Consider the following 193,062-nt stretch of genomic DNA (forward strand, 5'->3'; position numbering starts at 1 on the left):
GACGCCGCGAGCGCCAGCCGAACCAGTGCGGCGCTGCCCGGCTCGGTCGCCCAGACGGTCGACGTCACCGCCGCTGACCAGGTCACAGCGATGCTCGACAGCCTGCACGCACAGGGTCTGCGGCCCGACCTCGTCGTCAACAACGCGGCGGCGTGCACCGACACCCCGTTCGAGGAGCTGACCCCGGACGAGTGGCGGCGCGACCTCGACGTCACCCTCACCGGCGCCTTCCTCGTGTCCCAGGCGTGCTTCGCCGACCTCGCCCGCGCCGGCGGCACGGTCGTCAACATCGCCTCGGTGAACGCCGCGCGCTACTTCGGCAACGAGGCCTACAGCGCGGCCAAGGCCGGCCTCGTGTCCCTGACCGGAAGCCTCGCCGTCCGCTGGGCCCCGCACGGCATCCGGGTCAACGCCGTCCTGCCCGGCACCATCGCGACACCGATCTGGGCCGAGCGGCTCAGGCGCGACCCCGCCGCGCTCGACAAGGCCGCCGCCATGTACCCCCTCGGCCGCATCGGCCAGCCCGACGACGTCGCCCAGGCGGTGGCATTCCTCGCCTCCCCGCGCGCCTCCTGGATCACCGGCGCCGCCCTCCCCGTCGACGGCGGCCTCCTCGCCGCCGGATCGACCACCTTCGCCCACGACGCCGAACGCCCACCCGGCACGCCGTAGGTTGCGTACGTGGAGGAGGCCTTTCAGGTCGATCTGCGCGGAATCGTCGACCTGCTGAGCAACCATCTGTCCAGCAGCCCGCGGGTCTACCTGCGGGAACTGCTGCAGATGCGCACGGCGGACGACGTGCTGAGCATCGCCGACGGCCGGCATCCGGAGGCCGCTGCCCTGGAGTCCCGCCTGACCGAATAGTCCCGGCCCAGCGCTCAGGCGGCGGCGCGGTCGATCTCGGCGACGATGGCGGTGTAGCCGCGGGCGGCGGCGAGGCGGCGCGGGGAGACGCCGTCGCGGTCGGGGATGGTGACGTCGGCGCCGGCGGCGATGAGCAGGCGCACCGTCTCGACGTGGCGGTCGGAGCCGTTGCCGAGGACGATCGCCTCGTGCAGGGCGGTCCAGCCGAGGTCGTTGACGTGGTCGACGGGGACGCCGGCCGCGATGAGGGTGCGGACGGTCTCGACGTGGGCGTGCTCGCTGGCCGGGATGAGCGCGGTGCCGCCGAAGCGGTTCGTGCTCGCGACGTCCGCGCCGTGGCGCAGCGTCGCCGCCAGGATCTCGTCCAGCCCTTCGGCGCCGGCATAGAGGAACGCGGAGTCCTGGAGGTCGTCCTTGGCGTTCGGGTCGGCGTCGGCCGCCAGCAGCGCCAGGGCGGCCTCGACGTGGTTCGCCTTCGTGGCGACGACGAGCGGCGTGCGCCCGGAGCCGTCGCGCGCCTCGAGGCCGGCGCCGTTGGCGACGGCGGTCGCGATGGCGCCGGTGTCGTTCGCGGCTGCGGCGTCCAGGAGCAGCACGGTGGCACCCTCTGCGGTCATGGCGGGCGGGGGCGTCGGCGTCGGCGAGGGGGTCGCCGCCGGCTGCCCCACCGGCTCGTCGGCGGGATCGGCGGCACACGCCGCGAGCACGGCGGCCGCCGACACCGCCACGACAATCCGGGACACACGCATGCAGGTATGGTATACCAAAGCTCATGACGGTGGACAGCAGCGCAGGCTCCGAGGTCGTCCGCGTGACGAAGCGGCTGCGCGACGACATCGTCGACGGCGTGCGGGCGCCGGGCAGCCGGCTGGTCGAGCGCGACCTCGCCGCCGAGCTCGGCGTGAGCCGGGTGCCGGTACGCGACGCGCTGCGCACGCTGGCCGGCGAGGGCCTGGTGACGATGCGGCCGCGAACCTGGGCCATCGTCCGCGAGTTCACCCCGGGCGACGTCGCCGACCTGATCGAGGTGCGCTCGGCGTTCGAGGCGCTGACGTTCGTCCTCGCAGCCCAGCGGCGCACCAGCGCCGGCCTGGCGCGGCTGCGCACGGTGCTCGACGCCGAGCTGGCGGCCGCCGCCGGAGACGACGCCGTCACCGCCCGCCGCCGCGCCGCCGACTTCCACGAGACCGTCACGGAGCTGGCGGCGAACGACCTGCTCGGCGAGCTGGAGCTCACGCTGCGCAGCAGGATGCGGTGGCTGCTGTCCCAGCACGACGACCTGCTGCGCATCGCCCGCGAGCACGAGGCGCTCTACGACGCCATCGCCGACCGCGACGCCGCCGCCGTCGACGTGCTCGTCCGCACGCACGTGGAGACCAGCCGGGCCGCGGCAGCCTCCCGCCGCGCGTCGTCCAGCTGAGATTTGGTATACCGTCGTGCCATGGCAATGAGACTGACGAACGTCCGGCCGTGGGGCGGCGCGGCCGCCGACGTCGTGATGGCCGAGGACCAGATCGTCGACGTCGTCCCGGCCGGATCGGCGGCGAGCGACGGCGAGACGACCATCGACGGCGGCGGGCGGCTGGCCCTGCCCGGTCTGCTCAACGTCCACGCCCATGTCGACAAGAGCTGGTGGGGCCGGCCGTGGGTGCCGGCCGGCGGCGCGCCGGGGACCGCGGGCCGCATCGCCCACGAGCGGGCCGAACGCGACGCGCTGGGCATCCCGAGCGTCGAGTCCACCACCGCGGTGCTGCGCGAGTTCGTCCGGCACGGCACGACGGGGGTGCGCACGCACGTCGACGTCGATCTCGGCGTGGGCCTGCGCGGCATCGAGGTCGTCCGTGCGGCGGCGGCCGCGCTCGGCGACGCCGTCCAGGTCGACGTCGTGGCCTTCCCGCAGGACGGCGTCATGCGGCGGCCGGGCGTCCTCGACCTGCTCGACCAGGCGGCCGCGGCCGGCGCCACCCACGTCGGCGGCATCGACCCGGCGTCGATCGACCGCGACCCGGTCCGTCAGCTCGACGGCCTGTTCGACATCGCCGAGCGGCACGGCGTCGGCATCGACCTCCATCTGCACGACGGCGGCGAGCTGGGCGCGTTCCAGCTCGAGCTGATCGCCGAGCGGACCGTCCGCGCCGGTCTGCACGGCCGCGTCACCATCTCGCACGGCTTCGCCATCGGTGAGCTGCCGCCGGGGCGCCAGACCGGCCTGCTCGACGTCCTCGCCGAGGCCGGCATCGGCTGGGCCACGGCCGCGCCGGTGCGCAGCGCGCCGCTGCCGTGGCGCGAGATGCGCGAGCGCGGCATGCCCATCGGCCTCGGCACCGACGGCATCCGCGACCTCTGGTCCCCCTTCGGCGACGGCGACCTACTGCGCATCGCCCTGGGGTTCGCCCGGCTGCACGCCCTGCGCACCGACCCCGACCTCGTCGACGTCGTGCGGCTGGCGACCTCGCACGCCGGCGGCTACCTCGGCCGTGCGGCCCACGACCTCTCCCCCGGCGCCCGCGCCGACGTCGTGCTGCTCGACGCCGAGAACGTCCCGGACGCGCTGGTCCGCTGCCCGCCCCGCGCCCTCGTCGTCGCCGGCGGCCGCCTGGTCCAGCGCGCCGGCGACGTCCTGGTCTAGCATCGCCCGGGTCGCCCGCCGCTCCGGAAGTCACGCCACCTGGAGCACTCGGCGTGATGGTCCGTGAGCCTGAACCGGCCGCCAGGAGGCACGACATGACCGTCCCCGACCCGGCGACGAGCGGCGACGTCGTGGTGGTGGGCGCCGGGATCGTGGGCGCGTCGGTGGCCTACCACGCCGCCCGGGCCGGCGCCGCCGTGACGCTGGTCGACAGCGGCCGGCCGGGCGGCTGGGTGACGGCGGACTCGTTCGCCTGGATCGGATCGTCCGGCGTCCGCACCGGCCCGGCCGCCGCGCTGCGGATGACCGCGACGGAGGAGTACCGGCGGCTCGAGGCGGAGCTACCGGGGCTCCCGGTGACGTGGTCCGGCTCGCTGTCCTGGGGAACGACGGACGCGGCGCCGGAGGCCGGGCCCGGGCAGGAGATCGTCGACGCGGCCACGGTGTCGCGGCTCGAGCCCGCCCTGCGCAGGCCACCGGAGTGGGCCGTCTGGGCACCCGGTGACGGCGCCGTCGACCCGGTGGGCGTGGTCGAGCGGCTGGTCGCGGGCGCCCGCGACCACGGCGCGACGGTCCGGACGGACACCCCGGTCACCGGCGTCCGCCGCGACGCCGCGGGCCGGGTCGCCGGGGTCGAGACCACCGCGGGGCCGGTCGCCGGTACGACGGTGGTGCTCGCGGCGGGCGTGGCCACGGCCGCGCTGGCCGCGCCGCTCGGGGTCCGCGTCCCGGTCGAACCGGCGCCGGCGACGCTGTTCCGGTTCCGCGCCCCGGCCGGCCTGGTCCGCACCGTGGTCAACACCCAGGACTTCGATCTCCGCCAGGTCGCCGCGGACCGGCTGGTCGCCGCCGCGGACTCGCCCGAACGGACGCTCGCCGCCGTTCGGTCGACCTTCCGCGGCTCCGGGGACGTCGAGCTGCTCAGTGCCCGGGTCCGCCAACGCCCCATGCCGGCCGACGGCGAGCCGATCGTCGGCCCGGTCGCCGGCGTGCCCGGCCTCTACGTGGCGGTGCTGCACGCCGCGGTCACGCTCGGCCCGGCCGTGGGCCGTCTGGTCGCACGGGAACTGGCCGGCGGCGCCGCCGTCGAGCCCATGCTGGCGGGCTGCCGCCTCGACCGGTTCTGAGCGCGGACGGCGTCCGCGGCGCGAGGTGCTCCAGCACGAGCGCCGGACCTTCGATCATCAGCGCGGGAACGCCGCCGCCAGAGCTTGCAACAGCGCGGCGCCCCGGTCGGTGTCCGGGAGCAGGTAGGAGCCCTCGGTCCACTCGTTCCACGCGTTGACCGTCACGATGGGCGGCGCGTCCGGCTGCGCCGCGAGCAGCTCCGTGGCGTCGGCGGCCGCCTTGGCGATCGACGCGGCCGAGCACTCGAACACCGGGGTCCAGCCGTAGCCGGGGTTGTGCTCCCATGGTCCGTCCGCCGAGGTCCGCGGCGAGCTGTCCCAGCCGACGGAGATGTTGGGCAGGAACGGCACCGCCAGCTCGCCCGGGTACGCGCGGTAGTGGCCGAACGCCTCCTCCCTGACCCGGTCCCAGTCGCCCACCGGGAACGGGTGGGCGGCGAGGTCGACGTGGTGCATCCAGGTGTAGGAGCTGGTGGACGCCACCGGCAGGGCCCGCAGGATCTCCATCGGCCGGTCGATGGTCACGTGGTTGGGCAGGACGCCCGTCCCCCACACGACGACGTCGAGATGGACCCCCGGCAGCCCGGCGCGCCGGGCCTTGTCGTCGAGGGAGCGCAACGCGTCGGCGGCGGCGTCGGCCCCGCCCATGGCCGCGACGAACGTGCCCAGCTCGTAGACGGAGAAGAACGGCCGGCCGGCCACCGTGTAGTAGTCGGGCCGGGTGAAGTACGCCGCCACGAGGTGATCGGCCATCGCGTCGAAGGCGTCGCGGCCGACGGCCCCCGGCCGCAGCAGGCGGGGCCGGGTCCGCGACGTGGGCGCGGGCAGCGGGTACACGTCGACCAGGTCGTGGTTCGCCCACATGAGCGCGAACCGGAACGGCGGGCCGCCCGGCGCCCGGCCGAGGAACCCGCGATCGAGGGCGTCCTGCAGGTAGGGCCCGTCGTCGTACCAGTAGAAGTCGAAGAGGAAGCCGTCGATGCCGTGCTCGCTCGCGAGACGCACCTCGGACTCCATGACGGCGGGATCGCTCTCGTCGCGGTGGCCGAGCAGCGGCACCCGCGGCTGGCGATGACCGGGAAAGCGGGGCACGGCCTTCTCGACCAGCTCCCACTCCGTGAAGCCCGGCGAGATCCACTCGGCATCGCGCGCGTCGGCGTGCCAGTGCGGGAAGTAGTAGGCCAGTACATCGGGTCGCACGAGGTCCCACTTTCTGGTGGCGTCGTCGGTCACTTGATGGCGCCCGCGAGGAACCCGGCGCGCACCTGGCGCTGGAACACCAGGTAGAGCGCCACGATCGGCAGGCTGATGAGCAGGTTGGCGGCGAACACCTTCGGCAGGTCGATGTGCCGTTCGCTCTGGAAGTACGTGGGGATCTGGGTCACGACCTGGGCGGAGGGCTCCTGGAGGAACAGCAGCGGCAGGAAGTACTCGTTCCACGCGGCGAGAAACGTGAAGATGACGATGACGGCCATGATCGGCCGGGCCAGCGGGACGACGATGCGCGCGAAGATCTGCCCGGCGCCGGCCCCGTCGAGCCGGGCGGCCTCGTGGATCTCGCCGGGGATCCCGGTCAGGTAGTTGCGCGCGACGAGCACGCCGAACGGGACGGCCAGCCCGCTCAGCGGGAGGATGACCGCGATCGGCGTGTCGAACAGGCCGAGCCGCTGCACCGTCACGAACAGCGGCACCGTGAGCGCCATGCCGGGCAGCGCCAGCCCGGCGACGATCGCCAGTTGGCTGGTCCGCCCGAGGGCGGCCCGCAGCACGACCATGCCGTAGGCGGCGGCCATCGCGACCGCCGTGACGATGACGACGGTGCTGCCGGCGATGACGAGGCTGTTGACGAAGAAGCGCACGAACGGCGTGTCGGCGACCACCTCGACGTAGTTGCGCCAGCCCTCCCCCTGCAGCGACTCCCTGACCACGAGCAGCAGCGGGAGCGTGAACACCAGCAGCAGGACGACCACGAGGATCTGGCTGACGACCCGGCCGGTCGCCGATTGGTGACGGAACATGCTCAGACCTCCCGGAGCCGCGAGAGCCGGACCTGCAGCACCGCGAACACCAGCGCGATGGCCACCAGGACGAGGGACAGCGCGGCGCCGTAGCCGGCGTGGAAGCGCAGGATCGTCTGCTCGTAGACGTGCAGGGTGAGCAGTTCCGTCGACGTGCCCGGCCCGCCGGCCGTGGTCAGCATGACGAGGTCGAACGTCTTCAGTGAGCTGATCGCGGTGAGCACGATGAGCACCAGGTGCGCGCCGCGCAGGTGCGGCAGGACCACCGCGGTGAACGTCCGCAGGTTGCCGGCGCCGTCGATCTGCGCCGCCTCCAGGGTCGCGGGGTCCACCTGGGCGATCGCCGCGTCGTAGATGACGAAGCTGTAGCCGGTGTACTGCCAGACGGTGATGACCACCAGCGTGGCCAGTGCGAACGTCGAGTCGGCCAGCCACGGCCGGGCGAGGTCGCCCAGGCCGGCCGCGCGGAGCAGCTCGTTCAGCGCGCCGTCCTGGTCGAGCAGGTAGCGGGCGGTCGTCCCGATGATCGCCGGTGAGAGGACCACCGGCACGAAGATCAGGACGCGCAGCAGGTTCCGGCCACGTGCCTGGGTGCGCACCAGGACGGCGACCGCGAGACCCGCGCCGAGCTGCAGCACCGTGACGGCGACGGCGTAGGCGGCGGTGTTCCGCAGGGCGGCGAGGAACACGTCGTCGGAGACGATCGCGGAGAAGTTGTCCAAGCCGACCGGCTGCCGGGTGGGAGCGATGCCGTTCCAGTCGGTCGTGCTGATGACGGCGTTGTAGACGATGCCGACGTGGACGACGCCGACGACCAGCATCAACGCCGGGAGCAGCCAGAGGAATCCGGCCAGGCGGGTGCGCCGGTCGTGGCGGCGGCGGGCCCGCGCCGGCGCGGGCGGGCCGGCCGGTGCCGGCCCGTCCGCCGCTCGCGCCAGCTGGGACGGGGCGGTCAACGGTCGAGGCCCGCGGACACCTGCTCGACCTCGGCCAGGGCGCCCTCGATCGATCCCGGGTCGGCGATGATGCTCGACAGCGCGTGCCCCAGTGCCGCCTCCAGGTCCGGGTACGGGATCTGCCGCGCCCCGACCAGGTCCGCCAGGCCCGCCTGTTGCTCCTCGATGTTCTGGACCTGCTCGGGCACCACGACGTCGGCGGTGCTGATGGCGACCTCGGTGTTCGCCGGGAAGTTGGCCAGCGACGCCTGGACGTCCTGGCCGCCGCCGTGGGTCAGGAACTCGACGAGGTCGTAGGCCTCGTCCGGATGCGCGCTCTGCGCCGACACCGCCCAGCCGTTGTCCGGGCCGCCGAACAGCGCCGTCGGGTCGTTGCCGCTCTGCGGCGCCGGGAACGGCGCGGCGTAGAACGGGCCGGACGGCTCGCCCGAGATGCCCTCGGCGGACAGCGCCAGCCCTTCGGACGTCATGGTGCCCGCGGTGTTCCACGTGCCGAGCGCGATGAACGCCGCGTTGCCGGCGACGAACTCGTTGAACGCGTCGGGGTACTCGGCGCGCGACGCCGCGCCCTCGGCGATGATCCCGTTCTGGAACAGGGAGGCGAACTCGGTGGCGGCGGTCACGAACTCCGGCGCGTCCCACGCGACGTCGCCGGCGATGGCGTCGTACACGATCCCCGGCGCGTCGGAGTTGATGACGGACAGGAAGACGTCGATGTTGACCCACGCGTCCTTGGCGCCGTGGGCCAGGCACTGACGGCCGGTGGCGACGACGGCGGCGCAGGCCGTCTCCCACTCGTCGAAGGTGGTGGGCACCTCGACGCCGGCCTCGTCGAGGACCGCCTGGTCGTAGTACACGAGTCCGGCCGCGCTCATGATGCCGGGCAGGGCGGCCTGCTTGTCGTCGTAGGCGAGCTGCTCGAGGCCGGCCTCGTAGTAGGCGTCCCGCCACTGCTCGCCCAGGCTCTCCTCCAGGTGCGGGCGCAGGTCGGCCGCCAGCGGCTCGTAGTTCGTCAGCATGCCGCCGGGCTGCACCTGGAAGACGTCCGGGCCCTCGTTGCCGGTCAGGGCGGGGCGCAGCGCCTGGAGGTAGTCGTTGTAGGCGTAGGGGCGGAACTCGACCGTGACGCCGGGGTGCTCCTCCTCGAACGCCGCGATGGTCTCCTCCGCGGCCGCGATGTTCCAGCCGATCATCGTCAGCCGCACGTCGCCCGAGGCGTCGCCGGACGTGTCGCCGGACCCGCCACCGCCGCAGGCGGCGAGGCACAGCAGGGCGATCGCGGCCGCGGGTGCGGCGAGCCGCCGTTCGGCGTGGAGTGTTCTCATCGGTCGAGCTCCTTTGCTGAAGTGATCGTGGCCGGCCGCAGCTCGACCCGGTCGACGAGGAAGGTCCCGGTGCTGTCGCCCTCCTCCGGGTCGAGCCGGAGCTGCCGCAGCACGCCGGTCCAGCCGGCGACGCCGCTCAGGTCCAGCTCGTGGTCGACGTAGCCGGTCTCACCCGGCACGAGCGGGATGCGGATGCTGTTGGCCTCGCTGAAGTTCGGCTGGGCCTCGGTGGTGAAGTACAGGGTGCCGTGCGTCGCGCTGGTGTCGACGGCCATCCGGATCGACACCGTCGTGAGCTCGGTGAGGTCGAGCCAGAGGTCGGGCGCGGAGTAGAACTGCGGGTCCGGCCCGGTGATCGTCCCGCCCACGGCCCCGTCGTTCCACCCGAACCCGTCGATGTGGCCGGCCCCGCCCCACCCCTCGGCGGACTCGTCGAAGGTCCAGGTGCGCTTCGTGTTGAGCGAGGTCAGCACGAACGGCTCGACCCGGACGGTGTCGACCCGCAGGTGTTCGTCCGGCTCGGCGCCCACGACCTCGACGGCGAGGTGCTCCAGGACGCCCCGCCAGGCGGGCACCGCGTCCATGCCGACCTGGTAGGTCGTGAACGTCTCGTCGTGCGCGGTGAGTTCGAACGGGACGGTGTGCTCGGCGCCCTCGGGGTCGGCGCTCGTGCGGAACCGGAGCACGCCCTGGTGTGCGGATGAGGCGTTGCGCAGCCGCAGCGTCACGGTGTCGGCGTTGGCGAGGTCGGCTCGCAGCTCCGGCGAGCCGAGCACGTCGCCGTCGCCGTCGAGCGGGACGTCGGCGGAGCCGTCCGGTCGCCAGGTCGCGCCCGGCGCCGTCCACCCGTCGAGGTCGTCGGCGAAGTGGGCGGCGTACACCGCGTGGTCCGGCGCGAGCCGCACGTGGCCGAGCTCCATCCGGCCCGCGCCGGCGGAGACCTCGACGCCGATCTGGTGGACGGTGCCCGCCCAGTCCGGTGCGTCGGTCAGGTCGACGACGTAGGCGGTGTGGCCGCTGTTCGCGGCGATGCGGAACGGACGGCGGCCCTCGACGGTCCGGCCGTCGGGCGTGGTCGCCACGTAGCGCAGCTGGGCCTCGCGGGCGGCGGTGCGGTTCTCCAGGTCGACGAGGACGGAGCGGTACTCGCCGGCGTCGATCTCGAGGTCGCCGGGCGAGAGGAGGGCCGCGCCGGGTCCCGCGACGTCGCCGCCGATGGCGCCGTCGTCCGACCAGTGCGGGCCGTCGACCGGCCCGGCCCCGGTCCAGCCATCGGCGCCGTTGGCGAACTCCCACGCGGTGGCCGGCGGCGCCGGCGTGGTGTCGCGGGCCGACCGGACGGCGAGCTCGGCCACCTCCGGCCCGCCGCCGGTGGTGCCGGTGACGAGCAGCTGGACGACGTCGGCGCGGGTCATGCCGAGCTCGATGGTGGTGGCCTCGGAGAGCTCGCCGCCACGGTGGGCGGTGCGCCAGCCACGCGCGTCGTGCAGGCGTAGTTCGAACGACGTGATCGTGGTGCCGGCGGTCCGGGGCACCACGTCGACCCGGTCGAACGGCACGGTGCGGCCGAAGGACAGGGCGACGTGGTCGCCGGAGGCCTGGGTGCCGCGCCAGTACGTGCCCACCCGGCCGTCGCCGACCTGCGCGGCGTTGGTCGCGAACCACTGCGCGGGGGCGAACGACGACGCGGTGGCGTACGCGCCGGCCAGGAGGTCGGCCGGGTCGCCGTCGCGTCCGGCCGCGCCGACGCCGTACTCGAAGTAGTCGTGGTAGTAGGTGCCGCTCTGGGCGAGGAACACCACCATGATCTCGTGCTGTCCCTCGGGCAGGCCGCGCAGCTCGAACGCGGTGCGCCGCGGCTCGTCGCGCTCGCTGTAGAGGGAGACGACGCCCTGGGACAGCCCGTCCACGAACACCTCCGCCTCGGTGCCCTTCGGGCCGGCCGGAGCCACCCAGCGCACGGCGTTGCCCTCGAAGCCGGCCCTGATGAAGCTGCGGAAGAACGCGTCGCGGCGGCCGCCGGGGTTGTAGAGGTAGCTGTACGTGCCGCCCGAGCTGTCCGGGTCGGCGGCCGTCACCCAGGTGCTCGCGGCCGGGGTGACGTGCGCCTCGTAGTCGGTGGTGTGGTCGTCGTCCTCGATCCGGTGCCAGCCCGGCGCCTGTTCCGGCAGCGGTTCCACCGCCGGCGGTCCGGCCTGCTCCCCCGCGCCGGGGTGGTCGCCGGTGTCGTAGAGGTAGCTGAACCGGCCGTCCGGTGCGGCGTCGCCGGAGAGGTAGGCGTCCATGATGTCGTCGCTCTGCTGGTGGTCCCACCACTTGAAGGCCAGCCGCAGCGGCTCGTCCGTCCCGTCCAGTGCCTCCCGCGGCACGGCCACCATCAGCTCGTCCCTCGCGGTCCGGTACGGGACCGGCGCGTGGGCGTTCTCCCAGCCGTCGCCCGTGAAGCGCTCCAGCCGGGCGTCGTCGGCGCCGTGCCAGCGCACCCGCAGGTCGTAGCCGGACCAGCCGGTGGCGCCGTCGGCGTCGGAGTCGAGGTACAGGGTCATCCAGCCGTCGGCGGACACCTCGGTCAGCTGCTCCTGGGTGCGCGCGTAGAAGTAGACCTTCTCGTCGTCCCTGGTCACCTTCGCCGAGACGATGTCGTTGCGGCCGGTGCGGTTGACGTACGTCCGGGCGTCGACGCCCGGGTGGTCGCGCGGCGCGGTGTCGCCCTGGTAGTCGGCGTACTCGGGCGCCACGTCGCTCCACTGGCCGAACCCGCCGCGCAGGTCGATGGTGCGCTCGGCCCCGGTGCCGGCGGGTGGCGCCACCCCCTTGTACCGGCGGATGTTGTCGACCAGCTGCAGGTAGTAGTTGTCGCCGTAGCCGCCGGTCATCGGTGCGAGGTCGCGGCTCCACCGGGTGTTCACGACGTCGTAGAACACCAGCGGATCGGTGGGCCGCGCCGCCCAGTTGCCGGCGATCCACTCGTTCCACTCGAGCACGAGGATCGTCTCGGGGTCGGCCTCGATGGCGTGGTCCCACTGCTCCTGGAAGTTGTGCCCGGCGTTCTCCGCGCCGGGCGACTCGTCCTCGGCGCCGTCGTGGAAGCTGCGGCTGCGCGACGGCGGATCGTCCAGCCCGTACCACGCGGAGTAGCTGAAGATCGACGAGCTGCCGGAGTTCTGCGCCGGCGACACCGCCATCTGCTCGAGCTGTCCGTCGGCGTCGAGGTTGCCGCGCTGCGGGCGGTCGAAGCTGATCCAGTCCCACCCGCCGGCCGGCTGCTGCGGCTCGTTCGGCCACTGCGCGTAGCGGAAGGTGAAGAAGTCCTGAACCTCCGCGGACGGATCGGCGCCCATGATCAGCGGCTTGCCGTCCCATCGGAACCAGGTGCTCGGATACCGGTGCGGCGCGTCGTCGGCGTAGAACGTCCGGTAGAGCTCGTCCATGTTCCGGGTCGACTCGGTGTGCGTCATGAAGACCACCTGCGGCGCCCGCACGCCCTGGGCCTGGAGCTCGACGATCGTCCGCATCAGCAGGATCGCCTGCGGCTTGTAGAGCTCCCAGTTCGACGCGTCGAGGACGAGGTAGTCGACCTGCGCGGCGGCGAGCAGCTGCAGGTCGCGGCGGACCACCCACGCGTCGTCGCTGCGGAAGTAGCCGTAGAGCGGCTCGCCCCAGTAGGCGAAGTGGCCCGGCCCGGGGAAGGCGCCGCTGCCGGGCGTCTGCCACGCGAGCGGGTCCTCGGCCAGGGTGGCGTTGTTGTCGAAGACGTTCTTGTACTCGCGCATGTCGTTGGAGCCGTGCCAGAGCACGTAGAACACGCCCACCGTGCGGTCGTCGCGCGGCGCCGGCGCCGTGGTGTGGTCGGTGAGCTCGCGGCCCAGCGCGTCGGTCGCCACCAGCGGACCACCCGGCGCCATGACGTTCGGGGCCGTCGCAAGCGTCCCGCCGGCCGCCTCGCCGGCCGCCTCGCCGGCCGCCTCGCCGTCCTCCGGGCCGGCCGCGGCTCCCGGCCCGGAGAGCGCGAGCACGACGGCCGCCGCGGCGGCGACCACCGCCATCGGCCGGCGCCAGCGCATCGAGCGTGTGTCAGTGCTCACCGTGACCTCCTTGTCGCGTCGGCTGCGGATCGACTTGCACGTATTGCGCAATCATTGTCCTGGCAGGAGGCCAGAGCTAGCATGATCTGGTCCTGAAGTAGCACGAAACGCTCAGGGGTGGCCATGATCACGCGCTATCGACGCCGCGAGACGCTGCCGGCCGCGGGCCCGGCGATCGCCGCGGAGCTGATGGACGGCCTGGGCGAGGTCGGCCCGCACAGCCACGAGTTCATCGAGATCGTGGTGGTCGAGAGCGGCCGTGCCGACCACGAGACCCGCTCGTCACGGCGGTCGGTGCGGCGGGGCTACTGCGCGGTGCTGCGGCCCGGCGAGTGGCACAGCTGGCGCGAGTGCCAGGACCTGCGCGTGTGGAACATCTACCTCGGCACCGAGGTGCTCCAGTCGGCCCTGAGCTGGCTGCGCGACACCCCGGAGTGCAGCAGCCTCATCAGCCCGCCCGCTCCCGGCCGGGTCACCGAGCGCGCCCTGGCCGGCCCGGCGCTCACCAGCGTCATCGACTGGCTCGCCGCCGTGCCGCCGCGGCACCCCTCCGACGGCATCTCGTCGTCGGCCCAGCGGGTCGGCCTGCTGACCGCCGCCCTGGGCGAGATCGCCGCCGCACCGGAGCTGGACGAGCCCGCCGCGGGCCTGCGCCCGGCGCCGCACCTGCCGACGTCCATCGCCAGCACCCTGCGCCTGCTGGAGCACGACGTCGCCCACCCGTGGACGCTCGGTGAGCTCGCCGACCGCACCCACCTGTCACCGTCGCACCTGTCGAGGCTGTTCTCACAGGCCACCGGCATGGCGCCGATCGCGTACCTCGCCCGGCTCCGGGCCGAGCACGTCGCGGCCGACCTCATCAACGGCGACGACCCCATCGCGGAGATCGGCGGGCGCTATGGCTGGCCCGACCCGAACTACCTCAGCCGCCGGTTCCGCCACGTGTTCGGCGTCTCGCCGCGGGCGTACCGCCGCCGCTACGGGCAGGCGGCGTCGCCACGGCCGTGACCGGCCGTATACGCTCGGCGTTCGATGAGCGACGACACCTCGGCGCCCCGCGTGCTCGACCGAATCGGCTGGCCGGTCCGCACCGACCGCCTCACGCTGCGCCCCGCCGGTCCCGACGACGCCGACGCCGTCTGGGAGTACCGCCGCCTGGAGCCGGTGGCCCGCTGGCTGACCGACCTCCCGGACGACGCCGCCGCTTTCCGGGCCCGGTTCGCCGAGCCCGGCCGGCTGGCCACGGCCGTGCTGGTCGAGCACGACGCGTCCGTCATCGGCGACCTCATGGTGCGGGTCGAGGACGCCTGGGCCCAGACCGAGGTGGCCGCGGCCGCCCGCGGCGTCCAGGCCGAGCTGGGCTGGGTCTTCGATCCCGCCGCCCAGGGCCACGGCTACGCCACCGAGGCCGTCCGCGAGCTGCTGCGGCTCTGCTTCGCGGAGCTGGGCCTGCGCCGCGTCACCGCGCTGTGCTTCGCCGACAACGAGCCGTCCTGGCGCCTGATGGAACGGGTCGGCATGCGCCGCGAGGCGTACAACGTCGCCGACTCGCTGCACCGCTCCGGCCAGTGGCTCGACGGCCTCGGCTACGCGCTGCTCGCCGAGGAGTGGAAGTCAGCCTGACCCGTCCGTCGTGACGCGGCGCGGCCCGGTGCCGTCCGCGCCGAACACGTCGTCGGGGTTGAGCAGGTAACACGCCTTCATCGACAGGCAGCCGCAGCCGATGCAGCCGGTGAGCTCGCGCTGCAGGTTCTCCAGCTCGCGCTTCTTCGCCTCGAGCTGGGCCTGCCAGCGCTTGGACAGCCGGTGCCAGTCGTGGGAGTCGGGCATGCGCTGCATCGGCAGCGTCGCGAAGACCTCGGCGACGTCCGCGAGCGAGATGCCCAGCCGCTTGGCCACCAGGATCAGCGAGATGCGCCGGATCATGAACCGCGGATAGCGACGCTGGTTCCCGGACGTGCGCGACGACTCGATCAGGCCGAGCTGCTCGTAGTAGTGCAGGGCCGAGACCGCCACGCCGGTGCGGCGCGACACCTCGCCCACCGTGAGCAGATCGTCGGGCTCCAGCGCGCTCACCTCCATGGTTGACCTCAAGTTCCCTTGAGATTCTAGGTTTCCGGACCATGACGACAACAGACGAGCGCCCGGCGAGCTTCCGCGAGCTGTTCGCCGCGGGCCGGGCCACGACCTCGCTGGTCCTGGCCGGCGGCATCGCCCTGCACGCCGTGAACATCTTCCTCACCACGAGCCTGTTGCCCACCGCGATCGACGAGATCGGCGGCGAACGGCTCTACGCGTGGAGCACGACGGTGTTCATGATCGCCTCGGTGATCTCGTCGATGCTGGTGAGCCGGACGCTGGCCCGGCGCGGACCGGTCGCCGCCTACCTCATCGGGCTGGCACCGTTCGTGCTCGGCGCCGTCATCGCCGCCGTCAGCCCGTCGATGACGATGCTGCTGGCCGGCCGCGCCGTCCAGGGCTTCGGCGGCGGCATGCTGGCCGGGCTCGGCTACGCCGTCATCCAGGCGGCCTACCCCGAGCGGCTCTGGGCCCGGGCGACGGCGCTGGTGTCGGCCATGTGGGGCGTCGGGACCCTGGCCGGCCCGGCCATGGGCGGCGCGTTCGCCCAGCTGGGCACCTGGCGCTGGGCGTTCGGCGTGCTGGCGCTCGCCGGCGTCGCGCTGGCCGTCCTGGTGCCGCGGGCGCTGCCGCGCTCGGACGGCCGGGCCGTCGCCGAGCCCGTCCCGTACGTCTCGCTCGTCCTGCTGACGACGGCGACCGCGCTGATCAGCGTCGCGAGCCTGCGCGACGACACCGTGCAGATGCTCGGCGTCGTCGCCGCCGCGGTGGTCGTGATCGGCGCGTTCGTGCACTGGGAGCGGCGCTCGCCGGTGCGGGTGCTGCCGCGCTCGACCTACGTGGCCGGGTCGCCGCTGAAGTGGCTGTACCTCAGCATCGCGATCCTCGCCGTCGGCACGGTGTCGGAGGCGTTCACGCCGCTGTTCGGCCAGCGCCTCGCCGGGCTGGAGCCGGTGGTCGCGGGGTTCCTCGGCGCGGCCGTGTCGCTCGGCTGGTCGGCCACCATGCTGGTCAGCTCCGGCGCCCGGCGGCCCGAGGCGGTGCGGCGGCTGCGCGTCGCCGGGCCGGGCGTCATGGCCCTCGGTCTCGCCGTCACCGGCGTGTTCCAGCGGGAGGACGCCGGCGCCTGGCTCGTGGTCGTGTGGGTGCTCGGGCTGGTCGTCGCGGGCGCCGGCATCGGCCTGGCGTTCCCGCACGTCGTCGTCGCGGTGATGGGTAGCTCGTCCGACCCGGCCGAGGCCGGCAAGGCCAGCGCCGGCGTCAACACCGTCGAGCTGATCGGGCTGGCCATCGGGTCGGCCGTGGGCGGGCTGCTGCTCAATCTGGGCGCGCCGTCGATGCTGGTCTCGGCCCGGTACCTGCTGTTCGGGCTGGCCGCCGCGGGGGTCGTCGGCGTCGTGGTGGCGCTACGGGCGTCGGCCGTCAGCGCGGCGGCGACCTCTGCCGATGGGTGAGCCCGGCCGCCGCTGTCGTCGTCGCGGGTGTCACGCTGGTGGACCACTGGAGGAGGCCCGACGTGACCGGCGACTTCGAGCTGACCGACGACGAACTGCGGGTGGTGGCCCGCTACGCGGCCGAGTCGGCGCAGGACGTGCTGCCCGTGTTCGAGCAGGCCTGCCCCGGCGACCCCCGGCCGCGCGCCGCCCTCGACGCCGCTTGGACGTTCGCCGGCGGTGCTCGCCGGACCAGGCTGCAGCGGGTCACGTCGCTCGACGCGCACCGGGCCGCGGCCGCGGCGCCCACCGAGGCCGCCCGCCTCGCCGCCCAGGCCGCCGGCGACGCCGCGTCGGCCGCCTACCTGCACCCGATCGCCAAGGCGCACCAGGTCGGCCACATCCTGCGCGCCGCAGCCAACGCCGCCCGCATCGCCGAGCTCACCGCCGGCGACGACCCCCGCGCCGGCGACGCGTCCCTCGAGCTCGCCCGCCGGCGCGCCACCAACGTCCTCGTCGACGTCCTGCGCCGCTACCCGCCCGCGCCCGCCGGCAAGAGCCGTCCCGCCGCCCTCATGTCCGCCCTCGACGCCGCTTTGCGCGCCTAGGCGGTGATGCCGCGAGCGGTCAGCACGGCGGAGATCGACGCCCAGTCGGCGGCGGTCGCGATGGGCTGGTAGCGCAGCGCGTTCTTGTCCTTGAAGCCGCTCGACGTGCAGATGCACACGACCGGCCCGTCGAACGTGGCGCCGGCGGCGAGGCGGCGGCGCAGGCCGGCCACGCCGATGACGCCGGAGAGCTCCTGCCACATGCCGAACCGGGCCAGCAGGTCCTGCGCGGCCAGCATGCCCGCGTCGTCCACGCCGACGACGGAGCCGGTGGTGTAGGTCATGACGTGGGTCGCGCGGTAGCCGCCGGTGGTCGTGGCGACCGAGTAGGCGTCCGTCGGCGTGGCCTGCACCGTCACCGCCGGCAGCCCGGACCGCAGGGCCGACGCGATGACGTCGCGCCCGGCCACCTCGGCCGCGTGGATCGCCGGCACGCGATCGGCCACGCCCAGCAGGCGCAGCTCCTCGAACCCCTTCCACACGCCGTAGAGCAGCTCCCCGTACCCGGCCGGGACGAACACGGCGGCGGGCACCCGGTGCCCCAGCTCGACGAAGAGCTCGTAGGCGATCGTCTTGTAGCCCTCGGGCCCGAACGGGTGGCCGGTGTGCGTGACGGTCTGGTTGCTGACCGGCTGGAAGCCGAGGCGGTCGACGATGTCCTTGACGACGCTCCAGCGGGCGTCGCGCGGCACCGACAGGACGGTGGCGCCGTACGCACCGACGAACGACTCGACTGCGGGCGGCCCGCCGGTCGACATGACGACGACGCACGGCAGGCCGACCGCCGCGGCCATGGCCGCCGCGGACGCGCCGTGGTTTCCCGACGACGCGACGACGACGCCCGGCGCGCCGGACAGGGCGGCCGCGCTGACGGCGCACAGGTTGAGGCGGTCCTTGTGGCTCCACGTCGGGTTGCGGCTCTCGTCCTTGAGCAGCACGGGCACGTCGGTGTCGAACAGCGCCGAGGCGTCGAGCAGGGATGTGCCGCCGATGCCGCGGACCAGGCCGGGGTGCAGCGGCGGCAGCAGCGGCGCCCAGGCGGACGCGTCGGCGGGCACGTCGTCGCGCGCGAAGAGCGCCGTGACGACGTCCGGCGCGAGCGCCGCGTAGTCGTAGGCCACCTCGAGCGGGTACGCCATCGTCTCGGTGCTCGACCGCGGGCAGCCCGCGACCAGCGGCGGCCAGAGCGGGTACGTGAGGTCGTGGTCGTGGATCGCCCGCTGACCCGTCGCCACGGAGGGCGACAGGTCAGCGGCGGCGACCGCCGGTTCGCTCAGGCTCATCGCTTGAGCGAGACGTAGAACGCGGTGACGGGGGCGTCGGCGGACGAGCCCCAGATGGAGTGACGGACGCCGGCGGGGATCACGAACGCCGAGCCGCCCGTGATCGGGACCCGCTCGCCCGGCAGGCCGACCACGCCGGACCCGGAGATCACGTAGTAGTACTCCGGGTGCTCGTGCGCGCCGCCGAGCTGCTCGTCGGTCGGCGCCTCCGCGCGGTGCTTGTAGTCGATGAGCCCGCCGCGCGCGCCGTAGTCGACGCCCAGCGTGTCGGCGTTGAGCAGCCGCCAGCTGGTGCGGGTCTCGTTGTCGTTGGTCTCGACGTCGTCGGGCGTGATGATCTGCATCGTGCTGTCCCTTCGGCTGTGGGGTGGGTGCGGTGACGGGTGCGGCGTCAGGCCCGGGCGGCTCCCTTCTCCGCCGCGACGGCGACGGGGTGCCAGCAGGCGGCGCCATGGCCCGGCGCCAGGTCGGTGAGCGGCGGGTCCTCGCCCGCGCAGGACGGCGACGCCTTCGGGCAGCGCGGATGGAACGCGCAGCCGGTCGGCCGGTGCCGCAGCGACGGCGGCTCGCCGTCCAGCAGGACGCGGGCCCGCGGCTGCCCGGGCACGCGCGAGGGGACGGCGCGCACCAGCGCCAGCGTGTAGGGGTGGCGCGGGGTGTCGAGGACGTCGCGCGCGGGTCCCTGCTCCACGATGCGGCCCAGGTACATGACGGCGACGCGGTCGCAGACCCGACGCAGCAGCGACACGTCGTGCGAGACCAGCAGGACGGCGACGTCCAGGCGCCGGGCGAGATCGCCGAGCAGCGCCACGACCCCGGCGGCGGTGTGCTCGTCCAGCATCGAGACGGGCTCGTCGGCGAGGATCACCCGCGGCTCGACGACCAGCGCGCGGGCGATCGCGACCCGCTGCCGTTCGCCGCCGCTGAGCTGGTACGGATACCGGTCGAGGTAGTCGGCCGCGGGGGTCAGGCCGGCGTCGTCCAGCGCCCGTGCGACGCGCCGGTCCCGCTCCTCGTCGTCCGCGGCGAGGCGCTGGGCGACGAGCGGCTCGGCGACGGCGTCGCGCACCCGCAGGCGCGGGTTCAGCGAGTCGTACGGGTCCTGGAAGATCATCTGCACGTGCCGGCGCAGCGGCCGCCAGTCGGCGCGGTCGCCGGCGGCCAGCTCGTGCCCTGCTACGCGGATCGCGCCGTCGTCGACGGAGGTGAGGCCCACGAGCGTCGCGGCCAGCGAGCTCTTGCCGCAGCCGCTCTCCCCCGCCAGCCCGACGACCTCGCCGCGTCCCACGGTGAGCGAGACGTCGCGCAGCACGGTCAGCTCGCTGGACCGGCGCAGCGCCGCCAGCCCGCGCCCACCGGCGAAGCTCACCGTCACCCCGGAGACCTCGAGCGCCGGCTCGCCGGCCGGCCGCGGCACGACCACCCCGGCGTCGGCCGGCCGGTTCAGCACCTGCGCCGGCGTGCCGGCCGCCTCGACCCGGCCGTGCTCCAGCGCGACGACGTGGTCGCACAGCTCGTTCGCGACCCCGAGGTCGTGCGTGACGACGAGCAGCGCCAGGCCGAGCTCCTCCTTGGCCCGCACCAGCAGCTCCAGCACGCGGTCCTGGACGATGACGTCCAGCCCGGTGGTCGGCTCGTCGGCGACCAGCACCGCCGGCTCCAGGACGGTGGCCATGGCGATCAGGGCGCGCTGACGCATGCCGCCGCTGAACTGGTGCGGGTACGACGACGCGCGGTCGGCGTGGATGCCGACCCGCTCCAGCGACTGGTGGGCCAGCGCCAGCGCCGCCTTCCGCCCGACGTCGCGGTGGGCGCGGACGACCTCGGCGATCTGCGCGTCCACTGCCATGACGGGGTCGAGCGCGCTCATCGCGGCCTGCGGGACCAGCGCGAGGTGCTCCCAGCGCAGCCGCCGCCGGTGCCGCTCCGGCATCGTCAGCAGGTCCTGGCCGTCGAAGCGGACCTCACCGGACACCGTCGCGGTGCGCGGGAGCAGCCCGAGGACGGCCTTGCCCGCCGTCGTCTTGCCGGAGCCGGACCGGCCGATCAGCCCGACGGTGCGCCCGGGCGCGACCGTCAGGTCGAGGTGCTCCAGCGCCTGGCGGTCGCCGTGGGCGCCGCGGTAGGTGACGGCCAGCCCGCGGACGTCGAGACCGGGGCCCGTCACGGCTGCCGGCTTTCCCAGCGGTGCGCCTGCGCCGACTCGTAGGCGCGGCCGAGCAGCGACATGCACAGGACGAACAGCATGATCGCGAGGCCCGGGAAGAACGCCCACCACCAGGTGGTGTTCAGCTCGGTCGAGGTGAACGCGTCGAACATGATCGTCCCCCAGGAGATGGAGTCGGGCGGGGCGAGGCCGAGGAAGCTCAGGCTGGCCTCGGCGATGACGGCCTCGGTGACGAGGAACAGGCCGTAGAGCATGGCCAGCGAGACGACGTTCGGCGCGATGTGGCGGTACAGCACCCGCCGCGGCCGGGCGCCGCCCACCACGGCGGCGCGGACGAACGGCCGTTGTTTCAGGCTCAGCACCTGGGCGCGCACCACGCGCGCCGTCGTCCGCCAGAACAGCGCCGCGATGGCCAGCAGCAGCACGACGTCGGACCGGCCGAGGATGCCGACCAGCACGATCGCGAACGGCAGGAACGGCAGCGCGTAGGCGCTGTCGGTGATGCGCATGAGCAGCGCGTCGGTGCGCCCGCCGGCGAACCCGGCGACGAGGCCGACGTTGACCCCGATGACGACCGTCACAAGGGCGCCGACGAAGCCCACGACCAGGGTGCGGCGGGTCCCCCAGATCACCTGGCTGAGCACGTCGCGCCCGTAGCTGGTGGTCCCGAACGGGTGTTCCAGGCTCGGCGGGATCGAGCGGGCCGGCTCGCCGTTGGCCAGCTGCAGGCGGGCGAACGGGTCGTACGGCGCGATCCACGGGCCGATCAGCGCCACCAGCACGAACAGCCCGAACCCGAGGAGCGCGAGCTTCGCGCCCGGGGTGCGCCAGACCCGCTGGGCCGCCTGCCAGCCGACGGTCGCGATGGTCGCGCTCATGCCAGCCTCACCCTCGGGTCGAGGTAGGCGTAGGCGACGTCGATGACCGCGTTCACGACGATGACCGTCACCGCCGTCAGCAGGAAGATCCCCTGCATCATCGGGTAGTCGTAGTTGTTGACGGCCTCCACGACGCCGCGGCCCATGCCGGGCCACGAGAACACCGTCTCGACGATCACCTGGCCGCCGATGATGTTGTCGACGAGCGCCGGCGCCAGCGTCACCACCGGCAGCGCCGCGTTGCGGGCGCCGTGCCGGTAGACGATGCGCCGCCGCGGCAGCCCCTGCGCCCGGCCCAGCTCGATGAACTCCTGGTCGAGCACCTCCTTCATCGACGTGCGCATGGTCAGCGTCGGCTCGACCAGGTAGTAGAGCACCAGGATGGTCAGCGGCAGCGCGAGATGGTGCAGGAAGTCCAGCGACAGGAACCGGGTGAGGCCGTCACCGCCCTCGCCCGGCGAGAACATGCCCAGCGACGGCACCCAGCCCAGCGTCAGCCCGAACAGCGTCAGCGCCAGCGTCGACACCCAGAAGATCGGTGAGGCCTTGATGACGAACGCGGAGGTGCGCACGCCCTCGTCGAACCGGCGGCCGGACGTCGCGGCGAACGCGCCGAGCCCGATGCCGATCGCGACGGCCAGCAGCACCGCCGGCACCACCAGCACCGCGGAGTTGACCAGCCGGTCGCCCAGCACGTCCACCACCGGCACCTTGTACTGGAAGGACGTGCCGAGGTCGCCCTGCAGCAGCGCCAGGCAGTACGACAGGAACTGCTGCGGCAGCGGCTGGTCCAGGCCGTACCGCTCACGCAGCTGGTCGGCGACGGCCGGGTCCATGTCCGGCCCGACGACCGCGGCGGCCGGGTCGCCAGGGACGGCGCGGAAGAGCAGGAACGTCAGCGGCACCAGCACCGCCAGCGTGACCAGCATCTGCAGCAGCCGGCTCAGCAGGAACCGGGCCAGCGGGCGGCCGCCGCGTCGCCGTCGCGGAGCCGGTGGATCCGCGGTGACCCGCGGGGTGGTGTCGGTCGCCATGGCTTCGCACCTCCGCTCAGGAGCCGGTCTCGGGGTAGTAGAGCCGGCCGTCGGGCCCGAACGCGTAGCCCGCGTCGGCCAGCGCCTCCATCGCCGCGCCCGCGTCGTACTCGAACGGCGCGAGGCCGGGGTCGTGCCACTGCTCCAGGCTCGGCGCGATCACCGAGCCGCCGGGCTCGGCCGCGCCCTCCATGACGACGTCGACGAGGTCGTCGTACGGGACCAGCGAGCGCAGCGCCACCCGGAAGGCGCGGTCGTCGAACGGCGCCCGGGACGTGTTGAGGTGCAGGCCGCGCCAGCCGTGGCTCTGGGTCTCGACGACGGTGACGCCGTCGGTCTCCTTGAGCGACTGGTACTGCGTGGCCGGCTGCACGTCGTCGTAGAGGTCGATCTCGCCCGACGTCAGCGCGCTGATGCCGGCCTCGAAGCTGCCGAGGATGGCGAGCTCCAGCCGGTCGACCACCGGTGCGTCGTAGTGGTCCGGCCGGGCCGCGAAGCTCAGCGACTCGCCGATGCGGCGCTGCTCCAGCACGAACGGGCCGGACCCGACCGGCGCGTCGTTCGTGAACGTCGTCGGATCGGCCACCGCCGACCACGCGTGCCGGGGCAGGATCGGCAATTGCGTGAGCGTCACGTCGGTGAAGGCCGCGGCCGGCGCCGCCAGCGTGATCGTCACCGTCTGCCCGTCCGCCACCACGCCGCTCACCCCGGACAGCCCGGCCGCGTAGAGCGGCGCGGCGGTGTCGCGCAGGTACTCGACGGTGAAGGCGAGGTCCGCGCCGGTGACCGGGGCGCCGTCGCTGAACGTCATCCCGTCGCGCAGCGTCAGCGTGACCTCGGTGCCGGACACCTCGACGCTCTCGGCGGCCCGCTCGACGGTCTCGCCGTCCGCGTCGATCGCCAGCGGCGTGTCGTAGACCAGCGACAGCGGGATCTGGCTCTCCAGGGTGTCGACCAGCACCGGGTTGAGGGTCGGCGGGTCGAAGACGGTGCCGACGACCAGCGTGTCGCGGTCGTCCAGCGGGGTCGCCGAGGTCGCGTTCCAGACGTTGAAGAGCGGGTAGCCGACGGCCGCCTCGATGCCCTCCCACCGGTCGGACCGGTACGCCGCGCCGACCACCGGGTAGATCAGTGGCACCACCGGCACCTCGTCGTAGAGGATGCGCTGCGCCTCCTCGACGGCGGCGCGCCTGGTCTCGGCGTCGCCGGCCTGGTTCTGCTCGAGGTACGCGGCGTCGTAGCCGGGGTCGACGAACATCGAGACGTTCGACCCGGCGTCGGTCGCGCCGTCCGACTGGAACCGGCTCAGCAGGTTGTCCGGGTCGAGGCGCTCCGGCGTCGGCCCGTACGACACGACGAACGCGTCGTAGTCCTTCCCGGTGAACGTCCGCGCGTTCAGCTGCGCGTCGTCGACGGGGAGCAGTTCGGCGTCGATGCCGGCCTCCTGCCAGGCCTCGACGATCATCCGCGACAGCTCGAACCGCGACGGGTCGTTGGCCGCCGTCTTCGTCAGCAGCTGGATCGTGGGGACGGGTTCGCGGCCCGCGGCGTCGTCGATGGTCGGCGCGTCGGCCGGCCCGCGGTCGTCCACCGGCACGCTGGTGCAGGCCGCGACGGCCAGCGCCGAGCAGAGCAGGAGTGAGCAGGAGGTGAGGCTGGTGTAGCGACCACGCATGATGGTCTCCCTGGGAACGAAGCGTTCTTCCGGGTGAATGGTTGAGCCGGCCCACCGCCCCCGTGGGCGCCGGCCCCTGGCGTCACGACCTCCGGTCGGTGCTGCCGAAGATCCAGTCCTCGATCGAGCGGATGAGCTCCGCCGTCGCCTCGGCGCGCAGCGAGTAGCGCGTCCCCACCCGGTCGCGCTCCTGCCGCACCAGGCCCGCCGCCCGCAGCCGGTGCACGTGGTGATGCACCGTCGGCTGCCCGAGCCGCAGCTGCGCCGCCAGCTCGGCGGCGTACATGGGCCGCTCCGCCAGCATGCGCAGCAGTGCGAGCCGGTTCGGATCAGACATGGCCTTGAGCGCCGTGACGAGGTCCTGGCGGATCGGCACCGGGTCGTACCCGTCGAAGAAGGCGCTCGGCACGCCGTACACGACCAGCGCCGCACGCGCGGCCTGGTCGACGCGCGCGGACATGTAGGGGTGCGCGAAGACCGACGGCGCCAGCGTCACCGACCGCAGGTCCAGGTCCTCGCCGAGGGTGTAGCCGCCCGTCAGCTGCTCGATCACCGTCGGCGCCGGCACCACGTCGAGCATCGCCCGCGCGGCGCCCGCGGCCTCGTCGAGCAGCACCGTGAGGTCGTCGGCCTGCTCGGCGAACACCCGGTCGAGATAGCTGCCCAGCACGGCGACCAGCTCGGCCTGGACGACGTCCGGCTCGCGGAGCACGCGCCGGCACCGGGCCGCCCAGCCGGGCAGCAGTCCGGCCACCGCCGTCGCCGCCCGCTTCGGTGCGCCGTCCAGCACCTCGCGGTAGGCCGCGAGCCGCTGCGCGTCGGCCTCGCCGTCGTCGAGCATGAGCATGGCGAGGTCCGCGGCCGGCAGGGCCGCGACGGCGTCGATCAGGTCGCGCGGCCCCGCACCGAGCGGGAGGTCCGCGATGAGGCGGATGGCCCCGTACCCCAGCGCGGTGTCGAACCCCTGGAACAGGAACCTAGCCGCCTCGGTGTGCTCGTCGCCCAGCCGTTCCAGCTGCTCCGACGTCCACCGGCGGGACCGCGTGAAGGTGCGCGGGTTGTGCAGCGCCCGCAGGCTGACCACGAAGTCGTAGCAGACCGAGGCGTCGACCCGCACGTCGCCGACGAACCCGCGGTCCACGGCCTGCGCGTCGGTGCCTTTGATCAACTTCATGGTCACCAATCGGTAGAAATTCGATGGTGGTCGAAAAACTATCGATGCCGACGAATGCCGTCAAGGGGTCCGGCGCGACCGATTCGGGCGATGACCGATACTGAGGCCATGCGGCTGGTCTCCATCGGCGACAGCTTCACCGAGGGCGTGGGCGACGAACTCCCCGACGGCACGCCCCGCGGGTGGGCCGATCTGCTGGCGAGCGGGCTGGCCCGCGACCGGGGCGAGCCGGTCGAGTACGCCAACCTCGCCATCCGCGGCCGGTTGGCCGGGCAGATCGTCGACGAACAGCTCGAGCCGGCGCTGGCGCTGGAGCCGACGGCGCTCACCTTCAACGGCGGCGGCAACGACCTCATGCGCCCGCGGGCCGACCTCGACCGGCTCCGCGCGCTCACCGAGCACGTCATCCTGCGCTGCCTCGAGACCGGTGTGCGGCCGATCATCCTCAGCGGCGGCAACCCCAGCGGCGGGCTGCCGATGGGCCGGCGCATGCAGCGCCTCGGCGACCTGTTGACCGTCGTGGCGCGGGAGCTGACCGACCGGTACGACGTCACGTTCGCGGACAACTGGAGCGACGCGGAGCTGGCCCGCGCCGGCTACTGGTCCGACGACCGGCTGCACCTCAACACCGCCGGCCACCACCGGGTCGCGGCCCGCGTGCTGTCGACGCTGGGCGCGTCGTATCCGCCGGAGTGGATGGCGCCCGCCGGCGCGGTCCGCGCCGCGCCGGGCCTCGCCGAGAACGTCCGGTACTACCGCCGGTACGTGGCGCCGTGGGTGCGCCGCCGGCTGACCGGCCGCTCGTCCGGCGACGACCGCACCGCCAAGTACCTCGACTGGACCGTCGTCGGGCCCTAGCTTGCCCGCCGCCCGCCGGGAGTGCTGTTCCGGTGCGGTGACCTCAGCGCCAACTATTGGCACGAGTGTCACCCCGCCGAGCGCATACCCATTCGGCCGCGACCTGCAGACCTTCGTCACCGGCCTGGGCGGCACCAATCCGTCACGCACCCCCTGGCGGTCAGCGCCGGGCGCGGACGATCCACGCGCGGGCGTCGAACAGCACGCCGTCGGGGGTCGCGTGGGCGGCGACGTGGTCGCGCAGCCGTTCGAGGGCGCGGGCCTGCTCGTCGCCGTCGCCGCCCAGCCGGGCCAGCTCCGCCCGCGGCTCGGTCAGCTGCAGCACCGCGGCCAGCGCCGCGTCGGCGTCGGCGCCGTACCAGACCGGGCGCGCCACCTCGGTCAGCTCGACGGCGCCGAAGCCGGCCGCCGTCAGCAGCGCCCGCGTCGCCTCCGGCGCGGCCAGCGAGAACGCGCCGTCGTCGGGCCGCTCCCGCACCTCCCCCGCGACGGCGTCGAGCAGCGGGCCCGCCCACGCGTTGGCGGCACGGCCCTGCCAGACGATCATCGCCAGCCGCCCGCCGGGGCGCGTCGCGCGGGCCAGGTTGGCGAACGCCGCCGCCGGGTCGGCGAAGAACATCGTCCCGAACCGGCTCATCACCAGGTCGAAGCCCGCGTCGGCGAACGCGTGCGTCTGCGCGTCGGCCACCTCGAACGCGACGTTGCGCAGCCCCTCGGCGGCGGCCCGCCCACGCGCCGCGTCGATGCGCGTCGCCGACACGTCCACGCCGAGCACCGTCCCGTCGACCGCCACCGCCGCCGCGTCGCACGTCGTCCGGCCCGACCCGCACCCGACGTCGAGCACGTGGTCGGCGCCGCGCAGGCCGAGCGCGGCACGGTAGGGCGGGTCGAGGTAGCGCATCTCCGCGTCGTAGTCGAAGGCCACGGCTCAGACCGTAGCGGCTCGCCCCTCGCATACGATCGAATGCGATGGACGAACCAGCCCTCCCGGCCCCCGACGACACCGCCGTGCTGCCCGCGAACGTCGTCGCCGAGTTCCGGCAACTGCGCGACGAGTTCTCGCGGTTCATGCTCTCCTACAAGTTCGGCATGGACGAGATCACCACGAAAGTGCGCATCCTCCAGGAGGAGTTCCGCACCGTCCACGTCTACAACCCCATCGAGCACGTCTCGGCGCGGCTGAAGACGCCCGAGGGGGTGCTGGAGAAGGCGCGGCGCAAGGGCTGCGAGCCGACGTTCGAGCAGCTGCGCGAACAGATCACCGACATCGCCGGCGTCCGCGTCACCTGCTCGTTCGTCTCCGACGCGTACCGGGTGTTCGACCTGCTGACCAGTCAGCACGACATCGACGTCGTCACGGTGAAGGACTACATCCGCAACCCCAAGCCCAACGGCTATCGCAGCCTGCACGCCATCGTCGAGGTGCCGGTGTTCCTGTCCGACGGGCCGACGCCGGTGCCCGTCGAGGTGCAGTTCCGCACCATCGCCATGGACTTCTGGGCCAGCCTCGAGCACAAGATCTACTACAAGTACGACAAGCAGGTGCCCGACGCGCTGCTGCTCAGCCTGCACGAGGCCGCCACCACCGCGGCCAAGCTCGACGAAGACATGGAGCGCCTGCACCGCGAGGTCCACGGCGACGACCGCCAGCAGCCGCCGCTCGAGTCGTCGCCGGGCGGGCTGGAGCTGTCCGAGCGGGTCGTGGTGCAGCTGCTGCAGCAGCGCGCCGCCCTCCCCGAGCCGTAAGGGGATACCCCTGGGCCCAAGGTCCTTCCGGCCGAGCACCAACGCCTCTGGGGCGGCCGCCGCCGCTCTCGTAGCGTCGGAGGTGTCAGGAGGTATCCCATGCGCGTCCTGTTGTCCGCCACCACCCCCAGCGGCGACGCGGCCGACGTCGGCGACCGGCTGCGCCGCGCCGGGCACACCGTCTACGGCTGCCGCGGCGGCGAGCGCTGCACCCTCGCGATGGGCGGCACCTGCCCGCTGGCCGACCACCTGGCCGACGTGCACGTGCACGTCCGCGAGCGCCCGGGCCCGCCGTCCGGCCGCGACCGTCCGTTCCTGTGCGCCGTGCTGGCCGGGACGCCGCTCGTGCTGTGCGGCCCGCCGTCGCCCGAGGGCCCGTGGTCGCGCGCCGACGTCGTCTGCTCCCCCGCGGGCGTCGTCGAGGCGCTCGAGCGCGCCGTCCGGCGCCGTGTCGAGCGTGCGGGCGCCGGCGGCAGGTGGGACCAGCCGCGCTCTGCTTGACGCCTGCCCCCGGCAGGGGCCGCCTGAAACCCGGTCTCCCGCTCTTACCTCGCGGCTCGGCCGGCGCTCGCCTCTACCAGGATGACGCAGCAGGCGCCGCAAGTGTGACGGCGCTCACCCTCGGCGACCAGATCCGGGCTGCCGTCGCCTGAACTCTCGATCTCGAGGCCCCGGGACCGGCCCGGGAGACCGTCGATAAGCTTAGCCGTGCCTAAGTCCCTGATGATCTCCCGCCGGTCCGCGCTGACAGTCCTGGGCGCGGGCGCGGCGCTCGCCGTCCTGCCGGGGTGCGGTGGCGGCTCGTCCCGCGAGGAGTCCGGCGAGACCCGCACCGTCACCGGCGCGCTCGGGACCATCGAGGTCCCCGTGTCGCCGCGGCGGGTGGTGTCCGTCGGCCAGTACCGCGACACCGACGCGGCCGTCGCGCTCGGCGTGGTGCCGCTGCTCACCTCATCCTCGCCACCGACCGCCAGCGGCTGGCCGACGAGTACGAGCAGCTCAGCCAGATCGCACCGACGCTGTCGTGGGCCGAGGGCTACAACCAGGACGACTGGACCACCACGACGACGCGGGTCGGTGAGGCGCTGGGGCGGGCCGACGAGGCGCAGGCGCAGCTCACCCGGACGAACGACGCCATCGCCGCCGCGATCGACGCGCACCCGCAGCTGGCCGGGCTGACCTTCACGCTCGGCCCGGTGACCGCCGACGGCGCCGTCAACACCATCAACAGCACCGCCGACGCGTCGGCGGAGTTCCTCGCCCAGCTCGGCATGGAGCTCTCCCCCACCGTCACCAGCCTGCCCAGCTCCGGCATCCCCGGCCGGGCGGTGATCAGCCCGGAGGAGCTGGAGCTGCTCGACGCCGACGTGCTGCTGCTGACCTTCAACACGCCCGAGGCGCGGACGACGCTGGAGGCGAACGAGCTGTTCCAGCGGGTGCCCGCGGTGCGCGACGGCCGCTACGTCGCCCTCGACCTGCCGATCGCGCTGGCCATCGGCTTCCCGTCGGCGCTGAGCATCCGCTACGGCCTGGAGCAGGTGCTGCCCGAGGTGGCCGCCGCGCTCGCCTGACGACGGCGGCGCGGTCAGCGCTCGCCGGCCTGACGCAGCAGCCAGGCGTCGGCGTCGTCCAGGGCGTGCCGGGTGGACTCGCCGAGGACGTCGGTGGCGGCGACGGCGCGGACCGGGCCGTCGAGGTCGACGCCGGCCCGGCGGGCCTGGTCGAGCAGGTGCGGGTCGAGGCCGGACAGGTACAGCCGCCCGCCGGCGTCGGACAGCCGCCGCGCGTAGCCGGCCACGACGCGGTAGAAGGTGGCGCCGAGCGCGGTACGTCCGCGCAGCCTGATCACGACGGCGCTCCCGTGCGCGCCGGCGGGGTCGGGCAGCCGCGCCTGCAGCGTCCGCGCGCCCGCGTAGAGCAGGCTCCCGTACACGTCCAGCGCGACGACGACACCGGCGTCCAGCCGCCGCGGCGCGGGCCGCTCGCGGAACCGCCCGTCCGGCCGCGGCTCCAGCTGGACGACCTTGAGGTCCATCGCCTCCTGGTTCAGCTGCAGCAGCAGCGACAGCGCGACGCCGATCCCGACCGCGGCCGCCACCGGCAGCACCAGCGTCGCCGCGAACGTCGTCACCAGCGCGATCTGAGACGTCGCGCCGGTGCGCCAGATCGCCGCGACGACGCCCGGCCGGATCGACGTGATCGCCGCGTAGATGAGCACCGCCGCCAGCACCGGCGTCGGCACGAGCCCGACCAGCCCGCCGAACAGCAGCACGATCGGCAGCAGCAGTGCGCCGGACAGGATCGCCGCCCACCGGGTGCGTGCGCCCATCGCGACGTTGAGCGCCGTTCCGCTGACGGAGCCGCCGACCGGCTGGCCGCGGAACAGCCCCGCGGCGACGTTGGCCACCCCCTGGGCGACGAAGTCGCGGCCGGTGTCGGACGGCGTGCCGTCCGGGTTGGGCGCCGCCTCGCTGACCCCGGCGCCCTGCACGAGGACGATGACGGCGACCGCCGCGGCGCCCACGACCAGCTCGAACGTGAACATCCCGAGGTCGGGCAGCACCGGCAGTGGCAGCTCCCGCGGGATGTCCCCGGCGTCGCGCACCTGCTCGACGCTGTCCAGCCCGAACACGACCACCACCAGCGTCGGGACGACCAGCGCCGCGAGCGCGCCGAACGTGCTCCAGCTGCTGTTCATCAGCCCGAACAGGATGCCCAGCGTGGCCAGGCCGATCCCGAGCGACGCGACGTCGATCCGGCTCGGGTGGGTGATCAGGTCGAACGCCTTCGCGACGTTCGTCGAGCCGCTGACGTCGGCGCCGGCGAACCCGGACAGCTGGCCGAAGATGATGCTGGCGGCGACCCCGGTGAGGAACCCCGTCATCACCGAATGCGACACGAACCGGGCGTACCGGCCCAGCCGCAGCAGCCCGGCCGCGATCATCAGCACCCCGGCGATCATCGTCAGCAGGAACAGCGCCGCCGGCCGATCCGCCGGGTCGACGCCGTCCAGGGCCGACGCCGCCGCGAGCGCCGCCGCCGTCGTCGTCGCGACCACCATCATCCGGGTGCTGGTGGCCAGCCCGCCGGCGACCGGGCCGACGATGCTCGCGTACAGGCCGAACACCGGGTTCACCCCGATCAGCGCCGCCGACGCCATGCCGTCGGGGACGCTGCCGACCGCACTCGGGACCGCCGCGACGGCGTCCGCGCGCAGGTGCCGGCGGCTCGGCCGGACCGAGCGGAGCCAGCCGTGCAGCGCCGTCGCCGCCCGCGCTGCACGCTCCCGCGAACCGGCCATGCCCCACCGTGCGCCACGGCGCGCCGGACGGTCCTCACCCCGACGGGGTGAGGGCGTCACCGTCACCGGCCGCCACGATGACGTCATGGCGACGCAGGCGGACCGGGACAGGCCGACCGGCTGGGTTCACGGCGGCGAGGCGGCGGCGGTCTAGGAGTGCGACCATGGGCGGCCTCGTCCTCGAGCTGATCCCGTCGATGATCGGCCTGATGGCCACGCCGATCGCGATCGCCGGTGCGATCCTGCTGCTGGGCACCGCCCGGCCGTTCGCCAACGCGCTCGCGTTCATGGCCGCGTTCCTGCTCGCCTACTCGGTCATCGCCGCGATCGTCGTCGGGTTCGCGACGGCGTCGGCGGAGCCGCTGCTGTCGGTGCGGGCCAAGGCCGACATCGAGATCGGCATCGGCGCGCTGCTCCTGCTGCTCGCGGTGCCGCTGATCGTCAAGCGGCGCGACCGGCGCCGCGCCCGCCGGGCGAAGAAGGGCCTCGCCGCCCGGCTGCACGACGCCACCCCGCCGTTCGCGTTCGGTGCGGGGCTCACGCTGGCCGTCCTCAACCCGAACGTGCCGATCCTGGTCGCCGGGCTCGCGGTGGTGGCCGCGTCCGACACCGGCCACGTCGTGGGCGCCGTCCTGCTGGTCGTCGCCGCCGTCTCCGGCCTGCTGATCCCGATCCTGTGGCGCTGGCTCGCGCCCGCCAGCGCGCCCCGGGTGCTCGCCCGCGTCACGGCGTGGATCACCGCGCACGACCGCGCCATCAACATCACCATCCTGCTGGTGTTCGGGACGACGTTCCTGGTGAAGGGCCTGGCCGGGCTCTGACGCGGGCGGCGCGGCCGTCAGCGCGGCAGCGTGCGCAGGTAGTCGGCGAAGCCCTCCAGGCCGTCGACGTTGCGCGGCCCGCTGATGCCCTCGTTGTAGTCGAGCACGTAGAACCGGTCGGCGACGACGGCCGGCAGCGAGCTGGTGATCGGCGAGGTCTTCAGGAAGTCGATCTTCTCCTGGGCCGGCTGGTCGCCGTAGTCGAGGATGATGATCACCTCGGGGGCCGACTGGACGACGGCCTCCCAGCTGACCTGCGTCCACCGCGCGTCGAGATCGGCGAACACGTTGCGGCCGCCGGCGAACTCGATGATCTCGTTCGGCGGCACCTGGTTGCCCGCGGTGAACGGCTGGTCGGTGCCCGAGTCGTACAGGAACACCGGCACCGGCTCGCCCTCGGGCGCGTTCGCCCGCACGGCGTCGACCCGGCCGCGGTACTCCGCGACCAGCTCGTCCGCCCGGTCCTCGACGCCGAAGATCGCGCCGAGCCGCTCGAGGTCGGTGAAGAGCGCCTCGAACGGCTCGACGTCCTCCGGGAAGCCCGGGTAGGTGAAGCACGACTCCGTGTGCATGAAGCTCTGGATGCCGAGCCCGTCGAGGATCTCCGGGGTGATGCCGCGCTGGTCGCTGAAGCCGGAGTTCCAGCCGGCCACGACGAGGTCCGCGTCGGCGTCGACGACCAGCTCGCGGTTGAGCAGGTCGTCGCTGAGGAACTCGACTGCGGCGTAGTCGTCCGCCCACGGCGACTCCTCGACCGGCGGGTTGGCCGGCGGCATCACGTAGCCGTGCACGTGATCGGCGAGACCCAGCGCGAACAGCTTGTCGGCGCTGCCGGCCTCGTAGACGACGGCGCGCTGCGGCGTCGTGTACTCGACCGGCTCGCCGCAGCGGTCCACCGTCACCGTCCGGTCGCCGGCGGACGGCTCCACCTCGGCGCCGCACGCGGCCAGCGTCAGGGCGCCGGCGGCGAGCGCGAGCAGGGGTCGTCGTCGGTGCGGGGTGGTCATGTCGGTGTTCCCTCCGGTGTCGTGGCGGTGACGGTGTAGAGCAGTTGCGGCGCGCCGGTCAGCGGGTGCGCGACGACGGTCGCGGCCACGCCGAACACGTCCCGGATTAGCGCCTCGCTCAGCACGTCGGCCGGTGCGCCCACGGCGACCAGCCGGCCACCGTCGAGCACGCCGATGCGGTCGCACACGGCCGCGGCGAGGTTGAGGTCGTGCAGGACGACGAGCACGGTCAGGCCGGCGCCGCGGAGCAGGGCCAGCAGCCCGAGCTGGTGCCTGACGTCCAGGTGGTTCGTGGGCTCGTCCAGCACCAGCACCCGCGGCTCCTGCACCAGCGCCCGCGCGACGAGCACGCGCTGGCGCTCGCCGCCGGAGAGCGAGAGCACGCCCCGTCCGGCGAGGTGCAGCAGGTCCAGGCGGCGCATGGCGTCGTCGCACAGCTGCCGTTCGCGGGCGGTGAGCGGCTCGTTGCCGCGCTGGTGCGGCGCCCGGCCGAGCGCGACCACCTCCTCGACGGTGAAGTCGAGGTCACTGCCGCCCTGCTGGGTCAGCGCGGCGACACGGCGGGCGCCGTCGCGGCGGCTCAGCGTGGCGAGGTCGTCGCCGCCGATGCGCACGGCGCCGCCGGACGGGCGCAGCGCGCGGTACACGCAGCGCAGGGTCGTGGACTTGCCACTGCCGTTCGGGCCGATCAGCCCGACGACAGCCCCGTCGGCGACGTCCAGGCTGAGGTCGCGCACCAGCTCGGCGCCGTCGATGGTGACGGTGAGGCCCTCCAGTCGCAGGTCCACGTCACCGTCCCCCGAACAGGTAGCCGCGGCGGCGCAGCAGCGCCACGAACACCGGGACGCCGGCCAGCGCGGTGATCGCGCCCAGCGGCAGCTCCCGCGGCGCCACCACCGTCCGCGCCGCGACGTCGACCCAGACCATGAAGATCGCCCCGGCCAGCGGCGCGACCGCCAGCACCCGGGCGTGTCCCGCGCCGACGACCATGCGCACGAGGTGCGGCAGGATCAGGCCGACGAAGCCGATGGCGCCGCTCACCGCGACCATCGCCCCCGTCACCACCGACGACAGCAGGAACAGCCCGCGCCGCACCCGGCCCGCGTCGATGCCGAGGCTGGCCGCGGTCTCGTCGCCGAGCGCGAGCACGTCCAGCCGCCGCCCGGACCGTCGCAGCGCCACCACCGCGACGCCCACCGCGGCCGCCACCACCGGCAGCGACCCCCACGTGGCCGCGCCGAAACTGCCCATCGTCCAGAACAGGACCGTGCTGGTGGCCTCGCCGTCCGGGGCGAAGTAGACGATCACGCTCATCAGGGCCTGGAAGCCGAACGACATCGCGACGCCCGTCAGCACCAGCCGCAGCGGGCTCATCCCGCCCCGTCCGGACGCCGCCGCATAGACGACGACGGAGGCCAGCAGCGCGCCCGCGAACGCCCCGGCCGACACCGCGTAGATGCCGAGCGCGGCCAGCCCGCCGGTCACGATGACGCTCACCGCGCCGACCGACGCCCCCGACGAGACGCCCAGCACGAACGGGTCGGCCAGCGCGTTGCGCACCATCGCCTGCACGGCCACCCCCACCACCGCCAGCCCAGCGCCGACGACCGCCGCCAGCAGCACCCGCGGGGTCCGGATCTGCCACACGATCTGATACGCCGTCGCCTCGTCGGCGCCGATCGAGCCGCCCGTCAGCGCCGCCCACAGGTACCGCGCGCTGTCTCCCGGCGCGATGCTCGCGGCGCCGATGCCGATCGCCACCAGCACCGTCCCCAGCAGCACCACCGTCAGCCCGGCGACGGGGAGCAGCAGGCCCATCCGCCGTGGGCCCGCCCCCCGGGTCGCAGCGGCGGGAGGCGCCTGGACCGCCGTCACGCGGCCGCCCGCCGGACCAGGGCGGCGCCGTCGCCGGCGGGCTCCAGCACGAGCGCGGCCGGCAGGTCGGCGGCGACGTCCTGGGCCGTGACGACTCGCCAGTCGCTGGCGAACCGGTACGAGCGGACCAGCCGGTCGCCGTCGCGGACCTCGTACAGGCTCGCGGGCTCGCGCCCGCCGGCCGCGGCCAGGTGGCGGACCCGGTACTCGTGGTCGCCCAGCCGCCGGGTCTGGACCATCTCGGCCGGCCCGGTCTCCGCACGCTGCGTCGTGACCAGCCCGAAGCCGTCGCCGGCCAGCCGCTCACCGGCCCAGGCGAACAGCGCCCGCCGGTCGGTCCGGCCGAGGTGGCCGAGCACGTGCGCGCAGACGAACCCGTCGAGCCGCTCGGGCAGCAGCCCGAGGTCGCCCGGCGCCGCGCCCGCGACGACGGTGACCCGTTCGGCCAGCGCGGCGTCGTCGGCCACCCGTGCGGTCAGCACCGCCCGCATCACCAGGGCCGGCTCGAGCGCCACGATGCGCGCCCGCGTCTCCCCCGCGATCGTCCGGGTGCCGACACCGGTCCCGGCGCCGATCTCGGCGACGACCGCGTCGCTGCCGAGGTGGGCGAACGCGGCGCGGACGTACGGGCGCAGCCGTTCCCAGGGCTCGGCCATGAACAGGTCGTGGAACTCGGCCAGGCGTTCATAGGTCTCGGTCATCGCCGCCCTACCAGCTGGACTTCGTCACGCCGGGCAGCAGGCCCTGGTGGGCCATGGCCCGCAGCCGGATCCGGGACAGGCCGAACGCGCGGTGGACGCCGCGCGGGCGGCCGTCGACCTGGTCGCGGTTGCGCAGCCGGGTGGCGCTGGCATCGCGGGGCTGCCGGGCCAGCGCGCGCCGTGCGGCCGTGCGCTCGTCGTCGCTGCTGGTGGGGTCGGCGAGGACGCGCTTCAACGCGGCCCGGCGCTCGGCATGGTGGGCGACGATCTCGCGGCGGCGGGCGTCCTTGACGATCTTGCTGCGCTTGGCCATCTAGAGCCGCTCCCCGCGGGCCAGCAGCTCCGCCACGACGGCGTCGATGCCGCGCTTGTCGATGGTCCTGATGCCGCGCGCCGAGACGGTGATCCTGACCGTGCGGCCCAGCGACGGGACCCAGTAGCGCCTGCGCTGGAGGTTGGGGTCGAACCGGCGTTTCGTGCGGCGGTGGGAGTGCGAGATCGCGTGGCCGAAACCCGGCGTGGCGCCGGTGACCTGGCAGCGTGCGGACATGGTGGTGCCTTCCTGTGGAGAAGTGGCGTTCTCAGAGCGAGCTGTGGATATCGCCCAGCCAGGCCTCGAACCCGTCGCCCGCGGCCTCCCAGTACGCCCCGCGGCGCCGCAGTTCGGCGTCGTCGAGCAGGCACCGCTGGAACGCCGCGGCCAGCTCGCCGCGGCCGTCGTCCATGCCGGTGACGACGATGCGGGTGAAGGGGCGCCGCCGGCCCCACGGCTCGGCGACGCCGATGCTCAGCTGGCCGCCGGCGCCGTCCCATGCGCACGCGACGCCCGATCGGGTCGGCAGCCAGAAGCAGCCGCGGGATCGACGCGGGCCGCCGCCGAGGTCGGCGATGCCGGCGTACAAGCGGTCCGGATGGAAGGGGCGGTCGGAGCGCAGGTCCAGCCGCCAGACGTGCCCGCCGGCGTACGCCGGCAGCGGACCGGGCCGCACCTGCGCCACCCACGCCTCGGCGGCCGCGTGGTCGTGGAGGCCGGCCAGCAGCCGGCCCGCGTCCACCCCGCCGTCGCCGGCCCTGCCGGCCTCGTCGCCCGCGCCGGCCTCGCCGGCCGAGCCGGCCGAGCCGGCCGAGCCGGCCGAGCCGGAGACGAGCGCGCCGGGGCGGGCCAGGGTCCGGATCAGCTCCAGTTCGGCGGTGCCGGCCGTTCCGGCGATGGTGACGGCGTCGGCGTACTCGACCTGGGCGGCGCCGACCTCGGCCACGCCGCGGCGATCGTCGGCGGAGGTGTGCACGCCGCGTTCGCACAGCAGCTCGTCGCCGAGGAGGTCGTCCGCCAGCCGATCGCCGTCGATCGCGCAGACGACGCCGGCGATGCGCACGTGCCGCAGCCGCGCATCGCGGGCGGCGACGCGGCAGACCTGCTGCGCCTCGGCGCCGGCCGGCAACTGCGCGACGACGGCGCCCCAGCGTTCGGCCGCGGCCAGCCGGACCAGCGTCGGCACGATGTCCTCGCGGATGGCACAGCTGACGCACGCGTGCTCGAGGTCGATCCGCTCGTCCTCGACCACGCCGGACACGTCGCTCACCGTCCGCAGCAACACGCTCCGGCCGACGTCGATGCGGTGATGTACGACAACGGCATCGGGCAGATCCCACTGCAACGCGATGGTCGCCGCCGCCATCGCCTCGGGCGCGACGCCGGTCACCAGAACGACGGGTGTGGTGCGCATGCTCAACTCTTTCTAACGAGAATCAACCTCATTAGTGCGTCACCCTAGCACCACCCACGTCCCCTCGTTGCGGGCCGACGCCGCGATCGCCTCGGTGGCCAGAGGCGCGGATGCACCCGGAACCAGAACTCGTCGATGAGGCCGAGACGGGTCGGGGTGTGCGCGATGATCTCCCCATGCCGGCGACGCGAGGAACCGCGGTCATGCGGCCGCAGCTGCCGAGCGCCAGGCGCGCTGCCGCGGCGCTGCTGGCGGCGGCCGCGCTGCTGACCGGCTGTGGCGACGACGGCGCCGTCGACGGCGTGCGGCTGCCGCCCGAGGGCGCCCGCGTCGACTACCAGCTGGGCGGCCCGTATCCGCCGTCCGACGGGGTGGAGGTGGTGATCCGCGACGTCACCGCCGAGCCGGTGCCGGACCGCTACGGCATCTGCTACGTCAACGCGTTCCAGACCCAGCCCGGCACGCTGGAGCAGTGGCGGCGAGAGCACGACGACCTGCTGCTGCGCGACGACGACGGCGAACTGGTCACCGACCCGGACTGGCCGGACGAGGCGCTGCTCGACACGTCCACCGAGGCGAACCGGGAGGCGCTGGCCGGGGTCGTCGGCGCGGACCTCGAGCGGTGCGCGCGGGCCGGCTTCGCCGCCGTCGAACCGGACAACCTCGATTCGTGGACCCGTTCCCACGGCCTGCTCGACGACGCCGACAACCTGGCGTTCGCCGCGCTGCTGGCCGAGCGGGCGCACGAGCTCGGCCTGGCCATCGCGCAGAAGAACGCCCCGGAACTGGGCGCCGCCGGCCGCGACACCGCGCACCTCGACTTCGCCATCGCCGAGGAGTGCGAGGTCCACGACGAGTGCGCCGCCTACGCCGACGTTTACGGGCGGCACGTCATCGAGATCGAGTACGCCGACAACGGCCGCGACGCGTTCGCCGCCGCCTGCGCCGACCGCGGCGAGGAGATCTCGGTGCTGCTGCGCGACCGCGACGTCCTCCCGGCCGGCGCGGACGGCTACGTGGCGCAGTGGTGCTAGCGCTCATCGGCGCACCGGGCCGCGCGGGCCGACGAGCGGAGGCGAGTCAGGCCAGGCGGGGGTCGACGTGGACCTTGGGGGCGGGTCCGGTGGGGAGCGTCCCGGCCAGGACGGCGGCGACGTCGGACAGGCCGACCGTGGCGCCGACCAGCGGGCGCGGGTCGACCGCGCCGCTCGCGTACGCCTCGATCGTCGCGGCCAGGCCGGGCGACGCGGAGAGGATGCCGGCCGCGGTGACGTCGGCGAGCACCAGCTGACGGGTGTCGAGCCGGCTCGGCGTGGCGGACAGCCCGATGTAGACGACCCGCCCGCCGGGCTCGACCAGCTCGACGGCGCGCGCGGGCAGATGGGCGGCGTTGGTGGCGTCGACGACGGCGTCGAACGGCAGGTCCGGCAGTTCGTCCTCGGTCCACGCGTGCTCGAACCCCAGCGACCGGGCGAACTCCAGCGACGCCTCGGTGCGGCCCATCAGATGCACCTCGGCGCCGTCGGCGCGGGCGAACATCGCCGCCATCAGCCCGATGGTGCCGGGCCCGAACACCAGCACCCGGTCGCCCGGGCCGGCGCCGGTGGCCCGGGCCGCCCGCAGCGCGTTGCCGCCCGGCTCGACCAGCGCGCCCAGAACGGCGTCGACGGAGCCGGGCAGCGCGTGCAGCGACGACGCCGGGACGGCCAGCTGCTCGGCCAGCGCGCCGGGCCGGCCGTCGCGCACGCCGACCTCCTGCCGCGCCTCGCACACGTGCTGCCGTCCGCGGCGGCAGCGCCGGCAGGTCCCGTCGCCGATCATGGTGTCGCCCATGACCCGCCGCCCCAGCCACGCGGGGTCCACGCCGGACCCGACGGACGCGACGACGCCGGCCCACTCGTGACCGGGCCGCAGCGGGTACGTCGTGTGCCCGGAGCGCAGGTAGGCCATGTCGCCGCTGAAGAACTCGGCGTCGGTGCCGCAGACGCCGGCCCGCTCGACGTCGACGACGACCTCGCCGGGCGCCGCGACGGGGCGCGGCACGTCCTGCACCCCGCCCGCGCCGGGTCCGGTCAGCACGAAGGCTCTCATCGGCGCTCCCCCAGCCGGCCGAGCACGCCACGGATCTCGTCGACGGCGTCGACGAGCACGGCCAGCGGCGTGCGGAAGGTCAGCGCGCTGACGCTGATCGCGCCCGACGGCGCGCCCGACGGCGCACCCGACGGCACGCCCGGCGCCAGCGCGTACACCGGCAGCGCCAGGCAGGCGACGCCGGTCTCGTTCTCCTCGTCGTCCAGGGCGTAGCCGCGCTGACGGACGGCCGCCAGCTCGGCGGCCAGGTCACCGGCGGTGACGCGGGTGCGCGGCGTCCGCCGCGGCAGCGGCCCGGCGCCCACCCACGCGGCCACCGCGGCCGGCGTCGGCAGCGAGTACGCCAGCAGCAGCTTCCCGACCCCGGTCGAGTGGGCCGGGTTGCGCCCGCCGACGACCGACGTCAGCCGGGCGGCGCCGCTCGGCGGGTCGACCTTGGCGCGGTACACGACCTCGCGGCCGTCGAGCACCGCGTAGTGGGTGGTCTCACCGAACCGGGCCGCCAGCGTCTCGAGCACCGGCAGCAGCCGGACGTGCTCGGGCCGGGCCTCGTGGTGCGCGAACGCCAGCCGCAGGAACTCGTCACCCAGCACGTAGTGGCCGCGGGCGTCCTGACCGGCGAACCCGGCCCGGCGCAGCGACCGCAGCGCGCGGTGCACCGTCGGCTTGGGGCTGCCGACGACGCGGGTCAGCTCGTCCAGCCCGACTCCGCCCGGGTGGGAGGCCAGCTCCTTGAGCACGGCGAGCACGCGGTCGGAGCCGACCACCCGGTCGCCCTCTTGACCGGGACGGTCGTCGCCCGCCACGATGTCTCGCACGTTCCAGATAGTAGATTGACGTGTCGATAATCGGAAGAGAGCGGCCGTGACCGAGCTCCGCAGCGCCCAGTGGTACGGCGGCGACGGCCGCGACGCCTACATCCACCGCGCCTGGATGCGCCGCGGCCTGCCCGACGACGCGTTCACCGGCCGGCCGCAGATCGCCATCGCCAACACCGCGTCCGACCTGACGCCGTGCAACCGGCACCTGGACGAGGTGGCGCGGTCGGTGCGCGACGGCGTCCACGAGGCCGGCGGCATCGCGCTGGAGCTGCCCGCGCTGTCGCTGGGCGAGACGCAGTTACGGCCCACCGCCATGCTGTGGCGCAACCTCGCCGCCATGGCCACCGAGGAGATGCTGCGCGGCAACCCGGTCGACGGCGTCGTGCTGCTCGGCGGCTGCGACAAGACCATCCCGGCGCTGCTCATGGCGGCCGCGTCGGTCGACCTGCCGGCCGTCGTCGTGCCCGGCGGGCCGATGCTCACCGGCACCTTCCGCGGCGTCCCGCTGGGCTGCGGCACCGACGTCTGGCGGCTGTCCGAGGAGGTCCGCGCCGGGACGCTCTCGCGCGACGACTTCACCCGCTCCGAGTCGGCGATGATCCGCAGCAAGGGCCACTGCAACACCATGGGCACCGCGTCGACGATGGGCCTGCTGGCCGAGGCGCTGGGCATGGTCGTCCCGGGTGTCGCGGGCACCCCGGCGCCGGACAGCCGGCTGTTGGCCGCCGCGCACGGCACCGGCCGGCTGGCCGTCGAGCTGGTCGCCGCGGACCGCCGACCGAGCACCGTCCTGACCAGGGCGTCGTTCCACAACGCCATCGTGACGCTGGCGGCCATCGGCGGCTCGACCAACGCCGTCGTGCACCTGCTCGCCATCGCCGGGCGCCTGGGCATCGAGCTCACGCTGGACGACGTCGACCGCATCGGCTCGCGCGTCCCCGTGCTGGTCGACCTGCTGCCGGCCGGCCGGTTCCTGATGGACGACCTGCACCGCGCCGGGGGGCTGCCGGCCGTGCTGCGCGAGGTGCGCGACCTGCTCGACCCCACAGCGCTGACGGTGACCGGCCGGCCGCTGGTCGAGTACCTCGACGACGCCGAGATCTTCGACGCCGAGGTCATCCGGCCGCGGTCGGCGCCGCTGGTCGAGGAGGGCGGCATCGCGGTGCTGCGCGGCAACCTGGCGCCCCGCGGCGCTGTCATCAAGCCCGCCGCCGCGTCACCGGGGCTGCTGCGCCATCGAGGCCCGGCGGTGGTGTTCGACAGCATCGAGGACCTGCACGCCCGCATCGACGACCCGGACCTCGATGTGACGGCCGACTCCGTCCTGGTGCTGCGCGGCTGCGGCCCGAAGGGCTACCCCGGCATGCCGGAGGTGTCGAACCTGCCGCTGCCGGCGAAGCTGCTGGGCCAGGGCGTGCGCGACATGGTCCGGGTGTGCGACGGCCGGATGAGCGGCACCGCCTACGGCACGGTCGTGCTGCACGTCGCGCCGGAGGCGGCCGACGGCGGGCCGCTCGCGCTGGTGCGCACCGGCGACGTCGTCAGCCTGGACGTCGCCGCGCGGCGCATCGACGTCGAGGTGGACGACGACGAGCTGGCCGCGCGCTCCCCCAGCCGGGCCACCGTCGACGGCTACGCCCGCCCGGCCCGCGGCTGGGAACGGCTCTACGTCGACCACGTGCTCCAGGCCGACACCGGCGCCGACCTCGACTTCCTGCTCGGCTCCAGCGGATCGGAGGTCAGCCGTGAATCGCACTGACACCAGGACGGCGCTCGTCACCGGCGGCGGCAGCGGGCTCGGCGCGGCCGCCGCCGAACGCCTGCGCGCCGACGGTTACACCGTCACCACCCTCGACCTGCACGGCGCCGACGTCGTCGCGGACATCACCGACGAGGCGGCGCTGGCGCGCATCGGCCCGGTCGACGTGCTGGTCAACTCGGCCGGCGTCGTCGGCCCGAACCGGCCACTGCACGAGACGACGGCGGACGAGTGGCGCCGCGTCTTCGAGGTCAACGTCGTCGGCACCGTCAACACCATGCGCGCGTTCGTCCCGGGCATGCGCGAGCGCGGCTGGGGCCGCGTCGTCAACCTCGCCAGCATGGCCGGCAAGGACGGCAACCCGAACCTGTCCGTCTATTCGGCGTCGAAGGCCGCCGTCATCGGGCTCACGAAATCCGCCGGCAAGGAGCTCGCCACCAGCGGCGTCCTCGTCAACGCCATCGCGCCGGCCGTCATCGCCACACCGATGAACGACGCCACCGAGCCCGGCGTGCTCGAGCACATCACCAGCCTCATCCCGATGAAGCGGGTCGGCCGGCCCGAGGAGGTGGCCGAGCTGATCGCGTTCCTGTGCTCGGACCGGGTCAGCTTCTCCACCGGCGCCGTCTACGACATCAGCGGCGGCCGGGCGACCTACTGAGCGACGGCCGCGGGCTCGCGCACGACGCGGCGCTCGAACCAGACCGTCATGAACGGCGGGATGGCCGAGGCCAGGCCGAGCATCGTCGTGGTGAAGGACCAGCGTTCCGCGCGCCACGCGGCGATGACGGTGACGAGGTAGACGATGAAGACGCCGCCGTGGATGGGGCCGAAGATCTGCACCCCGATCTCGTTCTCGACCACGACGTACTTGAAGAACATCCCGATCAGCAGGCCGGCCCAGGAGATCCCCTCGGCGACGGCGGCGATGCGGAACCAGCGAAGCGCAGCACTCACCCCGACACCCTACGGGCCGGACGGGACCGCCGCGGAGGCGGCCCCGCCCGGCCCGGCGATCGTCAGGACCCGGTGGCCTCGGCGAACGTGAGGCGGTGGATCGCGCCGGTGCCGGGCGCGACGGTGTCGGTGACGAAGTAGACCTCGCCGTCTGCGTCCGTCCCGAACGAGGTGATCCGCGGCGGCAGCTGGCCCACCGCGTCGCTGGCGACGTGCCGGCCGCGCCGCTGCTCCTGGACGGCGAACGCCTGGCCGGTGCAGTAGTCGGCCGCGACGTAGGTGCCGTCGGCGAGGTCCTCGAACTCGTCGCCGCGGTAGACGACGCCGCCCATCACGGCGCACCGGTCGTTGCCGGCCAGACCGTAGGAGTAGACCGGGTCGGTGTACTGGGCGCGCGGGTTGCAGCGGATGTCGAGGAACGGGTCGGGGCCCTCCCCGGCGCTCGCGGGCTGACGGTGCAGGTCGTCGCCCTCGCGGCAGGACCAGCCGAAGTTCCAGCCGTCGCGCGGCTGGTCGTCGTCGTCCAGGGAGACGTGGTTGATCTCCTCCCAGCGGTTCTGGCCGACGTCGCCGATCCAGATCGACTCGGTCCGCTCGTCGATGGAGAACCGCCACGGGTTGCGCAGGCCGTACGCCCAGATCTCCGGCCGGCCGGCGGCGCTGCGGGCGAACGGGTTGTCGTTCGGGATGCAGTAGAGCCGGCCGTCGCACTCGCGCATGACGTCGATCCGGACGATCTTGCCGAGCAGCGTGCTGAGGTTCTGCGCGCCGTACAGCGGGTCGTCCGCGCTGCCGCCGTCGCCGGTGCTCCAGTACAGGTAGCCGTCGGGGCCGAACATCAGGTCGCCGCCGTTGTGGTTGCCGTTGAGGTTGTGCTGCTGACGGAGCACCCGCTCCTCCGTGGCCGGGTCGATGGTCGTCTGTCCCGCGCTGTCGAGCTGGAACCGCGAGACGGTGAGCGCGCCGTTCTCGACGCCCGTGCCGAGGGCGGTGTACGAGACGAACAGCGTGTGGGTGCGGGCGAAGTCCGGCGACGGCGCCACGCCGAGCAGGCCGCGCTCGTTGCCGGCGGTGCTGACGCGGCCGGTGAGGTCGAGCAGCGGCTGCGGGTCCAGGACGCCGGTGTCCGGGTGGAACACCAGCACCCGGCCGGCCTTGTCGACGACGAACAGCCGGCCGCTGCCGTCGTCGGGCGTGCCGATGGCGGCGAGCCGCAGCCCGGTCGTCGCGACGACCTCGCTGCCGACCTGGAGCTCGGAGACGGGAAGCGGGCGGTCGTCGCGGCCGGCCTGCGCGGCCGCGGACGTCGCCACGGCGGCGACCAGCAACAGCGGGAGCAGCAGCGCGAGGCGAAGCCTGCGGGGGACGGGGGTGGCGGGCATGGCATCTCCCTTTGACGATGGGTCGATCGCTAGGGCGGCCGGTAATACGTGACACAGCGCCGGAAGGATTGCCTTCCCGCGATGCAACTTCCGCCCGCCCGCTCGCGTCTTGCGTAGTGACCGAGGGGGTGGGGATGGACGTCGACGCCGAGGCGGCCGCTATCGCGCTGGACCGCGACAGCGCGTTCGAGCAGTACGTCGAGGTGCGCCAAGTGCGGCTGCTGCGCCTCGCGTACCTGCTCACGGGCGATCAGCACGCCGCCGAGGATCTGCTGCAGACGACGCTGGCCAAGCTGTACCTGGCGTGGAACCGGGTCGAGCGCGCAGGCTCCGTCGACGCGTACACCCGGCGCATCATGCTCAACGAGCGCTCCAGCCGGTGGCGGCGGGCGGCGCAGCGGTTCGAGCGGTCCACCGACGCCGTCCCGGAGCGGCCGGTCCTCGACGACTTCGACCACACGCTCGCCGAGCGCGACGCGCTGTGGTCGGTCGTGCGGGAGCTGGCGCCGCGGCAGCGCGCCACCGTCGTCCTCCGCTTCTACGAGGACCTCGGCGAACAGGAGATCGCCGACCTGCTCGGCTGCTCGGTCGGCACCGTGAAGTCGCAGACCAGCCGGGCGCTGGCGACCTTGCGCACCCGGCTGGCGGAACGGAAGGGGGACGAGCGGTGAACGAGTTCGACGATCTCGAGAGCGCCTTGGCCGCGGAGTTGCGCCGCCGCTCCGGCGACGTCCTGGCGACGCCGGGCCTGGCCGGCCGCGCCCGTCGCCGTGCCCGTGTCGTCCGCCGGCGTCGCGTGGCCGCCGCCGGCGCTGTCGCCGCCGCCGTCCTGGCCGTCGCGGTCCCGACGGCGCTCTCGCTGCGCAGCGTCCCGCAGACGGCTCCCCCGGCCGATTCCCCGACGACGCCGTCGGAAGTGCACGAGACGGAGACACCGGAGCGCGGCGGCACGACGGCTCTGGCACTGGACGGCCTTCCCGGCGGGCCGGAGCCCTCGATCGGCTGGTTCGAAGGCCCCGACTACCACGGCGCCGACGGCCGTTCGGCGCAGTTCCCGAGCATGTGGATGGACACCCTGGAGCTCGGCGACCGGTTCATGGCGAGTACCGGCGACGAGGTCAGCCGGCTCGCCGCGGACGGCGAGGTGCTCGCCACCTTCACCGGCGCGGGCCCGGTCCTGTCCGCGGACGGCCGCCTGGTCGCCTACTTCAACCGGGACGAGGACGTCGTGCGGGCCGAACCGGCCGACGGAGGCGAGGCCGAACCTGGGCGCGACGTGCCGGAGGACCGGTGGCTCGAACCAGTCGGCTTCCTGGGCGATCACCGGCTCGTGTCGAACCTCCGGGACGCCACCGGGGCGCCGGCCGGGTTCAGGATCGACGACTTCGGAGCACCTGACGGCGGTGCGGCGACCGCGCCGTGGGACCTCGTCAGCGTCAGCGCCGTGTCGGAGGCGGCCGGACTCGTGACCGGGCCGACAACGGAGCTCACCGAGGACGGCGGCTGCTGGGCCGTCTACGAGACGGACGCGTCGACGCCGTTGTGGACGACGTGCGCCTACTCGTTCCTCCGCTTCAGCCCGGACGGGCGTCACCTCGTCGGGACGGCCGGCCACCCGCACGCCGAAGCCTTCACCACCACCGTCCTGGTCGACGCCCTCACCGGCGCGGTCGTGCACCAATACACCGGCCGGCACATCTACGAGGCGATGTTCGAGGACGAGGGCCATCTGATCCTCAGCGTGGCGCTCGAGGACGGCGACTCGCGCGAGGCGGCCCTGCTCCGCTGCGACTTCACCGGTTCCTGCGAGCGGACCACACCGATCGTCCACGTCTCCCTGCAGGGTGGGTACACGTATGGGCTGGCACTGCCGCGCTGGTGACGCCGGGATTCCTGCACGCGGCGGGCCGGCCGGGCGATAATGCGACGGTGACCGACGCCGCGACGCCGCAGGCTGTGCTGGGCCAGTTGACCGAGGCCGCGATCTTCCTCGTCGTCACGGTCGACGATGGCGGCGAGGACGTCGCGCGCGACCTGCTGGCCGACCTGTCCGGGCTGACCCGCGCCGTCGGCTTCCGCGCCCCCGACGACGGCCTGACCTGCGTCGCCGGCATCGGAGCCGCCGCCTGGCCGCGGGTCGTCGGCGGCGAGCCGCCGTCCGGGCTGCACCCGTTCCAGGAGATCGCCGGCCGCACGCACACCGCACCCGCCACCCCCGGCGACCTGCTGTTCCACCTGCGCGCCCGGCGTATGGACCTCTGCTTCGAGCTGGCGACGCTGATCACCGGCCGACTGGCCGGCGCGGCCACCGTCGTCGACGAGGTGCACGGGTTCCGCTACTTCGACCAGCGCGACCTCCTCGGCTTCGTCGACGGGACGGAGAACCCGACCGGCGCGGCCGCCGCTGCCGCCGTCCTCTCCGGCGAGCCGGGGTTCGAGGGCGGCAGCTACGTCGTCGTGCAGAAGTACGTGCACGACATGGACGCGTGGAACGCGCTGCCGGTCGAGGAGCAGGAGCGGGTCATCGGCCGCCGCAAGCTCTCCGACGTCGAGCTGTCCGACGCCGAGCAGCCGGCCAACTCGCACGTCGCGCTCACCACGATCACCGACGACGACGGCGAGGAGCGCGAGATCCTGCGCGACAACATGCCGTTCGGCCGCGCCGGCGCCGGCGAGTTCGGCACCTACTTCATCGGTTACGCCGCGCACCCTGACGTCATCGAGGAGATGCTGGTCAACATGTTCGTCGGCCGGCCGCCGGGCAACCACGACCGCATACTCGACTTCTCCGTCGCGGTCACCGGCGCGCTGTTCGCCGTCCCCACGGTCGATGCCCTGGACGGCCTCGCCGACCCACCGAGCCCGACGCCCGCGACCGACGGCAGTCTGAACGTCGGCAGTCTCAGGAGGAGCGACGCCTCATGAACAACCTGCACCGCGAACTCGCGCCCGTCTCGGCGGCCGCCTGGGCCGACATCGAGGCCGAGGCGCGCCGCACCTTCGTCCAGTACGTCGCCGCCCGCCGCGTCGTCGACGTCATCGGCCCGGGCGACGACGTCCTGCACGGCGTCGGCACCGGGCACCTGCGAACGCTCGACGCGCCCGGCGACGGCGTGCTGGCGCGCAGCCGCGAGGTGAAGCCGGTCGTCGAGCTGCGCGTCCCCTTCACCGTCGACCGCCAGGCCGTCGACGACGTCGAACGCGGCGCCAAGGACGCCGACTGGCAGCCGGTGAAGGACGCGGCGAAGCAGATCGCGTACGCCGAGGACCGCGCCATCGTGGCCGGCTTCGCGGCGGCCGGCATCGAGGGCATCGTCGCCGGCACCACCAACACCCCGATCGCCCTCCCCGGCGACGTCCGCGACCTCCCCGACGTCGCGGCGCACGCCCTCACCACGCTCCGCCTCGCCGGCGTCGGCGGCCCGTACAGCCTGCTGCTGTCGGCGGACGTGTACACGGCGGTCGAGGAGACCACCGACCACGGCTACCCCATCCGCGAGCACGTCGCCCGCGTCCTGCACGACGGCGAGATCGTCTTCGCCCCCGCCATCGACGGCGGCCTGCTGCTCTCGGCCCGCGGCGGCGACTACGAGCTGCACCTCGCCCAGGACCTCTCCATCGGCTACCTGTCCCACGACGCCCACACGGTGACGCTGTACTTCGAGGAGGCCTTCACCTTCCTCGTCCAGACCGGCGAATCCGGCGTCGCACTGGAGAGTTAGAGCGGTTTGTCCACAGCCTGGCCTTCAACCGCGCGATGGTGCCGGATGGGCGCCTAGACTGACCCCATGACGGGCCGAGCCGAAGAACTGCTGCGCGCGGCGCTGGCGCTGCCCCGCACCGACCGCGCCGACGTCGCGGCCGAACTGCTGGCGAGCCTCGATGAGTCCGGCGACACGGATCGCCAGGCCGTAGAAGCAGCTTGGGCTCGCGAGATCGAACGGCGCGCACGTCGCGTGCTCGCAGGCGAGTCCAGTGCCGAGGACTGGGGCGCCGTCCGCGCTCGCCTCAGCGACCGTTGACCCGCAAGACCCGGATCGAGCCCGAGGCATCGGCCGAGCTCGAAGGAGCGATCCGCTGGTACGAACGACATCGCCACGGGTTGGGCGCTGATTTCCTCGCGGCCGTCGACAGCACCATCTCCCACATCAGCCGATGGCCTGAGGCCGGAGGCGCAGTGCCAGGCGTCATGGCCGACGTCCCGGCGCGCAGGGCACCGGTGCCGCGGTTCCCCTACACGGTGGTCTACCTCGTGGTCGACGACGCGATCTGTGTCGTCGCCATCGCGCACGAAAGGCGCAGGCCAGGCTACTGGCAGCGCGACCGGCCCGAGGCATGGACCAGGAATCGAGATGGACGTCGCAAGTGTCATCCGGCGGGGAGGGCACCCCGGCCCTGTACCCCCGTGACCAGGTGGTGCATCGTCGGGGTATGGAGCACAGCCACCACGACGCGCACCACCATGCGCCCGCCGCCGAGCCGTTCCCGACCGACCCGGCCGGGCTGCCCGAGGCCACCGCGCCCACCGCGCTCGAGCCCGGCGACGGCGACACCGTCGCGCTGACCATCGCGCCGGTGGCGAAGCGGCTGGACGGCGCCACCGTGCGCATGCTCGCCTACAACGGCTCGGTCCCCGGCCCCGCGCTGACCGTCCGCCAGGGCAGCGAGCTCACCGTCGACGTCACGAACGAGGGCGACCTGGAGACGACGGTGCACTGGCACGGCCTGCGGCTGGACAACAGCAGCGACGGCGTGCCGGGCGACACGCAGGCGCCGATCGCCGTCGGCGGGCGGCACACGTACCGGCTGCGCTTCCCCGACCCCGGCCTGTACTGGTACCACCCGCACCTGCGCGAGGACTACACCCAGGAGCTCGGCCTCTACGGCACCATCCTGGTCCGCCCCGCCGACGCCGGCTACTGGCCGCCCGCGCACCGCGACGTCGTCCTGACGCTGGACGACCTGCTGGTCGAGGACGGCCGCATCGCGCCGTTCAGCCCGGCCGAGACGACGCACGCGGCCATGGGCCGGTTCGGCAACGTGTACCTCACCGGTGGCGACCCCGCCCCGCGGCTGACGGCGGACGCCGGCGAGGTGGTGCGGTTCTGGCTGGTCGACACCGCCAACACGCGGACGTTCGACGTGCGGGTGCCGGGCGCGCCGATGAAGCTGGTCGGCGGCGACTCCGGCCGCGTCGAGCACGACGAGTTCGTCGACGGCGTGGTGGTCGCGCCGTCCGAGCGGGCCGTCGTCGACGTGCTGTTCCCGGCGCCGGGCGAGTACGCGCTGGAGCACCACACCCCCGTCGGCACGCACCGGCTGGCGACGGTGACCGTCGGCGCAACCCCGGCCACGCCCGACCTCACCGCGGCGTTCGAGACCCTCGGCGGCGCGCCCGACCTCGCCGCCGAGCGCGCCGGGCTCGGCCCGTGGCTCGCGGCCGAGCCCGACGAGGTGCTGTCGTTCGTCGCCGAGCTGAGCATGGGTCACGGCGACCACGGCGGCCACCACGAGCACCACGCGTACCACGGCCACGACGGGCCCAGCGCGACCGCCGGCGGCATCGAGTGGGAGGACGAGATGGCGGAGATGAACCGCGCCTCGACCTCCGCCACCGTCGCCTGGCGCATCGTCGACCCCGCCACCGGCGAGGAACCGGTCTGGCGCTTCACCGTCGGCCAGCGGGTGAAGATCAGGCTGGTCAACGAGCTGGAGTCGGACCACCCGATGCAGCACCCGTTCCACCTGCACGGCGCCGGCCGGTTCCTCGTCCTGGCCCGCGACGGCGCCACCGAGGCGAACCTGGTGTGGAAGGACACCGTGCTGGTCCGCACCGGCGAGACCGTCGACCTGCTGTTCGACGTGACGAACCCGGGCCGCTGGATGGCGCACTGCCACATCGCCGAGCACCACGAGAGCGGCATGATGTTCGGCTTCACCGTCGACGAGGCGGCTACCGCGGCACCGTGAACACGTCGACCAGCGCGCCGGACTGGTCGATCGCCCGCCCGACCAGGCGGTCGGCGTAGACCAGCAGGTCGACGTAGTGGAGGGTGGACGAGCTGACGGCGGTGAAGTCGGCGTGGCCGGTGGGCCGCAGCTTCGCACCCGCCCCCGACACCACGTAGACGACGCCGTCGAGCACGTCCGAGCGCTGGTAGTCGTGGTCGTGGCCGGCCAGCACCAGCGGCACGTCGTACTCGTCGAACAGCGGCACCCAGTCGGCCCGCACCCGCGGGTCCGACCCGTGCTGCCCGGCCGAGTACGGCGGCCGGTGCAGCGCGACGACGGTCCACGTGCCGGCCGGCTGCGGCGCCGCCAGCCGCTCCTTCAGCCACGCCGTCTGCTCGGCGTCGCCGGTGCGCTCGGTGTCGAGGACGAGCACCCGCGCCGGCCCGACCCGCTGCTCGTACCAGGTGGCGTCGCGGCCGAGCGCCGCCATGATCCGGTCCTGCTCGCCGCTCTCGTAGTCGTGGTTGCCGAGCACCGGCAGCAGCGGCACGCCGTCGTCGAGCAGCGGCGCGAACGGCTCGGTGACGGCGTCGTCGACCCGCGAGGCGTCGCCGTCCTCGTAGACGAGGTCCCCCAGCAGCAGCACCGCGTCGTAGCCGCCACCGCCGCGCTCCGCCTGCGTCACCATCTCCGCGACGGTGGCCCGCTCGGCCGCGTCGCCGGTCCCGGTGTCGCCGGCGACGGCGATGCGTGCCAGCGGGTCGTCGGTCGCCGGCGGCGCAGGCTCGCCCGCCACCGCGGCCGGCGCCGGGTCGGACGGCGGCCCCAGCACCAGCCGCACCCCGACGACGCCCGCCACCACCAGCACCGTGGCGACGACGGCGTGACCCAGCAGGGTGCGGCGCACCCGCCCACCGTACGCGCGCCGGGCGGCTGCGGGACGAAGGAAGCGATGGCTGGCGGTTCGCTGGGGCCAGGACGCCACCGAACCGCCAGCCATCCGGCGAGCGCCGCCCGAGCGAGACGGGAAAGCGCTCGCCGCCCTGACCTGGGTATGACGCGACGAGGTGTTGACAGGACGGAAACCGGTGTCCATCATCTCCGGATACCGGTTTCCATCCGTCTCCAGCCACACCGCAACATGTCGCCAAGGGAGGCCACATGCGCGAGAAGGGCCGACGCACCACCCGGGCCACGGCCCGAGCCAGCACCCGCGCCATCAAGCGGGCCCGAGCCCGCGAACGAACCCCCGCCCCGTCCCCGGCCAGGACCCGGGCCCGCACCGCGGCCGCTGCCGTCGCGGCGTCGACGCTGGCGCTGGCGCTCGTCCTGGCCGGCTGCGGCGGCGACTCCACCGCGGCCGACGGCCGGGTCGAGATCACCGTCTGGCACACCGAGTCGACGCCGACGACGGTGGCGGCGCTGGACGAGATCATCGCCGACTACGAGGCCGCGAACCCGGGCGTCACCGTCAACCAGGAGTCGGTCGGCTGGGGCGACCTGCAGGTGAAGTTCCAGGCGGCGCTGGCCGCCGGCGACCTGCCGGAGATCACCCAGGTCGAGCCGATGTTCGTCCGCACGCTCTACTCGCAGGACCTGCTGGTGCCGCTGGACGACGTGGTCGACTCGCTCGGCGACGACTACCTGCCGCAACTGCGCGACATGTTCGCGCTGCCCGACGGCCACGACTACGGGGTGGTGCACGCGTGGGGCACCGACTCCGTCGTCTACCGCGCCGACCTGTACGCGAACGCGCCCGGCGCCGGCACGCCCGAGGACCTGAAGACCTGGGACGACTCGGTCGAGCAGTGGAAGGCCGTGTCGGAGGCGAACGACGACGCGTACGGGCTGATGCTGGCCGGCGACGCCGCGCACAACGTGAACGAGGAGGTGTACCTCTGGCTCGGCTCCAACGGCGGGCACCTGTTCGACGAGAACGGGCACGTCACCATCGACACGCCGCAGATGCGTGAGGTGCTGGAGTACTGGGTCGAGCTGCGCGACAGCGGGGCGCTCTCGCCGGCGTGGTCGTCGCAGACCTACGCGGACAGCCTCAGCTCGCTGGCGCTGGGCGAGGCGGCCACGATCTTCTCCTTCGGCCGTGCCACGTACACGTTCGAGGACCAGGCACCCGAGCTCGTGCCGGGCGAGGACATCAAGGTCGCGCCGAACCGGCCGGTCGGGCCGTCCGGCGACGACTGGATCACCCAGCTCGACGCGGAGCCGTGGGTGGTCTTCAAGGACTCCCCCGACGCCGAGGCGGCCGCGGACTTCCTGGAGTTCTTCTTCGAGCGGCAGAACTACCTGCGCTGGATCGGCAGCGTCCCCACCCAGCTGCTGCCGGTGCGCGCGTCGACGTTCGACGACGCCGACTACCGGGCGCTGCCGGAGGTCCGGACGTGGGAGTTCTGGATCGACCAGCAGCGCCAGATGCTCGAGTCCGGCCAGGCCTACCCGCTCATGGTGACGCAGTGGTCGGACCTGGAACTGCCGTACGTGAGCGACCTCTACGGCTCGGAGATCCTCGTCGACATGGTCATGGACGTCGTCGAGAACGGCAAGGACATCGACGAGGCGATGGACGACGCCCAGGCCCGGGCCGACGAGCTGCTCTCCCCGCTCTACGACGACTGACCAGCGCGAAGGGAACGACGATGTCTCTGACGCGAACGACGACGGCCGCGCCGCCCGGCGCCCGCACGGAAGGTCCACGCCCACGACGGCGCATGCCCGGCTGGTTCTGGGGCGCGCTGCTGCTGTCCCCCGCGTTCCTGCTGGTGGCCGGCGTCATCGCGACGCCGATCGCCTACCTGGTGCGGCTCAGTTTCACCGACGCGCACGCCTACCTGCCGAAGTTCGGCTCGGTCGGGTTCGACAACTACGTGGCGCTGCTGCGCGCGCCGCATTTCTGGGACAGCGTCCGCACGACGGTCTGGTACGCGGGCCTGACGGTGGGCCTGCAACTGGTGCTCGGCGTGCTCATCGCGCTGCTGCTGCACCAGCGCTTCCGCGGCCGCGGCGTCGTGCGGCTGGTCGCGCTGGCGCCGTACATGGTGCCGTCGATCGTGGTGGCGCTGGTGTTCCGCTGGCTGCTCGACCCCACGACGGGCGCCTATTCGTGGCTCGTCGACAAGGTCTGGCCCGGGTCGGAGCCGCCGAACCTGCTCAGCCCGAACCACATCTTCTGGTCGCTGGTCGCGGTGTCGGTGTGGATGTTCACCCCGTTCATCGTCATCAGCGTGCTGGCCCGGCTGCAGACGGTCGACCCGTCGGTCGTGGAGGCGGCGACGGTGGACGGCGCGGGCGCGTGGCGGCGGTTCTGGCACATCGTGCTGCCGGAGCTGAAGCCGGTGCTCTACACGCTGATCCTGCTGCGCTTCATGTTCATGTTCACCAAGTTCGACGTGGTGTACCTCTTCGCCGGGACGGGGACCGAAGTGCGCACGCTGCCCGTCCTCACTTTCCAGCGCATCTTCGGCGAGGCCCGGCTGGGTTCCGGCGCCGCCGTCGCGATGGTGCTGTTCGTGCTGCTGATGATCTTCACGACGGTCTACCTGCGCACGCTCTACCGCGAGCGGGAGGAGACGGCATGACCACCGCCCTGCACCGGCTGAGCCGGGTCCGCTGGTACCTCGTGATCGGCGTCGTCCTGCTGGTCGCGATCAACGGGTTCCCGTTCTACTGGATGGCGCTGACCTCGGTGAAGCCGGGGACGGAGCTGTTCTCGTACCCGCCGAAGTTCCTGACGACGGCGCCGGACCTCGGCGGCTTCCAGCGGCTGTTCGAGACCACGAACTTCCTGACGTACGCGAAGAACAGCCTGATCATCGCGACCGGCGCGACGGTGCTGTCGGTGGTGGTGTCGGCGCTGGCGGCGTACGGGCTGACGCGGTTCCCGTTCCCCGGCAGTCGCGCGTTCAGCACGGCGATCCTCTACGCGTACACGTTCGCGCCGATCGTCATCGTCGTGCCGCTGTACGGGATGTTCCGCGAGGCCGGGCTGATCAACAGCCACTTCGGCATGATCCTCGCTTACGCCTCGTTCGGCGTGCCGTTCAGCCTGTGGCTGCTGCAGCCGTTCTTCCGGGCGATCCCGGCGGAGCTGGAGGAGGCGGCGTTCGTCGACGGCGCCAACCGGGTGAAGAGCGCGTGGTACGTCGTGTTCCCGCAGGCGCTGCCCGGGCTGATCGCGGTGTCGGTGTTCACGTTCCTGCTGGCCTGGGAGGACTACCTGTTCGCCCGGGTGCTGATCACGCAGGACGACCTGAAGACGCTGCCGATCGCGCTGCACGACCTCTACAACGCCAGCCTGCAGGACTGGCCGCTGCTGATGGCGGCCGCCGTCCTCATCAACCTACCCGTCCTCATCGCGTTCCTGTTCGTCCAGAAGTACCTGGTCGCGGGCTGGGGCGCGGGAGCCATCAAGTAGATCGCAGCGGAGAGGGGACGCATGTACGTCGGTTACGAGGTCCGTGAGGGGACCGCCTGGATCCGGATCGAGCGCCCGGAGAAGCTCAACGCGCTCGACCTGTCCGGCTGGCACGCCATCACCGCGCACCTGGCGCGGGCGGCGGACGAGGCGCCCGGCCCGGTGGTGCTGACGGGGACGGGGCGGGCGTTCTGCGCCGGCGACGACATCGCCACCTTCCAGGAGCACGCCACCCCCGAGCAGGGCATGGACTTCTTCATCGGCGGGCTGTACGCGACCATCGAGGCGATCGTCACGCACCCGTACCCGGTGATCGCCGCGGTCAACGGCATCGCGTTCGGCGGCGGTTGCGAACTGGTGCTGGTCAGCGACCTCGCCATCGCCGCCGACGGCGCGACGTTCAGCCTGCCGGAGGGCCGCATCGGCGCCTGGCCGACGGTCGCCGTCGGGGTGGCGGCGCACGTCAGCGGGCGCAAGCTCGCGGGCGAGCTGTCCTACGAGATGCCGGTGCTGGACGCCACCGAGGCGCGGCGGTTCGGCCTGGTCAACCGGGTCGTCCCGGCGGACGGGCTGGAGGACGAGGTGCGCGCCACCGTCGCGCGCATCGGGGCCGCGTCGCCGCACGCGCTGCGTCAGACCAAGCGGTTCCTCACCGAGGAGCTGATCAGCGCCGGGCTGCCGAAGGTGCGCCGGGCGCTGACGGCGCTGGTCGAGGAGACGCTGCCCACGCACGACCTCCAGGAGGGCACCGCCGCCTTCCTGGAGAAGCGCGCGCCGGTCTTCGACGGGAAGTGAGCCCATGACGACCCTCCCCCTGGACGGCGTCCGCGTCCTCGACTTCGCCCACATGATGCAGGGCCCGTGGGCCGCCGAGATGCTCGGCGACCTCGGCGCCGACGTGATCAAGGTCGAGGTCGTGGGCACCGGCGAACGCGGCCGGCAGTCCGGCACCACGTTCCTCAACGGCGTCAGCGCGCAGTTCCTCGCGATGAACCGCAACAAGCGCTCGCTCGCCGTCGACCTCAAGCACCCGGACGGGCTGCGCGTCGCCGAGGCGCTGGTCGGCACCGCCGACGTGCTGATCCAGAACTTCCGGCCGGGCGTCATGGAGCGGCTCGGCCTCGGCTGGTCCCGCGCAAGGGAGCTCAACCCCCGCCTGGTGTACTGCACGGCCAGCGGGTACGGCGCCGGCGTGCCGGACCCGCGCAAGCCCGGCCAGGACCTGCTCGCCCAAGCCCGTACCGGCGCGCTCTGGCTGACCGGCACCGCCGACGACGCGCCCACTCCGGCCGGCCCGTTCGTCGCCGACGTCCACGCGGCGACGATGCTGGCCCTCGGCGCGACGGCGGCGCTGCTGGAACGCGCCCGGACCGGCCGCGGCCGCCTCGTCGAGGTCGACCTCGTCGGCGCGATGCTGCACCAGACCGTCCAGGAGGTGGTGTCGACGCTGAACTCCGGCGAGCCGCCGCGCCGCCCGGCCGCGGTGCCGGGCAGCGCGTTTCTCGAGGCGCCCTACGGCGTGCACGCGGCCGCCGACGGCTACGTCGCGATCTCGCTGACGACGATGGAGGCGCTGGCCGCGGGCCTCGGCGCGCCCGAGATCCTCGAGAAGTTCCCGGACAAGCAGGCCGCGACGGACCGCCGCGACGAGCTGAACGCGCTGGTCGGCGCCCTGGTCGCTACGCGGCCGGCGCAGGAGGTGCTGGACGCGCTGGACGCGGCCGGCGTCTGGTGCGCGCCGGTCAACGACCACCGGGCGATGACCACCGACCCGTACGTGCGCTGGGACCGGCGCCGGCTCGAGGTCGAGCACCCGGTCGCCGGCACGATCGAGCTGGCCGGCAATCCGATCACGCTGGACGGCGAGCAGCTGCCGGCCCGGCGGCCCGCTCCGCTGCTCGGCGAGCACACCGCCGAGCTGCTGGCCGAGTTGGGCCTGGACGCCGGCGCGCTGGTCGCCGGCGGTGTCGTGGAGGTGCCCCGATGACCGTCCCGTGGCTGCCGCCGGTCGGCGCGAGCAGCGTCTTCCGCAAGACCGTCACCGAGTCCGACGTCGGCCTGTTCGCCGGCATCACCGGCGACTTCGCGCCGCAGCACGTCGACGACGAGTACATGCGCTCGCGGCCGCAGGGCCGCCGCATCGCGCACGGCGTGCTGACGCTGGGGCTGACGTCGACGGCGTCGGCCCGGCTGTGCGAGGCGCACGGCGTGACGGCGGTGTCGTACGGCTACGACCGGGTCCGCTTCCTCCGTCCCGTCTACCTGGGCGAGACCGTCACCGTCGACTACGTGATCGAGCGCGTCGACGAGGCCGCCCGCAAGGCGTTCGCGGCGATGACCGCGACCGCCCAGGACGGCGAGCGCTGCCTCGTCGGCACCCACGTCCTCTACTGCTACCCGCCGGAAGGAGCCGCGTGATGCTGGCCGAGGTCGATCGGTTCGTCGAGACGCGGGTCGCGCCGGCCGCCCGGGCCATCGACGCCGAGGCCGCGTTCTTCCCGGACCTGCTCGCCGACGCCGCGGCGCTGGGGCTGCAGGGCCTCGTCCACTCCCCCGGCGGCGGGCTGGAGGTGGAGCGCATGGACCTCGCCCGCGAGGTGACCGAGCGCATCGCGGCGGCCAGCCCGGCGGTCGCGCTCGGCGTCGCGGGGGCGCGGCTGTCGGCGTACCTGCTGGCCAAGTACGCGCCGCCGCATCTGCGCGAACGCTGGGTGGCGCCGATCCTGGCGGCGCGGGCGTATGGGTCGTTCGCGATCACCGAGCCCGAGGCCGGCACCGACATCCGCGCGCTCACCACCGTCGCGGTCCCCGACGGCGAGCACTACCGGCTCACCGGGCACAAGTGCTGGGTCGGGTTCGCGCCGGTCGCCGACGTCGCGATCGTGCTGGCCAAGGTCGGCGGCACCGAGCGGGAGGCGCCGATGGCCGCGCTGGTCGTCGACATGGCCTCCGCCGGCGCCTCCGGGCGGCCCGGCCCGGAGCTGTCCGGGTTCCGCGGCATGCCCAACGGCGAGCTGCGGTTCGACGGCGTCATAGTGCCGCGCGGCGACCGGCTCGACGTCGAGGGGTTCGCCGGGATGATGGACGGCCTCAACATGGCCCGCATCGACGCCGCCGCGTACGCGTGCGGGCTGCTGCGCGCGTCGCTGCTGGCCAGCCTGGCGCGGGCGAACGCGCGGCAGGCGTTCGGGCGGCCGATCGGTGACCTGCAGGTCGTCCAGCGCAAGCTCGGCCGCATGGCCGCCGACTACCGCGCGGCGCGCGAGCTGACCCGGCGCGCCGCCGAGTCGTTCGCCCGCGGTGGCGGCGGCGACCAGGACGTCGTCTCGATGGCCAAGATGTTCGCCTCCGACGCCGCCCGGCGGCACACCGACGAGGCGATGCAGCTGCACGGCGCACTCGGCGTCGTCGTCGACGAGGAGGTCAACCGCATGCACCGCGACGCCAAGGTGACGCAGATCTTCGACGGCACCAGCGAGATCCACGAGACCATGCTCGGGCGGCGGGCGCTGCGGATGCTGGCCCGCGGCGAACCGCTCACCGCGTTCCTGGACGGCGAGGCGGTCGCATGAGCGGGCCACTGACCGGCGAGGTCGCGCTGGTGACGGGAGCGACCGGCGCGCTGGGCGCGGCGATCTGCCGCGACCTCGCCCGGGCCGGCGCCGACGTCGCCGTCCACCACCTCGACGAGCCGGACGCCGCCCGCGCGCTGGCGGACGAGCTGGCGGCGTTCGGGGTCCGGACGACAACGGTGGCGGCGGATGTGACGTCGTGGGACCAGACCGGCGCGGCGGTGTCGGCCGTCGGGCACGCGCTCGGCACCATCACCGTCCTGGTGAACAACGCCGGGTTCATGGAGCCGGTGCGCATCGTCGACTCGTCGCTGGCGGACTGGCGGCGCACGCTGGGCGTCGACCTCGACGGCGTCTTCGTCGTCACCCGGCACGTGCTGCCCGGCATGCTGGAGACGCACGGCCGCATCGTCAACGTGTCGTCGCAGCTGGCCTTCAAGGGCGCCGTCGACTACGTCGCGTACGCCACCGCGAAGGCCGGCGTTCTCGGCTTCACCAAGGCGCTGGCCAGGGAGGTCGGGCCGCGAGTGCGTGTCAACGCCATCGCGCCGGGGCCGATCGACACCCCGATGGTGCGCCCGTACGCGACGCCGGAGTGGGTCGAGGCTCGCACGCGCGACTCCGTCACCGCCCGGCTCGGGACGCCGGAGGAGGTCGGGCCGGCGGTCGTGTTCCTGGCCGGGCCGGGCGCGGAGCTGATGCACGGGCAGACGCTGCACCTCAACGGCGGCGGGGTGATGGCGTGAGCGTCCGGTTCCTGACGGCGGAGGCGGCGGCCGAGCTCGTCCAGGACGGGCAGACGCTGGCGGTCGGCGGGTCCGGCGGCGGGCTGCTGGAACCGGACGCGCTGCTGGCCGCGCTCGGACGGCGGTTCCGCGAGACCGGGACGCCGCGCGGGCTGGACCTCGTCCACACCACCGGCATCGGCGACCGCGAGGGCGGCGGGATGGACCACCTCGCCCAGCGCGGGCTGGTGCGCTCCGTCGTCGCCGGGAACTGGGGTATGGCACCGGCGATGAGCGCGATGGCCGTCGCCGGCGAGTTCGAGGCGTACAACTTCCCGCAGGGCGTCATGAGCCAGCTGTTCCGCGAGATCGCCGCGGGCCGGCCCGGCGTCGTCACGCACGTCGGGCTGGGCACGTTCTGCGACCCGCGGGTCGAGGCCGGCCGGCTCAACGACGTCAGCCCGCAGACCCGGGTCGAGGTGGTCGAGCTGGCCGGGCGGGAGTGGCTGTTCTACCCCGCGTTCGACCTCGACGTGTGCTTCATCCGCGGCACCACCGCCGACGAGCGCGGCAACCTGTCCTTCGAGCAGGAGGGCGCGCGGCTGGAGATGCTGGCCATCGCGCAGGCCACCCGCAACCGCGGCGGACTGGTGATCGCGCAGGTCAAGCGGGTGGCGAAGGCCGGGACGCTGGACCCGCGGCTGGTCGTCGTCCCCGGCATCTGCGTCGACGTCGTCGTCCACCACCCCGCCCAGAAGCAGGTGGTGACGCACGAGTACGAGCCGGCGTTCTCCGGCGAGCTGCGCGCCGCCGCGTCGGCGCTGCCGCCGTTCCCGCTGGACGCGCGGAAGGTGGTGGCGCGGCGGGCGCTGTCGGAGGTCGTGCCGGGCGACGTCGTCAACCTCGGGGTCGGGATCGCCGACGGCATCGCGTCGGTGGCCGCCGAGGAGGGCCGGCTGGACGAGTTCACGACGACGATCGAGCAGGGCGCCGTGGGCGGCATCCCGGCGCGCGGCGTCATCTTCGGCGTCGCGACGAACCCGGAGGCGATTTTGGACCAGGCGGCCCAGTTCGACTTCTACGACGGTGGCGGGCTGGACATCGCGTTCCTCGGGTTCGCGCAGGTCGACGCGCAGGGGAACGTCAACGTGTCCAAGTTCGGGTCGCGGGTCGTCGGGACCGGCGGGTTCGTCGACATCAGCCAGAACGCCGGCACCGTCGTGTTCTGCGGGACGTTCACCGCCGGCGGCCTGGACGTCCGGGTCGGCGGCGGTGAGCTGCGGGTGCGGGCCGAGGGCGCGCACGCGAAGTTCGTCCCCGCCGTCGGGCAGGTGACGTTCAGCGCACGCGAGTCGGTGGCCCGCGGGCAGCGGGTCCGCTACGTCACCGAGCGGGCCGTGTTCGACCTGACGGCACGCGGGCTGCGGCTGCTGGAGGTGGCGCCCGGGGTGGACGTGCGCCGCGACGTCCTCGACCTGATCCCGTTCGACGTGCTCGTCGAGGACGTCCGGACGATGGACCCCGGGTACTTTCAGTAGGTGCAGACGATGGAGCCCGGGGACGGTCACCACAAGCGGCCGACCATCACGGACGTCGCCGAGCGGGCGGGCGTCACGAAGGCGACCGTCTCGAAGTACCTCAACCGGGCGCACGGCTATGCCATGGCGGCGGCGACGCGCGAGCGGATCCGCGCGGCCATCCAGGAGCTCGACTTCCAGCCCAGCCCGCTGGCCCGCGGCCTCTCCCGCAGCGCGACGTCGACCATCGGGCTGGTGGTGGCCGACATCCGCAGCCAGTTCTACCCCGACCTCGTCGCCAGCATCCAGACCGCGGCCGAGGCGGCCGGCTATACCCTCGTCCTCGGCAGCTCCGGCGACGACCCAGGCCGCGAGCTCGACATCATCCGCTCCATGGCGCACCGCCGCGTCGACGGCGTCGTGCTCGTCGCCGTCCGGTCCGAGAGCGACCACATCGACTACCTGCGCCGGCGCGGCATCCAGATCGTGCTGGCCAGCCGCGACCTCCCCGAGCTCGTCGCCGACACCGTCGTCGTCGACAGCCTGGCCGGCGGGCGTGCGGCCACACGGCACCTGCGCTCGCTCGGCCACCGGCGGCTCGCGCACGTCGCCGGCGAGGCCACCGTCAAGCCGTTCGCCGACCGCGCCCGCGGCTTCGCGCTGGAGACCGCCGACCTCCCGGACCTCCCCGTCGAGGTCGCGACGTCCACCATCGAGGGCGGCCGGGCGGCGGCACGTGCCCTGCTCGATGTCGCCTCGCCGCCCACGGGCATCTTCTTCGCCAGCGACACCATGGCCCTCGGCGGCCTCATGGCCTGCGCCGACCTCGGCCTGCGCGTCCCGGACGACGTCTCCGTGGCCGGCTTCGACAACGTGACGGTGGGCCAGCTGCCCGGCATCGGCCTCACCACCGTCGACTCCGACGCCGCCCGGGTCGGCGAGCGGGCCACCGAGCTGCTGCTCGAGCGCATCCTCGCCCCCGCCGGCGCCGCCACCGACCCCGTCCTCGTCACCCGCCCCGCCGAGCTCGTCGTCCGCACCTCCACCGCCCCGCCGCGCTGAGCCTGTTCCGCCCATCACATCGGGGTCCGAAACTGTCACGAAACCACCCCCCTGCTCCGTCGTCCAGATGAGAGCACGAGGAGGCAGCGATGCGCAGGATCCTGATCGTCGGCGGCGGGTACGCCGGGTTCTACACCGCGTGGCGGCTGGAGAAGAAGCTCCGCCCGCACGAGGCGGACGTCACGCTCGTCGACCCGCGGCCGTACATGACCTACCAGCCGTTCCTGCCCGAGGTGACCGCCGGATCGGTCGAGGCCAGGCACGTCGCGGTGTCGCTGCGGCGGCACCTGCGCCGCACCCGCCTGATCGCCGGCAGCGTCGTCGACATCGACCACGCCCACCGGACGGCGACCGTCGAGACGGCGGCCGGGCCGGTGCGGAAGCTGGACTACGACGTCGTCGTGGTGACGGCGGGCGCCGTCACGCGGACGTTCCCGATCCCGGGCGTCGCCGACGAGGCGATCGGCCTCAAGCACGTCGAGGAGGCGGTCGCGATCCGCGACCGGCTGCTGACGGCGTTCGAGCGGGCCGCCGCGCTGCCTCCGGGCCCGGAACGGCGCAAGCTGCTGACGGTGACGGTGGTCGGCGGCGGCTTCACCGGCGTCGAGGGGTTCGGCGAGCTGCTGTCGCTGGGCACCGCGCTGCTGAAGCACTACCCGGAGCTCGACGCCGGCGACCTCGCGTTCCACCTGGTCGAGGTACGCGACCGCATCCTGCCGGAGGTCACCGACAAGCCCGGCGCCTGGGTCGTCCGGCACCTGGAGAAGCGCGGCGGGCACGTCCACCTGGGCACCAAGCTGGTGTCGGCGCGCGACGGGCACATCGTGCTGTCGGACGGCTCGGAGTACGACAACGAGCTGCTGATCTGGACCGCCGGCAACCAGAGCAACCCGGTCGTCGCGCGGCACACGGACCTGCCGGTGGACGAGCAGGGGCTGTTCCGGGTCCGCGCCGACCTGCGCATCGGCACCGACGACGCGCCGGTGCCGGACGCCTGGGCGGCCGGCGACAACGCGGCCGTCCCGGACCTGACGTCGGACCTGCCCGGCGCGCACGTCGTGCCCAACGCGCAGAACGCCGTGCGCCAGGGCAAGCGGCTGGCCAAGAACATCGTCGCCGACCTGCGCGGACGCCGGACCAAGCCGTACGTGCACCACAGCCTCGGCACCATCGCCACGCTCGGCCTGGGCCAGGGCATCTTCCAGTACCGCCGCATCGTCATCACCGGGCTGCTGGCCTGGCTGATGCACCGCGGCTACCACGTGCTGGCGGTGCCGACGTGGGAGCGCAAGGTCCGCGTCTTCCTCGTCTGGGCGGCGGCGCTGTTCTACGGCCGCGACGTCGTGTCGCTGCAGTCGGTGCAGCACCCGCGCGACGCCTTCGTGGCGGCGACGCGCGACCGCGACCGGTAGGAGGTCATCCGGAACGGACGAGGCACCGGCCCTGGCACCGCGAGAAGGTGGAGGCAGGGCGCCCGCGGCCGGTGTCGGATTCGCCGGGACTCCCGCCTCGCACGCGATGCCGGGTCGGTGCCGTGCACCGACCCGGCATCGCGTCGGGCACCGCCGACCTGCGACGCGATCTCGGCGGCGCGATCATGCAGTCGATCCTCGACGCCCTGCTCACCGCCGGCTACGCCTCCGCCGTCTCGGCCGCGATCGCCGCCGCGCCGAACCGGGTCGGCGCTGGTCCACCTGCTGTACCCGGCCAAGGAGGACGAGGTCCGGCTGCTGACCGAGTGCCACGCCGCCGACACCCGCGTCGTCGACCCGTGATCGCGCGGTGTGTCCGGTAGGTTGCCCGCCGTGAGCCAGGCCGAACCCGCCAGCTGGCCACCCGCCCCCATCAGGACCGCGCGACTCCTGCTCCGCGAGCCGGAGGGGCGGGACCGCCCGGCGATCATCGAGCTCTTCACCTCGCCCGAGGTGGGCACGTACATCGGCGGCCCTCGGCCGCGGGACGAGTTCGAGCGGGCGCTGCCCGAGGAGCCCGATCGGCGACCTGGCCTCTTCGTCGTCGATCTCGACGGAGTCGTGATCGGCATCGTCACGATCGAACGCGCGGCGGGGAGAGTCTCCCGCGGCAGGTCGCCGGACAGGTCGAGCTCGGCTACCTGTTCCTGCCCGCGGCGTGGGGACACGGATACGCCGCCGAGGCGTGCGCGGCGGCGCTCGACCGGTTCGCCGGCGCACATCCCGGCGAGCCGGTGGTGCTGTCCACCCAGACCGCCAACGACCGCTCGATGCGCCTGGCGGCGAGGCTGGGCTTCACGGAGGTGGAGCGGTACGAGGCGTACGGCGCCGAGCAGTGGTGTGGCGTGTGGTTCCCGGCCCGGTCGTCCGGCTGAGCCGCCGGCGCGAGGACGCGGCCGGCGCCGGATCCCACGATGATGACGTCGTACTCGTCGGCCATGACGGCCCTCTCAGTCCAGCGCGATGTGCGGCCGGTCCGCTTCGTCGTCACCCCAGGCGATGCGCTGCGGCGTCGACGAGGTCTCGATGGTGGCTGTGCGGTCGCGGTCGAAGTAGTCCCAGGCCCACGTCACGAACGCGTCGGTCTGGCTGTGCACGCCGCTCATCAGCATCATGTGCACGCCGAGCCACGCCGCGAACGCGACCGGTCCCTCGACCTGGTGGCGGTGCCGCCCGACCTCGGCGACGGCGGCGTTGCGGCCGATCATCGCCATGATGCCCTTGTCCTTGTAGCGGAACGGGCGGCCCGGCTCGCGCCGCAGGTCGCGCAGGATGTTCTCCGCGGCCCACTTCCCGGACTGCTGCGCGACGGAGCCCAGCTGCGGCCACGTCCCCGACTCCCCCGACGGGATGTTCGCGGCGTCGCCGACGGCGTAGGCGTCCGGGTAGCCCGCCAGGGTGAGGTCCGGCCGGACGTCGAGGCGCGCGCCGCGGCCCGGCTCCGGCCCAGCGCTCGCGGCGACGGACGAGCCCAGCTCGCCGCCGCCCCACACCACCGTCCGGGCCGGGATGCTGCCGCCGTCGTCGAGCTCGACGCGGTCCGGGTGGACGGCCGCGACGCCGGTGCACAGCCGCACCTCGGCGCCCGCCTCCCGCAGCTTGCGGGCGGTGTACTCCTGCGCGTGCGCGGAGAACTCGCCGAGCAGCGCGTCGCCGCGGTCGACGATGGTGATACGGCCGGGCCGGCCCAGCCGCCCGGACGCGTGCAGGGCACCCAGCAGCTCGGCGAGGGCGCCGGTGGTCTCGACGCCGGTCGGTCCGCCGCCGACGACCACGACGTCGAGGGTTCCGGGCGCCGCGTCGCGCAGCAAGTCCTGCAGGTGCCGCCGCAGCCGCTCCGCGTCGGCGACGGAGTACAGCGGGAACGCGTGCTCGGCGCCCGGGACGCCGAAGAAGTTCGGCCGGGCGCCCGCGGCCACGACGACGTGCGACCCGGTGAGGGTCCGGCCGTCGGTCAGGACGAGGCCGTGGTCGGCCAGCCACACCTCGGCGACCTCCGCGGTCACGACGTCGACCGTCGCGTGCTCCCGGAAGATGGCCCGGTGCGGCCGGGCGACGTCCTCGGCCGGCAGCTGCGAGCTGGCCACCTGGTACAACAGCGGCTGGAACTGGTGGTAGTCGTTGCGGTCGACCAGCGTCACGCCGACGCCGTCCTCGGCCAGCCGGCGGGCACAGGCGACGCCGGCCAGCCCGCCGCCGAGGACGAGCACGCGGTCCGCGCTCCCGCTCACAGCGACAGCTCCGCGAGCCGCTCGTGCAGGACGAGCCGGCCGGCGGCCTGGATCAGCGCGAGGTGCGAGAACGCCTGCGGGGTGTTGCCGAGATGACGGGCCCGGTCCACGTCGAACTCCTCCGCGTACAGGCCGAGCGGCGAGGCGACCGCGAGCAGCCGCTCCATCAGGGCGGTCGCCCGCTCCATCTCGCCCACGGCCGCGAGGGCGGACACCAGCCAGAACGAGCAGATGAGGAAGGTCCCCTCCTTGCCGGCCAGGCCGTCGTCGGTCTCGTCGGTGCGGTAGCGCAGCACGAAGCCGTTCTCGGTGAGCTCCTCGTCGATGGCGTCGATGGTGGCCCGGATCCGCTCGTCGTCGTCGGGCAGGAACCCGAACAGCGGCGCGAGCAGGGTCGACGCGTCCAGGGCGTCGGTGTCGTAGTGCTGGCGCAGCACGCCGCGGTCGCTGACGCCGTGCTCGAGGATGTCCTGACGGATCTCCTCGGCCGCCGCGGCCCACGCCTGCTGCCGCTCGGGGTCGTCGCGGATCGCGGCCAGCTGGGCGGCGCGGTCCAGCGCGACCCAGCACATGAGCTTGGACGACACGTAGTGCTGCGGCTTGCCGCGGGCCTCCCAGATGCCCTGGTCCGGGTCGCGCCAGACCGCGGCGGCCGCCTCCGCCTGCGTCTTCACCAGCGGCCACAGCCGCCGCGGCAGGTGCCGGCTGCGGCGGGTGTGCAGCAGCAGCGCGTCGAGGACCGCGCCGTACACGTCGTTCTGACGCTGGTCGAACGCGCCGTTGCCGATCCGCACCGGCCGCGCGCCCTCGTAGCCGGACAGCTCGTCGCGCGTGGACTCGGTGAGGTCGCGCCGGCCGTCGACGCCGTACATGATCTGCAGGCTGCCGTCCTCCCGCGGCTCGACGTCCGCGACGAACTGCATGAACTCCTCGGCCTCCCAGTCCAGGTTGAGGAAGTGCAGCGCCTGCAGGGTGAACGTGGTGTCGCGCATCCACGTGTAGCGGTAGTCCCAGTTGCGCTCGCCGCCCGGCGTCTCCGGCAGCGACGTCGTCAGCGCGGCCACCGTCGCGCCGGTCGGCATGTAGGTCAGGCCCTTGATGGTCAGGGCGGACCGTTCGATGGGATGGCGCAGCGGGTGGTCGGGGATGCGGGCCCGGGCCAGCCAGTCGCGCCAGAAGCCGATGGTTCGGCCGACCCGTTCCCACGCGTCGTCGACGTCGTCCGGCACCGTCAGGTCGTGGTTCCACGACAGCGCGCAGTACGCCCGCTCGCCCTTCCGCAGCACGTGCCGGGCGCGCGCGGAGCCGCCCTCGATGCCGATCGACAGGTCGGTGTTGAGCCGGACGGTCCGCCCGTCGCCGGTGGCGTCGGCCGTGTGCGCGCCGTCGTCGGCGCCGGTCACCGTCCACGTGGCGGGTTCGCGGCCGTAGTCGAAGGCCGCCTCGCAGACCGCCTCGATCTCGACCTCGCCGTCCAGGCACTCGGCGGTGCGCACCAGCAGGTGCTCCGCGTCGTCGTCGGTGGGCGGGCGGGTGTGCGGGGTGACGCGGTCGGTGCCCTGGCGCGGGCCCATGATGAGCGCATCGTGGATCCGCACCCACCCGCCGGTGGTGTGCCATGTCGTCTCCAGCACGTTCGTGCCGGGGACGTAGTGCCGCGACGTCGGGACGTTGATGCCGTACGGGCCCCAGCGGAACGACCCGGCGCCGCGGTCGAGCAGGTTGCCGAAGACGCTCGGCGCGTCGAACGCCGGCAGGCACAGCCAGTCGACCGAGCCGTCCGGGGCGACCAGTGCCCCGGTATGGCAGTCGGACAGGAACGCGTAATCCGCGATGGGCGGGAACGGCGAGTTCGACAGGCTCATGAGCCCTCCTCGGGTAGAAGTCCGCGCTGGTCCAGGACGTAGAGGACGACCAAGCCGGGCACCACGACGACCGCGGCGAGCCCGACGACGACCAGAACGGTGATCAGGGTGGCGTCGGGCGCGGCGGCCAGGTACGCCAGGGCCGCGACCGCCGGCACGCCGCCGAACACGAACGTCGGGTTGGCCCAGCTGGCCACGGGATCGCCGGGCCGCCCACCCGCCGGCACCCGGCCCGACGCGATGCCGAGGGCCGCGATGGCCAGCGGCCGGGCGCCGCGTTCGGCGCCGCCGGCGTACGCCACGATCCCGGCCATCGGCACGATGGCGACCGCCGTACTCACGGCGCCGGCTCCCGCTCGGCCGGCGCGCGCGGGCCGTAGGGCACGCCGGACGCGGCGGCGGCGCGCAGGAACCACCTGCTCTGCGGCATCCGGCGGCGGATCGCCCAGACGATGCCGTACCAGACGGAGAGCAGGAACAGCAGCGTCCCGAGCCCGACCATGATCTCCCAGGACAGGTGCACGATGTTGACCTGCCGGGTGCCCACCACCAGCTGCACGGCCGTCAAGGCGGCGATGATCAGGTGGGCGGCCTGCAGCGGCATCGCGTCGTTGAAGATCACCTTCCATGGGTCGACGTCGACGATGTTCCCTCGCTGTCGAGCGTGAAGCCGCCCGGCGCGTTCATCCAGGCGTTGGCGGCGACGACGGAGGCGCTGCCGAGGATGCCGGCCAGAGGCCCACGACACCCCGAGCGGCACCAGGATGATGTGGAAGCCGAGCGTGAAGGCCAGCTGGCCGCGTGCCCACGGCACGGGGTCGACGGCGGCCAGCGTGGCGAGTCCGGAACCCATGGCAGCGCCTCAGACCAGGCCCAGCTGACGGGCCCGGCGGACAGCCTCGTTGCGCCGGGTCGCGGACAGCTTGTGCAGGATCCCGCGCACGTGCGTGCGCACGGTGTTGACGGAGATGTACATCGCCGCCGCGACCTCCTCGGTCGTGAGCAGCGACGACAGGTGCCGCAGGACCTCCAGTTCGCGGTCGGTCAGCGCGCGGGCCACAGGCAGGAGGCCGGCCGGCGGCTCGTCCGGACGGCCCGGCGGCGGGCTCGGCGCCTGGCTCGGTGCCGGGCGCAGCCAGTCCGCGCGCGCCGGCACCGCCGCGTCGGACCGGATCAGCCGCCGGACCCGCGGCGAGAGGTGGGCGAACGGGCGGCGCAGGCCCTCGCGCCGGGCCAGCGCCAGCGCGCGGACGACGTCGGACCGCGCGGTTCCGGCGGCGCCCCGGCCGAGCTGGCCGTGCGCGTGCCGCAGCAGTTGCTCCACCCGGGCGGCGTCCGGCTCGATCCCGGCCGGGCGCGGTGCGGTGGCGGCCGTCTCGGCCTCGATCAGCGCCCGCACCCACGGCGGACCGGCGCCGGCGGCGCCCGCGAGCCGCCGCGCGCCTTCGGTGTCGCCGTGGTCGCGGCGCAGGCGGACCTGCAGCAGTGTCGCGACCGACGACAGCAGCCCGTCGGCGCGGCACTCCGGCACTCGGAGGGCCCGGCGCAGCCAGTGTTCGGCGGCGGTCAGGTCCTGCCGCTGCGACGCCACCCAGGCGCGCGCCAGGTGGGCGGCGGCGGGCCGGTCCGCGGCGGGGACGGAGCACGCGGCGGCCAGTTCGTCGGCCGCGCCGGCGAGGTCCGCGACCCGCGACAGCGCTCCCCGGCCGGCCTCGGCCAGCGCCAGCGTCCCCAGGCCGCGCAGCCGGATCGCCGCGGCGGCGCCGTCGCCCGGGCCGACGTCACCCGGGCCGCCGCGGTCGCCGTCGTCCGCGCTCGCGGCGAGCGCGGCGGTCAGGTGGGTGCGGGCGCCGGCCGGGTGGCCGGCCCGCAGCCGCGCGGTGCCGGCGGCGAGCAGCGCCAGCGCCCGCAGCTCGTCGCTCCGGCCGGCGCGCGCGGTGGCCGGCGAGCCGAGCGCGTCCAGCAGGTGTCCCGCGGCCGCGAGCGTCGCGTCCGCGTCACCCACCGTGTCGGACAGCATGGTGCGGGTGACGGCGACGGCCAGGGCCCGCCCGGTGCCGGCCGTGGCCAGGTGCTCCTCGCACCGGGACAACTCCCGCGCGGCCCGGCTCGCGTCACCGCGCCGGACGGCGAGCGCGGCCCGCAATACCGCGACGGCCGGGGCGTCCAGGTCGTCGGGCAGCCACTCCAGCCTCCGGGACAGCTCCGGCGGCGCGCCGGGCACCAGCAGCGGGGCCAGCGCCGCATCGTCGACGACGAGCGCCGCGGCGCCGGCCCAGTCCTCCGCGGCCGCCAGTTGCTCCACCGCCTCGGCGAGGCGGCCCGCACCGGCGAACCAGTAGGCGGCCCGGCGACGCAGCTCGGCGGCCGCCGCGGGGCTCTCGTCGGCCAGCACCGTGCCCAGCAGGGCGCGGACCAGCGGGTGTGTCCGGTAGCTGCCGGCCGCGCCGGGCACCGGCAGGACGAAGGCGTTGCCGCGGGCGAGCTCGGACAGCAGCCGGTCGCTGTCGCCGCGCCCGGTCAGCTCGCGGGCCAGGCCGGGCGGCAGCTCGGCCGCGACGCTGACGCGGGCCAGGAACTCCAGGTGGTCCGGCGGCAGCGCCTCGAGCACCTCCGCCGCCAGGTACTCGGCCAGCGCCGAACCGGCCGGCACGAGCTCACTGCGGGCGACGTCGGCCGCGGCGCCGGCGGGCCGCTGCTGCGCCGCGAGCGCCAGGAACCGGACACCGGCCGCCCAGCCCTCGGTGCGTTCGGCGACGATCCGGGTCAGCTCCTGGGTGCGCACGCCGTGCAGGTCGAGCAGCGCGCCGACCTCGGCCGGGGTGAAGGCGAGGTCGTCGTAGCGGACCTCGGTGACCGTCCCGTCCAAGAGGTAGCGGTGCAGCGGCAGCACCGGCTCCGCCCGTGTGACCAGGACCAGCCGGAACCGCGGCGCGGCGGCCCGCAGCAGCTGGTCCAGTTGACGGCCGGCGCGGCGGTCGGTGAGGCGTTCGGCCTGGTCGAGCACGAGCGCCACCGGCGCGTCGTGCGCGAGCAGCCCCGCGGCGAGCCGGTCGACCGGCGACGGGCCGGCGTCGTCCCCGCCGTCGACCCGCACGCCCGCCCGGGCCAGGGCGGCGACCACGTCCGGCCAGAACGCGCCGGGCCGTTCGTCGGCCTCGGCCAGCGTCAGCCACGCGGGCGGGCCGGCCAGCGCGGCCGCCGACGCGGACCGGGCCGCCCAGGTCGCGGCGGCCACCGTCTTCCCCGCCCCCGCGGGCGCGCGGACCAGCGTGAGCGGCGTGCCGCGGACCCCGTCCCCGATCGCGTCGGCGACGCGGTGCCGCTCGACGACCGGGAACGCGTGCGGCGGCGGACTCAGGCGCGTGACCGGCGGCAGCGCCCGGCCGTCGTCCACGCGCGCGCCCTCGGTCGTTCTGGCAGCGTGCCCCGTCACGATGCCTCACCCCCGTGCCACTCTCAGCGCCGAGCCTGCGGGCGGCATCACCCGGAACGGGTTAGAGCGCTCTCATCTGCCCATGAAAAGGCCGCTGTCGAGGTCGCTGACGACCGCGTCGATGGCGTCTCCGTCGACGGTGATCGGGCCGCGCCACGGCGCGCTGAGCGCGAACAGCAGCGCGAGGCTGAGCCCCACCACCCCAGCCAGGCCGACGACCAGCAACGAGATCCGCGTACCGCCGCGCACGGCCAGCGCGCTCGCGTTGGCGATCAGAGCGACCCCGCTGGCCACCAGCGTGCCCACGTAGAGCGCCGGGATCTCGTGGCCGGCGGCGACGACGCGGGCCCGCCGCGTGCTCGTCACCGCGTCCACCGAGGTGAGCAGCTCGGTCGAGGCCGGGGTGCCGATCTGCGGCCAGCGGGCCGCCTGCGTGCGGACCGCCCGCTCCAGCAGCGCGATCGACCGCTCGGTGCGGGCGTCCTCGCCGCTGGCGGCGGCCGCGCCGCTCCACTCGTGGGCGCGGGTCGTCACCAGGTACTCGCGCAGTGCGGCGTGGACGGGTTCCGCGTCGACGCCCGGGTTGGTGGCGGCCCAGGCCAGCCGGGCCGCGGCGGCCCCCTCGTCGCTGACGTAGCCCTCCGCCGCCCGCAGGTAGCCGGCCTCACTGGACAGCGTCAGCGCGGTGAGGATCGCGAACGCCGCGCCCAGCGCCGGCATCAGCGGCGCGGCGATCTGCTGCACGCGATCCCGCCCGGACTCCGGCACCAGCGCCCGCACGGCCACCGTCGACGCGACGACGACCAGCAGCGCCAGCGCCAGGCAGCCCACCACGAGCACACCGGACGGCAGCGAGCTGAGCCGGCTCATCCGCCGGCCGCCAGCGCGACACCGCGCTCGTCACAGGGCGGCGGCTCGTCGTCGCCGGCCAGTGCCATCTCCTCGTCGATGACCTGCAGCGCCCGCTCCATCGCCACCGGCTGCAGCCCGCCGATTCCCGGGTGGAACGGGTCGTCGAGCGCCTGCACGAGCAGCAGCAGCGCCGTGATGACGGAGACGACCGTGCCCATGAGCAGTGCCTGCACCTGGATCGCCTCGCCGCTGTCGGCGAAGAACAGCATGTACACGAAGATCAGCACCGAGGCGAAGACCAGCACGATCCACAGGGGCGCCGGGATGACGCCGACCGCGCCGTGGATGCGGTCGTTGCGCGCCGCCTCCCGCGCCGACGTCTGGCTGAGCCAGGCGTCGAACGCCGATTCCTGCACCGCGGTCTCCGGCTGGACCGTCCGGATGGTGCCGAACAGCTGCGCGCCCCACGGGTTGAGCTCCTCGCCGAGGGTGCCGGCGTACATCCGCTCCCACTGCACGCCCGCGACCGACCGCGCGTAGCAGACCAGCTCTCCGGTGAGCTCCGCGGCGACGGGCTCCGGCAGCAGCCGCGCCGTCTCGACCTGCTGCGCGACCAGCAGGGCCTCGTCCTCGGCGCCGGCCCGCGCCGCGTCGTAGCTGGTGAAGGAGAGGAAGACGACGAACCCGAGCAGCACCGCGAACCCCGTGGCCAGCACGCCGAACACCCCGGCGGCGCGGTCGCCGTCGTGGAAGTAGCCGCCGTCGGGCGCCCGCCGCCGGACCAGCAGCATGGCGGCGATCGCCACCGACGTCACCACGGCGACGATCACCGCGCCGACGACGATGTTCATCGGCGCCGAGCGGTCAGGTGCCGGCGGTGATGTCGCGGCCGTGGATCGTCAGCGACCAGATGACGGCGACGGACGCGGCGACGATGAGGATCGCCCACAGCGGGTAGTACGGCAGCCACGCGAACGCCGCCACCATGCTGATCGCCGCGAACACGACGCCGACGGCGCGCGCCGCGACCGACCCGGTGATCAGGGCGGCGCCCGCGATCACCAGCACGATGCCCAGGATGAGGTTGATCCAGCCCCAGGTGGTCGCGTCGAAGTCGAAGACCCACTCCTGCACCCTGGTGAAGAAGTCGTCGTCGAACAGCGCGACCAGCCCGGCGATCGCGTGCCACGTGCCGACCATCGCCATCATGACGGCGGCGAACACGGTCCATCCGACGGCCCACGCGGACGGCTCGCGCCGGCGTGGTCCTGCGCCTGTCGGCGTCTCGATGTCGGTCATGCCCCGACGCTCCCGCGCCGGATGTCCGTTCGCCTCACCCCTGGCGGGTGAGCTCAGAGCGCGGAGCGGTCCGCGAGCAGCGCCGCGTCGGGTACGGGCAGGGCGTCGGTCGCGGGCCGCTCCGGCGTGGATGGCAGCGGGTCCGGGACGGCGGTGAGGTCGCCCTCGAGGTCCGGTTGCGGCCCGGGCGGCGTCACGTCCAGGAAGGGCACGCCGGGCGGGGCCGCGGGCAGGTCACCGAGCGCCGCACCGGAGATGGCCGGCGTCCCGGCCGGGCAGACCGCCGCCGCCAGGGCGTCGGGCAGCACCGACGCGGACCCGTTGCCGTCCAGGCAGGTGCCGGTCGACGGCGCGCGGTCGGTGGAGACGTCGGCGATGTCGACGCGGTTGGCGGCGAAGGCGTTGGCGACGAACCGGTTGTCCAGCGACGGCACGTCCTCGGCGCTGGAGATGAGGGTGCCGGCGGTGGTGTTGCCGCCGATGAGGTTGCGCTCGATGACGTTCTGCTGGCCGCCGGCGATACCGATGCCGATGCCGAACCCGCCCTCGGCCTGCGCCGGCGAGTCGGCCTGGACGTTGTCGGTGATGACGTTGCCGACGACGAGGTTGTCGCGCTGCGGGACGAACGCCTCCTGGTAGTCCGACGTCAGCGTCAGCCCGACCCGGTTGCCGGCGAACCGGTTCCCGGTGATCAGCACGCCGCCGGAGGCGTTGGCGTTCTCGAACCCGACGGCGTTGCGCTCGGCCACGTTCCCGCTGACGACGGCGTCGCAGTCCTCGCACTGGCCCAGGTAGAACCCGGAGTCGGCGCCGCCGGAGGCGTAGCTGTCGACGATGGCGCCGTGCTGGGAGTGGAACGCGTAGATGCCGTACAGGCCGTTGTTCGTCGAGGTCACGTTGCGCACCTCGTAGCGCTGCAGCAGCTCCGCCTCGGGCGCCTCGCTGCTGTAGCCGCCGCCGGGCACGTTGCCGGAGGCGTCGTGGACGCCGGAGATCAGCACGCCGGCCAGGGTGTGCCGCGTCGCGGTGAGGTTCTGCACGCGGACGCCGTCGGCGATGCCGAGGATCCCGATGGCCCGCTCCCCCTCGCCGTCGACGACGACGCCGTTGCGGTCCAGGCCGCGGACGGTGACGTCGGGCTTGTCGACGACGACCGCCTCCGGGTACGTCCCGGCCTCGACCAGCACCAGGCCGCCCGGCCCGACCGCGGCCACCGCCTCGGTGATCGTCGCCGCGTCGGCCGGCACCCGCACCACCTCGGCGCCGCCGGCGGACGGGCTCGCGTCGGGCGAACCGCCGTCGGAGTCGTCGGACGAGGAACAGCCGGCGGCGACGAGGGCGACGACGAGCAGGGCCGCGTGGCGCAGACGTGGTCTCACCGCCGCACGGTAACCGGGCCGCCGGGGCGCGTGCGGCGCATTCGGCGGAAATGTGATCAGTGCGGCATCCAGCGGTACCCGTGCTCCGGCCGGCCCGCCGACCCGTACCGCGGCGCCACCGTCGCGCGCCCCGTCGCCGCCAGGTACTCCAGGTAGCGACGCGCGCTGATGCGCGACAGCCCCACCCGCTCGGCCAGCTCGGACGCGGACAGGTCGCCGTCGGCGCCGGCCAGCTCGGCCGACACGAGGTCCAGGGTGCGTTCGGACAGCCCTTTCGGCAGCTTGACGGCGCCCGCGCCGGCCGCGGGGGTGCGCAGCAGCTCGTCGACCTGGCCCTGGTCCAGCCGCCCGCCGGCGGCCCGGGCCGCGGTGCGGCGCAGCTGCTCGCGGCGGGCCAGGTAGGTGTTCATCCGCTCGGCGAACACGTCCAGCGTGAACGGCTTCACCAGGTAGTCGACGACGCCGCCGGCCATCGCGGCGCGGACGGTGGCCAGCTCGCGCGCCGCGGTGATCGCGATGACGTCGACCTGCGGCGCGGACCGCGCCCGCAGCCGGTTGAGGAACTCGATGCCGGAGATGTCCGGCAGGTAGATGTCGAGCAGGATCAGCTCCGGCTCCAGCTCCTCGACGGCGCGCAGAGCGTCGGCGCCGAGGTGCACCTCGCCGACGACGGCGAAACCGGGCACCGCCTCGACGAAACCGCGGTGGATGGCGGCAACGGCGAAGTCGTCGTCGACGACGAGGGTGCGGACGTCGCTCACGGGCGAACACCCGCCGGGACCCGCGCGGGCAGCACGACCTCGAACTCCGCTCCCCCGCTGGCGGAGTCGCGCACCGTCACCCGGCCGCCGCGGCGCTGCACGATGCGGTGCACCAGCGCCAGCCCGATGCCGCGCCCGGCGCCCTGCGACGCGGCCTTCGAGGTGAAGCCGGCGGAGAAGATCAGCCTGCGCTGGTCGACCGGCACGCCCGGGCCGTCGTCGGCCACCAGCACGCGCACCTCGCCGCCGTCGGACTGGTCGATGCGGACGTCGACGGTGCCGCCGTGGCCGGTCGCGTCGGCGGCGTTGTCGACCAGGTTGCCGAGGATCGTCACCAGCTCGTCGCCGTCGTCGTCCAGCCGCGACTCCGGGTCGACCCGCAGGGTGAGGCCGCGTTCGCGGCAGGTCGCGGCCTTCGCCAGCAGCAGCGCCGACACCGCGGGCGCCGTCACGCCGTCGGCGACGGTGCGGGTGACGGTCCCGCCGCGCCCGACCCGGTCGATGAACGACACGGCGTCGTCGGTGCGGCCCAGCTCCAGCAGCCCGGACACCACGTGCAGGTGGTTGGAGAACTCGTGCGCCTGCGCGCGCAGCGCCTCGGTCAGCGACCGCGCGCCCTCCAGCTCGCGCAGCGCGTCGTGCAGCTCGGTGCGGTCGCGCAGCGTCAGGACGACACCGACGGAGCGGCCGTCCGACGTCGCGGACCGCCGGTTGACGACCAGGATGCGCACCCCGGCCAGCACCAGCCGGTCGGTGACATCGGCGTCGTCGGTCGCGACGGCGGCCAGCGTCGGCTCCAGCACCTCGGCCGCGGGCCGCCCGGTGAGCTCGCCGCCGTCGCCGTCGAGGTCGAGCAGCCGCCGCGCCTCGTCGTTGACCAGCGCGATGCGCCCGGCGTCGTCCAGCGCGACGACGCCCTCGCGGATGCCGTGCAGCATGGCGTCGCGGGTCTCCAGCAGCGTCGCGATCTCGTCCGGCTCCAGCTTGAAGATGCGCCGCCTGACGACGTGCGTCACCCAGGTCGCGCCCAGCGTCCCGAGCACCGCGGCGGCGGCCAGCCAGGCCAGCAGCGTCGGGATGTCCTCGAGAAGGTCGTCCTGCAGCTCCGACTCCAGCGTGCCCACCGACACCGTGCCGATGACGGTCCCGGCGGCGTCGAACACCGGCACCTTCACCCGCCACGAGCGGCCCAGCGTGCCGGTCTGCGTGCCGACGTACACCTCGCCGGACAGCGGGATGCTCGGGTCGGTGGAGACCGGCTCGCCGATGCGGTCCGGGTCGGGGTGCGAGTAGCGGATGCCGGACTCGTCGGTCACCACGACGTACGTGACGTTCGAGGCCTCGCGGATCAGCTCGGCCAGCGGCTGGATGGTCGACGACGGGTCCGGGTCGTCGAACGCGTCGAGCACCGACGGCAGTCCGGCGACGCTGTCGGCGACGGCGATCATGCGGTCCTGGTAGCTGTCGCGGATCTGCTCGGCCTGCAGCCACGCGGCCAGCCCGCCCGCGGAGACGACCGTGACGAGCACGATCGCCAGCTGCAGCGCGAGCAGTTGCACCCGCAACGAGACCGACCTGAGCATGCGCATCAGTGTGCACCGAGCGGCGCCGCACCGAAACACGACCGAAATGATCAATACGACCAGTACGACCGGAGAGTTCCGGCAGCTGCGCCCCGCTCCTAGCCTCCAACGTCACCACGCCCCTGTGGCGTGGACCACAGACACCAGGAGGAGTCATGCGAGGTCCCATCCGGGTCGCGATCGGCGCGGTGGCGCTGGCGACGGTGCTGGCCGCCTGCGGCGGCAGCGACTCGACGACGGACTCCGGTTCCGGCGTCGAGGACCTGTCCATCATGGTGCCGGCCGACCCGGGCGGCGGCTGGGACCAGACCGGCCGCGCGTTCCAGAAGGCCCTCGACGAGACCGGCCTGGCCGGCGGCGCCGAGGTGACGAACGTGGGCGGCGCCGGCGGCACCGTCGGGCTGGCCCAGCTGGCCAACCAGCGCGGCGGCGGCACGACGTTGATGGTGACGGGCCTCGTCATGGTCGGCGCGGTCGAGACGAACCAGTCGCAGGCCCGGCTCGAGGACACCACCCCGATCGCCCGGCTGACGTCTGAGGACCTCATCGTCGTCGTCCCGGCGGAGTCGCCGTACCAGACCGTGAACGACCTGGTCGACGACATCGTCGCCACCGGCAAGGACGTCGCCGTCACCGGCGGGTCGGCCGGCGGCGCCGACCACATCCTCGCGGGCCTGCTGCTCAAGGACGCCGGGGTGCCAGCTGAGGAACTGATCGACACGCTCAACTACATCGCCTACTCCGGCGGCGGCGAGTCGCTGGCGGCGCTGCTCGGCGGCCAGGTCGACGCCGGCATCTCCGGCGTCGGCGAGTACTCCGAGCAGGTCGCGGCCGGTGAGCTGCGCGCGCTCGCGGTCTCCGGCCCGGAGCGGGTCGAGGGCATCGACGCGCCGACGCTGACCGAGGCCGGCTACGACGTCGAGCTGACGAACTGGCGCGGGCTGGTCGCGTCCGGCGACATCTCCGACGATGACCGCGCGGCGCTGGTCGACCTCGTCACCGACCTGCACGGCTCCGAGGAGTGGAAGGCCGAGCTGGAGCGGGCCGGGTGGGGCGACACGTTCCTCGCCGGCGACGAGTTCGACGCGTTCCTGGACGAGGAGATCAGCTCCGTGCAGGACGTGCTGCGCGACATCGGGCTGGTGCAGTGACGGTGCCCGCCACCGACGGACCGGCGCCGGCCGCGAGCGGCACCGGTCTCCCCGGCCCGCCGGACTCCGGCGGGCGGCTCGGCGGGCCGGGGCCCGGGCGTTCGCTCCTCAGCCGGGCCGAGGAGTACGTCATCGGCGCGCTCATCGCGGGTCTCGGCGTGTTCGTGCTGGCCGACACCGCGACCATCGCGGTGCCCGGGTCGTCGAACGCGATGGGGCCGCGGACCTTCCCGTACGTCGTCGGCGCCGTGCTCGTCGGCGCCGGCATCGCGGTGCTGGTGGCGACGGCGCGCGGCCGCGTCGGCGCGGCCGAGGACGGCGAGGACGTCGACCCGAACGCCGGGACCGACTGGCGCACCGTCGTGCAGCTGGTCGCGGCGTTTCTCGTGCACGCCTGGCTGATCGAACGGGCCGGCTGGCCGCTGGCGATCGCCGTCCTGTTCGCCGGCGCCGCGTGGACGCTGGGCGCGCGGCCGTGGTGGCGCCCGGTCGTCGCCGGCATCGTGCTCGCGCTGGTGCTGCAGGTGGTGTTCGGGACCGGGCTCGGGCTGTCGCTGCCCGCCGGCCTGCTGGAAGGGGTGCCGCTCATCGATGGCTGACGCGACCGCGGTGCTGGACGGCTTCGCCAACGCCCTCCAGCCCATGTACCTGCTGTACGCGCTGCTCGGCGTGTTCGTCGGGACGGCCGTCGGCGTGCTGCCCGGCATCGGCCCGGCGATGGCCGTCGCGCTGCTGCTGCCGCTGACCTACGAGCTGGACGTCACCGCCGCGATGATCGTGTTCGCCGGCATCTACTACGGCGGCATGTACGGCGGCTCGACGACGTCGATCCTGCTCAACACGCCCGGCGAGTCCGCGTCGATCGTCACCGCAGTCGAGGGCAACAGGATGGCACGCGCCGGGCGCGGGGCCGCGGCGCTGGCGACCGCGGCGCTGGGGTCGTTCGTCGCCGGGACCATCGGCACGCTGGCGCTGACGCTGCTGGCGCCGGTGATCGCCGACTGGGCCGTGCAGCTCGGCCCGGCCGACTACGTCGCGCTGATGGTCGTCGCGTTCGTGACGGTGGGCGCGCTGCTCGGGTCGTCGGTGGCGCGCGGGCTGGCGTCGCTGGCGCTGGGCCTGTTCGTCGGGCTGATCGGCACCGACACCCTCACCGGGCAGCAACGCTTCACCTTCGGCGTCCCGCTGCTCGCCGACGGCGTCGACGTCGTGGTCGTGGCGGTGGGCGTGTTCGCCGTCGGCGAGGCGCTGTACGTCGCGTCGCGGCTGCGGCACGGGCCGGTCGAGGTGATCCCGGTGCCGCGCGGCTGGCGCTCGTGGATGTCGCGCTCGGACTGGTCGCGGTCGTGGCGGCCGTGGCTGCGCGGCACCGCCATCGGCTTCCCCGTCGGGACCATCCCGGCCGGCGGCGCCGACGTCTCCACCTTCCTCTCCTACGCGACGGAGAAGAAGCTGGCCAAGGGTCGTCACAAGGACGAATTCGGCCACGGCGCCATCGAGGGCGTCGCCGGTCCCGAGGCGGCCAACAACGCCGCGGCCGCCGGCGTGCTGGTGCCGCTGCTGACCCTCGGCCTGCCGACGACGGCGACCGCCGCCGTGATGATCGCGGCGTTCCAGACCTACGGCATCCAGCCCGGGCCGCTGCTGTTCGAGAACCAGCCGGTGCTGGTGTGGACGCTGGTGGCGAGCCTCTACATCGGCAACCTCATGCTGCTGGTGTTCAACCTGCCGCTGGTCGGGCTGTGGGTGAAGGTGCTGCAGATCCCCCGTCACTACCTGTACGCGGGCATCCTCACCTTCGCCGCGCTGGGCAGCTACGCGCTCAACTTCTCCCCTGTCGACCTGCTGTTGCTGCTGGGCATCGGGCTGGCCGGGTTCTTCATGCGCCGGCACGGCTACCCCGCCGCGCCCCTCGTCGTCGGCATGATCCTCGGCCCGATGGCGGAGGAGCAGGTGCGCCGGACGCTGGCGATCAGCCAGGGCGACCTGACGGCGCTCGTGACCAGCCCGTTCGCGGCCGTGGCGTACGGCCTGCTGCTGGTGCTGCTCGGCCTGGCGCTGTGGGCGCGGCAACGCGAGCGGCGGCTGAACGAGAAGGAACCGGCGGTGATGTCGTGACGGCGTCGGGTACTGACGTGGCGGGGCGCGACCGATGAGTTCGTGGCTCCCGGCCGGTCAGAGCTCGTGACGTCCTAGGAAAGGAACCGCCATGCCGGAACTTCTCGTCGACTTCATCACCTCCCTCGACGGCCACGCGTCGGCCGATGGATGGCCCGGATTCTGGGGCCTCGAGGGCCCGGAGTACCTCGCGTGGCTCGGCGAGCAGCCCGAGGTCACCTACCTGATGGGAGCGAACACCTACCGCCTGATGTCGGGCTTCTCCGCCGGCGAGGTCCCGAGCGGCCAGGACGAGTTCAGGCCCGAGGAAGAGGCGTCCGTCGACGAGCTCACGCGAGCGTCCAAGGTGGTGTTCTCCTCCTCGCTCGAGGAGCCACTGACGTGGGCCAACTGCACGCTGGTCCGCGACGACGCCGTCGAGGCGGTCCGCGCCATGAAGTCGAGTGGCTCGGGACTCCTCAGCACGATCGGCAGCCTCAGCCTGTGCCGGTCCCTGCTACGAGCCGGACTCGTCGACCGCTTCCGGGTCGGGATCTTCCCGGTGATCACCGGGGCCACGGGCGCCGAACGCATCTACGACGGCTACCCGGACGTCGCCCTCGAGATGACCGAGCACCGCACCTTCGACGGCCGCATCCAGCTGGTCGAGTACAAGCCCCGCGTGCTCGAGCACCCGCCGCTCGGCGCCCCCGCGTGACGTCGTCGTCCGCCGTGTTGTCGTAACGGCCTGCTCGCCGTTCGTCTCCTGGGTAGAAAGGATCGAGGACCCAGGAGGACAGATGAGCGTGACACCGATCCCTGACACCTACCGCAGGGTCACCCCGTGCCTCGTCGTGCGCGGGGCGGCGCGGGCGCTGGAGTTCTACGCCGACGTGTTCGGCGCGACCGAGCGCCTGCGCTTCCCCGGGCCCGGCGGCAGCGTCGCCCACGCCGAGATCGTCATCGGCGACTCCGTGCTGATCGTCGAGGACGCGTCGCCGATGATGGGCACCGAGCCGCCGCCGGAGGGCGGGCTGCCCGGCTCGCCGGCGTTCCTCTTCGTCTACGTCGAGGACGTCGACGCGGTCGTGGCGCGGGCGGTCGAGAAGGGCGCGACCCTGAAGCGAGCGCCGGAGAACCAGTTCTACGGCGACCGCGACGGCTATGTCGTCGACCCGTTCGGGCACGGCTGGACCATCGCGACGCACGTCGAGGACGTCGCCCCGGACGAGCTGGCCCACCGGCTGGCCGCGATGCAGGGAGCCGGATGAAGTACGTGCTGTTGTTCGTCGACACCGAGCAGTTCCACGCCGACCTCCAGGCGCTGACGCCCGACGACCGCGCCCGCGCGTTCGCCAAGGTGGACGAGTGGATGGCCGAGCACCGTGACGTCATCCGCGGCGGCAACAAGCTGCAGGACCCGGACACCGCCACCACCGTCCGCCTCGACGGGCCGGCGCCGATCGTCACCGACGGCCCGTTCGTCGAGGGCAAGGAGGTGGTCAGCGGCTACCTCGAGATCGAGGTCGCCGACCTCGACGAGGCGCTGCGCATGGTGCGGACGTGGCCGGGCTGCCCGGTGGTCGAGATCCGGCCGCTGGAGTCGTGACCGACGACGCCCACGACGAGCTGGCCCGGGTGGTGCGCGAGCACGCGGGCCGGCTCGCGGCCGCCCTGGTGCGGCTGATCGGCGACTTCTCCACCGCCGAGGACCTCGTCCAGGACGCCGTCGTCGCGGCGCTGGAGCGCTGGCCGGTCGACGGCATCCCGGACCGGCCGGACGCCTGGCTGTTCACCGTCGCCCGGCGGCGCGGCCTGGACGTGCTGCGGCGCGAGACCCGGTACCGGGAGAAGCTGGCGCGCGTCCAGTGGCCGGTCCCGCCGGAACCGGACGAACGGCTGCGGCTGATCTTCACCTGCTGCCACCCGGCGCTGCCGCGGTCCGCGCAGGTCGCGCTGACGCTGCGGGTGGTGTGCGGGCTGACGACGGCGCAGGTCGCCCGCGCCTTCCTCGTCCCGGAGACGACGGTGGCGCAGCGCATCACCCGGGCGAAGCGGAAGATCGCCGACGCCGGCATCCCGTACCGGCTGCCGACCGCCGCAGATCTGGGTGATCGGATCGGAGGAGTGCTTGCCGTCGTCTACCTGATGCTGAACGAGGGCTACCTGTCCTCCGGCGGCGAGGTGGCGTCGCAGCGGCTGGTCGACGACGCGGCGTGGCTGGCGGCGCTGCTGCACGAGCTGCTGCCGGACGAGCCGGAGGTGGCCGGGCTGCTGGCGCTGATCCGGCTGCACCGGGCCCGCTCCGGCGGCCGCTTCGGCGCCGACGGCGGCCTCGTGCTGCTGGCCGACCAGGACCGGTCCCGCTGGGACCACGCGGCCATCGCGGACGCCGTCGCGCTGCTGGTGCGGACGGCGCGTCGTGGCCGGCCCGGGCCGTACCAGCTGCAGGCCGCGATCGTCGCCTGTCATGCCGAGGCGGCGCGCTGGGAGGACACCGACTGGGAGCAGATCGTGCTGCTCTACGACCTGCTGCTGACCCTCGCGCCGTCGCCGGTGACGCGGCTGCACCGGGCGGTCGCGCTGCGCTACGTGGCCGGGCCGGCCGCCGCCCTGAGTGAGGTGGACGAGCTGGGCGACCGGTTGGACGGCTACCACCTGCTGCACGCGACCCGGGCCGGGCTGCTGCGCGACCTCGGCCGTCCGGACGAGGCGCGGGCGGCGGACGCGCGGGCGTTGGAGCTGACCAGCAACCCGGCCGAGCAGGCGATCCTGCACGAGCGGCTGCGCTGGAGCTGAGCCTCCGACGTCGCAACGCACGGAGGGGCCGGTTCTCACCGACCCCTTCGTTCCCTGCGGTTCGCCTCGCTACCTCAGCAGCGTGACGAACTGGTGCAGGGCGATACCCAGAACCGAGAGCGTTCCGATGATCTCGATGAGCAACTTCCGCAGATCGCCGGAGATCTCCCCAGCACCTCGGTGTGCTCACGCAGCTTTCGTAGCCTGCTCAGCATCGATCGCTCTCGCCTGCCGTCAACGGCTACCATGGGCGGTAGCTGGAGGAGGTGCGCTAACACCGGCGATCCCAGCCGTGGCCCCGGCGCGTGCTGCTGTGACTCCGCGCCGGGGCTTCTTGGTGCCTACTCCGTCAGGTAGCCGACGGCGTAGGCGGCGAGCCAGTGCTCGACCAGGTGCGGCTGCCCGTCGGACGGGTCGGAGACGGTGACCGGCGCGAAAGGTTGAGCCGTGACCGTGGCCGCCGGCGTCGGCGTCGGCGGGCGCCGGCTCAGGCGGTGTAGAAGGCGGCCAGCTCCGGCGCCAGCAGCGCGGGGTCGGCGACATGACCGGCGACCTCGACGGTGAGCCGTCGGGCGTCCGGCAGACTCGCGGCCGCGGCGTCGGCCGCCGCGCCGAAGAAGTCGACCGGCAGCCCGGCCGAGTGCGGGTCGGCCGTCACGCCGGTGGACAGCAGCACGGGTTGCGTCACGGCCGCCAGCCGGTCCGCGGGCGGCTGGCCGTCGCCGAGGCAGGCGGCGTCGTAGCGCAGTGTCGGCGCCAGTTCGCGCAGCGCCGGCCAGACCGGCGCCGCCTCCGCCGCCGCGATCTGCTCGTCCGGCGACCCGGCCAGCCGCATGAACAGCCGCAGCGCCTCGTCGCGGCCGCCGCGGTCCAGTGCGGCGCCGAGCTCGGCGACGTACGCGCGCCAGGCCGCGACCATCGGCTCGACGACCAGGTACGGGACCTCGTGGACGGCGACGCGGTCCACCGGCAGCCCGGCGGCCGCCGCCTCCAGCGCCAGCGCCCCGCCCGACGACGCGCCGAACAGGTGCGCCCGCCCGCCGGCCGCCTCGATCACCGCGGCGAGGTCCTCGACCTCCCGCTCGACGGCGTACGGCGCGGTGTCGCCGCTGTCGCCCCGGCCGCGGCGCCGGTAGTTGACGACGGCGAACCCGGCGGCGGCGAGGTGCTCGCCCAGCGGCGCGTTCTCGCTGCCGTCGTCCAGCCCGCCGCCGACGAGCACCACCGCCGGCCCGTCGTCGCTGATCAGGTCGTAACCGATGGCGGTGCCGTCGGCCGAGGTCACGTGCGGCATGGGTCCTCCCGGTGAGTGTCTACTCCTAATCTAGGAGTAACTGCTTGCTCTTGGGAAGTACGATGACGGGATGCGCAGCTACCTGGACCTGTGCGGCATCGCCCGCGCCCTCGACGTCGTCGGCGAGCGGTGGTCGCTACTGGTGGTGCGCGAGCTGCTGTACGGCCCGAAGCGCTTCGCCGACCTGCACCGCGGCCTGCCCGGCCTGAGCCAGAACGTGCTGACGCAGCGGCTGCGCGACCTCGAGGAGTCCGGCGTGCTGACGCGGCGCCGCGCACTACCGCCCGTGCCCGGCCGCGTCTACGAGCTGACCGAGCGCGGCCGCGCCCTCGAACCCGTCCTGCTGGCGCTCGGCCGCTGGGGCAGTCCGCTGCCGCCCGGCCCGGAGTCGGCGACGCAGCTCAGCCCGGACGCGCTGGTGGTCGCCCTGCGCACCACCTATACCGGGACGGCGCCGCGGGGCACGGTCCAGCTGCGGCTCCCCGACGACGCCTTCGTCCTGACCGTCGACGACGGCGGCGGGCTGGGCGCCACCCGAGGCGAGGCCGCGACCCCCGATGCCGCGCTCACCTGCTCCGTCCGCACCGTCCAGGACCTCGTCTTCGACGCTCGCCCCCTCGACGCCGCCCTCGCCTCGGGAGAAGCGGCGGCCGGCGGCGACACCGTCCTGCTCCGCCGCTTCCTCGCGTCGTTCAGCGACGGCCGCTAACGACTGAGCAGCCGCCGGGTGGTCTCGAGGCCCCAGTCGTCCAGGCCGGACAGCCGGTCGCTGCTGACCACCGCGCCGCCCACCGACTCGACGTGCGCGGCCCAGGCCTCGCGGTTCTCGACCTTGGGGCCGACGATGAGGCAGTCGGGGTCGTTGGCGAAGAACACGCCGTTCATGAACTGCCGCCCGCGCGCGCTGAGCAGCGCCGCCTCCTGGCTGGGCGAGCACATGTCGCCGTCGTCGGGGGCGAAGGTGTGGCCGGTGTCGGCGCTGACGCGGATGGAGTCGACCAGGCCGACGGACGGGAGGACGGGCGCCCCGCAGCCCAGGATGTGAGCGGACGGCCCGACGGCCGAGCGAATGAGGCGCAGTCCGTCGCGGTACGCCGTCACCGGATCGGCCCCGGAGAAGCGCTCGCCCGGAATCGCCCCCGCCGCGATGAAGTCGATCTTGAAGTAGTCGATCCCCCACGACGCGAACGTCGAGAACACCGTGTGCATCCACTCGGCCGCGCCGGGGTGAGACAGGTCGAGCGAGTACAGGTCCTGGTTCCAGTTGTTCCCGGCGTGCAGCGCGCCGCCGTGCGGGTGCCGCAGCAGCCAGTCGGGGTGCTCGGCGGCCAGCCGGGACCGCGCGCCGGCGAAGAACGGGGCCAGCCAGATGCCGGCCCGGCGACCCTGGCCGCGGATCGTCTCGACCAGGCCGCGCAGGTCGGTGAAGGTGTCGGACGGGGTGAGCCAGTCGCCGATCTCGGCGGAGTAGCCGTCGTCGATCTGGACGACGTCGACGGGGAGATCGAGGCTCTCCATCGCGAAGAGGTTCTCGACGACGTCCTCGCGGCGCACGCCGCCCCAGTACTCGTACCAGGAGCACCAGGCGGTCGGCGCGGGACGGGCGGCCGGCAGCCCCGCGGCCGCGACGGCCGACACGGCCCACGACCGCAGCGCCGCCTGCACGTCCGACCCGGCCACGACACGAACGGCCACCGGCCCGTCCGCACCCACGACGACCGAGGACCCCGCCGCGACGGCCTGCAGCCGCACCCCCGTCGTGAACGGGTCCTCGGCCGCCACGACGTGCACGGAACCGGCGCCGTCGGCGACCGCCAGCACACCCTCGCCGAAGTACCCCTCCGGACCCGGGTGCGACGACTGCCGGTAGTTGAGCATCCGGTTCCGCTCCGACGTGGGCCGGTGCGGACGCGCGCCCAGTGCGTACGTGGTGGTCGGGCTGAACGACTGCCAGCCGTGCTCGAAGACCTCGGCGCCGTCGGAGACGGCAACCTCGTGGACGACGTCGAAACCGGTCGAGAGAGACATGAAGAGAACCTCGGGAGAAGGGGCCGTCAGGCCTTGAGTCCGGACATCGCGATGCCGCGGATGAACTGTTTCTGCAGCAGGACGAAGACCAGCACCATCGGCAGAATCGTCAGCAGCGAGCCCGCCATCAGGACGGGGTAGTCGGTGCCCTGGGCGCCCTGCAGCGTGGCCAGCCCGACCGGCAGCGTCATCCGGTCCGGGACGGTGTTGACGATCAGCGGCCACAGCAGGTCGTTCCAGGAGAACAGGGACGTGAGAATGGTCAGCGCGGCCAGCGCCGGCCGGCACAGCGGCAGGATGATCCGCAGGTAGATCTGGAACGGGTTGGCGCCGTCCATGCGCGCCGCCTCGTCCAGCTCCGGCGGCAGCGTCCGCATGAACTGGTAGAGCACGAACACGCCGAACGCGCTGAACATGCCGGGCAGCGCCAGCGCCTGGACGGAGTTCAGCCAGCCCATCGTCCGGATCACCTCGTACTGCGGGATCACGAACAGCTGCGGCGGCACCATCAGCACGACGAGGAAGCCGGCCAGCAGCGGACCGCGGAAGCGGAAGCGCAGCCGAGCGAACACGTACGCCGCGAGCGACGCCACCAGCAGCTGCCCGGCCACCCGCAGCACCAGGGCCAGCACGCTGTTCACCGCCATCGACCCGACCGGGACGACGTCGAAGAACTCTGAGTAGTTCGACCACTGCGGCGACGCCGGCAGCACCGTCAGCGGGATCCGGGTCGACTCCCCCAGCGTCTTCAGCGACGTGAGGAACTGCCAGAGGAACGGCGACACCATGAGCAGCGCGCCGGCCATCAGCACGACGTGCGTCACCAGGTGACGAGAGCGCACACGCTCACGCATAGGTCACCCACCGGCGTTGCAGGCGGAACTGGACGGCCGTCACCGCGAGCGTCACGACCAGCGTGACCAGCGCGATCACCGCGCCGAGCGGGCGGTCGTTGCGCACGAACGCCTCCTCGTAGAACAGGTACACGATCGTCTTGGAGTCGGCCAGCGCCGGGTTCGTCCGGCCGAGCATGATGAACAGCAGGTCGAACATCTGCAGCGACCCGATCACCGAGAGCACCGACACCAGGAAGATCGACGGCGTCAGCAGCGGCACGGTGACGGAGAAGAACCGCCTGATCGGGCCGGCGCCGTCCAGCATCGCCGCCTCCTCCAGGGTCTGCGGGACCGACTCCAGCCCGGCCGCCAGGATGATGAGGTTGGTGCCGAGCGCCATCCAGATCCCGACGACGGCGACGGCGTACAGCGCGGTGTCGGGGTCGGCCACCCACGCGCGGGTCGGCCCGCCGACGGCGTCGAGCACCTCGTTGAGCAGCCCGAAGTCGCCGTTGTAGATGTAGCGCCAGACCATCGCGACGGCCACCGGCATGGTCACGACCGGGACGAAGTACAGCGTCCGGTAGAACGACCGGCCGCGCAGCCCGCGCTGGTGCAGCAGGGCGGCGATCACCATCGCGAGCGGCACGCCCAGCAGCACGATCGCCGCGTAGACCAGCGTGTTGAGCAGCGCCCGCCACACGTCGTCGCCGTTCTCGAACAGCCGCTGCCAGTTCTGCGGGCCGGTGAGGGTGTAGCCGGTGAACGCGGTCCCCTCGGAGAAGCTGAGCAGGACGGTGCGCAGCAGCGGCCACAGGTAGAAGACCACCAGCCCGCCGAACGGCACCGCGAGCAGGATCGCCGCCCACGCGTTGTCCGGGTGCCGGTTCGGGCGGCGGCGGGGACCGGTGGCGCCGGGTGGCGCCGCCGGGCCCTTCGTCCGCATGAGGGTCATCTCAGCCCTGGTTCTCCTGCGCCAGCGCCTCGTTCATCGCGCCGGCCAGGCCGGCCGCGGCGTCCTCGACGCTCTGCTCGCCGGTCCACGCCGGGGTGAGGAACTCGCCCTCGCGGCTGGCCCACGCGTCGGTGTTGCGCGAGACCGGCAGGACGACGCCGTTGTCGGCCTGGTCGAGGAACGCCTGCAGGTTGAACTGCGGGAACGCGTCGATGAAGGCCTGCTCGGTGCCCTCGTAGGAGCCGATGACGGTGCCGGTCTCGCTGGAGATCCGCGAGGCCTCCTCACCGCTGAGGAAGACGGCCAGCCGGGCGGCCTCCTCGGGGTGCTCGGTCGAGGCGAGGGCGACGTTGCCGATGCCGTTGATGATGGTCGCCTCCTGGGCGCCGCCGGGCAACTCGGTGACGTCGAAGTTCTGCGACGAGTACTCGTCGTTCGCGAACCGGATGGCGTAGAACGAGCCGGTGGTCAGCATGGCCAGCCGGCCGGACATGAACTGAGCGACCGACTCGGTGTCGGCGAACGACTCCAGCGTGGGCGACACGTGGTGCACGTTGATCAGGTCGGTCCAGAACTTGATGCCCTCGATCGCCTCGGGGCTGTCGTACCCCGACCTGGTGCCGTCCTCGGAGATCACCTCGCCGCCGGCCTGGTAGATCGTGTTGTAGTACGTGGCCTGCGGGTCCATCGGCGCGCCGATGCCGTACACGCTGCCGTCGGGCTTGGTCAGTGCCTGCGCGTTGGCGATGACGTCGTCCCAGGTCCAGTCGGGCGTCGGGTAGGCCACGCCGGCCTCGTCGAACAGCGCCTTGTTGTACCAGAGCCCGATGGTGTCGAAGTCCTTGGGCAGCGCGTACGTGGTGCCGTCGTCGACGAACAGGTCGACCAGCTGCTCCGGGTACTTCTCGATGTCCAGGCCGGACTCCGCGAACGCGTCGTCCAGCGGCAGCAGCACGCCGCCGTCGATGTACTGGCCGATCTTCGCGCCGAGCATCCAGGCGACGTCCGGGCCGGTGCCGCCGGCGGTGGACGTCTGCAGCGTGCTCCAGTAGTCGGTCCACGGGATGATCTGGATCTCCACCGTGACGCCCGGATTCTCCTCCTCGAACACGTCGAGGATCTGCCGGATCGCCGGCTCCTGGTCGGGCGAGAACGTCGCGAAGGTGAGGCTGACCTCCTCGCCGTCGCCGCCGTCGCCGCCGGATCCGCCGGCCGAGGCGCCGTTGTCGCCGCACGCGGCCAGCGTCAGGACGGCCGCGGTGGCCGCGAGGGCCAGCATGGTCTTCGTCGACTTCATCGTCGTGTGCCTCTCATGAGTGGGACGTTGCGGGTCGCACGTGCGGGTCGATCCAGTCCACGTGCGCGGGCTCGGCGCCGTCGGGCGACCGGACGACCAGTCGCAGCCGGGTGACGCCGGTCAGATCCACGTCGAGCTCCCGTGCGGGGTCGCCCGCGGTGAGCTCGACGGTGGTGAGGACGCGGCCGTCCCCGACGACGGAGCAGGTGGCCGTCGTGCCGGCGGAGCTCTCGTCGTCGACGCCGACGGACGCGGTGAGCCGCGCCGGTGCGCCGTCGAGCACCCAGGTGACGTCCGACGGGGCGCAGACGCCGAGGCCCTCGGGGTGGTGCGTGCCGGCCACGGACATCGGCCGGCCGTCGGCGGGGTTGCCCTCGCCGTTGGACATGTCCCGCTCGACCGGGCCGCTGCCGTTGGCGGCGGCGACGGGGGTGAGCGCGACGAGTGACGCGGGGTCCGCGCCGAGGGGGCTGACGACGCGCACGTGCGCGAGGGTGGAGCGGCGGGAACCGAGCGGGTCGCCCGCGTGGACGGCCAGGACGGCGACGTGGCCGGGCTCGGTGCCGGCAGGGACGGTGACCGACCAGACGCCGTCGCGGACCCGCCGGGGCGGGTCCCAGCCGGGCGGCACGACGAGGTGCGGCTCGGCGCCGCTGACGACGGCCGCGATCTCGACGGTCTCGCCGGGGACGCCGCGCACGATCGGCTCGGCGACGCTGACGGTGGGCCGCGGCGTCGGCGTGGCCACCGGGCGGGTGTGGCCGGACGGCGCCAGCAGCACCACCGCGCCGCCGTTGGGCCGGAGCGTGACCTCGACGGTGTCGGACGCGGCGACCGTGCGGGTCGCCTGGGTGAGCCGGTCGCCGTCGTCGTCGGTGATGATGGTCGCGACGTTCTCACCGGTGTTCAGGCCGAGAGCGGTGAGGTCGAGGCTCACCTGCTTCGCGTCGGCCAGCGCCGACAGCGCGCCGACGATCCACTCGTCGCCCGATCGGCGGGCCAGCACGACGTACTCCCCCGGCCGCCCGGCCAGCAGCCGGGTCTCGTCCCAGTGCGCCCGGATGCGCTCGATCGCCGCCTCGGCGATGGGCCGCTTCGCGTACTCGTCGACGTCGTCGGCGAAGTTCAGGAGCCCGGACTCCAGCACGACGGCCAGCGCCAGCTCGTGCGCCTCGGTGGTCAGCCGGGCCTGCGCCGAGAACGTCACCGGCGTGTAGTCGGCCGACCCGACGACGTTGCGGGTGAACGGCACGATCGTGTTGTGCTCGGGCGTCAGCGGCTCGCTGTAGAAGACGTAGTACTCCGCGCCGCGCACTGCTTCGTAGCTCATGACGTGCGGATACGTGCGGGCCCAGCCGCGCGGGATGACCGAGCCGTGGAAGTTGATCATCAGGCCGGCGCGGGCGCACTCGGCGATGACCTCGTCGTACCAGCGGTAGCGCTCCTGCGCCTCGGACTCCATGAAGTCGACCTTGACGCCGGCGACGCCCCACGACGCCCACTCGGCGAGCTTGCGCCGCTGCTCCGGGGTGGCGAGGTGGTCCCAGACCACCCAGACGAACACGCCGACGCCGCGCTCGCTGGCCGCCGACACCAGCTCGGGCATCCAGACGCCGTCCCAGCCGCAGTCGACCAGCACGTACTCCCAGCCGCGCTCGGCGGCGTAGTCGAGCATGCGCAGCTGCTTGGACAGCTGGGCGCCGCTGTAGAAGTCCGACCACCACGACCACGCCGCCCGGCCCGGCCGCGCCCAGGGCGGCGGCCCGGCCGGAGCGGCCGGTGCGAGATCGTCGACCAGGTGCGACGCGACGACGGTCGCGAGGTCGCCGAGGATCAGCACCCGCCACGGCGTCGCGACGGCGTCGCCGGACAGCACGACGTCGTTCGCCAACGTGACGGTGAGCGCGCCGCCGCCCGCGTACCGGGCCAGCGAGCCGCCGTACCGGCCGTCCAGGTCCGCCTCGGTGACCAGCACGAACGTGTCGTCGGCCAGCTCGGCGAGGAACGGGAAGCCGTAGTCGCCGGGCTCCAGCGCGTCCAGCGTGCTGCTGAACCGGGTGGTCTCGTACCAGGGCGTGTACGTGAGCGGCCAGGCCGGCGCCGCCGCCGGGAGCCGCAGGGCGACGTCGCCGCCGGTCACCGTCGCGCCGTCGAGGCCGTGCAGCACGAACCGCAGCGCGACGCCGTCCGGCGCGGCCCGCAGTACGACGGTGACCTCGCCGCCGTCCGCGCAGGCGAACCGGACCGACCGCTCGCGGTGGTCGACGGTGTGCCGGCCGACCCGCTTGCCGACGACCAGCTCGTACTCCTCGGCCACGTCGCGGGCGGAGTCGGACACGTACGTGACGCCGGACAGCAGGTCGCGGCCGTCGCCCGTGTGCAGGCGCAGCGGCGCGGGCGGGGTGACCTGCACGCCGCCGGACAGCGCCGTCCAGGTGAGCCGGCCGCGGAACCAGGTGACGGCGACGGTGTGGCGGCCGTGCCGCGCGGACCAGGTGGTGGACTCAGACACGACGGACTCCGGGACGGCGGCGCGTGTCGGCGGCGACACGCTGGCGGGACGGGAACACGAGCTCCTGGATGGCGACCGCGGCGGCGCCGCGGGCCCACTCCTCGAACGGGAGGTCGCGCACGTGGATGGGCACCTGGTGGGCGGCGCCGAACGCCTGCTCGGCGAACGCCTCGCGGATCGCCGTCTCGAACAGGTCGTAGCTGGACACGCCCTCACCGGCGACGATGACGCGTTCCGGGCCGAGCAGGTTGGCCACCGAGGCCAGCGCCAGCCCGATCAGCCGGCCGGCCCGGGCGAAGATCGCGCGGACCCGCTCGTCGCCGGCGCGGGCCAGCTCGACCGCGGTCTCGATGGTGAGGTCGTCGCGGCCAGTCGCGGCGCGGCAGCGCTCCAGCAGCGCCTTCGTCGACGCCTCGGCCTCGACGCAGCCGTGCGCGCCGCAGTGGCACTGGACGGACGGGTCGCCGAGCGGCAGGTGCCCGATCTCGCCGGCGACGCTGTGCGCGCCGCGCACAAGCCCGCCGTCCACGACGAGCGCGCAGCCGATGCCGGTGCCGATGGTGACGACGGCGAAGTTGGTGATGCCGCGGCCGAGACCGAACCACTGCTCGGCGACGGTGAGCGCCTTGACGTCGTTCTCGACGACGACGGGGGCGCCGACGGCCGCGCTCACGGCGGCGCCGAGGTCGACGTCGCGCCAGCCGAGGAACGGCGAGTAGCGGACGTAGCCGGTGTCGTGGTCGATGTCGCCGGACAGGCTCAGCCCGAGGTCGTGCGGCGCGACGACGAACCCCGCGGCCTCGGCCCGCTCGACCAGCTCGCGGTAGAACGCGGCGATCGCCGCCACCGCCGCGTCGACGGTGGTGTCGGCCAGCGGGCGGCGCTCGGACACCCGCGGCGCGCCGGCGAGGTCGCACACCATGCCGATCAGCTCGTCGCGCCGGACGATGATGCCGAACGAACCGGTCTGGCGCGCGTGCACCCGCAGCGGGCTGCTCGGCCGGCCCATCCGGGTCTCGTCGCCGTTGGGCTGCGGCTGGTCCGGCGCGTACTCGAGGTAGCCCTCGTCGATGAGCAGCTTCGCCACCCGGGTGACGGCCGCCGACGACAGCCCCGTCTCGCGGGCGATGTCGACGCGGGCGATGGGACCGGCGGTGAGCGCGGTGAGGAAGACGGCGCCCTCGGCCGGGGTTCCCTCGACCGGGCCGCCTCGCTGGATCGGCACGGGACCGACGCTACGAAGACTTAATAAACTTTGTCAAGTATGTAACTCGTGCCATACTCGGAACCGTGCCAGCCCGCGACGGTCTCCGCCCGCAGCGGCTCTACGCCGTCCCGCGGCGGCAGGTCACGGCGGCGCTGGCGGCGCCCGTCACGCGGCGCCTGGTGGTCACCGACGCCGGCCACTCCCCCGCCCCGGCGCCGTTCGCGGCGTCCCGGCCGTCGGGTTCCCGGCACACCCTCCTCGCCGTCTGCGCGGGCGGCAGCGGCTGGGCCGACGCCGGCGGGCGGCGGCACCGCATCGGCGCCGGGTCCGCGCTGGTCGTCCCGGCCGCGACGCCGCACGCGTACGGCGGGTCGGCGTCGTCGCCGTGGACGGTGTGGTGGTGTCATCTGCGCGGCAGCGACGTGCCGGAGCTGGTCGAGGCGCTGGGCCCGCCGGTCGTGCCGATCCGGCACCTGGACCGCGCCGTCGCCCTCGCCGACGAGATCGTCGGGCGGCTCGCCCGCGACGACGCCGCCCCCGGCCGCCTCGTCGGCGCGTCCGGCGCGGCGTGGAAGCTGCTCACCCAGCTGATCGCGGACCGGTCAGCCGCATCACCCGCCGCGGACGACCCGCTCTCGCGGGCGATGGACTACCTCGCGTCCCGGCTGGACGCGACAGTGCGGGTGCCGGAGCTGGCCGCGCTGGTCGGCGTGTCGCCGTCGCACCTGACGACCTTGTTCCGCCGGGCCACCGGCGGCGGGGTGCACGCCTACCAGACGACGCTGCGGATGACCCGGGCCCGGCTGCTGCTGACCACGACGGCCGCGACGGTCAGCGAGATCGCCCGCGACGTCGGCTACGGCGACCCGTTCCACTTCTCCCGCCAGTTCCGCCAGCTGCACGCGATGAGCCCGACCGACTACCGCCGCCGCCCCACCGCCCCCTGACCCCTCGCCCGCTTTGTCACCTGATCATCTTCGGGAAAACGATCAGGTGACGAAGCGAGGGGGTCAACAGATCGGTAGGTCACCTGATCAACTCCACGATGTGGACGCGAAACGATCAGGTGACGTACCGGCCGCCTGACGGGGCCGTAGGTCACCTGATCGTCCGCAGCGCTCGGCCCGGATCAGTTCGTGACGGTGATCCGGTCGAGGTCGGGCGCCGCGCCGGAGCCGCCGGTGACGGTGATCGCGTTGGCCGCGCCCGCGGCCAGGTCGAGGCCGGCCGTGACCGTCGCGGTCGCCGTCGCGCCGCCGGTCGACGGGAAGTCGACGGTCACGGGCGCGCCGCCGTTGACGCTGACCTGCGCCGTCGCGTCCAGCGTCGCGGCGTAGTCGAGGCGGACGGTGTGGTTGCCGGCCGCGCTCGCCGTCACCCCATTCACCGTCACCGACCCGCCGCCGGCCAGCCCCGTCACCGCCGACCCGCCCGAGCACGGACCGCACGCGGTCGCCGTCGCACCCCCGGCGAGGGTGTTGCCGGCCGCCTCCGCCTCGGTGCGCCGCGACACGATCAGCGCGTCGACGTCCGGCGCGTAGGCCGACGGGTGGGAGAAGCGGATCGTGTTCGCGCCCGCGTTCAGCGGCACGTCGATCGTCCACTTGTTCACGAACTCCCAGCCACCCGAGTCCTTCAGCGACTCCGTGCCGACGACCGCCCCGTTGACCTCGATCTGGATCGACCGCGGGTCGCCGGAGGTGTAGGTGAAGGTCAGCTCGTGCGTGCCGGTCGCGCCGGCCATCACGTCGTTGAACCGCACCGCGCCGCCCTGGCCGAGGTAGCCGACCTTCGCGCCGCCGGAGCAGCCCTTGCAGGCGTCGACCAGCGCGCCGCCGGACAGCGTGTTGCCGGGCGCCTCCGCCTCGTACCGGACGTCGCCGCTGCCGATCTGCGCCAGCGGGGTCCTCGAGAGGTGCACGGCCGCGCCGCCGGTCGCGAGCATCGGCAGCGACAGCGTGTCCGCGCTGGTGACGGTCTGCGTCGTCACCGACGACACCCGCCCGGCGCCGTCGTCGGCGAAGATCGTCGCCGTGTACGTCCCGGAACCGAGGAACGAGAGCGGGACGGACGCCGTCCGCGCCGGGTCGGTGATCGCGCCCACGAACCAGTCGTCGCCGCTGCGCCGGGCCATCGTCACGTGGTCGCCGGGGAAACCCTCGACGACGCGGGTCTCGTCCCACACCGTCGGGACGGCGCGCATGAGGTGCCGGCCCGGCCACTGCTCGTACGCGGCCACGGAGTCGGAGTAGTTGACCATGCCGGACGTGAACACGATCGACTGCGCCAGCGTGTGCGCCTGGGTGAGGATCGACCCGTTCAGCGAGATCATCGTCGGCGTGTAGTCCATGCCGCCGATCGGGTTGCGGACGAACGGGAAGGTCGCGTCCAGCCGGGCCGTCGTCGGCGGCGGGTACAGGTAGTGCTCGGTGCCCGCGACCGCCTCGGACGTCACGACCCACGGCCAGGTGCGGTTCTCGCCGCCGGGCTTGGTGCTGCCGTGGAAGTTCAGCATCAGCTCGTGCTCGCCCGCGGCGTCGCCGATGGACTGGTACCAGCCCATGACGTTCTGCGAGTCGTTGAGGAAGAAGTCGACCTTCAGCCCGGCGACGCCGTACGCCTTGTGCTCGGCGGCCAGCGCGTCGGCCTGGGCGGGCGTGGCGAACGGCTCGGCCGTCACCCACGCGAAGATGTCGACGTTCCGCTGCGCGGCGTACTGCGAGATGGCCGGCAGGTCGACATCCGGGTCGTAGCAGCAGTCGACGGTGACGTACTCGAAGCCCATCGACGCGGCGAAGTCGACCACCTGCTTCTGCTTGTCCAGGTCCGCCGCGCTGTCGCCGTCGCTGAACCACGACCACGCCGCCCGGCCCGGCCGCACCCAGTCCGCGTCCGCCGTCGCCGGCGGGTTGAGGTGCTGCACCAGGTCGGAGTTGACCAGCACGTCCAGGTCGGACGCGATGATCGCGGCACGCCACGGCGTCTGGAAGGGGTACGTGCTCGAGATCGGGAACGCCTGGTCCGGCGTCCGCTCCACGTTCAGCAGGCCGTCGTTCGCCTGGCTCCCCTTCAGCAGCGACGGCGCGAAGCTCGCCCCGGCGTTGTAGACGTTCGCCTCGGAGATGACGGTGAAGTAGGCGTTGTCGTCGATCGACGCCAGCAGCGGCATGGTCAGCTCGGTGCCGTCGTTCAGCCCGGCCGCGGACCGGTAGACGTAGTCCTGCTCGTAGTTGCCGTTCCACACCGCGGCCCAGCCGCCGGTCGGCGCCGGCAGCCGGAACCCGCTCCGCTCGTCGGTGATGCTGACGGCGCCGCTGCCGCCCGGCAGCACGTACCGGTACGCGACCCCGTCGTCATAGGCGCGCACGACCAGTTGCATCGTCTGGCCGCCCTTGGTGTAGCCGAGCACCAGCTCGTTGGCGTGGTCGCGGTACGACGGCTTGGTGCCGGCCGGCAGCGTGTACGTCTCGTCGATGGTGCTGCGCGACTGCGACGCGTAGGTCAGGCCGGTGGAGAAGTCGACGGCGCTGGTGGCGATGCCCAGCGGCGATTCCTCGAAGATCGTGGTGGTGCCGGCGGTGACCTCGTAGGTCAGCGCGCCGGAGGGCTGCTCGTGGACGGCGAAGGTGATCTCGCCGTCCGGGGACGTGACAGTGTGCGTGGTCAGCGCCTGCGCCGGGACCACGCCGAGGTCCGTCGTCGTCAGCGACGCGACGACGGACGCGGCGACAGCCGCCGATGCCAGGGCGAGGGTCGATCGGCGGCGTTTCCTGCCTGCGAACACGGCTCCTCCTCGGGGTGCTGCGGGTGCCCGTCGCGTGACGGTAGCCGTGACTCCGCGTCGTCCGGAATGACGAAAACGCGCCCGGACCTGGAGAAAGCGATGATCTTGGTCCAACCGCCGACATCGGCGGAAACGGGGACGGAGCGGTCGGTGAACACGCGGCTCCGGGCTGGATTCCGGCCCGGGCGTCCGGCAAGATGCGACTGAGTCGCAGGTGCGATCTGGTCTCCGGAGGTGTCGTGAGTCTCACCGGCGTGGTCGCCGAGCCCCTCGTCGACGACGATCTGGGCCAGCGGGCGCAGCGGCGCCGCACGGCGCTCTGGATCGGCGGTCTGTCCGCCGGGCTGCTCGTCACCGTGGTGCTGGCGGTCGGCATCGGAGCGGTCGGCATCGACCCCGGCACCGTCGCCCGCATCGTCGGCCACCACACGCTGGGCAGCCCGGACGCGGTCACCTGGTCGCAGGCCGAGGACTCCATCGTCTGGCAGGTGCGCCTCCCCCGCGTGGTCCTCGGCGTCGTCGTCGGGGCGGCGCTGGCCGTGTGCGGCGTCGCGCTGCAGGCGATGATGCGCAACCTGCTGGCCGACCCGTACCTGCTCGGCGTCACCTCCGGCGCGTCGACCGGCGCTGCGGCGGCGATCCTGTTCGGGCTGGGCGCCGGGTTCGGCGAGAACGCGCTGTCGGCGAGCGCGTTCCTCGGCGCGCTGGCGGCGTCGGCGGCGGTGTTCGTGGTGGCGCGGGCGGGCGGGCGGATCACGTCACTGCGGCTGCTGATGGCCGGCGTCGCGGTCGGGTACGCGCTGTACGCCGCGACCAGCTTCCTGATCTTCGCCGCCGACTCCGCCGAGGGCGCCCGGTCGGTGCTGTTCTGGCTGCTCGGCTCGCTCGGCCTGGCCCGCTGGGGCGCGCCGCTGGCGATCGTCGTCGTGGTGGTGGCGCTGACGCTGGCGGCGCTGCTGCTGTGGAGCCGGCGACTGGACGCGCTGGCCATCGGCGACGAGACCGCACACACGCTGGGCGTGCCGCCGACCCGGTTCCGGGTGCAGTTGCTGGTGGTCGTGTCGCTGTGCGTGGGCGCGGTCGTCGCGGCGTCCGGCGGCATCGGCTTCGTCGGCCTCGTCATCCCGCACGTCGCCCGCCGGTTCGTCGGGGCGGCGCACGGCCGCGTCGTCCCGGTGGCGGCGCTGATCGGCGCGATCTTCCTGGTCTGGGCCGACGTCGCCGCGCGGACCCTGCTCGAGCCGCGCGAGCTGCCGATCGGCATCATCACCGCGCTCGTCGGCGCGCCGTTCCTGCTGATCCTGGTCCGGCGGTTCCACTCCGCCGGCGCCTGACCCACCGAGGAGACCCATGCGCTACCTGCCGCCCATCGCCGCGCTCGTCCTGCTGGCCACCGCGGCCTGCGGCGCCGGCGACGACACTGGCGAGGCCGCCGCGACCGCCGGCGACTACCCGGTGACCGTGGACAACTGCGGCGTCGACGTGACGTTCGACGCGCCGCCGGAGCGGGTGGTGCTGCTGGAGAGCGCGCCGGTGACGATCATGCACGAGCTCGGCGTGCTGGACGCCGCGGTGCTGCGGGCCGGCGCGTTCCCCGAGGCGTACTACGACGGCGAGACGAACGCGGCCATCGCCGCCGTCGAGTCGCTCGGCGACGACGTCGACACCAGCGGCCACCTGCAGATCTCGCAGGAGGTCATCATCGCCCGGCAGCCGGAGCTGGTGCTGGGGCTGCCCGACGGCATCACCCGCGAAGGGCTGTCCGGCGTCGGCATCAACGCGCTGGTGCAGCCGGTGATGTGCCCCGACGGCGTCGACGCGACCACCTTCGACGACGTGTACGAGCAGATCGAGACCTACGGGCGGGTCTTCGACCGCACGGACGAGGCCGACGCGCTCGTCGGCGAGCTGCGCGACCGCGTCGCGGCGGTCGAGGCGGCCGCCGAGGGCGCGCCGGAGCGCACCGCCGCCGTCCTCTACCCCACCGTCGGCGGCGGCAGCGGCTACGCCTACGGCAACCGCAGCATGGCGCACCCGCAGCTGGAGGCGGCCGGCTTCACCAACGTCTTCGGCGACGTCGACGAGCGGGTGTTCGAGGTGACGCTGGAGCAGATCATCGCCGCCGACCCGGACGTTCTGGTGCTGCTGCACGTCGACGGCGACCCCGCCGCCGTCAAGGACGCCGTCGTCGCCCTGCCCGGCGCCGAGGACCTGACGGCGGTCCGCAACGACGACATCCTCGTGCAGCTGTTCAACTTCACCGAGCCGCCCACGCCGCTGTCGATCGACGGGCTGGAGCGCATCGCCGAGCGGTTCCTCCCGTGATCGGCGCCGACGGCGTCTCGTTCGCCTACGGCGACACCCTGGTGCTCGACGGCGCCCACGTCACCGCCGCGCCCGGCACCGTCGTCGGGCTGATCGGGCCGAACGGCAGCGGCAAGACGACGCTGCTGCGCACGCTCTACGGCGCGCTGGCGCCGAAGGCCGGGCTCGTGACGCTGGACGAGACGCCGGTCGGCGAGCTGCGCCCGCGCGAGCTGGCCCGGCGCCTCGCCGTCGTCGTCCAGGAGAGCACCGGCGAGCTGCCGCTGACCGTCACCGAGACCGTGCTGCTCGGCCGCGCGCCGCACCTGTCCACGTTCCAGCGCCACGGCCGCGACGACTACCGCGTCGCGGCCGCGTCGCTGGCCCGGGTCGGCGCCCGGCACCTCGCCGGGCGGGTGTTCGCCGGGCTGTCCGGCGGCGAGAAGCAACGGGTGCTGATCGCCCGCGCGCTGGCCCAGCAGGCCGACCACCTGCTGCTCGACGAGCCCACCAACCATCTCGACATCCGCTACCAGCACGAGGTGTTGCAGCTGGTCAGCCAGCTGGACGTCACGACCGTCGTGGTGCTGCACGACCTCAACCTCGCCGCCCGCTACTGCGACGAGCTGGTGCTGCTCGACGGCGGCCGGGTCGCCGCCGCGGGCACGCCGGACGACGTCCTGCGCCCGGAGGTGCTGGAGCCGGTGTACCGCATCGGCGTCCAGCGCATCGACACCGGCGACGGCGTCCAGCTGCTGTTCCGTCCGCTCGACGCCGACGTCCCCGAAGGAGCGACCGCATGACCGACGTCACCACCGCCCAGGACAGCATCACCCGGTACTGGACCGAACGCGCCGATTCCTACGACGCCCACCACCGCGAGCAGCTCGGCAACGCCGAGGTGAAGGCCGGCTGGACGGACGTGTGGCGGCGCGCGCTGCCGGCGCCGCCGGCCCGGGTGCTCGACGTCGGCACCGGCACCGGGCACGTCGCGCTGCTCCTCGCCGAGCTCGGCCACGACGTCGTCGGCACCGACCTCTCGCCCGGCATGCTGGCGAAGGCGCGGGAGAAGGCGGCCGGGCTGGCGCACCCGCCGGAGCTGCTGATCGGCGACGCCGTCGCGCCGGACTTCCCGGACGCGAGCTTCGACGTCGTCACCAGCCGGTACCTGCTGTGGACGCTGCGCACGCCCGAGGTCGCGCTGGCGAACTGGCGGGCGCTGCTGCGGCCGGGCGGGCTGCTGGCCGCCGTCGACAGCACCTGGTTCCCGTCCGGCGTCGGGCCGGACCCGCTGTACGACCGGACGGCGATGTCGCTGCTGCCGCTGGCGGAGGCGGCCAGCATCGACGACTCCGCGGCGCAGGTGCGCGCGGCCGGGTTCGCCGACGTCACGGTCACACCGCTGCCGCGGATCCTCGACCTCGACCGTCGCTACGGCGTCGCCGACGGGCACGAGGTGCAGCTGCAGTTCCTCATCACGGGGAGGGTGGCATGAACCGGCTCGACAGCTGGGACCGCCAGCAGGAGGTCTACATCCGCGACCGCGAGCGGCGCTACGACGTCATGCTGACGTTCCTGGAGGAGCTGGCGCCGGACGCGCCGCTCGTGCTCGACCTCGCGGCCGGGCCCGGCTCGACGGCGGTCCGGGTGCTGGACCGGCTACCCGGCTCGCGCTGCCTCGCCGTCGACGTCGACCCGGTGCTGCAGCGGCTCGGCCGCGAGGCGTACGGCGACGCCGGTGGCCGGCTCACCTGGATCCGGGCCGACCTGCGCGACCCGCGGTGGCCGTCGGCGCTGGGCGTCGACCGCGTCGACGCCGTCGTCTCGACCACGGCGCTGCACTGGCTGCGCCCGGAGGAGCTGGCGCCGCTGTACCGGACGCTGCGCGAGCTGCTGGCGGAGTCTGGCGGGCCGTTCCTCAACGGCGACCACTTCCCGTTCCCGCGCGAGACGCCCCGCGTCCGCGCCGCCGCCCAGCGCGTCGACCAGCGGCGTCAGGACGACGCCGTCGCCGCCGGGGCCGAGGACTGGGCCGCCTGGTGGGAGTCGCTGCGGGCCGACCCGGACCTCGCCGCCGAGCACGCCGAACGCGACGCGCTGTGGGCCGGGACCCGCCGCGACCTCACGTCGGCGTCGCTGGCCTTCCACCAGGCCGCGCTGGACGCCGCCGGGTTCACCGAGTCGGCGATCGTCTGGCAGGACCTCGACGAGCGGGTGCTGCTGGCGCTGCCGTGACTACTCGACCAGCTTGCCCTCGGTCGAGACGTCCCGGATGAGGGCGGCGATCTCGTCCGGCACTGGCGGGATCTCCTCGCGCACCACACCCGTCGCGGGCGACCACACGAGGTTGACCCGCAGCGCGGGGTCGAGCTCGGGGTAGTCGGCGCGGTTGTGGCAACCGCGGGTCTCGCGACGCTCCAGCGCGGCCTCCAGCGTGGCCCGGGCGGCCAGCGCGGACGCCTTGAGGTCGAAGGCGTGCGCGAGGTCCTGGAACCCGGCGATGTCGGGGTGGATGCCGACGTCGGTCATGCGCTCCTCGAGGTGGTCGAGCTCGGCCAGCCCCGCCTTCAGCCCGGCCTCGTCGCGGACCACGCCGGCGTGCTCGGTCATCGTGTTGCGGATGGAGCGCTGCAGGGCGCGCACGTTCTCGCGTCCGTCCGCCGCCAGCAGCTCGTCGACCTCGGCCCGGGCCTGCGCGACGGCGTCGGCCGAGCGGCGCTGGGCGTCGAGACCGGCGGCGTGCGCGACTGCGGCCCGGCCCACGATGCGGCCGAAGACCAGCAGCTCGATGAGCGAGTTGCCGCCGAGCCGGTTGGCGCCGTGCAGCCCGCTGGACGCCTCGCCGACCGCGTACAGGCCGCCGACGTCGGTGCCGTGGTCGTCGGGCCGGACCCACACCCCGCCCATGGAGTAGTGCGCCGTGGGCGCCACCTCGATGGGGTCGGCGGTGATGTCGAGCATCTGCACCTCGAGCATGGTCTGGTAGACCCGCGGCAGCCGCGTCATGATGGTCTCGCGCGGCAACCCCGACACGTCCAGCCAGACGCCGCCCTTCTCGGTGCCGCGCCCCTCCTTGATCTCGGTGTACGCGGCCAGCGCGACGCGGTCGCGGGTGGACAGCTCCATGCGCTCGGGGTCGTAGCGTTGCATGAACCGCTCGCCGAGCGCGTTGCGCAGGATGCCGCCCTCACCCCGTGCCGCCTCGGAGATCAGCGTCCCCGCCGCGTTCTCGGGCTCGATGATGCCGGACGGGTGGAACTGCACCAGCTCGGGATCGCGCAGCCGGGCGCCGGCCTCGACGGCGAGCCGGAACGCGTCGCCGGTGTTCTCGTCGCGCCGCGACGACGTGCGCCGCCAGATGCGGGTGTGGCCGCCGGCCGCCAGCACGACCGCGTCGGCGTGGATGAGGTAGCGGGTGCCGTCGCGCAGGTCGAAGCCGTAGGCGCCGAAGACGACGTTGTCGCGCACCAGGATGCGGGTGATGTAGACGGAGTCGAGGATCGGGATGCCCAGCTGCTCGGTGCGCCGCACCAGCGTGCGCTGGATCTCCAGGCCCGTGTAGTCGCCGGCGAACGCGGTGCGCCGGAACGTGTGCGCGCCGAAGAAGCGCTGCGAGATGCGGCCGTCGGCCTCGCGGGCGAACGCCATGCCGTAGCGCTCGAGGTCGCGGATGCCGCGCTCGGCGCCGCGTGTGACGATCTCGACCGTGTGCGGGTTGGCGAGGTCGTAGCTCTCCTTGACGGTGTCGGCGGCGTGCTGCTGCCAGCTGTCGCCGGCGTCCAGGGTGCCCAGCGCCGCGTTGATGCCGCCGGCCGCGAGCGCGGTGTGCGCGTCGTCGCGTGGGCGCTTGCCGACGGCGAGCACGTCGACGCCCTGCTCGGCGACCTCGATGGCCGCCCGCAACCCCGACCCTCCCGTCCCGATGACGAGCACGGTGGTGGACAGCTGGCGTTCGCTCATGCCTGTCACGCTAAGCGCGCTTGCTCGATAACTCCAATGCATTGTTTGCGTCGTTTCGATGCGCCTACGCTATGACGTATGAACCTGGAGCAGTTGCGCGGATTCGTCGAGGTGGCCCGGCTCGGCCACTTCACCCGCGCCGCCGAGCACCTGCACCTGGCCCAGCCGTCGCTGAGCCGGCAGATCTCGGCGCTGGAGAGCGACCTGGGCGCCGAGCTGTTCCACCGCGCCCGCGGGCACATCTCGCTCACCGCGGCCGGCGAGGCGCTGCTGCCGCTGGCGCGGCGCATGCTGGCCGACGCCGACACCGTCCGCCGCGAGATGGCCGAGCTCGCCGGGCTGCGCCGCGGCCGCGTCCGGCTGGGCGCCACGCCGACGCTGTGCATCAGCCTGGTCGCCGAGGCGGTCAGTGCCTTCCACGGCGCCCACCCCGGCATCGACCTGCACGTCACCGAGGGCGGCTCGCGGGTCCTGATCGACGAGCTGGCCGGCGGCGCGCTGGACCTCGCGCTGATCACCGAGGCCGAGGACCGCCCGGCCAGCCTCACCCGGACCCCGCTGCTGACCGAGGAGCTGGTGGTGGTCTCGTCCGCGGCGTGGCCGCCGGTCTCGTCGCGTCCGGCCATCGACCTGCGGCAGCTGGCCCGGCTGCCGCAGATCGTCTTCCACGAGAGCTACGACCTGCGCGTCACCACCGAGGCGGCGTTCCGCGCCGCCGGACTCACCCCGTCCGTCGTGCTGGAAGGGGCCGAGATGGACGCCGTGCTGCGCTTCGTCGAGCGCGGCCTCGGCGTCGCCGTCGTGCCCGCGATGGTGCTGCTCGACCGCCCGGCCCTGCGCTCGGTGCGGCTCACGGCGCCGCGGCTCACCCGCACCGTCAGCCTGGCGCACCGCTCCGACGTCACGCTGACGCGGGCGGCCGCGGCCATGCAGCGGGTCGTCGCCGCCACCGCCGAGGCGCTCGCGGCCGGCAGCGCGCTGGTCAGCCGGGCACCGGCTCGGGGTCGGGCCCGCCGTTCCACGCCCACCGGGTGAACGTCGGCCCCGTCAGCGGCTCCCACCACGCCAGCGCGCGCTCCGGGCGCAGCTCGAAGAGCCGGTTCGGCGGGTCCATGGCCAGCCGGTACGGGGTGCCGTCGGGCGTGACGTACTTCGCCGCCATCGCGTCGTCGACCTGCGCCGCCACCTCGTCGTCGTGCACCCGCGCCGTCGTCCCCTCGATCACCAGCACGTCATGCCCGCCGTCGAGGTGGACGGCGGCGCGCGGCTCGGCGGCCAGGTTGCGGCCCTTCACCGACGCGGGATCGGTGCTGAAGTACAGGCGGCCGTCCTGCCAGACGCCCCACATCGGCACCACGTGCGGGCGGCCGTCGGGACGAGTGGTGGACAGCCAGTAGTCGCTGGCCCGCTCGAGGCGGCGGCGCTGCAGCGGCCACGGGACGCGGTGGGTCGCGGTCATGGCGGCAGCCTCTCATCCGGCGCCGGCGCGGCGTCAGCTCAGGTCCTCGGCGAAGGCGAGCAGGTCGGCGGCGAGCAGTTCGGGCGCCTCCAGCGCGGCGAAGTGGCCGCCGCGCGGCTGGTCGGTCCAGCGCTCCAGCCGGTACATGCGTTCCAGCCAGGACCGCGGCGGATCCTCACGGAAGCCACGCTCGTGACCGAACCGCGCGACCGCCGTCGGCACCTCGATCCGGGCACCCGCCGGCAGCACCGTCGTCCCGGCGGCGCGGTTGTCGGCGTAGTCCAACACCGACGTCTCCGCGGTGCCGGTCGCCCACCACCAGGTCAGCAGCTCGGGCAGCGCATCGCGCCCGGTCCGCGCGGACACCGTCGGGCCGAGCGCGGGATCGGTCCACGCGGCCCACTTGTCCAGCACCCAGGCGGCCAGCCCGGCCGGCGAGTCCAGCAGCGCCGGGACCAGCGCGCCGGGCCGGGTCGCCTGGATCTCCTTGTAGCCGCGCTCGCCCTGCCACCAGCCGTCGAAGCGGTCCAGATAGTCGCGCTCCTCGGCGGCCGGCTCCTCGCCCGGGGCGAGGGTCGGGCCGAGGTCGGCGTTGGACAGGTGCAGCCCGGCGACGAGGCCGGGCCGGTCCAGCGCCAGCCAGCTCGCGACGTCGGACCCGAAGTCGGTGCCGTGCGCGACGAACCGGCGGTACCCGAGCGCGGCCATCACGTCGGCCAGCAGCCCCGCCGTGTCGCGCGTCGTCCACCGTCCGGGCGGCCGCTCGGACCAGCCGTAGCCGGGCAGCGACGCGACGACGACGGTGCGCGGCGCCAGCAGCGGGACCAGCCGCTCGAACTCGAGGAAGCTGCTCGGCCAGCCGTGCACCAGCAGCAGCGGCGGCCGGTCGTCGCCGCTGTGCACCGCCACGTGGACGGCGCCCCCGGTGGCCCGGACGAGGAGGTGCCGGGCCCGGTTGACCCGCCGTTCCGCGGCCGGCCAGTCGAACCCGTCCGCCCACCAGTCGCACAGGTCGCGCAGCTCGGCGGTCCGCGGGCCCAGCTCGTCACCGGCGGCGTCGCGTCGCGGCCAGCGGGTGGCCCGGAGCCGGCCGCCGAGCGCGTCGAGCACGTCGCGTCCGATCGCGACCGTCACCGGTTCGAGGTCCATCCGCCCAGGCTACGTACATCTGCTTGTATGTATATATGTGCTCGTGTATGTTCGAGGCATGGACGAGCTGCGGCACCAGCTGAGCGTGATCGCGGAACCCAACCGGTTCCGCATCGTCGAACTGCTGCGCTCCGGCCCGCACAGCGTCGGCGGCATCGTCGACGCGCTCGGAATGGCGCAGCCGCACGTGTCGCGGCACCTGCGGCTACTGGCCGACGCCGGTGTCGTCGACGCGACACGGCAGGCGCAGCAGCGCATCTACCGGCTGCGTCACGAGCCGCTGCGCGACATCGGCGCCTGGGCGCAGAGCTTCGCCGTCCTGTGGACCGAGCGGCTCGACCGCCTGGGCGACTTCCTCGACGACACCGACCCGAACGGAGACGGCTCATGACCACCGACGGCATCGTCATCGACGAGCAGACCAACACCCTGACCATCGCCCGCTCCTACCGCGCCGCCGTCGACCGCGTCTGGACGGCATGGACCGACCCGGCCGCCGTCGCCCGCTGGTGGGGGCCGCACGGCTGGACCACCACCGTCGAGCAGATGGACGTCCGCCCGGGCGGCCAGTGGCGCTTCTCCATGGCCCCCGACGACGGCTCGGCCGGCCCCATCCACATCGTCGCCACGTACGGCGAGGTGCGCCCGCGCGAGCAGCTGAGCTACGTCGACCGGCGCGCGACCGCCGACTGGGTCGCCACCGGCGAAGGCATGTCCACCACCGTCGCGTTCAGCGCCCGCGACACCGGCACCCACGTCAGCATCACCGCCGTGTTCGCCGACCACGACACCCTGCAGCAGGCCGTCGCGAGCGGCATGGGCGAGGGCTACCAGGAGGCGCTCGAGCGCCTCGGCACCATCCTCTGAAAGGAACCGATCATGCAGACCCTGACCTCGAAGGACGGCACCACCATCGCGTACGAGACGACGGGCTCCGGCCCGGCCGTCATCGTCGTCAGCACGGTCGCCGAGGACCACACCGGCGTCGCCGGCATCGCGGCCGAGCTGGCCGAGCACTTCACCGTCGTCAACTTCGACCGCCGCGGCCGCGGCGGCAGCGGCGACCCGCAGCCGTACGACCCGGCCCGCGAGATCGACGACATCGAGGCGCTCATCGACACCGTCGGCGGCCGGGCCGCGCTGGTCAGCGGCTCGGGTGGGTGCGTGCTCGCCCTCGACGCCGCCTCCGCGCTCGCCGACAAGGTCACCGGCCTGGGCCTGTTCGAGCCGCCGTTCATCGTCAGCGACATCCGCCCGCCGGCGCCCGCCGGCTACGTCGCGCACCAGGAGGCGCTGGTCGCGGCCGGGAAACGCAGCGAGGCGGTCGAGTACTTCATGACGCAGCTGCTGCTGATCCCCGCCGAATGGGTCGAGGGCATGAAGCAGGACCCGTCGTGGGACGCGATGGCCGCGCTCGCGCACACCTATGCCTACGACGGCCGCATCGTGGAGGGCACCCAGGACGGCACGCCGCTCCCCCGCGACCGCTGGTCCATCGAGGCGCCGGTCCTGGTGCAGGTCGGCGAGAACGGCGAGCCGTTCATGCACGAGGGCGCCCACGCGCTGGCCGGCGTGCTGCCCGCCGTCACCGTCGAGGTGCTGCCCGGCCTGGACCACTCGGCGTTCTGGATGACGCCCGCACCCGTCGCCGCGTCCGTCCGCGCCTTCCTGACCCGCTGATCGGACGACGACGGCGGCGGCTCCCTGTCCGGGGCCGCCGCCGTCGAAGCTCGTGCGTCAGTCGGTGCCGAACTCCATGGCGGCGCGGTCGAGCATGGCGTCGGAGTCGACCTCGCCTCGTGACGCGATGGCGTCGGCGCCGCCCTCCGGCAGCTCCCCCACCAGGTGCGTCGCGCCGATGAGCTCCGCGTGCGCGCCGCCGACCATGCCGAGGCCGGCGTACTGCTCGAGCTTGGCCCGCGAGTCGGCGATGTCGAGGTTGCGCATGGTGAGCTGGCCGATGCGGTCGACCGGGCCGAACGCGGAGTCGGTGGTGCGCTCCATCGACAGCTTGTCCGGGTGGTAGCTCAGCGCCGGGCCGGTGGTGTCGAGGATCGAGTAGTCCTCGCCGCGCCGCAGCCGCAGCGTCACCTCGCCCGTCACGGCCGAGCCGACCCAGCGCTGCAGCGACTCGCGCAGCATGAGCGCCTGCGGGTCGAGCCAGCGGCCCTCGTACATGAGCCGGCCGAGCCGCCTGCCCTCGTTGTGGTAGTTGGCGACGGTGTCCTCGTTGTGGATGGCGTTGACCAGCCGCTCGTAGGCCGCGTGCAGCAGCGCCATGCCGGGCGCCTCGTAGATGCCGCGGCTCTTGGCCTCGATGATGCGGTTCTCGATCTGGTCGGACATGCCCAGCCCGTGCCGTCCGCCGATGGCGTTGGCCTCGAGCACCAGCTCGACCGGGCTCGGGAAGCTCCGGCCGTTGACGGTGACCGGCCGGCCCTGCTCGAAGCCGATGGTGACGTCCTCGGCGGCGATCTCGACGGCCGGGTCCCAGAACCGGACCCCCATGATGGGGTCGACGGTCTCGATGCCGTTGTCGAGGTGCTCCAGCGTCTTCGCCTCGTGCGTCGCGCCCCAGATGTTCGCGTCCGTCGAGTACGCCTTCTCGGCGCTGTCGCGGTACGGGAGGTCGTGCGCGCGCAGCCACTCGCTCATCTCGCGCCGCCCGCCCAGCTCCCCCACGAACGCGGCGTCGAGCCACGGCTTGTAGATGCGCAGGTTCGGGTTGGCGAGCAGGCCGTAGCGGTAGAACCGCTCGATGTCGTTCCCCTTGAACGTCGACCCGTCGCCCCAGATCTGGACGTCGTCCTCGAGCATCGCCCGCACCAGCAGCGTGCCCGTGACCGCCCGGCCCAGCGGCGTCGTGTTGTAGTACGCGCGGCCGCCGCTCCTGATGTGGAAGGCGCCGCAGGTCAGCGCCGCCAGCCCTTCCTCGACCAGCGCGGCGCGGCAGTCGACCAGCCGGGCGATCTCGGCGCCGTACAGCTTCGCCCGCCCCGGCACGGAGTCGATGTCGTCCTCGTCGGCCTGACCGAGGTCAGCGGTGTACGTGCACGGCACCGCGCCCTTGTCGCGCATCCACGCCACCGCCACGGAGGTGTCGAGGCCGCCGGAGAACGCAATGCCGACCCGCTCGCCGGCGGGCAGGGAGGTGAGCACTTTGGACACGAGCAAAAGTATGCAGTGTTCCGCATGACTATGCAAGCGGTGGTTCAGGTGATCTGCCGCACGCGGCCTACCGGCAACCGCGCGGCACAGCGGTTGTAGACCCGGCCGGCCATCGTGGTGCACCGGCTGCACCACTCGCGATCGAGGGCGTCAAGGGTGGTCACGGGATTGCCGTAGAGGTGGTGCCCGACGCGCGTCGACCAGTCACCGTTCCGGCTCAGCGCATGTCGGCCAACCGAGCGGCCGCCGTGAGGACTCCCCCAGTGCTTCCTGCTGCCGGAGCCACTGACGGAACCGGCGCACTCCATCGCACCTGCTGGGAGCCGCCGTAGTTGCTGCGCAGCACGACCGCGAACAGTTTGGAAAGGATCGCGGGCACCTCGGTGGTCTCGTCGCCGGCCATACGCCCGACTGTGCCGCGAACCTCGGACTGTTCAGTCGTCGTCGGAGGCGGGGTCGGGCAGGGCGGGGTGCTCCGTCGGGTACAGGCCGGCCACGAAGCCGAACACGGTGTCGCCGGAGCGTGGGATGGTGCTGAACTCGCGGACCAGCTCGAGCACCTTCTCCCAGAACTCCATCCCCCGCTCCCGCGGGATCCGGGCGTGCCGGTGGATGCTCATCATCACGTCGGCCTCGTACGCCGCCCGCGCCTCAGCGGCCGCCACGGAGAGGTCGTTCTCCCAGATGACGGGGTGGTCGATCTTCCCGATGCGGAACAGCCGGGCCGTGCGGCCGTAGTAGCGCTCGTCGATCGCCCGCACCCGCCGGGTCCGGACGACGCGGAGCATGCCGGCGTCGACGAGGACGCCGACGTGGTGGGCGACGGTGGATTTGGGACGCCCGACGGCGGCGGCCAGCTCCGTCACCGTCGCGGCGCGTTCGAGGACCAGATCGAGGATGGTCGATCGCAGCGGGTCGGACATCGCGCGCAGCTGCGCCGGCGCCGTGACGACGGCCTGGTCGTCCAGGTCGTAGTCGGGCATCGCGCGATCGATCGACATTTCCGGTCCGTTCCACTACGTTGGATTGATCCGTAGTTCTGGATCATAACCCGAGAGGCGCACCATGCACATCGTCCTGATCCCGGGCCTCTGGCTCGACGGGTCGTCGTGGGACCGGGTGATCCCCGTCCTCGAGCGGGCCGGCCACACGACGCACGCACTCACGCTGCCCGGACTGGAGTCCCGCGACGCCGACCGGTCCGCCGTCACGCTGCAGGACCACATCGACGCGGTGGTGGCGGCGGTCGACGCGGTGCCGGAGGACGAGGGGAAGGTGCTGGTCGTCGGGCACTCGATGGGCTCGGCGCTGGCGTACCTGGCCGCCGACGCCCGGCCGGACCGCGTCGCCCGCACCGTCTACATCGGCGGCTTCCCGGCCCGCGACGGCGAGCCGCTCGGGAACTTCGCCGCCGAGAACGGGGAGATCCCGCTGCCCAGCTGGGAGGACATCGGCGAGGACGACCTCAAGGACCTCGACGACGCCGCCCGGGCCGACTTCCGCGCCCGCGCCATCCCATCGCCGCAGCGGTTCACCACCGACCCGGTCCGGCTCACCGACGAGCGCCGCTACGACGTCCCGGTCACCGTCATCTGCCCGGAGTTCTCCGCGGCCCAGTTGCGCGCCTGGATCGACGCCGGCGAGCCGTCCGTCCAGGAGTTCACCAGGCTGCGCGACGTCGAGTACGTCGACCTGCCGACCGGGCACTGGCCGCAGTTCAGCCGTCCCGACGAGCTCGGCCGGGCCATCGACGCGGCGGCGGCCAAGTGACCGACGTCGACGAGCACGGCCGCCCCGAGCCCCCGGTCGACGGTGACGAACTGCGCACGCTGACCGGCTTCCTCGACTACCAGCGCGCCACCCTGGCGTGGAAGTGCCGCGGCCTCGACGCCGCCGGGCTGAACGCCACCGCGGCCGCGTCGACGATGACGCTCGGCGGGCTGCTCAAGCACCTCGCCTACGTCGAGGACGACTGGTTCACGTTCTGGCTGTTCGGCCGCGAGCGCAGCGCGCCGTGGGCCACCGTCGACTGGGCCGCCGACGACGACTGGGACTGGCACTCCGCCGCCGACGACACGCCCGAGCAGTTGTTCGCGCTGTGGGAGGAATCGGTCCAGCGGTCCCGGGCGAACCTGGCCGAGGCGCTGGCCGACGGCGGGCTGAGCCGGCCCGCCGACCGCGCCTGGCGCGACGGCCGCGCGGCCAGCGTGCGCTGGATCCTGACGCACATGATCGAGGAGTACGCGCGGCACAACGGCCACGCCGACCTCATCCGCGAGTCCGTCGACGGCAGCACCGGGGAGTGACCATGCCCGAGCCGATCACCATTCGCGCCTTCCACGCCGACGACCGCACCCACGACTGGCGGGTCGTCGGCGACGGCGCCACCGCGGTCTTCCGCACCGGCTCGTTCGCGGCCGGCGCCCGGCTCGTCGCGGCCATCGCGGCCGCGGCCGGCGCCGGGCCGCACCGTCCCGACGTCGACCTGCGGCACGACACCGTCGCCGTCCGGCTGCTCACCGAGACGCCCGGCTACATGGGCATGACGACGGACGACGTCGAGCTGGCGGTCCGCATCTCCGAGCTGGCCCGCGACCAGGGCCTCGTCGCCGACCCGGCGCTGGTGCAGACCGTCCAGGTGACGATCGACGCGCTGGTCTGCGCGGACGTCATGCCGTTCTGGGCGGCCGTGCTCGGCTACGAGCGGCGCGCCGACAGCCCGGACGAGGACCTCGTCGACCCCCGCTGGCGCGGCCCGTCCATCTGGTTCCAGGACATGGACGCGCCCCGCCCGCAGCGCAACCGCTTCCACCTCGACATCTGGGTGCCGCCGGAGCTGGCCGAGGCGCGCGTCGCGGCGGCGCTCGCGGCCGGCGGCCGGATGATCCGCGACGCGGGGCCGACGTGGTGGACGCTGGCCGACGCCGAGGGCAACGAGGCCGACGTGACCTGCGCGACCGGGCGGGACTGACGGCGTCAGCGCTGCAGGTCGGCCGCCTCGTCCACGTCGTCGACGTCGTACACGGGGCCGGCGTCGCGGCGCGCCTGGGCTCGCAGTTGCGCCGTCCGCGGCTCCTCGTACTCGACGGTGACGCCGGGCCGGCCCGCCTCGACGAGGAACTCCGCCGCCGTCCGCACCGTGGCGCCGTCGGGCTGCCAGACGGTGTCGACCAGCCGCAGCGAGCTGAGCAGCCGCTCCGGCGTGACGTCGCAGACGACGTAGCCGCGCTGGTTGTCGAAGTACTTCCAGTGCGGGCTCTCCTCGGCGATCGGCCGGTACGTGTCCTGGAACGCGACGGGGTCGGAGTTGCCGCCGGACGAGATCGAAGTGCCGGTGATCTCGGCGCCGACGACCGGCGACGACGGGTCGTCGAAGTCGGGGTGCAGGTCGGCGACCCAGGTGCAGTGCCGGTCCCCCGTCAGCACGACCGGGTTGGTCACGGCGTCGCTGCCGAACAGCTCGAGCAGCCGGCGGCGCTGGACGCGGTAGCCGTCCCAGTTGTCGAGGTCGAACGTGTCGACCTCGCCGGCGGTGCGGTCGTTCTGCGCCCACATCACCTGGTTGGCCAGCAGGTTCCACCGCGTGCCGCCGTCGGTGAGCCCGTCGGTGAGCCAGCGCTCCTGCTCGTCGCCGGTCATCGTCAGCGGCGCCGTCTCGGCCTGCTCCAGCGTCGCCGGCTGGTCCGAGCGGTACTGCCGGGTGTCGACGACGTGCAGGTCGACGAGGTCGCCGAACCGCAGCCGCCGGTACAGCTGCAGGTCGAGGCCGCGCGGGCGGGAGCCGCGGCGTAGCGGCAGGTGCTCGTAGTACGCCTGGAACGCGGCCTGCCGGCGGGCCCGGAACGCCTCGGGCGTCTGGAGGTCGGGGTCCTGCGGGATCTCGTCGGCCCAGTTGTTGTCGACCTCGTGGTCGTCCCAGGTGACGATCCAGGGGAACGCGGCGTGGGCGGCCTGCAGGTTCGGGTCGGAGCGGTACTGGGCGTGCCGGTTGCGGTACTGGACGAGCGACAGCGGCTCGCCGCTGCCCTCGTGGGTGCGGACGGTGGTGGTGCGCGGCACGGATTCGTAGATGTAGTCGCCGAGGAACGCGACGAAGTCCACGTTCTCACCGGCCAAGTGGTGATAGGCGGTGAAGTAGCCGTCCTGCCAGTTCTGACAGCTGGCGAACGCGAACCGGACGGCGGCGACGGAGCCCGCGGGCGCCGTCCTCGTGCGGCCGACCGGCGAGACCTGACCGCCGGCGCGGAAGCGGTAGGCGTAGGTCGCGCCCGCGCGCAGGCCGTCGACCTCGGCGTGGACGCTGTGGCCGTGCTGCGGGAGCGCGACGGTGCGGCCGCGGCGGACGACGCGGGCGAACGTGTCGTCCTCGGCGACCTCCCATTCGACGGGGAACGGACGGTCCGGCATGCCGCCGCCGTTCAGCGGGTCCGGCGCGAGCCGCGTCCACAGGACGACGCCGCCGGGCAGCGGGTCGCCGGACGCGACGCCGAGCGAGAAGACGCCGTCCGGCAGCGCGCCACCGGTTCCGGGCGGCGCCGCCAGCGCGCCGTCGACGCGGATCAGGCTGGGGAAGGAGGCGGCCGCGACGCTCGCGCCGAGGCCGGTGACGAAGAGACGACGGGACAGGGGACGCTTCGGGGAGACATCCATGAGTTCACGCTTCCCGTGGGGGTTAACGGGGAGTATGACAGCAAGTGACGGTCCGCTGAACGTCCGCGGCGAGGTCAGCCGGGCGTCGCGTCGAGTCCGTCCAGCAGCGGCCCGGCCAACTCGTCGGCCAGGGCCTCGCTCCGCTCCTGCAGCTCGCCGCCGCTCGGCCGGATGTGCTCCACTCCGCGCAGGACCATCGCGACGTGCCACGGCGCGGTGGCGTCCGGTTCGCGAGCGCCGGCGAGGATCAGGACGGCCCGGGTCAGGCCGAGCACGAAAGCCGGATCCGGCACACGGCCGCAGATCAGCGTGACCAGGCCGTTCTTCGCCAACGTGACGATCAGCAGGTCGTTCTCGCCGAAGCGGCCGGCGTCGACGCCGTGGGTGAGCCGCACGGTGCCCCTGCGGGCCGACGAGCGGAGCGGGCCGAAACCGCGCCAATAGGCCGTCGCCCCCTGCGCCACGAGCAGCCGCTCGACCCGTTCCGCGAGCTCGGTGTGGTGCGGCAGCCGCGGCCGCCGACGCCATCGGACCGGACGAGCGATCAGGTACAGGTGGGCGTTGTTCCGACGGGCGTCGATCGGCACCGGGTCAGCCGCCACCAGTCCGACCACGTGGCCGGCCATTCGGTCGTCGTCCGGGTCGGCGGCGCCGTCGGCCCGGCGGCGGCGCACGACCTGCACGGCGAACAGGGCCGCCACGACCGGCGCCGCGAAGACGATGGGTGCAGGCCTCGGATAGGCCCGGACGGCGACGAACGCGACGATGCCGACCAGCACCAGCACCAGGCCCACGTCGACCCGTATGACGGGCACCAGCGCAGCCGCCGTCCACGACTGCAGTTCGAAGGCCGTGCGCACCGCGACGCCGGCGAGAAAAATGCTGAAGCCTCCTGCGATCAGAGCGAACGCGGCGTTCACGGGTACGGCGTACCGCGGGTGCGCCTCGGTCTCGATGACGTCGCCGGACGGCAACCGTAGCCGCAGCACGTCCGCGCCGGCCGAGACCGCCGTGACCCGCCGGCCGGCTATGAGCTCATCATCGTGGGCCTGCCGTCGGAGGGTGACCTCCAGGCGCGTGCCACTCGCGCGGCTCGGGTTCGAGGGTTCGATGACCAGCTGCCACGTTCTCAATCCGACCGCCCAATAGCCCACATCGGTACGGGAGTCGCCAACCTGCACCGTGTGCTCGGTCAAGCAGCCGTCGCCATCGCACAGCCGGGAGTCGGCGTCGACGGCCTTCGCAACGAAGATCGCACAGACGAGCAGCGCGAACAGAGCGCCGGTGAGCGCCGTCATGGGCCGACCGAGATTCCCCACGCGTCCCCCAGCTCGTCGCTCTGGCGCAGAGTATCGCCCAGCCCTCGGGGTCAGGGATCTCGTACCCGAGGACAGCGGTTCGGCACCACAGGTGGAGGCCCGGCACCGGCTCCGATTCCTAGCGTGCTGGTCATGACGATCCTGCTGTCCGACCCGCGCGTCTCCGCGATCCCCGTCGAGGACGAGGGCGAGCCGCTGGTGGAGCTCACCGCACCGTTCGGCCCGGCCCGGGCGCGGGTGCGGGTCTCGCTCGCCCAGCGGCTGCTCCTCGCCCGCGACCGCCTCCCCGACGGCATCGGGCTGCGGGTGGTCGAGGGGCATCGCAGCATCGCCGACCAGCGCGCGATCATCGCCCGGTACGCCGCCGAGGTGTCTGCGGCGCACCCCGGCATCGACCACGACCTCGCCGAGCTGGAACGTCTGACCAGCCGGTTCGTCTCCCCCGTCGCCGTCGCCCCGCACGTGGCAGGCGCGGCGGTCGACCTCACGCTGGTCGACCGCGACGGGCGCGAGCTGGACCTCGGCACGCCCATCGACGCCACGCCGGAGCAGAGCGACGGCGCCTGCTACTTCGCCGCGCGCGACATCTCCGCCAACGCCCGCGTCCACCGCGCCCTGCTGGCCGACGTCCTCGGGTCGGCCGGACTGGTCAACTACCCGACCGAGTGGTGGCACTGGAGCTACGGCGACCGCTACTGGGCCCTGACGACGGGCGCGCCGGCAGCGCTGTACGGCCCGATCGGCGCGCACCTGGTGGCCGCATGAGCGCCGCGACCATCGACGCGCGCCCGCGGACCGCCGTGACCAGCCGCCCCACGCTCACCGCCGACCTCGCCGCCGTCGCCGCCAACACGCGGACGATCGCCGCCCACGCGCCGGGGTCGGCGCTGATGGCGGTGGTCAAGGCGGACGGGTTCGGGCACGGCGCCGCGGACGTGGCCCGGACGGCGCTCGCCGCGGGCGCGACGCGGCTCGGCGTCACCAGCGTCGACGAGGCGCTGGCGCTGCGCGCGGCCGGCATCACCGCGCCGATCCTCAGCTGGCTGAACCCGGTCGACGCCGACTTCGCCGCCGCCGTCGCCGCCGGGATCGACCTCGCCGTCCCCGGCCGCGCGCACCTGGACGCCGTCACGGCCGCCGCGCCTGGCGCCCGCGTCCACCTCCACCTCGACACCGGCCTGGCCCGCGACGGCGCGCCGCCGGCCGAGTGGGCCCGGCTGTGCAGTGCGGCCCGGCTCGCCGAGCAGCGCGGCCTGATCCGGGTCGACGGCGTCATGGGCCACCTGGCCTGCGCGGACGTCCCCGCCGACGCGTCGAACGCGACCGGCCGCACCCGGTTCGCCTGGGGCGTGGAGGTCGCCCGCGCGACCGGCCTGCGCCCCGTCCACCGGCACCTCGCCGCGACCGCCGCGACCCTCACCGACCCGCGCACCCACCACACGCTGGTCCGCGTCGGGGCGGGCCTGTTCGGCATCGACCCGTCCGGGACGGTGCGCCTGCGGCCCGCGCTGACCCTGACCGCGCCGGTGGTGACCGTCCGCCGGGTCCGCGCCGGCACGCCGGTCGGCTATGGACACGCGTGGACGGCGCCGGTCGCGACGCACCTGGGGCTGCTGCCGCTGGGGTACGCCGACGGGCTGCCGCGGGCCGCGTCCGGTCGGGCCGAGGTATTGGTCCGCGGCCGGCGCCGCCGCGTCGTCGGCCGGTTCTCGATGGACCAGGTCGTCGTCGACCTCGGCGACGACGACGTCGCGCCCGGCGAGATCGCCACGGTCTTCGGGCCCGGCGACGACGGCGAGCCGACGGCCGCGGAGTGGGCCGGCTGGGCCGGGACGATCGAGCACGAGATCGTCACCGGCATCGGCCCGCGGGTCGCCCGTCAGTCCCTTCGCAATGAGTACCTCTACGCATCGATGCCTAGAGGTACTCATTACAAGGCGACCGCACCCACCCTCCGGAGCGTCCGATGAGGACGCGCGTGGCGGTGATCGGCGGCGGGCAGAACTGCGAGCACGACGTCTCGCTGGCCTCGGCGGCGGCCGTCGGCGGCGCGCTGGAGTCCGCCGGGTACGCCGTCGTCCGGCTCACGATCGGCCGGGACGGCGCCTGGCGCCAGGGCGACGGCTGCCCCGTGGACCTCGCCGACGCGATCCACATCCTGCGCACCTGTGACGTCGCCGTCCCGGTGCTGCACGGCCCGCGCGGCGAGGACGGCACGCTGGCCGGGCTGTGCGAGCTGGCCGGCGTCCCGTACGTCGGCTCCGGCGTGCTGGCCGGCGCACTGGCGATGGACAAGTGGGCGACGAAGCTGCTGGCCGAGGACGTCGGCATCGCCACCGCGCCCGCCACCCTGCTGAGCTCGTCGACGGCGCCCGGCCACCACTGGACCCACCCGGTGGTCGTCAAGCCGGTCGCGGCGGGCTCCAGCCAGGGGGTGTCGCTCGTCCGCGACGAGAGCGACCTGCCGGCCGCCCTGGACGCCGCGTTCGCGCTGGACCGCCGCGTCCTCGTCGAGGACGTCGTCGCCGGCCGCGAGATCGACCTCGCCGTGCTGGGCCGCCCGGACGGGACGCGCACCGTCGCGCCCGCGCTGGAGATCGTGGTGGACGGGCTGTTCGACTTCGCCACGAAGTACGGCGGAGAGGCGGACTTCCGCATCCCCGCCGAGCTGGCCGACACCGAGCGCAAGGAGCTGGAGGACGCCGCCGTCGCGATGTTCGACGCGCTCGGCTGCGCGGGTGTCGCCCGGGTGGACTTCTTCCTGACCGCGGACGGTCCGGTGCTCAACGAGGTCAACACGATGCCCGGCTTCACCGAGCAGTCGCAGGTGCCGAAGATGTTCGCCGCGGCCGGTGTGTCGTACGCCGAGCTGCTCGACCTGCTCGTCCGCGACGTCGTCGGATGAGCCGGCCGATCGCCGTCGTGGCCGTGCTGGGTGGACCCCTCCCGGCCCGGGTGGGGCCCACCCTACGGGCGGGCACCGACAACCTTCGCGCCAACGCCGGCCTGGGCACTCTCACCGGTCCAGACGCGCGCGGCGTGGTTCCATTACGGGGACACGCCCGCACCGACTCCGCCGGAGGACCCGCCATCGCCGCCCGCACCACCGTCTCGTCGCACGCCCGTCCCGCGGCGGCCCGGCGCCGGCCGGTGACGCCGTGACGACGGACTGGCGGGCGTGGGTCCCGGACCTCGCGGTCGCCGCGATCGTCGCCTTCCTCGGGCTGTACGAGGCGGCGACGGCCTGGGTGCTGCCGGGGAACCGGTTCGAGCTGGTGTTCGTCGCCATCGGCACCGCCGCCGCCGTCGGGCTGAGCCGCCGGCTGCCGGCCGCCGCGCTGGCGCTGGTGTGGGGGGTGTGCGGGCTGCAGCTGCTGGCCGGCATCGACCTCATGCTCGTGCAGGTGACGATCGCCGCGGTCGCGTTCGGGACGGCCCGCTGGGGCAGCACGGCGACGGTGTGGCTGAGCGCGCTGTCCATCCCGCTCGCCGGCATGATCGTCATCACCATCGTCAACTCGCGCGGCCTCGGCGGGCTGGCCGGCCTGGCCGGCAACGAGAGCGTCGTCGACACCGTCCGCGAGCTCAGCACGACGTGGCAGGTCACGGCCGCGCTCATCGGGGCGGCGGCGCTCGGCGCGCCGTGGCTGGCCGGGCTGGCGCTGCGCTTCGGCGACCGCGCCCGCCTGTCGCGGGCCTCGCAGGAGGCCGCCGAGGAGGACGCCGCGCGCGCCGTCAGCGAGACCGAGCAGGCCCGCGAGATCGCCCGGCTGCGCGAAGACCAGGCGCGGCTGGCCAACGACGTGCACGATGTGGTGGGGCACTCGCTGGCCGTCATCCTGGCGCAGGCCGAGTCCGCCCAGTACCTCGACGACACCGACCCGAAGGCGCTGAAGGAGACCATGGCGAAGATCGCGACGTCGGCGCGGACCTCGCTGCGCGACGTCCGGCAGGTGCTGGCCGACACCCAGCAGCCCGACGCCCCGCCGGCCGGCCTCGACACCCTGGTCGACGGCGTGCGCGCGAGCGGGCACGAGGTGGTGTCGACGGAGATCGGGACGCCGCGCCCGCTGCCGCCGGAGCTGGAGGTGGTCGCGTTCCGGGTGCTGCAGGAGATGCTGACCAACGCCATCAAGCACGGCCGCCGCGACACCCCCGTCCACGTCGAGCGGCACTGGGAGGGCGAGCTGCGCATCGAGGTCCGCAACGTCGTCGCGCCGTCGCCGTTCGCCGCGAACGGGTCCAGCGGCGGCGCCGGGCTCGACGGCATGCGCCGCCGTCTCGAGTCCGTCGGCGGCCGCCTCGACGTCCGCCGCCGCGACGAGGACGGCCGGTCGACGTTCACCGCCACGGCGTGGGTGCCCGTGCGGGCGGGCGGCGCATGACCGCTGACATCCAGGTGCTCCTGGTCGACGACCAGGAGCTGTTCCGCGAGGGCGTCCGCGTCATCGTCGACGCGCAGGACGGCATGACGGTGGTCGGCTCGGCCGGCGACGGGCTCGAGGCGGTCCGCCTGGTCGACGAGCTCTCCCCCGACGTCGTCCTCATGGACATCCGCATGCCCGACATGGACGGCGTCGAGGCGACCCGTCAGATCTTCCTGCCCGACCGCGTGGCGCGCCGCTCCACGCCGGTGCGCGTCGTCGTCCTGACCACGTTCAACCTGGACGACCGCGCGGCGACGGCCATCCGGTACGGCGCCAGCGGGTTCCTGCTCAAGGACACCACGCCGCTGCAGCTGCGCGACGCGATCCGGACGGTGTACGCGGGCAACGCGGTGCTGGCGCCGCAGGATCTCGCGACGCTGCTGGACGGCCAGTTCCGGTCCCGCACCGCCGTGCCGGCGGCATACCGGTCGCTGACGGACAAGGAGCGCGAGGTGTTCACGGCGGTGGCGCGCGGGCTGTCCAACACCGAGATCGCCGGCCTCGTCTTCGCCAGCGAGTCGACGGTGAAGACGCACGTCGGCGCGATCCTGCGCAAGCTCGCGCTGCGCGACCGCGTCCAGATCGTCGTCTTCGCGCACGAGCACGGCCTTCTCGACCAGCCGTAAGCGCCCCGCAAGCGCGCGGCAAGCGGCCCGGCGCACGGTCGTGTCGTTCTGTCATGACGACACGAGGAGGAGACGTGCGGACGACACGACGACTGACGACGATGGTGTTGTGCGCCCTGGCGGCCACGGTCGCCGGCACGGGGACGGCCGCCGCGGGGGCGGCCGGCTCCGACGCGGAGGCGGCGCGCACCTGGTACCCCCACACCGAGTCGTACGCCTCGGACGACGACAACGGCGGCCGCGACGTGTTCGCGTCGCTCAACACCGGAACCGGCCTGTTCTACGAGGTCGGCTTCTGGGCCTACGGCGAGGGCTTCTACGCCCGCGAGAACTCCACCGACGGCCACGGCCTGAAGGCGTACATCTCCGTCGAGGGCTTCGGCACCGCGACGTACACCATCGACACCGCGGCCGACGACTGGAACCTCAGCTTCCCCGAGGGGCGTGCGGTGTCGGTGCAGGTGTGCATCGACGGCACCAGCACCTGCTCCGGCTGGGCGCACGGCGGCCGCACCTGACCGAGCCGTCGCGGACCTGATGGATGGCCGCTAGAGTCTGCTCGTGGCAACCACACTTCGAACATCTGTGACACTGCGCGTGACGGCTCGTGCCGCCGCCGGTCTCGCCGTCCTCGCGGTGCTCACAGCGGGTTGCGCACGCGCCGGGGAGACGCCGTCCGGCGCCGCCGACGCACCTCGGCCGGCGGCCGAAACGGCGCCCGGCGACGCCGTCCCCTGGGACACCGTCGACGCGTTCCAGGCCGCCAGGCGCGGCAGCTACACCGAGACCATCGGCATCACCGGTGGCGGCATGGGCCCGATGACGCTCATGGAAGAGACGGTCCGCTTCGACCTCGACGCACCGTACATCGAGCGGACGGTCACCGTGCCCGAGGACATGAGCACGGACGGCTCCTCCGGCGACGAGCTCCGGTTCGTCTACACCGACACCGCCATGCTCATGTGGCACCCGAGCACCGTGGAGACCTGCGGCACCCACTGGATCGACATGACCGAAGCCCCGTACGACGAGATCATGGGCGCCGACCTCCAGCCCGGCGACCTGCTGGCCGTGAAACCGCTGGAGTTCCTCGCGGCCGCGACCGGGAAGCCGCGGCACCTCGAGACGACCTCGTCCGGCTCCACCTACGAGATCAGCGCGCCCGCCGACATGGGCTTCCCCGTCTCCAGCGCACTGCTCGGGAATCCCGGCGCCCAGGAAGCGATCACGGGCATGGACGCCGTGGCCGAAGTCGTCCTGACCGAGGCGGGCACCTCACTGACGATCAGCGTCGACCTCACCGAGGCTTTCCGGACCATCGCCCCGTCCGGCGAGGTGCCGGAGGACGTCGTCGTCCGCACCGCCTGGAACGTCACCCGGGACATCCCGTCGTTCGCCACGGACCTGCCCGCCGACGTCGCGGACATCAGCTGCATGGACGCCGGCACGGGCTAGCGCCGCCGGCCGCCGGGGGTGTGGCCGAACTCCTTACCGTAGGCGGCCACGAACGCCGACGGGCTGGCGTAGCCGACCCGGCGCGCCACCCGCGTGACCGGCTCGGTCTGCAGCAGCACCTGGGCGGCGCGCAGCCGGACCTGCGTCCGGTACCGCCGGTACGACGTGCCGAACTCGCGGCGGAAGTCGCGCTGCAGCGTCGTGACGCTGGTGTGCAGCCGCGCCGCCCACTCGTCCAGCCGGGTGTCGTCGCCGGGATCGTGCGCGAGCGCCCGGGCCACCGTCGCGGCGAGGCCGGCGCCGGTCACCGGGCGGCCGGGCAGTTCCGCCGCGGACCGGCCGAGCCCCGCCAGGATCCGCGCCCGCTCCTCCAGGGCGCGTCGCTCCTCGACCCCGGGCCGGGCGATCGCCCGCAGCAGCCGCCCCGCCTCCGCGTCGACGGAGACGGAGCCGGCGCGCAGGCCGGTCAGCGCGGGCGGCACCTCGCGCAGGCACACCCGGTAGACGAGGTCGCCGCCGGTGACGCGGACCTCGTGGCTGACCGCGCGGTGCGCCCAGAACGCCTCTCCCTCGCCGACGAAGCGCACGCTCACCCCGTGCCGTGCCGTGAGCACGCCGCCGGGCGCCCAGTACAGCTGGTGCAGGAAGTCCTGGCGCCGCTCACCGAAGTCCAGCACCCCGACCGACCGGTACTTCAGCAGGTAGATGCCGCCCGGGCTGCCGATGCCGTAGCCGTACTCCTCGCACCACAGCGGATCGCTCCCCCACCGCTCCGTCAGCGACACAACCCGACCTCTCATCGACAGTTCCCGCAGGCATAGTAAGGCTAGCCTCACCTGCATGCGTAGTCTGATCCTCCCCCTCGCCCTCGTGCTCGCCGTGGCCACGGCCTGCGGCGACGACGGCGGCACCGAGAGCACCGCGAGCGACGACACCCGGGTGTTCGCCGCCGACAACGGCGACATCGAGATCCCCGCCGACCCGCAGCGGGTGGTCGCCACCGGGTACGCCGTCCCCGCCCTGATCGAGGCCGACGCGGCGCTGGCCGGCATCTCGTCGTGGGAGCGCGGGGTCGAGATGATGACCGACGAGGACCGCGCGACGTACGAGGAACTGCCGCGGGTCGCCGGGGAGTCCGCGGCGGAGACCGACTATGAGGCGATCGCCGAGCTGCGGCCCGACCTCATCGTGCTCGGCATCCCGCAGCCGGTCATGGGCGACATCGACCTGGAGTACTTGGAGTCGATCGCCCCGGTCGTCGCCATCGGGCCGACGGTGCCCGACGCCTGGCGCGAGCTGTCCGAGCGGCAGACCGACGCGGCGGACCGGCTGGACCACTTCGATGAGGACCGGACGGCCTACGAGGAGCGGGCCGCGGAACTGGCGGCGAAGTACGAGGACGCCCTCACCGGCCTGGAGTTCGGCCACGTCGGCGGGTACGGCGTCGCCGAGGAGGGGACGTTCCAGCGCGAGTTCGCGCGGTCGTGGGGCACGAACGTCGCCGAGGACGTCGGCGTGACGTACTACGGCGAGGTGGCCGTGCCGGGCGGCGGCGGCCGGGACGTCTCGGAGTACGTTTCGCTGGAGCAGATCACCGACAGCCTCGGCGAGGCCGACGCGATCACCTACACCGTCCAGCCCGACGGCACGCCGAACCCGTCGGTGCAGGCGGTGCTCGACTCCGGGCTGTGGCAGAACCTGCCCGCGGTGCAGGCCGGCCGCGCGTTCCCGGTCCGCTTCACCGAGGCGTCGACGTACCCGTCGGCGATGTTCACCCTCGACGCGCTGGACGAGGCGCTCGCGCCGCTGCTGGACGCCCGGTGAGGGCGCCCGAGGACCGCAGCGACCCGGGCCCCAAGGTCGCCGCGCACCACCGCTCCGGCAGCGGCGTCACCCGCGTCCCGTACCCCATCGGCGTCCGCGCGGTCGCCGTGCGCCGCCGCGAGCAGGTGACGCCGCGGATGCTGCGACTGACGCTCGGCGGGCCGGGCCTGGCCGGCTTCCACACCTACCACGCCGACGACCACGTCAAGATCGTCTTCCCCGACGGCGACGGCGTCCTGCGCGCGCCGGTGCCCAACGACCGCCAGCTGCTGGACTGGCCGCGGCCGCTCCCGCCGACCCGCGACTACACGATCCGCCGCTTCGACCCGGACGGGCTCGAGGTCGACGTCGACGTCGTCCTGCACGACGGCGGCCTGGCCTCGACGTGGGCGGCGGGCGCGGAGATCGGCGAGGAGGTGACGATCGCCGGCCCGCCGGGCGGCAAGGCGTTCCCGTACACCTACGACCACTACGTCTTCGCCGTCGACGCGACCGGGCTGCCGGCCGTCGCGCGCTGGCTGGAGTCGGCGCCGCCGGGCGTCAGCGCCGACGTGGTCGTGGCGGACGAGGGCGACTATTTGGTGCCCGGCGGCGATCGGGTGACGGTGCACCGGCCGGTCCTCGGCTCGGCGCTGGCCGCGACCGTCGACGCGCTCCCGCGCCCGCCCGGGCGGACGTTCCTGTTCGCGGCCGGCGAGGCGGGCGACGTCAAGCCGCTGCGCAGCTGGCGGCGCGGCGAGGTCGACGCGCTCGTGACCGGCTACTGGAAGCGCGGCGTCGCGGGGCACGACGAGGACTGACCGGCCCCGCTAGCCTGAGCCCGTGACGACGCAGCCGATCCCGGACCCCGCGCTGGTGGTGCTGGTCGGCGCCTCCGGTGCGGGCAAGTCGGTGTGGGCGCGGGACCGGTACCGCGCGCAGGAGATCGTGTCCTCCGACGACCTGCGCGGCGTGGTCGGCAGCGGCCGGCACGACCTCGACGCGACGGACGACGCGTTCGCGCTGCTCGACCGCATCGTCGCCGCGCGGGCCGGACGCGGGCTCACCGTCGTCGTCGACACGCTCGGCCTCGACGCCGACCGGCGCCGCGGCTACCTCGCCGTCGCGCGCGAGGCCGGGCTGCCCGCCGTCGCCGTCCGCTTCGACACCCCCGCCGAGCTGTGCCGGGCCCGCAACGCCGCCCGCGACCGGCCGGTGCCGGCGCCCGCGCTGGCCGGCCAGCTGCGCCGAGCGGGCGAGGTCGCGGCCGAGCTGGACGGCGAGGGCTGGGACCTGGTCGTCACGGTCGCGTCGGACGCACCGCAGGCCGCGTCCGCACCGCGGCCCGTCCCCGCCGCCGAGGCACCGGGCGAGCGCCAGGTGATCCTGCAGGTCTCCCGCTTCCCCTGGGGCGACGACCCGGCCGCCTGGCTCAAGGAGGTCGCCCTCGCCGCCGACGAGGCCGGATTCGCCGGGCTCGCGCTGATGGACCACCTCATCCAGATCCCGCAGGTCGGCCGCGCGTGGGACCCGATCCCGGAGCCGTTCACGACGCTCGGCCTGCTGGCCGGGCTCGGCACCGGGCTGCGGCTCGGCCCGCTGTGCACACCGGTGACGTTCCGGCCCGGCGGAATCATCGCCAAGGCGGTCGCGACGCTGGACGTGCTCAGCGGCGGGCGCGCGTTCGTCGGCATCGGCGCCGGCTGGTTCGGCCGCGAGCACGACGCGTACGGGCTGGCGTTCCCGCCGCCGAAGCAGCGGCTGGACGAGCTGGAGCGGGCGGTCGAGATCCTGCGGGCGCTGTGGGCGCCGGGCACCAAGGCGTACTCCGGCGACCGGGTCGAGCTGCCCGAGACGACGGCCTACCCGCGGCCCGTGGGGCGCCCGGAGATCGTCGTCGGCGGGTCCGGCGACCGGTCGCTGCGCATCGCCGCGGCCCTCGGCGACGCCTGCAACCTGCGCACCGACGACGGCTTCGACGAACGGCTGGCGGTGTTCGAGAAGCACCGCGAGCGCACCGGCCGCGACGTCGCCGTCACCGTCCTCGACCTCCCGATCGTCGGCCGCGACCGCGACGACGTCTGGCGGCGGGTCGAGCGGGCCCGCGGCAACGCCACCGCGGCGGCGTACGCGCGCAAGCACCACGCGGCGACGGCCGAGCAGACGGCGCGGCGGTACCGCGAGCTGTTCGATCGCGGCGTCCGCACCGTCTTCGTCGCCGTCCAGGACCTCGCCTCCCCCGACGACGTCCGCGCGCTCGCCCCCATCGCCGCGCCCTGACGCCGTCAGCGGAAGTCGCGCTCGATCCAGGTCGCGGGCGGCGCGTCCCTGGCCAGGAGCAGGAACCCGGCCAGCAGCGCCAGCAGCGCGGCGAGCGCGATCCAGTCGTCCCGGCTCCAGCGCCTCACACGACCAGTCCCATCGCGCGTGCCAGCAGCCCACACCAGGCGGCGACGCCGGCGGCGGACGGATGCACGCCGTCGGACAGCCAGTCGTCGGACAGCGCGCCGGCCCAGTCGACGACCACCAGGTTCGGGTACCGGTCCGCGACCGCCCGCAACTGGTCGTTCAGCCAGTCCGAATGGCTGCGGTCGGCGAACCGCTGCGTCGCGTCGCCGCGCCAGCGGTCCACGTGGACCGTGAGCCAGTAGACCGGGCGGCCGTCCGCCGCCGCCAGCACCCGCTCCACCTGCCGCCACCAGCCCAGCGGCGCGAACACGTCGTTCGCCCCGCTGACGACGACGAGGCCGCGATCCGGGATCAGCCCCGCGTTCGCGACGATCCAGTCCGCCGCCGGCGCCGTCGGCCGCCCCGGGTGCGCGTTGACGGCGACGGACAGCCCGGACGCCGCGGCCAGCTCGTCCACCGTCGCCCGGGCGATGGAGTCGCCCACCACCAGCAGGCCGTCGCCGTCGCGGACCCGCCGGAACTGCCGCGGCGTGCTGACGACCGGCGTCAGCTCCCGCCAGTCCCCCAGTGCGCCGGTGCCCGGCACCGTCCGGTCCTCCGTGAGCGCGGGCGGCAACGGCACGGCGGCCAGCGGCGCGGGAGCGGCGCGGGAGCGGCGAGCGGCGCCGCCGCCACCGGCTCCGGCTCCGGCGCGGCACACCCCACGATCGCGCTGACCAGCAGCGTCAGGGCGCAGGCAGGCAGAAGTGATCGAGGCATGGCGGTGCCTTCCGGTGAACGGGCCGGTGCGGGCCCCCGCCCGCCTCACCCCGAAGACGGGTCGGGCCGCCGATCCCGTTGCATCGGCCGAATCATGCCGAGGGCGCGATGCAGATCGAGCGTCAGTCGCGCAGGGCGAGGTACTCGGTGCGGGCGGCGAAGACGCCGCGCATCTCGGTGGTGACGCCGGCCATGAACTCGTCGCGGTAGGTGGAGTCGGTGAGGATGGAGATGGCGTAGTAGAGCCCCGTGAACGCGGCCATGCCGCCGGCCACCCGCAGCAGCGTCTCCGACAGCAGCGTCTCGTGGCCGAACAGCGAGATCGTCTGGCTCCACGAGCCGGTGGTGCCGGCCCATGCCTCCCCCACCTCCGGCGTCACCGCGAACAGCCCGAACGCGACGAAGAACGCGCCGACGCCGACGCTGACGACGGAGACCTGCAGGATCTGGCTCACCACGAGCGTCAGCCCGACGTTGATGCGCTGCCGGCGGGTCAGCGGCCGGGCGTCGCCGTTGAGGTCGGTCTCGAGCTGGCGCACCAGGCCGGGCGCCCGGACGGCGAAGAACACCAGGCCCAGGCCGAGCAGAAATCCCATCACGACCAGGGCGAACGCCCGCGGCATGTTCCCGAACATCTGCCACATCTCGGCGTTGACGAACAGCACGAGCGAGAAGATCAGCAGCAGCGGCAGCGTCCGGACCAGCCGGCCCAGCGACGCCGCGAGCTCGTCGGCCATGCGGCTGAGCGCCCAGAGCACCGTCGCGATGAGGCCGTACCCGACCACCAGGTACACCAGCAGCAGGAACACCGAGTTGCCGATGATGATGCCGAAGAACTGCCGCCACTGACCGGAGAAGATCACCGGCAGCAGCGCCGGCACCAGCACGAACGCCGCCAGCTCGGGCCGTCCGACCTCGCGCGGCAGTTCCAGGAAGCGGCGGCCGCGAACGCGGTTGAGCGCCCCGAACGCGGCGACCAGGATCGCCAGCCCGCCGAGCGCGGCGGCCACGTTGAGCAGGAACGGCCACTCCAGCTCGGTCGCGCCGAGCATCTCGCCCAGGAACACCAGCGCCAGCCACGGCGCCGCGCGGGTGAAGATGTCCTCGCTCGCCGTGTAGTCCTCGATGAACAAGGGCAGGCCACTGCGCCGGAACCGGCGCTCGTAGGCGGCGAGGTCCTCGCTGTGAGCCACGGTCGGACTCTACCGAGCGGCGGCTCGCGCGCCGGGCAAGCTCGCCCATGCGGCTTTTGGGTACGATCCGCCCGATAGGAGGTGCTGTGGACGAACCACGGTACACGCGCAACGAAGACCAGGCCGGGCGCTACGACCGGCACTGGAACGAGCTGCTGCAGGAGTTGCGCATCGCGCAGACCGGTGTGCAGATCCTGTTCGCGTTCCTGCTCACCATCGCGTTCACGTCGCCGTTCCGCGACGCCGACGACTTCACCCACGACGTGTACGCGGTGACGATCGTGCTGTCGGCGATGTCGATGGCGCTGCTGATCGCGCCGGTCTCGTTCCACCGCATCGTGTTCCGGCAGGGCCTGCGCGACCGGATGATCCCGCTGGCGTCGCGGATGACCGCGGGCGGGCTGGCGCTGCTGATGCTGGCGGTCTGCGGCGGGCTGCTGCTGGCGTTGGACGTCGTGCTGGTGCGCTGGCTGGCGATCACCGTCGCCTCAGCGGCACTACTCTGGTTCATCGTGTTCTGGTACGTGATCCCGGCCCGCGTCCGCGCGCGGAGCGCGTCTTGACCCTCGTCCACCACCGGCACGACGGCGACGGCTGGATCGACTGCGCCTGCGGGCAGCGGCACTGGGGCCGGTTCGGCGCGGCCGGCCTGATGCTGGTCGACGACGAGCGCGGCGTGCTGCTGCAGCACCGCGCGCACTGGAGCCACCACGGCGGCACCTGGGGCGTGCCCGGCGGTGCGCGCTCGTCGGGCGAGACTGCGCTGGAGGCGGCGCTGCGCGAGGCCGCCGAGGAGGCCGCCGTCCCGCCCGACGCCGTCCGGCCCAGCCACGCCTGGGTCGAGGACCACGGCCCGTGGTCCTACACGACGATCGTCGCGCGCGCGTCGCGGCCGGTGGACGGGCGTGCGGCCGACCCGGAGAGCCTCGACATCACCTGGATCCCGCTCGACGACGTCTCGGCGCTGCCGCTGCTGCCGGCGTTCGGCGCGATGTGGCCGCGCATCCGGGCGGCGGCGCCGTCCGACCTCGTGCTGGTGGTCGACGCGGCGAACGTGGTGGGCTCGCGGCCCGACGGCTGGTGGCGCGACCGCGTGGGCGCCACGACCCGGCTGCGCGACGAGCTGGGACTGCTGGCGCCGGTGCCCGCGGCGGCGCTGGAGCTGCCTGCGGCGCAGTGGTGGCCGCGGATCACGCTGGTCGCGGAGGGCCGGGCCCGAGGCGTCGCCTCGCTCGACGGCGTCACAGTGGTCGACGCTCCCGGCAGCGGCGACGACGCCATCGCAGCCACCGTCGCCTCCGCCGTCGCCGAACGCCCCGCCGACCACGTCGTCGCGGTGACGGCCGACCGCGAGCTGCGCGCGCGGGTCGGCGCCGCGGGTGGGCGCAGCGTCGGCCCGTCCACCCTGTTCGAGCTGACCGCCCGCGACCGCTGAGCGGCGCCCAGCCCGCTGCTTCCTCACCTGATCATCTTCACGATGTGGACGGCAAACGATCAGGTGACACAACCGCGCCCGATCGTGCCCTCTACGTCACCTGATCGTTTCGCGTCCGAATGGTGGAGATGATCAGGTGACACAACTGGGCCGGACCGCGCCGTTGCGTCACCTGATCGGGCGGGCGGAAACGATCAGGTGACGTAAGCGGGCTGGGTGGGCCGGAGGACGGGTGTGAGCCGTCAGGCGGACTTGCGCTTGGCGGCCGCCTTCTTCGCCGTCTTCTTCGCGGGGGCCGGCGCCTCCTCGGCGTCGGCCTTGCCGGCCGCCCGGTTCTGCTTGGCCTCCTCGACGCTGCGGCGCAGCGCCTCCATGAGGTCGACGACCTTGCCCTCGGCGGGCTCGGCCTCCGGCGCCGCGATGACCTCGGCGCCCTCGGCCTTGGCCTCGACCACCTTCAGCAGCGCCTCGCGGTAGTCGTCGTGGTACTCGTCGGGGTCGAAGTCGCCGGAGAGGGTGTCGATGTAGGACTCGGCCATCGCCATCTCCTGCTTGCGGACCTCGATGTCCTCGCCCAGGAAGTCGAACTCGGGCTTGCGGATCTCGTCGGGCCACAGCATGGTCTGCACGATCAGCGTGCCCTCGAACGAGCGCAGCACCGCCAGCCGCTCCTTGTTGCGCAGCGCCACCTTGACGACGCCGACGCGGCCGGAGCGTTCGAGGGAGTCGCGCAGCAGCGCGTACGGCTTGGTGTCGCCGGTGGGCTCGGCGTAGTAGGCGCGGTTCAGCGACGTGGGGTCGATCTGCGAGAACGGCACGAACCCGAGCACCTCGACCGACCGCGAGGACGTGATGGGGAGGTCCTCGAAGTCTTCGTCGGTGAGCACCACCAGCTGGCCGCCGGGCAGCTCGTAGCCCTTCGCGATGTCGGCGTAGGCGACCTCGTGCCCGCCCGCCTCGCAGACCCGCTTGTACCGGATGCGCCCGCCGTCGGCGGCGTGCACCTGCCGGAAGCTGACGTCCTTCTCCTGCGTCGCCGACACCAGCCGGACCGGGATCGACACCAGTCCGAACGAGATCGAACCCTTCCAGACCGTTTGCACAGGCATGTTCCACTCCGTCCGCCAGCACCTTCATCCGATGCGTGCCCCAAGCCTATTGTGGCTCGTGACGGCCCCGGCGCGCCTCCTGGGCCCCTTCCGCGCCGCGTGTCACCCTCAGATCATGAGGCCAAGACGAAACCTGAACGTCGCGGCGCCCGAACTGCTCATCGGGTCCCTCACGGCCTGGTGCGGCGAATGCGACGCGGAGACCGAGTTCGACAAGGTCCCGGGCGGCATGGGCGTCGAGTTCGCCTGCCGCGAGTGCTCGGCGGCGGTCTTCAACGGCGATCTCCCGCTCATCGAGTCGATCTTCCAGCCGGTCGCTGTCTAGGGGGCCGGCCGCCACCCTCGTCGCCGCCTGCCTGCGCGACGGCGACGGTGGCAGCCCGACGGCCGTGCTGGACGACGCGCCGCTGTCCGACGCCGACCGGCGCCGCGTCCCTGTGCTGGCCGGCACGTCGCACGCCGTCTTCGTCACGGACGGCGACCCGGTGCGGCTGCGCTTCTTCACCTCGGCCGGCGAGCTGCCCGCCTGCGGCCACGGCACGCTGGCCGCGCTCGCGCTGCTGGCCCACCAGAGCGGTGGCGACGTCGACGTCACCCTCACCGCGGGCCGGCGCACCTTCGCCGGCCGGGCGGTCCGGACCGGCTCGCTGGTCGCCGCCGAGTTCGACCCCGGCCCCGTCACGCTCCGCGGCCCCGGGACTGCCGAGTACCGCGCCGTCCGCGACGCTCTCGGCGCCGCGCCGGGGACGATCGCGGACGGCGCCGTCGTCGCGTCGTCGGGGCGGCCGCGGCTGCTCGGCCCGCTCGCCACGCGCGCCGCCGTCGCCGCGCTCGCCCCGGACCTCGACCGGCTCCGGGCGGCCTGTGACGACCACGGCCTGCTGGGCTGCTACGTGCACTCGGCGCCGGACGACGACGGCCGGGTGGCCGCCCGCATGTTCGCCCCGTCGATCGGGGTTCCCGAGGACGTCGCGAACGCCAACAGCACCGCCTGCCTCGCCGCCCACCTGGCCCGCTTCGGGCGCGCCCGGGTGACGGCGGACCTGGGCGACGCGCTCGGGCGGCCGGCCACCGTCACCGCGACGGTCCGCCCGGACGGCGCCGTGCGCGTCGGTGGCACGGCCGCCGTCGCCGGCCCGCTCCTGCTGTGACGGCGACAGCGGCTCAGGCCGCGGCCGCCGCGTCCACCACCCGGCCGTCGCGGAGTTCGAGGGTGCGGTCGGCCTGTTCCATCAGGGCGGGGTCGTGGGTGGCGACGACGGCCGTCATGCCGCGACGGCGGACGAGGTCGTGGATGAGCGCCATGACCGAGGCGCCGGTGCGGGTGTCCAGCTGCGCCGTCGGCTCGTCGGCGATCAGCACGTCCGGGTCGCCCGCGAGCGCCCGCGCGATGCCGACCCGCTGCTGCTGCCCGCCGGACAGCTCGTACGGACGCTGCTCGGCGTGGCCGTCCAGCCCGACCAGCGCCAGCAGCTCCACGACCCGGGCCGCCCGCGCGACCGGGTCGAGCTCCTGTAGCCGCAGCGGGATCTCGACGTTCTCGGCCGCGGTGAGGATGGGGATCAGCCCGAACGACTGGAACACGTAGCCGATCTGGTGGCGGCGCACGGGGACGAGCTCCTTCTCGCCCATCGCGGACACCTCGAGGTCACCGACGTACACGTGGCCGCTGGTGGGCCGGTCCAGCGCGCCGAGCAGGTTGAGCAGCGTCGTCTTCCCGGACCCGGACGGCCCCTTGACGACCAGCAGCTCGCCGGGGTGCGCCTCGAGGTCGACGGCGTTGACGGCGTGCACCTCGCGGGCGCCGCTGCCGAAGACCCGGCTGACGGCGACGGCGCGGACGGCGTGGTTCTCACTCACCGGCGACCCCTTCTCCACGGCGTTCCTTCTCGTCCGGCCACACCCCGATGTGGTCCGGTTCCAGCGCCAGCCGGACGCGGTCCTCCAGCCGCAGCGCGCCGACGAAGTCGTCGGGCAGCTGCAGCCGGCCGGCGCGGTCGAGCACGGCGAACTCCTCGGCGATGTGCCGCTCCTGGCCGTGCTCGTCCAGCTCGGTGCGCCGCAGGATCTCCGTGGCCGTGCGGCCGTCGCGGATCTGCACCGTCCGCCCGACGTGCCCGGCGACGGCCTGGTCGTGCGTCACCACCAGGACCGTCACGCCGAACTCGGTGTTCGCGTGCCGGATCGCCTCGAACACGTCGGCCGACGTGGCCTCGTCCAGCTCGCCGGTGGGCTCGTCGGCCAGCAGCACGCGCGGCTCGTTGACCAGCGCGACGGCGATGGCGACACGCTGCTGCTCGCCGCCGGACAGCTCGGCGGGACGGCGGTCGCGGCAGTGCGCGACGCCCATGGCCTCGAGCAGCAGCTCGACCCGGGCCGAGCGGGACCGGCGCCCGGCGATGGCGGCCGGGACGGCGACGTTCTCGGCCGCGGTGAGGTACGGCAGCAGGTTGCGCGACGTCTGCTGCCACACGAACCCGACGGTGTGCCGCTGGTAGCGGACCCGCTCGCGGCCCTTCATCGTCAGCATGTCCAGCCCGGCGACCTTGGCCACGCCCGCCGTGGGCGTGTCGAGCCCGGACAGGATGTTCAGCAGCGTCGACTTGCCCGAGCCGGAGGCGCCGACGACGGCGACCACCTCGCCCGCGTCGACGCGCAGGTTGAGCCCCTGCAGGGCCTGCACCTCGACGCCCTCGGCGGTGTAGATGCGCACGAGGTCCTCGCACACGATGTCGCGGCGCTCGGCCGCCAGCAGCTCCGTCACGTCTCGTCACCTATCCGTAGGATCCCCGCCGGCGTCAGCCGCCGTCCCGTCAGCACCGACACCACCACCGCCACGCCGACCACCAGCACGAAGCCCAGGGTCACGACACCGAGCAGGCCGAGCGGCAGGTGCACCGCCGGTTGCTCGCCGCCGCCGGTCAGCGACCGCAGGTCGACACCGGAGAGCACCGCCCACGGCAGCGCCACGCCCAGCACCAGCCCGGTCACTAACGAAACCGCCGCCACCGGCGCGGCCTCCCAGACGACCAGGCCCTCGCCCTGCCGGCTGGACAGCCCGAGCGTGCGCAGCTGTGACAGCAACCGCCCACGCGACGGCGCGCCCACCACCATGGTGAGCACGACGGCGGCCGCGCACAACAGCCCGGTGAGCGCGATGGCCCCGACGATGGCCCGCGCGGTGCCGTCGGTCACCGGGCCGCGCAGGTCCGCGACCGCCGACGCCGGTGTGATCACCGCCCGGTCCCCCACCTCGGCGGCGACGGCGGACGCGGACCCGCCGGAGCCGAGGTCGACCAGCGTGACCCGCGGCGGGATGATCGGCACGCCGGCGTCCTCGAGCACACCGCGATCGGCCAGCATCCACTGGCTGCCGGTCGTCAGCCCGGGGATCGAGTCGGCGGTCCCGGCGACGACGGCGTCCAGCCGCTCGCTCAGCGACAGCTGTCCGGTGGCGCCCTCGTCGACGACGCCGCCGGCGACCAGCAGCGGGATCGCGCCGTCCGGCCCTGGCTCGGTCAGCCCGGCCGGCAGCGGGTCCAGCGCGGTCCCGGCGGCGCGCAGCGCGTTGAGGGCGGCGACGTCGACGACGTAGAGCGGGACGCGGTTGTCGATGGCACCGACCTTGAACAGCGTCGGCCCGGTGGTCACGACGGGGACGACGGCGTCGACGCCGGGCACGTCCGCGACGGCGGCCAGCTCGTCCTCGGTGAGCGGCGTGCCGGTCACCCGGGCGTCCGCGCCGACCTCCTGCCACGCGGTCTGCTCGATGCCCCGCTCGGTGGTGGACCAGACGACGATCGAGAACGCGGCGATCGACATGCCGACGACCAGCGCGAGCATCGGGACGAACCCGGCGACCGGGTCGCGGACGGCCCGCGCGGCGCCGAGATAGGCGACGGTGCCGCGGCGGCCGCCGAGCAGCCGGCCCAGCGTCGCCATCGGCCGCGGGTACAGCCGCATGACGAGCACGCTGACGGCCAGCGCGAGCAGCAGCGGCGTGGCGGCCGTCAGCGGGTCGACACCCCCGCCGCCGGCGTCCAGGCCGCGGGCGTTGAGCGCGAGGGCGGCCGCCGCGGCCGCGCCGACGGCCAGCCCCTCGACCAGCTTGCGGGCCCGCGACGGCCGGGTCAGCCCGAGATCGCGGCGGACGGCGCGCAGCCCCTTCGGGCGCGCCGCCAGCGGCAGCAGCACGGCCGGCGCCAGGCCCACGACCAGCGGCAACGCCAGTCCGGCAGACCCGCCGACGCCGTCGACGAAGACGCCGGCGAGCGCGGTGGCCAACGCGGCGGCGGGCAGCCCCAGCAGCAGCCCTTCGGTGACCATCAGCAGCCGCAACTGCAGCGGCGACGCGCCGCGCGCGCCGATCAGCGCGAGCGCGGACCGGCGCCGCTCCACCATCAGGCGGGCGGCCAGCGCCAGCACCGCCAGCGCGACGCCGAGCGGCCCGGCCGCGACGATCGCCACCACCGCCTGGGAGCTGTCGTGCCGCTCGGCCACCCGGTCCAGGACGTCGACCGAGCCGGTGGTGAGGATCGGCGAGAACGGCAGACCGTAGATGTTCGTCCCGGCATCGACAGGCGGTGCCGCGGCGATGAACCGGCTCAACGCGTCGCGCAGCGGCACGGTGAAGTCCGCCCGCGCGGACGAGACGTCCACCGGGTACCAGAGCCGCGTCTCCATCGGGGACCCGAGCACGGGCGCGAGCGCCGCCCACGACTGCGGGTCGACATACGCGGCGACGGTCACCGCCCGGCCGCGGTCCCAGTCGTCGTAGACCTCCGGCGTCTGCGCGGCGCGGTGGTGCGCCCACGCCGGCGCGCCGGCGTCCAGCGGCTCGTACACACCGGACAGCCGATACGTCATCTCCAGCATGCTGACCGGCTGGAACGCCTGCGTGACGCTGCCGACCGTCCAGCCGATCTCCTCGGCCGACGCCCGTGACAGCATGACGTCGACGACCAGCGACTCACCCGGCGTGACCGGTCCGGTGACCGGCGCCGGCGCCTCGCCCTCGACCACGCGGACGGTCTCGGCCCAGTACGGGTCGGCGGTCGGCAGCAGGTTGGTGACGCTGTCGGACGCGCGCACCTCGGCCCGCCAGGTCGGCGCGGTCACGACGAAGCGGCCGGGTCCGGTCGCCGTACGAACCGCCTCAGGGGCGCCGTCGCGGACCGCGGCGATCGATTGGTCGAGCGGCGCCCAGAGGTCACCGTCCTCGCCCATGGGCGGCGGCGCGGCGACCACCGACGTCACATCGCGCAGCGCCGGCCGGGTGCCCGCCATCTCCGAGCGAAGATCGTCGGTGAACACCTGCTCGGCCAGCCGCGGCAGCGCCGCCGCGACCAGCGCCAGCACGAACACCACCCCGACGACGACCAGCGCCGCCGCGCGGTCGGCGAGGAACTGCCGGCGGAACAGCCGCCCGGTCCCCAGACCCCGGCTCATCGCCGCGCCACCTCCCCGGCCGCTCCCGGTGATGCGTATCGGTGCTCGTTGCAAAGCGAGCCGACCGGCCACCCCGCGCCACGAGGCTCGTTCATCGCCGCTCCTCCCCTGGAACGGCCGCGGCCGCGTCTCGTCCGGCCCGCGACGCCTGCAGCAGCGCCACCGCGGCGACCACTCCGGCCAGCGCGACCCCGAACACGGCCAGCGCGCCCAGGTTGGCGCCGCCGACCGGGTCCAGCGCCTGCGGCACCCCGGACGTCGCGGCGCGGGCCAGCACCGTCACCGTCAGCGCGGCGACCACCACCCCGCCCAGCGCGCCCGCCACCATCGCCAGCAGCCCCATGCCGGCCTGCTCGATCCGCCGTGACCGCGCCTGCTCCGACGGCGCCACGCCGACGACGCGCAGCACGGCCAGCTCGCCGCGCCGCTGCCGCCGCAACGTCGCCGCCGACGCGACCGCGCCGATCGCCGTCAGCACCACCGCCGCCGCGGCCACCGACCAGAACGCCGGCACGACGTGCCGGGCCAGGCCGTGGTCGAGCAGCCCGGAGCGGACGGTCTCGCGGTCGGTCACGTCCGCCGCGCTCGCCAGACCGGCGTCCTCGACCGCCGCGGCCAGCGCCGCGGTGTCGCCGCCGCCGGCGCTCAGCCACACCTCGGTGATGCGCTGCGGCCGGTCCGCGACCCGCAGCAGCGCCGCCGTGACGCTGGGGAGGTCGGCCACGAACGCGACCGGCTCGGCCACGCCGGGCACGACCGGCACCTCGTCGACGACGCTCGCGTCGATCCTGGCGCCGACGACGTGCAGGGTGACCGGGTCACCGACCTGCAGGCCGAAGCGGTCCAGGGCGTCCCGCGAAGCCACGACGGGCACCGGGTCGCCGGTCGCGGCGGGCGGGGTCAGCCGCACGGTGGCGCCGGGCTGGAACGCCACGGCCGCGGCCGACAGCGGCGACGCCGTGCCGGGTTCCGCGGCGTCGACGCGGTAGCTGGCCTCGGCCTGCGGCTGCCACGCCCCGGCGCCGTCCAGCGGCACGTCGGTGGCCGTCCCGGACGCGTCGACCGCGCGCACCGCCGTCACGGCCGGCTCGCTCTCACCGGCCACGGCGAGGGTGAGGTCCGCGGCGACGACGGTGCCGAAGCCGGCCGGCACGGCCGCGACGCCGTCCTCGACGACGGCCTGGGCCAGCACGCCGCCGGCGTCGGCGACCAGCAGCGTCGCCGCACCGACGCCGGTCGCGTCGACCTCCAGCCGCTCGGTGCCCTCGGGCAGCTCCAGGCCGGCCAGCGGCGGTTCCGCGGGCGCGACCTCGGCGGCAACCCGATCGGCGGGGAACACGTCGTCGCGGCCCTCGACGACCGCGCCCAGGCCGGCGGCCGGCATCGCGAGCAGCGCCGTGCTCTCGTCGCCGATGCGGGCGCCGGTGGACAGCACCCCGACGGCCTCGGCGGCGCCGTCGACCTGCCCGTACGGCAGCGCCGACTCCGCCGGGCGGGCCGCCGTGAGCGGCCCCGCGCGGTCGAACGTCACCCGCACGTCGGCGCCGGAGCGGACGTCGGCGAGGTCCTCCTGCAGGCCGGTCCAGGTGGCGGAGTAGGACGCCGCGAGCACGCCCGCGCCCGCCGTCACCACCACGAGCACGACCACCGACGCGTACACCGGTAGCCGGCGGGTCACCTGCCAGGCCGGCAGCAGCAGCCCGAGCCGGCGGCGCCCGGCCAGCGCCCGCTCGGCCAGCGCCAGCGGGAACGGGACGGCCAGCAGGGCGAGCGCCGCGCAGGCCAGCAGCGCCAGCGCCGGACCCGGGGTGGCGAGCAGATCGGCGCCGCCAGTGCCCGACGCCTCGCCGTAGCGGCGCAGCTGCCAGATCGCGACCGCGGCGGCGATCAGCGCGACGGCGGCGAAGCTCCAGCCGATGGCGCCGGTGGCGCGGCGGCTGCTGAACGCGACGGTGTCCTCGACCCGGCGGCGGGCGGTCGCGGCGGCGCCTGCGACCAGCAGCGCGAGCGTCCCGGCGGCGACGCCCCCGGCGCACCACGCGGCCACCCCGGTGTCGACGGCCGGCCCGCCGGCGGCTCGCAGCGCGGCCACCGTCGCGGCGGCGCCGAGCGCGGCCGCGGGCACGACCACCGCGACCGACTCCAGCACCGACCACCACACCAGCTGCGCCGCGGAGAGCCCACGCGAGCGCAGCAGCGTCGTCTCGACCTCGCGGACCACGCCGAGCAGCCGGGCCACCTGCGCACCGGTGACGATCGCGACTGCCACCAGCACGACCAGCGGGACGGCGGACACGCTGGTGCCGCGGCTGACGTCGGCGTCCAGCGACCCGGCGGTCGCCGCGAGCTCGCCGCTCACGGCGACGCCGCGGACGTCGACGCGGTTGTCGCCCTCCAGCGCACCGGGCAGCCCCGGCAGCGCGCCGGCCAGCGCGGCCACCTGCCCGGGCGTGATCGCGTCGGCCTGCGGCGTGACGCGCCAGCGCACCCGCGGCGACGGCTCGACGGCGGTCAGCGCCTCCTCGGTGACCACGAAAGGCCCGTACGCGGAGCCGTCGACGCCGGTCACCTCGATCGGCTCGCCGAACCAGAACGGGTCGTCGGGGTCGGCCGGCAGCCAGGTGCCGGTCACCCGCACGAGGGTCTCGCCGACGGTGATCTGGTCGCCGACGGCCAGGCCGAGCGCCTCGGCGGCGGTCGCGTGCAGCGCTGCCTGGGTGACCCTGCCGCCGTCGACCGGCCACCCGCCGTCGACCAGCTCGGCGTGCTCCTCCAGGCCCTCGTAGACGGTGAGGACGCCGCGCGCGTCCTGGTCGCTGCTGGGCACGGCCAGGGCGTCCTCGCCGCCGGCCAGGCTGCGGTACGCCGCCAGCGGCGCCCCGCCGGACCGCTCCGCCACCACCTCACGGACGGCGGCGTCCTGGTCGGCGGGGTCGGGCGCCAGCCGGGTGACGACCTGCACGGCGGCCTCCGCCGGCGGCGCGGTGCGCAACGCCTCACGGACGCCGTCCTGGCTGGCCACGACCAGGTAGCCGACCAGTCCGGTGGTGACGGCCGCCACCACGAACGCCCAGGCGGCCACCGTCGCCACGACGGCGGCGTGGGCGCGGGCCCGCTTGATTCGCATCAGCCGTGCTCACCAGCCCGGCAATCGTTTCCCCCACGCATGATCGGCACAGACTACCGGGGACGACGCAGGGCATAACAGGCCACAGCAGTCGCTGAGGCCACATTGAGACTGTCGACGCCGGCCTGCATCGGGATGCGTACGCGCCGGTCAGCGGCCGCCATCCAGCGCGCCGACAATCCGTGCCCCTCGCCGCCGACGAGCAGCGCCGTCCGCTCGGCCGGGTCCACGTCGGCGAGGTCGACGGCGTCGTCGGCCGGGGTGAGCGCGAGCGTCTCGAACCCGGCGGCGGCCAGCGCGGCAGGCGCGTCGTACCACTCCTCGACCCGGGTGTACGGGACGGAGAACACGGTGCCCATCGACACCTTGACGGCGCGCCGGTACAGCGGGTCGGCGCAGCGCGGGCCGAGCAGGACGGCGTCCCAGCCCAGCGCCGCGGCGCAGCGGAAGATCGCGCCGACGTTGGTGTGGTCGACGAGGTCCTCCAGGACGACCACCCGCCGGGCCGTGGCCAGCACCTCGTCGATCGGCGGCAGCGGCCGGCGGTGCAGCGACGCCAGCGCGCCGCGGTGCACGTGGAAGCCGGTGACGCCCTCGATGACCGGCTCCGGCGCCACGTAGACGGGGACGTCGCCGGCCGCGGCGAGCACGTCGGACAGCGCGTCGACCCAGCGCGGCGCCATGAGGAACGAGCGCGGCCGGAAGCCCGCGGCGACCGCCCGGCGCACCACCTTCTCGCCCTCGGCGAGGAACAGCCCGTGCTCGGCCTCCAGCGACGTGCGCAACTGGACGTCGCGCAGTGAGACGTAGTCGGCCAGCCGCGGGTCGTCGACCCCGGCGACCTCGACCAGGCGCGGGCCCGTCATCGCAGCACCAGCACGACGACGGCGGTGACGCCGACGACCACGATCACGACGCGCAGCACCAGCGGCGACAGCCGCCGCCCGATCCGCGCGCCGACCAGACCGCCGGTCGCGGCGCCGAGCGCGATCAGCCCGGCCACCGCCCAGTCGACGTCGGCCACCACCATGAACACCAGCCCCGCGACCAGGTTCACCAGCCCGGCCTGCACGTTCTTGACCGCGTTGAGCCGCTGCAGCGAGTCCGACAGTCCCAGCCCCAGCACGGCGAGCAGCAGCACGCCCTGCGCGGCGCCGAAGTAGCCGCCGTAGACCGCGGTCAGCAGCACCAGCAGCCAGATGACCGGCCCGCCGTGCTCACGTCCGGACGGGCGCTGCTTGAGCCGCCGCGCGATCCACGGCTGCGCCGCCACCAGCACACAGGCCAGCACGATCAGCACCGGCACGATCGCCTCGAACGCGCCGGGCGGCAACGCCAGCAGCAGCACCGCGCCACCGGCGCCACCCACGAGCGCGGCCAGCCCGAACCGGAGCACCCGGTCGCGCTGGCCGCGCAGTTCCCGCCGATAGCCCCAGGCCCCCATGAGCGAGCCCGGGACCAGCCCGACGGTGTTGGACACGTTGGCCACCACGGGCGGGTAGCCCAGCGCCAGCAACGTCGGGAACGTGATCATCGTCCCGGAGCCCACGACGACGTTGATCGCACCCGCGGCGAACCCGGCCGCGACGATCGCGACGACGTCGAGCAGGCTCACCCCGCCGGAGGCGCGGGCGGTGCGGGCGGCGGCGTGGACGGCGGCTCGTCACCGGGGTCCTGGGTCAGGTCGCGGCCCAGGGCCGGGCCGGTCGCGCCGTTGCCCGCGGGACCGCGCTCGTCGCCGGACGCGCCGTCGCCGGACGCGGCGTCGCCGGACACGGCGTCGCCGGACGCGGAGTCGTCGCTCTGCTCACTGACGTCGGCGTCGGACGGCGGCAGCGGCTTGGACGGGTCGGACGCGACCTCGGCGGCCGCCAGCGCCCGGCGGACCTCCTCGGCGGCAGCGGCCGCGGCCGCCTCGCCCTCGGCGGCGGCCTCCTGGGCGGCGGCCTCGATCTCCTCGGCCGCGTTGTCGTCGGCCGGGATGGCGCCCGGCGCGAAACCGGAGCCGAACCGGCCGACGGCGTCGCCGAGGCCCTCGAGCGCCTTACCGAACTCGCTCGGCACGATCCAGACCTTGTTGGAGTCGCCCTTCGCGATCTCGGGCATCATCTGCAGGTACTGGTAGGCCAGCAGCTTCTGGTCGGGGTTGCCGCGGTGGATGGCGTCGAAGACGGCGCCGATGGCCTTCGCCTCACCGTCGGCGCGCAGGATCTGCGCCTGCTTCTCGGCCTCGGCCCGCAGGACGGTCGACTGCTTGTCGCCCTCGGCGGTCAGGATGGCGGACTGCTTCTGGCCCTCGGCTGTGAGGATCTGCGACTGCCGCACACCCTCGGCGTTGAGGATCGCCGCGCGCTTGTCGCGGTCGGCGCGCATCTGCTTCTCCATGGAGTCCTGGATGGACGGCGGCGGGTCGATGGCCTTCAGCTCGACCCGGTTCACCCGGATGCCCCACTTGCCGGTGGCGTCGTCGAGGACGCCGCGCAGTGCGTTGTTGATCTCTTCGCGGCTGGTCAGCGTGCGCTCGAGGTCCATGCCACCGATGACGTTACGCAGCGTGGTGACGGTCAGCTGCTCGATGCCCTGGATGTAGTTGGCGATCTCGTAGGTCGCCGCCTTGGGGTCGTTCACCTGGTAGTAGATGACGGTGTCGATGGAGACCACCAGGTTGTCCTGGGTGATCACCGGCTGCGGCGGGAACGACACGACCTGCTCGCGGAGGTCGAGCAGCGGCAGCACGCGGTCGATGAACGGCACGACCACCGTCAGGCCGGGGTCGAGGGTGCGCTGGTAGCGGCCCAGCCGCTCGACGATGCCGGCCCGCGCCTGCGGCACGATGCGCACCGACTTGGCCAGCGTCACCAGCACGAAGATGGCCAGGAGAATGACGACGAGGAGAACGAATATCTGACCGGCTTCCATGAATTGACCTTCCGAGTTTCCGTGGCCGGGCGAGTCGCGGCAAAACCTATCAGTGCCGGGTCTATCGCGGGTCGGCCTCGAACACGAGCGCCGTCGCCCCCTGGATCTCGATGACGTCGACGTCGCGGCCGGCCTCGATGACCGAGGTGCCGTCGTAGCAGCGGGCGGTCCAGATCTCGCCGGCGAGCTTGATGAGGCCGCGCTCGGAGTCGACCGTCTCGACGACGACGCCCTTGCGCCCGACCAGCGCGGCGGCCCCGGTGCGGGTGCTGCCGCTGGTGCGCAGGTGCCGCTTGGCGACCGGCCGGACGAACCCGAGCAGCGCGACGCTGACGGCGATGGCGATGACGATCTGCAGCCACAGCGCGTCGATGCCGACGAGCGCCGCCACCGCGCCGGCCGCCGCCCCGCCGGCCAGCATGAGGAAGATGAGGTCGACCGTGGTGGTCTCGACGATGCCGAGGACGAACGCCAGACCGAGCCAGGCGACCCAGTCGTGTTCGCCGAGCCAGTCCAGGAAGTCCTGCATGGTCTCAGTCTATTGGGTCGGGACCGCGTCGCGCGCGCCGGAAACGGCCCGCGCCGACCACCGGCCGTCCTCCTGCCGCACCCGCAGCGCCAGCCCGAACGCGGTGCTCAGGTGCTGGTCGGTGAGCGTCTCGGCGACGGGCCCGGCGGCCACGACGCGGCCCCCCGCGAGCAGCAGCGCGTGGGTGAACCCGGGCGGGATCTCCTCGACGTGGTGGGTGACGAGGACGGTGGCCGGCGAGGCGGGGTCGGCGGCGATCTCACCGAGCGTCGCGACCAACGTCTCGCGCCCGCCGAGGTCGAGGCCGGCGGTGGGCTCGTCGAGCAGCAGCAGCTCGGGGTCGGCCATCAGCGCGCGGGCCAGCTGGGTGCGCTTGCGCTCGCCCTCGGACAGCGTGCCGAAGGTGCGCCCGGCGAGGTGCCCGATGCCCATGCGCGCCAGCAGCCAGCGGGCCCGCTCGGAGTCGAGGTTCTCGTACGACTCGCGCCAGCGGCCGACGACGCCGTAGGCGGCGGTCTGGACGACGTCGAGGACGGACTCCTGCCGCGGGATGCGCTCGGCCAGCGCGGCGCTGGTGATGCCGATGCGCGGCCGCAGCTCGAACACGTCGACGGCGCCCATCATCTCGCCCAGCACGGCGGCGTAGCCGGTGGTCGGGTGCAGCTGCGCGGCCGCGATCTGCAGCAGGGTGGTCTTGCCGGCGCCGTTCGGCCCGAGGATCACCCAGCGCTCGCCGTCGGCCACCGACCAGGTGACGTCGTCGAGCAGGCGGCTGCCCGAGCGCACGAGCGTGACGTCGGCAAGTTCCAGCACTTCGGACATCGCGTGGACGGCTCCCTCGACAACGGCTGACGGAGGCGACGCGCTCGCCCCGGATCCCCGCCCGACTCTAGCGGGCGGGTCGTAGGCTCTAGAGTCATGGTCACCCTCCCCCGCTCCGCCCGCCTCGCGGCGTGGGGCACGGCCTGGCTGCGGAACGAGGCGGGTCTCGACGACGTCGTCGACCGCGTCCGCGCCGACGACGAGCCGCACGACGCCGTCGACGTCCCCGGCGCCGCCACCGCGACCGGCCTGTCCGAGGCGCTGCGGGCGCTGCGCGAGGCCGGCGCCACGGCGTTCCTCGTCGCGCTGCCGGTGCCCGGCGACCCCAGCGGCCTGGGCGGGCCGGCCGACCTCAACGGCTACGCGGTCGACGCCGGCGAGGCGGTCATCGCCGACGGCGCGCCGTACGCGCTGGTGCCCGACGTCCGCACGTTCGGCCCGCCCGGCGACCAGGGCCACCTGGTCACCTGGATGGTCCGCCCGGCGCAGCCGGCGCCGGCCGCCCCGTCGCTCGCCGACACCGACAAGGAGCTGACGACGGCGCTGCTGGCGGCGGGGTCGATCCTCACCGACCTCGACGTCCCGTCGTGGCGGCCCGAGGTCGAGGCGCTGCTCGCCGACATCCGCACCAACCGCGAGTCCGACCCGCTGCCGCGCGCGTTCCCGCCGCAGGCGCAGGCCGTGGCGGCGCGCGCGGCCCGGCTGCTGGCCGTCGTCCGGTTCGCGCTCGGCGACGACGGCGGCGCGGTCACGACGTCCGAGGCGTCGTCGCGGCGGGCGGCGCTGACGCCGCTGGAGCGGGCGTCGCGCTCGGCCCTGGCCGCCGCGTGCAACGCGCTGGCCACCCGATAGCGTTGCGGCTTGCGATGAGCCTGCCACCGGAACCCCCCGCCACCACCCTGCTGGTCACCCTCACCGGACGCGACCGGCCGGGGCTGACTGCCCAGCTGTTCACGGCGCTGACCGCCCACGACGTCGAGGTGCTCGACGTCGAACAGGTCACCGTCCGCGGCCGCCTGGTCCTCGCGGTGCTGCTGAAACCGGCGTCCGCCGACGAGCCCGATCTGCGGCGCACGCTGGCCGATCTCGCCGGTCTGCTCGACGTCGAGATCGAGGTGTCGGCCGGCCACGGCGACCGCCGCCGCCCGCCGGGGCGTGCCCACATCACCGTCCTCGGCTTCCCGCTGCGCCCGGGCGCCGTCGCCGCGCTCACCGACGCCGTCGCGAAGGCCGGCGCGAACATCGACCGCATCGTGCGGCTGGCGTCCTACCCGGTCACGTCGATCGAGTTCGAGGTGTCCGGCGCCGACCCCGCCCGGCTGCGGGCCGACCTCGCCGCCGTCGCGCTGGCCGAGGGCGCCGACGTCGCCGTCCAACCGTCCGGGCTGCTGCGCCGGGCCAAGCGGCTGGTCGTCATGGACGTCGACTCCACGCTGGTGCAGGGCGAGGTCATCGAGATGCTGGCCGCCCATGCCGGGGTGCAGGACCAGGTCGCGTCCGTCACCGAGCGGGCCATGCGCGGCGAGCTCGACTTCGCGGCGTCGCTGCGCGAGCGGGTCCGGCTGCTCGCCGGGCTGCCCGCGTCCGCCGTCGCCGAGGTGCGCCACGCCGTGCAACTGACCCCCGGCGCGCGGACGCTGGTGCGCACGCTCAAGCGGCTCGGCTACAAGTGCGCCATCGTCAGCGGCGGGTTCTCGCAGATCACCGACCCGCTGGCGGACGAGTTGGGCATCGACTACGCGGCCGCCAACACGCTGGAGATCGACGGCGACGTCCTCACCGGCGGGCTGGTCGGGCCGATCCTGGACCGTCCCGGCAAGGCCGCAGCGCTGGCCCGGTTCGCCGCCGCCGAGGGCATCCCGCTGTCGCAGACCATCGCGGTCGGCGACGGCGCCAACGACCTCGACATGATCGCCGCCGCCGGGCTGGGCGTCGCGTTCAACGCCAAGCCGGTGGTCCGCAGCGCCGCCGACACCGCCGTCAACGTCCCGTACCTCGACGCGATCCTCTACCTGCTGGGCATCAGCCGCGACGACATCGAGGCCGCCGACGCCGCCGACGGCACGCCCACGCCCGCTCCCCCGGTTCGCTAACCGCGGGCGACGGTGTAGCCGACCAGCCGGACGCCGCCCGGGTCGACCGCCGACCAGTCGCCCTCGACGGCGAACACCGCGACCGACGACGTCGGGAAGCCGGTGCGCATGCGCGTGGTGTCGCCGACCGTGGAGTCGCCGTCGTCGAGGGCGTTGGCCAGCATGCCGATGCCCGGGTTGTGCCCGACGAGCACCGCCGACTCCGCCTCCGGCGGCAGCGCCCGCACGATCTCGAGGAGGTCGCCGGCCGACGCGTAGTAGACGTCGTCCGTGACGACCGGGTCGGGCGCGGCGCTCAGCTCGGCGGCCAGCAGCTCGTACGTCTCGCGGGTGCGCAGGGCGCTCGACACGACCGCGACCTGCGGCGCGACGTCCTGCGAGCGCAGCCAGCGGCCGATGACCGGCGCGTCGCGGCGACCCTGTCCGGCCAGCGCGCGGCCGTGGTCGGCGCGGTCGTCGGGGTGCTGCGCCTTCGCGTGCCGGATGAGCACGAGGGTCCTCGCCATCCATGCAAGCCTAGGTGCTCCAGTACCCTGCGGCAGGATGGGGTCGCCCGCGATGGCGGGCATAGCCACGATCGTCCCGATCTGGTAAGGATTCGCTGTGGAGATCACCGTGCCCGATGCCGATGCCGACGCCACCGTGCCCGACGTCCCGCCGCCGCCCGCCGCCCCCGACCCCGCGGCGCCGCCGGTGGCCAGTTCGCGCGCCGATCTGCGGCACCGGTTGAACACGGCCACGGCCGGCTTCGAGGCGCCGCTCGCCGCCATCGACATGGAGGCGTGGGACGTCAACGCCGCCGACCTCGTCAGGCGCGCGGCGGGCAAGCCCATCCGGGTGGCCAGCAAGTCGCTGCGCAGCCGCATGCTGCTGCGCGACGTGCTGGGCCGCGACGGCTTCCACGGCGTGCTGGCGCTGACGCTGTCCGAGGCGCTGTGGCTCGTGGGCACCGAGCTCAGCTCCGACGTCGTCGTCGGCTACCCCACCGCCGACCGCCGCGGCCTGGCCCGGCTGGCGGGCGACGAGGAGCTGGCGGCCGGCATCACGCTCATGGTCGACGACGTCGCACAGCTCGACCTCGTCGACGCCGTGGCACCGACCGACGGGCGGGTCGAGATCCGGGTCTGCCTCGAACTGGACCTCTCCTGGCAGCCGCTGGGCGGGCGCATGCGCGTCGGCGCGAAGCGCTCGCCGCTGCACACCGTCGACGACCTCGTCCGGCTGGCCCACGCGGTGCAGTCGCGGCCGGGATTCCGGCTGGTCGGGGTCATGGGCTACGAGTCGCAGATCGCCGGCGTCCAGGACGCACCGCCCGGGCGCGGCTGGCGCGGGCGCATGGTGCGGTCGATGCAGAAGCGGTCGTGGGCGGAGCTGTCCGAGCGGCGGGTCGAGGCGGTCGAGGCGGTGCGCAAGTTCGCCGACCTCGAGTTCGTCAACGGCGGCGGCAGCGGCTCGGTCGAACGCACGGTCTCCGACGTGTCGATCACCGAGGTCACAGCCGGGTCGGGGCTGCTGGCGCCGCGGCTGTTCGACGGCTACACCAGCTTCTCGCCGCGCCCGGCGGCGTTCTTCGCGGTGCCCGTGGTGCGCCGGCCCGGCCCGGGCGTCGTCACCGTGCAGGGCGGCGGCTACGTCGCCAGCGGCGCCGCCGGCGACGACCGCCTCCCGGTGCCGTGGCTGCCCGAGGGCCTGACGCTCGACAAGGACGAAGGCGCCGGCGAGGCGCAGACCCCGCTGCTCGGCTCCCCCGCCGACGACCTCGCCATCGGCGACCGCGTCTGGTTCCGGCACGCCAAGGCCGGCGAGCTGGCCGAGCGGTTCGACCAGTACTACCTCGTGCGCGGCGAGCGGCTGGTCGACACCATCGCGACGTACCGCGGGGACGGCAAGACGTTCCTGTAGGGGGTGTCTGACGGGTATTGACGGATGCGGGCGGCGTCCAGGCGTCGGTCCAGCAAGGCGGAGGAGGAGGTCGATGCGGAGCCATCGAGCGACGACGACAACGCCGCTGGTCGGCGTCTGGGCGTCGATCCGCGCCGCCGAAGACCCGTCAGCCACCCCCTGAAGTGGGCGTTCTCTCCTTCGACGCGCTGGCCGAGCGGGTCCGGTCGCTGCCGCCGCGGGCCGGCTCGACCGTCGTCGTCGCCGTCGACGGGCCGGCCGGGTCCGGCAAGACGACGCTGGCCGGGCGGCTGGCGGCGCGGCTCGACGACGCGCCCGTCCTGCACATGGACGACCTCTACCCCGGCTGGGACGGGCTCGCGCACGCCGCTGCCGCCGTCGCGGCCGAGGTGCTGGCGCCGCTGGCCGAGGGGCGTCCGGCGCGGTACCGGCGGTGGGACTGGCACGCGGACCGCTGGGCGGGGTGGGTGGACGTTCCCGCCGCCCCGGTGCTTGTCGTCGAGGGCAGCGGCAGCGGGTCCACGCCCGGCGCGCCGTACCTGTCGCTGCTGCTGTGGGTCGACGCGCCGCACGACCTGCGTCAGGCGCGCGGCTTCGAGCGCGACGGCGACGGCTTCCGGCCGCACTGGTCGCGCTGGGCCCGTCAGGAGGAGGCGCTGTTCGCGGCCGAGCGCACCCGCGAGCGGGCCGACCTGCGCGTCGACACCGCGTCGCCGGTCCCGCACGACCCCGCGCGCGAGGTCGTCGCCGAATCTCGACTCTGAGCCGGCGCCGGTTCTCGGTTAGCGTGGTGCCGTGCGCGTCGTCGAGCTGAACGTCTACCCCGTCAAGTCGACGCGTGGGCAGTCGCGCACCCAGGCCGAGGTCGAGCCGTGGGGGCTGGCCGACGACCGCCGCTGGATGGTCGTCGACGACGCCGGCTACGTCGTCACCGCGCGGGTGTGGCCGGCACTGCTGGGCGTCACCGCCACGCCGCTGGGCCGCGGCCGGCTCCGGCTGGAGGGCCCGCACGCCGCGCCGCTGGAGGTCGACGCCACCGGGACGCACGACTACGTGCCGGTGCAGATCTGGAAGAACACCCTCGACGCCGTCCGGCCCAGCGCCGCCGCCGACTCCTGGTTCGGCAAGCTGCTCGACCACGACGTCCGCCTCGTCTGGCTCGACGACCCCACGCGGCGGCCGGTCAACCCCGCCTACGGCCTGCCCGCCGACCGCGTCTCGTTCGCCGACGCGTTCCCGCTGCTGCTCACCACCACCGGGTCGCTGGCGCGCCTGAACGACTGGGTCGTCGAGGAGGCGCTGCTGCGCGGCGAGGAGCCGCCGGCCGAGCCGCTGCCGATGCGCCGGTTCCGCCCCAGCGTCGTCGTCGACGGCCCCGACGCGTTCGCCGAGGACACCTGGTGCCGGCTCCGCATCGGCGACGTCCCCTTCCGCGCCGTCAAGCTGTGCGACCGCTGCGTCCTCACCACCATCGACCCCGACACCCGGGTGCGCGGCAAGGAGCCGCTGCGCACGCTGGCCCGGCACCGCCGCTGGGACGGCAAGGTCTGGTTCGGCATGAACCTCGTCCCCGACGCCCCCGGCGTACTCTCCCTCGGCGACGACGTCGAGGTCACCGCCGGCTGAGCGCGTCAGTCGCCGCTCAGCGACGCCGGCGTGACGCTGACACGACGGGGAATGATCTGGCGCAAGGTGTCGCCCGCCCGGCCGATGACCCCCGCCTCGCTGGCGGTGATCAGGACGTGCCCGAGGCCCGCGTCGGCCAGCGACCAATCGAGTATCTGCTGCTCCAGCCGGTAGTCGTCCGGCGTTCCGGCGACCCAGGACTCGCACGTCCGAGCCCCCGGACCCGTGCACAGGTTGTCGTAGAATCTGTCGTCCTGCCAGACGGTCAGAGCGACCTCGATGTCGTCCGCGGTGACGTACCGCGCACGGATCGTCGACGGATCGTCATCCTCGAATTCCACCCGGGTCAGCGGGCCGAGGCCCGTCGCGGCCTGGAGGGCCAGCTCGAGGTCCGGCCAGGCCCGGCGCGTCGCGGCCAGGTCGAACCCCGAGGTGAGCTCCGCGGCGCCGGAGCGGGCGCCGACCTCCCAGGCCGCCTCCGCGATGCCGTTCGCCTCGTCCGGCGTCAACGTCCCGGCGAGGCTTCCTTCGGTCTGCGTGCCGTCGGCGGCCTCGACGGGGGCAGGAAGCCACGACACCATGGCCGACGCGCTGCCGCCTTCGGCGATGGCCACCCCCAGGCTCGGCCCGGCGTGTCCGACGACGCGCCAGCGCCCCCGGTCGTCGTAGCCCTGCGCGCAGGAGTCCCACCGGGCCACGCCATCGGGGATCTCCGCCGGTGTCGTGCACGGCTCGAACTCCGGCAGGTCGGGCCGGGCGTCCTGGAGGCGGACACTGAGGTGGAACACGACGCCGTCACGCCGCGCCTGGAGCTGCACGACCGGCTGGAGGGTGGGGTCGTACTCCTCGTGCAGCACGTGGACGTCGGCCGGCATCGCGCCCCGGACCGCCGACGACAACTCGGTGGCCGCTCTCGCGTCGCCGGTCTCCGCGTAGGCCTGCTGCGGTCCGCCCGACAACCTGCCGGGTTCCTGAGCCGACGATCGGGCGGCGCCGTCGTACGGCCAGACCTGGTCCTCGGGCGCCACACCGCCCGCCGCCGGAGCACCGTCGTCGGGGAGGAGCGACGGCCCGACGAGGCCGAGCGAGCCGGCCGCGAGGACACCGACGACGCCGGCGGTGAGGCGGCCGCGCCTGCGCCTGGCCCGGTGGGCGCGGCCGCGGGCGATGTCCTCGTCCGGCGACACCATGCGGTCCGGCTCGTCGAGGAGCGCGTCGGCGAACAGCTCCTTGAGCGCGTCGTCGGTCATCGCACCTCCCTGATCGAGGCGAGCTGGGCCGGGCCGAGGACCTCGCGCAACCGGTCCAGGCCGCGCGCCGTCTGGCTCTTGACGTTGCCGGTGCTGCAGTCGAGCAGCTCGGCCACCTGCTCGACCGCGAGGTCCTCCCAGAACCGCAGCACGAGCACCGCCCGCTGCCGCGGCGGCACCGCCGCGAGCGCCCTCATGAGCCGCGACCTGGTGTCGGGGTCGGCGGCGTCGGCCGGGTCGCCGCCGCCGGACCGGTCCGGCACGACGGCGACGGCCTGCTCGCGCCGCCACGGGCGCCGGGTGCTGTCGACGTAGGCGTTGAGCATGATGCGGCGGGCGTACGACGGCGCGTCCTCGCGGCGGCGGACCCGGCGCCAGCTCAGGTACAGCTTCGTCAGGGTCTCCTGGACGAGGTCCTCGGCGGCGTGCCAGTCACCGGTCAGCAGGTACGCGGTGCGCAGCAGGCCGCGGCGGCGCACCGACACGAACTCCCGGTACGACGCCTCGTCGATCGCCATGCACCGCCTCCCCCCACGCCCGGTCCGTGCCCGTCACCCCTTGGACGGGAGCGGGGACGTTCCGGGTTGCATCGGGCTCAGCCGGCGTCGAGCGGCGACTGGACGAGCGGCGCCAGCAGCTCCTGAACCGCCTGGAGCACGTCATCGTAGACTGCCACCACACGCTCGTCGCCCGGGATCGCGGAGACCAGCACCCAGGCGTCGCCGCGCATCCCCACCTGCACGCCAGGCACAACACCGCTACCCATCGCCGGTTGCCCGGCGGTGACCGCGAAGCACCACGTGATCCGATCGCGGCACGTCAGCTCGGACACCCGCGACCGTTGCCTGAACCAGAGCTCCACCTCGAGACCGTCGTCGGTCACGTACTCGGCTGAGACAGTGCCCTCCTGGTGCTCGGCGTCCCGCAGGTCGACGACCGGGTCCTCGGCGCTGACCGCCGTCAACTCGGCCCCGACGGCCTCCTCGAGGACGTTCGTCAGCTCCGGCCACGCCTCCGCGACGGCGGCGAGCTCGACGCCGCTGGTGAGGTCGGCGGGGTCCAGGTCGGCGGCCGCCGCGAGCACCGCATCACCGATGGCCTCGCCCTCGGCGCGGTCCAGCGCCGACGCAGGGTGCGGGTCGTCCGGCGGCGGCTGGTCGGAGCCGGCCGATCTGGGCGGATGGACGGCCCAGCGCACCGTGACGGAGACATCGTCGTTCTCCGCGAGCACCTCTGACGCCACGAAGCCGTTCAGATCGCCGGCGGCCCGGTACACGCCGTTGTCGTCGCGGCCCTCCTCGCAGTTCAGCCACTGGCCCGGCATGCCGTCGTACAGGCCCGGCTCGCTGCACGGCCGGTACTCGGGCAGGTCGGTCCGGGTCGGCTCCAGCGTCACGGCGAGATCGAAGCTCACCCCGCTGCCGCCGCGGATCAGCGTCACGTCGATGATCGGGCCGGTTGCCGGCGCGGCCTCGTCCCCCGATTCCTCGATGGAGGCGACCTCGACGTCGGCCGGCAGCGCCGGCTCGATCGCGTCCCACATGCGCTGCTTGACCGGGTCGGCGCCGATCTGCGGCGGGTAGTCGGCCGGGTCGCCCGCCACGACGTCGTCGCGGTCGTCGTCGAGGACGGCCGGGAGCGTCGCCGCGCCGAGGCCGGCGACCGCCAGGACGGCCACGCCACCGGCGATGCGGCGGCGCCACAGCCGCCGCACCCGGGCGCGCCCGCGGGACACGTCCTCGTCGGCGACGACCGGGTCAGCCGGCTCGCCGGTCAGCGTCTTCTGGAACAGGTCCCTGAGGCTGGGTTCGGTCATCACGCCTCCTTCGATTCGGCGAAGGCCTCGGAGCCGAGCACGTCGCGCAGCCGGTCCAGGCCGCGCGCCGTCTGGCTCTTGACGTTGCCGGTGCTGCAGTCGAGGAGGTCGGCGACCTGCTCGACCGAGAGGTCCTCCCAGAACCGCAGCACGAGCGTCGCCCGCTGCCGCGGCGGGACGACCGCCAGGGCCGCCAGCAGCCGCTCCCGCGTGTACGGGTCCCCGGCGTCCGCCGGGTCAGCGGCGGCGAAGTCCGGGACGACGTCGACGGCATGCTCGCGCCGCCACGGCCGCCGGGTCCCGTCGATGTGGGCGTTGACGAGGACCCGCCGGGCGTATGCGAGCAGGTCGTCGCCGCGGTACAGCCGCCGCCACGACACGTACAGCTTGGTCAGCGCCTCCTGGACGAGGTCCTCCGCGGCGTGCCAGTCGCCCGTCAGCAGGAAGGCGGTTCGCAGCAGCGCACGGCGCCTGGCGGTGACGAAGTCCTTGTATGACGCCTCGTCCGCTGCGTGCATCCACCGCCTCCGCTGCCGTTCCGGGTGAGGTCCTCACCGGGTGCACGGAACGGCGGTCGCTCCGGGTTGCATCGCTGCGTCCCAGGAACGGTTCAGATGCGGCAGGCCAGGATCTCCGTCACCAGGATGGCCCGCGCGCCGACCGCCCACAGGTCGTCCATCACCTTCTGCGCCTCGGACCGCGGCACCATGGCCCGGACGGCGACCCAGCCCTCGCGGTGCAGCGGCGACACCGTCGGCGACTCGAGGCCCGGAGTGAGCGCGCTGGCCTCGTCGACGTGGTCGGCGCGGATGTCGTAGTCCATCATCACGTAGCCGCGGGCGACCATGACGCCGTTGAGGCGGCGCAGCAGCAGGTCGATGGCGGACGGACGCTCGCCGCCGGCGCGGGCGATGAGGACGGCCTCGGAGCGCAGGATCGGCTCGCCGACGACCTCGAGCCCGGCCTGCCGCAGCGTCGTCCCGGTCTCGACGACGTCAGCGATGACGTCGGCGACGCCCAGCTGCACGGCCGTCTCGACGGCGCCGTCGAGCCGAACCACCGACGCGTCGACGCCGCGGTCGGCGAGGTAGTCGCGCAGCAGACCCGGGAACGACGTGGCGACCCGCAGGCCGCCGAAGTCGGACACCTTCTCCGCGGTGCCCGGCCGCGTCGCGAAGTGGAAGCTGGAGCCGCCGAAGCCGAGCGGCAGCAGCTCCTCGGCCGACGCACCGGAGTCGAGCAGCAGATCGCGCCCCGTGATCCCGGCGTCGACCGTTCCCGCACCGACGTACACCGCGATGTCGCGCGGACGCAGGTAGAAGAACTCGACGTCGTTGTCGGGGTCGCGCAGCACCAGCTCGCGGCCGCCGTCGGCGCGCTGCCGGTAGCCGGCCTCGCGCATCATGTCGGCGGCCGGTCCGGACAGCGAGCCCTTGTTGGGCACGGCGATGCGAAGAGTCATGTCAGAGCCTTTCGTAGACGTCGGCGAGGGTGATGCCGCGGGCGAGCATGAGCACCTGAACGTGGTAGAGCAGCTGCGAGATCTCCTCGGCCGCTCGTTCGGTGCTCTCGTGCTCTGCCGCCATCCACGCCTCGGCGGCCTCTTCCACGACCTTCTTGCCGACGTGATGGACCCCATGGCGGACCGCCTCGACGGTGCCGGAACCGGCCGCACCGGACTCCACCTTCGCCGACAGCTCGACCCAGAGGTCCTCGAAACTCTTCACGTCGCACAAGGGTACGGAAACGGTGGCCCTCGCCGCCGCCCGGTTCACGAGGCGGACAGTCCGGGCCGCGCGACCAGCGCGCTTCCGCCCGCATCCGGCCCGCCTCGGGCGTCACCCACCAGCGGGCGAGCCGTCTCCGTCCGCGTCAGGCGTAGCAGGCGCGCAACGCGACGACCGTGGCCAGCGCGGCCTGCGTCGCCTCGTAGCCCTTGTCCTCCTTGGACCCCGGGAGCCCGGCCCGCGCCAGCGCCTGCGCTTCGTCGTCGCAGGTCAGGACGCCGAAGCCGACCGGCACCCCGGTGTCGACCGCGACCCGGGTGAGGCCGTCGGTGGCCGCCTGGCAGACGTAGTCGAAGTGCGGCGTCTCGCCCCGGACCACCACGCCGAGCGCCACGACCGCCTCGTAGTTGGCCCGCGCCAGCCGCGCCGCGACGACCGGCAGCTCGAACGAGCCGGGCACCCGCAGGATCAGCGGGTCGTGCACCCCGGCCTCGTCCAGCGCCCGCTGCGCACCGGCGATCAGGCCGTCCATGACCTGCTGATGCCACAGCGACGCGACGACCGCGACCCGGAGGTCGCCCACCTTGCCCACCTGCAGTTCGGGCGCGCCCTGACCACTCATCGTCCGGTGTCCTCTCGTTCCGCGGAATCCTCAGAGCCTGGCAGATCGCCCAGGTCGTGGCCCATGCGGTCCCGCTTCGTCGTCAGGTACCGCAGGTTCTCGGGGTTGACGGCGACCGGCAGCTCGACCCGCTCGGCCAGCTTGAGCCCGTATCCCTCGACGCCGGTCAGCTTGGCCGGGTTGTTCGTCATCAGCGCGATGGTGTGCACCCCGAGGTCGGCGAGGATCTGCGCGCCCGTCCCGTAGTCGCGGCCGTCGGCGGGCAGGCCCAGCTCGACGTTGGCGTCGACGGTGTCGAGGCCGCCGTCCTGCAGCTCGTACGCCTGCAGCTTGTGCGCCAGCCCGATGCCGCGGCCCTCGTGGCCGCGCAGGTACACGACGACGCCGCGGCCGGCGCCGGCGACGAGGTCCATGGCGGCGCGCAGCTGCGGGCCGCAGTCGCAGCGCAGCGAGCCGAACGCGTCGCCCGTCAGGCACTCGGAGTGCAGCCTGACCAGCACCGCCTCGTCGCCCACCGCGTCGGCACCGACGTCGCCCATGACCAGCGCGACGTGCTCGCTCCCGTCGAGGACGTCGCGGTAGGCGTGCGCCGTGAACGTGCCGTGAGCCGTCGGCAGGCGGGTCGTGGCGACCCGTTCGATCTGCCGCTCGGTGCGGCGGCGGTACCGGATGAGGTCGGCGATCGAGATCATCGCCAGCCCGTGCTCGTCGGCGAACTCGCGCAACGCCGGCGCCCGCATCATCGAGCCGTCGTCGTGGACGATCTCGCACAACACGCCCGCGGGCGTCAGGCCGGCCAGCCGGGCGAGGTCGACCGCGGCCTCGGTGTGACCGGGACGGGTGAGCACGCCGCCCTCGCGCGCACGCAGCGGGAACACGTGACCCGGCCGGCTGAGCTCGTACGCCTCCGTCGCGGAGTCGGCCAGCACCCGCGCCGTGTGGGCGCGCTCGGCCGCGGAGATGCCGGTCGTGATACCGTGCCGCGCGTCGACGGACACGGCGAACGCGGTGCCCTTGCGGTCCTCGTTGACGACGGTCATCGGCGGGAGGTCGAGCCGGTCCAGTTCGCCGCCGAGCATCGGGACGCAGATGACGCCCGACGTGTGCCGGATGGTGAAGCCCATCAGCTCCGGCGTGGCCTTGGCAGCGGCGAAGATCAGGTCGCCCTCGTTCTCCCTGTCCTCGTCGTCGACGACGACCACCGCCTTGCCCGCGGCGATGTCGGCGATCGCCCGCTCGACGGTGTCCAGTTGCACGGTCATGCGTCCACCTCTGTCGTGTTCTCGCCGGTCCCGCCCGTTCCGCCGGCCTCGCCGGCCTCGCCCGCTCCGCCGGCCTCGCCCGCTCCGCCGGCCTCGCCGGTTCCGCTGGCCCCGCGCTTCTCGCTCGCCAGGAGCCGCTCGACGTACTTCGCGACCACGTCGACCTCGAGGTTCACGCCGTCGCCCGGTTGCCGCCGGCCGAGCGTCGTCAGCTCGAGCGTGGTCGGGATGAGGCTCACCTCGAACCAGTCGGCGCCGAGCCCGGACACCGTCAGCGAGACGCCGTCGACGGCGATCGATCCCTTCTCCGCGACGTAGCGCAGCAGCCCGGCGGGCGCCTCGACGCGCACGACCTCCCAGCGGCTGCCCGGCGTGCGCGACACCACCGTGCCGACGCCGTCGACGTGGCCCTGCACGATGTGGCCGCCGAGCCGGTCGCTGGCCCGCACCGCCCGCTCGAGGTTGACGACGTCGCCGGTGCCCAGCTTCGCCAACGTGCTGCGGTCGAACGTCTCGCGCATGACGTCGACGGTGAAGGTGTCGCCGTCGATGGCGGTGACGGTCAGGCAGACGCCGTCGACGGCGATCGACGCGCCGTGCACGGCGTCCTCGGCGACCTTCGGGCCGCGGACGGTGAGCCGCCCGTCGTCGGCGTCGCCCTCGATGGCGACGAGCTCGCCCAGTTCCTCGACGATCCCGGTGAACATGGCCTCACGCCTTCCTGTGGTCGTGCGGGGTTGCGGTGATGCGCAGATCGGGCCCGACCATCCGCACGTCGGCGACGTCCAGCCTGATCGCGGCGTCGATGGTGTTCACGCCGGCGTCGGCCAGCGCGGCCGGTCCGGCGCCGAGCAGAGCGGGCGCGACGTAGCCGACGACCCGGTCGATCAGACCGGCCCGCCAGAACGCCCCGGCCAGCGTCGGGCCGCCTTCGAGCAGCACGTAGCGCTGGCCGCGCTCGTAGAGCTGGGTCAGCAGCCTGGTGAGGTCGACGCGCCCGTCAGCGGTCGCCCCGACCTCCTCGGCCGTCGCGATCCACGTCTCCGCCTCGTCGTCGCGCACCCGCGCCGACGCCGGCGTCGTCCCCCCACTGTCGACGACGACCCGCAGCGGCTGCACCACTGCCGGCCCGCCCGGCGGCAGGGCACCCTGCGGCGCGCTGACGCCGCCTGCCCCAGCGCCGGTCACGGCAACGCCGCCGCCTGCCCCAACGCCGCTACCTGTCCCAGCGCCACCGCGAACCGCGTCGCCGGCGTCGAGCACGACAGCACCGCCATCGCCGGTCACAGCGCCGCCGCGGCCCGCCTCAGCGCCACGAGCCGCTGCGCCGCCGTCGCGAGCCGAACCGCCGTCGCCGGGCAGACCGTGGACGCGGGCCGGCCGTGCGTCGTCGGGGACGTGGGCCGGCGGCAGGTCGCCGGAGACGTGCCCAGGCGGCAGGTCGCCGGGGACGTGGGCCGGCGGCAGGTCGCCGGAGACGTGCCCAGGCGGCAGGTCGCCGGAGACGTGCCCAGGCGGCAGGTCGCCGGAGACGTGCCCAGGCGGCAGGTCGTCGGCGCTGGTCTCCGTGACAGCCGGGTCGGCCGGGTCGAGCCGGACGGTGAGCTGCGGATCGTCCGCCCGCACGGTCCCCGCCCCGACGACCACGGTGTCGACCGCGGCGCGGAGCCGGTGCACGTCAGCACGGGCCTCGGGTCCGGTGATCCAGCGGCTGGTGCCGTCGGCGGCCGCGCTCCTCCCGTCGAGCGTCGCGGCGAACTTCCAGACCACGAACGGCCGATGGGTGCGGAACGGCGTGAGCCAGCGCGCGTTCGCCTCGGCCGCCTCGTCCGTCAGCACGCCCAGCTCCACGTCCACGCCGTGCGCCCGCAGCGTCGCCGCTCCCCCGGCGGCGGCCGGGTTCGGATCGGCGACGGCCACTACCACCCGCGCGACGCCGGCCGCGAGCAGCGCCTGCGTGCACGGTCCGGTGCGCCCGGTGTGGTCGCACGGCTCCAGCGTCACGACGGCGGTGCCGCCACGGGCTCGTTCGCCGGCCTGGGTGAGGGCGTTGACCTCGGCATGCGGGCCGCCGGGCCAGGCGTGCCAGCCCTCGCCCACCGTCGCGCCGGTCGCGTCGAGGACGACGCAGCCGACGTCGGGGTTGGGTGGCGTCGTGGAGGCGCCGTTCAGGGACAGCTCGATGGCGCGGCGCATGGCCGTCAGCTCCACCGGACTCGCCACCGGACCCTCCTCGCCTCATCGGGCGAGCTCCGGGGCGGACGCGGGTGCGCCACAGACGACCGGCTCGGCGGTACGGACGCGCACCAGGACGCGACCCGCCGAGACGGCCGCGCGTGCTACCTCCCATCCGGACTTTCACCGTCGGTCCCGGAGTTCCACCGGGTCAACCGTCCGTCGCCCGCTGGTGCGGACGCCGACCGGGTCGCGGACTGTCACCGCCGGTTCGGATTTTCACCGACCCCGGAGCACGCGTCGTGTCTCTTGAAGCCTAACCTCCACCGCGCGGAACGCATTCCCCGGCCACACTCCGTGCTTCTTCTCACATGGGGATCACCTCCTGACCCTTATCACCTCGTCGCCAGAACCGTGTCGCATCCGCCCAGCTCAGACCCCCTCCCAGTTGTCGGCGGCCGACGGCGCCAGGGCCGACCAGACGTCGGCGAGCGCGGGCACGTCGACGGTGAGCGGCCACGGGTGGTCGGTGCTGAACCTCGCCGACGTGGCCGGGGTGCGTTCCGTGTACGCGCCCGTCGCCGCGTCGCGGCGCAGCTCGGTGACCTCGACATCGGGCGGGCGGCGCCGCGGGGTCACGATCCAGTACGCAGGCACGCCCGCCCGCGCGTACAACGCCCGCTTCGTCACGGTGTCGCGCAGCGCCGACGTGGACGACACCACCTCGACCACCAGCGTCAGCGCACCGACCGGGATCGGTGTGGTCTCGGCCAGCGCCACCTGCGCCACCACGACGTCGGGCCGCACCTCGTCGTGCTCGCCGATGTGCACCGGCTGGCCGCGATCGACGACGAGCGGACTGCCCCGGTTGGCGACCTCGAGGGTGTTCGCCAGCCACCGCCAGACCGCGGTCTCGGCGACGGACGGCGGCGGCGACACCTGGACGCACCCCTCGATGACCTCGTAGCGCGGCCCGCCGTCGGGCAGGGCACGAAGGTCGGCGGCGCGGTAGCCGCGTGATCCGGGCGAGTGGGCCAGCAACTGGGCAACGTTCACGACGACTCCTCGGGGTGCTGCACGCCTGCCGGCGGAGCGCGGACGATCCGCGCCTCACACCACGCTAAGCAGCTCGAACGCCGATTGTCGCCTCGAAATCGCGGCTCGGCGGTTGCCCGTTTCCGGGCAAGTCTGCCCGAGCGAATCGAGTCCGTCCGGGCTAACTTCCGGGCTAACTCCCGACCTTGCGAAACGCCGGAAAGCACGCTCAGCGAGGCCGGGATTTCCTGTGAGTCCGGCCGCCGCAGCCCGTTCTGCCCCGGCCGGACGCCGGGCAACCGGCCCCACCGCGCGCCCGGCTCACAGGGTTCTCCCAGAAGCTCCCCGGAACCGCCCGGATCGGCCGGTCACGATCGCCTCATGACGACGATCGAGCTACGCGGACTGACCAAGCGCTACGGACCCGACATCGTGGTGGACGACGTCTCGTTCACCGTCGAACCCGGCCAGGTGACCGGGTTCCTCGGGCCGAACGGCGCCGGCAAGTCCACCACGATGAAGATGATCACAGGGCTGGCCGCGCCGACCCACGGATCGGTGACGATCGGCGGCCGCCGCTACCGCGACCTGCCCGTCCCGCTGACGACGGTCGGCGCGCTGCTCGACGCCGGCGCCGTCCACGGTGGCCGGACCGCCCGCGACCACCTGCTGGCGCTCGCACTGAGCAACGGGCTGCCCCGCCGCCGGGTCGACGAGGTGCTCGCACGGACCGGGCTCGACGGCGTGGCCGGCAAGCGCGCCGGCGGGTTCTCGCTGGGCATGCGGCAGCGGCTCGGGATCGCGGCGACCCTGCTCGGCGACCCGCAGGCGCTGATCTTCGACGAGCCGGTGAACGGGCTGGACCCCGAGGGCATCCGCTGGATCCGCGACCTGATGCGCACGCTCGCGCGGGAAGGGCGGTCCGTGCTGGTGTCCAGCCACCTGATGAGCGAGATGGCGCAGAGCGCCGACCACCTCGTCGTCATCGGCCGTGGCCGGGTCATCGCGGACACCGGCATGAGCGAGTTCCTGCGCGCCAGCGGCGAGGGCACCGTCCTCGTCCGCACGCGCGAGCCGCGCGCGTTCGCCGTGCGGCTGACCGCCGCCGGCGCCACCGTGCGCGAAGGGCTGGAGTCGTCGCTGGTCGTGTCGGGCATGAGCAGCGACGACGTCGGCGCGCTCGCCGCCTTCCACGGCGTGGCCCTGAGCGAGCTCACCCCGCAGCGCGCCTCCCTCGAGGACGCCTTCATGGAGCTGACCAGGGACAGCGTCCAGTATCAGGGGGTGGCCGCATGAGCACACTGGTCACGGCGCCAGCGGTGACGTTCGCCGACACCCTGCGCGCGGAGTGGGTCAAGCTCCGCAGCCTCCGGTCGACGTGGTCGACGCTGGCCTGCCTCTTCGGCGTCGGGCTCGGCGTCACGGCGCTGGCGATGAGCTCGGCCGGGACCGACTACGCGGACGCCTCCGCGGCGGAGCGGGCCGCCTGGGACCCGACCAACCTCAGTCTGACGACGTACATCGTCGCGCAGCTGATCATCGGCGTCCTGGGCATCCTGATCGTCACATCCGAGTACGCCACCGGCCTGATGCAGACGTCGCTGATGGCGACGCCGCGCCGGAGCCGGCTGCTGGCGGCCAAGGTCGCGGTGGCCGCCGCGGTCGCCGTCGTGGCCGGTCAGCTGCTGATGCTCGCGTCGTTCCTGCTCGGGCAGGCGATGCTGAGCGCGCAGGACGTGCCGTCGGCGTCGCTCGGCGATCCCGGCGTGCTGGCGGCCGTCGGCGGCGGCGGGCTGTACCTGACGGCGATCGCGCTGCTCGCGGCCGGTCTGGGCACGATCATGCGGGCGACGGCGGGTGCGCTGGCCACACTCGTCGGGATCGTGTTCCTGGTGCCCGCGCTCGCCGGGCTGTTCCCGTCGTGGCTGCAGGGTCTGGTCGACGTGTGGCCGACGCGGGGTGCGGCCGCGGTGTTCGCGACGGTGCCGGACCCCGAGTATCCGCACCCCTGGCTGAACCTGGGCGGGATGTGCCTGGGCGTGGTCGCCGTGCTGGTCGCGGCGTTCGTCGTCTTCCGTCGCCGCGACGTGTGACGTGGCACCGCGGCCAAAGGACGTCGGCGCCGGCCTGGTCGCGGGCGCGGCGGCGCTGCTGACGATGGCGGGCGTCGCCGCGGCCGGGCTGCTGCTGCTCGACGCGGGCCGGATCGGCGCGACCGGCGAGCTGACGGCGACCGTGGTCGCGCTGGCCGCGGGTGGCCGGGCGGCGCTGACGACGACGGCGCCGGGCGAGCTGCCGATCCCGCTGCGTGCGGGGGTCGAGGTGCTGCCGCTGGGGGTGACGCTGGCGGGCGCGGTGGTGCTCGGCGTGCTGGTGCTGCGACGGGGCCGGGACGGGTTCGGCGTGCGGGCCGCTTCCGCGACGGTGGCCGTGGCGGCCGGGCTGCTGGCGGTGGCGCAGCTGGCCGGCGGGACCGTGACGGTCTCGCTCCCGGCCGACGCGGCGGCGGGGCGGTCGTCGGCAGACGGGTGCCTGGACGGCGGCGGGTTGCCGTTCGGCGCGGGTGGATCGGCAGGTCCCTTGGAGGTCGGGTACTCGGTGACGGGCGGTCCGGTGGCGGTGACCGGCGCGGCAGGTGCGTTGGCCGTCGTCGGTGTGGGTTGGCTGGTGCTGCGGTTCGGCGGATCGGCGCGGCGGACGCGGGCCGGGTGGTGGGCGGTGGCCGGAGCCGTCGTCGTCGGGATGGGGATGGTGGCCGCCGGAGCGTCGGGCGGGCGCCAGGCCGCGGGCGGGGTGCTGCTGATGCTGCCGCTCGCGGTGGCCGGCGCGCTGCCGGCCGGGCTCGGGGTGCCGGTGACGGTGCGGGCGGACGGCCTGCTGGGGTGCGCGTTGGACGGCGCCGCGCCGATGGTCTCGACGACGCCGCTGCGGTGGGTGTCGGGGGCGGCACTGCTCGCGCTCGGCGTGCTCGTCACCGCGAAGGCACGGAGGCAGGGAGGCCGGGCGCCGCACGTCAGAACCTGGCGCGAGTTGATGGTCGTCGGTGGGATGGCGGTGTCGACGGGGGCAGGGCTGGCCGCGATGACGCTGCTCACGACAGTGAACGTCGACGTGGGCGTGGGCGGGCTGGACCTCCTCGACGCCGGCCTGGGCGCCGACCCGGCAGCAGCACTCGCCGTCGGTGCGGCGGTGGGCGCCGTCGCGGGCGCGGCCGGAGTCGCCGTCGTCCGGGCGGCAGGGGCGCTGTCTTCACTACCCTGGCGACCGTGGAAGGACCGGGCCCGGCCATGACGTCCCAGCGGCTGCTCGTGGTCGACGACGAGGCGACGGTCAGGGAGTTGCTGTCGGCGGCGCTGCGCTTCGCCGGGTTCGGGGTGTCCTCCGCGGCGACCGGCGCCGAGGCCGTCGCGGCGGCACGACAGGAACCGCCCGACCTGGTCCTGCTGGACGTCATGCTGCCGGACATGGACGGCTTCGAGGTGGTCCGCCGGCTGCGCGAGGCCGCGACCGGGAGCAGGGGGCCCGTGCCCGTCCTCTTCCTGACCGCCCGCGACCGCCAGGCCGACAAGGTCACCGGCCTCTCGCTGGGCGCCGACGACTACGTGACCAAGCCGTTCGACCTGGAGGAGCTGATCGCCCGCATCCGCGCGATCCTACGCCGCACGTCGGGCAACCCCGCCGACCTCCTCCGGACCGGGCCGCTGACGCTGGATCCGGCGGGCCACCAGGTGACCCGCGACGGCGCCGCCGTCCGCCTGTCCCCCACCGAGTTCCGGCTGCTCAGATACCTGATGGAGAACGCCGGACAGGTGGTGTCGAAGGCGCAGATCCTCGACCGCGTCTGGCGCTACGACTTCGGCGGCGACGCCAGCATCGTCGACACCTACATCTCGTACCTGCGCCGGAAGATCGACGCGGAGGAACCGAAACTGATCCGGACCGTGCACGGGGTCGGCTACGTGCTGCGGGAACCGCGGTGAGGCGGCTGTCGCTGCGGTCGCGGCTGCTGCTGCTGACCTCGGGGCTGCTGCTGGCCGGACTGACGCTGATCAGCGCGGTCGTCGCGAACAACCTGGAGCGCTACCAGCTGGACCGCATCGACGGCCAGCTCGAATCGCTCACCGCGATCCTGACCAGCGTCTCGGCCGGCGGCCCGCCGCAGCCGATCGACACCGAGGGCCGGCCGGAGCTGCTGGACGCCGCGCTCGACCTGATCGGCGCGCCGTACCTCGTGTACCTCGACGCGGACGGGACGGTCGCGGGCGGGCTGCGCACGTCTGGCCTGGACAGCGGTGAGCTGCCGGCAACCGACGAGCTGATCGGGCTGTCCGACGGCACCCCGGTCAGCCTCCCGGCGGCCGACGGCGACGGGCGGTGGCGGGCGGTCGGCGTGTCCGCGGCCGGCTGGGACGGGACGGTCGTCGCGGCGGCCCCGCTGGACACGGCGGACGCGACGATCGACCGGCTCCGCGTGACGAGCATCGTCAGCGGCGCCGTCCTGCTGGTGCTGCTGACGGCGATCGGCTGGCTGGCGCTGGGCCGGGGGCTGCGCCCGCTGCGCCGCATCGAGCACACGGCGGCCGCGATCGCCGGCGGCGACCTCACGCAGCGCGTCCCCGGCCTCGCCGCGCCGAGCACCGAGGTCGGGCATCTCGCGGCGTCCCTCAACACCATGCTCGGCCAGCTGGAACGCGCCTTCGCCGACCGAGCCGAGGCCGAGGCGCGCATGCGCACGTTCCTGTCGGACGTGAGCCACGAGCTGCGCACGCCGCTGGTCGGCATCAAGGGCTCGGCCGAGCTGTACCGCATGGGCGCGCTGCCCGAGCGCGCCGACGTCGACGCGGCGATGCTGCGGATCGACCGTGAGGCCACCCGGCTGGCGGCGCTGACGGAGGACCTGCTGCTGCTGGCCCGGCTGGACGAGGCGCCCGAGGGCCAGCTGGACCGCGCGCCGATGGACCTGCGCACGCTGGCCGGCGACGCCCGGCACGACCTGCGCGCGCTCGACCCGTCCAGAACGGTGGAGCTGACCGGCCCGGACGGCGACGGCGCGCCGGGCCCGGCCCCGGTCGACGCCGACGAGGACCGGCTGCGGCAGGTCGTCGCGAACCTCGTCGGCAACGCCGTCGCGCACACGCCGCCGGGCAGCGCCGTCCGCATCGGCGTCGGCACCGTCGACAGCCGGTCGGTGCTGGACGTCGTCGACGACGGCCCGGGCCTGACCGCCGAGCAGGCGGACCGCGTCTTCGACCGGTTCTACCGGGCCAACCGCTCGCGCGACCGGTCCGGCGGCGCCAGCGCGGGGCTCGGGCTGTCGATCGCCCGCTCGCTGGCCCGCGCTCACGGCGGCGACGTCGAGGTGCGGACGCGGCTCGGCGACGGCGCCCGCTTCCGCCTGACGCTTCCGCTGGCGGAGCCGGAGGACTAGTGCGCGGCCTTCGCCGCCAGCTCGCGCAGCTCGGTGACGGCGGCCGCGGCGTCCTCGGCGCCGTACACGGCCGACCCGGCGACGAACACGTCCGCCCCGGCGTCGGCGCAGCGCTCGATCGTCTCGGCCGACACGCCGCCGTCGACCTGGATCCAGACGTCCAGCCCGGACCGCGACACCAGCTCGCGCGCCCGCCGGATCTTCGGCAGGCACACGTCGAGGAACGGCTGGCCGCCGAACCCGGGCTCGACCGTCATGACCAGCAGCATGTCGATCTCGGGCAGGAGGTCGGCCCACGGCTCGACGGGGGTGGCCGGACGCAGGCCGACGCCGGCCCGCGCCCCGTGCCGGCGCAGCTCACGGGCCAGCCGGACCGGCGCGGCGGCCGCCTCGGCGTGGAACGTGACGTTGTGCGCGCCGGCCTCGGCGTACCCCGGCGCCCACCGGTCCGGCTCGTCGATCATCAGGTGGCAGTCGACGAGCCGGTCGGTGCGGGCCAGGATCGCCTCGACGATCGGCAGGCCGAGCGTGAGGTTGGGGACGAAGTGGTTGTCCATGACGTCGACGTGCACGAGGTCGGCGTCGCCCAGGCGGGCGATCTCGGCCTCGAGGTTGGCGAAGTCGGACGACAGGATGCTCGGCGCGATCTGAATCCCCACGAGCGCTCAGGTTACTCGTGCGAGCCCGCGCTCACCGGCGTCCGGTGGTGCCGCAGCACGACCAGGGCCTGGACGGCGGCCGCGACCACCATCAGCGCGCCGACCACGCTGGTCACCTCGACGGCCCGGGTGAAGGCGTCCTCGGCGGCTGTGACCAGGGCGGATGCCGCCGGCGACGGCAGTGTCCCGGCGAGGTCGACCGCACCGCCCAACGTCTCGCGCGCCTGCGCCAGCGTGGCGCCGTCGACGCCGCTCACCGCGCCCAGCGACGACCCGTACACCGCGGTCAGCAGGCTGCCGAGCACCGCGGTGCCCATGCCGCCGCCGACCTCGTACGCCGTTTCCGACACGGCCGCGGCGGCGCCGGCGCGATCCGGGTCGACGGCGCCCATGATGACGTTGTTGGTGATCGTCTGCACCAGCCCGACACCGCCGCCGACCAGCACGAACGCCACCACCACCAGCCCGGCGCCGAGGTCGCGGCCGGCCAGCACCATCAGCGCGAACCCGGCCGCCACGACCATCAGCGCGCCGAACAGCAGGTACGGCATCGGCAGCCGGCGCATCAGCGGCACCGCGAACAGGCCGGTCGCGATCGCCAGCGCCAGGCCCGGCACCAGCACGAGCGCCGCCCGCAGCGGCTGCATGCCCAGCACGATCTGCAGGTACTGGGTCATGAAGAACAGCGCGCCGATCATCGCGAACGTCGTCAGCAGGTTCGTCATGACCGATGCCCGGAACGCGGGCCGCGCGAACAGGCCGAGGTCCAGCAGCGGCGTCTCGAGCTGCCGCTGCCGCCGGACGAACGCGACGCCGACCAGCACGCCGGCCACCAGCGCGGCGCCGTACCCGAGCGACGGCCCGTGCTTGACCAGTCCCTTGATGCCGTACACCGCGAGCAGCATCGCGACCAGCGACAGCCCGGCGCTCGGCAGGTCGTAGCGGCCCGGCGCGGGGTTGCGCGACTCGGGCACCAGGAACGGCGCGAAGATCAGCAGCAGCGCCAACACCGGCAGCGCGACCAGGAACACCGAGCCCCACCAGAAGTGCTCGAGCAGCCAGCCGCCGACGATCGGGCCGAGCGCGGCTCCGGCGGAGAACATCGTGGCCCAGATGGCGATCGCGAGCGTCCGCTGCCGCGCGTCGTGGAAGATGTTGCGGATGAGCGACAGTGTCGACGGCATGAGCGTCGCCCCGGCCACGCCGAGCAGGGCGCGCGCCACGATCAGCATCTCCGGCGATGTCGCGTACGCCGCCAGCACGGACGCCACGCCGAACGCCGTCGCGCCGGCCAGCAGCAGCTTGCGCCGTCCGATCCGGTCGCCGAGCGTGCCGGCCGTCACCAGCAGGCCCGCGATCATGAAGCCGTACACGTCGACGATCCACAGCAGCTGGGTGCCCGTCGGCGCGAGATCCTCGCTGAGGTGCGGGACGGCGAAGCTGAGCACCGTCATGTCGACCGAGATGAGCAGGACCGGCAGCAGCAGCACGACGAGGGCGCCCCATTCCCGCGGCCCCGCCAGCACTCGCTGCTCCATCATCGTCATCGCAACACCTCCGAGGTAAGCTAAACCGTCCGGACGGTACAGTAACACCGTCAGAATCGAGGTTCATCCCTGATGCCGCGCCCTTCTTCTCGCGATCGCATCCTCGACGCGCTGGAGCGCATCCTCGTCGACTCGGGCCTGCACGCGGTGACGCTGGAGTCCGTCGCCGCGAAGGCCGGCGTCTCGAAGGGCGGCCTGCTCTACCACTTCCCCAGCAAGGAAGCGCTGATCACCGGACTGGCCCGGCGGCTGGCCGAGGCGGTCGAGGCGGAGTTCGAACAGGCCGAGCGCACCGACGACGTCGTCGGGTTCTTCCTGCGCACCTCGGTGCCGTCGTCCGAGGACGGCGCCGTCTACTGGTCGCTGCTGGCGGCGCTGCGCACCAACGACGTCGCCAGCGAGGAGGCCCGGCGGCTGGTGATGTACTGCTTCGTCCGGTGGGCGGAGATCCTGCGCGAGCACATCGACGACCCCGTGACGGCCGAGATCGTGCGGCTGGTCGGCGACGGCCTGTACCTCAGCGCGCTGGCCGGGCTGCCGATGCCGGACCCCGCCCTGCTGGACGAGCTCCGGCAACGGCTGACGCGCGACGCGACGGCGGGCACGTCGTGACGTACGCCGCGCCGGGCCGTAGGTAGACCCCTCCCGGCCCGGGTGGGGCCCACCCTACGGGCGGGCACCGACAACCACGCGCGACGACGACCTCGCCCGCCGACCTCACGCCACGGCCTCACCCGCCGAACGCGCGCGACGCCCCCGCCCGCCGACCCCGCCCGCCGGCCTCACACCACGACCGGCTGGACGAGGGACTCTCCCAGCTAGGAGACGACTGCCGGCTCGACGTCGACCGGGAGCTGCGTCTCCTGCTGGCGGCTGACGGCCGCCGCGACGAGCCCGGTGAACAGCGGGTGCGGGCGGGTCGGCCGCGACTTCAGCTCCGGGTGCGCCTGGGTGGCGACGAAGAACGGGTGGACGTCGCGGGGCAGCTCGACGAACTCGACCAGCGTGCCGTCGGGCGACGTCCCGGAGACCACGAGCCCGGCCTTGACCAGGCGGTCGCGGTGCTCGTTGTTCACCTCGTAGCGGTGCCGGTGCCGCTCGGTGACGCGGTTCGCGCCGTACAACTCGCGGGCCAGCGTCCCCTCCCCCAGCACCGCCGGGTACGAGCCCAGCCGCATGGTGCCGCCGAGATCACCCTGACCTGAGACGATGCCCTTCTGGTCCTCCATGGTCGCGATGACCGGCTCGGGCGTCTCGGGGTCGAACTCGGCGGAGCTGGCCTGCACCAGGCCGGCCTCGGACCGGGCGTACTCGATGACCATGCATTGCAGGCCGAGGCACAGGCCGAGCGTCGGCAGCTGGTGCTCGCGGGCGTACCGGATGGCGCCGATCTTGCCCTCGATGCCGCGGATGCCGAACCCGCCCGGGATGACGACGCCGTCGACGTCGCCGAGCTGGGCGGCGGCGCCCTCGGGCGTCTCGCACTCGTCGGACGGCACCCAGCGGATGTGCACCTTGGCGTCGTTGGCGAACCCGCCGGCCCGCAGCGCCTCGGTGACCGACAGGTACGCGTCGGGGAGGTCGACGTACTTGCCGACCAGCGCGACGGTGACGTCGTGGCGCGGGTGGTGCACGCGGCGCAGCAGTTCGTCCCACGCCGTCCAGTCGACGTCGCGGAAGGACAGCCCGAGCCGCTTGACGACGTAGGCGTCGAGGCCCTCGGTGTGCAGCACCTTCGGGATGTCGTAGATGGACGGCGCGTCGACGGCGGCCACGACGGCCTCGGCGTCGACGTCGCACATCAGCGAGATCTTCTTCTTCACGCCCGCCGGGATGGGCCGGTCGGACCGGCACACGATGGCGTCGGGCGTGATGCCGACCTGGCGCAGCGCGGCGACGGAGTGCTGCGTCGGCTTCGTCTTCAGCTCGCCCGACGGCGCGAGGTACGGCACCAGCGAGACGTGCAGGAAGAAGCAGCGGTCGCGGCCGACGTCGTGGCGGACCTGCCGCGCGGCCTCGAGGAACGGCAGCGACTCGATGTCGCCGACGGTGCCGCCGATCTCGTGGATGACGACGTCGACGTCGCCGTCGCCGATGGAGATCATGCGGTCCTTGATCTCGTTGGTGATGTGCGGGATGACCTGGACGGTGTCGCCCAGGTACTCGCCGCGGCGCTCCTTCGCGATGACGTCGGAGTACACCTGGCCGGTGGTGACGTTGGCCGACTTGGTGAGGTCGCGGTCGAGGAACCGCTCGTAGTGGCCGACGTCGAGGTCGGTCTCGGCGCCGTCCTCGGTGACGAACACCTCACCGTGCTGGAACGGGTTCATCGTCCCGGGGTCGACGTTGAGGTACGGGTCGAGCTTCTGCATGGTGACCCGCAGGCCGCGGGCGGTGAGCAGGCTCCCCAACGAGGAGGCGGTGAGCCCCTTACCGAGGGAGGAGGCGACTCCTCCGGTCACGAACACATGGGTGGTCGGCTGCAAGGCCAAGAGGGGCTCCCGTGGTCAATCCGTCAACTAGCGGCTCGGCGACGAAACGCTGAACCTTTGCTCCACGGACCTCCAGCCTAACAGTCCCGGAGCACCGCGCGGGCCGACTCGCCGCACCGCGTGTTCGCCGTCGTAGAACTTGATGAGATCTTTCCCCGATCGGGGTGGCTTGCCGATCTTGATCCGGTACGTTTGGCTTCGGCCACTTTCCCCCGTGGTGGCCACCGCCCCCGCCGGACTCGCGGCTGGCGGGGGCGGACCAAGCCTGCGTCAGCGCCCGGTGAGGTCCCGGCAGAGGTCGGCGACCAGCCGGGCGTTGTCGTCCTCGTCGGGCCACGTCTCTGCCTGCTTGCGGCCGCGCTCGCCCAGCTCGGCCCGCGCCCGCGGGTCGTCGAGCAGGGCACTGACGGCCTCGGCGACGGCCGCGACGTCGCCCACGGGCACGATCGTGGCGCCGTCGCCGACCAGCTCGGGCACGCCGCCGGCCGCCGTCGTCACCACGGGCAGGCCCACCTGCATGGCCTCCTGGATGACCAGTGGGCGACCCTCCCAGACCGACGTCAGCACGTAGATGTCCGCGGCGCCCAGCAGGTCGGGGATGTCGGAGCGCCGGCCGAGCAGCCGCACCGGCAGGTCGTCGCGGTCCACGGCCGCGGCCAGCTCGGCCTCCAGGGGGCCGTCTCCGGCCACCACGACCAGCGGCGACGGGATGCGCGCGGCCCAGCGGGCGGCGGCCGCCAGCAGGACGTCCAGGCCCTTCTGCTCGGCCAGCCGGTTCACCGCCAGCAGCAGCGGCCGGTCCCCCGCGCCCAGCTCGGCCCGGACGGCGTCCGCGTCACGCTTCGCAGGCTGCACCCGCGGCGCCGCGACCGGGGCCAGCCGGACGTCCGGGGCGCCGAGCTCGCGGGCCCGGGCGACGAGGTCGGACGAGACGCCGAGCGTGACGTCGGCCCGGCGTGCCGCCAACCGTTCCAGGCCGGCGATCAGCACCCGCTTCGGTCCGGTCGCGATGACGGCGTTGTGCCAGGTGGCCAGCAGCGGGACGCGTCCGGTCCGCCGGCGGCCGAGCGCCAGCCCGGACAGCGCGGCCGCCCGGAACCCGTGCGCGTGCACGACATCGGTGCCGCGGAACGCCCGCCGCAGCCCTCGGACCGCCGCGAGGTCGGCCGGCGGGTTCGGCGCGCTGCCGATGCGGACCGGCGCGAACCGGGCGCCGGCCCCAGTGAAGTCGAACCGTTCCTCGGTCTCCGGCGGGCCGGCCACGCCGACCTCGATGCCGAGCCCGCCCAGCCGCTGCACCAGCGACCGCACGTGCATGCCGACGCCCCCCGCCGTCATGCCGACGACGATCGTCAGCCTCATCGCTCTCCTCTCTCCAGCCCCATGATCATCAATGATCCGACCCCCCATAGGTGGTTGGATCATTGATGATCATGGGCGCAACCCGCGCAGCACCGGCCAGGCCAGGGCGCCCGCGACCACCGTCACCGTCGCCGCGGCCGCCACGCCGGCGACCACCAGCGACACCGCGGACCCCGGCCCGAACGCCGACGCGACCGCCCACCCGGCCGCCCCGCCCGCACCCGCCGCCACCGCGCCCACTACGAACGTCCGCGCCACTCCGGCCAGCGCCACGCCGCCGGAGTCGCGCACCATGCCGGCCAGCAGCAGCACGCCGGCCACGCTCAGCCCGGCCGTGTGCGCCACCCCGAGCGCCGCCGTCGTGCCGTCCTCGCCCACCGACGAGGTCAGCGTGATGGCCAGCACGATGACCACCAGCCAGCCCCCCGCCGTGGCCGCGGCCGCCGTCTTGCCCCGTCCGCGCGCGTACAGGGCCCGGCCCAGGTGCGCGACCAGCCCGTAGCCGACCAGCCCCGGCGCGAACGCCACCAGCGCCCACGCCATGCGCTCCGCCGGCGCGTCGCCGGCGCCGATGGCGGCGAAGAACCGCGCGACGGGCCAGGCGACGGCCGTCAGCACCGCCGCACCCAGCAGCGACACCAGCACGACCGCCCGGGTCGACCGCGCCAGCACCTCCGCGTACGCCGGCCGCGACGTCTCGGCGTGCTCGGACAGCCGCGGGAACGCCGCCGTCGCGATCGGGACCGCCAGCACGGCGTACGGCAGCAGGAACACCATCCAGCTGTTCAGGTAGGTCACCGCGCCGCCGGTGCCGCCGTGCTCGTTCGACATCAGGTACGACGTCAGGTATGCCAGCTGCTGCGCGACCAACGTCACCAGCCCAGCGCCGGCCAGCACGACGGCCCGCCGCCTGACGCCGTCCGGGAAGCGCAGCGTGGGCCGCAGCCCGGTCACCCGCAACAGCATCGGCAGCAGCGTCGCCAGCGCCAGCGCGAGCACCCCGAGCGTCGTCCCGCCGGCCAGCACCAGCTCGTCGCCGCGGTCGACGGTGCCGAGGTCGTTCGCGTCGCCGGTGAACACCGCCCCGAACGCGACGTACGCCCCGGCCACGACCAGGCTCGACACCACCGGCGCCAGCGCCGCCGCCAGGAACCGGCGGTGCGCCTGCAGCGTGCCGGCGGTCACGACGGCGATGCCGTACAGCGGGATCTGCGGCAGGAACAACAGCAGCATGGAGCGCCCGACGGTGACGCCCTCGGAGCCGCCGGCGTCGCCCAGCATGACCTCCATCAGCGGTCCGGCGATCAGCACGCCGAGCAGCGCCACCGGCACCAGCAGCACCAGCGTCCAGCCGAGCAGCGCCGACACCGTCTGCCGGACGTGCTCGTGGTCGCCCCGCCCGGCAGCGGCGGCCAGCAGCGGGACGACGGCGCCGGCCAGCGCGCCGCCGGCGACGATCTCGAAGACGACGTTGGGGATCGCGTTGGCCGTGGCGTACACGCTGCCGAGCAGCGTCTCGCCGACCTGCGACTGGAAGACCAGCTGGCGGCCGAAGCCGACCACCCGGGCGAGCACGCTGACCACGGCGATCAGCGCCGCGCCCCCGGCGATCCCGGCGGCCGCCCCGGCGGCGACCCGGCGCGCGCTCACCGGGTCAGCGCTGGCGGCCGAGGCCGTCGAGCTCGCGCAGCACGGGCGTGCGCTCGATGACCTTGGTGAAGCTGACCTTCTCGCTGGCCAGCGTGAGTCCGGTGACGACGGCGAGGTGCGCCAGCCGCGCGGCCCGCCCCTCGCGGGCGACCAGCGCCAGCCCGAGCAGCGCGCCCAGCGTGTTGGCGCCGGCGTCGCCGAGCATCGTGCGTTCGCCGAGGTCGTCCGGGAGCAGCGCCAGCGCGGTGCCGACGGCGGCCGCGCCGACCGGCGCCGCGGGGCCGCCGAGCACGGCCGGCGCGTGCAGCAGCACGGTCTTGTTGGCCCGGCCGGGCCGGAGGTCGAGCAGGTTCAGCAGGTTCGCGTGGCCGGCGATCGCGGCGCCACCGATGGCGGCGTCGACGACGTTGTCGCTGACCAGCGCCCCGCCGATGACCCCAGCCGCGCCGATGACGCCGATCTTCACGACGCCGCTGGTGACCTCGCCGGACTGCAGCGCGCTGAGGTGGCCGCGCAGCCCCTTGCTGGACGTGCTGCCGAAGAGGTCGTCGTAGAGCCCGACGGCGCCGACGGCGACCGCGGCGCTCACCCCGGCGGTGCGGGCCCGCGCCGTCAGCCCCGGCGCGACGGCGACGCCCGCCGCGGCACCCGCGGCGGCGGCCGGGCCGGCGGCCAGCGTCAGCGTGGAGCCGCGGAAGTTCTTGCGCTCCCACAGCTCGGCGCCGCCGGGCTTCGCGTCACCGATCTTGCGGGCCGCCAGCCAGGCGACCGCGCCCGCGGCGCCCGCCGCGACCAGCGAGCCGACGACGCGCCTCACGACGAGCTCCCCTCGGTGGGCTCGTCGGTGACCGACGCGCCGGGTTCCTCGGGCACCGGCGGCAGCGCGCCGTCGGTCTCGCCGACCACGCCGTACTGGCCGGAGCCGCCACCGGCCTGCTCGCTCAGTGCGAAGACGACGGCCGCGCGGCCGCTGGGCAGGTCGACGGAGTCGACGGTGGACACGACCTCGGCGAGGTCGCCGTTGTCGCGGATGGTGCGCAGCAGGCCGTCCTCGGCGGTCGAGGCGGGACCGGCCACGACGGTGCCGGCGTCGGCGGCGTCGATGCTGCCGACCAGCGTGGCCAGCCGGTCCAGCCGGTCCTCCGCGTCGTCGCCGGAGACGTTGCCCGCGACCAGCACCGCCATGGACGGCGCCACCGACGCGTCCTGCTCGAGCGTGATGAGGTCGGACTCCTCGAACGCCGTGACCGTGGCGGTGTCGATGGTCTCGTGCGAGGCGCCGGGCTCGGTGGGCGGCGCCATCAGCGCGGACGCCAGCACGGCGGCGCCGCGGGCGTAGCCGCCGCCCTCGGTCGGCAGCTCGGTGCCGGACGACACGAGCTCGGTGGCCAGCTCGTCGAGAGTCGGCTCGGAGTCGGGGTCGGTCCACGTCGGCTCGATGCGCACGGTGAGGTCGGCCGTCGCGCCGGCCTGCGCCAGCGTGTCGCGCACGGCGGTGACGGTCTCTTCGTCGGCGCCCGGCAGCGCGATGACCCCGACGTACTCGCCCTCGAGCTGGCCGGTGACCAGCCGCGGCGTGACCTCCTCGAGGAAGGCCTGCTGGTACGCGGTGTCGCGTTCGGTGTCCTCGAGCTGCTGGCGCAGGTCGCGGTTCTCGTCGCGCAGCGACGACGTCTGCTCGGCCAGCGTGTCGTCGACGGTGTCGCCGAGCGGGCCCGCGCCGAGCACGATGCCGGCCGCCAACGCGAAGAAGACAGCGATGATCGAGACCAGGTGGTAGCGAAAGTCGATCACGTCAGAAGAGTCCCTTGACCCAGAAATAGAAGCGGTCCCACCACGAGCCGACGATGTCGAGATAGGCCTGGCCCGTCGGGGTGGAGTACATGGCGGCGACGACCGCGGTGATGCCGGCGACGACGAGCACGGCCAGCATCCACGCCGGGACGCTGCTGTGGTAGAGCCGGCTCACGCCCTTGGCGTCGACCAGCTTGCTGCCCACCCGCAGCCTGGTGAGGAAGGTGCTGGCCATGCCGGAGCGGCCCTTGTCGAGGAACTCGACCAGGGTGGCGTGGGTGCCGACGGCCACGATGAGGCTGGCGCCCTTGTCGTCGGCCAGCAGCATGGCGATGTCCTCGCTGGTGCCGGTGGCCGCGAACGGGACGCCGGACAGCCCCATGCGCTCGAGCCGTCCCAGCCCCGGCGCGCGGCCGTCGCGGTAGGCGTGCACGATCAGCTCGGCGCCGCTGGACAGCGCGTCGTCGGACACGGAGTCCATGTCGCCGACGATGATGTCGGGCTTCTGCCCGACCTCCAGCAGCGCGTCGGCCCCGCCGTCGACGCCGATGAGGACCGGGTCGTACTCGCGGATGTACGGCCGCAGCGTGACGAGGTCTTCCTTGTAGTCGTACCCGCGCACGACGATGAGGACGTGCCGGCCATCGAGGTCGGTGCGGATCTCGGGCACGCCGACGCCGTCGAGGAGCAGCTCGCGCTCGCGCTTGAGGTACTCCATGGTGTTGGCGGCGAACGCCTCGAGCTGCGCGGAGAGACCCTCGCGGGCCGCGCTCATCAGCTTGGCGAGGCTCTCTTCGTCGTGCCGGATGCCGGCGCCGACGGCCTCGCCGGTGCCCTCGCGGTAGAGCGTGGTGCCGTCGACGCGGACCCGCTCGCCCTCTTTGATGGCGCTGAAGAGGTCGGGGCCGACGTCGTCGACCAGCGGGATGCCGGCCCGGACGATGATGTCGGGGCCGAGGTTGGGGTAGCGGCCGCTGACCGACGGGCGGACGTTGACGACGGCGCCGGCCTGGCAGGCGACGAGCGCCTCGGCGGAGACGCGGTCGAGATCGAGGTGATCGATGACGGCGATCTCGCCCGCTTTGAGCCGTTTCGTGAGGTTCTTGGTGCGGTGATCGAGGCGCACGACGCCGCTGACCCCGGGCAGGTCATCGGGCTTGCGGCGGCGTAGTGCAGGCATCCTCACCAAGCGAATCCTGCCATGTCCGGGCCCGTAACACCGCATCGGTCCGGTGTGTGTTGGCCGATTCCCGCAGGTTCACCGGGACCGCGACGGACGATCTCCGGGCCGGGTCCGGGACGGGTTCCGGCCGGCCCGGCGGTCACCGGCGAGCCGGCGCGATGCGGATCTGCGCCGCATGATCGACGACGCCGTCGCCGGACACGCCCGGGAACGCCCGCCCGGCCGGGTACGCCGTCAGCGGCATCGCCGCGCTCCCCCGTCAGACCAGCAACTTGGCCTTCTGCGACTGGAACTCCTCCGGGCTGAGCACCCCCTCGTCGCGCAGCCGCGCCAGCTTCGTCAGCTCGTCGGCCGTACTCGCGCCGGCGCCGTCGCTCGCCGCGTCGCGCACGTACTCGCGGAACGCTTCGTCACGGCGCTGGTAGTCGGCGGCCATCCGCTCGGCCATGCCGGAACCACGCGCGATCAGGTAGATGAGCGCACCGAACAGCGGCAGCACCAGGATGAAGACCGTCCAGAGCGCCTTCGTCCAGCCGCCGAGGTCCTTGCTGCGGAACACGTCGGTGAGCAGTGTCACCAGCAGCCAGATCCAGGCGATGAACAGGAAGAACCAGAGCATCGTCAGGAACAGGTTCAGGAGCGGGTAATCGTCCATGGTCCACCTCCGACCGACAGCCTGGCCCGCGGCGGCCGCGTGCTCCTCACCCCTCGCGGGTGATCCCGGGCGGCTCGCCCTCGCCGCGCTCGCTCTCCGCCCGCGCGACGCTCAGCCGGTGCGCGATCTGCGACGACGCGACGGCGAACAGCGCGCCGATCACGACCAGGTCGAACACGATCTGCACCATCGCCGCGATCCGCGCCTCCTGGCCCACGGCGTGCACGTCGCCGTAGCCGACGGTGCCCAGCGTGACGATGCTGAAGTAGAGGGCGTCGGTGCGGGTGCTCAGGCCGGCGAACTGGCCCGGGTCGTTGCGTTCCATCAGGTAGTACGCCAGCGCGAAGAACACCACCACCACGTAGAGCACCGCCAGCAGGCCGGACACCCGCGCCCGCGTCTGCCCGAGGTGAGCGGCGAATCGGCGGACCTCGTGCAACGTCAGCCAGATCAGGCCGGCCACCCCGGCGGCGAACGCCACCGCGCCGACGACCTCGCCCAGCTCGTCCGGCGCACGCAGCGGCAGCGTGTAGTAGACCAGGATCGTGCAGGCCAGCATGCCCGCACTGCGCAGGACGTTCCTCACCGTGCCGCCTCCCTCGGCGGGTCGTACACCACCGCCGTCCCCGCCACCACGTCCCCGACGGCGCGGGTGTCGCGGCTGACCAGCGTCCACAGCACCCCGATCGGGAACACGACCGTGACGACGGCGCGCACCAGCGCCCGGCCGACGCCCAGCGGCCACGTCCCGGGCGACCGGCCCGCCAGCGTCACGACGCGCAGGCCGAGCACCTGCTGGCCGGGCGTCCGCCCGATCAGCGCCCAGCCCGTGGCCAGGTAGGCCACTACCAGCACCGAATGCCCCGCGCCGTACGCCCACCCCGGCAGCGACGGCAGCGCGAACGGCGGTCCCTGCACCGTGTACCGGATGCCGCTCAGCACCACACCCACCAGCGCCGTCGCAGCGGCCACCACGGCGACGTCGACCACCGCCGCCGCGGTCCGCGACACCAGGCCCGCCCCGCTCACGGCGGCGCTCGCCCCGTCCCGTCGCCCGCGGGCTCCTCGTCCACCGCACTGTTGCGCTCCGGCGCGGCCGCCACCCGGACGCCGTCACGGGGTGGCCGGCGCAGGACGACCCGGTCGACGAAGCCGTTGAGCACCCGGTCCGCGCCGGCGCTGCGCACCCGCACCGCGTCGACCGTCTCGGCGGCCATCCCGGCGCTGGACTCGCGCACGATCCGGCCGAGGTCGATGTCGTCCAGCACCTGCTCGACCAGCTCAGGCACCCGCAGCCGCACGATGACGGCGTCCAGGTCGACCCGCTCCACCACGGCGTCGACGTCCACCCGGCTGACGGCGGCGTTCAGGTCCACGCGGCGGACCACGCCGTCGAGGTCCACGCGCCGCACGATCCCGTCCACGTCGACCTCGTCCAGCACGGCGCCGACGTCGGTCACGGCGACAGCGCCCACCACCGAGCGCCGCCACGCCGACCGGAACAGCAGCGCCGCCTCACGCTCGTTCCGGCGCTGCTCCTCGCGGCCGATGCGGGCCAGCCGGTCCACCCGCCGCGCCACGCCCGTCCGCCCGGCAACGACCGCACCGGCCCTGACCAGCACCGACGCCGCTGCCTCGATCGGCATCGCCACCCCCGCGGCGACGTCGAGCGTCCGGCGGCTTGTCAACGCGGCCATCCCGAGCGCCGCCTCCCCCAGCCGTCCGGCCGCCGCGATCACCGTCGCGCCGGTCTCCGCCCGGGTCGCGCGCCGTTCAGGCGGAGGCGGCGGCGCGGGCCGGCCGTCCGCCGTCCGCCCGTTCTCCGTCCGCCCGTTCGCGCTGGCCGGCCCCGGCTCGCGCGGCGGCGCGACCAGGCTCGTCAAGCCGCGGACCGTCAGCCCGGCCCCGCCCACAAGCACGCGCCCGAACCGTCCGGCCGCCCGGACCGCCGCGGGCCGCTCCGTCCCGTTCGCGCCCATCGCGCCACCTCACCCTCACGGCAAGGCTCCCGCGGACACCTCCGGCCGGTCCTCACCCGCGTCAGGTGATCCGGCCCGCAGGCTCAGATCGACGTACAGGTAGCCGAGCACGAGCGCGACGAACGGGATGGTGACGACGTAGACCAGCGCGGTGATCAGATTGATCACGTTGAACGAGCCGTCGGACACCAGCAGCAGCACGACCCCCACGAACGGCCCCGTGATCGCGCCCAGCCCCACCACCAGCGCCGCCACCGCCGTCGCCCGCCACCACTGACCGCGCACGACGTCGCGGCTGCGGTGGAACGCCGCGCCGGCCGGGCGGTCCTCCATCATGACGGCCTGGACGGCGAACCCGTTGCGCACCGCGTAGATCAGCGCGAGCGGCGCCGTGAAGACGAACAGCAGCAGCGCCCACACCACGAGCACCAGCCGCGCCGCCACCAGCGCCAGCGGCCGCAGCTTGGCCCGCACCGCCCGGTACGCCGACAGCACCGTCACCGGCTGCCCGTCGTCGAGGTCGCGCAGCGCCTGCGCCGTCGCCGCGACGACGCAGAAGTACGCGAGCAGCGAGATCGCCCCGCCCATCAGCACGACGACGAACACCGTCGCCGCGTTCTGGTCGCCGTCGGTGTCGACCAGCGACGTCAGTTCGCCGGCCTCGACCAGCAGCCACTGCAGCCCCGCCGCCAGCAGCATGACCGGCAGGTACACCAGCCCGATCCCGATGAACAGCAGCGGGTGCCGCCCGTACATGCGCCGCGCGGCGACGATGATCCGGCCCCAGCTGCGCCGCTGTCTGACGGGGTACGGGTCGCCGGGACCCCAGCGGGTGCGGCTGGCGATGGCGGCGAGCACCCCGACGATGACCGCGAGACCGAGCAGCACGGCCGGCGGGTTGCGGATCAGCTGCCGCAGCAGGTTCGAGCCGCCCTCGACGACGCCGCAGAACGCGTCGGTGGCCGTCGGCGCGAGCGACGCGCCGAGGGGGACGGTCGCGCTGGAGTCGCGCCAGCTGTCCTCCGACCAGCGGATCGGCGCCGTCCACTGGGTCTTCATGTTCGGGCCGGTCGGGCCGTTGTAGAACGCTTCCTGACGTTCGCCCCAGCGGCCGCGGAACCCCAGCCACGGGTAGCCGTCCTGGGAGCCGGCGGTGGGCACGACGTCGGTCCGGGTGCGCAGCTGGGTGTGCGGCCCGGTGGCGTCGTCGCAGCCCACTCCGGTCGCGGAGCTGGCGCCGAGGTACAGCGCCGGGCTGAAGAAGTTCGCGTGCGAGCCCTCCGCCGGGTAGACGACCGGGTGCGTGCCGTCGACGATCTCCATCTTCTTGTCGCCCCAGTCGGCCCGCTCGGCGCCGGAGTGCTGGCTGTAGCCGATGCTCGTCGGGTCGACCTCCAGCGCGGCCGCGGCGTCGGGGGCGTCGAAGACGAGCTGGATCATCTCCCAGTCGCCCTCGTGGAGGTTGTTGAAGTCGTTGAAGATGTAGAAGAACCAGTACTGGACGGCGAGCTGGTCGGGCCGCGCGGCGTCCTCGACGACCCGGCCGTAGACGGTCGGGACGGTGCCACTGCTGACGGTCCGGGCCCACTGCTCGTAGCCGCACCCCGGGTCGAGCGCGTCGCCGGGGAAGTCGAGGTGGTAGTCGAGCAGGCCGGCGCCGATGTCGTCGGCGCTCGGCGCGATGCCGACCAGGTCGTTCGTCGTCCACGGGCCGCGCAGCGCCACACCGTCGTTGTCCATCAGCACGTCGACGTCGACCGGCAGGTACGGCTCACCGTTGCCGCACGGCTCCAGCTGCTCCCTGACGCGCACGACCGGCGCGTACCGCTCGACCAGCTCGTCCTCCTCCGGCTCCAGCGTCCGGACGGCGGACGGCGGCGGCGCGCTCGCGACGGGAACGGCGTCGACGGTGACGGCAGCGGCCGCCCCGGCCGTCGTCGCCGCCGCGACGGGGACAGCGTCCAGAGTGACACCGGCGGGCGCCCCAGCCGTCGTCGTCGCGGCCGCCGCGGCGTCGGCCGGAGCCAGGACCGCGGGCATCGTCGTCGCCGCAACCGCGACCAGGGCGAGCAGCGCCGGCACCATGGCGATCACCCTAGCCCCGCGCCGGGACCGTGGGCGGGAGGTTCAGCGGGCCCGTTTGGAGCTGGCCGCGCTCTCGAGCAGTTCCTCGGCGTGCGCCCGCGCCGACGCCGATCCCTCGAGGCCGGCGAGCATGCGTGACAGCTCGCTCACCCGGCCGGTGTCGTCGAGGGTTTCGACGCCGCTGCTGGTGACGCGGCCGTCGTCGGACTTCACGACCTTGAGGTGGTGGTCGGCGAACGCCGCGACCTGCGGCAGGTGCGTCACCACCAGGACCTGCGCGTGCTTCGCCAGCATGGCCAGCCGCCTGCCGACCTCGACCGCCGCCTTCCCGCCCACCCCGGCGTCGACCTCGTCGAACACGAACGTCGGGACCGGGTCGGCGCCGGCGAACACCACCTCGATGGCCAGCATGAGCCGGGACAGCTCGCCGCCGGACGCGCCCTTGTCGAGCGGCCGCGGCTGGCCGCCGTTGTGCGCGGTGAACAGGATCTCGACGTCGTCGACGCCGTTCGGGCCGAAGCCGTCGCGCGGCCGGACCTCGACGACGATGCGGGCGTGCGGCATGGCGAGCGCGGTGAGCTCGACGCTGACGTCGTCGGCGAACCGGGCGGCGGCCTCGGTGCGCGCCTTGGTGATGGTCGTGGCGAGGTCGCCCAGCTCGGCGGTCAGCGACTCGCGCTCCTGTCCGAGCGCCGCGACCCGATCGTCGTCGCCGTCGAGCTCGAGCAGCCGCCGCGACCCCTGCTCGGCCCACGCCAGGACCTCGTCGATGGTCTCGCCGTATTTCCTGGTCAGCGCGGTGAGCGCGGCGCGGCGGGACTGGACCTCGGCGAGCCGCTCGGGGTCGGTGTCGATGCCGGCGCCGTAGGACGCGAGGTCGGCGGCGACGTCGCCGACCAGGTACGCGACCTCGGCGAGCCGGTCGGCCAGGGCGGCCAGCTCGGGGTCGTGGTCGCGTTCGGGGTCGAGCGCCTGGCGGGCCTGCGCCATCAGGGCGAGCACGTCCGGCGCGTCGGGCACGGTCTCGTCGCCGGACAGGTTCTGGTGCGCGGTGACGGCGGCGGTGCGCAGCGCGTCGGCGTGCGCGAGCCGGCCCTCCTCGCCGCGCAGGGCCTCGTCCTCGCCGGGCTGCGGGTCGACGCCCTCGACCTCGCCGAGGCCGAGCCGCAGCAGGTCGGCCTCCTGGGCGCGCTCGCGGGCCTTCGACGTGACCTCGTCAAGCTCGGCCTCGACGGCGCGCAGCCGCGCGTACCTCGTCGCATACTCGGCCAGCGGCTCGGCGACCGCGGCGCCGGCGTACCGGTCGAGCGCGGCGAGCTGCCGCGACGTCCGGAGCAGCCGCTGCTGGTCGCTCTGCCCGTGCACCGCGACCAGCCCGTCGGCGAGCTCGCCGAGCAGGCTGACCGGCGCGCTGTGCCCGCCGACGTGGGCGCGGGACCGGCCCTCGGCCATGACGGTGCGGCTGAGCAGCAGTTCGACGCGTGCGGTCTTCTTCTTGCCCGTGCCGGCAGGTTCGGCGGGCTCGAGCTCGGCGCCGGCCTCGGCCGCCCGCTCGGCCACCACCCCTCCGGCGTCGATCGTGACGCGGCCCTCGACCAGCGCGCGGCTGGTTCCGGTGCGGACGGCGCCGCCGTCGGCACGGCCGCCCATGAGCAGGTTGAGGCCGGTCAGCACCATGGTCTTGCCGGCGCCCGTCTCCCCCGTCACGACGGTGAGCCCGGACCCCAGCTCCAGCTGAGCGTCGTCGATGACGCCGAGTCCACGGATACGGATTTCCTCAAGCACGGGACCTCAGCCTACCGTCGCAGGGCCGCGGGACGCGGTTGCGACTTGTCGGTGGATGCGTGGTTGTTCCCGGTCGCCGGACGCTCGAACCCACGACATCCGAGCCTCGCGCCGCCGCGAGCCGCCCGGCCCCGCGAGCCACCCGGCCCCACGCGCCACCCGGCCCCACGCGCAACGCCCGGCCCCGCGAGCCACCCCGCGCGCCGCGCGGCCTGGCCGCCACCCAGGCCTCGTCGAGCCGCCGTCGAGCCTGCCCGCATCGGCCGCCGTCGAACCGCACGTCCCGGTCATGAGCGCGCGCCGCGCCAACCCTCGACCGGAAGCGCGAACTTCGCGACCAGCCGGTCGGTGAACGGGGCAGTGTGCAGCCGCGCGAGCCGAACCGGTTGCGTCCCGCGCGAAACCTCCACCCGTGCGCCGGGCGGCAGCTCGACCGCTCGGCGGCCGTCGCACCAGAGCACCGCGCCGCGGGTCCGATGCTGCACCGTGACCGCCATGACCGACGTCGGCGCGACCACGAGCGGCCGGGCGAACAGGGCGTGCGCGCTGATCGGGACCATCAACAGCGCCTCGACCTCCGGCCACACCACCGGCCCGCCGGCGCTGAACGCGTACGCCGTCGATCCCGTCGGTGTCGCCATGACGACGCCGTCGCAGCCCCACCGCGACAGCGCCCGCCCGTCGATCTCGGCGACGAGGTCGAGCATGCGCTCGCGGCTGGCCTTCTCGACACTGACCTCGTTGAGCGCCCAGCCGACGGCGGTCCGCGTGCCGTCGTTCCGCACGGCGACGTCGATGGTCATGCGTTCCTCGACGACGTAGTCGCGCTTCACGATGTGGTCGACGGTGAATCCGAGATCGTCGACCTCGGACTCGGCGAGGAAGCCGACGTGGCCGAGGTTGACGCCCAGGATCGGCGTGCCGGTGGGCCGGGCGACCTCGGCGCCGCGCAGGATCGTCCCGTCGCCGCCGATGACGACGACCAGTTCGCAGCCGTCGGCCGCGTTCGGATCGCCCTCGGCGACGACCGCCGCGACCCCGTCGGACTCGGGGATGTCGATGTCGTGACGCTCGTCGGCCATGACGCGGACGTCGATGCCGGCCGCGCCGAGCTTGCCGATCACCTTCGCGGCGATCTGCCTGGCCTCCTCGCGCCCGGTGTGGGTGACGAGCAGCACCGTGCGGGTCATGGCGGCCCTTCCTCTACAGCGCGCTGGACGTCTTCGGGGCGGACCTCGGGCGCGCCGGAGCGCAGCCAGAGGAAGTACTCGACGTTGCCGGAAGGGCCGGGCAGCGGGCTCGCGGTGACGCCGTTGACACCCAGGCCCAGCTCGCCGGCCGCCCGCGCGACGTCGACCACGGCCTCGGCCCGCAACGCGGGATCGCGCACGACGCCGCCCTTGCCGACCCGTTCCTTGCCGACCTCGAACTGCGGCTTCACCATCAGCGCGAAGTCGGCGCCGGGCCGGCTCACCGTCACCAGCGGGCCCAGCACCAGTCGCAACGAGATGAACGACAGGTCGCCCACCACGACGTCGACCGGCTCGCCCACGATCTCCGGCGTCAGCTCACGGACGTTCGTGCGGTCGTGCACCTCGACCCGGTCGTCGGAGCGGATCGACCACGCCAGCTGCCCATACCCGACGTCGACCGCCACCACCGACGCCGCGCCGCGCCGCAACAGCACGTCGGTGAAGCCGCCGGTCGACGCGCCGGCGTCGAGACACCGCCGCCCGGCGACCGTGAACCCGGCCGGCTCGAACACATCCAGGGCGCCGGCCAGCTTGTGACCGCCGCGCGAGACGTACTCGTCGCCCTCGGCCGGCTCGGTCACCAGCACCGCGTCGGCCGGATCGACCGCCGTCGCCGGCTTCGTCGCCACCCGCCCACCGACCATCACCCGGCCATCGCCCACCAGCGTCGCCGCGTGTTCGCGCGAACGGGCCAGGCCACGGCGCACCAGTTCCGCATCGAGACGTCGTCGAGGTGGCACCGCGCGATCAGCCTTCGCCGTCGCCGGAGCCGGCGCTGCCCGTGTCCTCGCCCGGCGCCGACGCGGCACCAGGCTTCGACGTCCCGCCAGACACCAGCCACCCGCCAGGCGTCGGTCCCGCGCCGGGCGTCGGTCCCGCGCCGGGCCGCGGCGATCCACCGGCCACCGGCGCGACGCCAGGCGACGGTGATCCACCGGCCGCCGCCCCCGCGCCGGGCCGCGCCGAACCACCGGCCACCGACCCCGCACCAGGCGTCGCCGAACCACCGGCCACCGACCCCGCACCAGGCCTCGCCGAACCACCGGCCACCGACCCCGCACCAGGCCTCGCCGAACCACCGGCCACCGCCCCCGCACCAGGCGTCGGCGATCCGTCAGTCGTCCGCACCGCACCGGCTGCCGGCCGTGCGCCAGGCTCTGCGGCGTCACTGGGCGAGTCCGCCGCGCCGTGGCCGTCATCGCCGAAGTCGTCGTCGGCCACCGCGTCGGGCTCGCCGGACAGCCGGTCCTGCAGCACCTGATGGACCCACTCGACCACCGGGGCGTGCTCGTGCACCGGCAGACCCTCCAGCGCCTCGAGCGTCCGCACCGCCTCGTCGACCTGGGCGTCTCCGCTGCCGCCGTCGTCCGTCAGTTCCTGCATGACGACAACGCTAGTACGGCCGCGTGGGAGCACGGGTGATTCGGGCGGCATCGAGCGCGGCCCGGACCGACGCCGGGCCGGCGACCGTCCCGTTGCCGGCCTCGGCGGCATCGGCCGCGGCCCAGGCGGCGCCGCACGCCGCTCGCAGCGCGTCGAGCCCGCCTTCACCTGTACCGTCGCCGTCGACGCCCCCGCCGTCGACGCCCCCGCCGCCGGCTCCATCGCCGCGCGGGCCGACCTCGTCCGCCGTGACCCGGGCGATCCGCAGGGTCCCACTGTCGACGACCGCGTGCCAGTCGCCCACCTTCGACTCGCCCGCGCGAACCGACAACGCCTCCGCCGGCCATCGCAGCGCCCGTAAGTCGAACCCCACGTAGGTCGGACGCAGCCGGGGCGGTGCGAGCACGAGGTCGATCGGATCGGTCACGCCGGTGAGTACCAGCAGGCTGTCCGCGCCGGACGCGTTGGCCCCCTCGATGTCGGTGTCGAGACGGTCGCCGACCACCAGCGGCCGCTCCGCCCGCGAGCGCAGCATGGCCTCGCGGTGCATCGGTGGCTCCGGCTTACCGGCGACTACCGGCTCGCGCCCGGTGGCCGTTCGAATCGCGTCGACCAGCGTGCCGTTGCCCGGCGCCCGTCCGCGGGCGGTGGGAACCACCGGATCGGTGTTCGTGGCGACCCACGGCAATCCGGAGGAGACCGCGTACGTGCCCTCCGCCAGCATCGGCCAGCCGACCTGTGGTGAGAATCCCTGCACGACCGCGACCGGGCCGTCGTCGGCGCTCGACACCGGGATCAGGCACTGTTCGCGCAGCGCCACCTCGAGCCCTTCGCCGCCGACCACCAGCACCTTCGAGCCGCTAGGCAGCTGCTCGGCCAGCAGCCGCGCGGCCGCCTGAGCGGACGTGACGACCTCGTCGGGCCGTGCTTCGACGCCGATCTCACTGAGATGCGCGGCGACCCGTTCCGGCGGCCGCGAGGCGTTGTTGGTGACGAAGGCCAGCCGCATGCCGGCCGCGCGAGCCACCTGCAACGCGTCGGGCGCGTGCGGCACCGGGTGGTCGCCGACGTAGACGACGCCGTCGAGGTCGAGGAGGGCGACGTCGTAGGTCTGGGTCAGGGGATGCACGGCACCCATCCTCCCAGCAGGTTCCCCCGGTGGTCGTGGCCGGGCAGCGGGTGCGGCCCGCGTACCATCCGCTAGATGACCACCGCCGGGCCGCCGCTGCGGCTGACGCCGTTCCGCGCGACCACGTACGCACCCGGCGCCGACCTGGCCGCGGTGGTATGTCCGCCGTACGACGTGATCGGTGACCGCGCGCTCGCCGAGTTCGAGGCGCACGACCCGCACAACATCGTTCACCTGACGCTCCCCCGGCCGCTGCCGGGCGACGGCGACCGGTACGCCCGGGCCGCGCACACGCTGCGCGAGTGGCGCGAAGCCGGCGTGCTGCGCCGCGACCCGTCTCCGGCGCTGTACGTCTACCAGCACGTGACCACCGGGGGTTCGGCGATCGGCCTGGTGGGCGGCGTCGGTCTGGACGGACCCGTTCTTCCACATGAGAACACCTTTCCCGGCCCGGTGGCCGACCGCGCCGCGCTGATGAGCGCGACCCGGATGCAGCTCGAGCCGATCCTGCTGACGTATGACGGCGGCGGCGCGGCCAGCGAGGTCGTCGACCACGCGGCCGGCACGGAGCCGCACCTGGAGTTCACTGTCGCCGGCGAGTCGCACCGGCTCTGGCGCGTCGACCAGCCCGACGCGCTGGCCGCCGTCGCCGCCGACCTGGCCGGCCGGACCGCGTTGATCGCCGACGGGCACCATCGGTTCGCCGCCTATCGCGCCGTACACGCCGCCGACCCCGTCCCTGCCGCCACCGATCACGGCCTCGCCCTGCTCGTCGACGCCGCACGGCATCCGCTGGAGCTGCGCGGCATCCACCGCAGTGTCTCGGGGCTCACCCTCGACGAGGCGGCGACCACCGCGGCGAAAGCCTTCGACGTCGTCGCGCTCGCTGCCGACGACGACCCCGCTGCCGCACTCGAAGCCGAGCGAGGCACCGCGTTCGTCATCGGCGACGGGCAGCGACAGGCGCTGCTGCGCTCGCCGCAGCCGACGACACTCGTCGAGGTCGTCCCCGCCGACCGCCCGGACGGCTGGGCCGCCCTGGACGCCGGTGTGCTGGTGGACGTGCTGCTGGCTCATCTGTGGGGGGTCGACGACTCCGATCCACGCGTGACGTACCACCACGACCGCCGGGACGCGCTGCGCGCGGCCGGGCGCGGTGCAGGGGTCGCCGTGCTGGTGCGACCGCCCGCGCTGGCGGACGTCCTGGCCCTGGCGGCCCGCGGTGAGCGGATGCCACGCAAGTCGACGTCGTTCGGGCCGAAGCCGTGGACGGGGCTACTGATGCGCGACCTCACCGCCGACCAGGACTAGGCGCCTCTCGGTCTGCGGATCGGGCTCCGGCGGCCGCTGTGCCGCTGCCGACGCACTTGCGGCGCGCTTCCTCGGTGTCGGCGGTGGTTCGCGGGCCATGAAGTTGGCCGTCTCGACCTCGATCTCGAACGTGCTCTGTCCAGGTCCGGCGCCCGACCGCCAGAACCGGCGGCGAAGCGCCCCCGTGATCTCGACCGTGTCGCCCTCACCGAGGAGACGCAGGTTGCGCCGCTGCGTCGGCCCCCACGCGGTGCAGGTGACGGTGTCCACGCGGCGCGGTGCGGGCGGGCCCGCCGGTGGACGTGGCCGCTGGACCACCAAACGAGTCGTCACGATCTCGTCGCCGCTGGGCAGCATGACAGCCTCGGGTTCGACGGACAGCCGGCCGATCAGCCGGACCTCGTTGGTGTGCTCGACGGGGCTCGTACTCGTGCTCATCGTGCGGCTCCTTCGGGTGAATGGGAAGTGGATCTGGTCCCATCGTGGGCGGGGATGAAGGAGCTCGCAGCTGCGGAATCGCGAATTGTGGATGAGCGGGCAAAGTGATCGAGGCTGTGGACAAGGGACGGCTCGGGGGGACTTCGCGCGCCGAATCACCTGCGGCAACGGGCCGGCGGTCGTTGCGGGGCCGCGACGGCGACGGTGGCCGGGCTCGGACCGGGGTGACGTCCCTTGGCGTGGTGGAGTTCCCGGCCCGCTTGAGCGTCGTCGTGTCGACGGTGGCGTAGGGCGGCCATCGTGCGACGGTCAGTGAGACCTGACTAGGGATCTCACGAGAGGACACGAACGCACGATGGCCTTGGACCATGCTGCCCTACTTGAGGTGCTCGAGGCGATGCGGGCCGCTGACGTGGACGATCGGGTTCGCACCGCGGCGCAGGCGATGTATCAGGCGTTGATCGAGGCCGAGGCGACGGCGGTGATCGGCGCCGGTCCGTGGGAACGCAGCGCGGATCGGACCGCGCACCGCAACGGCTCGCGACCGCGGACCCTGTCGACCACGGCCGGGGATCTGGAGTTGCGCATTCCCAAGTTGCGCACCGGGTCGTTCTTCCCCTCCCTGTTGGAGCGGCGCCGCCGAGTCGACCAGGCGTTGTTCGCCGTGATCATGGAGGCCTACCTGCACGGGGTGTCGACCCGCAAGGTCGACGACCTGGTCAAGGCGCTGGGCGCGGACAGCGGGATCTCCAAGTCGGAGGTGTCGCGGATCTGCGCCGACCTCGACGCCGAGGTCTCCAGCTTCCGGGACCGGTCGCTGGCCGATCAGGCCTATCCGTACGTGTTCCTCGACGCCACCTACTGCAAGGCTCGGGTGAACCGCCGCGTGGTGTCCCAGGCGGTGGTCATCGCCACCGGCGTCACCGCCGACGGGCGCCGCGAGGTGCTCGGATTCGACGTCGGTGACAGCGAGGACGGCGCGTTCTGGACCGCGTTCCTGCGCTCGTTGAAGGCCCGCGGGCTGGGCGGTGTCCAGCTGGTCATCTCCGACGCCCACACCGGCCTCAAGCACGCCATCGCCTCGGTCCTGCTCGGGGCGGCCTGGCAGCGCTGCCGGGTGCACTTCCTACGCAACGTGCTCGCCCAGGTCCCCAAGGGCAACGCCGAGATGGTGGCCGCAGCGATCCGCACGATCTTCGCCCAGCCCGACGCCGAGCACGTGCACGAGCAGTTCGACGTCATCGCCACCATGCTCGGCCGGCAACTACCCAAGGTCGAACAGATGCTGCGCGACGCCAGTAACGATCTCCTCGCGTTCACCGCGTTCCCGATCAGTCACTGGAAGAAGATCTGGTCCACCAACCCGCTGGAACGGCTGAACAAGGAGGTCAAACGCCGCACCGACGTCGTCGGAGTGTTCCCCAACCCCGCCGCCCTGCTCCGCCTGGCCGGCGCTGTCCTGGTGGAGGCCCACGATGAATGGCAGGTCGCCGCCGAACGCCGCTACCTCTCCGAAGCCTCCATGGCGCTACTCACCACACCCACCACCAAGGAGGTGGCCAAACCCGAACTCATGACGGCATGATCTAACCCACTGACCCCGCACAGTGGTCGAAGAACTCCACCTCTCAGCGGGACGTCACCCGGACCGGGGTGGACCGCCGTCACGACCGACGCGGACCGCTCGCCGGGACGGCGCGCTCAGCTGCTGGCCGATCAGCCGTCGCTCGGTATCGACGGTGCCGCTCAGCCCATGCGACCGTCGGCCGCCGGACCGCGGCACCGTCCACCCCGAACGGCACGCTAGCCCGCTGGCCGATCAGCCGTCGCCCGGTATCGGCGGTGCCGCTCAGCCCATGCGACCGTCGGCCGCCGGACCGCGGCACCGTCCACCCCGAACGGCACGCTAGCCCGCTGGCCCAGCAGCCGTCGCCCGGTATCGGCGGTGCCGTTCAGCCCATGCGATCGTCGGCCGCGTCTACTCCGAGCGCGCACAGCTCGGCCAGATGAGGGCGGAGCGGATCGCTCGGTCGTCAACGTGGCGGCGCGACTCCGGGATGCGACCGTTGGCTCGCCCGTCCGCGCGACCGTCCACTCAACGCACACCGCTCGGCCACGATCACAGCAGGACGGACACCGGGTTGTCATCGTGACGCCGCCGCCGTTCCCCGGCATGCGGCCATCGATCGCCGGTCCGCGCGAACGTCCACTCACCCACACCGCTCGGCCACGATGACGGCAGGCGGGGCCATCCGGTCGTCATCGTGACGCCGCCGTTCCCCGGCATGCGACCGTCGATTGCCGTCCGCGCAGCCGCCGTCCACCCGAGCGCAGACCGCTACACCACGACCACGGCAAGGCGGACCGCACGGTCGTCGTCGCGCGACGGGCACGGGTGATCGATCATCGCTCTGTTCCAGGGCAACGCGATCGGATGGCCGGTCGCACGTGATCAGCTTGTCCACCCATCCACCGGCGCGGCGGCAGCGTGCGCCGCTATCCCAGGTCGAGTTCGGCCGCCCGCTTGGCGTTGCGGCGGCGCGGGCCGTCAGTCCTCGCCCAGTTCGGCCGCCCGCTCGGCGGCGTCGGTCTCCTCGTCGACGTCGGCTTCGGCGGCGCGGAGGAACCAGCGGCGGGCCTCCTTGTCGCGTCCGGCGGCCAGCAGCGCGTCGGCGTAGGCGTAACGGAGGCGGGCGACCCACTCGGCGCGAGCGTTCGAACGCAGCTCGGGGACCTGCAACGACACGGCGGCGGCCTCGTGGTCACCGAGATCGCGGCGGGCGCCGGCGGCGACGATGAGCATCTCGACGCGGCCGGCGGTGTTCAGACCGGTGACGGCGGGGTCGTGCGAGAGGTCGAGGGCACGCTGCGGACGGCCAAGGCCGCGTTCGGCGTCGGCCATCATCGGCAGGTACTCGGCCGATCCCGTCATCCGGCGGGCGGCCCGCAGTTCGGCAAGCGCGTCGGCGTACTTGCCGGCCAGATACGCGGCGACGCCGGCGGCCTCGCGGACCACGCCGATGCGGCCGGCCTTCCGCCGCGCGGCCATCGCGTGCTCGTACGCCTGCTCGGGGTCGTCCTCGAGCAGGCGCTGCGCCATCACCAGGTGCCGGGCGACGGCGGCGGACATCTGCCCGGACAGCGCGCTCAGTTCGGACCTGATCTCCTCATCCAGCTCGCGGCCGGTCACGTCCTCGTCGACGATCGGGTCCGGAACGCGGGGCGCGCTGCTCGGTCCCGGCGCCGTGCGGAATCCGTCGCCGCCGTCGGCCGGGCCGCGAGAGGCGCTTCCGCGCGGACCACGGTCGCCGCCGCCACGACGCTCGCCGCCCGGGCGATCGCTGCCACGGCCGCCACCACCCGAACGGCCACTCGACGGGCCTCCGCCCCAACGGCCGCCACCCGAGTCGGAACCGCGGCCGCCGCCGTACGAGCGCTCGCCGCCGCGGGAGTCGTCACCGGAGCGGGGACGGTAGGGACGGTCTCCGGAGGAGCGGCCGCTGCCACGGGAGTCGTCGCCAGAGCGCTGGCCGTATGGGCGGCCACCGCCAGGACCGCCTCGGCGTTCGCCGCCGCCACCCGAGCCACGGTCGTCGCGGCGCGGGGAGTAGGAGCGGCCGCCACCGGACGGGCGGCCGGAGCCGCGGGAGTCGTCGGGGCGGTTGTAGGAGCGGCCGCCGCCGGAGGACCGGTTGCCGCCGCGGGGGTCGTCGCCACGGGGGCCGGACGGGCGGCCGGAGCCGCGGGAGTCGTCGGGGCGGTTGTAGGAGCGGCCGCCGCCGGAGGACCGGTTGCCGCCGCGGGGGTCGTCGCCACGGGGGCCGGACGGGCGGCCGGAGCCGCGGGAGTCGTCGGGGCGGTCGTAGGAGCGGCCGCCGCCGGAGGACCGGTTGCCGCCGCGGGGGTCGTCGCCACGGCGGTCAGAGGGGCGGCCGGAGCCGCGGGAGTCGTCGGGGCGGTTGTAGGAACGGCCGCCGCCACGAGAGTCGTCGTCGCGAGAGGGGTAGGAACGGCCACCGGACGGGCGGCCGGAGCCGCGGGAGTCGTCGGGGCGGTTGTAGGAACGGCCGCCGCCGGATGACCGGTTGCCGCCGCGCGGGTCGTCACCACGGCGGTCAGAGGGGCGACCGGAGCCGCGGGGGTTGTCGTTGGGACGCGAGCCGGAGGAACGGTTGCCGCCGCGGGAGTCGTCGCCGGAGCGGCGGCCGGAGCCGCGGGAATCGGGCTTGCCCGGGCCGCCGGAGCCACGCCGAGGGGCGCCTCCGCCGGATCGGTCGTCTCGGCCACCGCCGCTTCGCCCAGCTCGGCCGTCGTCGGACGGATCCGGCGTGCCTTGGCGGTCGGGACCAGACATCGATGATTCCTCTCGTTCCGCTGGCGGTCACCCACATTCTCCACCGCCGGCCACCGATCTGGTGTATCGGGCCGGAGCCGGGTGCCCGCCAGTCGGGCGGCGGACCGCGCCGCGGCGTCGCCTACGCGGCGGGCTGGGCTGGTCGGGTGGTGGTGGACGTGGTGAAGGCCCACCCCGGTGTGTCGTGGGGTGGGCCTTCACTTGGGTGTGTGTCCGGCGGTGTCCTACTCTCCCACCCCCGCTAGAGGGCAGTACCATCGGCGCTGGAGGGCTTAGCTTCCGGGTTCGGAATGGGACCGGGCGTTTCCCCTGCCGCTATGACCGCCGGCACGTCTATGGAGTTGTCACCAGCCATCCCGGCACCGTCCACCACAACCGCCCTGTGGGGGTGTGGTGTGTGCCTGGGGGTGGTGCCTGTTCGTTGGAACAGAACCGTATAGTGGACGCGATTTGTCTTCAGCAGGTCACCCCGGTCCCGCGAACGGGGGTGGGGTGTGTGTGGTCAAGTCCTCGGCCTATTAGTACCGGTCAGCTTCACCCATTGCTGGGCTTCCACGTCCGGCCTATCAACCCAGTCGTCTAGCTGGGGGCCTTACCACGTCAACCGTGTGGGAGACCTCATCTTGAAGCAGGCTTCCCGCTTAGATGCTTTCAGCGGTTATCCCTTCCGAACGTAGCCAACCAGCGGTGCTCCTGGCGGAACAACTGGCACACCAGAGGTTCGTCCGTCCCGGTCCTCTCGTACTAGGGACAGCCCTTCTCAAGTCTCCTGCGCCCGCAGCGGATAGGGACCGAACTGTCTCACGACGTTCTAAACCCAGCTCGCGTACCGCTTTAATGGGCGAACAGCCCAACCCTTGGGACCTGCTACGGCCCCAGGATGCGACGAGCCGACATCGAGGTGCCAAACCATGCCGTCGATATGGACTCTTGGGCAGGATCAGCCTGTTATCCCCGGGGTACCTTTTATCCGTTGAGCGACAGCGCTTCCACAAGCCACTGCCGGATCACTAGTCCCTGCTTTCGCACCTGCTCGACCTGTCGGTCTCACAGTCAAGCTCCCTTGTGCACTTGCACTCGACACCTGATTGCCAACCAGGCTGAGGGAACCTTTGGGCGCCTCCGTTACCTTTTGGGAGGCAACCGCCCCAGTTAAACTACCCACCAGGCACTGTCCCTGATCCGGATCACGGACCGAGGTTAGATATCCAGTACGACCAGAGTGGTATTTCAACGTTGACTCCACCGACACTGGCGTGCCGGCTTCACAGTCTCCCACCTATCCTACACAAGCCGAACCGAACACCAATACCAAGCTATAGTAAAGGTCCCGGGGTCTTTCCGTCCTGCTGCGGGTAACGAGCATCTTTACTCGTAGTGCAATTTCGCCGAGTCCGTGGTTGAGACAGTGGGAAAGTCGTTACGCCATTCGTGCAGGTCGGAACTTACCCGACAAGGAATTTCGCTACCTTAGGATGGTTATAGTTACCACCGCCGTTTACTGGCGCTTAAGTTCTGAGCTTCGCCCTTGCGGGCTAACTCGTCCCCTTAACGTTCCAGCACCGGGCAGGCGTCAGTCCGTATACATCGTCTTGCGACTTCGCACGGACCTGTGTTTTTAATAAACAGTCGCTTTCCCCTGGTCTCTGCGGCCATCAACGCTCCCGGAGCAAGTCCGTTCACGTATCCGGCCCCCCTTCTCCCGAAGTTACGGGGGCATTTTGCCGAGTTCCTTAACCACGGTTCACTCGATCGCCTTGGTATTCTCTACCTGACCACCTGTGTCGGTTTGGGGTACGGGCGGCTATGGAACTCGCTAGAGGCTTTTCTCGACAGCATAGGATCACCCACTTCGCCGCAATCGGCTCGGCATCCAGCCTCGGGCGCTACTGTGGCGGATTTACCTACCACGGCCCTGCACTGTTACCCCGGGACAACCATCGCCCGGGATGGGCTACCTTCCTGCGTCACCCCATCGCTTGCCTACTACCGGTTCGGATCCCACGCTCCCCCACCAGGACTCCCGAAGGAATCAAGGCGGGTTCGGATGGTTAGCATCACCGGGCTCGGCATGGTCGCGCCACAACCGGTACGGGAATATCAACCCGTTGTCCATCGACTACGCCTGTCGGCCTCGCCTTAGGTCCCGACTTACCCAGGGCGGATTAACCTGGCCCTGGAACCCTTGGTCATTCGGCGGACGGGTTTCTCACCCGTCTTTCGCTACTCATGCCTGCATTCTCACTCGTGTAGCGTCCACGACTGGGTCACCCCGCCGCTTCAACCGCCACACGACGCTCCCCTACCCAACCACACACCTGAACACCCCTCCGAAGAGAGATGCTGGGTCATTGTGTGATTGTCACAGCTTCGGCGGTGTGCTTGAGCCCCGCTACATTGTCGGCGCAGAATCACTTGACCAGTGAGCTATTACGCACTCTTTCAAGGGTGGCTGCTTCTAAGCCAACCTCCTGGTTGTCTTCGCAACTCCACATCCTTTTCCACTTAGCACACGCTTAGG

The 193,062-nt window shown here is 73.8% G+C and carries 183 protein-coding genes, 2 rRNA genes, 4 pseudogenes and 1 riboswitch (2 of these 190 only partly in view); of the genes and pseudogenes, 85 read left to right on the forward strand and 104 right to left on the reverse strand.

The annotated features are described in order from the left end of the window. Positions 1 to 672: the 3' portion of an SDR family NAD(P)-dependent oxidoreductase gene (locus tag BLU82_RS15520; protein WP_092622029.1), read on the forward strand. Its footprint begins 114 nt before the window's first position; 672 of the gene's 786 nt are visible here — the last part of the coding sequence; its start codon lies off the left edge, out of view; the stop codon is at positions 670 to 672. 9 nt (positions 673 to 681) lie between these two features. Further along, positions 682 to 864 carry a hypothetical protein gene (locus BLU82_RS15525; protein ID WP_092622031.1) on the forward strand — a complete coding sequence of 61 codons (183 nt, stop codon included), beginning with the start codon at positions 682 to 684 and terminating at the stop codon, positions 862 to 864. Between the two features lie 14 nt (positions 865 to 878). Here BLU82_RS15525 and BLU82_RS15530 read toward each other — a convergent pair whose 3' ends face one another. Then, positions 879 to 1,613, reverse strand: coding sequence for an ankyrin repeat domain-containing protein (locus tag BLU82_RS15530; RefSeq protein ID WP_092622033.1), 735 nt, complete (start codon positions 1,611 to 1,613; stop codon positions 879 to 881). Between the two features lie 23 nt (positions 1,614 to 1,636). Between BLU82_RS15530 and BLU82_RS15535 the strand changes: the two genes are divergently transcribed. The 3 genes from BLU82_RS15535 to BLU82_RS15545 all read left to right on the forward strand — a co-directional run bounded on the left by BLU82_RS15535 (position 1,637) and on the right by BLU82_RS15545 (position 4,620). Next, positions 1,637 to 2,284, forward strand: coding sequence for a GntR family transcriptional regulator (locus BLU82_RS15535; protein WP_092622035.1), 648 nt, complete (start codon positions 1,637 to 1,639; stop codon positions 2,282 to 2,284). A 21-nt stretch (positions 2,285 to 2,305) separates the two neighbouring features. After that, complete coding sequence (locus BLU82_RS15540) at positions 2,306 to 3,493, forward strand: amidohydrolase family protein (RefSeq protein ID WP_197682972.1); 1,188 nt, start codon at positions 2,306 to 2,308, stop codon at positions 3,491 to 3,493. Between the two features lie 95 nt (positions 3,494 to 3,588). Then, positions 3,589 to 4,620, forward strand: a complete 1,032-nt coding sequence (locus BLU82_RS15545; protein ID WP_092622039.1) for an FAD-binding oxidoreductase — start codon at positions 3,589 to 3,591, stop codon at positions 4,618 to 4,620. A gap of 57 nt (positions 4,621 to 4,677) precedes the next feature. On the opposite strand, the gene BLU82_RS15550 is transcribed toward BLU82_RS15545, so the two are convergent. The 5 genes from BLU82_RS15550 to BLU82_RS15570 are packed head-to-tail and all read right to left on the reverse strand — an operon-like array spanning position 4,678 to position 13,004. Continuing rightward, complete coding sequence (locus BLU82_RS15550) at positions 4,678 to 5,820, reverse strand: glycoside hydrolase family 99-like domain-containing protein (protein ID WP_157741018.1); 1,143 nt, start codon at positions 5,818 to 5,820, stop codon at positions 4,678 to 4,680. Between the two features lie 29 nt (positions 5,821 to 5,849). Further along, complete coding sequence (locus BLU82_RS15555; protein ID WP_092622043.1) at positions 5,850 to 6,638, reverse strand: carbohydrate ABC transporter permease; 789 nt, start codon at positions 6,636 to 6,638, stop codon at positions 5,850 to 5,852. A 2-nt stretch (positions 6,639 to 6,640) separates the two neighbouring features. Continuing rightward, positions 6,641 to 7,594, reverse strand: coding sequence for a carbohydrate ABC transporter permease (locus tag BLU82_RS15560; RefSeq protein WP_092622045.1), 954 nt, complete (start codon positions 7,592 to 7,594; stop codon positions 6,641 to 6,643). After that, positions 7,591 to 8,919, reverse strand: coding sequence for an ABC transporter substrate-binding protein (locus tag BLU82_RS15565; RefSeq protein WP_092622047.1), 1,329 nt, complete (start codon positions 8,917 to 8,919; stop codon positions 7,591 to 7,593). The genes BLU82_RS15560 and BLU82_RS15565 overlap by 4 nt, the downstream gene beginning before the upstream one ends. Beyond that, positions 8,916 to 13,004: a discoidin domain-containing protein gene (locus tag BLU82_RS15570; RefSeq protein WP_157741020.1), complete on the reverse strand. Its 4,089-nt coding sequence runs from the start codon at positions 13,002 to 13,004 to the stop codon at positions 8,916 to 8,918. The genes BLU82_RS15565 and BLU82_RS15570 overlap by 4 nt, the downstream gene beginning before the upstream one ends. A gap of 123 nt (positions 13,005 to 13,127) precedes the next feature. On the opposite strand from BLU82_RS15570, the gene BLU82_RS15575 reads away from it, so the two are divergent. Together BLU82_RS15575 and BLU82_RS15580 are read left to right on the forward strand one after the other, a co-directional pair. After that, a complete protein-coding gene (locus BLU82_RS15575) occupies positions 13,128 to 14,012 on the forward strand; it encodes an AraC family transcriptional regulator (RefSeq protein WP_157741022.1) in 885 nt (294 codons plus the stop codon). Between the two features lie 24 nt (positions 14,013 to 14,036). Further along, the gene (locus BLU82_RS15580) at positions 14,037 to 14,627 is read left to right on the forward strand and encodes a GNAT family N-acetyltransferase (protein WP_092622053.1); all 591 of its coding nucleotides are present in this window, start codon (positions 14,037 to 14,039) and stop codon (positions 14,625 to 14,627) included. On the opposite strand, the gene soxR is transcribed toward BLU82_RS15580, so the two are convergent. Next, complete coding sequence (gene soxR, locus BLU82_RS15585) at positions 14,619 to 15,086, reverse strand: redox-sensitive transcriptional activator SoxR (RefSeq protein WP_092622055.1); 468 nt, start codon at positions 15,084 to 15,086, stop codon at positions 14,619 to 14,621. The two genes, BLU82_RS15580 and soxR, sit on opposite strands and share 9 nt — an antisense overlap. 41 nt (positions 15,087 to 15,127) lie before the next feature. Here soxR and BLU82_RS15590 point away from each other — a divergent pair, with 41 nt between their 5' ends. Together BLU82_RS15590 and BLU82_RS15595 are read left to right on the forward strand one after the other, a co-directional pair. Next, complete coding sequence (locus BLU82_RS15590; protein WP_092622057.1) at positions 15,128 to 16,537, forward strand: MFS transporter; 1,410 nt, start codon at positions 15,128 to 15,130, stop codon at positions 16,535 to 16,537. A 62-nt stretch (positions 16,538 to 16,599) separates the two neighbouring features. Next, a complete protein-coding gene (locus BLU82_RS15595; protein WP_092625881.1) occupies positions 16,600 to 17,124 on the forward strand; it encodes a putative immunity protein in 525 nt (174 codons plus the stop codon). Here the strand turns inward: BLU82_RS15595 and BLU82_RS15600 are convergent. The 7 genes from BLU82_RS15600 to BLU82_RS15630 all read right to left on the reverse strand — a co-directional run bounded on the left by BLU82_RS15600 (position 17,121) and on the right by BLU82_RS15630 (position 25,335). Beyond that, the gene (locus tag BLU82_RS15600) at positions 17,121 to 18,407 is read right to left on the reverse strand and encodes a pyridoxal-phosphate dependent enzyme (protein ID WP_092622059.1); all 1,287 of its coding nucleotides are present in this window, start codon (positions 18,405 to 18,407) and stop codon (positions 17,121 to 17,123) included. The two genes, BLU82_RS15595 and BLU82_RS15600, sit on opposite strands and share 4 nt — an antisense overlap. Beyond that, positions 18,404 to 18,751, reverse strand: a complete 348-nt coding sequence (locus tag BLU82_RS15605; protein WP_092622061.1) for a cupin domain-containing protein — start codon at positions 18,749 to 18,751, stop codon at positions 18,404 to 18,406. The genes BLU82_RS15600 and BLU82_RS15605 overlap by 4 nt, the downstream gene beginning before the upstream one ends. Positions 18,752 to 18,798: 47 nt before the next feature. Continuing rightward, a complete protein-coding gene (locus BLU82_RS15610) occupies positions 18,799 to 20,574 on the reverse strand; it encodes an ABC transporter ATP-binding protein (protein ID WP_197682973.1) in 1,776 nt (591 codons plus the stop codon). After that, complete coding sequence (locus BLU82_RS15615; protein ID WP_092622063.1) at positions 20,571 to 21,452, reverse strand: ABC transporter permease; 882 nt, start codon at positions 21,450 to 21,452, stop codon at positions 20,571 to 20,573. The genes BLU82_RS15610 and BLU82_RS15615 overlap by 4 nt, the downstream gene beginning before the upstream one ends. Then, positions 21,449 to 22,486, reverse strand: coding sequence for an ABC transporter permease (locus tag BLU82_RS15620; protein WP_092622065.1), 1,038 nt, complete (start codon positions 22,484 to 22,486; stop codon positions 21,449 to 21,451). Before BLU82_RS15620 ends, BLU82_RS15615 begins: the two co-directional genes overlap by 4 nt. Positions 22,487 to 22,502: 16 nt before the next feature. Continuing rightward, a complete protein-coding gene (locus BLU82_RS15625; protein WP_092622067.1) occupies positions 22,503 to 24,161 on the reverse strand; it encodes an ABC transporter substrate-binding protein in 1,659 nt (552 codons plus the stop codon). An 82-nt stretch (positions 24,162 to 24,243) separates the two neighbouring features. Further along, positions 24,244 to 25,335: a helix-turn-helix transcriptional regulator gene (locus BLU82_RS15630; protein WP_157741024.1), complete on the reverse strand. Its 1,092-nt coding sequence runs from the start codon at positions 25,333 to 25,335 to the stop codon at positions 24,244 to 24,246. A 90-nt stretch (positions 25,336 to 25,425) separates the two neighbouring features. Here BLU82_RS15630 and BLU82_RS15635 point away from each other — a divergent pair, with 90 nt between their 5' ends. Continuing rightward, on the forward strand, positions 25,426 to 26,193 hold the full coding sequence (locus BLU82_RS15635) for an SGNH/GDSL hydrolase family protein (RefSeq protein WP_197682974.1): 768 nt from the start codon (positions 25,426 to 25,428) through the stop codon (positions 26,191 to 26,193). 160 nt (positions 26,194 to 26,353) lie between these two features. Here the strand turns inward: BLU82_RS15635 and BLU82_RS15640 are convergent, their stop codons facing one another. After that, positions 26,354 to 27,118: a class I SAM-dependent methyltransferase gene (locus BLU82_RS15640; RefSeq protein WP_231947797.1), complete on the reverse strand. Its 765-nt coding sequence runs from the start codon at positions 27,116 to 27,118 to the stop codon at positions 26,354 to 26,356. A gap of 44 nt (positions 27,119 to 27,162) precedes the next feature. On the opposite strand from BLU82_RS15640, the gene BLU82_RS15645 reads away from it, so the two are divergent. The 3 genes from BLU82_RS15645 (at position 27,163) to BLU82_RS15660 (ending at position 29,510) form a co-directional block, all read left to right on the forward strand. Continuing rightward, positions 27,163 to 27,939, forward strand: coding sequence for a GTP pyrophosphokinase family protein (locus tag BLU82_RS15645; protein WP_092622073.1), 777 nt, complete (start codon positions 27,163 to 27,165; stop codon positions 27,937 to 27,939). Positions 27,940 to 28,038: 99 nt separating this feature from the next. Next, complete coding sequence (locus tag BLU82_RS15650; protein ID WP_092622075.1) at positions 28,039 to 28,440, forward strand: hypothetical protein; 402 nt, start codon at positions 28,039 to 28,041, stop codon at positions 28,438 to 28,440. A gap of 287 nt (positions 28,441 to 28,727) precedes the next feature. Then, the gene (locus tag BLU82_RS15660) at positions 28,728 to 29,510 is read left to right on the forward strand and encodes an ABC transporter substrate-binding protein (RefSeq protein WP_092622079.1); all 783 of its coding nucleotides are present in this window, start codon (positions 28,728 to 28,730) and stop codon (positions 29,508 to 29,510) included. A gap of 14 nt (positions 29,511 to 29,524) precedes the next feature. Here the strand turns inward: BLU82_RS15660 and BLU82_RS15665 are convergent, their stop codons facing one another. Further along, positions 29,525 to 31,240, reverse strand: a complete 1,716-nt coding sequence (locus BLU82_RS15665; protein WP_092622081.1) for a SulP family inorganic anion transporter — start codon at positions 31,238 to 31,240, stop codon at positions 29,525 to 29,527. Positions 31,241 to 31,404: 164 nt separating this feature from the next. Between BLU82_RS15665 and BLU82_RS15670 the strand changes: the two genes are divergently transcribed. Beyond that, entirely contained in the window at positions 31,405 to 32,061 is a 657-nt protein-coding gene (locus BLU82_RS15670; protein ID WP_157741026.1) for a GAP family protein, read from the forward strand. 17 nt (positions 32,062 to 32,078) lie between these two features. Here BLU82_RS15670 and BLU82_RS15675 read toward each other — a convergent pair whose 3' ends face one another. Genes BLU82_RS15675 through BLU82_RS15705 form a run of 7 tightly spaced genes read right to left on the reverse strand, consistent with a single transcriptional unit; the run spans position 32,079 to position 37,371 of the window. Beyond that, a complete protein-coding gene (locus tag BLU82_RS15675; protein ID WP_092622085.1) occupies positions 32,079 to 33,068 on the reverse strand; it encodes an ABC transporter substrate-binding protein in 990 nt (329 codons plus the stop codon). Next, positions 33,065 to 33,856, reverse strand: a complete 792-nt coding sequence (locus BLU82_RS15680) for an ABC transporter ATP-binding protein (protein WP_092622087.1) — start codon at positions 33,854 to 33,856, stop codon at positions 33,065 to 33,067. Before BLU82_RS15680 ends, BLU82_RS15675 begins: the two co-directional genes overlap by 4 nt. Before the next feature lies 1 nt (position 33,857). After that, positions 33,858 to 34,886 (reverse strand): iron ABC transporter permease, encoded by a 1,029-nt coding sequence (locus BLU82_RS15685; protein WP_092622089.1) that lies wholly within the window; start codon positions 34,884 to 34,886, stop codon positions 33,858 to 33,860. A gap of 53 nt (positions 34,887 to 34,939) precedes the next feature. After that, the gene (locus BLU82_RS15690) at positions 34,940 to 35,644 is read right to left on the reverse strand and encodes a bifunctional 2-polyprenyl-6-hydroxyphenol methylase/3-demethylubiquinol 3-O-methyltransferase UbiG (protein ID WP_092622091.1); all 705 of its coding nucleotides are present in this window, start codon (positions 35,642 to 35,644) and stop codon (positions 34,940 to 34,942) included. A 7-nt stretch (positions 35,645 to 35,651) separates the two neighbouring features. Continuing rightward, positions 35,652 to 35,957: a 30S ribosomal protein S14 gene (gene rpsN / locus BLU82_RS15695; protein WP_092622093.1), complete on the reverse strand. Its 306-nt coding sequence runs from the start codon at positions 35,955 to 35,957 to the stop codon at positions 35,652 to 35,654. Beyond that, positions 35,958 to 36,194 carry a 50S ribosomal protein L28 gene (gene rpmB / locus BLU82_RS15700; protein ID WP_092622095.1) on the reverse strand — a complete coding sequence of 79 codons (237 nt, stop codon included), beginning with the start codon at positions 36,192 to 36,194 and terminating at the stop codon, positions 35,958 to 35,960. Between the two features lie 31 nt (positions 36,195 to 36,225). After that, the gene (locus BLU82_RS15705) at positions 36,226 to 37,371 is read right to left on the reverse strand and encodes a GTP-binding protein (RefSeq protein ID WP_092622097.1); all 1,146 of its coding nucleotides are present in this window, start codon (positions 37,369 to 37,371) and stop codon (positions 36,226 to 36,228) included. Between the two features lie 176 nt (positions 37,372 to 37,547). Here BLU82_RS15705 and BLU82_RS15710 point away from each other — a divergent pair, with 176 nt between their 5' ends. Then, on the forward strand, positions 37,548 to 38,405 hold the full coding sequence (locus BLU82_RS15710) for an endo alpha-1,4 polygalactosaminidase (RefSeq protein ID WP_231947798.1): 858 nt from the start codon (positions 37,548 to 37,550) through the stop codon (positions 38,403 to 38,405). Between the two features lie 46 nt (positions 38,406 to 38,451). Here BLU82_RS15710 and BLU82_RS15715 read toward each other — a convergent pair whose 3' ends face one another. Both BLU82_RS15715 and BLU82_RS15720 read right to left on the reverse strand, forming a co-directional pair. Then, positions 38,452 to 39,462: a zinc-binding dehydrogenase gene (locus tag BLU82_RS15715; protein WP_092622099.1), complete on the reverse strand. Its 1,011-nt coding sequence runs from the start codon at positions 39,460 to 39,462 to the stop codon at positions 38,452 to 38,454. Next, on the reverse strand, positions 39,459 to 40,280 hold the full coding sequence (locus BLU82_RS15720; RefSeq protein ID WP_197682975.1) for an IclR family transcriptional regulator: 822 nt from the start codon (positions 40,278 to 40,280) through the stop codon (positions 39,459 to 39,461). The genes BLU82_RS15715 and BLU82_RS15720 overlap by 4 nt, the downstream gene beginning before the upstream one ends. 46 nt (positions 40,281 to 40,326) lie before the next feature. Between BLU82_RS15720 and BLU82_RS15725 the strand changes: the two genes are divergently transcribed. Next, positions 40,327 to 42,042, forward strand: a complete 1,716-nt coding sequence (locus BLU82_RS15725) for an IlvD/Edd family dehydratase (protein WP_092622101.1) — start codon at positions 40,327 to 40,329, stop codon at positions 42,040 to 42,042. Beyond that, a complete protein-coding gene (locus tag BLU82_RS15730; RefSeq protein WP_092622103.1) occupies positions 42,029 to 42,703 on the forward strand; it encodes an SDR family NAD(P)-dependent oxidoreductase in 675 nt (224 codons plus the stop codon). The genes BLU82_RS15725 and BLU82_RS15730 overlap by 14 nt, the downstream gene beginning before the upstream one ends. Here the strand turns inward: BLU82_RS15730 and BLU82_RS15735 are convergent. After that, positions 42,697 to 42,999, reverse strand: a complete 303-nt coding sequence (locus tag BLU82_RS15735) for a DUF3817 domain-containing protein (RefSeq protein ID WP_092622105.1) — start codon at positions 42,997 to 42,999, stop codon at positions 42,697 to 42,699. The two genes, BLU82_RS15730 and BLU82_RS15735, sit on opposite strands and share 7 nt — an antisense overlap. Before the next feature lie 62 nt (positions 43,000 to 43,061). After that, on the reverse strand, positions 43,062 to 44,381 hold the full coding sequence (locus BLU82_RS15740; protein ID WP_092622107.1) for a sorbosone dehydrogenase family protein: 1,320 nt from the start codon (positions 44,379 to 44,381) through the stop codon (positions 43,062 to 43,064). A gap of 134 nt (positions 44,382 to 44,515) precedes the next feature. Here BLU82_RS15740 and BLU82_RS15745 point away from each other — a divergent pair, with 134 nt between their 5' ends. The 7 genes and pseudogenes from BLU82_RS15745 (at position 44,516) to BLU82_RS15775 (ending at position 50,351) form a co-directional block, all read left to right on the forward strand. Next, a complete protein-coding gene (locus tag BLU82_RS15745; protein WP_092622109.1) occupies positions 44,516 to 45,052 on the forward strand; it encodes a SigE family RNA polymerase sigma factor in 537 nt (178 codons plus the stop codon). After that, positions 45,049 to 46,263 carry a hypothetical protein gene (locus BLU82_RS15750; RefSeq protein WP_092622111.1) on the forward strand — a complete coding sequence of 405 codons (1,215 nt, stop codon included), beginning with the start codon at positions 45,049 to 45,051 and terminating at the stop codon, positions 46,261 to 46,263. The genes BLU82_RS15745 and BLU82_RS15750 overlap by 4 nt, the downstream gene beginning before the upstream one ends. Before the next feature lie 47 nt (positions 46,264 to 46,310). Then, complete coding sequence (locus tag BLU82_RS15755; protein WP_092622113.1) at positions 46,311 to 47,306, forward strand: Dyp-type peroxidase; 996 nt, start codon at positions 46,311 to 46,313, stop codon at positions 47,304 to 47,306. Then, the gene (locus BLU82_RS15760; protein ID WP_092622115.1) at positions 47,303 to 48,103 is read left to right on the forward strand and encodes a family 1 encapsulin nanocompartment shell protein; all 801 of its coding nucleotides are present in this window, start codon (positions 47,303 to 47,305) and stop codon (positions 48,101 to 48,103) included. The genes BLU82_RS15755 and BLU82_RS15760 overlap by 4 nt, the downstream gene beginning before the upstream one ends. 66 nt (positions 48,104 to 48,169) lie before the next feature. Then, positions 48,170 to 48,403 (forward strand): addiction module protein, encoded by a 234-nt coding sequence (locus BLU82_RS15765; RefSeq protein WP_092622117.1) that lies wholly within the window; start codon positions 48,170 to 48,172, stop codon positions 48,401 to 48,403. Next, a pseudogene (locus BLU82_RS36345) lies at positions 48,400 to 48,672 on the forward strand (type II toxin-antitoxin system RelE/ParE family toxin); the annotation flags it as partial. The gene BLU82_RS15765 and the pseudogene BLU82_RS36345, both read left to right, overlap by 4 nt. A 140-nt stretch (positions 48,673 to 48,812) precedes the next feature. Then, positions 48,813 to 50,351 (forward strand): multicopper oxidase family protein, encoded by a 1,539-nt coding sequence (locus tag BLU82_RS15775; protein WP_172885626.1) that lies wholly within the window; start codon positions 48,813 to 48,815, stop codon positions 50,349 to 50,351. Here BLU82_RS15775 and BLU82_RS15780 read toward each other — a convergent pair. After that, a complete protein-coding gene (locus tag BLU82_RS15780) occupies positions 50,335 to 51,240 on the reverse strand; it encodes a metallophosphoesterase (RefSeq protein ID WP_157741030.1) in 906 nt (301 codons plus the stop codon). The two genes, BLU82_RS15775 and BLU82_RS15780, sit on opposite strands and share 17 nt — an antisense overlap. Before the next feature lie 254 nt (positions 51,241 to 51,494). Between BLU82_RS15780 and BLU82_RS15785 the strand changes: the two genes are divergently transcribed. The 12 genes and pseudogenes from BLU82_RS15785 to BLU82_RS35985 all read left to right on the forward strand — a co-directional run bounded on the left by BLU82_RS15785 (position 51,495) and on the right by BLU82_RS35985 (position 63,985). Next, positions 51,495 to 52,967: an ABC transporter substrate-binding protein gene (locus BLU82_RS15785; RefSeq protein WP_092622123.1), complete on the forward strand. Its 1,473-nt coding sequence runs from the start codon at positions 51,495 to 51,497 to the stop codon at positions 52,965 to 52,967. Positions 52,968 to 52,987: 20 nt separating this feature from the next. Beyond that, complete coding sequence (locus BLU82_RS15790; protein WP_092622125.1) at positions 52,988 to 53,926, forward strand: carbohydrate ABC transporter permease; 939 nt, start codon at positions 52,988 to 52,990, stop codon at positions 53,924 to 53,926. Beyond that, positions 53,923 to 54,762 carry a carbohydrate ABC transporter permease gene (locus BLU82_RS15795; RefSeq protein WP_092622127.1) on the forward strand — a complete coding sequence of 280 codons (840 nt, stop codon included), beginning with the start codon at positions 53,923 to 53,925 and terminating at the stop codon, positions 54,760 to 54,762. The genes BLU82_RS15790 and BLU82_RS15795 overlap by 4 nt, the downstream gene beginning before the upstream one ends. A 21-nt stretch (positions 54,763 to 54,783) precedes the next feature. Beyond that, positions 54,784 to 55,557, forward strand: a complete 774-nt coding sequence (locus tag BLU82_RS15800; RefSeq protein WP_092622129.1) for an enoyl-CoA hydratase/isomerase family protein — start codon at positions 54,784 to 54,786, stop codon at positions 55,555 to 55,557. A 4-nt stretch (positions 55,558 to 55,561) separates the two neighbouring features. Then, positions 55,562 to 56,749 (forward strand): CaiB/BaiF CoA-transferase family protein, encoded by a 1,188-nt coding sequence (locus BLU82_RS15805; protein ID WP_092622131.1) that lies wholly within the window; start codon positions 55,562 to 55,564, stop codon positions 56,747 to 56,749. Beyond that, positions 56,746 to 57,180, forward strand: a complete 435-nt coding sequence (locus BLU82_RS15810) for a MaoC/PaaZ C-terminal domain-containing protein (protein WP_092622133.1) — start codon at positions 56,746 to 56,748, stop codon at positions 57,178 to 57,180. The genes BLU82_RS15805 and BLU82_RS15810 overlap by 4 nt, the downstream gene beginning before the upstream one ends. Continuing rightward, positions 57,180 to 58,334 carry an acyl-CoA dehydrogenase family protein gene (locus BLU82_RS15815; RefSeq protein ID WP_092622135.1) on the forward strand — a complete coding sequence of 385 codons (1,155 nt, stop codon included), beginning with the start codon at positions 57,180 to 57,182 and terminating at the stop codon, positions 58,332 to 58,334. Before BLU82_RS15810 ends, BLU82_RS15815 begins: the two co-directional genes overlap by 1 nt. Beyond that, positions 58,331 to 59,080 (forward strand): SDR family NAD(P)-dependent oxidoreductase, encoded by a 750-nt coding sequence (locus BLU82_RS15820; RefSeq protein WP_092622137.1) that lies wholly within the window; start codon positions 58,331 to 58,333, stop codon positions 59,078 to 59,080. The genes BLU82_RS15815 and BLU82_RS15820 overlap by 4 nt, the downstream gene beginning before the upstream one ends. Further along, positions 59,077 to 60,597 (forward strand): acyl CoA:acetate/3-ketoacid CoA transferase, encoded by a 1,521-nt coding sequence (locus tag BLU82_RS15825; protein ID WP_092622139.1) that lies wholly within the window; start codon positions 59,077 to 59,079, stop codon positions 60,595 to 60,597. The genes BLU82_RS15820 and BLU82_RS15825 overlap by 4 nt, the downstream gene beginning before the upstream one ends. Positions 60,598 to 60,606: 9 nt before the next feature. Then, positions 60,607 to 61,638, forward strand: a complete 1,032-nt coding sequence (locus BLU82_RS15830) for a LacI family DNA-binding transcriptional regulator (protein ID WP_157741032.1) — start codon at positions 60,607 to 60,609, stop codon at positions 61,636 to 61,638. A gap of 89 nt (positions 61,639 to 61,727) precedes the next feature. Further along, positions 61,728 to 63,050, forward strand: a complete 1,323-nt coding sequence (locus tag BLU82_RS15835; RefSeq protein WP_092622143.1) for an NAD(P)/FAD-dependent oxidoreductase — start codon at positions 61,728 to 61,730, stop codon at positions 63,048 to 63,050. A gap of 393 nt (positions 63,051 to 63,443) precedes the next feature. Then, positions 63,444 to 63,985: pseudogene (locus tag BLU82_RS35985) on the forward strand (GNAT family N-acetyltransferase). 75 nt (positions 63,986 to 64,060) lie between these two features. Here BLU82_RS35985 and BLU82_RS15845 read toward each other — a convergent pair. The 11 genes from BLU82_RS15845 to BLU82_RS35140 all read right to left on the reverse strand — a co-directional run bounded on the left by BLU82_RS15845 (position 64,061) and on the right by BLU82_RS35140 (position 76,516). Continuing rightward, positions 64,061 to 65,341, reverse strand: a complete 1,281-nt coding sequence (locus BLU82_RS15845) for an NAD(P)/FAD-dependent oxidoreductase (protein ID WP_092622145.1) — start codon at positions 65,339 to 65,341, stop codon at positions 64,061 to 64,063. Next, positions 65,338 to 67,206 (reverse strand): glycoside hydrolase family 15 protein, encoded by a 1,869-nt coding sequence (locus BLU82_RS15850; RefSeq protein WP_092622147.1) that lies wholly within the window; start codon positions 67,204 to 67,206, stop codon positions 65,338 to 65,340. Before BLU82_RS15850 ends, BLU82_RS15845 begins: the two co-directional genes overlap by 4 nt. Next, on the reverse strand, positions 67,203 to 67,547 hold the full coding sequence (locus BLU82_RS15855; protein WP_092622149.1) for a hypothetical protein: 345 nt from the start codon (positions 67,545 to 67,547) through the stop codon (positions 67,203 to 67,205). Before BLU82_RS15855 ends, BLU82_RS15850 begins: the two co-directional genes overlap by 4 nt. Next, on the reverse strand, positions 67,544 to 68,059 hold the full coding sequence (locus BLU82_RS15860) for a hypothetical protein (protein WP_197682976.1): 516 nt from the start codon (positions 68,057 to 68,059) through the stop codon (positions 67,544 to 67,546). Before BLU82_RS15860 ends, BLU82_RS15855 begins: the two co-directional genes overlap by 4 nt. 9 nt (positions 68,060 to 68,068) lie before the next feature. After that, on the reverse strand, positions 68,069 to 70,642 hold the full coding sequence (locus BLU82_RS15865; RefSeq protein WP_157741034.1) for a LuxR C-terminal-related transcriptional regulator: 2,574 nt from the start codon (positions 70,640 to 70,642) through the stop codon (positions 68,069 to 68,071). Positions 70,643 to 70,714: 72 nt separating this feature from the next. Further along, a complete protein-coding gene (locus tag BLU82_RS15870; protein WP_092622153.1) occupies positions 70,715 to 71,512 on the reverse strand; it encodes a hypothetical protein in 798 nt (265 codons plus the stop codon). Continuing rightward, positions 71,509 to 72,345, reverse strand: coding sequence for a DUF4239 domain-containing protein (locus tag BLU82_RS15875; protein ID WP_092622154.1), 837 nt, complete (start codon positions 72,343 to 72,345; stop codon positions 71,509 to 71,511). The genes BLU82_RS15870 and BLU82_RS15875 overlap by 4 nt, the downstream gene beginning before the upstream one ends. A gap of 13 nt (positions 72,346 to 72,358) precedes the next feature. Further along, a complete protein-coding gene (locus BLU82_RS15880) occupies positions 72,359 to 72,793 on the reverse strand; it encodes a hypothetical protein (RefSeq protein WP_092622155.1) in 435 nt (144 codons plus the stop codon). A 53-nt stretch (positions 72,794 to 72,846) separates the two neighbouring features. Beyond that, positions 72,847 to 74,172, reverse strand: coding sequence for a nitrous oxide reductase family maturation protein NosD (locus BLU82_RS15885; protein WP_197682977.1), 1,326 nt, complete (start codon positions 74,170 to 74,172; stop codon positions 72,847 to 72,849). 56 nt (positions 74,173 to 74,228) lie between these two features. Continuing rightward, on the reverse strand, positions 74,229 to 74,933 hold the full coding sequence (locus BLU82_RS35135; RefSeq protein WP_197682978.1) for a response regulator: 705 nt from the start codon (positions 74,931 to 74,933) through the stop codon (positions 74,229 to 74,231). Next, the gene (locus BLU82_RS35140) at positions 74,930 to 76,516 is read right to left on the reverse strand and encodes a sensor histidine kinase (RefSeq protein WP_197682979.1); all 1,587 of its coding nucleotides are present in this window, start codon (positions 76,514 to 76,516) and stop codon (positions 74,930 to 74,932) included. The genes BLU82_RS35135 and BLU82_RS35140 overlap by 4 nt, the downstream gene beginning before the upstream one ends. 155 nt (positions 76,517 to 76,671) lie before the next feature. On the opposite strand from BLU82_RS35140, the gene BLU82_RS15895 reads away from it, so the two are divergent. From BLU82_RS15895 to BLU82_RS15925, 7 genes are all read left to right on the forward strand, one after another. After that, positions 76,672 to 77,667, forward strand: a complete 996-nt coding sequence (locus BLU82_RS15895; protein WP_092622156.1) for a tripartite tricarboxylate transporter substrate binding protein — start codon at positions 76,672 to 76,674, stop codon at positions 77,665 to 77,667. 2 nt (positions 77,668 to 77,669) lie between these two features. After that, entirely contained in the window at positions 77,670 to 78,266 is a 597-nt protein-coding gene (locus tag BLU82_RS15900; RefSeq protein WP_092625897.1) for a tripartite tricarboxylate transporter TctB family protein, read from the forward strand. Then, entirely contained in the window at positions 78,259 to 79,785 is a 1,527-nt protein-coding gene (locus tag BLU82_RS15905) for a tripartite tricarboxylate transporter permease (RefSeq protein WP_092622157.1), read from the forward strand. The genes BLU82_RS15900 and BLU82_RS15905 overlap by 8 nt, the downstream gene beginning before the upstream one ends. A 91-nt stretch (positions 79,786 to 79,876) precedes the next feature. Next, positions 79,877 to 80,482: a dihydrofolate reductase family protein gene (locus BLU82_RS15910; protein ID WP_092622158.1), complete on the forward strand. Its 606-nt coding sequence runs from the start codon at positions 79,877 to 79,879 to the stop codon at positions 80,480 to 80,482. 82 nt (positions 80,483 to 80,564) lie between these two features. After that, positions 80,565 to 81,035 carry a VOC family protein gene (locus tag BLU82_RS15915; RefSeq protein ID WP_092622159.1) on the forward strand — a complete coding sequence of 157 codons (471 nt, stop codon included), beginning with the start codon at positions 80,565 to 80,567 and terminating at the stop codon, positions 81,033 to 81,035. Continuing rightward, complete coding sequence (locus BLU82_RS15920; protein WP_092622160.1) at positions 81,032 to 81,373, forward strand: YciI family protein; 342 nt, start codon at positions 81,032 to 81,034, stop codon at positions 81,371 to 81,373. Before BLU82_RS15915 ends, BLU82_RS15920 begins: the two co-directional genes overlap by 4 nt. Then, on the forward strand, positions 81,370 to 82,563 hold the full coding sequence (locus tag BLU82_RS15925) for an RNA polymerase sigma factor (protein ID WP_092622161.1): 1,194 nt from the start codon (positions 81,370 to 81,372) through the stop codon (positions 82,561 to 82,563). The genes BLU82_RS15920 and BLU82_RS15925 overlap by 4 nt, the downstream gene beginning before the upstream one ends. A gap of 487 nt (positions 82,564 to 83,050) precedes the next feature. Here BLU82_RS15925 and BLU82_RS15930 read toward each other — a convergent pair whose 3' ends face one another. Then, positions 83,051 to 83,857, reverse strand: a complete 807-nt coding sequence (locus BLU82_RS15930) for an alpha/beta fold hydrolase (protein WP_092622162.1) — start codon at positions 83,855 to 83,857, stop codon at positions 83,051 to 83,053. 70 nt (positions 83,858 to 83,927) lie between these two features. Here BLU82_RS15930 and BLU82_RS15935 point away from each other — a divergent pair, with 70 nt between their 5' ends. Beyond that, positions 83,928 to 84,566: a helix-turn-helix domain-containing protein gene (locus BLU82_RS15935; protein ID WP_092622163.1), complete on the forward strand. Its 639-nt coding sequence runs from the start codon at positions 83,928 to 83,930 to the stop codon at positions 84,564 to 84,566. Here BLU82_RS15935 and BLU82_RS15940 read toward each other — a convergent pair. Genes BLU82_RS15940 through BLU82_RS15965 form a run of 6 tightly spaced genes read right to left on the reverse strand, consistent with a single transcriptional unit; the run spans position 84,563 to position 92,710 of the window. Continuing rightward, a complete protein-coding gene (locus BLU82_RS15940; protein ID WP_092622164.1) occupies positions 84,563 to 85,885 on the reverse strand; it encodes a glycoside hydrolase family 36 protein in 1,323 nt (440 codons plus the stop codon). The two genes, BLU82_RS15935 and BLU82_RS15940, sit on opposite strands and share 4 nt — an antisense overlap. 26 nt (positions 85,886 to 85,911) lie before the next feature. Then, positions 85,912 to 86,739, reverse strand: coding sequence for a carbohydrate ABC transporter permease (locus BLU82_RS15945; RefSeq protein WP_092622165.1), 828 nt, complete (start codon positions 86,737 to 86,739; stop codon positions 85,912 to 85,914). Further along, positions 86,732 to 87,667 (reverse strand): carbohydrate ABC transporter permease, encoded by a 936-nt coding sequence (locus tag BLU82_RS15950; protein ID WP_092625899.1) that lies wholly within the window; start codon positions 87,665 to 87,667, stop codon positions 86,732 to 86,734. The genes BLU82_RS15945 and BLU82_RS15950 overlap by 8 nt, the downstream gene beginning before the upstream one ends. Before the next feature lie 10 nt (positions 87,668 to 87,677). Further along, a complete protein-coding gene (locus tag BLU82_RS15955; RefSeq protein WP_092622166.1) occupies positions 87,678 to 88,973 on the reverse strand; it encodes a sugar ABC transporter substrate-binding protein in 1,296 nt (431 codons plus the stop codon). Positions 88,974 to 88,986: 13 nt separating this feature from the next. Continuing rightward, entirely contained in the window at positions 88,987 to 91,485 is a 2,499-nt protein-coding gene (locus BLU82_RS15960; RefSeq protein ID WP_172885627.1) for a glycoside hydrolase family 97 catalytic domain-containing protein, read from the reverse strand. Beyond that, positions 91,478 to 92,710 (reverse strand): ROK family transcriptional regulator, encoded by a 1,233-nt coding sequence (locus tag BLU82_RS15965; RefSeq protein ID WP_197682981.1) that lies wholly within the window; start codon positions 92,708 to 92,710, stop codon positions 91,478 to 91,480. The genes BLU82_RS15960 and BLU82_RS15965 overlap by 8 nt, the downstream gene beginning before the upstream one ends. 65 nt (positions 92,711 to 92,775) lie before the next feature. On the opposite strand from BLU82_RS15965, the gene BLU82_RS15970 reads away from it, so the two are divergent. After that, positions 92,776 to 93,639 carry an AraC family transcriptional regulator gene (locus tag BLU82_RS15970; RefSeq protein WP_092622168.1) on the forward strand — a complete coding sequence of 288 codons (864 nt, stop codon included), beginning with the start codon at positions 92,776 to 92,778 and terminating at the stop codon, positions 93,637 to 93,639. A gap of 182 nt (positions 93,640 to 93,821) precedes the next feature. Here the strand turns inward: BLU82_RS15970 and BLU82_RS15975 are convergent, their stop codons facing one another. Continuing rightward, entirely contained in the window at positions 93,822 to 96,476 is a 2,655-nt protein-coding gene (locus BLU82_RS15975) for a glycoside hydrolase family 97 catalytic domain-containing protein (protein ID WP_157741036.1), read from the reverse strand. A gap of 239 nt (positions 96,477 to 96,715) precedes the next feature. Between BLU82_RS15975 and BLU82_RS15980 the strand changes: the two genes are divergently transcribed. The 5 genes from BLU82_RS15980 to BLU82_RS16000 are packed head-to-tail and all read left to right on the forward strand — an operon-like array spanning position 96,716 to position 101,015. Then, positions 96,716 to 97,810 carry an iron ABC transporter permease gene (locus BLU82_RS15980; RefSeq protein ID WP_231947799.1) on the forward strand — a complete coding sequence of 365 codons (1,095 nt, stop codon included), beginning with the start codon at positions 96,716 to 96,718 and terminating at the stop codon, positions 97,808 to 97,810. A gap of 16 nt (positions 97,811 to 97,826) precedes the next feature. Beyond that, complete coding sequence (locus BLU82_RS15985; protein ID WP_092622171.1) at positions 97,827 to 98,801, forward strand: ABC transporter substrate-binding protein; 975 nt, start codon at positions 97,827 to 97,829, stop codon at positions 98,799 to 98,801. Further along, the gene (locus tag BLU82_RS15990; protein WP_092622172.1) at positions 98,798 to 99,583 is read left to right on the forward strand and encodes an ABC transporter ATP-binding protein; all 786 of its coding nucleotides are present in this window, start codon (positions 98,798 to 98,800) and stop codon (positions 99,581 to 99,583) included. The genes BLU82_RS15985 and BLU82_RS15990 overlap by 4 nt, the downstream gene beginning before the upstream one ends. Then, on the forward strand, positions 99,580 to 100,275 hold the full coding sequence (locus tag BLU82_RS15995; protein WP_092622173.1) for a class I SAM-dependent methyltransferase: 696 nt from the start codon (positions 99,580 to 99,582) through the stop codon (positions 100,273 to 100,275). The genes BLU82_RS15990 and BLU82_RS15995 overlap by 4 nt, the downstream gene beginning before the upstream one ends. Further along, a complete protein-coding gene (locus BLU82_RS16000) occupies positions 100,272 to 101,015 on the forward strand; it encodes a class I SAM-dependent methyltransferase (protein WP_092622174.1) in 744 nt (247 codons plus the stop codon). Before BLU82_RS15995 ends, BLU82_RS16000 begins: the two co-directional genes overlap by 4 nt. On the opposite strand, the gene BLU82_RS16005 is transcribed toward BLU82_RS16000, so the two are convergent. Then, the gene (locus tag BLU82_RS16005; protein ID WP_092622175.1) at positions 101,016 to 102,740 is read right to left on the reverse strand and encodes an L-aspartate oxidase; all 1,725 of its coding nucleotides are present in this window, start codon (positions 102,738 to 102,740) and stop codon (positions 101,016 to 101,018) included. A 78-nt stretch (positions 102,741 to 102,818) separates the two neighbouring features. Here BLU82_RS16005 and BLU82_RS16010 point away from each other — a divergent pair, with 78 nt between their 5' ends. Further along, a complete protein-coding gene (locus tag BLU82_RS16010; RefSeq protein ID WP_092622176.1) occupies positions 102,819 to 103,775 on the forward strand; it encodes a LysR family transcriptional regulator in 957 nt (318 codons plus the stop codon). Here the strand turns inward: BLU82_RS16010 and BLU82_RS16015 are convergent. Beyond that, positions 103,723 to 104,199 (reverse strand): pyridoxamine 5'-phosphate oxidase family protein, encoded by a 477-nt coding sequence (locus tag BLU82_RS16015; protein WP_092622177.1) that lies wholly within the window; start codon positions 104,197 to 104,199, stop codon positions 103,723 to 103,725. The two genes, BLU82_RS16010 and BLU82_RS16015, sit on opposite strands and share 53 nt — an antisense overlap. A gap of 33 nt (positions 104,200 to 104,232) precedes the next feature. After that, positions 104,233 to 105,348: an epoxide hydrolase family protein gene (locus BLU82_RS16020; protein WP_092622178.1), complete on the reverse strand. Its 1,116-nt coding sequence runs from the start codon at positions 105,346 to 105,348 to the stop codon at positions 104,233 to 104,235. Positions 105,349 to 105,406: 58 nt separating this feature from the next. Between BLU82_RS16020 and BLU82_RS16025 the strand changes: the two genes are divergently transcribed. From BLU82_RS16025 to BLU82_RS16035, 3 genes are read left to right on the forward strand one after another with little or no spacing between them, the layout of a single operon-like run. Further along, positions 105,407 to 105,739 carry a metalloregulator ArsR/SmtB family transcription factor gene (locus BLU82_RS16025; RefSeq protein ID WP_092622179.1) on the forward strand — a complete coding sequence of 111 codons (333 nt, stop codon included), beginning with the start codon at positions 105,407 to 105,409 and terminating at the stop codon, positions 105,737 to 105,739. Continuing rightward, positions 105,736 to 106,215: an SRPBCC domain-containing protein gene (locus BLU82_RS16030; protein ID WP_092622180.1), complete on the forward strand. Its 480-nt coding sequence runs from the start codon at positions 105,736 to 105,738 to the stop codon at positions 106,213 to 106,215. Before BLU82_RS16025 ends, BLU82_RS16030 begins: the two co-directional genes overlap by 4 nt. A 12-nt stretch (positions 106,216 to 106,227) precedes the next feature. Further along, complete coding sequence (locus BLU82_RS16035; RefSeq protein ID WP_092622181.1) at positions 106,228 to 107,028, forward strand: alpha/beta fold hydrolase; 801 nt, start codon at positions 106,228 to 106,230, stop codon at positions 107,026 to 107,028. A 57-nt stretch (positions 107,029 to 107,085) separates the two neighbouring features. On the opposite strand, the gene argG is transcribed toward BLU82_RS16035, so the two are convergent. The 3 genes from argG to BLU82_RS16050 all read right to left on the reverse strand — a co-directional run bounded on the left by argG (position 107,086) and on the right by BLU82_RS16050 (position 109,517). Beyond that, positions 107,086 to 108,516 carry an argininosuccinate synthase gene (argG, locus tag BLU82_RS16040; RefSeq protein WP_092622182.1) on the reverse strand — a complete coding sequence of 477 codons (1,431 nt, stop codon included), beginning with the start codon at positions 108,514 to 108,516 and terminating at the stop codon, positions 107,086 to 107,088. A 217-nt stretch (positions 108,517 to 108,733) separates the two neighbouring features. Beyond that, complete coding sequence (locus tag BLU82_RS16045) at positions 108,734 to 108,919, reverse strand: hypothetical protein (protein ID WP_092622183.1); 186 nt, start codon at positions 108,917 to 108,919, stop codon at positions 108,734 to 108,736. Positions 108,920 to 108,950: 31 nt separating this feature from the next. Continuing rightward, positions 108,951 to 109,517, reverse strand: a complete 567-nt coding sequence (locus BLU82_RS16050; protein WP_092622184.1) for a transcriptional regulator — start codon at positions 109,515 to 109,517, stop codon at positions 108,951 to 108,953. A gap of 64 nt (positions 109,518 to 109,581) precedes the next feature. On the opposite strand from BLU82_RS16050, the gene BLU82_RS16055 reads away from it, so the two are divergent. From BLU82_RS16055 to BLU82_RS16065, 3 genes are read left to right on the forward strand one after another with little or no spacing between them, the layout of a single operon-like run. Then, on the forward strand, positions 109,582 to 110,286 hold the full coding sequence (locus BLU82_RS16055; protein ID WP_092622185.1) for an alpha/beta fold hydrolase: 705 nt from the start codon (positions 109,582 to 109,584) through the stop codon (positions 110,284 to 110,286). Further along, on the forward strand, positions 110,283 to 110,822 hold the full coding sequence (locus BLU82_RS16060; protein ID WP_092622186.1) for a DinB family protein: 540 nt from the start codon (positions 110,283 to 110,285) through the stop codon (positions 110,820 to 110,822). The genes BLU82_RS16055 and BLU82_RS16060 overlap by 4 nt, the downstream gene beginning before the upstream one ends. A gap of 2 nt (positions 110,823 to 110,824) precedes the next feature. Continuing rightward, positions 110,825 to 111,487 carry a VOC family protein gene (locus tag BLU82_RS16065; RefSeq protein ID WP_092622187.1) on the forward strand — a complete coding sequence of 221 codons (663 nt, stop codon included), beginning with the start codon at positions 110,825 to 110,827 and terminating at the stop codon, positions 111,485 to 111,487. Positions 111,488 to 111,492: 5 nt separating this feature from the next. Here the strand turns inward: BLU82_RS16065 and BLU82_RS16070 are convergent, their stop codons facing one another. Beyond that, entirely contained in the window at positions 111,493 to 113,166 is a 1,674-nt protein-coding gene (locus BLU82_RS16070; protein ID WP_092622188.1) for an alkaline phosphatase, read from the reverse strand. A gap of 74 nt (positions 113,167 to 113,240) precedes the next feature. After that, on the reverse strand, positions 113,241 to 114,464 hold the full coding sequence (locus BLU82_RS16075) for a hypothetical protein (protein WP_092622189.1): 1,224 nt from the start codon (positions 114,462 to 114,464) through the stop codon (positions 113,241 to 113,243). 153 nt (positions 114,465 to 114,617) lie between these two features. Between BLU82_RS16075 and BLU82_RS16080 the strand changes: the two genes are divergently transcribed. The 8 genes from BLU82_RS16080 (at position 114,618) to BLU82_RS16110 (ending at position 120,993) form a co-directional block, all read left to right on the forward strand. Further along, entirely contained in the window at positions 114,618 to 115,250 is a 633-nt protein-coding gene (locus BLU82_RS16080) for a M15 family metallopeptidase (protein WP_092625903.1), read from the forward strand. Beyond that, on the forward strand, positions 115,247 to 116,455 hold the full coding sequence (alr, locus tag BLU82_RS16085; protein ID WP_092622190.1) for an alanine racemase: 1,209 nt from the start codon (positions 115,247 to 115,249) through the stop codon (positions 116,453 to 116,455). Before BLU82_RS16080 ends, alr begins: the two co-directional genes overlap by 4 nt. Further along, on the forward strand, positions 116,452 to 117,390 hold the full coding sequence (locus tag BLU82_RS16090) for a D-alanine--D-alanine ligase family protein (RefSeq protein WP_092622191.1): 939 nt from the start codon (positions 116,452 to 116,454) through the stop codon (positions 117,388 to 117,390). The genes alr and BLU82_RS16090 overlap by 4 nt, the downstream gene beginning before the upstream one ends. Beyond that, positions 117,387 to 117,647, forward strand: a complete 261-nt coding sequence (locus tag BLU82_RS34200; protein WP_157741038.1) for a hypothetical protein — start codon at positions 117,387 to 117,389, stop codon at positions 117,645 to 117,647. The genes BLU82_RS16090 and BLU82_RS34200 overlap by 4 nt, the downstream gene beginning before the upstream one ends. Then, the gene (locus BLU82_RS16095) at positions 117,644 to 118,870 is read left to right on the forward strand and encodes a sensor histidine kinase (protein WP_092622192.1); all 1,227 of its coding nucleotides are present in this window, start codon (positions 117,644 to 117,646) and stop codon (positions 118,868 to 118,870) included. The genes BLU82_RS34200 and BLU82_RS16095 overlap by 4 nt, the downstream gene beginning before the upstream one ends. After that, entirely contained in the window at positions 118,867 to 119,538 is a 672-nt protein-coding gene (locus tag BLU82_RS16100) for a response regulator transcription factor (RefSeq protein WP_092625905.1), read from the forward strand. Before BLU82_RS16095 ends, BLU82_RS16100 begins: the two co-directional genes overlap by 4 nt. Before the next feature lie 74 nt (positions 119,539 to 119,612). After that, positions 119,613 to 120,056, forward strand: a complete 444-nt coding sequence (locus BLU82_RS16105; RefSeq protein WP_157741040.1) for a hypothetical protein — start codon at positions 119,613 to 119,615, stop codon at positions 120,054 to 120,056. A gap of 79 nt (positions 120,057 to 120,135) precedes the next feature. Further along, positions 120,136 to 120,993 (forward strand): hypothetical protein, encoded by an 858-nt coding sequence (locus BLU82_RS16110; protein ID WP_157741042.1) that lies wholly within the window; start codon positions 120,136 to 120,138, stop codon positions 120,991 to 120,993. Here the strand turns inward: BLU82_RS16110 and BLU82_RS16115 are convergent. Next, a complete protein-coding gene (locus BLU82_RS16115) occupies positions 120,990 to 121,793 on the reverse strand; it encodes an AraC family transcriptional regulator (RefSeq protein ID WP_197682982.1) in 804 nt (267 codons plus the stop codon). The two genes, BLU82_RS16110 and BLU82_RS16115, sit on opposite strands and share 4 nt — an antisense overlap. Before the next feature lie 40 nt (positions 121,794 to 121,833). On the opposite strand from BLU82_RS16115, the gene BLU82_RS16120 reads away from it, so the two are divergent. Genes BLU82_RS16120 through BLU82_RS16130 form a run of 3 tightly spaced genes read left to right on the forward strand, consistent with a single transcriptional unit; the run spans position 121,834 to position 125,076 of the window. After that, positions 121,834 to 122,817, forward strand: a complete 984-nt coding sequence (locus BLU82_RS16120; RefSeq protein ID WP_092622195.1) for an ABC transporter substrate-binding protein — start codon at positions 121,834 to 121,836, stop codon at positions 122,815 to 122,817. Then, complete coding sequence (locus BLU82_RS16125; protein ID WP_092622196.1) at positions 122,814 to 123,617, forward strand: siderophore-interacting protein; 804 nt, start codon at positions 122,814 to 122,816, stop codon at positions 123,615 to 123,617. Before BLU82_RS16120 ends, BLU82_RS16125 begins: the two co-directional genes overlap by 4 nt. Positions 123,618 to 123,639: 22 nt before the next feature. Further along, a complete protein-coding gene (locus BLU82_RS16130; RefSeq protein ID WP_092622197.1) occupies positions 123,640 to 125,076 on the forward strand; it encodes an LLM class flavin-dependent oxidoreductase in 1,437 nt (478 codons plus the stop codon). 5 nt (positions 125,077 to 125,081) lie between these two features. Here BLU82_RS16130 and BLU82_RS35990 read toward each other — a convergent pair whose 3' ends face one another. The 3 genes from BLU82_RS35990 to BLU82_RS16140 all read right to left on the reverse strand — a co-directional run bounded on the left by BLU82_RS35990 (position 125,082) and on the right by BLU82_RS16140 (position 127,157). Next, positions 125,082 to 125,204 carry a hypothetical protein gene (locus BLU82_RS35990; RefSeq protein WP_255367112.1) on the reverse strand — a complete coding sequence of 41 codons (123 nt, stop codon included), beginning with the start codon at positions 125,202 to 125,204 and terminating at the stop codon, positions 125,082 to 125,084. Further along, a complete protein-coding gene (locus BLU82_RS16135) occupies positions 125,201 to 125,827 on the reverse strand; it encodes a GDSL-type esterase/lipase family protein (protein WP_157741044.1) in 627 nt (208 codons plus the stop codon). The genes BLU82_RS35990 and BLU82_RS16135 overlap by 4 nt, the downstream gene beginning before the upstream one ends. Positions 125,828 to 126,086: 259 nt before the next feature. Continuing rightward, positions 126,087 to 127,157 carry a hypothetical protein gene (locus BLU82_RS16140; RefSeq protein WP_092622199.1) on the reverse strand — a complete coding sequence of 357 codons (1,071 nt, stop codon included), beginning with the start codon at positions 127,155 to 127,157 and terminating at the stop codon, positions 126,087 to 126,089. Positions 127,158 to 127,243: 86 nt separating this feature from the next. Between BLU82_RS16140 and BLU82_RS16145 the strand changes: the two genes are divergently transcribed. After that, positions 127,244 to 127,720 (forward strand): DUF6328 family protein, encoded by a 477-nt coding sequence (locus tag BLU82_RS16145; RefSeq protein ID WP_197682983.1) that lies wholly within the window; start codon positions 127,244 to 127,246, stop codon positions 127,718 to 127,720. Next, positions 127,717 to 128,592, forward strand: coding sequence for an NUDIX domain-containing protein (locus BLU82_RS16150; protein WP_197682984.1), 876 nt, complete (start codon positions 127,717 to 127,719; stop codon positions 128,590 to 128,592). Before BLU82_RS16145 ends, BLU82_RS16150 begins: the two co-directional genes overlap by 4 nt. 242 nt (positions 128,593 to 128,834) lie before the next feature. Here the strand turns inward: BLU82_RS16150 and BLU82_RS16155 are convergent, their stop codons facing one another. Next, positions 128,835 to 129,701 carry a Ku protein gene (locus tag BLU82_RS16155; protein ID WP_231947800.1) on the reverse strand — a complete coding sequence of 289 codons (867 nt, stop codon included), beginning with the start codon at positions 129,699 to 129,701 and terminating at the stop codon, positions 128,835 to 128,837. Positions 129,702 to 129,816: 115 nt separating this feature from the next. Between BLU82_RS16155 and BLU82_RS34205 the strand changes: the two genes are divergently transcribed. Together BLU82_RS34205 and BLU82_RS16165 are read left to right on the forward strand one after the other, a co-directional pair. Further along, positions 129,817 to 130,026, forward strand: coding sequence for a hypothetical protein (locus BLU82_RS34205; protein ID WP_141711691.1), 210 nt, complete (start codon positions 129,817 to 129,819; stop codon positions 130,024 to 130,026). A 64-nt stretch (positions 130,027 to 130,090) separates the two neighbouring features. Next, positions 130,091 to 130,852 carry a PhzF family phenazine biosynthesis protein gene (locus BLU82_RS16165; RefSeq protein ID WP_092622203.1) on the forward strand — a complete coding sequence of 254 codons (762 nt, stop codon included), beginning with the start codon at positions 130,091 to 130,093 and terminating at the stop codon, positions 130,850 to 130,852. Positions 130,853 to 130,865: 13 nt separating this feature from the next. Here the strand turns inward: BLU82_RS16165 and BLU82_RS16170 are convergent, their stop codons facing one another. From BLU82_RS16170 to BLU82_RS16210, 9 genes and pseudogenes are all read right to left on the reverse strand, one after another. Beyond that, positions 130,866 to 131,561 (reverse strand): ABC transporter ATP-binding protein, encoded by a 696-nt coding sequence (locus BLU82_RS16170; RefSeq protein WP_092625911.1) that lies wholly within the window; start codon positions 131,559 to 131,561, stop codon positions 130,866 to 130,868. Then, positions 131,554 to 132,465: an ABC transporter ATP-binding protein gene (locus tag BLU82_RS16175; RefSeq protein WP_092622204.1), complete on the reverse strand. Its 912-nt coding sequence runs from the start codon at positions 132,463 to 132,465 to the stop codon at positions 131,554 to 131,556. Before BLU82_RS16175 ends, BLU82_RS16170 begins: the two co-directional genes overlap by 8 nt. Then, positions 132,462 to 135,149 (reverse strand): FtsX-like permease family protein, encoded by a 2,688-nt coding sequence (locus tag BLU82_RS16180; RefSeq protein WP_092622205.1) that lies wholly within the window; start codon positions 135,147 to 135,149, stop codon positions 132,462 to 132,464. Before BLU82_RS16180 ends, BLU82_RS16175 begins: the two co-directional genes overlap by 4 nt. A gap of 91 nt (positions 135,150 to 135,240) precedes the next feature. Continuing rightward, positions 135,241 to 138,276, reverse strand: coding sequence for a hypothetical protein (locus tag BLU82_RS16185; RefSeq protein ID WP_092622206.1), 3,036 nt, complete (start codon positions 138,274 to 138,276; stop codon positions 135,241 to 135,243). Positions 138,277 to 138,329: 53 nt separating this feature from the next. Further along, complete coding sequence (locus BLU82_RS16190; protein WP_092622207.1) at positions 138,330 to 139,142, reverse strand: RNA methyltransferase; 813 nt, start codon at positions 139,140 to 139,142, stop codon at positions 138,330 to 138,332. Beyond that, positions 139,139 to 139,891 (reverse strand): sulfite exporter TauE/SafE family protein, encoded by a 753-nt coding sequence (locus BLU82_RS16195; protein WP_092619554.1) that lies wholly within the window; start codon positions 139,889 to 139,891, stop codon positions 139,139 to 139,141. The genes BLU82_RS16190 and BLU82_RS16195 overlap by 4 nt, the downstream gene beginning before the upstream one ends. A gap of 397 nt (positions 139,892 to 140,288) precedes the next feature. Continuing rightward, a pseudogene (locus BLU82_RS16200) lies at positions 140,289 to 141,195 on the reverse strand (SPFH domain-containing protein); the annotation flags it as partial. A 61-nt stretch (positions 141,196 to 141,256) separates the two neighbouring features. Next, positions 141,257 to 141,724: an NfeD family protein gene (locus BLU82_RS16205; RefSeq protein WP_069112911.1), complete on the reverse strand. Its 468-nt coding sequence runs from the start codon at positions 141,722 to 141,724 to the stop codon at positions 141,257 to 141,259. 9 nt (positions 141,725 to 141,733) lie between these two features. After that, a complete protein-coding gene (locus tag BLU82_RS16210) occupies positions 141,734 to 142,546 on the reverse strand; it encodes an ABC transporter ATP-binding protein (RefSeq protein WP_092622209.1) in 813 nt (270 codons plus the stop codon). A gap of 96 nt (positions 142,547 to 142,642) precedes the next feature. Here BLU82_RS16210 and BLU82_RS16215 point away from each other — a divergent pair, with 96 nt between their 5' ends. Together BLU82_RS16215 and serB are read left to right on the forward strand one after the other, a co-directional pair. Further along, complete coding sequence (locus BLU82_RS16215; RefSeq protein ID WP_092622210.1) at positions 142,643 to 143,398, forward strand: hypothetical protein; 756 nt, start codon at positions 142,643 to 142,645, stop codon at positions 143,396 to 143,398. 14 nt (positions 143,399 to 143,412) lie between these two features. Further along, positions 143,413 to 144,639, forward strand: coding sequence for a phosphoserine phosphatase SerB (gene serB / locus BLU82_RS16220; RefSeq protein WP_092622211.1), 1,227 nt, complete (start codon positions 143,413 to 143,415; stop codon positions 144,637 to 144,639). Here the strand turns inward: serB and BLU82_RS16225 are convergent. Beyond that, positions 144,636 to 145,145, reverse strand: coding sequence for a histidine phosphatase family protein (locus BLU82_RS16225; protein WP_157741046.1), 510 nt, complete (start codon positions 145,143 to 145,145; stop codon positions 144,636 to 144,638). The two genes, serB and BLU82_RS16225, sit on opposite strands and share 4 nt — an antisense overlap. A gap of 187 nt (positions 145,146 to 145,332) precedes the next feature. On the opposite strand from BLU82_RS16225, the gene BLU82_RS16230 reads away from it, so the two are divergent. The 3 genes from BLU82_RS16230 to BLU82_RS16240 all read left to right on the forward strand — a co-directional run bounded on the left by BLU82_RS16230 (position 145,333) and on the right by BLU82_RS16240 (position 148,167). Next, entirely contained in the window at positions 145,333 to 146,541 is a 1,209-nt protein-coding gene (locus BLU82_RS16230) for an amino acid deaminase/aldolase (protein WP_370246321.1), read from the forward strand. A 164-nt stretch (positions 146,542 to 146,705) separates the two neighbouring features. Then, a complete protein-coding gene (locus BLU82_RS16235; protein ID WP_092622213.1) occupies positions 146,706 to 147,305 on the forward strand; it encodes a hypothetical protein in 600 nt (199 codons plus the stop codon). 31 nt (positions 147,306 to 147,336) lie between these two features. Further along, positions 147,337 to 148,167 (forward strand): MOSC domain-containing protein, encoded by an 831-nt coding sequence (locus BLU82_RS16240; protein WP_092622214.1) that lies wholly within the window; start codon positions 147,337 to 147,339, stop codon positions 148,165 to 148,167. Positions 148,168 to 148,172: 5 nt separating this feature from the next. Here the strand turns inward: BLU82_RS16240 and BLU82_RS16245 are convergent, their stop codons facing one another. The 12 genes and pseudogenes from BLU82_RS16245 to BLU82_RS16300 all read right to left on the reverse strand — a co-directional run bounded on the left by BLU82_RS16245 (position 148,173) and on the right by BLU82_RS16300 (position 158,075). Continuing rightward, positions 148,173 to 149,417: a hypothetical protein gene (locus tag BLU82_RS16245; protein ID WP_092622215.1), complete on the reverse strand. Its 1,245-nt coding sequence runs from the start codon at positions 149,415 to 149,417 to the stop codon at positions 148,173 to 148,175. Continuing rightward, a complete protein-coding gene (locus BLU82_RS16250; RefSeq protein ID WP_092622216.1) occupies positions 149,414 to 149,935 on the reverse strand; it encodes a SigE family RNA polymerase sigma factor in 522 nt (173 codons plus the stop codon). Before BLU82_RS16250 ends, BLU82_RS16245 begins: the two co-directional genes overlap by 4 nt. Before the next feature lie 77 nt (positions 149,936 to 150,012). Further along, positions 150,013 to 151,233, reverse strand: coding sequence for a hypothetical protein (locus tag BLU82_RS16255; protein ID WP_092622217.1), 1,221 nt, complete (start codon positions 151,231 to 151,233; stop codon positions 150,013 to 150,015). Next, complete coding sequence (locus tag BLU82_RS16260) at positions 151,233 to 151,751, reverse strand: SigE family RNA polymerase sigma factor (RefSeq protein ID WP_092622218.1); 519 nt, start codon at positions 151,749 to 151,751, stop codon at positions 151,233 to 151,235. Before BLU82_RS16260 ends, BLU82_RS16255 begins: the two co-directional genes overlap by 1 nt. A 92-nt stretch (positions 151,752 to 151,843) precedes the next feature. Continuing rightward, entirely contained in the window at positions 151,844 to 152,695 is an 852-nt protein-coding gene (gene hisG / locus BLU82_RS16265) for an ATP phosphoribosyltransferase (protein ID WP_092622219.1), read from the reverse strand. Position 152,696: 1 nt separating this feature from the next. Then, entirely contained in the window at positions 152,697 to 152,960 is a 264-nt protein-coding gene (locus BLU82_RS16270; RefSeq protein ID WP_053208120.1) for a phosphoribosyl-ATP diphosphatase, read from the reverse strand. Positions 152,961 to 153,105: 145 nt separating this feature from the next. After that, the gene (gene ribH, locus BLU82_RS16275) at positions 153,106 to 153,582 is read right to left on the reverse strand and encodes a 6,7-dimethyl-8-ribityllumazine synthase (RefSeq protein WP_092622220.1); all 477 of its coding nucleotides are present in this window, start codon (positions 153,580 to 153,582) and stop codon (positions 153,106 to 153,108) included. Then, a complete protein-coding gene (locus BLU82_RS16280; protein ID WP_092622221.1) occupies positions 153,579 to 154,844 on the reverse strand; it encodes a bifunctional 3,4-dihydroxy-2-butanone-4-phosphate synthase/GTP cyclohydrolase II in 1,266 nt (421 codons plus the stop codon). Before BLU82_RS16280 ends, ribH begins: the two co-directional genes overlap by 4 nt. Continuing rightward, positions 154,841 to 155,551 (reverse strand): riboflavin synthase, encoded by a 711-nt coding sequence (locus BLU82_RS16285; RefSeq protein ID WP_092622222.1) that lies wholly within the window; start codon positions 155,549 to 155,551, stop codon positions 154,841 to 154,843. The genes BLU82_RS16280 and BLU82_RS16285 overlap by 4 nt, the downstream gene beginning before the upstream one ends. A 4-nt stretch (positions 155,552 to 155,555) precedes the next feature. Continuing rightward, positions 155,556 to 156,131 carry a RibD family protein gene (locus tag BLU82_RS36350; protein ID WP_157741442.1) on the reverse strand — a complete coding sequence of 192 codons (576 nt, stop codon included), beginning with the start codon at positions 156,129 to 156,131 and terminating at the stop codon, positions 155,556 to 155,558. A 306-nt stretch (positions 156,132 to 156,437) separates the two neighbouring features. Then, positions 156,438 to 157,040 (reverse strand): annotated as a pseudogene (ribD, locus tag BLU82_RS36355) (bifunctional diaminohydroxyphosphoribosylaminopyrimidine deaminase/5-amino-6-(5-phosphoribosylamino)uracil reductase RibD); the annotation flags it as partial. A gap of 136 nt (positions 157,041 to 157,176) precedes the next feature. Continuing rightward, a riboswitch (FMN riboswitch) is annotated at positions 157,177 to 157,320 on the reverse strand. Positions 157,321 to 157,451: 131 nt separating this feature from the next. Then, complete coding sequence (locus tag BLU82_RS16300) at positions 157,452 to 158,075, reverse strand: Uma2 family endonuclease (RefSeq protein WP_092622223.1); 624 nt, start codon at positions 158,073 to 158,075, stop codon at positions 157,452 to 157,454. 360 nt (positions 158,076 to 158,435) lie between these two features. On the opposite strand from BLU82_RS16300, the gene BLU82_RS16305 reads away from it, so the two are divergent. From BLU82_RS16305 to BLU82_RS16325, 5 genes are read left to right on the forward strand one after another with little or no spacing between them, the layout of a single operon-like run. Next, positions 158,436 to 159,350, forward strand: coding sequence for an ABC transporter ATP-binding protein (locus tag BLU82_RS16305; RefSeq protein WP_092622224.1), 915 nt, complete (start codon positions 158,436 to 158,438; stop codon positions 159,348 to 159,350). Further along, positions 159,347 to 160,147, forward strand: coding sequence for an ABC transporter permease (locus BLU82_RS16310; protein ID WP_092622225.1), 801 nt, complete (start codon positions 159,347 to 159,349; stop codon positions 160,145 to 160,147). The genes BLU82_RS16305 and BLU82_RS16310 overlap by 4 nt, the downstream gene beginning before the upstream one ends. Before the next feature lies 1 nt (position 160,148). Beyond that, a complete protein-coding gene (locus BLU82_RS16315; RefSeq protein ID WP_092622226.1) occupies positions 160,149 to 161,345 on the forward strand; it encodes a hypothetical protein in 1,197 nt (398 codons plus the stop codon). Further along, positions 161,342 to 162,034, forward strand: a complete 693-nt coding sequence (locus BLU82_RS16320) for a response regulator transcription factor (protein ID WP_092622227.1) — start codon at positions 161,342 to 161,344, stop codon at positions 162,032 to 162,034. Before BLU82_RS16315 ends, BLU82_RS16320 begins: the two co-directional genes overlap by 4 nt. Next, a complete protein-coding gene (locus BLU82_RS16325; protein WP_092622228.1) occupies positions 162,031 to 163,482 on the forward strand; it encodes a HAMP domain-containing sensor histidine kinase in 1,452 nt (483 codons plus the stop codon). The genes BLU82_RS16320 and BLU82_RS16325 overlap by 4 nt, the downstream gene beginning before the upstream one ends. Here the strand turns inward: BLU82_RS16325 and rpe are convergent. Continuing rightward, positions 163,479 to 164,141: a ribulose-phosphate 3-epimerase gene (rpe, locus tag BLU82_RS16330; RefSeq protein ID WP_092622229.1), complete on the reverse strand. Its 663-nt coding sequence runs from the start codon at positions 164,139 to 164,141 to the stop codon at positions 163,479 to 163,481. The two genes, BLU82_RS16325 and rpe, sit on opposite strands and share 4 nt — an antisense overlap. 11 nt (positions 164,142 to 164,152) lie before the next feature. Next, complete coding sequence (locus BLU82_RS16335) at positions 164,153 to 165,688, reverse strand: MFS transporter (protein WP_231947802.1); 1,536 nt, start codon at positions 165,686 to 165,688, stop codon at positions 164,153 to 164,155. Between the two features lie 72 nt (positions 165,689 to 165,760). Here BLU82_RS16335 and BLU82_RS16340 point away from each other — a divergent pair, with 72 nt between their 5' ends. Beyond that, positions 165,761 to 166,300, forward strand: coding sequence for a TetR/AcrR family transcriptional regulator (locus BLU82_RS16340; RefSeq protein ID WP_092622230.1), 540 nt, complete (start codon positions 165,761 to 165,763; stop codon positions 166,298 to 166,300). A 206-nt stretch (positions 166,301 to 166,506) separates the two neighbouring features. Here BLU82_RS16340 and BLU82_RS16345 read toward each other — a convergent pair whose 3' ends face one another. The 16 genes from BLU82_RS16345 to BLU82_RS16420 form a co-directional block, all read right to left on the reverse strand. Further along, positions 166,507 to 168,156 carry a CTP synthase gene (locus BLU82_RS16345; protein WP_092622231.1) on the reverse strand — a complete coding sequence of 550 codons (1,650 nt, stop codon included), beginning with the start codon at positions 168,154 to 168,156 and terminating at the stop codon, positions 166,507 to 166,509. Between the two features lie 294 nt (positions 168,157 to 168,450). After that, the gene (locus BLU82_RS16350; RefSeq protein ID WP_197682987.1) at positions 168,451 to 169,542 is read right to left on the reverse strand and encodes a glycosyltransferase; all 1,092 of its coding nucleotides are present in this window, start codon (positions 169,540 to 169,542) and stop codon (positions 168,451 to 168,453) included. Between the two features lie 69 nt (positions 169,543 to 169,611). Beyond that, complete coding sequence (murJ, locus tag BLU82_RS16355; RefSeq protein ID WP_092622233.1) at positions 169,612 to 171,192, reverse strand: murein biosynthesis integral membrane protein MurJ; 1,581 nt, start codon at positions 171,190 to 171,192, stop codon at positions 169,612 to 169,614. A gap of 4 nt (positions 171,193 to 171,196) precedes the next feature. Further along, positions 171,197 to 172,009: a hypothetical protein gene (locus BLU82_RS16360; RefSeq protein ID WP_092622234.1), complete on the reverse strand. Its 813-nt coding sequence runs from the start codon at positions 172,007 to 172,009 to the stop codon at positions 171,197 to 171,199. Continuing rightward, a complete protein-coding gene (locus BLU82_RS16365; RefSeq protein WP_069112939.1) occupies positions 172,006 to 172,986 on the reverse strand; it encodes a copper transporter in 981 nt (326 codons plus the stop codon). Before BLU82_RS16365 ends, BLU82_RS16360 begins: the two co-directional genes overlap by 4 nt. A 1-nt stretch (position 172,987) precedes the next feature. Beyond that, positions 172,988 to 174,166, reverse strand: coding sequence for a putative cytokinetic ring protein SteA (steA, locus tag BLU82_RS16370; RefSeq protein WP_197682988.1), 1,179 nt, complete (start codon positions 174,164 to 174,166; stop codon positions 172,988 to 172,990). Between the two features lie 262 nt (positions 174,167 to 174,428). Continuing rightward, positions 174,429 to 174,824 carry an SHOCT domain-containing protein gene (locus tag BLU82_RS16375; protein WP_092622237.1) on the reverse strand — a complete coding sequence of 132 codons (396 nt, stop codon included), beginning with the start codon at positions 174,822 to 174,824 and terminating at the stop codon, positions 174,429 to 174,431. 46 nt (positions 174,825 to 174,870) lie between these two features. Beyond that, entirely contained in the window at positions 174,871 to 175,410 is a 540-nt protein-coding gene (locus tag BLU82_RS16380; RefSeq protein ID WP_197682989.1) for a potassium channel family protein, read from the reverse strand. Further along, positions 175,407 to 175,853 carry an RDD family protein gene (locus tag BLU82_RS16385; protein ID WP_092622239.1) on the reverse strand — a complete coding sequence of 149 codons (447 nt, stop codon included), beginning with the start codon at positions 175,851 to 175,853 and terminating at the stop codon, positions 175,407 to 175,409. The genes BLU82_RS16380 and BLU82_RS16385 overlap by 4 nt, the downstream gene beginning before the upstream one ends. Then, positions 175,850 to 176,803, reverse strand: coding sequence for a hypothetical protein (locus tag BLU82_RS16390; protein WP_092622240.1), 954 nt, complete (start codon positions 176,801 to 176,803; stop codon positions 175,850 to 175,852). The genes BLU82_RS16385 and BLU82_RS16390 overlap by 4 nt, the downstream gene beginning before the upstream one ends. Positions 176,804 to 176,818: 15 nt before the next feature. Further along, positions 176,819 to 178,888 carry a Vps62-related protein gene (locus BLU82_RS16395; protein ID WP_157741048.1) on the reverse strand — a complete coding sequence of 690 codons (2,070 nt, stop codon included), beginning with the start codon at positions 178,886 to 178,888 and terminating at the stop codon, positions 176,819 to 176,821. Positions 178,889 to 178,930: 42 nt separating this feature from the next. Further along, the gene (gene recN, locus BLU82_RS16400; RefSeq protein WP_092622242.1) at positions 178,931 to 180,673 is read right to left on the reverse strand and encodes a DNA repair protein RecN; all 1,743 of its coding nucleotides are present in this window, start codon (positions 180,671 to 180,673) and stop codon (positions 178,931 to 178,933) included. Positions 180,674 to 180,960: 287 nt separating this feature from the next. Beyond that, positions 180,961 to 181,863 carry an NAD kinase gene (locus BLU82_RS16405; RefSeq protein WP_092622243.1) on the reverse strand — a complete coding sequence of 301 codons (903 nt, stop codon included), beginning with the start codon at positions 181,861 to 181,863 and terminating at the stop codon, positions 180,961 to 180,963. Further along, positions 181,860 to 182,666 (reverse strand): TlyA family RNA methyltransferase, encoded by an 807-nt coding sequence (locus BLU82_RS16410; protein ID WP_092622244.1) that lies wholly within the window; start codon positions 182,664 to 182,666, stop codon positions 181,860 to 181,862. Before BLU82_RS16410 ends, BLU82_RS16405 begins: the two co-directional genes overlap by 4 nt. Before the next feature lie 7 nt (positions 182,667 to 182,673). After that, positions 182,674 to 183,309, reverse strand: a complete 636-nt coding sequence (locus BLU82_RS34210) for a hypothetical protein (RefSeq protein ID WP_157741050.1) — start codon at positions 183,307 to 183,309, stop codon at positions 182,674 to 182,676. A gap of 10 nt (positions 183,310 to 183,319) precedes the next feature. Next, a complete protein-coding gene (locus BLU82_RS16420; protein WP_092622246.1) occupies positions 183,320 to 184,447 on the reverse strand; it encodes an HAD-IIA family hydrolase in 1,128 nt (375 codons plus the stop codon). 66 nt (positions 184,448 to 184,513) lie between these two features. Here BLU82_RS16420 and BLU82_RS16425 point away from each other — a divergent pair, with 66 nt between their 5' ends. Then, complete coding sequence (locus tag BLU82_RS16425; protein WP_092622247.1) at positions 184,514 to 185,749, forward strand: DUF1015 family protein; 1,236 nt, start codon at positions 184,514 to 184,516, stop codon at positions 185,747 to 185,749. Here BLU82_RS16425 and BLU82_RS16430 read toward each other — a convergent pair. Further along, positions 185,714 to 186,187 (reverse strand): single-stranded DNA-binding protein, encoded by a 474-nt coding sequence (locus BLU82_RS16430; RefSeq protein ID WP_092622248.1) that lies wholly within the window; start codon positions 186,185 to 186,187, stop codon positions 185,714 to 185,716. The two genes, BLU82_RS16425 and BLU82_RS16430, sit on opposite strands and share 36 nt — an antisense overlap. Before the next feature lie 355 nt (positions 186,188 to 186,542). On the opposite strand from BLU82_RS16430, the gene BLU82_RS16435 reads away from it, so the two are divergent. Then, positions 186,543 to 187,772 (forward strand): IS256 family transposase, encoded by a 1,230-nt coding sequence (locus BLU82_RS16435; RefSeq protein ID WP_092622249.1) that lies wholly within the window; start codon positions 186,543 to 186,545, stop codon positions 187,770 to 187,772. Between the two features lie 963 nt (positions 187,773 to 188,735). Here BLU82_RS16435 and BLU82_RS35150 read toward each other — a convergent pair. From BLU82_RS35150 to BLU82_RS16450, 3 genes are all read right to left on the reverse strand, one after another. Further along, positions 188,736 to 189,377: a hypothetical protein gene (locus BLU82_RS35150; protein WP_197682990.1), complete on the reverse strand. Its 642-nt coding sequence runs from the start codon at positions 189,375 to 189,377 to the stop codon at positions 188,736 to 188,738. A gap of 1,375 nt (positions 189,378 to 190,752) precedes the next feature. After that, positions 190,753 to 190,870 (reverse strand): 5S ribosomal RNA (rrf, locus tag BLU82_RS16445). A 169-nt stretch (positions 190,871 to 191,039) separates the two neighbouring features. Then, positions 191,040 to 193,062 (reverse strand): 23S ribosomal RNA (locus tag BLU82_RS16450); it runs 1,098 nt beyond the window's last position.

Source organism: Jiangella sp. DSM 45060, from assembly GCF_900105175.1.
GTDB lineage: Bacteria > Actinomycetota > Actinomycetes > Jiangellales > Jiangellaceae > Jiangella.

What these genes read in the sequence shown, in the direction of transcription:
- BLU82_RS16035 (WP_092622181.1), top strand. Translation starts at nt 106,228, where the DNA reads ATGCAGACCCTGACCTCGAAGGACGGCACCACCATCGCGTACGAGACG.
- BLU82_RS15830 (WP_157741032.1), top strand. Translation starts at nt 60,607, where the DNA reads ATGGAGCCCGGGGACGGTCACCACAAGCGGCCGACCATCACGGACGTC.
- BLU82_RS15580 (WP_092622053.1), top strand. Translation starts at nt 14,037, where the DNA reads ATGAGCGACGACACCTCGGCGCCCCGCGTGCTCGACCGAATCGGCTGG.
- BLU82_RS16310 (WP_092622225.1), top strand. Translation starts at nt 159,347, where the DNA reads ATGAGCACACTGGTCACGGCGCCAGCGGTGACGTTCGCCGACACCCTG.
- BLU82_RS15645 (WP_092622073.1), top strand. Translation starts at nt 27,163, where the DNA reads ATGGACGAACCAGCCCTCCCGGCCCCCGACGACACCGCCGTGCTGCCC.
- BLU82_RS15935 (WP_092622163.1), top strand. Translation starts at nt 83,928, where the DNA reads ATGCGCAGCTACCTGGACCTGTGCGGCATCGCCCGCGCCCTCGACGTC.
- BLU82_RS15745 (WP_092622109.1), top strand. Translation starts at nt 44,516, where the DNA reads ATGGACGTCGACGCCGAGGCGGCCGCTATCGCGCTGGACCGCGACAGC.
- BLU82_RS16090 (WP_092622191.1), top strand. Translation starts at nt 116,452, where the DNA reads ATGAGGACGCGCGTGGCGGTGATCGGCGGCGGGCAGAACTGCGAGCAC.
- BLU82_RS15790 (WP_092622125.1), top strand. Translation starts at nt 52,988, where the DNA reads ATGTCTCTGACGCGAACGACGACGGCCGCGCCGCCCGGCGCCCGCACG.
- BLU82_RS15950 (WP_092625899.1), bottom strand. Translation starts at nt 87,667, where the DNA reads ATGCGGACGAAGGGCCCGGCGGCGCCACCCGGCGCCACCGGTCCCCGC.
- BLU82_RS16340 (WP_092622230.1), top strand. Translation starts at nt 165,761, where the DNA reads ATGCCGCGCCCTTCTTCTCGCGATCGCATCCTCGACGCGCTGGAGCGC.
- BLU82_RS16025 (WP_092622179.1), top strand. Translation starts at nt 105,407, where the DNA reads ATGGACGAGCTGCGGCACCAGCTGAGCGTGATCGCGGAACCCAACCGG.
- BLU82_RS15530 (WP_092622033.1), bottom strand. Translation starts at nt 1,613, where the DNA reads ATGCGTGTGTCCCGGATTGTCGTGGCGGTGTCGGCGGCCGCCGTGCTC.
- BLU82_RS15915 (WP_092622159.1), top strand. Translation starts at nt 80,565, where the DNA reads ATGAGCGTGACACCGATCCCTGACACCTACCGCAGGGTCACCCCGTGC.
- BLU82_RS16010 (WP_092622176.1), top strand. Translation starts at nt 102,819, where the DNA reads ATGAACCTGGAGCAGTTGCGCGGATTCGTCGAGGTGGCCCGGCTCGGC.
- BLU82_RS15895 (WP_092622156.1), top strand. Translation starts at nt 76,672, where the DNA reads ATGCGAGGTCCCATCCGGGTCGCGATCGGCGCGGTGGCGCTGGCGACG.
- soxR (WP_092622055.1), bottom strand. Translation starts at nt 15,086, where the DNA reads ATGGAGGTGAGCGCGCTGGAGCCCGACGATCTGCTCACGGTGGGCGAG.
- BLU82_RS15850 (WP_092622147.1), bottom strand. Translation starts at nt 67,206, where the DNA reads ATGAGCCTGTCGAACTCGCCGTTCCCGCCCATCGCGGATTACGCGTTC.
- BLU82_RS16005 (WP_092622175.1), bottom strand. Translation starts at nt 102,740, where the DNA reads ATGAGCGAACGCCAGCTGTCCACCACCGTGCTCGTCATCGGGACGGGA.
- BLU82_RS15535 (WP_092622035.1), top strand. Translation starts at nt 1,637, where the DNA reads ATGACGGTGGACAGCAGCGCAGGCTCCGAGGTCGTCCGCGTGACGAAG.
- BLU82_RS16435 (WP_092622249.1), top strand. Translation starts at nt 186,543, where the DNA reads ATGGCCTTGGACCATGCTGCCCTACTTGAGGTGCTCGAGGCGATGCGG.
- BLU82_RS16115 (WP_197682982.1), bottom strand. Translation starts at nt 121,793, where the DNA reads ATGAGAGGTCGGGTTGTGTCGCTGACGGAGCGGTGGGGGAGCGATCCG.
- BLU82_RS34205 (WP_141711691.1), top strand. Translation starts at nt 129,817, where the DNA reads ATGAGGCCAAGACGAAACCTGAACGTCGCGGCGCCCGAACTGCTCATC.
- BLU82_RS15815 (WP_092622135.1), top strand. Translation starts at nt 57,180, where the DNA reads ATGCTGGCCGAGGTCGATCGGTTCGTCGAGACGCGGGTCGCGCCGGCC.
- BLU82_RS16285 (WP_092622222.1), bottom strand. Translation starts at nt 155,551, where the DNA reads ATGTTCACCGGGATCGTCGAGGAACTGGGCGAGCTCGTCGCCATCGAG.
- BLU82_RS15945 (WP_092622165.1), bottom strand. Translation starts at nt 86,739, where the DNA reads ATGCGTGAGCGTGTGCGCTCTCGTCACCTGGTGACGCACGTCGTGCTG.
- BLU82_RS15880 (WP_092622155.1), bottom strand. Translation starts at nt 72,793, where the DNA reads ATGACCGACATCGAGACGCCGACAGGCGCAGGACCACGCCGGCGCGAG.
- BLU82_RS15910 (WP_092622158.1), top strand. Translation starts at nt 79,877, where the DNA reads ATGCCGGAACTTCTCGTCGACTTCATCACCTCCCTCGACGGCCACGCG.
- BLU82_RS16045 (WP_092622183.1), bottom strand. Translation starts at nt 108,919, where the DNA reads ATGGCCGGCGACGAGACCACCGAGGTGCCCGCGATCCTTTCCAAACTG.
- BLU82_RS16305 (WP_092622224.1), top strand. Translation starts at nt 158,436, where the DNA reads ATGACGACGATCGAGCTACGCGGACTGACCAAGCGCTACGGACCCGAC.
- BLU82_RS35140 (WP_197682979.1), bottom strand. Translation starts at nt 76,516, where the DNA reads ATGCTCAGGTCGGTCTCGTTGCGGGTGCAACTGCTCGCGCTGCAGCTG.
- BLU82_RS15665 (WP_092622081.1), bottom strand. Translation starts at nt 31,240, where the DNA reads ATGGCCGGTTCGCGGGAGCGTGCAGCGCGGGCGGCGACGGCGCTGCAC.
- BLU82_RS16055 (WP_092622185.1), top strand. Translation starts at nt 109,582, where the DNA reads ATGCACATCGTCCTGATCCCGGGCCTCTGGCTCGACGGGTCGTCGTGG.
- BLU82_RS15625 (WP_092622067.1), bottom strand. Translation starts at nt 24,161, where the DNA reads ATGCGTGGTCGCTACACCAGCCTCACCTCCTGCTCACTCCTGCTCTGC.
- BLU82_RS15715 (WP_092622099.1), bottom strand. Translation starts at nt 39,462, where the DNA reads ATGAGAGCCTTCGTGCTGACCGGACCCGGCGCGGGCGGGGTGCAGGAC.
- rpsN (WP_092622093.1), bottom strand. Translation starts at nt 35,957, where the DNA reads ATGGCCAAGCGCAGCAAGATCGTCAAGGACGCCCGCCGCCGCGAGATC.
- BLU82_RS16050 (WP_092622184.1), bottom strand. Translation starts at nt 109,517, where the DNA reads ATGTCGATCGATCGCGCGATGCCCGACTACGACCTGGACGACCAGGCC.
- BLU82_RS16255 (WP_092622217.1), bottom strand. Translation starts at nt 151,233, where the DNA reads ATGACCGAACCCAGCCTCAGGGACCTGTTCCAGAAGACGCTGACCGGC.
- BLU82_RS16070 (WP_092622188.1), bottom strand. Translation starts at nt 113,166, where the DNA reads ATGGATGTCTCCCCGAAGCGTCCCCTGTCCCGTCGTCTCTTCGTCACC.
- BLU82_RS15705 (WP_092622097.1), bottom strand. Translation starts at nt 37,371, where the DNA reads ATGCGCACCACACCCGTCGTTCTGGTGACCGGCGTCGCGCCCGAGGCG.
- BLU82_RS16280 (WP_092622221.1), bottom strand. Translation starts at nt 154,844, where the DNA reads ATGACCGTGCAACTGGACACCGTCGAGCGGGCGATCGCCGACATCGCC.
- BLU82_RS16425 (WP_092622247.1), top strand. Translation starts at nt 184,514, where the DNA reads ATGACCACCGCCGGGCCGCCGCTGCGGCTGACGCCGTTCCGCGCGACC.
- BLU82_RS16430 (WP_092622248.1), bottom strand. Translation starts at nt 186,187, where the DNA reads ATGAGCACGAGTACGAGCCCCGTCGAGCACACCAACGAGGTCCGGCTG.
- BLU82_RS15775 (WP_172885626.1), top strand. Translation starts at nt 48,813, where the DNA reads ATGGAGCACAGCCACCACGACGCGCACCACCATGCGCCCGCCGCCGAG.
- BLU82_RS16120 (WP_092622195.1), top strand. Translation starts at nt 121,834, where the DNA reads ATGCGTAGTCTGATCCTCCCCCTCGCCCTCGTGCTCGCCGTGGCCACG.
- BLU82_RS15565 (WP_092622047.1), bottom strand. Translation starts at nt 8,919, where the DNA reads ATGAGAACACTCCACGCCGAACGGCGGCTCGCCGCACCCGCGGCCGCG.
- BLU82_RS15710 (WP_231947798.1), top strand. Translation starts at nt 37,548, where the DNA reads ATGCCGGCGACGCGAGGAACCGCGGTCATGCGGCCGCAGCTGCCGAGC.
- BLU82_RS34200 (WP_157741038.1), top strand. Translation starts at nt 117,387, where the DNA reads ATGAGCCGGCCGATCGCCGTCGTGGCCGTGCTGGGTGGACCCCTCCCG.
- BLU82_RS16210 (WP_092622209.1), bottom strand. Translation starts at nt 142,546, where the DNA reads ATGTCCGAAGTGCTGGAACTTGCCGACGTCACGCTCGTGCGCTCGGGC.
- BLU82_RS15600 (WP_092622059.1), bottom strand. Translation starts at nt 18,407, where the DNA reads ATGAGCCTGAGCGAACCGGCGGTCGCCGCCGCTGACCTGTCGCCCTCC.
- alr (WP_092622190.1), top strand. Translation starts at nt 115,247, where the DNA reads ATGAGCGCCGCGACCATCGACGCGCGCCCGCGGACCGCCGTGACCAGC.
- BLU82_RS15905 (WP_092622157.1), top strand. Translation starts at nt 78,259, where the DNA reads ATGGCTGACGCGACCGCGGTGCTGGACGGCTTCGCCAACGCCCTCCAG.
- BLU82_RS15860 (WP_197682976.1), bottom strand. Translation starts at nt 68,059, where the DNA reads ATGGGTTCCGGACTCGCCACGCTGGCCGCCGTCGACCCCGTGCCGTGG.
- BLU82_RS15835 (WP_092622143.1), top strand. Translation starts at nt 61,728, where the DNA reads ATGCGCAGGATCCTGATCGTCGGCGGCGGGTACGCCGGGTTCTACACC.
- BLU82_RS15555 (WP_092622043.1), bottom strand. Translation starts at nt 6,638, where the DNA reads ATGTTCCGTCACCAATCGGCGACCGGCCGGGTCGTCAGCCAGATCCTC.
- BLU82_RS15615 (WP_092622063.1), bottom strand. Translation starts at nt 21,452, where the DNA reads ATGAGCGCGACCATCGCGACCGTCGGCTGGCAGGCGGCCCAGCGGGTC.
- BLU82_RS15690 (WP_092622091.1), bottom strand. Translation starts at nt 35,644, where the DNA reads ATGACCGAGACCTATGAACGCCTGGCCGAGTTCCACGACCTGTTCATG.
- BLU82_RS16205 (WP_069112911.1), bottom strand. Translation starts at nt 141,724, where the DNA reads ATGCAGGACTTCCTGGACTGGCTCGGCGAACACGACTGGGTCGCCTGG.
- BLU82_RS15930 (WP_092622162.1), bottom strand. Translation starts at nt 83,857, where the DNA reads ATGCCGCACGTGACCTCGGCCGACGGCACCGCCATCGGTTACGACCTG.
- BLU82_RS16015 (WP_092622177.1), bottom strand. Translation starts at nt 104,199, where the DNA reads ATGACCGCGACCCACCGCGTCCCGTGGCCGCTGCAGCGCCGCCGCCTC.
- BLU82_RS15765 (WP_092622117.1), top strand. Translation starts at nt 48,170, where the DNA reads ATGACGGGCCGAGCCGAAGAACTGCTGCGCGCGGCGCTGGCGCTGCCC.
- BLU82_RS15685 (WP_092622089.1), bottom strand. Translation starts at nt 34,886, where the DNA reads ATGGGCCTGCTGCTCCCCGTCGCCGGGCTGACGGTGGTGCTGCTGGGG.
- BLU82_RS15805 (WP_092622131.1), top strand. Translation starts at nt 55,562, where the DNA reads ATGACGACCCTCCCCCTGGACGGCGTCCGCGTCCTCGACTTCGCCCAC.
- BLU82_RS16100 (WP_092625905.1), top strand. Translation starts at nt 118,867, where the DNA reads ATGACCGCTGACATCCAGGTGCTCCTGGTCGACGACCAGGAGCTGTTC.
- BLU82_RS16250 (WP_092622216.1), bottom strand. Translation starts at nt 149,935, where the DNA reads ATGGCGATCGACGAGGCGTCGTACCGGGAGTTCGTGTCGGTGCGCCGC.
- BLU82_RS16405 (WP_092622243.1), bottom strand. Translation starts at nt 181,863, where the DNA reads ATGACCCGCACGGTGCTGCTCGTCACCCACACCGGGCGCGAGGAGGCC.
- BLU82_RS16000 (WP_092622174.1), top strand. Translation starts at nt 100,272, where the DNA reads ATGAACCGGCTCGACAGCTGGGACCGCCAGCAGGAGGTCTACATCCGC.
- BLU82_RS16215 (WP_092622210.1), top strand. Translation starts at nt 142,643, where the DNA reads ATGGTCACCCTCCCCCGCTCCGCCCGCCTCGCGGCGTGGGGCACGGCC.
- BLU82_RS16180 (WP_092622205.1), bottom strand. Translation starts at nt 135,149, where the DNA reads ATGAGCCGGGGTCTGGGGACCGGGCGGCTGTTCCGCCGGCAGTTCCTC.
- BLU82_RS15575 (WP_157741022.1), top strand. Translation starts at nt 13,128, where the DNA reads ATGATCACGCGCTATCGACGCCGCGAGACGCTGCCGGCCGCGGGCCCG.
- BLU82_RS16190 (WP_092622207.1), bottom strand. Translation starts at nt 139,142, where the DNA reads ATGACGGGCCCGCGCCTGGTCGAGGTCGCCGGGGTCGACGACCCGCGG.
- ribH (WP_092622220.1), bottom strand. Translation starts at nt 153,582, where the DNA reads ATGAGTGGTCAGGGCGCGCCCGAACTGCAGGTGGGCAAGGTGGGCGAC.
- BLU82_RS15630 (WP_157741024.1), bottom strand. Translation starts at nt 25,335, where the DNA reads ATGAAGTTGATCAAAGGCACCGACGCGCAGGCCGTGGACCGCGGGTTC.
- BLU82_RS15540 (WP_197682972.1), top strand. Translation starts at nt 2,306, where the DNA reads ATGGCAATGAGACTGACGAACGTCCGGCCGTGGGGCGGCGCGGCCGCC.
- BLU82_RS16030 (WP_092622180.1), top strand. Translation starts at nt 105,736, where the DNA reads ATGACCACCGACGGCATCGTCATCGACGAGCAGACCAACACCCTGACC.
- BLU82_RS15920 (WP_092622160.1), top strand. Translation starts at nt 81,032, where the DNA reads ATGAAGTACGTGCTGTTGTTCGTCGACACCGAGCAGTTCCACGCCGAC.
- BLU82_RS16335 (WP_231947802.1), bottom strand. Translation starts at nt 165,688, where the DNA reads ATGACGATGATGGAGCAGCGAGTGCTGGCGGGGCCGCGGGAATGGGGC.
- BLU82_RS15590 (WP_092622057.1), top strand. Translation starts at nt 15,128, where the DNA reads ATGACGACAACAGACGAGCGCCCGGCGAGCTTCCGCGAGCTGTTCGCC.
- BLU82_RS15670 (WP_157741026.1), top strand. Translation starts at nt 31,405, where the DNA reads ATGGGCGGCCTCGTCCTCGAGCTGATCCCGTCGATGATCGGCCTGATG.
- BLU82_RS15810 (WP_092622133.1), top strand. Translation starts at nt 56,746, where the DNA reads ATGACCGTCCCGTGGCTGCCGCCGGTCGGCGCGAGCAGCGTCTTCCGC.
- BLU82_RS16080 (WP_092625903.1), top strand. Translation starts at nt 114,618, where the DNA reads ATGACGATCCTGCTGTCCGACCCGCGCGTCTCCGCGATCCCCGTCGAG.
- BLU82_RS15650 (WP_092622075.1), top strand. Translation starts at nt 28,039, where the DNA reads ATGCGCGTCCTGTTGTCCGCCACCACCCCCAGCGGCGACGCGGCCGAC.
- BLU82_RS16075 (WP_092622189.1), bottom strand. Translation starts at nt 114,464, where the DNA reads ATGACGGCGCTCACCGGCGCTCTGTTCGCGCTGCTCGTCTGTGCGATC.
- BLU82_RS16395 (WP_157741048.1), bottom strand. Translation starts at nt 178,888, where the DNA reads ATGGTGCCGGCGCTGCTCGCCCTGGTCGCGGTTGCGGCGACGACGATG.
- BLU82_RS16375 (WP_092622237.1), bottom strand. Translation starts at nt 174,824, where the DNA reads ATGGACGATTACCCGCTCCTGAACCTGTTCCTGACGATGCTCTGGTTC.
- BLU82_RS15820 (WP_092622137.1), top strand. Translation starts at nt 58,331, where the DNA reads ATGAGCGGGCCACTGACCGGCGAGGTCGCGCTGGTGACGGGAGCGACC.
- BLU82_RS16260 (WP_092622218.1), bottom strand. Translation starts at nt 151,751, where the DNA reads ATGCACGCAGCGGACGAGGCGTCATACAAGGACTTCGTCACCGCCAGG.
- BLU82_RS15635 (WP_197682974.1), top strand. Translation starts at nt 25,426, where the DNA reads ATGACCGATACTGAGGCCATGCGGCTGGTCTCCATCGGCGACAGCTTC.
- BLU82_RS15620 (WP_092622065.1), bottom strand. Translation starts at nt 22,486, where the DNA reads ATGGCGACCGACACCACCCCGCGGGTCACCGCGGATCCACCGGCTCCG.
- BLU82_RS15785 (WP_092622123.1), top strand. Translation starts at nt 51,495, where the DNA reads ATGCGCGAGAAGGGCCGACGCACCACCCGGGCCACGGCCCGAGCCAGC.
- BLU82_RS16390 (WP_092622240.1), bottom strand. Translation starts at nt 176,803, where the DNA reads ATGGGCGCGAACGGGACGGAGCGGCCCGCGGCGGTCCGGGCGGCCGGA.
- BLU82_RS34210 (WP_157741050.1), bottom strand. Translation starts at nt 183,309, where the DNA reads ATGCAGGAACTGACGGACGACGGCGGCAGCGGAGACGCCCAGGTCGAC.
- BLU82_RS16155 (WP_231947800.1), bottom strand. Translation starts at nt 129,701, where the DNA reads ATGCCTGTGCAAACGGTCTGGAAGGGTTCGATCTCGTTCGGACTGGTG.
- BLU82_RS15940 (WP_092622164.1), bottom strand. Translation starts at nt 85,885, where the DNA reads ATGTCTCTCTCGACCGGTTTCGACGTCGTCCACGAGGTTGCCGTCTCC.
- rpmB (WP_092622095.1), bottom strand. Translation starts at nt 36,194, where the DNA reads ATGTCCGCACGCTGCCAGGTCACCGGCGCCACGCCGGGTTTCGGCCAC.
- BLU82_RS15875 (WP_092622154.1), bottom strand. Translation starts at nt 72,345, where the DNA reads ATGAACATCGTCGTCGGCGCGGTGATCGTCGCCGTGGTGACGTCGGTG.
- BLU82_RS15985 (WP_092622171.1), top strand. Translation starts at nt 97,827, where the DNA reads ATGCGCTACCTGCCGCCCATCGCCGCGCTCGTCCTGCTGGCCACCGCG.
- BLU82_RS15740 (WP_092622107.1), bottom strand. Translation starts at nt 44,381, where the DNA reads ATGCCCGCCACCCCCGTCCCCCGCAGGCTTCGCCTCGCGCTGCTGCTC.
- BLU82_RS16320 (WP_092622227.1), top strand. Translation starts at nt 161,342, where the DNA reads ATGACGTCCCAGCGGCTGCTCGTGGTCGACGACGAGGCGACGGTCAGG.
- BLU82_RS15545 (WP_092622039.1), top strand. Translation starts at nt 3,589, where the DNA reads ATGACCGTCCCCGACCCGGCGACGAGCGGCGACGTCGTGGTGGTGGGC.
- BLU82_RS16245 (WP_092622215.1), bottom strand. Translation starts at nt 149,417, where the DNA reads ATGACCGACGACGCGCTCAAGGAGCTGTTCGCCGACGCGCTCCTCGAC.
- BLU82_RS15760 (WP_092622115.1), top strand. Translation starts at nt 47,303, where the DNA reads ATGAACAACCTGCACCGCGAACTCGCGCCCGTCTCGGCGGCCGCCTGG.
- steA (WP_197682988.1), bottom strand. Translation starts at nt 174,166, where the DNA reads ATGCCTGCACTACGCCGCCGCAAGCCCGATGACCTGCCCGGGGTCAGC.
- serB (WP_092622211.1), top strand. Translation starts at nt 143,413, where the DNA reads ATGAGCCTGCCACCGGAACCCCCCGCCACCACCCTGCTGGTCACCCTC.
- BLU82_RS15955 (WP_092622166.1), bottom strand. Translation starts at nt 88,973, where the DNA reads ATGAAGTCGACGAAGACCATGCTGGCCCTCGCGGCCACCGCGGCCGTC.
- BLU82_RS15995 (WP_092622173.1), top strand. Translation starts at nt 99,580, where the DNA reads ATGACCGACGTCACCACCGCCCAGGACAGCATCACCCGGTACTGGACC.
- BLU82_RS16225 (WP_157741046.1), bottom strand. Translation starts at nt 145,145, where the DNA reads ATGGCGAGGACCCTCGTGCTCATCCGGCACGCGAAGGCGCAGCACCCC.
- BLU82_RS15675 (WP_092622085.1), bottom strand. Translation starts at nt 33,068, where the DNA reads ATGACCACCCCGCACCGACGACGACCCCTGCTCGCGCTCGCCGCCGGC.
- BLU82_RS16420 (WP_092622246.1), bottom strand. Translation starts at nt 184,447, where the DNA reads ATGGGTGCCGTGCATCCCCTGACCCAGACCTACGACGTCGCCCTCCTC.
- BLU82_RS16185 (WP_092622206.1), bottom strand. Translation starts at nt 138,276, where the DNA reads ATGCGAATCAAGCGGGCCCGCGCCCACGCCGCCGTCGTGGCGACGGTG.
- BLU82_RS16350 (WP_197682987.1), bottom strand. Translation starts at nt 169,542, where the DNA reads ATGAGGCTGACGATCGTCGTCGGCATGACGGCGGGGGGCGTCGGCATG.
- BLU82_RS16065 (WP_092622187.1), top strand. Translation starts at nt 110,825, where the DNA reads ATGCCCGAGCCGATCACCATTCGCGCCTTCCACGCCGACGACCGCACC.
- BLU82_RS15870 (WP_092622153.1), bottom strand. Translation starts at nt 71,512, where the DNA reads ATGAGCCGGCTCAGCTCGCTGCCGTCCGGTGTGCTCGTGGTGGGCTGC.
- BLU82_RS15800 (WP_092622129.1), top strand. Translation starts at nt 54,784, where the DNA reads ATGTACGTCGGTTACGAGGTCCGTGAGGGGACCGCCTGGATCCGGATC.
- BLU82_RS16020 (WP_092622178.1), bottom strand. Translation starts at nt 105,348, where the DNA reads ATGGACCTCGAACCGGTGACGGTCGCGATCGGACGCGACGTGCTCGAC.
- BLU82_RS15605 (WP_092622061.1), bottom strand. Translation starts at nt 18,751, where the DNA reads ATGCAGATCATCACGCCCGACGACGTCGAGACCAACGACAACGAGACC.
- hisG (WP_092622219.1), bottom strand. Translation starts at nt 152,695, where the DNA reads ATGACTCTTCGCATCGCCGTGCCCAACAAGGGCTCGCTGTCCGGACCG.
- BLU82_RS15795 (WP_092622127.1), top strand. Translation starts at nt 53,923, where the DNA reads ATGACCACCGCCCTGCACCGGCTGAGCCGGGTCCGCTGGTACCTCGTG.